Origin of the sequence: Butyrivibrio sp. VCB2006 (assembly GCF_000420945.1) — a bacterium.
GTDB lineage: Bacteria > Bacillota > Clostridia > Lachnospirales > Lachnospiraceae > Butyrivibrio.
Genome location: NZ_ATVX01000002.1, coordinates 57,672 through 288,357, shown reverse-complemented (window position 1 = coordinate 288,357; position 230,686 = coordinate 57,672). Strand labels below are relative to the sequence as shown.

Genomic DNA, 230,686 nt, shown 5'->3' with positions numbered 1-230,686 from the left:
AAGCTACAGGGCGGGCATGTTTTTCGTTGTCCAGCTGCTTAGCTGATGTTCCTGAAGAAACCAGTGAGTGGAATCCGGAAATAGCACCGCAGGCGATTGTAACGAAGAGCGCAGGGAAAGCAGTTCCTGTTGTGAACACGCCTGTTCCCTTAAGTGCTGCATCTCCGAAGGCAGGTACCTGGAAAGTACCTTTACCAACCAGGACGGCACCGATTACAGCGATTACACCTGCTGCAATCATAAAGTACAGAAGGAATGAACTAAGGTAATCTCTTGGCTGGAGCAAAATCCATACCGGTGTTACGGAAGCAACAAGGATATATACGCCTATTACCCACATCCACGCATTGTAGCTAAGTGCGATAGGATGGAAGTTAAGTCCAAGAGCTACGATTGCGACGATTCCGATGCATCCCAGAACAGAAGCTACTGCTACATTTACATTCTTACGATATACGAAAAATCCAAATACTATAGCAAGTAAAATAAACAGAACAGAAATCATGGCTGTTGACTCGTTGGCTGCCAAAGTTGCTCCTTCAACGGCCTTACCTGCTGCAGTTGTTGTTCCGAAGGTACTTGCAACGATTGAACTAAAGGCTGCAACAACCAAGAGAAGTGTAAGATAGCCAAAGGTAAGAAAGAGCTTTTTAGCTCCTTTTCCCATTGTTGAGTTGATGATTTCTCCGATAGACTGGCCCTTATGGCGAAGTGATGCAAACAGTGCACCAAAATCGTGAACTCCACCAAAGAAAATTCCTCCAATGAGAACCCACAAAAGAACCGGAACCCAGCCAAATACTGCGGCCTGAATAGGACCATTTATAGGGCCTGCTCCGGCGATTGATGAAAAGTGATGTCCCATAACCACAGGTGTTTTGGCAGGTACGTAGTCCATGCCATCCTCAAGTTCGTGGGCAGGTGTCTTTCTGCTTGGGTCGATTCCCCACTGTTTAGCAAGCCAGCCACCATAAAAAACATATCCGGCAGCAAGAATAACGATGCTTGCGATTAAAAGTAATGCTGCATTCATGATACTTTCTCCTCCTTATCCCTTTTAAGGGAAATAAATATATTGGTTAAGAGCGGCTTTAGCTCTTTTCCCATGCAATTTGTAAATACAGCCTGATTATCCATACAGGCAAGACCTATTCTGGCTTCGCAGTGACCGCGAAGATTAAATAGATACCCTCTGTCGTAACTAAATCTCTTAAGCTTTTTAAGGACCGTTTCAGAGGGGGAGGTTTCTGAAATGACAACTATAGTCATATAGGAACACATATGGTCTTTTTCCGGATACTTTTCACCTTTTAGGACTAGAGTTGGCTCCATTTGCTCTACAAATATCCTTCGCATTTCATCTATGAAATTGTCATCTATGGATTTTATTTTTATGAAAAGAACGTGCTCATAGGCCCTAATTGCCCAAAGCTTCGCTTCTTTTTTTAAGACGTACTTTTCACCAAGAGAAAAGAATCTTGCATACGCAGGATACACCTTATTTCCCAAAGTAAAATCTTCTGTAATATCGAAGTTTGCCCTATATCGGCGTAAAAGCTCCCTCAAATAGTCATCACAAGCATGATTCATGACTTTGCCCCACAACAAACTAAATTTAATAATTATTTAATTTATCACTTTAAAGTGCTATTGCAAGATAACAAAATTAATCAATTTTAAAATTCGAGATTAATTTTGTAATGTATTATTGTCAAATGAGCAAGGGGGATAGTAAAATAGCTTGGAATAAAAAATAGAGGTAAGAATATGAAGTTTTACGTAGATTTTGATGATTGTCTTTGCGAGACTGCAAGAGCTTTTACCGGAATTGCAGACAGATTGTTTGATAAAAAAGTTCCATATGAGGACATAAGATTTTTTAATCTAAAAGAGTCTTTTGGACTAAACGATGACCAATATGATGAGCTGATGATAGAAGGGCATAGGCCTGAAGTGCTTCTTTCCTATGAGGAGACACCGGGGGCATCACAGACTCTCAATGAACTTATAGATAATGGACATGAGGTATCTGTTATTACAGGTCGTCCTTACAGTGCTTATGAAACCTCAAGAAAATGGCTTGATGACCATGGACTTGATCGTGCAAAGCTTTTTTGCCTGGACAAATATGGAAGAGATTCCTTTATAAAGAACAGTGAGTTTAATCTGAAACTTGAAGATTACTACAAAATGGAGTTTGACTATGCCATCGAGGATTCTCCGCTGGCATTTAAGTTTTTTGATCACTTACCTGATCTTAAGGTTATGGTCATTGACAGACCTTGGAATCATGAAGTGGAGCTTCCCGGTAACTTTACCCGCTGCACGGACTGGAAGATGATTAAGAATCTGATTGGTTAATGATAGCTTAAGAGAGTAGTGGATAAGCCAAAGGACATTCAGGCAATTGTTTGAATAGAATATTTCAGTGCTTGAACAATCTTGTCCCCATTTGAATAATAGTGATTTCACTTCCGTTGCATATGGTTTGCACACTTCCATTTTCTGTAGAATAATAGGTAATACCTGCTTTATTAAGGAGTGATTTTACCTGATCTTCTAAGGGGCGTTCACTTCCTGTACTGATTATGGCAAAGCCTGGAGAGACTAGAGCTAGTAGTTCCTCCAGGTTTTCTTTATATCTTCCGTGATGAGGAAGCTTTATCCAGTCTGCCGAAAGGTCATCCCCTGATTCTAGAACCTGCGCAATGCGGGCTTCTTCTATGTCTCCTGTAAAAAGAAATTTCTTTTCCCCGAAAGTAATCATGCAAAGAAGGCTCATATTGTTATCCATGTTATCAAGATCAGAGATAAGAGCCTTGGAATTATTTGGAGGAATAATCTGAATAGTTAATTTGTCTAAATCCAGATTGACTATTTCAGAAACAAAAGTTACATTATCTTTTCCGGAAATGGCATCCATGATTTTGTTGTATCCGGATTTGGAGCTCACATAATCAGGAAGATAGATTTCTTTTACGTCATAATTCTTGAGAAGCTTAGCAGCACTGCCAACATGATCCTTATCATAATGGGTCAGGAGCATGAAATCTATGGCCTTTTTGCCGCTATTTTCAAGGAAACTACTTATTGTCTCATAGGAATCCTTGGTTCCAGTATCAATGATCCCACAATAATCGTTATATTCGATAAAGGCACAGTCCGCCTTACCGACATCAAGGTTTGTGATTACAAGCTTATCCGAATAATCAGCAATAGTATTTAAGCTATTATATCCGCGCCAAAAAGCTATGGCTGCAAATGCACATAGCAGAAGAACTGTCACGCAGATAATCAATATTATTCTATTTTTTTTCGAATGTTTAGTATTCATATGTCTAATTATATATGATTATATTTCGATTAAAAATCATTAAAAAAATCAGGTCCGAATAATCCACTTGTAATGCGGTATTCGGGGGTGCTATTATATGTAAATAGCATGGAAACTGAGCCTGAATGAAGATAGGAGAGCTTGATGCAGATAAATAGGTCACAGTACAGATGTAGCTTTAAACTTCTGACAAACGATGTCCCTCTTGATAATATCATTGAAAGATGCAGAGAAAAGGCGTCGGCACTTATTAAAAAAGGAGAACTGGTTAACGTATCCTTTTACAGATACGAGAATATGGGCTTTCTCTACATTGAGAGTGTTGGCAAATACTCACAGGCAGAAACTTTGATGGCTGATCTTAAGCCCTATCTCAAACCCTGGCCTGAGGAAGACGGGGACAGATACTTTGCGCCTATGATAAATGTTTACTATCATCATGTTCCGGATGAAGACCTTGATATATGGGAAAAAGAGAGAACAACTGACAGTAAGACAAGGGTAGGCAGAGTGGCATTTGTATATCCGGATAAACTCCCTTCTTACGTGATGCATCACAAGGCAATCGTGGATGAGGGGCTTCTTATGGGAGATAAGTATGCTTATATTTCTATGCATGAGAATCTTTTGTTTTCCTATTATGAAGAACCCAGAAACAATGTAAATATCAGAAATTTAGATGAAAAGTCAGTTGCTATAGAAAAATGGATGGAGGCAGATCCCGAATCACACTTTGACAGAGAAAAGGCAAAGGGCAGTAATTTCCTTGTAATTCCATGCCTTTTTAGCGTCGACAGAGTGGATGGTTGACAGATAATGGTTGAGATAAAGCAGAAAAACTTAGACAGACGTGAATGGTACACAGATACAGACAGAGATTTTGTGTGTAAATATCACAAGGACGATTTCTTTGAAGGCGGTATAGGCCTTATAACCTTCACCGGAATCAAGGCTCCGGATGAAGTGGATAAAGCAGATGGCAACAAGCTTATTATTTCAGATAAGGGGTATCAGTGGGTAGAACTTGCGCCAGGTGACAAGAATTATGTGATCACAAGTATGTTCCGTGGTGATGAGATTTTTCAGCACTATGTGGACATTACACTTAAGAATGAAGTAGCAGAAAATGGTGATGCAGTGTTTTATGATCTTCTTCTAGATGTGGTTATAGACGGCAATGGAACCATTTCGGTAATTGATACTGAGGAACTTGATGAGGCTCTGGAAACCGGTGTTATCTCAAAGGAACAATATGATCTTGCCAGAAGTACAGCAGAAGATGTAGTTGAGCTGTTCAAACACGATCAAAAGTTAGTTGAACAGAAGCTTGCTTTGTATAAAGAAATGCTAGAGAACTAAGAGAAATATTTAATCAGTTTGCAAAAGAAACTATAGATAAGATTATAAAAATATGCAAGGAGGCATCATTATGAACATAGGTAGTTCCAACGACGAAGCTGCGGTAAAAGCGCAGTACGCAAATTCAAACAGCTTAAGTACAAGAATCAATTTCCATGAGCTGTATTCCACCAACAAACAGGGGTATGGAAACTGGATCATGTCTAATTATGAAATTCCTGAGGGGGCTAAGGTCCTTGAGCTTGGATGCGGAACCGGGGCATCCTGGATAGGACATGACGACCTGATAGCCAAGTGTGATAAGCTTCTTTTGACTGACTTTTCAGAGGGAATGCTTGAAACTTGCAAAAAGAATGTGGGCGAAAGAGATAATGTTGAGTACATGCAGGCAGATATTCAGGACCTGCCTTTTGAAGATAACTCTTTTGACATAGTTATTGCCAACGCTATGCTATATCACATTCCGGACCTTGATAAAGGAGTCAGAGAAGTTCGCAGAGTCCTTAAGGACGGCGGCACTTTTTATGCTTCAACCTATGGTGAAAACGGCTTTTCAGAGGAACTTGCCAAGTGGTTTGATCTGGGTGGAGAGGCCTTTATGCCAAACCATAATTTCACTCTTGTTAATGGAAAAGATATACTGGGTAAGCAGTTTAGTGATGTTCAGGTGCTCTTTTACAAGGATTCTTTCCACATAACCAATGTTGAGGACCTGGCTGATTATCTTCAGAGTCTTAAAGCACTTCATGGGATAGGATCTCTTTCAAGAGAAAAGACAATAGAAGTTCTTTTAACTCATGAAGTAAATGGGGCCATAGACCTTCCTAAGGATTATGGAATGTTTATTGCCAGGTAAATATATTAATAATAAAAAAGTCTGCATCCACGTTAAGCAAACGAGATGCAGACTTATTTTTCGCCACAAGGATTATCAGAACTTTACAACTTCGGGTGCACTGGTAAAAGAACTGAAGGTGGCGGTAGCATTCTTAAGATAGAAAACTTCTGTATTTCCATCGTCAGCCTTGTACATTCCCTGAAGAGAAGGATAAGCATCTAGCATTGACTGCTTGGCTTCAAGTCTGTCATCCTCAACGAGTTCTCCGGCTACTCTAAGCCACTGGCCATTCATGAAGGCACAGATCTCGCATTTAGGATTCTTGTGTATCTGCTTAGATACATCTTTTACCTTACCTGTCTGGATGTAAAGCTTTCCTTCAAAAATGTGAGCAGTACCAAAAGGTCTTACTCTTGGCTGATCGCCATCAACAGTAGCAAGATAGTAGGTGCCTGCGTCTTTTAAAAATTTCTCGACTCTTTCCATGATGTTTTTCACCTCCAATGGATATTATCCTTAATTTGATATCATTATACGCTGAATTTAAGTTGTATGCAATCCATTTACTCTCTGCCGCTCCAGCAATAGGTACACAGATTGCATGGCTCAAGAGGAATTGCCTCAATCATGTCATCCAGTCTGTGGTAGTGCAGGGATGTGAAGTTAAGATCTTTTCTGATTTCTTCCAGCATTGCATCATATTCGGGAGAATCAGGATCAGTGTACTTTCTGACTGTCTCTTCGTCTGGGGATGGATAACCCTCAAGCTTTTCGATAACGCGTCTTGTGATCAGCTCCATCTCTGAGTTTGAACGGGAGAAGTTAAGGTATTTACAGCCGTAGATAAGAGGAGGGCAGGCAGGTCTAATATGAACCTCGCTGGCGCCGCTCTTGTACAGGAACTCTGTGGTTTCTCGCAGCTGAGTTCCTCTTACGATAGAGTCATCAATGAGAAGAAGACTCTTGTTTTTTATGAGCTGATTGACCGGTATAAGCTTCATTTTGGCGATAAGGTCACGCCTTGACTGAACTGTAGGCATAAAGGACCTTGGCCAGGTTGGGGTATATTTTACAAATGGTCTTGAATAAGGAATTCCGGAAGTGTTGGAATAACCGATGGCATGGGCAACACCTGAGTCAGGAACTCCGGCAACAAGGTCAGGGTGGATGCCTCTTTGCATATCTCTTTGGGCAAGCTTGCCACCACAGGCATATCTTATATTTTCTACGTTTAGCCCCTCGTAAGTGGAAGCTGGGAATCCATAGTAAATCCAAAGGAAAGTACATATTCGCATTTCCGAAAATCCGGGAGCTACGATTTCCACTGATTCCGGGGTGATATAAGCAATTTCTCCGGGTTCAAGCTCTTTATACGCCGTGTATCCGAGATTTAGATAGGAAAAACTTTCGAAGCAGACACAGAAGCCTTCATCCTTCTGACCAATCTGGACAGGGGTTCTGCCTAAACGGTCTCTGGCTGCATAAATACCCTCCGGGGTCATGAGAAGAAGAGACATTGATCCCTTTATAACTTCCTGTGCATAGCGAATACCTTCTACGATTGTAGACTTTTGATTGATGATAGATGCCACCAGCTCGGTAGGGTTGATGTCTCCACCACTCATTTCAAGGAAATGTGAGTGATTGTCCTTAAAGAGCTGATCAGTGATTTCAGTGATGTTGTTGATCTTGCCAACAGTAGTGATTGCGAATGTTCCGTGATGAGATCTGACGATAAGGGGCTGAGGCTCGAAGTCGGAAATACATCCGATACCTAGATGGCCCTCCATTCTAAGCATATCGTCTTCAAATTTGGGTCTGAAATATGACCTTTCAATGTTGTGGATAGAACGATCGAACCCTTTTTCCTTGCTGTAGACTGCCATTCCGGCGCGACGGGTTCCTAAATGTGAGTGATAGTCAGTTCCGTAGAACAAGTCGAAAACCGCACTTTCACGAGATGCTACTCCAAAAAATCCTCCCATGGACTCCTCCTAATGTGTGAATTAAATTGGTGCAAATGACATAAGTGAAAATAAACCGCTTATGGGAAGTATCATACCACAGTAAGAATAAAAAATGTGATTACATTTGAAAAAATAATAAAACAATTATTAAAGTATCGTTATAAAGCACAAAATTTAACGAATTAGAGTTACTATAAAGCTAAGAAATATTTTTGAGAATCAGGAGGACGTGTACAGTGAGCAAAGATGGTGGTAAAGCTAATTCTTCTAACTTTTTCCAGAAAATTATTTTCCAAAATCTGGCTATTAATGTTGTTATGCTTGTGATGTTCATTATCACAATAATAGTGACAAACAATAGCGTAAAGACCTTGATTAGTTCGGCAGTAGTGGCAAGTACTAATGAAGTTAATCTTTTGCAGAAGGAAGCTGAGCTTAAGCAGAGTCTTATACATATTTCCGCTGAAATCAACATGTATCTGGGACAAATGGAAGCAGGTGCAGATATAACAGAAGAAAATTTTGCGGATTTTGATAATTACGTTGCTTCAGTGGAGGAACCACTGGTATTTATTGAAAACAGTATTCTTGTTTCTCAGACAGCTGATGGCGGACAACAGGCGGCAGAACTGAGGTCAAACACTGAAGCCTTTCTTCAGACTGCCCAGAACCTGAAAAGCAGTATTCTGGCTAAGGATCTTGCCGGGGCAATTTCCTATGTTTCCCAGGATTACGGTGCAAATTTAGGGGCTGTTAATGCTTCAATAGAGACTGTGGAAACTACAATTCTAGCACTTCAGGATGGTCTTCCTAATTATCTGTATGCTATTTATCAGAGGGCACTTAAGGGAATTATTATTCTGGCTGTAATATTTGTGATTCTGGTCATTGTGAGCCTTATTCTTAGTATTACCAGAATCAGCAACAAGATTTCCGGAATTGTTAACGAACTTCAGAAGATTATTTCCGACATAAATGAGGGTAAGGGCGATCTGACTGAAAGAATCCATACTAAGACTACCACCGAGCTTTCTTTTATCGTAGAAGGAATCAATCAGTTCATTGAAACTCTTCAGGGAATAATTAAAGAAGTTAAAGATGGTTCAATGGTACTCTCATCTGCGTCAGATAGTATGACAAGTAAAATTGCAAAGGCTAATGACAGTATTACCAATACTTCAGCAGCTTTGGAAGAGCTCTCCGCAAGCATGGATACTGTATCTAATACAGCTGATCATATTTCAGGAAGACTTGAAGAAGTTAAGGAAGCTACAAACGAAATCAGACAGGAAGCATCAAACGGAACAGAAACTGCAGCAAATATTAAGAAGGAAGCTGACGAGATCAAGTCAGAGGCAATCAGCAAGAAAGACAACACAGGAGCTAAGATCAGTGAGCTTGGCAGTGTCCTTGAACAGTCTGTTAAGGATAGTGAGAAGGTTGCACAGATCAACGAACTTACCAAGGTTATTCTTGATATTGCCAGCCAGACTAACCTCCTTGCTCTTAATGCTTCTATTGAGGCTGCAAGAGCCGGAGAAGCCGGCAAGGGATTTGCTGTTGTTGCTCAGGAAATCAGTGCACTTGCTGAGAACAGTAGACAGACAGCCGGAAATATCCAGGTTATAAGTAACGAGGTTACAGAGGCCGTTAACTCTCTTTCAAGCAATGCGATGTCAGTTATCGAATTTATCAATGCAGAGGTTCTTTCAGACTATGATGCCTTTGTTGAGACCAGTGAGAAGTACGAGAATACTGCAGTAATCATGGATGAGATTCTTGAGAAGTTCACTGACAAGGCTGATAACCTCAATGGTATCATGGATAGAATGGCTGAATCAGTAGAAGCAATCACAGAGTCGGTAAAAGAAAGTACTCAGGCAATCAGTCTTTCTGCTGATAATTCCACAGAGATTGTTGGAGAAATTCAGGGCATCAGCGATGCAATGGGTGAGAATAATAAGGTTACTGAACAGCTTAACAACAGTACGCAGAAATTTGCTAATCTGTAATGGTATGTAGCTGTTCAAAAATCGTAAACTATGACGCAAAAAAATACCCATCACTTTGGTTAACGCCAAGGTGATGGGTATAATTATTTATGCAATGTTTTGTCTGAAAATATTCTCTTTTCTTGGTTCCAATGCATGAAGGAGAATCATTCCGAGAAGATAGCAGGAAATAACTTCTCCAATACCAACTGTCAGCATGAAGAATGGAAGTGTTCCCTCAAGATGGTAAACATATAAGAGCACAGGTGGAACAACAAGTACATTTGCTACAATCGGAGGAATAGGGCACAGCCATTTTTTAATGTTTGATTTGCAGTAGTAATCCGCATGTCCCGGAGTCTTAAATCCATGGGCGATGAAATAGGTTACAAGGGCTCCAACAAGTGTAGCAAGTGATCCGAAAATGGTATCAAGGAGCATGCATCCTGTAAGCGTGTTGGAAATAATGCATCCGAGGAATAAACCCGGGATTGCAGCCGGTGTAAAGTAAGGCAGAATGGTAAGTGCCTCTGAGAAACGAACCTGGATTGCATAGTTGGCAAGACCAAGAGCGTTGGCAAGTAGTGTGAGAACTACATAAAGAGCTGCAATGGCAGCAGCCTGAGTGATAAATAGTACATTTTTGTTACGCATATTAAATTTCTCTCCTTTAGTTTTGTTTTATGTCAGGAAGGTTTCGAACTGACATGGAACGTATAAAATCATTACATCTTATGCGTGTAACTTTGCTATAATATCACTAGAAGGGTATTTTGTCTATTATGGAGGACAAGAAGTTTTTTACTTTTATGAATTGGAGGAGCTTTTATGATTTGCGATAATTGCCTGACTACAATTCCGGATGATACCGTTGTTTGCCCTGTTTGCGGTAGTAAATTGGGAGAAGCTTCTGATGAACCTAAAGAATCAGAGGCCAGGGAAATGGTTCCTAAGGCTGAGGTAGAGACAAAGGCGGATCCTGATGTGGAACTTGCCAACGACCTTCTTGCGGAAGGCGTGGGCGAACAGGCAGAGGCGCCAATAAGGATAGAGGATATTTTGGAATCTGATAAGGCACCGGTTAGGCCTGTGAATAGGGAAAAAGAAAAATTAGATCCGAAGTATCTTATTGCTTTTATAGTTACTGTTTTGGTTCTGATAGTAATGTTATTTATGTTTTTACTTAAGTAAGTGGAGGAAAAATGGGAGAGACTTTTAGTACATTAATTGATTTACTGATAGTTGGGGGAATAATATTGGCTGTTGTTAAAGCCAACAAGAAGAAACAAAAAAATGGGGCTACTATCGCTGCAAATGCCCCCAAAAAGTATGATACATACAGAAATAAAAAGTATGATACCTTTAATAAGAAACCCGGAAAATATGATACTTTCAATAAGAAGTCCATATTTAATACTTCCGGGGCGCAGCCACATGTCCATGAAACACGAAAATACACTTCAATGTCTGATGCATCCAAACTGCCGCCGGGATATATTCTCTTAAATGGCGAGCCTGTAAGAGTCGCAGACCTTGAAGGAAAATAAGTAGAAATTTTAATGACCTTTTTGTATAATTCAATGAGTTATATAGAAAGGTCTTTTTTATGAGAAAAAGTATATGGGAGTGGCTCGAGATAGAGCCAACTAAGGATATTGACAAAATCAAGGCAGCCTACGCAGAGATGTCTAAAAAGTATCATCCTACGGAATGTCCTGATGAATTCAGAATGCTTCGCGACAGCTATAAAATGGCGGTTCAGTATGCAAGTATTCCGGGTAAAGATACAGCGAAAGACACTGAGGTTTACCATATCATGGAGAGGAGCACTGCAGGAAAAGAGAATACAGAGAATAATTCAGATATTAGTGCTGAGAACTCTGATGAATCAAATGAAGATGCTCAGGGGAATATCTATGATTTCAGCAAAGTGGCAAATAGACTTATATTGTCTGACAGACAAAAGAGAATGCTTGCTATGGTAGCTGACATGATGGCTATGGCAACGCTGGATGTGGCCAAATATGCCAATGAGAAAGTGGTTAGTACAATTACTGATAAATGGTCTAAATCGCCATATCAGGAAGAATTATCTTCGGTTTTTGTAGAGGCAGTGTTGGAGATACTCACCGGGGGAGTGAGTCTTTCAAAAGAGTCATACGATATTTTTGAGAGAGCTCTTTTTAGAAATCAAACGGAAAGCTATGAGCAGCTTCACGCAAGATTTCTTGCTCTTAAGAATGAAACTGAGGGCGTGCAGATTCGCCAAGGCAAAAACGGTAAATTTACCACAGTGGATCTTACGAAGGCTTTCCTTCGTACGTCCAATAAGAACATGACCAGGATTGTTATTGGCCATTTCTTTAATGATAAGGTTATGAGTATACCGTTCTTTTATAATTTATTCTATAAGAAGCTTGGAATTGTCACATCACCAAAGCTTACGGTGTATCTGATAAAGGATTATATGTTATTCGTGGATAAGCAGGTAAGGTATTATCACTGCGCAGATATTTCTTTTGACATTGATAATAAAAGTGACGCCCTGACTATATTTGACGAAGAAGGAAAAGAGATTCTTAAGGTAAGACCTTGTCCTCATACATATCAGCAGCTTCTTGCGCATTTGCTTAATAATGGAGCTGATAATCTTAGCACAAAGCCGCTGGATGAAACCGGATCAATAGGTAAAGTTGATAGCCTCAAAAAACTATTGCTTGATATTAAGCCGTTTATCTATACGATAGTTATTTATCTTGGCATTATGTTTATTTCGGCGATGGCATTTATTAGAATTGTGAATCTAAATGAGACCATAAATAACGAAGTGTTACATGTTGCTATGAATGCGATAGAGCTCCTTGTTGGTTTATTCACTTTGTTCTGGGCAATTAGTGCTTTGGTAGTGGGAACAATGGTCTTTTCCATGGAATTTAGTTATGGGGATGCACTTAAAGTTGCAGACAAAAAGCAGCTTCAGGAAGATATTAAAGACGGCAATGCAAGCTATGTACTTGGAAATAATTTATTTATTTTCTCCAAATACATTATAGGCCTTGTAAAGAATGATTATGTTCTGGTTCCCATAAACAACATTGCCTACGTGGAGGCTGTATATAACGAGGAGTTTTCAGGTTATTCCCAGCTTAAGATAGTATTAAAGGGCGGCCAGCACAGATTTTTCTACATTTATTCAGACAGAGCACTAGATGCTGTTGTAGAGCTTTTGGAAAAGAAGGTTCAGGAGTACGAAAGCTATCGCGAAAGAGTTGTTAATGGTGAGTAAAGGATGAAGAAAAAACCGGATAAACCGATTTGATGTATGAAGCATCAGAGGTTTATCCGGTTTTTTATTTTGACTATTATATTACTTCAGAAATACAGTGGTGTTAGCAACTGTCATAAGAGTCATAAGGATTGCATTTAAAAATGCAGGAGTCCATATATTACCAAGTCTCTTATAAAGTGCTCTTGATATGATGGCAGCAATTGAGAGTGTAGGAACCATTGCTACCAGAATAATGCCTGAAAGAGCTGATTCGGGGTGAGCTGAAACGCCCTTGGCAAAAAGTGTTCCATACTGATTGATGAGCCACAACATAATGCCGCCTGCATTAAGCGCGATAGCTACAAGGTAACCCTTGATTCCTTTAAGTGCTTCTGTGTTGGTGTTTACTGTGATAGATGCAGTAGATACCAGATAGAAGATCAGGAATGTAGGCAAATACTTGAAGAATGCAGGAAGTATATTCATGTCAAAGGTCTTAAATGCAAAGGTCCAGATACGGAAATCTGCTTTGAATAAAAAATCCATAAGACCAAGAACAAGATAAGCAATAACAACGGTGAAAATCGCAGTGCACAGACCTGCCAAAATGGCTTTAATGTCAAATACAACACCATAGTCCTTAAAAGAAGCCCCCTCTTTTACCTTGCTAAACAGGAAAATGGCACTCATTGCAAGAAGTGATATAAATGCGCAGGCAATCGTCCAATATGCAATATCATTGACAGCAGGTGCTACCCAAAATGCAAGGTTCTGATACATAGGCACCTTAGCTATGACAGCAAGGATTATTCCTGAAATCACGGTCAGGCAGCTGGATACTCTGTAAGCTGTCCGGTGATCTTTTTCTTTTCCTGAAAGAATAAATCCGATTATTCCAGCAAAAGCAAATACAAGACCAAGATAGAAAAGGAAGTTAACTGTTGCGCTTCCTGCGCCGCCGTCAATAAGCGGAGCAAAGAAAAATGCCGGAAGAAGCAGCAGTACAAACAGTGTAGCAAAATTGCCTAATCTTGAACCAAGTTCCTTCTTTGGGGCCGCAAGTGCAAGAGTTTCAGTTTTGGCTCCGTTAAAGAATGGAAGCTCTGTAATGATCATTACAAGCGGTACCAGCATCATGACAAAGCCAATAAGAGCTATAAGTTCAAAGAACTCCTTAAGCTGCCATATCTGATTGTTTGGAGTAATGTTCTTTAGATATGATGAATAGTCTGCAAAGGCTGTGGTAAAGAATGATATAGCCATGCCTGTTGTTGTTTTGGAAAAATGGTTCCAGGGATGAGTCTGTGAGGGCTGATATATGATACGCTGTCCTCCATCAGAAGTCTGATACCATGTGCCTGCAGTAGGATTTTCCTGCTGAAGCCAGGTTTTGGCCTCATCTGTTGCCACGTAGTTTTTCTGACGGACAGTACCGCCGCTTACAGTGGGATCATTGAAGAAGAATTCATCGTACTGTGCAGCAACTTTACCCATGTAGCGTCCGCCGCCAAGAGAATCTGCGGTGGCAACGTCTACTCCTGCAAAGGCAGAATAGGAGAAGTCCGCACCCTCTGTAAGACCTGCATAAACTTTGCGAACTCCTGTAGTAGCAAACTGCATCTCATCCATGGCAAGAGCCATTGTTGTCGAGAAACCTCCCATGGAATGGCCCTCTACACCGATGATACCATTGCCTGCTGAATCCTTTAGTACATAGGGCTGCTCGTACATGTACTGTACTGCATCATTCATGGAATTAACCCAGAATGGAAGCCACATCCCGAAGAAATCCTGGCTGTTATAGGATGATGCGTTTAGCTTGGAATGACCATGATCATACTGATCAAGAGCCAGAACTACGAAACCTCTTCTGGAAAGCTCAATTGCATTTGCATCCTGCATTTCTGCTGAGTTAAGGTAACCATGTGTTACAATAATAGCAGGTTTTGGATTTTCGCTTGATGCATCCTTTGGCATATAGAGAAGGCCGGATAGAGTTCCGTTTGCCGCTTCAAAAGAAATACGGCTTACCTTGGTAGAGCCAAGCCCTCCATTGAAAAGGCCGGCGAAGATGCTCCCCACAAGCACCAGAACCAAAGAAATACACAGTAGTAGTGACGTACCTTTTTTCACTTTCATAGAAATACCCTCCTTTATTTTTGTTTCCACTGGAAACAAAAATAGTGTACAATTAATTGTGCAATAAGTCTATAATCTAGGAGAAAATGAAAAATATTTGTGGAAAATATACAATAAACACCTAAGGAGATTTGTATGAAACTTGCATGGATGGGTGAATACCGTGAAGTGGTTGAAGCCCTTATCAGATACTGTAATGTATATGCTTATGTTTATAAAAGCGAGAAACTGTGCCATGAAGGAGTGACCTATTCCTATGCGCAGATTCAGGTTTTGGAGTATCTTCTTGAGAATGAAGAGAAGAAGGAGACTATGAGCGCCGTAGCCGAGAGACTTGGAGTTACCAGAAGTAACTTTACTAAGATAATAAACAGGCTTGAGGAGAAGGGGCTGGTGGATAAAAACTATATTCCGGGCTCAAGAAAATCCATAGCTGTTACAGTCAATGACAAGGGACGTAAGCTTTATGATACCTACTCTAAGGAAATTCTGAGATGGCACTTCGGAGCCATGTTCAATGAGCTTAAGGAAATCCCGCCTGAGTACAGAGATAACATCAGTAAGGCCCTAAAAAGGGCTTTGGAAGCAGGGGCAAGCTACAGGCAGACTGAGGAAGGAGTAGATGACTAATATGCTACAGGACATTGCACCATATAAGCTGGATAACCATTATGATCCGGAGAAAAGACCTGATGAAAATAGCTTTATTATTGCTTTTAGAGGAAGTCTAAGAGAGAGGGAAATACTGATTAAAACTGGAAGTGAAGAGGGCTCTTTTCTGATTCCTAGATTAAGTGATTTCGCTCATGCTGATGATAATAAATCTATATCTTGTGAAATCGGCACAGATAATCTTGTCTATGCTTTTTCAATTGATGAAGAGCGGTTTTTTTTATCTATAGATCAGGAATTGACTAGTGATTGTTTTGCGGACGAAGGTGGTAAAGGAACTCTTGTCTATCGCAAGTTTTTGGAATTAAGAAAAGAAAACCTTAAGCCAAGGCACTATGTTTTTGCCATATATACCGCATTTCATTTATACGAGTGGTATGACACTTCACGTTTTTGCGGAAAGTGCGGAAGCAGTAATAAACATGATGACAATGAAAGAGCGCTTGTATGTCCGAAGTGCGGAAACAGGATATATCCAAGAATCAATCCAGCAGTGATAATCGGGGTGACTGATAAGGAAACCAACAAGCTTATTCTTACCAAGTACAGAACAGGATTTGGTCAGAACGCTCTTGTTGCCGGTTTTACAGAAATCGGCGAGACGCTGGAAGAGACAGTTAAGCGTGAAGTAATGGAAGAGGTGGGACTTGAAGTAACTAACATCAGGTATTATAAGTCACAACCTTGGGGAATGGCCTCTGATATCCTAAGCGGATTCTATTGTGATGTGGCTGGTGACAAAGAAATCAGAATGGATGAGTCTGAACTTAAGTACGCTGAGTGGGTTTCACCGGAAGATATTGTACTTCAGGTACCTGACTACAGCCTCACCAATGAGATGATGAGAGTGTATAAAGAAAAGGGATACGCGGGAACGGTATAAAATAAGAGCTGTCGTAATCATCACAGATTCGGATAATATCCGGAAATCAAAGATGTTAAGACAGCTCTTTTTATTGACATAATTAATTATCAGTCTGCAATTTCTACAAGTTCAATCTTGAAGTTTAACTCTTTGCCAGCCATCTCGTGGTTAGCATCGAAAGTAATCTCTGTTTCAGTCTTCTCAATAACCTTAACAGGAATTGGTCTTCCGTAGATATCCTGAAGGTATACCTGCTGTCCGATAGTAAGATCCTCAGAACCAGGAAGCTCGGAAATCTGGAGCTTAATGATTGCATCAGGATCAATCTCACCATAAGCTTCGTTTGGTGTAAGGTGGATATCAACGATATCACCAACATTCATTTCGGCAACAGCCTTATCAAAGCCGTGAATCATCATTCCCATACCGCAAACGAAATCAAGAGTCTGTCCTCTGTCATAGGATGAATCAAATTTCTCACCGTTGTTGAAGGTTCCTGTGTAGTGAACTCGGCAGGTCTTACCAACGTTCTTGCCTTCGAAGAGAGGAGTGCTATGGCAACCTGAGCATCCGCCACAGCCACCGCCGCATCCGGCTTCTTCATCATCTGAGCATCCACCGCATCCGCCGCAATCTTCTTCTTCAGAAGATTCATCGTGACATGAGTGACTTCCGCAGCTGTGTTCATGATCATCATGGCCTTCGCCGTGGTGATGATCACAGTTAACACCTGTGCTCTCAAGAATTCCTGCAAGGAAATCCTCTACAGCTTTATCAGCGCTTCCTGATGCTCCTGAGCAAACATCAATTCCATTCTCGTCAAGAGCCTGCATAGCGCCGCCGCCAATACCGCCGCAGATAAGGATATCTACCTCTTCATCTGCAAGAAGATCTGCAAGAGCTTCGTGTCCTGCACCATCTGTTCCGATGACATTTGAAGATACGACCTTACCATCCTGATCAACATCGTATATCTTGAAGTTCTCTGAATGTCCAAAGTGCTGGAATACTTCACCATTATCGTAAGTTACTGCGATTTTCATATTTAATCCTTTCTATCTGTCTAAAAGAATATAGCAACCCTAAGATACTACCATAAATCATAAGGTTGTTCAAATAAGTAAAAAAACTTGCGTACAGGGCTCTTATAGACTGTATCTCATTTGGATTTTTGATATAATTGAGGTGTTATATTTCATGGGATTCAAATGAAAAATGTTAGTAACCTGAAGATGATTATTGAGCATGAGAATCGGAGGAATCAAATGGAAGAGAAGATGAAGAAAGTCGGACGCGGAATGAGTATCAGAATGGGACTTCTCATGAGTTGTTGTCTATCTCTTGTGGGAATGGGGACTTCAGGGCATTTTACTGTGCCGGGATTTATTATCAGTTTTATCGTGAGCACTATTATCAGCATGATCATCGGCTTTTTGATTCCAATGGGAAAAATTACAAACATCTTGGCGGGAAAACTTGGACTTAGGCAGGGAACGCTTGCAGAAAGACTATTTGCAAGTCTTATTTCGAACCTTATATATACGCCTATTATAACTTTTGTCATGGTATTTTTGGCATATCAGATGGTAATGAAACAGTCCGGTGGTATGGCTCAGATAAGTTTTGCTGGAATGTTTTTTCCATCACTGATTATTTGCTTTATTGTCGGATATGTATTAATCTTTATATTCCAGCCGATTTTCTTAAAGAGGCTTATGGCTAGATGTTGAGGGGGCTAAATGAAACAGTTTAACTATGAATTTACACAGGTTGGGGAAGTAGATAAAGCCATTAAGGAGGTTTATGCATATACAGAAAACCATCCTTACAAGTCGATTCTTTTCCATCTGTATTCGATTGTGTTTACAGATGAGCAGATAAATCAGGTTCAGAGCATTATCAGGGATGTTTACAAAGATGCGCATATTGGCGGAACCAGTTCAAATGGTGATATCTGTGACGGACATCTTGCTGAATATGGCATGGTCATGGCAGTGTCTGTGTTTGAATCTACAGATGTCAGTGTACATTTATATGATTGTCCCGTAGATGGTGAAACTGAAGTCGGATCCAGGATCATGGATGTGATCAATCAGGCTGACAACATCAAGGCTGCAGAAATACTGATAACACTTAAGACTATTAATTCTCGCAAGATTCTCAACAAAGTAGAAAAGTGCAGAAGTGACGTCCAGTTTTTTGGAGGCGGCAGTGCAAATGCCGATATTTCTGAGACTTATACCAGCGTAATGAATGAGAATGACATAAGCCATGCAGGAGTTCTTTTGATAACTTATTCCGGTGATGATCTTGTAGTTGATATCAGGCATGCCATAGGTTGGAAGCCTTTGGGAAAAGATATGACGGCTACCAAGATAGAAGGTAAGCGCCTTTATGAGCTGGATGGGGTTCCTGCTACACAGATTTACAGCAAGTATCTTGATATTCAGGCTAATGATGATTTCTTTTCCAATATACTAGAGTTTCCGATTATGTCCACGCAGCATGGCCAGCATGTACTAAGGCTTCCTTTTTCTTGTGATTCTGAGAGTGGTTCAATACTCCTTGCAGCTGATCTTGATAAAGGAACTAAGGTTAATTTGTCCTATGGTGATCCGGATGTAATTAAAGGCGATGTTACAGAGCTTGCAGAACATGTAAAAGAGTTTGCGCCTCAGGCAGTATTTCTCTATTCCTGTGGTGTCAGAAGGCTTTATTGGAAATATCTGATCAACAAGGAAACAGGGCCTTTTAGTAAGATAGCACCTGTGGCAGGTTTTTATTCAAGCGGTGAGATAATGCGTATGGACGATTATCTTATAGAGCATCATGTGACTCTGATTGCGATAAGTATGCGTGAAGGTGAACACGCCAAGGCTCAGCCTACAGGAAATGGTGACAAGAAGATTGAAATGTCTGACGAGCAGAAAATGCATGGACAGATTTCCATGGTAAGAAGGCTTGCTACGTTTATAAATGTTACCGCAGCTGAGCTTCGCGCTGCTAACGATGAACTTCAGCAGATGGCAGATACTGATGCTCTTACAGGACTTAATAACAGACGTGTAATTGATAAGGTCGTTCGTGGAACTGTAGATCATTACAGGAATATGAACTTTGATATTACTCTTGGAATTGTCGATATCGATGATTTCAAATCAATAAATGATACTTACGGACATGCTGAAGGTGACAGGGTTATTGTTGGAATCAGTAATATGCTGGAAAAGCAGATTGATAAGGTTCCCAATTCTATTATTGGCCGTTGGGGCGGAGAGGAATTTCTTTTCATGCTGCCCAAGACTTCGCTTAAGGATGCGGTTTCTCTTATTGATGGTGTCAGACAAGAAATTGCTGAAACAGTATTTGAAGGTGTAGGCACAAGAACAATCAGCATAGGTATGACTGAGTTCAAAGATGGAGACAGTGTTGATGATATTTTCCACCGCGCAGATGAGGCTTTATACGTGGCTAAGGGAAGCGGAAAGAATAGAATCTGCATCAAATAAAGCTCTTTATAAGAATATGATTAGATATTGTTGGGAGAATACGAATTTTGTCAGTGTCGTTACTTTTAATTTTTGATTTTATAGGAACAGTTGCGTTTGCCATATCCGGTGCAATTACCGGAATTCAAAAGAGAATGGATATCTTTGGAGTAAATATTCTGGCCATTCTTACAGCATGCGGTGGCGGACTCACAAGGGACATCATTATGGGAAATTTCCCACCACAGATGTTTGTAAATGCATTTTATGTGCTGGTGGCAGCAATAGTTGCCAATATTGTATTTGGGATAATGTATTTTCACAGGGGAATCCCCAGGAAATTCTCAGGACTCTATGACAGGGGACTATTTATTTTTGATACGCTGGGACTTGCAGCCTTTATGGTAGATGGCGTTATGATAGGCGCGAACTTCGGCTACGAGGATGATAAGTTTTTATTGGTGTTCCTGGGATTTATTACCGGAGTTGGCGGCGGTGTCTTAAGAGATGTTCTTTCAAATCAGATGCCGGCAATCTTTGTTAAGCATGTATATGCTCTTCCTGTTATCATTGGCGGCATCCTCATGGTTATCATGCACGAACTTATGGATTCCTGGAATCTTGCAATGGTTGTAAGCTTTGCTCTTGTTATTATCCTCAGAGTACTTGCAAGACATTTCCTATGGAATCTTCCAAAGGTTAAGCTTGATTCGGATGGAATTTAAGAATTCTTAAAGTGGGGTTTATTACGTAAATAATGTAATTTGCAAGCGGCTATGAATTGATTATCTTAAATTTCCCATTTTCCAAATTCGACCGGAGCGGGAGATGAGGTGTGCTCACCAAGCATCTTTTCCATCCAGATCATGTCGTACCAGGTTCCGAATTTGAAACCGCTGTCGTGGAAGGTTCCAACTAGTTTGTAACCGCGGTTTAAGTGGAAGTGGTAACTGTCATTGGTAAGGTGAGCATCGCTTTGACCATCAGGCAAATAGGAGATGCAGGCATTGGCGTTAATAATACCCATCTTGGCTAAAGAGTTTTCCAGGGCATCATAAAGCATTGTGCCAATTCTGCTTCTCTTTGAATCTTTTCTTACATATACAGTGGTTTCTACAGACCAGTCGTAGGCCCTTCTTCCCTTAAAGGTAGAAGCGTAGGCATAACCCAGGATTTCTCCGTTATCATCAACAGCCTTGATATAGGGGAATTTTGATGATATTGATTTGATTCTTTCTTTGAATTCTTCTAAACTTGGAACATCATACTCAAATGTAATTGCAGTTTCCTCAACGTAAGGAGTGTAGATTTCCAGTAGTTCTTTGGCATCGTCTATTGTTACTTTCTCTATTTTCATATCGTTCTCCGTTTGAAATGTAATAGTAATATCAGGTAGTAAATAGCAACTGCCATTGGCTCAACATTATACATCGCATATGAATTGTTTACAATACAACACTAAAAAGATATCAGTGACATCAGATGTAGTAATAGACAACGTTTATGGAAACTGTATAAAGGTTAATAATTTAGTGATTTAAAGGCTACAATATTGCAATCTTTTGTAGTAATTTACTGCCTTTTTTAGTATAATACGTTGTGGATAATTATTTTTATTTTGTTATGGGGAAATGTTTCAGGAAGTCGAGTGCCCAAAGTGCAATTCAAGAGATTTTGTTAGAAATGAATTTCACTTTGGGCATTTGAACTTTTACGGGGAAAGTGAACTATGGCAAGAGATTTTTGTAGGAGGTTTTATGGCAACGAAAACTATGACTGAGGCCAATTGGAAAATTGGCGATCCAATGATCAATGAAAACGATTATTGGCAGGATCCTAATTACAAGGCAGAAGATCCTGAGAAAGAAATGCTGGTCCTTGAGCTGGCCAAACTTATCACGGACAGATATGTTAAAAAGCTCACTAATAAGATTAACAACAGAGATCCAGAGTACTGGATGCTGGACATGATCCTTACCAAGGAACAGGTCAAGTTCCTTTTGAACTTTAAGAAGACAAGAGTTCCTTATTCCGTTGAGGAACTTGCTAAGATGAACAATATGTCTTTAGAAAAGACACAGGAGATGGTAGAACGTCTTAGATGGATCGGTATCATTGAGCAGAATAGAGCCAAGACTGCTGACAAACATCTACAGTATGAGCTTCCTATCTTCGTTCCGGGTTCAGCAGAATTTATGATGATGCAGGAGCAGCTGACAGACGAGTTCCCTCAGCTTGCTACTTTCTTTAACCTGATGACACAGCTTCCACTTGCAGGTATCACACAGATGGTTCCTCCAGGAGGCGCCGGTGTCGGAATGCATGTTATTCCTGTAGAGAAGGCTATTTCTCTTGAAAACCAGTCAGTTCCTGTTGAGCATTTGTCTCGCTGGATCGATATGTACGATAAATATGGTATTTCAGAGTGCTCATGCCGTAAGCAGCAGGCTATGCGTGGCGAGGGCTCAGGTGAGATCCGTGGTGATTACTGTATCGGTATGGGCGATATGGCTGAGTACATGGATGATCGTGGAATCGGTCACTACATCACCAAGGAAGAAGTTTACGAGATCCTTGAGAGAGCAGAGAGGCACGGATATGTTCACCAGATCACTAACATTGATGGTGAGGGCAAGATTGTTGCTATCTGTAACTGTGCCCCCGGTGTATGTAACGCTCTTAGAACATCACAGCTCTTTAACACACCTAATATGTCTGCATCAGCTTACAGAGCACACGTTGAGAAAGATAAGTGTGTTGCCTGCGGTAAGTGCGTAGAGGTTTGCCCTGTAGGAGCAGCTAAGCTTGGACAGAAACTTTGCAAGAAGGATGGAACTGAGGTTAAGTATCCTAAGGCTGAGCTTCCTGATAAGAAGAAGTGGGGTCCTGAGAAGTGGAACTACAACTACAGAGATGATGCCAAAATCAACTGCTATAAGACTGGTACAGCTCCTTGTAAGACAGCTTGTCCTGTACACCTTTCAGTTCAGGGATATATCAAGATGGCTGCTGAGGGCAGATATGAAGATGCTCTTAAGCTCATCAAGCAGGATAACCCATTCCCATACATCTGCGGCGCTGTATGTAATAGACGTTGTGAGGATGCTTGTACAAGAGGTACAGTGGATCAGCCACTTGCTATCGACGAGATCAAGAAGTTCATCGCATCTCTTGAGCTTAAGCAGGAGAAGAGATACATTCCTCTTTGCGAGAAGCATGACGGCGGAATGTGGAGCGATGATTACAAGGTAGCTATTATCGGTGGTGGCCCAGCAGGTCTTTCTGCAGCATATTACCTCAGACTTAACGGTTACCCTGTAACAGTATTTGAAAAAGAGAAGAGACCTGGCGGAATGCTTATGAATGGTATTCCAAGCTATCGTCTTGAAAAAGATATCATTGATGCCGAGATCGACGTTATCAGACAGATGGGCGTTGAGTTCAAGTGTGGTGTTGAGGTTGGTAAGGATACAACAATCCAGGATCTTCGTAAGGAAGGCTACAAGGCATTCTTTATCGCAATTGGTATGCAGGGCGGTAGAATGGCCGGAATTCCTGGAGAGACTGCAGAAGGTGTTCAGACAGGTGTTGATTTCCTTCGTACAATCAACCAGGATCACAGCGTTAAGCTGAGTGGCGCTACAGTAGTAGTTGGTGGTGGTAACGTTGCTATCGACGTTGCCAGAACAGCAGTAAGAGCCGGATCAAACAAGGTTACAATGCTCTGTCTTGAGGGACCTGATGAGATGCCTGCAGCTAAGGACGAAGTTGCTGAAGCTAAGGAAGAAGGCATCGAAGTAATGAACGGATGGGGCCCTAAGGAAGTTGTTACAGAGGGTGGCCACGTTAAAGCTGTTATCTTCAAAAAGTGCGTAAGCGTATTTGATGAGCAGCACAGATTCAGCCCTAAGTATGATGAGGAAAACACAATCGAGATTCCATGTGAGAACCTTCTTCTTTCAATCGGACAGTCAGTTCAGTGGGGAAGCCTTCTTGAGGGAACCAAGGTTGAACTCAACAGAAACGGCACAGCAGTTGCTGATGCTCTTACAAGACAGACAGCAGAGCCTGATATCTTTGTTGGCGGTGATGTATTTACAGGAGCTAGATTTGCTATCGATGCTATCGCAGGTGGTAGAGAAGGTTTCGTATCAATCAACCGTTTCGTACACAAAGGAAACAGACTTGACCTTGCAAGAGACAGAAGAGAATTCATCGAACTTGATAAGGACGATATTAAGCTTGAAGGCTTTGACAATGCACAGAGACAGATCCCTGGCAAAAAAGCCGGCGTAGCTCACGAGACCTTTGAGGACCTTAGACTTACACTTACAGAGGAACAGGTTAAGATCGAGGCAAACAGATGCCTTGGCTGCGGTGCTACAACTGTAGATGAGAATAAGTGTATCGGATGCGGACTTTGCACAACTAAGTGTGAATTTGATGCTATCCACCTTACAAGAGATATTCCTGAGGCTAGCACAATGGTAAGAGCAGAAGACAAGCTTAAAGAGGTTGGTCCTTATGCAGTAAAGAGAGCCGGTAAGATTCTCATTAACAAGATTTCAGGTGATAAATAATAAGTTTATTAAAAGACTATAATTTATCAAATTTATTTGTTCATCAATAGACAAAACATTATATAATTATTAAGTACAATCCATAGTGGGGGCTAGGGTACCTGCTATGAATTGTAGTAGTTTTTAACGCAATGAAATATTGAATTTTTCAGTTACGGAGGTTAGACATGGATTATAAGGCAAGATATCAGGAGTGGCTCGACAAATTATCGGATTCTGATCCACTTAAAGCTGAACTTGAAGCTATCAAGGGAGATGACAAGGAAATAGAAGACAGATTCTATCAGGATCTTTCTTTTGGTACAGCCGGACTTCGTGGAAAAGTTGGAGCAGGTACAAACAGAATGAATTTCCTTACAGTTGGTAAGGCTTCTCAAGGTGTTGCCGACTACATCGTTTCTCAGGGCAAAGAGGCTTGTGATAAGGGCGTTATCATTGCTCATGATCCAAGACATTTTTCCAAGGAGTTCTCACAACTGGCTGCAGGAATCTTTGCTGCCAACGGAATCAAGGTTTACACTTTCCCTGATCTTCGTCCCACGCCTGAGCTTGCATTCATGATCAGACGCCTTGGAACAGTTTCAGGAATTAACATTACAGCATCCCATAATCCAAGAGAGTACAACGGATATAAGGCATACTGGGATGATGGATGTCAGGTTTCATCAGATGTTGCCGATGGCATGACAGAGAAGATAAATGCAGTAGATATCTGGAACGGAATCAAGACTTCTGATTTTGAAGAAGGCGTTAAGTCCGGTAAGATTACTGTCCTTGGACCTGAATACGATAGAGAGTATCTTGATAAGATTGAAGGAATGGCTATTCATGAAGGTGATGAGCTTGACCTTTCTATTCCGCTTGTATATACACCACTTAATGGCTGTGGTTCAATTCCTTTTAGACAGATGCTGACAGATAGAGGCTTCAACAACTGGAAAATCGTTCCTGAACAGGAAAATCCTGATCCTGATTTTACTACTGTTGGATATCCTAATCCGGAAGATCCTAAGGCATTCAAGCTTTCAGAACAGTACGGAAAAGAATTTGGAGCAGAGCTTCTCATGGCCACAGATCCCGACTCTGACAGATTTGCCATAGAGATCAGAGATGACAACGGCAATTATATTCCTCTTAACGGAAACCAGACAGGATATCTTCTTGTAAACTACGTGCTTGAGGGACGTAAGGATGCAGGAACTCTTCCGGCTAAGGGAGCAATGGTTAAGTCTATCGTGACTTCAACCCTTTCAACAATCATGGCTAAGGCTTATGGCATTGAGATGTTTGAGACTCTTACAGGATTTAAGAACATCTGCGGTAAGATCCCTTACCTTCATGAGAATGGTTATACATATCTCTTTGGATATGAGGAGTCTGTAGGCTACGCAGTATGCGAAGATATCCGTGATAAGGACGGCATTTCAGCAGGAATGCTTGTTGCTGAAGCTGCTGCATACTACCGTAAGCAGGGTAAGACACTTTGGGATGTTCTTCAGGAAATCTACGCTAAGTATGGATTTTTTGCAGAGGATGAACCTAACATGGTCCTTGAGGGAATTCCCGGAGCTCAGCGTATCCAGCGTATGATGAAGTGGTTTAGAGAGAATATTCCTACAGAGGTTGCCGGTGCCAAGGTTGAAAAGGTTATCGACTATATTAACGGATATGAGGATATTTCACCTCAGAATGCAATCAGACTTTTCCTTGATAATGGTTCATGGTTTGCTATTAGACCATCAGGAACAGAGCCTAAGATCAAGTTCTACTTCTATTCAAACAGAGATAGCAGAGAGAACGCCCTTGAGACTAACAAGAGAATAAAAGAAGAGATTTTTGGACTTATTGATTCTGTAGAGTAATAACACTAACGTTTTTGTGGTGTGATTGATTATGGTAAGTTACGGCAAGGAAGTATTCAGAAAAACACTTCACATAATGGTGCTCTTTTTTACTGTATGCTGGTTTTACATGTATGAAGAGTGGTACAAGTCAGTGCTTACAATAGCAGTAGTTTTGGTGGTGGTTTATCCACTGCTGAAACTACTGGCTAAAATTCCCGGAGTTTCAGAACTGGCCAGTGCCAGGAAAAGCGGGGAATTTGCCAACAGTTTTGTGGCCCTTATGATAATGTTTATTGTAGTGGCCAGCGTCTGTTGGGGATGGCTTGGAGAAAGGAGCCTTGGAATAGCCTCTATTTTCGCCTGGGGACCGGGAGATGCGGCTGCGGCTCTTATTGGCCGAAAGATTGGGAAGCACAAGATTGGCAGGAAAAAGATAAAGTCCATGGAAGGGACAATTGCCATGTTTGCTTTTTCTTTTATCTCTGTAATGGTGGTGCTGATTATATTCAATAAATTCAGCATTCCCGCGATTATTATAGTCTCCATTATTACAGCCGCCATTAGCGCATTTGTGGAACTCATGGTGGAGAATGGCTTTGATACATTCTATTGTCCGGTCAGTGCCATGGCTGTTCTTGTATTGGCGGAATTATTGCTTGGCTGAGGAGATGTATTCTGAAGTGTTGGAGAGACTTGTAATATATGGCAAAAGATAAAATGGATTCCAAAGGTGGATATAAAACTTTACTCCTGTCGGTAATACTTAGTTCTCCGGGACCGCTGGTTCTTGGAATAGGTCTTACCGTTGGCCGTAGCTCCACTCAAATATCCGATTTTACCAGAAGGAGTGCGGAGCTTCTTGCTATAATAGCTTCTTTTGTTGTCTTCTGTATTACCAACAAGGATTCTTTTGACCAAAAAAGGAAAAGAGAAATCGAGTGTAAGAGTAATCTGTTTGTTGGAATTATCATGTGTATAAGCGGTCTTAGCATGATAATACTGGCTTTTTTATCGGACAATGAAAGCAAAGGAAATGTGGCACCTGCTTTTGTAATAGCCTTATTTGGAGCAATAACCAATACGCTTTTCTGGCGAAAGTATACAAAGCTCCATAATCAAAACGGCAATGCAATTCTTGGAGTTCAGGCAAGACTATATGGGGCTAAGTCCATTGTAGATGTTTGCGTAACACTGACACTTTTTGTTGTGGCCGCGATGCCGTGCTCTAAGGCAGCGTATTACTTTGATATTGTTGGTTCAATACTGGTTTCGCTATATATGCTTAGAAGCGGCATTAAGACCATAATTGAAAATAGAAATAAACTAATACAGCAGGGTGACTAATTAAATTAGTACCCTGCTGAGTTTTTGTTATGGACAAATTTGTAATAGGATCTTAGTTACCGGATTCTGTATTTGACTCGTTGTAATTAGTTACGCCTGTTACAAGCCAGGTGTCTGTTTCTGAGTTTTTCTCGAGATTAAGTACAATGGCGTAGGTCATCTCCTGAGAATTGTCGATTTCATCTTCATAGATATCAAGGATGATCCTTAACATATCGTTGTATATCTTGGCTTCTGCTGCCTCTGTACCTTCTGATTCGTAAAGAGTAGCAATTTCCTCTGAATGATTGGTGTTATAAGCTGCAATGGCTTCATCTATTTTGGAAGAAGCACTATCGCCTCCAAGTAAGTCCATGTCAAAAGAAGTCTTGAAAGTGGCAACTGCAGTTGCGGTATAGGTACCGTCTTTTTTGTCGAGTTTAACATCTGAAATAGAGTAGGACTTTATCATACTGGAAAAAAGAGATGCAAACTCATCAAGTTCCTGTTTAGACTGATCGTCAAGATCAGTAGTTGTAGCTCCGGCAGTAATCTGGTCAACCAAGGTATTTGAATTAAATAGCTGGACAAAATCTCCGTTTGCTACATCAGCCGTAGCGTAGTTATTGATATCCTCAGTGGAATCCGATGCCACAATTGCCATGAATGTATTGGCTGAATCTGAAACAGCGCTTTTGTCCTGACTGGTACAGCCGGTCAGTGTAGGTATAGTTATGAGAGCAGCAAGAAAAACTCCCAAATATTTCTTTAAGTAATTCATACATCCCCCAACCTTTTTTTTATTACAAGAAATGTAATATATAGCTAGTATAGCATATTAGGTGGTATTATCCAAAGAGTATCGCAATTGCAACAAAAAAGTGATAAAATAAAGTAAGTGTTTAATATTTTCCAATTCAAGGAGGGATTTAAATGAGAGTTCTTTTCGGTGAGGGAATTGTGAAAGAAGTTGAGTCTGTTGAGGTTAGGCCTTTGGACTTTGGGGATGGACAGATTGCAGGAACACAGATTGATTTTTCATTGGTAAGCGGAGATAAGATTAAATATATTTATTCACAGAATGTGCCGATAGAAGAGTCGGGGCAGAAGGCGATAGATTTCGTTAGAAAGCTCTACGAAGAGGGTAAAGGTGATTTTACTCACGAACCTGTTGAGATGCTGTAACATCTAAAAAATAAGTATGAAAAAGGCTCTATGCTTTTTATGCATAGAGCCTTTAATTCTGCTGTTCTTCCATTGTATTCTCCATTTTTGAACAATAGATCATCTCTTGCCAAGACAACCCTGGTTTTTGAGTTCTATCAGCAAATCAAAAACAACCCCCAATGGTAATCCAGTAATATGGGCTACTTTTTCCGGATCTGGATAGTATTCATCTTCACAGTCCTTTCTGATGCAGTCCATTACTTCCATTTTGGCATCCAATGTAGCTGTCATACACTCATATCCTCCTTTCCTGAATAGTCTAAAAATTTAAAGTCAGTATTTATCTAACCTTTCTATTATTATATCGTACTTTTGCACGAAAAGTTAAGCTTTTTGGCAAAATAATTATTAAAATTCCCTAAAATATAAGGGCTTTGAAGTATAATGCATCTTCAAAGCCCTTTGTAGACTGATGTTTTGAATTGTAATTAGTTGTGTGTTATATATTGATAATTTGAATAAATTCTACTATTGGTTTACTGCTGCATATCTTTTAATTTATTAGCCTGCTGGAAGATATCTCCAAGGATTCCCTTGAAATCTTCAAACTTGGAAACTGCTGATTCGGAAGCAGATACACCTTCGTTTGAAAGAGAAGCAACTTCCTGGCTGGTAGCAGATAGATTTGAAATACTGTCGTTGATCTCTGTTGTGGAAGCAGCGATTGATTTCATACCTTCGCCTATCTCGGTGAAGCGGGAGAGCATCTCTGATACGTTATCATTGATGCTATCGAAGTTTTCACCAACAGATTCGATCATTGCATTCTGCTCTGAAACTGAAGCTACAGTATCGTCTATGCTGGCCATGGCCTTCTGAACATCTTCATTAAGCTCATTGATAATGTTTGTAATCTCAGTAGAAGCGGTATTTGTTTCTGCTGCAAGCTCTCGTACGTCGTTAGCAACAACTGCGAATCCTTTTCCGGCTTCACCGGCTCTTGCGGCCTCGATTGATGCATTAAGAGCAAGGAGGTTTGTCTGTTTTGAAATCGACATGATGGATCCGACAATCTTGGTAACTTCTTCAACCTTGTTGATAACCGCCTGTGTGGCTTCAACAGTAACCTGGCTTTGCTGAGCTACGTTCTGTGATTTTTCTTTTAGCTCTCCGATTACTCGTACACCTTCTTTTACTGCTACCTGAGCACTTTCGGAAGCCTTTGTCATGTCCTTCCTGTGCTGTTCTGTAGTAGCGGTTTCTTCCTGTATCTGCTGAACTCTCTGAGCCTGAGAGGTGATAGCCTGTGCTGTACTTTCCATGCTGCTTGCAATATCCTGCATGCCTGAATGCTGTGATTCAATGATGTTCTGGAGATCAACCATGTCCTGCTGTGAATCATTGAACAGGTCTGTGATGGTATTAGCTATATCAGCCATCTTATTACCTGTTTCCATTGTCTCTTCCGCATTCTTGGTAATGGTTGCATTGTTCTCTTCGTTGAACTTGGTTAAAAGAGTAACCGTTGCAATAGTAGCCACAAATGCAAGTGCAAGAGTAATGAACGCCGGAACATGTATCATGTCTACAGTTCCCGATGTTACATAGGATTTTATGCAGGTTATAGTAAATGAAATAATGATAGCCAAGATACCGGCCTTACACAGTTTGACATTCAAATAGATGATGCTGCATATCAGAATCGGAAGACCAAAGGCGAAGTACACAATATTATCTTCTGCAATCAGCATTACGAAATAGAAGATTGTTGCACCACCCATTATAAGGACAGAGCCTCTCTTAACTGTAGAGAACTTGAAGTTTCCTGCTGCTGACATTGCGGCTCCGACTATTGCTGAAATAATAATGGCTACACCGCCTCCACCGGATTCACCCTGGAATATTTTGAAGGCAGTCATCATTATTCCGCTTAGGAAAATTACGATACAAACATTAAAACTATTGGCATTGGCTCTGCGATATTGTTCAGCGTTCATATATATGTATTCCTTTCTGATTAGTATTTGCTCACATCTGATAATTTAAGTGCACATATAAGCAACTTCATTTTAACATGTAAAGATGTGCAAATAAACCAAATAACGACTAAATAGATATTAAAAAAACATTAAAATGATGTAAATAAAAAATACGTAAATAAGCGAAGCGCCATATGTTTATTAACGGTATTTTTAATTTAAATTTCAGCTATGTTTATACTTTTTTTAGAACAAATAAATGCGCGATAATGTACAATGTTTGTAGGTAATTATATAACAATTTATTTTTTTGATTACTCAATTAAATTCAGATGAAGGAGCGCGATCAGATGAAAAAAATGAGCTTGAAGGCAAAAATGCTACTGTGTATCCTACCGGTTATGGCTGTTGCTATGGTAGTTCTTACTTATGTTGCTGCACAGGAATTGAGTACAAATTTGCAGGAAGCAAATACTGATGCTATGTTTCAGAACGTTACAGCTAATGCTACCGGTGTAGATTCAAAGCTGGAGGTTATCAGAACCACGGCAGTGAATCTTAGTGAAATGGTATCTACTTCATACAAGTTTGTGGATACAGATAACTATAAGGGCACTTTCACCAAGGTAATTAACGATAATGATTCAATTCTTGGTGCCGGTGTTTGGTTTGAACCTAACGTATATAAGGCTGATGAAAAATATGTTGGCCCATATTGGTATAAAGATGGCGGAGCTGTTGTTGAGACCTGGGATTATAGTAATGCTGAATACGATTACTTAAACCAGGAATACTACACAAATGCTAAAGCTCTTTCACAGGGACAGGCTGTGATCACGGATCCATATTATGATCCAACATCCGGAATGATCATGTCCAGCTGTTCGGCTCCTATTTACGATGGTAGTACTTATGTAGGCTGTGTAACTGTTGATATGGAGCTTACAAATGTTGCTGAGCTTGTATCTAATATCAAGGTTGGAACAACAGGAAGAGCAATTCTTCTTTCATCTGATGGAACATATATTTATACCGATGATAACGCCAAGATTCAGAACGGTGTTAAGATGCAGGAAGACGAAGATGCAAATATAGCAGCCAAGGGTGCTGAAATTTTAGCTAACTCATCTGAGTCTCCAAGCATGGGCGTTATGGTTGTTAATGGCAAGGAAGTGCTTGTTACTTACAGAGATATACCAAAAGTTAACTGGAAACTGATAATTGCAATGGAGCTAGCTGAGATTGAGGAGCCTGTAAACAATGCTACAAGAGCACTTATCTTTATTGCAGCTGCAGCTCTTATCATTGGTGCAGTCATTATCCTTGCATTCGTTATGAGTATTGCGAAGAGCATCAACAGTGTTAAGCAGTTTGCCAGCGTTCTTGCAAGCGGCGACTTTACTGTTGAAAAGATCAACAATAAGAGAGGCGATGAACTCGGTGCCATGAGTGAATCCCTCAATAACATGTTTGAAAACAATAAAGATGTTATCCAGAAGATTTCCGATGGATCAGTTAAGGTTTCAGAGACTTCTAACGGACTTGCCAGCATGGCAGGAGAACTTTCCAGTCAGTTCACAAGTATCCAGGGCAATATTTCCGGAGTTAATGATGCTATGATGTCATCGGGAGCAGCAACCGAGCAGGTTAACGCTTCTGTTGAGGAAGTTAATGCATCTGTTCATCAGCTGGCAGCTGAGACTGAGAAGACCAGCGCAGACGCAGCTGATATCAAGGCAAGAGCACAGGAAATCGAAAAAGAAAGCAGACAGGCTCACGACTATGCTATTTCTATCGCAGAGCAGAGAGAGTCTGATCTTGAAGAAGCTAATGAAAAGGCTAAGGTTGTTGACCAGATTGGAACTTTGGCTGACACAATCGCTGAGATTGCAGATCAGATCAACCTCCTTTCACTTAATGCAAGTATTGAGGCTGCCAGAGCGGGAGATGCAGGTAAGGGCTTCGCAGTAGTTGCTTCTGAGATCAATAAGCTTGCAAGCAGCACATCAGAAGCTGTTGAGCAGATCAGAGAAACCATCGATGGAGTACAGGAAGCATTCGGAACACTTTCATCATCTTCAGGAGAACTCCTTGGATTCATCAAAGAGACTGTTACACCAGACTATGACAAATTCGTTGGATTGGCTAAGCAGTATGGTGATGACGCAGGTCACTTTGGTGATTCTTCCGAGAACATTGCTCAGATGGTTGAGAATATCAGAGCATCCATGGAAGAAGTTAGTAAGGCAATTCAGAATATTGCTGAGTCTACACAGGATACAGCTGACCTTTCAAGCCAGGTTAACGATTCCGTTATGGCTGCTGCAGATGTAGTATCTAACGTAAATGAGATGACCAACAAGCAGGAAGCTGTTGCCGGAACTCTTGAAGAGATTGTTGGTAAGTTCAAACTTAAATAAAGCATAAACGCTTATAATAATTGTAAAGGGTCGCGTTAATGACGTGGCCCTTTATTTTTTGTCTTGATGCGCAGATTTATTAGTTATGGTATCATATATGTATGTGGATATCAGTCGATTTCTTTAGGCTGGTCCATAGGTTTTCTTTGTACGTAATGTATGTCGTTTTTCTATTTTGTAAGGGGGATTTGTGTATGGCACAAAACGAAATGCTTGCCATGATACTTGCCGGTGGCCGCGGTAGCAGACTCAAAGATCTGACTAATAAGGTTGCCAAACCGGCTGTTTATTATGGTGGCAAATATCGAATCATTGATTTTCCACTTAGTAATTGTGCAAATAGCGGAATAGATACTGTTGGAGTATTGACACAGTATGAGTCTGTACTTCTTAACAGTTATGTTGCTAACGACGGCCGTTGGGGACTTGACTCCAGGGACAGTGGCGTTTATGTTTTGACGCCAAGAGAGAAGGCAGACGAGGGCCTTGATGTTTACAGAGGCACCGCGGATGCAATTTCCCAGAATATTGACTTTATTGACAACTATAATCCTGAGTATATTCTTGTTCTTTCAGGAGATCACATATACAAGATGAATTATGCTAAAATGCTTGCTTACCATAAGGAAATGGGAGCAGATGCCACAATTGCAGTACGCCCTGTTCCGATGAAGGAAGCCAGCCGTTTTGGAATTATGAATACAGATGGAAAAGGCAGAATTGTTGAGTTCGAAGAAAAGCCCAAGAAACCTAAGAGCAATCTTGCTTCTATGGGTATCTATATTTTCAGCTGGAAGCTTATGCGCAAGATGTTGGTTGAGGATATGAATAATCCGAATTCCGACCATGACTTTGGTAAGGATATCATACCAAGGATGCTTTCCGAAAAGAGAAATCTTTTTGCCTATGAATTCAAGGGATACTGGAAGGATGTCGGAACTATTGATTCTCTCTGGGAAGCTAACATGGATCTTCTTGATCCCAAGAATGAGCTTAATCTTAATGATTCTTCGTGGCTTATCTATACTGAGGATGTTTCTATTCTTCCGCAGTACATCGGCAAAGAAGCCAAGATTAAGAGAGCATATATCACTCAGGGTGTCAGAGTAGAAGGCTCGGTTACCAATTCTGTTCTGTTTACCGGTGCGGTTGTCGGAAAAGGCGCTAAGGTTGTTGACAGTGTCCTGATGCCGGGAGCGGTAGTAGAAGAAGGGGCAACTGTTACAAGAGCACTTGTGGCGGAGAATGTTCGAATTGGCAAAAAGGTCAAGATCGGCTCAAGAAACAGCGAAGAAATTGAGCTGGTAGCAAAGAGTGTGAAAGGGGGTACAAAGTAATGGCAGGTTATAAGGCTTTTGGAATAGTATCCTCTGCAGATAACAGTATTCATGTAGAAGGACTTCATGACTACAGACCAATTGGTGCGTTTTCATTTATCGGAAGATTTAGAGTCATAGATTTCCCTATTTCCAATATGAGTAACAGCGGAATGGACAGAATTCAGGTTTACGTTCGCTCACGTCCAAGATCAATTGCTGAACATATTGGATCCGGAAGACATTACAACATCAACTCTAAACGTGGTAAAATTCAGCTTCTTTTTTCAGAGGATACCAACGTTAATTCTATTTACAACAATGATATCTGTGCTTACAGCCAAAACCTGGATATCATTGAGAGGATGCATCAGGATTACGTTATTATTGCTCCGAGCTATATGGTTTACAAGCAGGACTTCAGCGAACTTTTAAAGAGCCACATAAGCTCCGGCGCAGATGTAACTCTTTTGTACCACAAGGTAGACAATGCCAAGGAATACTTCCAGAACTGTAAGATTGTTAATATCAACAGGCAGAAGGGTATTTCCTCTTTGGAAAAGAACCTTGGAACAGCCAAGGAAAGAAATATCTTCATGGATACCTACTGCATGAGCAAGGATACCTTTGTTAGCCTTGTTAAGGCGGCAAAAGAGTTATCTTCAATTTATACTCTTGCAGACATAGTTAACTTAAAGTGTAAGGATCTGGATATAAGAGGATATCAGCACAGAGGTTATTTTGCTTCACTCCTTAGTCTTTCAGATTATTATAAGGCATCACTTGAACTTCTTGATTACAGTGTTGCAAGTGATCTTTTCAGACCGGAGTGGCCCATCTATACAAGAACTACTGACTCATGCCCGACTCAGTATTTTGAGACAGCCAAGGTTTCAAACTCCTTTATTTCCAATGGATGTCTGATAGAGGGTACGATTGAAAACTCTGTTGTTGGTCGTGGTGTTACCATCAAAAAGGGTGCGGTGATCAAGAATTCCATAATCCTGGCCCATGTAACTATCGAAGAAGGTGTTTACATCGAGAACACCATTGTTGATAAGTGGGCAAGAATCATTCATGTAAAAGATATACGTGGAACCGAAGATCATCCACAGTATATCAAGAGAAGAGATACACTGTAGTAGATATAAAACGCTTGTACAACGCCATGTACAAGCGTTTTGATTTACGGAATTTTATAAAAATATAATATATATTATAGTGCATATTTGTTAAAATATAAGTAAGTGGGAGTATGTCTTTATCGCGTAGAAAGGAGCTCCAAATGCTAGCTACACTTATTCCGTTATTCGACGCAAATATGTCCGTTTGTGCATATTCTGTTTTTGCCAGAAAGGAAAATCACTTTTTAAACCCTAATTATGAGGGCGGGGCAAGATATGATGGCGCCGGAACTGTGCATGAGCTGGAGGTTGTCAGCAGCATGGGCGTGGGAACTTTGTCAGGAGGCAAGGAAGTATTTGTCCCTGTTAATCAGTTCTCTATTTATGCTGAGATTTCGCTTCAGTGTACTGTGCCTGCGAATAAGGTAGTTCTTTTGATGGACAATTCCATTACTCCCAATGAACAGTATGCTAAGCGGGTAAAAGAACTTAAATCCCAAGGCTACAGACTTGCAATCAGGAAACTTCAGATTTCTGATTTTGAACCTTACAAAGAAATTATTAGTCAGTGCGACTATATTCTGTTAAATCATTCCAAAATCGATATTTCAAAAGCGAAGATTTATTTTGGACAGGTCTACCCAAATATCAAACTGATAGCTGTCAATGTAGAATCTCAAGAGGACTACGAGAAACTCAAGAAAGACGGCGGTTATGACCTTTATGAGGGTAGCTTTTTCAGAATGCCTGTAAAGCAGTCAGAAACTGCAGTTAATCCGCTTAAGGTCAACTACATAGAGCTTTTAAATGTTGTTAATGCGCCAGACTTTGACCTTCAGGACGCTGCTGATGTAATCGGAAAAGACCCTGCGCTCGTTATTTCACTTCTTGAAATGGTCAATAGAATGGCTATTAATTCAGAGATTACTTCTATTCGTCATGCGGCAGCAATGCTGGGACAAAAAGAACTAAAGAGGTGGATAAATACAGCAGTTACAAAAGAGCTTTGCTCTGATAAGCCTTCAGAGATAACAAGACTTGTAATGATAAGAGCGAAATTTGCCGAGGAACTTGCTAAATGCTTTGAAATGGCAATGGCAGAGCAGGAATTATTTATCATGGGATTGTTCTCTGCTTTGGATGTTATGCTTGAGAAAAGCATGGAAGAAGCTTTGGATATGGTACAGGTTTCTAAAAACATCAGGGAAGCTCTTCTTGAAAAGAAAGGAGATTTTGCCAAAGTTCTTAATTTTATTAAGAAATATGAAGATGCAGACTGGACAGAGGTTTCCAGGCTGATGGTACTGGATAATATTGATATGAATGAGGTTTACGAGGCATACCTTAGTGCTCTTAAGTGGTATCGTGATCTTTTTCCTCAAAAATGATGTAAGGTAGACTTATGCTGGATATTCAGGGAATTGGCAGCATAACCTTTAACCTTGCTGCTATCATAATCAGTGCTACGTGTATATTCTATACGCTTTTGATGAAAGGCAAAAAGCGCCTTAGAACCGTGCTTTTTGTTGTTCTATGTTCTATTGTGGCACTTGATGCTCTTGCCGGTATTATGGGTGAGCTCATCAAGGCTACATCTTTTTCTAGCGGTTTTAAATATGCTTTTCTCTATGTTTGGAATGTTATATATTTCCTTACGCACTTTGCTCTTGCCCCTATCTTTGCGCTTTACATAATCCTGGTATGTAATGTTGGCTTTAGATTTTTAAAAAGATCCAGGATATTCTTAACAGTTCCGTTTGCCTTTATGGAGCTTATGGTTTTGGCAACGCCACTGTTTAATTATGTTTTCTACATCGACGAGTATTTTAATTTTCAAAGAAAAGAGGGAGTGTACATTGCGTATGGTATAAGTGCATTCTATATACTCTTTTCTTTTGTGGCTCTTTTTCTATATTGGAATGATCTAAATAAAAACAAAAGGATTGCATTATTATATTTTGCACTTATCGTAATTTTTGGCATATTCCTGCAGATGCTGGTATTCAAGATTAGAAGCGAACTCATGTCCGAAGCTATTGGTTTTATGGGACTAATGATGATGCTTGAAAATGATGATGACAGGACGGATGCATCTACAAGAGTCTTCAACCGAAATGCATTCATTCTGGATGTGGGAAGCTATTTTAAGTATAAAAGAAGTTTTTACAACATATGCATAAGGATAACAAATGCTGACCTTTACAGGAAAATTACAGGCTACGAAGAATTTGAAAACATACTTTGTAGCTGCACCGATTACCTGAGCGAACTTGGCAAGAACTATGAAGTATACAGAATGAGTGCAGACACCTTTGTACTGGTATGCCCTGAAATCACCAAGAATACCGCAGATGATATAGCAAATCAGATTCTTGCCCGCTTTAAAGAAGAATGGATCGTTGGTGAAAGAGCTGTGCTCCTTAAGGCTACAATCCTGGAAGCCAGATCTCCTGAGCAGTTTGGAAGTGTGGAATATCTGCTTCTTTTATCTGATAGCACTTTGGATAAAGAGTATGACGAGGTCCTTTCAGGGGAGAAACTTCATTTCCTTCTTAGAAGAGCTGATGTAGAAAAAGCAGTTAGACGCGGAATCGATAATAACAACTTCAGGGTGTACTTTAACCCAATATATACAAAGGGTGAACTGCAGATATGTGCTGCTGAAGCATATTTGCAGCTTAGAGATAATGAGTTTGGACATATACACAGAGAGGAATTTACACCTGTAGCCGAGCAGACCGGAATGATAGAAAAACTCGGCTGGTTCATTTTGGAACAGGTATTGTATTTCCTTGGAGGCGGTATCGTTGATGAGATGGGAATTGAGTTCATCAGCGTAAACCTGTCATCAGTTCTTATTATCAAGAATGATTTTGTTGAGAAGTTTAAGGCGTTGATAGATAAATACGGTGTTTCCCCTGAAATGCTTGTTTTTGATATCACGGAATCTGCGGCGTCAGCTGACCAGAAAATTCTAAACGAAACCATGAAACGTTTGAGTAAATATGGAATCCGATTCTTTATGGATGAGTATGGAACCGGCTTTTTTAACATGCAATCATCAACCTCCTTTATTTTTGAGGGTGTCAAAATTGATACAAGACTTATCCAGAATGCAATGAAGATGCCTCAGAGTAAGATCATCCTGGATAACAGACTTAAAATGATATCCCAGATGGGAAAAAAGATTATACTTTCCAATGTTGATTATCAGGATAGCTATGATGTGGCAAATAACATAAAGGCTGACTATATACAGGGTAAATACTTCTCGCAGCCTGCCAGCAAAAATGAGTTTATTGCAATACTCAGAGCCACAGAAATGTCAAGAATGGAGGAAAGAAGAGCAAAGGCTGCCAATGAGGCAAAAAGTGATTTCCTTGCAAATATGTCTCACGAGATAAGGACACCTATTAATGCTGTACTTGGTATGAATGAAGTAATCCTTAGAGAATGTAAGGATGAGAAGATTTTGGAATATGCCAAGAATATTGAGGGAGCAGGAAAAACTCTTTTGTCTCTTATTAACGACATTCTTGATTTTTCCAAGATTGAAGCCGGTAGTATGGAGATAAATGAATCTGAGTATGAGTTTAGTTCAGTACTCAATGATGTTTATAACATGATACACATAAAGGCAGAGCAAAAAATACTGGACCTTAAATTTGAGGTGGATGAGAACATGCCTGATGCCATGTATGGCGATGAAATGAGACTTCGCCAGATCATGGTAAATATTCTTAACAATGCTGTTAAGTACACGCAGGAAGGAAGCGTCACATTGGAAGCTTCCGGTGTTAAGGATTTAAATGACACTATAACGCTTAAGATTGCTATATCTGATACCGGCATGGGAATTAAAGAGGAAGAACTTCCAACGCTGTTTGATAAGTTTAAGAGGCTTGATACGGAAAAGAATAAGACAGTTGAGGGAAGCGGACTTGGACTTGCCATTACAAGTTCACTTCTTGATCTTATGGGAGGTTCTATATCTGTTGAAAGTGAATACGGAAAGGGCTCTACTTTTACAATTTATCTTCCTCAGAAGGTTGTTGGCGATACCAAGATAGGAGACTTCAGGAGCAGGATAAGTCAGAATGTAAAGGACAGACAGCCATACAAAGAATCTTTTACCGCACCGGATGCATTGGTGCTGGTTGTAGATGATACTCCTATGAACCATGTGGTTATCAGGGAACTGCTTAAACCAACCAAGATACAGATTGATAATGCACGAAGCGGAAAAGAATGTCTTGAAATGCAGCATGAGAAAAAATATGACCTTATTCTCCTGGATTATCGAATGCCGGGAATGGATGGAACTGAGACTTTCAGAGCCATCAAGGATGATAAGGATAGCCCAAATAGTGTTACGCCTATTATTGTTCTTACTGCAAACGCTATTACCGGGGCAAGAGAAAACTTCCTAAAGGTAGGTTTTAATGATTACCTGAGTAAGCCTGTGGAGAGCGACAAGCTTGAAGAAGCCCTCATTAAATATCTTCCGAAGGATAAGGTTATTATAACCAGAATAGAAGATGGTGAGAGCGCATCAGCTGTTAATGATATTGAAGAAAATCAGGAGACGGAAGCTTCTGATACTGCTGAAACAGCTGATTGGCTTGCAGAACTTGAAAAGATTGAGGAAATCAGCACGGAAGTGGGACTTAAAAACTGCGGAACAGCTGACAGTTACCTGAGTATCATCAAGGTATATTACGAGTCAATTGATAGTTCTAAAGGAAATGTATCTTCTGCTTTTGAAGAAGAAAACTGGAAGGACTATACAAGCTATGTTCACTCTCTCAAGAGCACCAGCAGGACAGTTGGAGCAATGGGGCTTTCAAAACTTGCTGAAAGCCTTGAGGCAGCAGGAAATGCCGGAGATATCGATAAAATCAGAGCATGTAATGATGAGCTTATAAATCGTTATGAGACTATTCAAAATAGCCTTTCTCAGATAAAAGAAGTTGCAGGAGAAGCAGAACCGGAGATTGAGAAAAAAGAAATATCCGATGCTCAGCTTCTGGATGCTTATAACAGTATTTTGGAAATTAGTAAGGTTCTTGATTACGACACGCTTATGTTTATCCTGGATTCCCTCAAGGAGTACAAACTCCCTGATGAGGATGAAGAGATAATTGGTAAGATATCTAAATTTTCCTATAAACTTAAATGGGATGAGATAGTGGAACTGGTACAAAATAGACTAAATAGTTGAGGAGCAGCATTATGCCGAATATGTTTAAGAAAATTTTGCTTGTTCGAAATGAAGAAACTTTCATGGTAAACGCCATTAAGAATCTGCTGAAAAACAATAACTATGAGGTGGTGGATTCTACCTACTCCGTAGGGGAATTAAATGGCAAAATAACCGGAGCGAATCTTGTCATCTTATATACGGATGAGGATTTTGAAGAGCATAGAGATGCCATGGTCTACTTCAAGGATAAGAACATGGACGACAACATCGTTATCATTGTGATCGGTGATAAGGATGCTTTCGAACTTGTGCATCAATATATTCCAAAGGAAGATATTGCCTTTGAGGTGACCAGACCACTTGATATGGCCGATCTCATGGAAAAAGTATCTATCGTTACGGATGATGAGTTCGAGCTTCAAAGACGCAAATGCATATTGATTGTTGATGATGACCCAACCTTTATTCAGATGATCAGGGAGTGGCTCAAGGACACCTACAGGATTGGAATGGCCAATTCCGGAACTCAGGCAGTGGCCTGGCTTGCCAATAACAAGGCGGATTTGGTGCTGCTTGATTACGATATGCCTGTTTTGGATGGACCTAAAGTTCTGCAAATGCTTCAAAGTGAGTCTTTCTCCAGCTCTATTCCGGTAATGTTCCTGACCGGTAAGAGTGACAGGAAGAGCGTTACAGACGTTATAGCGCTTAAACCCGCAGACTATCTGCTTAAGTCCATCAGTAGAGACAAACTTCTTGCTACGCTTGATTCTTTCTTTAAACAGAGGAAATAATTCGGATGATAGATATTGCACTTATTGACAGCACAACCTATAGGATTGCAGCTGCGATTATCTGCATAACGTGCCTGTTTTACTCGACTATGATGCGAAAAAGAAATCGTATCAGAAATCGATTATTTATGCTGCTTGTAACATTTACTCTGATAGATTGTGTTACAGAGCCCGTATCCTATCTGGCAATACATTCCCCTATTCCTGAACTGGCTAAATTGGTCATTAGTTATTTATGCCAGATGATTTATTATTTTACTCACTTTGCTATTATACCGATTTTGGTTTTCTATATTATTATTATCACAGGTACAGGCTTTAAGTTTTCCAAGGGACTTAGAAATGCCATAAAGATTCCTTTCTATATTTTGGAATTCATGCTTCTTACAAATCCTGTTACAGATTTTACCTTTAGAGTAATAGGGAACCTAGAGTATGGAAGATCACCGGGGGTATATATTGCTTATCTATTGTCTGCGATGTATTTTTTACTGGCGCTGATTCTTCTTATCAGGAGCTGGTATGTGATGAACGGTATGAAAAGAGTAGCCATGCTCTATTTTATGATTTTAGCTATGATAGGTACCGTGGTTCAGATGTTGTTTCCACAGATTAAATGCGAACTTCTCTGCGAAGCCATTGGTCTTAGCGGCTTTATGATCATGATAGAGAAGGACGATGACAGGATAGATCCTCAGTCGGAAGCTTACAACAGAAGCGCTTTTGTTCAGGATGTCACGGCGTATTTTAAGCTTGGCAGGCCTTTTAAAGCGGTGTGTATCAGAATAGAGAATCTGATTAATTACAGAAAGCTGTTTGGATATGCAAGTATAGACAAGATTATTGCACAGATTGCAGATTTTTTGCTGGATTACAGAAATGATTCCAATGTATATCATACAGGATTCGATGTTTTCTACATGCTCTGCACGGATTATTCGCAGCAGGAGCTTACTGACCTGATTGAAAAGATTACAAGCAGGTTTGAACTACCATGGGATAATGAAGCTGAGAATATCAAGCTTGAAGCAAGAGTTCTGGTGGCAGATTGCCCTGATCAGTTTGCCAGCATGAATGATATTTTTCTTCTTGATTCATCAAGCTTAAAGGATACGGATAAAAGAGTTCTGATAGGCCATGATCTTGATTTCCTGGTTAGGAAAATTGAAGTCGAAAAGGCAATCGGACGTGGAATCAGTGATAAAAAATTCAGCTATATGTATACGCCTGTGTATTCCAAGGATAATCTCAAGGTCAAACTGGCTCATATGACACTTAGGCTTGATGATGAAGTACTTGGAGAAATACCGGCCAAGGAGTTTATGGACGTAGCAGAAGGAACGGGAATCATTGATGAGATTCAGTACAAGACCCTGGAGGAAGTCTGCAGATTTTTATCCTATGGCGTTGATAAATCAGATATGCAGATGGAATTTGTTCTTGTTCCGATTATGTCTGCATCTGTCATCAGAAGCGAGTTTGTAAGGAAAGTAATTGATATAGTTGAACATTATGAAGTGGATCCATCACTTATTGCCTTTGTCATGAAGGAATCCTTTGCTATCTACGCCAAGGAAGCGATTGCACAGATGATGAATAGTCTGGTCAAATATGGAATCCGAATGTATATAAGTGATTATGAAGCCGGATTCCTGGGGATTAATACGCTTGTAAGCTATGAGTTTGAGGGTGTTATTCTGGATATAAGAAGTATCTATGATGCTGATAATTCAGGAAATGCGGATATAGTCCTGCGCAACAGAATCAATATGATCATGCAGCTTGAAAAGACTGTGATTCTATCCGGAATAGACACGAGAGAGTATTATGATAAAATGGTTCAGGAGCCCATTGATTATGCGGAGGGAGATTTCTTATCACCTGTAATCTCCAAAAATGAATTGCAGAATAAGTTCTGGCATGGAGAACATCTCTATATTACAGAAGACGGGGTAGAAAGATTAGAGGAAGATGAAATACGGTAATTTTGTTCTGGGGATGAACATAGATTTCCTCGAGGATCAGGATGAATTTGATTTCTGGTATAAACAGATGCCGGAATACAGAAAAGCTAAAATTGACAGACTTGGACCTCTAAAAAGCAAAATGCAATCCCTGGGCGCAGGTATACTTCTGCTTAAGGGACTGGAAAAGCTGGGGATGACAGATGCTGTTATAGTTGAGGGAGAGGATAAAAAACCTTATATACAGGGCGCAACTGACGTAGAGTTTAACCTTTCACATTCGGGTGATCTGGTCGTTTGCGCTTTTTCTGATGCCTGTGTTGGAATTGATGTTCAGAAAACGAAATCATTCAATAGAAAATTAGTTAATTTTGTTTACAAGGATGAGGAGATAAAGTATATTAAATATCGTTCGGAGACTCAATTCGATATGGATCTTTTGTGTACTAAAATGTGGACCATGAAGGAAAGCGTTATGAAGTACTACGGAAAGGGATTATCGATGGATCCTCGTATTATTTTTCTGGATCAGGAGCATGATAACAGAGTTTATCATAATGGGGAATTGCTGGAAAATATACATTTTACGGGGTATGAGCAGGAGGGCTATTATATAACCGTATGCTCAGAGTATGAGAATTTTTCGGATGAAATAATTTTTGTTATGGGAGAATAGAATATGTTTTTAATGTACTTGGCAATATTGCCGGCAGCTGTGCTCTTGTATTTTATTTACAAGGCAGACAAGATTGAGAAAGAGCCGACAGATCTTTTGGTCAAGATTTTCCTTTTCGGTGTTTTATCTACGCTTAGTGCTTATTTCCTGGAGGTTATTGGCGGGGGAATTCTTGATTTATTCTTTTATGAAGATGAAATGATCTATATGATCATTGAGAATTTCCTTATTGTTGCTCTTGCAGAAGAAGCAGGCAAATACGTGGTTGTTAAGAAAGTTGCTTGGAAGCACCCGGCGTTTAACTATACTTTTGATGCGGTAGTATATGCAGTTTTTTCATCTCTTGGCTTTGCAGCTTTAGAGAACATTGTGTATATATCTAACGGTGGGTTATCTACTGCTATTATGAGAGCATTCCTTTCAGTTCCCGGACATGCTATTGATGCAGTATTTATGGGATGCTATTTCGGAGCTGCCAAGAAATGTGAGATACTTGGTGACAAGAACGGAAAAGACAGAAATCTTGCCCTTGCCCTTATTATTCCGGTATGTATCCATGGCTTCTACGATTTTGTATTGTCAGTGGCAGAGTATTATCCGATCGTGATGGTTGCCTTCTTTATATTTGAGATTGGAATCACAGCATACGCCATTATCAAAGTTCTTAAGCTTTCTAAGGCTGATACAGCTCTTGTGCCTCAGGCGGCTATGAATTTTGATCCTATGACAGGACAGCCGCTTCAGCCAATTGCACCTGTACAGGGCTTCGTTCCTCAGCAACCTGTGGTAGCACCTATGACTCCGGTTCAGCCTGTAGTACCACCTGTAACTCCTGTTCAGCCGGCTATGAACTTCGATCCTATGACAGGCCAGAGACTTACACCTGTTCAGCAGCCTGCAATGAACTTTGATCCTATGACAGGACAGCCACTTCATCCAAATGCACCAGTGCAAGATTTCGTTCAGACGCAGCCTGTAGTAGAACCGGTGATGCCTGTTCAGCCACAGCCTATAGTAGAACCTGTGATTCCTGTTCAGCCTGTTACTCAGCAAACAGTAGAGGTATTTGTACCTGTACAGCCTATTCAGTATGATCCTGTAACAGGTCAGCCTGTGGATCCTGTGTTTAGTCCAGAAGCTTAACCAGTTCGCAGTTACCAATTAAATTAGTCCAGAATTTATCAAGAGGCGTATCCTTAATTTGTGAGATGAGGCTGCAATTCATTGCACCGTGTCCTACAATAAGGACGTCTCTTTTTTTGGCCAGTTCGGGGTATATAACTTCATCAAGGAAAGATCCTGTCCTTGCAAACAATTCCTCGAAGGATTCGGCGCCACCTGTTTTTACATACTTAGTGGGATTTACGAAAAGATCATTGATAGGGCAGTCGGGATTGTTGAAATATCCGGTTATCCCTTCGTACTCTCCAAAGCCCATTTCTATAAGTCTGTCATCTGTGATTATTTCTGTTCCTGTCCCTTCAAGAAAAATTTCTGCAGTTTTTCTGGCTCTTTGAAGCGGAGAACAATAGCATATATCAAAGTGAATATCCTTGTATTTGTCGTGGGCGGCCTTGGCAGAAGTAATACCTTCCTGATTTAATGGGATGTCAACATGCCCCTGAAGTTTTTCAATAACATTCCAATCTGTTTTGCCGTGTCTGGTGATATATAACATATATAAAGAAATCCTTTCTTTTTTAGGTTGATTTATGTATGGTAACACTATATCATGGTATTTACGAAAAAAGGATACTCAAACAAAAATATAGTTTTTTACATTGATTCATGGAGTGAGTTTATGCAAAAAGAGCATAAAGCCCTTATTCAAAAGAGTATAGTCTTTATATTGGCAGTTACTGCCTGTCTTGCTTTTGCCAGCAGGTCTTCGTTTCTATATCCGCTTAACAACTGGGATGATGCAAATAGCTACTTTAGTGTGGGAAAAGGCATCTTCAATGGCAAAATGCCCTATAGAGATATCTTTGATCAGAAAGGTATGTATCTTTACTTCCTGTACGGTATAGCATATCTGATATCTCATACAACCTTTGCTGGAGTATTTCTGTTAGAAGTTATTCTTGGCGTGGCTGATGTTGCCCTGATATATATGATAATCAAGATTTACGCCGGCCATAAGACTTCAATTACACTTGCTATTATGGTGTTTGGAGGAATAGTTAGTTCAAGGAGTTTTTGGTGGGGCGGATCCGCTGAGGAAATCTGTCTGCCATTTTTCCTGGCTGGTCTTTATCTTTTTATTGATTACTTCAAAAATCAATACCCAAGTGGCGTTATGAGCATGAGAAGAGTTCTTCTTGGCGGTGTAATGGCTGGAATTGTAGCAAATATCAAGTTCACGGGACTTGGATTTTTCTTCGCCTGGATGATGCTTACATTTATATCTTTTCTTGTTCATAAAGATTTTAGCGGTGCTATTAAGGCATGCCTTGTATATCTGCTTGGAATGTTCATAACCTTTGTGCCTTGGATTATCTATTTTGGTGTTCAGGGCGGTTTATATGAGTGGTACTGGGGTTATATCCATGTAAATGTGTTTGTTTACAATAAGGCCGGTGGAGATGCTGGTATTTTCGAAGCAATTAAAGCTATGATCAAGATTTTTTACTGGCTAATATGGCAAAACTGGATGTATATGTTCCTTGTTATCGCAGGACTTATTGCCACTGTTTTGGACTTTAAGGCTACTGTTTTAGCCAGAATCAGTATTGTTATTTTGTTTGTGTTTACATTCCTTGGAATATTCGGAGGTGGAAGAGAACTGCCGTATTATTCTCTGCCGCTTAGTATTTTTGCGGCGTTCGGAGGAGCTCTTTTATCTCACCATCTTGATAAGGCAGTTAGCAATGAAACAATAGGTTTCGGCTTTATGGGGCTTCCGATATTTGCCCTTATGATGGCTCTGATGCAGATAGCTACCTTTTCAATGAATGTTCCTTTTATGGCCCAGAAAAGAGACGATTTCTTCCTGTATAGATTCAGGGACGAGGTGCTTGAAACTGAGGATCCCACACTTTTAAATGTTGGATGTCTTGATGCGGGACTTTATACTCTCTGTGATATAGTGCCAAGCTGCAGATGGTTTCAGACACAGACTCTTGATATAGATGATCCTGCCAACAATCCATACATGGAGCAGGAGAGATATGTCAGGGAAGGGCTTATTGATTATGTTCTTGTCAGAGATTCCATTCCGGAATCCATTGATGACCACTATGATCTTATAGATTCAGAAGAGTATTCTTCCGGAGATTATGATTTCATGTATTATCTTTATAAGAAAGTCAGATGATAGTCAGTACTACTGATTATTTTTGAAACAGATTACTGTAAATATAAGTTATTTGAGGAGTTTTATGAGTATTTTAAATGTTGAACACTTGACCCACGGATTTGGAGACAGAGCGATTTTTGACGATGTTTCTTTTAGACTTTTGAAGGGCGAACATATTGGACTTGTCGGAGCTAACGGCGAAGGCAAGTCCACATTTATGAATATTATTATTGGTAAGCTCATGCCGGATGCAGGCAAGATCGAGTGGGCCAAGAATGTTAAGGTCGGTTACCTGGATCAGCATGCAGTGTTAAAAGAAGGCATGACTATTCGCGATGTCCTGGCATCTGCTTATGAACCGTTATATGCCATGGAAACACGAATGAATGAAATCTGTGATGCCATGGGCGAGGCAGATGAGGCGCAGCTTGAAGGCTACATGGAGGAACTTGGTACCATTCAGGATCTTCTTACAAACAGAGATTTCTATCTTATTGATTCCAAGATAGAAGAGGTCTCAAGAGCACTTGGCTTCCTTGATCTTGGACTGGACAGAGATGTTACTGAGCTTTCAGGAGGACAGAGAACCAAGATCCTTCTTGGTAAGCTCCTTTTAGAGAAACCTGACATTCTTCTTTTGGATGAGCCTACCAACTATCTTGATGCAGATCACATTGTATGGCTTACAAGATATCTTCAGGAGTATGACAATGCATTTATCCTGATTTCTCACGATATACCTTTCCTTAACAGTGTTGTAAACATTATTTATCACATGGATGGCCAGACTCACAGCCTTGACCGTTATGTTGGTGATTATGACAAGTTTATGGAAGTGTACGAGATGAAAAAGGCTCAGAGAGAGGCTGCTTACAATAGACAACAGCAGGAAATCGCTGACCTCAAGGATTTCGTTGCCAGAAACAAAGCCCGCGTTGCCACAAGAAATATGGCTATGGCCCGCCAAAAAAAGCTGGATAATATGGAACTTATCGAGAAGGTTCAGGAAAAGCCCAAGCCTGAGTTTAACTTTAAGACTGCAAGAACTCCAGGCAAGGTTTTATTTGAAACCAAAGACCTTGTGATCGGATATGATGAGCCATTGTCATCACCTCTTAATATGGTGATTGAGCGCGGCTCAAAGATAGTTCTTACCGGTGCCAACGGAATTGGTAAGACAACACTTCTTAAGAGTATTCTCGGACTTATCCCTGCTATCAGCGGAACAGTTGAAAGGGGAGAAAACGTAGAGGTTGGTTACTTTGAACAGGAAATGTCTCCGGATATTCAGACAACCTGCATGGAGGAAATCTGGAAGGAATTCCCTGGATTTTCTCAGTATGAGGTTCGTTCAGCTCTCGCAAAGTGCGGCCTTACTACCAAGCACATTGAGAGTAAGTGTAAGGTTTTATCAGGTGGTGAGCAGGCCAAGGTTCGTCTTTGCAAACTCATTAACAGAGAGTCCAATATTCTTGTTCTGGACGAGCCTACAAACCATTTGGATGTAGATGCCAAGGCAGAACTTCTTCGTGCCCTCAAGGAGTACAAAGGAAGCATTCTTATGGTATGCCACGAGCCTGACTTCTACGAGAGTCTCGCTACTCAGGTAGTGGATTGCACCAAGTGGACCACCAGAGTGTAATGGTTATTAGTGGTAAACAGATGATAGAAGCATATTTGGAGTGAGTTAATCGAAAAAATAAAGGACTCGATTTATATATCGAGCCCTTTTCTCCAGTCTTTCATGTTGAAGCGCACGAATGCGGTGACACCAACAATGGTCCAGGTGATGCCTGTTGCAATCCAAAGTCCCCATGCTCCAATGAAAGGAATAGAGCACAGAAGTGCCGGGAAAACGATACGTCCGATCATCTCAGAAGCTCCGGAAATTGCTGGGAACTTGGCATCGCCTGCACCATTTAATATGCCGCGACAAACATAAATCATTCCAAGAGGCAGGTAGAAGTAAGATAAAATACGCATCGCCTTGGAACCGTATGCTATAATCTCAGTTTCAGAACTGTCTATGAATATCTTGACTAAAACGTCTCCGAAAAGTCCCATAACAATTATCATTGCAATGGCGTAGATGATCATCATTCTTGCGCCGTTATTAAAGCCTTTTCGTACTCTGTCACCTTTTCTGGCACCTATGTTCTGTCCGGTAAAGGTTGAAAGAGAATCCTGAAGAGCTTTAAACTGCATGTTTACAAGGTTTTCAATCTTACTTGTGGTGGTAAATGCTGCCACAACAACGGAGTCAAAGGAATTGATAACTCGCTGAAGGATAACGAAAGAAAGAGCAACAAGGCCGCTCTGGAGGGCCATTGATCCGCCGATGGTGTAGCACTTGGCAATAATCTGTTTATCCATTTTCCAGTCAGACTTATCAATCTTGAAGACAGGATTTCTAAGGAATGCATATATTATCGAGCATGCTGCGGAAAGGGCCTGTGCTGTGATTGTAGCAATGGCAAGTCCGGCAACTCCCATGCCGAATGCGATTACAAAGACAAGGTCCATGGCTACATTTAAAAAACTGGATACTATAAGAAAATAGAGAGGTGTTTTAGAGTCGCCTATTCCTCTCATAATATATGAAATGGTGTTGTAGAGAGCTGTGCCTATAAAGCCTATACATGTGATTGACATATAGGCAATGGCGTTTTCAAGGATATCTTCCGGTGTCTTCATTACATAAGTAAGAACAGGCCTTGAGAAGATAAAACCAAGAAGACCAACAAATAAGGAAGTAGCACTTACCATGACAAGGGCATTAGTTATTACTTTTTTAACACCCTTCATATTGCCTGCGCCAAAAAACTGGGATACAACAATTCCGATACCGGTTGCCAGACCATTTCCGAGAGCAAAGAACAGATTGGTTATATGTCCTGTGGAGCCAACTGCCGCAAGAGCTCTGGCGTCAATAAATCTTCCTGCGATAATTGTATCAACGATGTTATAAAACTGCTGAAATATATTTCCCATCATCATGGGAAACATGAAAGCAAGGATGAGCTTGGTGGGATCACCGACAGTCATATCCTTGGCGTATTTCTGGGACATAGGGTTAGCCATTTTATCTCCTAATATTATCGTAAGAATTACTTTGATATTCGGATTAGAAACAGAACACTTACGAAATTTAGATTGTTCTCAATTTATTTCGGACTATATCGTACATCAAGTATTTGGTCCTTGCAAGTTTTTTACTCTTTCAATCTTCGGAGAAATTTTAAGCTTCATGTATATATCTGCATATTGGGAAGGAGAAAGATCCTCAACAAAGTTTGGCTGGAAGTTTTTCTTTACCCCATTTCTTGTCAGAATATCTATGGCCTTGTTGTAGGCAATGGCAGCTTCTGCCTCGGTGTTGTACTTGCCGATAACGTGATTACTTCGAACATGTATCACAGCCTTGTATCTGATAAAGCCTTTTTCTGCAAACTGTCTGACGCCTCGGTATCTGTTGAGGATAATGATATTTTCATATCTGAAATCTGTGGGATCATCGTTGGCGAACTGATAGTCTCTTCCTTCAACGGCATAACTCTGGATTCCATAGCGCTGCAGAACAGAAAGCTGGCTTCCGTAGTCTGCTACAAACAGATGGGAGCCTCTTTTCATGATCTTGTGAGAAGAGTAGTAAAAGAGATCCTCAATATCGAATTTTAATGCGTAGTCAGGAGCAAGATGATAGGTAAAATAGTTCTTTTCAAGATATATAGGAGTTGGAATGTACATCCCCTTATCTCTGTAATTTATGAGACTTACAAACTTTTCATAGGGAATGTGATTCATTTTATTGTTTGCTGTAAGGGATTGATAAGAGGCAATTGTAATCTTAGGACTATTTAGAATTTTAGAAGCTTCCTTATACACAGCGGCAGCTTCTTTTTCGCTGTCAAAAGAGCCCAGAGAAATATGTTTGCCGCCATGGGTAATAGACGCTCTGAAAGAAGGCGTTCCGTCTTTTAAGGTTGTTATATATACACCCACCGCTTTTTTCTTAGGTTTCAAATCAGCCTCCTATTAAAAGAGCTATACCAGGAAATACACTTTGTCAAAATGTAATAACTTTAATAATTCAAAGTGCTAAAATATTGTGTAGATATATCAGCCGGTATTATGGTATACTGTGTACTCAAAGAGATATTCATCGCTTTTATTTCCGAATTTTTTGCAATTACACTATATCGATAATATATTACTATTTTAACAACAAAAGAGGAGTGAACGCAATGGCAAAGGAAGTTTTGTACAGTAGCACTAGAGGCGCTTTGGGGCAGATCAAGGCATCTGAAGCAATTTTAAGAGGACTTGCTCCCGACGGAGGATTATATGTCCCTGATCATATTCCACATTTGGAAAAGACTCTCAGCGAGATCGCGCAGCTTGACTATAAGGAGACCGCCTTTGAGGTAATGAAGCTTCTTTTGACAGATTATACTGAGGAAGAACTTAGATACTGTATCGAGCATGCTTATGATTCCAAGTTCGACACAGAGGAGATTGCTCCGATTTCCGAGGCTGACGGTGCATTTTATCTTGAACTTTATCACGGAGCAACAATTGCTTTCAAGGACATGGCACTTTCAATTTTGCCATATCTTATGACTACTGCAGCCAAAAAGAATAATGTAAAGAATGAGATTGTTATTCTCACAGCAACTAGCGGAGATACAGGTAAAGCAGCTCTTGCAGGATTTGCAGATGTTCCCGGCACAAGAATCATTGTCTTTTACCCTAAACATGGTGTTAGCCCTATTCAGGAACAGCAGATGGTTACTCAGAAGGGTGACAATACCTGCGTAATCGGAATTGAAGGAAACTTCGATGATGCCCAGACCGGCGTTAAGAAAATCTTTACTGATAAAGAACTTGCGAAAGAGCTTGATGCCAAGGGCTTCCAGTTCTCATCAGCAAACTCGATCAATATCGGGAGACTTGTTCCACAGATTGTTTACTACGTATATTCATATGCCAAACTCCTTAAGGAGGGCAGAATTGCTGACGGAGATTCCATCAACGTAGTAGTTCCTACAGGTAACTTTGGTAATATCCTTGCTGCATACTATGCCAAGAATATGGGAGTGCCTATTGCAAAGCTTGTTTGCGCATCAAATTCAAATAAGGTTTTGTTTGATTTCTTCCAGACCGGTGAATATGACAGAAACCGTGACTTTGTGCTTACATCATCACCTTCAATGGATATTCTTATTTCAAGCAACCTTGAGAGACTTATCTATCACATTGCAGGCGACAACGCAGAAAAAGATGCAGCATTCATGTCTCAGCTCACTCAGACAGGTAAGTATGAGATAACTGATGAGATGAGAGCTAAACTCGTTGACTTCTTTGGAGGATTTGCAACAGAGGAAGAGACCTTTGCTACTATCAAAAAGGTATTTGATAAGACAGGATACCTTATGGATACACATACAGCTGTTGCCAGTGCAGTTTACAGCAAATACGTAGAGCAGACCTGTGACAAGACCGTTACAGTTATTGCATCTACCGCAAGCCCATTCAAATTTACAAGAAGCGTTATGAATGCTCTTGGTAAGGGCGATGAGAGCAAGGACGATTTTGCTCTTGCAGATGAGCTTTCAGTTGTTTCAGGTGTTGAGATTCCAGAGGCTGTAACATCTATCAGAACTGCAGAGATCAGACACAAGACAGTTGTTGCCAAGGATGATATGCAGCAGGCTGTTATGGATTTTTTATCCAAGTAATGTGAGTATTGCGCAAAAGACATATTATAAATATCAGAAATAACAAGAATTACAGGATTATTCGAATATGGATACATTTAATAATATATTTGATCTGGCGATTATCATCGGCGGCGTGTACATTATGTACTACGCTGTTCAGATGAAGATTGCTGACAAAATCAAAGTTGGCGTAATTGTTCCTGCCGACGTTAATGTTCAGGGAATGAAAGACAGAGAGGGCTTCAAGAAGTATGCATATCCCCGCCATGTGGCTCAGGGTCTTGCACTTACTCTTCTTGGAGTTATAGGAATCTTTCTCGACCTTATCGGAAGAGGGGATGTTCATGTTATAATATATGCAATAGCCTTGGTGGTGCTGATTATAGGTAATCTCATCATTGATAAGGGAAAAAGAAAATTCTACTGATCTGAAATGTTTAATATAGGAGGTGCGTATGGATTTAGGCAAGGGTTATTACTCGGAAAACACACCGGAAATTGTTGAACTATCAAAGCTTTCCAAAGAAGCTGATCTTATTGAAAATGATCTTTTTGTTAAATACGATGTCAAAAGAGGTCTTCGTGATCTAAATGGTAAGGGTGTTCTTACAGGACTTACCAGAATTTCAGAAATTATTGCCAAAAAGAATATTGATGGAAAAGAAGTACCTGCTGATGGTGAAATCTATTTTAGAGGCTATGATGTTCATCAGCTTATTGATGCTGCGGTAAGAGAGAATAGATTTGCTTTTGAGGAGTGTGTGTATCTTCTTCTTTTTGACAAGCTGCCTACGGGAAAAGAGCTGTTCGAGTTCGAAAAGCTTCTTGGAATCTACAAGAGTCTTCCGCCCAGCTTTGTCCGTGATGTAATCATGAAAGCTCCAAGTAGAGATATGATGAACACATTGGCAAGAAGTGTTCTTACCTTGTACGCCTACGACGATCATGCGGATGACGTATCACTTCCAAATGTACTTAGGCAGTCACTTCAGCTTATCAGTATGTTCCCTCTTTTATCTATTTACGGATATCATGCTTACAACCATTATCATGAGGGAAATTCGCTTATTATTCATCCGCCGATGGAGGAATTATCTACGGCAGAAACAATTCTTTATCTGCTGCGTCCTGACAGTAAGTATACTGAGCTTGAGGCTAAGCTTCTTGATATCTGCCTTGTGCTTCATATGGAGCATGGCGGTGGTAACAATTCATCCTTTACAACCCATGTTGTAAGCTCATCTCTTACAGATACCTACTCTGTAATTGCTGCTGCGATTGGATCCCTTAAGGGACCAAGACATGGCGGAGCAAACATTAAGGTTGTTCATATGTTTGATGATATCGAGGCCAATGTCAAGAATTGGAAGGATGAAGATGAGGTAAGAGCTTACCTGGACAAGATCCTTAACAAGGAAGCCTTTGACGGGGCAGGCCTTATATACGGCATAGGTCATGCTATTTACTCCAAGTCTGATCCAAGAGCTGTTATCTTAAAGAGCTTTGTGGAAAAGCTTGCAGCTGAAAAGGGCAGGGAAGATGAGCTGGCTCTATATGAGATGGTTGAGAGAATAGCTCCTGAGCTGATTGCAGGGGAACGCACCATGTACAAAGGTGTAAGTGCCAATGTGGACTTTTACTCAGGCTTTGTATACAGAATGCTTGAGCTTCCCGAGGAACTTTATCCTACTATATTTGCCATTGCCAGAATCGTTGGCTGGAGCGCTCACCGTATGGAGGAGCTTGCCAACAACGGTAAGATCATTCGTCCGGCCTATATGGCTATCGAACCTCGAAAAGACTACGTCGATATGTCTGATCGTAAGTAAATACTATGATTTTGTTGTGCCCGTGATGCATTATTCGCGGGCACTTTTTGTTGGTGAAACGATAGCGAATATACGTTATAATAATATATGGTAAACAGTTGAGAGGAGAGATTATGGACAAGAAGAAATTCGATTACCTTTGGATTGTTTTATTCATAATTATTTTTATCAATGGATTTGAAGCCGGAGGCTATCAGGCCAGTCTGTGGAATATCGGACAAAGCTATGACCTTTCGGTTACAACCATGGGGCTCTTTGCTTCGGTAGAACTTTTTGCTACCATGTTGGCGCCACTCGTATTAGGAAATTGGGCTGACAGAAACAGCAAAGCCTTCTGTATAAAGATTCTTCTTGGAATCCAGTTTGTGGCTGCGACGCTGATTCTTTTTACTGATGCGCAGTGGCTTTTCATTTTTGGTGTATTCTTCCTGGGACTTACCACAAGTGCCCTTCAGTTCATTTCCATAGCAGCCCTGGCTGATGCTTATCCAATCACAAACAGCAGAAAAATAGGATTTATGACCTCAATGTATGCATTAGGCGCTTTGGTTGCTCCTCTCGTTGTCAGCTTTTATCTCAGTAAAGGCCTTCCCTGGAGGACGCTGTTTACCATGCTTGCTGTAGGCAGCATTATCTGTTTTGCCGGAATGATGGGAGCAGGAGATATGGTCAGAGAGGTTCTGACCACTGAATATAAGACTGCAAATGATGAAAAGACCAAAAACGTCAATGATGCTGATCTAAAGAAACAGTTTTTCCTTGGAGGAATACTTCTTCTTTGCGTTATCATGTGTATCTATGTAGGTTTCGAAAACGGCTTTTCTTTCTTTGTGGATACTTTGTTTATCAGTACTCTTAATTCGGGACTTGGAAAATATGCTCTTTCTGTATTTTGGGCGGTTATGATTCCGGCCAGGGTATTGGTAGGCCTTTTCTCTAAAAGAGCTAAAGACATCCTTATTATTTCAACGATTGCAATTCCGCTCATAACCCTTATTCTCTCATTTATGGATAGCAGTCTTGTAGTATTCTTTATGTGTATTCCGCTTGGCTTTGCCAGTGGAGCAATTTATCCTAGTGTTCTTAATATGATGCTTCTTTTTGCGGGAAAAAAGACTGCTACAGCCACAGGTATGATTACTACAGCCACAGGAATCGGAGGCTTTGTATTTACAGCCCTTACAGGATTTATAGGAGATAATTTCGGACTTAGAGTAGCAATGAGAACTTTGGCAACTATTTTTGTACTGGCTGTTTGTGCAGCCTTCTGCGCTGTTAAAATGGCTGACGAGAGAGAAAAACAGTAGGAGGTAGCTTATGGAAGCTGCATATCAGAGCGCGGAAAGCATACTTCGTTATGTGGTAGAGTTTTCGACACTTTTACTTGAACTGTTTGGCATCTGTATCCTTGTTTTTACGGCTATAAAGAGTTTTATTTTCTGGCTAAAAAAAGATGAGTCCATAAGACTTCAGCTGGCCCAGGGAATTGCTCTAGCGCTGGAATTTAAGCTTGGCGGTGAGGTGCTTAGGACGGTAGTTGTCAGGGACTGGGCAGAACTTGGAATCCTTGGAGCAATCATTACCTTAAGAGCAGCGCTTACATTCCTTATTCACTGGGAAATTAAAAATGAGAAACAGGCCCTTGCACCTAAACTGTCTGAAAGAAATAATGGGAAGATACCAGAGAAATAGAAAAGAATGATAAGAAAAAGGGAGAAATTGCAAAAGCAGTTTCTCCCTTTAATAAACTTAGAAATTACAGATTGTACTTTGCTGCGATAAGAGGAGCAACCTTGGATGAACCAATACGGCTGCAACCAGCCTCAGCATATGCAAGAGCATCCTCGATTGTACGGATACCACCTGCAGCCTTGATCTTAACATCAGGACCGATGTGCTTCTTGAAAAGCTCGATGTCGGCAATTGTAGCACCTGCTGTGCCAAAACCTGTAGAAGTCTTGATATAATCAGCCTTAACTTCTGTAACAATCTTGCAGAGCTCAATCTTTTCTTCTTCTGTAAGATAGCAGGTCTCGATGATGACCTTAAGGAGCTTGTCTCCGCAAGCCTCTTTGATCATAGCAAGCTCTTTTTTAACTTCGTCATACCTATGGTTCTTAACATCACTGATATTAACTACTGTATCAATCTCAGATGCACCGTCTGCGATAGAATCCTGAGCCTCAACAACCTTGGAATGAGCTGAGTTGTAACCAAGAGGGAAACCGATTACTGTGCAGAGCTTAAGGTTATCGCCATATTTGTCGTGTACTCTCTTAAGATATGTCTGAGGAATACAAACAGTAGCTGTACCATATTTAACAGCCTCGTCGCAAAGAGAAACGATGTCCTCCCATGTAGCATTAGCCTGAAGCTGTGTGTGATCGATAAGTTTTAAAATATCTTTTTCTTCCATAACAGAATCTCCTTCGTATAAATTAGCAGATACTAAAAACGCCGTCCGCCATTTGAATCTACACAATTATATCACATAACATAATTAATTCCATGAGTATCAAATGACAATATGTGAGACGGCTCAAACCACAATATTTATGGCTTTTTTATTATTTAGGTACAAAAAATGGTATATGATAATAATGTAAATCGATTACGAAAACGTTTGAGGAGGGAAATTATTATGAAAAAAAGAATTTTAGCTTTACTTATGACAGGAGCCATGGTTTTATCTGCAATGGGATGTGGCACTCAGGTCGAAACAGAGCAGACATCTGATATTACTAATGAAGAAGTGGCTCTGGCAGATACAGTAGAGGCTTCCGAAGAAGCATCTCAGGAGGTAGGTATTGCCAATCCCTGGAGAGACATTACATATGAAGAAGCTAATGCGACTGTAGGTAAGCTCTTTAAGGCTCCCGAAGGAGCAACAAATGTTCAGTGGAGTATATGCGATTCAGTAGCTGATCCTTCAGGATTCCCCGGACCATTAGTTCAGCTCACCTATGATCTTGACCATTATAGTGTAACAGCAAGAGAGCAGGCAACAAGCGAAGATGCAGAAGATATCTCCGGAATGTACTACGACTGGACTGTTACGGATGAAATGAATTTAGGCTATTGGGGCTATGGCAAAATGCCTGCAAAGTTTTACAGATATATTTCTGATGAGGAATGGGCTGATCTTTGCACTTTCTATGATGTAGAGCTTGGTGCAGCATATTCTTTCTCTGTAGTAGCCAAAGACCTGGATGGCTTTGACATTCAGGCTGTTGTAGAGAGCATGTTTGACCAGGAGACTCAGTATGGTTACAATCCTCTCTCATATATGGATGAGCATGAACCACTTGATATAACAGGCTGCGATACCTTTACTCAGATCGTAGACAAATTGGAGCCTGGTTTTGCCTATGCAAATGCTACAATCGACGGAGTGGACGTTCTTCTTGTGACTGATTATACATTCCATGATCCTGACACAGACAAAGACAATGCTATTGAAGCAGAAATCTTCGCTTATGGAGATGGTGTTCCATATCTTGCAGGTTACGTATCAGCAGGAGGCACAGCATATCCTCTTTCAATTACTGATGGTAAGCTCTTTGTAGGTGGAAATCACTTTATTAAAGAATATGCTTTCATGGGCCAGAAATACATGATGGTTCTTGAAGGAAGCTGGGTAGATTATGATAGTGACGGAAACGGTACATATTATGCTCATTCAGATGTAAGAGAATATGCAGAGGCAGAGGATGATTGCAAGGTGGCTGATGATTCCATTATGACTGACCTTTTCGACCGTTACATGAATGGCGAAGTTATTGATTTCCAGGTTGTTCAGTAATTTAAATTCAGAATAAATACTATATACTCCTGATGTGGACCATATCTTCACATCAGGAGTTTTTTCTTGCAACTATATGTTACTGTGATACAATTCTCTGTAGATTGTTTGACATGGATAACATGTTTTGAGACAAAATAGATTTTCAAAGGAGACATTGATAATGGCTACAGAGAACGCAGTTATCAAGGGCAGACTTTCAGAGCTTCGTGCTCAGATGTCCGCCAGCGGAATTGATTTTTACATGATGCCTACTTCTGACTTCCATAACTCAGAATATTCAGCAGACTTTTTCAAGGTTAGAGAGTACTTCTGCGGATTTGACGGATCAAACGGAACCCTTGTTGTTTCAGCAGATTTCGCGGGAATGTGGACAGACGGAAGATACTTTATTCAGGCTGAAAACCAGATGAAGGGCACCGGAGTAGAGCTTTTTAAAATGGGAAATCCCGGAGTGCCTACTATCGAAGAATATCTCGTCGAGAATATGAAAGAGGGTCAGACTCTTGGCTTTGACGGAAGAGTTGTTTCTACCAGTATCGGAGAAAAGCTTGAGAAAAAGCTTGCTGATAAGAAAATCTCTTTCAAGATAGACAAGGATCTTGCAGAAGCAGTGTGGACTGACAGACCGGCTCTTCCTTGCCATGACATGTATGTTTTGCCGGATGAGCTTTGCGGTAAGAGCTTTGCTGAGAAGCTTTCCGATGTAAGAGCCAAGATGGAAAAGGAAGGATGCAAGGCACATCTTTTATCCAAACTTGATGATATTTGCTGGCTTACAAATCTTCGTGGTAATGATGTGGAGTGCAATCCTGTAGTTCTTGCATATGCTTTTGTTACCATGGATAAGTTCATTCTCTTTGTTCAGGGAAAAGAGGTTACTGCTGACGTTAAGGCATATTGCGATAAGGTAGGCATTGAGCTTAGAGATTATCATGAAATTATGAGTTTTGTTTCAGAGTATGGATTTGACGGAGATATTCTCTATGATAAGAGAAACACCAATTTCCTTACATTCAAGACTCTTAGCGATAAGGCAAAGGCAGCAGGCGTTCAGTTAAAGAACAAAAAAGATCCTACAGAACTTATGAAGGCTGTCAAGAATGACACAGAGCTAAAGAATATCAGAGAGGTTTATCTTCGCGACAGTGCCAAGCTTACAGAGTTTATCTACTGGGTTAAGAAGAATGTTGGAAAAATTGAGATGACTGAGTATACTGCAGCAGAAAAGCTTGACAGTATGAGAGCTGAGCTTCCGGGCTTCATTGAGCTTTCTTTCCCAACAATCAGTGCTTACAATGCAAACGCTGCCATGGCTCATTACGAGGCAACCAAGGACAATGCAGCGCAGGTTAAGGCAAGCGGTATGCTCCTTGTTGATTCAGGCGGAACCTACATGGGTGGTACAACCGACGTTACAAGAACAATTGTTGTCGGTGAGATTTCTGATGAGATCAAGAAGCATTACACAGCAACTGTAGCAGGAATGCTGGCTATGGCGGATGCTCTTTTCCTCCATGGATGTACAGGCAGAAACCTTGATATCTATGCAAGAAGACCTCTTTGGGACATCGGCATTGATTACAACCATGGTACAGGTCATGGTATCGGATATATCCTTAATGTACATGAGGGTCCTCACAGCCTCAGATGGAGATATGTGGAAGGTGCTTCAGAGGCTCTCCTTGAGCCAGGCATGATCGTTTCTGATGAGCCCGGAGTTTATATCGAGGGAAGTCATGGTATTCGTATTGAGAATATCATCGAGGTAGTAAAGCGCTCTGAAAATGAGTACGGACAGTTCCTTGGATTTGAACATTTAACATATGCGCCAATCGATCTTGATGCCATTGATACACGTTTCATGAAACCTGAACATGTAGAGCTTCTTAATAAGTATCACAAGGCAGTATACGACAGAGTAAGTCCACTCATAGAAGATGAGGAAATAAAGGCTTGGCTCAAGGATGCAACACGTGCAATTTGATTCTCTGCTTCAGTGATAATACCTGAAATGGGAATATTATTTCAATATTTGAGAACAAAATGAACGAATCTTAAATAATATATTAAATATGCACCCAACCCCTTGAAAAATGGGGCTTTAAGGGTATAATAAAGGTATAAAAGAACTACGAAGTAGTTCTCCTGGGATGTCCGACAACTCCTGTGTAATTTGAACCTACATTTCTTTAAACGGGACTCCTACATCATCATATTTGATGTCACACCTTCGGCCCTGCGCGTGCGCAGACCAGCTACGGGAGAGGGAGACAGAGATTATGGTTGCGGTAACCCACCTGGCGTTAGCTAGGAGTCAAATAACAGGAACCGGCATTTTGGGGTTTTATTTTAGGAAATAAAAGCAGTCATGAAAATGGCTGCTTTTTCCACGTGTGGGAGATTGCTTATGAATATTAAGGCTGCGCTGATCGCACTTGCCAGGGACTTTTCGACAAGAATGCAAAAAAAGAATATGCAATCCTACGCAAGCAGTACAGCTTTTTTTCTTATTGTGTCCCTTATTCCAATGCTTATTCTTTTATCTTCGGTTCTTCCCTATACAACACTTACAGAAGAAGACCTTGTAAGAGTCATGACTGAGCTCACACCGGATTTTGCCGACAACATTATGATGAGGCTTGTTAATGAAGCTTATGGTCAGTCTGTTGCGGTATTCTCAATTTCAGCTGTTGCAGCAATTTGGACAGGAGCCCTTGGAATGCTTGCACTTATCAAGGGACTTAATACAATATATGACGTGGATGAGCGTCGTAATTATTTTTACCTTAGATTTATAGCAGCTCTATATACAATTGCGATGATCGTAATTGTGCTTATAATGCTTGTTATCATGGTATTCGGTGATTTCGTCAAACAGCTTATTGTAAATGCTTATCCCCATGTGTGGGCATTTGCTGAATTCTTTGTAAATTTCAAATTTATAATGGTGATAGGAATCGCAACCTTTGCATTCGCTCTTATATATACCTTTGTGCCAAGTGCCAGAATGAAGTTTATATATCAGCTTCCCGGTGCAGTCTTTTCGGCAATTGTATGGTATGTGTTTTCGTGGCTCTTTTCATTGTATGTAAGCCTGCCTAATTCGTACTCGATTTATGGAAGCCTGGCCACACCGGTAATCATGATGTTCTGGCTATACTTCTGTATTTATATTTTCCTTATCGGGGCCTTTATTAACAGATTTTTCCATCCTGCAGTTAAGGTTCTGTATGATGATCATCACATGAATAAAGTCAGGAAGAATGCCAAGAAAAAGAGTACTAAGGTTATCAGGAAACATAGGGAGTATAATGAATTCAGGTGATTAAACGGCCATTTTGGCAAGAATGAGATATAATATCTAATATAATGATTATATTGAACGGAGGGATTAGATGAAGCTCGGCAAGAATTTCACCAAGAAAAAATGGGTATCATACACGATAGCAACCTGTTCTGCGGTTATTCTGTATATGATCCTTTCGAATTTTTCCAGTATAACTGAAGGTTTTAGTTCTATTTACGGATATATCAAGCCTGTAGTAAGCGGTATGATTGTGGCCTATGTTTTTAATCCGCTGGCAAGAACCTTCAATGACAAAGTATTTGGGAAAATGAAAAACGAAAATGCCAAATGGAAGCTTTCTGTTGGATGCACCATCATAGTGATAATCCTGGCAGTAGTGCTTTTGTTTGTGGCGCTGATTCCTCAGCTTGTGGATAGCATCAGTACCTTTGCCAGCAATGTTGACGGCTATGTTGAGACTACTCAGGGAATTCTTAGAAATCTTGAGAAAAATGATACCACCGGCATCTTTAGCGGAGAGCTGGGAGCGTTGGCTACCTTTACCGACAAGATATTAGAAAAGGTTGGGGACTATTTCTCAAACCATATGGGTAATGTGGTTACAACTTCTGCCAATATCGGAAAGGGTGTGGCGGATGCGGTTATCGCCTTTATCCTTGCAATATATCTTTTGCTTGATAAAACCAGACTTAAAAACGGTTTTGCTAGATTTACCAAGCTTGTGATGAAACCTGAGTCGCATGATAATGCTGCAGTATTTCTCGATAGATGTAATAGCATCATTATCAGATTTATCAGCTTGGATATAGTAGAAGGAATAATTGTCGGAGTAGTCAACCTTGTTTTTATGCTGATAGCGGGAATGCCTTATTCTGTGCTTATTTCAGTAATTGTAGGAGTTACCAACCTGGCGCCTACTTTTGGCCCTATTGTAGGTTGTGTACTTGGCGCATTTATCCTTGTTCTGGTTAACCCTTGGTATGCGCTTGCTTTTCTGATCTTTACCATAGTACTTCAGACAGTCGACGGCTATATCCTCAAGCCAAGACTCTTTGGCGAAAGCCTCGGTGTATCACCGCTTATGATTCTTATCACCATTGTGGTTGGAGGAAGACTCTTTGGCGTTGCAGGAATCATTTTAGCAATTCCATTTGCTGCTATTATTGATTTTGTATGGCGAGATTATATACTAAAAAAACTTGAGGAAAGACGCGCAAAGGTTTATCATAATTAGTATAGTTTGAATATTTTTTTCATAATACACTTTATGGGGGTAAGGCGATTATGGATTTTGTTAAAGTTATTGATGGTGCAGTTGATTTCTGCAAGGATAAGATCAATAAGGCCATGGAAGTATGGGATAGCTTCGACGAGGATCAGAAGAAGCTGCTCATAGGGTGCGCTGCCTGCGTGGCAGTGGTAATTGTTGTGGCCGGCGTTGCCTACGGACTTGGCAAGGCTAGAGGGCAGAGGATTGCCCTTGAGGAAGAGGATTTCTAAAATGATGATAAGTGGCATCTGCATTATTTGCAGATGCCCTTTTGCGTCTTTGGGCGTATAACGAAGAGAAACTAAGAGGGATATCATGAAGAAAATACTTAAATTATTAGGCGCTATCTTACTGGTTGCTGTTTTTGTATGTGTGACTCTTATTGCTTATCTCACAATTGATGAGTATAAACCTGACGACGTAGAAAACGTTACTATCTCCGGAAATGTCGGTGAAATGACCAAAATGGGACAGGAGTACACTCTCATGTCCTGGAACATCGGTTATGGCGCCCTTGGAGATAATGCTAATTTCTTTATGGATGGCGGCAAGGACGTTTATACTGCCGATGAGACAAGAGTCAGAGAAAATCTTGCGGATATTGCAAGCTGGGTAGATAAGTATGCACCGGATTTTCTTCTTACGCAGGAACTAGACAGGAACTCCTCAAGATCATATTTCATCGATGAGCTTGAAAGGTTAAATAGTGAGGGAACGTCTGATGTGTTTGATTATCAGAACTGTTTTGCTCCTAATTTCAAGGTTTCTTTTGTTCCGCTTCCTATTCCACCCATCGGACGCGTCCTGGCAGGCGAGGCTACATATTCATCAAAAGAGATGGCTTCTGCGGAGAGAGTGGCTCTGCCATGCCCATTTACATGGCCGCTTAGAACCTTCAATCTCAAGAGATGTCTTTTGGTGTCAAGATTTCCTGTAGAAGGCACAGATAGAGAGCTGGTATTTGTTAATCTTCATCTCGAAGCATATGATTCCGGGGAAGGCAAGATAGCCCAGACCAATATGTTAAAAGAGCTGATGAACAATGAGGTTAGCAAAGGTAATTACATAATTGTGGCGGGAGATTTTAATCAGACTTTTTCCAACGTTGATTTATCTAAATATCCGGTACTTGAAGGAATGTGGGAAGCCGGAATTATCAATATTGAGGAATTTGGCAGTAGCTTTAGTTTCTTGCATGACGATACATATCCTACCTGCAGATCCCTTGATCGTTCACTTACAGAAGTTGACAATAGGAATCCGGAAAATTTCCAATATTATATGATTGATGGAGTTATAGTTTCCTCGAACATCCAGGTTAATCACGTTGAAACTGTTAACACAGAATTTAAGTGTTCGGATCACAACCCGATGGTGGTTAAATTCGTTCTAAAAAGTGAGTAAAATTGTATATGAAAACGTTTAAGTTTTGATTGAGCTTAAACGATTTTTCACATATACTAGATATAAGGTATTATTTTACTTGAAAGGGGACAGGAGTTAATGGTACAGAAAAAGAAACGTAATGTAATTGTTGGGCAATCGGGAGGCCCTACAGCAGCTATCAACTCATCTCTTGCAGGAGTTTATAGGACTGCTTTGGACCGTGGATACCAGAAGGTTTATGGTATGATTCACGGTGTACAGGGTCTTATGGAAGGAAGATATGTTGATCTTTCCGAGCATATCCAGAGTGGACTGGATATCGAGCTTCTCAAGAGAACACCATCTGCATATTTGGGGTCATGCAGATATAAGCTTCCTGAGATTTTTGAGAGTAAAGAAATATACGAGAAGATTTTTGAAATTCTCGTAAAACTTGAGATTGACTGCTTTATCTACATCGGTGGTAACGATTCAATGGATACCATCAAGAAGCTGTCAGATTACGCTATCATAACAGGATCAGACATCAGATTCGTTGGTTGTCCTAAGACAATTGATAACGATCTTGCACTTACAGATCACACTCCCGGTTATGGTTCAGCAGCCAAGTATATCGGTACATCAGTAAAAGAGATTATCAGAGACAGTTGGTCACTTGAGACAACCAGCGGACAGGTTATAATTGTAGAAGTAATGGGTAGAAATGCAGGTTGGCTCACAGGAGCTACAGCACTTGCAAAAGGCGAGGACTGTGATGGACCTGATGCTATCTATCTTCCTGAGCTTCCATTCGATATGGCAGCTTTTATCAAAAAGATCAAAGGTCTTCTTAAGACTAAAGCATCAGTTGTTGTTGCAGTATCTGAGGGCATCAGAACCAAGGATGGCAAGTATGTAAGCGAACTTGGAAATACTATTGAGTATGTAGATGCATTCGGACACAAGCAGCTTACTGGAACAGCCAGATATCTTTGTGAAGTTGTTTCACAGGAGTGCGGCTGTAAGACACGTGCTATCGAGCTTTCAACACTTCAGAGAGCTGCCAGCCACTGCGCAAGCCGTGTAGATATCCTTGAAGCTTACGAAGTTGGTGGTGCAGCAATGAAGGCTGCAGACGAAGGCGATAGCGGCAAGATGGTCGTTATCGAGAGATTATCCGATGATCCTTATCAGGCAGGAACTGAGGTTAAGGACGTTCACAAGATTGCTAACGATGAGCGTGTGGTTCCAAGAGAATGGATCAATAAAGATGGAACATATGTTACAAATGAGTTTATCACCTACGTAAGACCTCTTATTCAGGGCGATGTAGGACCTATCATGGTTGACGGTATTCCTAGACATTTGTACAGACCAGGATTCCAGGATCTTCTTTGATATTGAACTGGCAAATGGCCATGGACTACCCAAAAGGGTAGTTCATGGCTTTTTCAAAAATGGAAATCTTTTTTCATTTTATGAGGCGCAAATATGATCAGATACAATATTGGGACAGTAACTGTAGATGAAAGCTTTATTATAGTTAACGTAAATGAGGGGTATTCTGAACATGTTGTGAATAGTGAGGGTAAGAACTTTCTGGATAATGTCCTTGAAGAAGACCATCGCCTTCTTACAGAGATGGCGGACAGTATTTCAGATAAGGGGCCAGCCTCATTATGCTTCAGATATAAAGAAACAGACGGCAAATTCTCATGGGTTATTGCTCTATGCAATAAAGTAATTACAGAGGATAGGTATAATATTCAGATGTCTATCCAGGACATTTCGGATCTAGAAGAAAAGATCATAGATAACAGCCTGGATTATGGAACCGGGCTTCTTGATAAGAAGACTATTTTGGAATATGCCAGAGATAAATGCCGCCATCAGGCTGACGTTTTTAATCTGTGCATTCTTGATATTGATAATTTCAAGTATATCAATGATACAAAGGGACATTCCTTTGGGGATGAGGTATTAAAAGAGGTCAGTTCTATTATCAGAAATGTGATTGGAGAGCATGGCAAAGCAGGCAGAATCGGCGGCGATGAGATAATGCTGGTTATAGATGGTGCACCGGACAATGCAGCTCTTAGAACTTACCTTAAGCCGCTTCGTGAAACCATAGAAAATCTCCACAGAGATCCAAAGGGGTATCCGCTTATTACAGCCTCCATAGGTTCAGCCAGATATCCTACAGATGTGGCCGAGTATGACACTTTGTTTGATCTGGCAGACAGGATGTTATATAGGGCAAAAAATAGAGGTAAAAACAGATATGTAATGTATAACCCTGACATTCACGGCAAGATCATTGATGGACTTTTTGCGGAAGAAAACAAGGTTGTGCAGGATGCAGCGCCTGTTGATAAAACCAAGCTGGTTATGGATGCTGTTGAGGAATTCTTTGGAGATAATGAAACCACAGTAGCTGAACAACTGGCCAAGATTATTGCAACCTATGAATTGGACTATGTTTTTGTTTTCTATGAGGATCTAAGCAAGAGCTTGGCGGGATATAAGAAACTTGAATGTACTCAGGCAGCTCAGCAAAATGGTGTTCATAGAATAGTAGAAGTTTCCACGGATATTTCTTTTGTCAGAGACCGGGAGTTTGACGAGTTCTTTAATGCAAACGGAGTGTTCGTTGTAGATAGTCCGGAGAATCAGCTAAGGGATAATTTAAGGGCAAGCAGGTATTTTGCCACCAATGAGATTAAACATGCTTTTGTCTATAAGATGAAAGATGTGCCAAACGGAGGTTATGTCTTTTTCTATAAAACCAATGAATTATCAAGAAAATTCTCTCAACCGGACGTAACTGACTTTACTTATCTGGGAAAAATGATTGAAATTGCACTCAAATCTAGATAAAACAAGGAAAAAGTTATGAAAAATTTAGATTTTTGCGCATTTTTCGGCGTTTATGGGTTGTTTGTGGTACAAAATAGTGGTAGAATGGGCAATGTAGTAAAATATTTCTTTTTGGAGGGAAAATTTAATGAACAAGACAGAACTTATCGATGCAATCGCTAAGGAGGCAGGCCTTTCTAAGAAGGACGCTGCTGCAGCACTCAACGCTTTCACAGACACAGTAACAAAGGAGCTTAAGAAGAAGGGAAAGGTTCAGCTTGTTGGTTTCGGTACATTCGAGACAACAAAGAGAGCTGCTAGAACAGGTAAGAATCCTCAGACTGGCGCTGCTATCAAGATTCCTGCATCTGTAGCACCTAAGTTCAAGGCTGGTAAGGCTCTTAAGGATCTTGTAAACAAGAAATAATTTACAAAGTATATGATGGAAGCTGCATCCCATGGATGCAGCTTTTTTCATGCTTTATAATGCTAGAAATTCGTTGAAATGCCTTCTGAATTTTCGTACAATATTAGTATATACATTTTAACTGACAACTACTATTATCAGTGGGGATGGGCTTACGATGACATTTGAAAGAAGCTTTATGAACTTTGTTCAGATATTATCTGAAGAGGATGTGACTCCGGAAATAGCACCCAGTGCCTTGACAGATATTGCCAAGGTGTATTCACTTCGCTCTATTGTGGCTATTATTTCAAGCCTCAAGGAATCAGATCAGTCAAGTGAACCGGATGTAATAGTGCCGCTTTTTGGACCGGTGGCTGAAAATGAAGCTCCTGCATATTTATTTAAGCACACCCTTGCGGGACGTAAGACAGTTACTTTCCATATATATCTTCATGATAACAGATCCTGGAATGAGGAAGAGTATCAGGCGTTTGCAATTGTAGTTGATATCCTTATGATGCACACTGAGAGATTTCTTCTTAGCAAGGTTGTCAAAGATAGTGCCCTCACTCAGTATCTGACAGGTCTTCCTAACTCCGGGGGCTTCATTGCCTATGCAACTAAGCTCTGCGAGAATAAGGAAATCATAAAGTTTGATTCGTTTTGTTTTAATCTGAAGAATTATGGCCTTATCAGCAGACGTTACGGCCTTTCTGAAGGTGATGAGATTATGAAACGATACTCACAAAAACTCAGGGAGTTTTGTGAACCGGACGAAATGGTTGCCCACTTCGGTGGTGATAATTTTTCTGCCCTCATCAAAAAAGAAAGAACCCAGAAGTTCCTTGATTACATTTCTTCTATAGAAGTCTATGGTGTGAAGAATGAAAAACAGGAAGAAATAAAGATTTCTGCGGTTACCGGCGTCTATGCTGTGGATGAATCCCTTAAAGAACCTGGTCAGCTTATTTCAAGAGCGGCCATGGCTCTTAGCTATGCCAAGAACGTAGCAAATAAACCTTATGTATTTGTTAATAAGGCTATGAGTACCAGAATATACAGGCAGAAACAGATAGAAGAGAGATATGAAGAGTCCCTTGCCAATGATGAATTCAGAATCTATCTTCAGCCTAAGGTGGATATTTTTACAGGAGAGATAGTTGGGGCAGAGTCCCTGGCAAGATGGTTCTGTAATGGAGTGGTATTGTATCCCACTGAGTTTGTTCCAATTTTGGAGCAGGAGGGGATGGTAGCTTCTCTTGATCTTTATGTATTAAAGAAAACCTGTGAGTTTATTACAGGTTGGACCAAGAAGGGAATTGAGCCTGTACCCATTTCGGTAAACTTCTCAAGAAGAGATCTTAACTATAAGCATCTGGCAAAAGAGATAGTTAAGATAATAGATGATATGGGTGTGAAAAGAAATCTGATCCAGATTGAAGTTACGGAAACTGCCAGTGAGGATGAGAGAATCCTCATGACAAGTTTTCTTAAGAACTTGAAAGAAAAGGGAATTGATACTGCGATTGATGATTTTGGAACCGGTTACTCATCCTTGTCGAACCTCAGAGACTTCCCTGTTACCATGATAAAGATAGACCGATCCTTTATCAGCAGTGAATCAGCAGGAGAGAATGATGAAATCGTTCTAAGAAATATCATTCATATGGCTGAAGATCTTGGAATAAAAGTTTTGACAGAAGGGGTTGAACGTCAGGAACAGGTTGAGCTTTTAAAGAGTGTTGGTTGCCATTATGTGCAGGGATTTTTGTATGACAATCCAATGCCCGAACATGACTTCCAGAAACGATTAATCAAACATGGTTATTCGGAATAGCCTATTGTAAGCGGTTTCACGGAAACTAGTTTGCTAATATTTTATAATTTTTTTATATTTTTTCTGTTCACATATTGGACACAAGGTGCTAAACTTATATCTGTTGCCGGTTATAGCCTGCGGCTTATGAGAGAGGGAAAAATATGAAAAAAGAAGTAAAGGTTTCATTGGGATGCAAGTCCCAGATCATCCAGTTCATTAACATGAACTCCAAATCATCTTGCGAAATCGACGTGCAGGATGGTCACAGTTTTATCGATGGTAAGTCTATTGTTGGGCTTCTGTCACTTAATTTATTTAAACCACTTGATGTAACTGTAATTGGTGATGACAAGAAGATTACAGAGCTTGTTCATAATTATGGTACACATCAGTTGCTTATAGGCTGATTTGAGTTTATATGCGTAATAAAAGAGGTTCGTAGATGCGAACCTCTTTTTTTGTTATCTTTATTAGTTTAGTCTACTCTCTGTGCACCCCAGAAGAAGAGGGCTACAGTACCTGGGCCTGTATGGCTTCCGATTGTTGTACCAATGCTGTAGATTTTAACCTTGCCCTTTAGCTTAGGGAATTTCTCTTCGATTAGATCTGCAACGGCTCTAGCATCATCGTAGCAATCTGAGTTTGAAATGTAGCAGTCTCCATCATAGTCAGTGCCACCGGCTGCAAGCTGAACCATTTTTTCAACCTGGGCTTTCATAACAGCGCTCTTACCACGAACTTTTGCTCTGACAATAAGTCTTCCCTGATAATCAACGTTCATAAGAGGGCAGATGCTAAGAACTGAACCGATAGTGCCTGCCACCTTGGAAACACGGCCACCTCTTATAAGGTACTTAAGATCTGATACGAAGAACCAGTGCTGGGCTTCAAGTCTGTGATCTACTGTCCACTGGAAAAGATCATCGATACCCATTCCGCCGTCTCGAAGATCGGCAAGTTTATTCATAAGAAGTCCGTAACCTGCAGAAGCTGCAAGAGAATCCACAACATAAATCTTTCTGTCAGGATATTTTTCTTTTAACTGATCTCTTGCGATTGTAGCAGAGTTAAGAGTTCCTGAAATTCCGGAACTGAGTGTGGCATGGAGAATATCAAGACCTTCCTTGAGGAAGCCTTCGAAATATTCAATGTACTCACCAACACTTACCTGAGAAGTCTTGGTCATAGCACCCTGTGCCATACTGTTGTAGAATTCTTTAAAAGAGATGGACTTACCGAGATCATCAGGATAATCCTTACCATCAAGCTGAAAGTGAAAGCAAATATACTTAATATCACGTTCGTTAAGATGCTGTTCGTCAAGATCTGCAGTTGAACAGCAGCTAAGAATATAATTACTCATGATTTTCTCTCTTTCTATATAGCATTTATTAAAAATTCACCCATTAAATAATACATTATAACGAGCTTTGTAGCAAATAAAATTCCTATAATCAAATATAACATGCATGATCACTGAAATTGTTTGAATTGTCTGAAAATAGATACAATTATTTTAAAGTGGTTGACAAAAATAACTACGGATGCTATATTATATATACAATCACATTGTAGATAAAACCTAAGCAGTCCAAGTGGCATAAGCTTCACGGCAGACGAGCACAGGTTATCGGAGCGACTGACATTTACAGCAAGGGTGGCGATGCTTCATCGGAGCCAGGGAATGTCAAAGAGTCGCGCTAGGTAATGTGATTTATATAAATAAGGGTAGCTTACAGTGCTACAGAAAGACGAGGAAAAGTCCCTTGGAAAACAATTTATAAAAACGGGTGTTCATTGGTACAATGGATGCTCGTTTTTATTTGCAATAAAATACACTGATTAAAATATTAAAAGACTCTTAAACCTACTGTAGTTCATTCTATAGTAGGTTCTTTTGTTTTATAATACTATTGTAATGTACGCAATAGCGTGTGCAAGTATACGAGGTAACCCTAAAGTGAAGGACATACATTTTCATGAGATCCTTATTTCTGAAAATGGCCACAGAGTGATTTCAGCTGACGCTAAGGCTTATGGGATCATTAATAGTGACACCATTTCTGCAGTAGAAGAATATGTGGTCGAGGAAGATAGGGATAATTTTATCAAGAATATAGAACTTGCTGATAGTAGCTGGTTTCATGTGGAGATTAAATCCGGTGACGATAATCATCTTTATTATGTCAAAGCCGACAGAAATGCTGACGATGGGATGATAAGGCTTGTCATGGTGAACATTGATGAGCTGTTGGAAGCCCATTACAGACTTAATCGTCAGATATGTGCATATAAAGCGCAGCTTGATCTGTTCGAGGATGTTTTTTTTGAGTACAATCCTGAAAGAGATACAGTAAATGTATTTAACACAGAGATTGCAGAGTTTGACGCCGGCGTTTATTCTCTTAGCGACTTTGAAGAATTGTTGACACAAAAAGTTTCAGGAAGAAAGAAGAACGCTGTTAAAGGCTTCATTACTCAGCTTAAGGGTAAAACCGGAAGATTTACCGCAAGAATAGATGCCAACATATTAAATGATGATCCAAATGTGACCTATACTCTTTTGGAAGAAGCTTTTTTATACTATGACAAGGAAACAGAAGGAGTTGTGGGTCATATACACCTTGGAACCGAGAAGGTTAAGACTACAGCCACTAGCATTAAACATGATTCATTAACAGGTCTTGTGGATAAAACTGATATTACAAGAATTGCCAAGGAGCGAATTGATGAAAGAAGGCTTGAAGGTACTACACTTGTTATCATTGATATAGATTTCTTTAAACATATCAATGACACCTATGGCCACCAGTATGGTGATGATGTTATAAAAAGAATTGCAGATATTATTACCAAGGAAGTTGGAAATGAAGGTATTGCAGGTCGATTTGGCGGAGATGAATTCCTGATTGTTCTTTATAACGTCCAATCAGAGGATGAATTAAGAGCAAAGTTAAAGAGCATCAAGAACATGGTTGCTGCCTCATTCCCTGACAGAGGAATAGAAGAGAATACTCCACTTTCTGTTTCTATTGGAACGGCTACATATCCTGCCGATGCAGATACATACGATGATGTGTTTATGCTGGCGGATCACTGCCTGTATCTGGCCAAAGAAAAAGGGCGAAATCGATATGTATTATACACCCTTGAAAAGCATGGAACTCTTGAATCTATTAGGGAAAAGAGACTTAGTATCAAGAAGATCAACGAAAGAGATCTGTCCTATGGCGATGTGATCATAAAAATGTTTGATATGACACTTCATGGCAAGGGTAGTACTGTTGAACATTTTATGGATGAATTTGCCCAAGGCTTTGATTTTCAGCATATTACGCTGTTCGTGGGACAACCTTTTAAAAGAAGATATTCCACAGGAACCGCTGCACTGAAGAATCCGGCAGCTCTTGATTTTATGCTTGGAATACTTAACGGAGATTCTCTGGATACATTCATTGGAGATCAGAAGTTTATTGTGGTAAATAGGATAGAAACCCTGCCTCCCTACGCAAATGGCCTCAAGGAATTTTTAAAGGATCTTGGAATCTATTCCTATGTCCTTTTAAGATTCAATGATAAGGATGGAAGAGATTGTATCCTCATAATTGCAAGTGTTGGCAAGAACACCCAGTGGAATCAGATGCACTACAAGTTCTATAGGGCATTTACTGATCTTTTGTCCTTATACAGCCTGGATGAAACGGAAAATGACAGGAATTAGCGGACACAGGCTCTTGACTGGTGCCGATAAAGAGAGTAATGTTTTTTGGATAATGACATTATAGGAGATTTGGGCAATGTATTTCATACTTATATTTAACAGCGTGATGCTGGGCTTTGGCCTTGCCATGGACGCTTTCTCTGTATCTCTTGCAAATGGTTTTGCAGACCATAACATGAAAAGATCAAGGAAGATACAGATTGCCGGATGCTATGCGGTTTTCCAGTTCGCAATGCCGGTTATCGGATGGTTTTTGGTCCACAACGCAGCTACATTTTTTGAGGGCTTTCAGAAGTTTATTCCCTGGATTGCACTGATTCTTTTGGCAATAATCGGTGGCAAGATGCTTGTAGAGGGAATACTTGACAGGAGAGCCGAGAGAAACTGTAAGGGAGGTCTTGAGTGTAACAAGTGCTCCATTGAATCCTGCAGGAAGTACGGCATAGATCCTGAGGCAGGTTCAATATCCAACAAGGTTCTGTTTATGCAAGGAATAGCAACCTCTATAGATGCACTTTCAGTTGGCTTTACAATTTCTGAATACCATATAGTTCAGACTCTTCTGAGTGCTTTTATTATTGGAGGAGTTACCTATGTTGTATGCTATGTTGGCCTTAAACTTGGAATTGTATTCGGAACCAAGCTTGCCAGCAGAGCCAAGATCATTGGTGGTTTGATACTTATAGGAATAGGAATTGAGATTTTCTTTAGCTGAGGCTTTAGAAAGTCTCTTTTTTTATCTATAATAAAAAGATGAAAGCGTGAAGTCATGGGGGATTGCTATAGATGAAAATAGATTTAAGCGGTAATTGGAGAATTACACTTGAAGACGGCAAAATCAACGATAATGGATTTTTGCCGGGAACTCTCGATGAAAATAAAATGGGAAATCCCGATAAGGTTGCCAGAGCCTGGCATCCGGACGTGGAGGAACGAAACAAGAATCTGGAGGCAGAGGAAGACGGTGATATAAGGATAGCCACGAGGCTTACAAGAAATTACACCTATGAGGGATGCGCAACATTCACAAAAATACTTAAGGCAGACATAAAAAAGGATAAACGCTATTTTCTTGTGGCTGAAAGAACAAGGAAAATGACTCTTAAGATAGATGGAAAAGAGGTTCCTGTATCTGAGAGCAATTTATGCGGACATTCTTATGTGTGTGGCCTTTCTACGCCCTGGGAATTTGAGGTTACAGGTCTCATTCATGATGAAAGCAAAATCGAAATATCTACAGACAATACATATCCCGGATGGCCTTACAAGGATATTACTTATTCATCGGCTGCCACTGACGAAACCCAGACCAACTGGAATGGAGTAGTGGGTGAACTATATCTGGAGGAGCGGTCTGAGGCCTTTATTCAAGAAGTGCTGATAATTCCTGAGATGGATATGGGGGGTACTATAAGCGGAGAAGTCCACATATCCTATGAGAATCTCACCCAGGGAAAAGAAAAAAACAGTGCTCAGGGACAATATCGCAAGGAGGTAAGGCTTGAGATTACGGGAGATTGTCTTATAGAGCCTATAATATGCGGCGGAGATGATGATAAAACAAACAGCCCATACATGGTGTTTACGGGAAGCAATAACAGCTTTGTGTTTGGCGCTATTGATCTATCGCAAAAGTGCCGTGAATCAAGATGGGATGAGTATGAAGGTAATCTCCATACCCTGACAGCTAGGCTCTATGCAGGGGATGAGCTGCTGGATGAAAAAGAGGTGGTCTTTGGCCTTAGAAACTTTGGATATGATGAGAATGAGCATCTGACGATAAATGGCAGACGTATTTTCTTAAGGAGCGAAGCAAACTGCGGACTTTTCCCGGAGACTGGGCATCCGCCCATGGATAAAGACAGCTGGCTTGAAATCATGAAGACCTATGCTTCTTACGGAGTTAACTGTGTACGATTTCATTCCTGGTGTCCACCGGAAGCTGCTTTTGTAGCAGCTGATGAACTTGGAATGATGGTCCAGCCGGAGCTTCCGAACTGGAATCCGAGGGATGCTTTTTCAAGTGAGGAGAGCAGGGACTTTTACGAAAATGAGCTCAAACAGATAGTTAAGACCTACACAAATCATCCATCCTTCGTGATGCTGACTCTTGGTAACGAGCTTCATACAGATGCTGACGGTATAGAAGAAATGCATCGTCTTATGGAGATTGCCAGGGATATTGATCCAACCAAGCTCTATGCCTGGGGATCCAATAATTTCTATGGAGCTAAGGGAACTGATGAGGAGAGCGATTTCTATACATCATCAAACTGCGGAGAAGATGTCCTTAGACTTGCCATGGCAGGTAATAACGGCAGGATTAATACTGAGCAGCCTAATACCAAAAGAAATTTTAAAGAGTCAATGGAAAAAATCCTTGAAGATTACAAGAAGCCCTTCTTTAGCTTTGAGGTTGGACAGTATGAAGTGCTTCCTGACATGCACGAACTTGAGCAGTTTGAAGGTGTGACAAGACCGGATAACTTCCTTATAGTCAGGGACAGACAAAGGGCAGCTGGCCTTTCGGATGAAGAGTATGAAAAAAGAGTTTCCGCAACGGGAGAGATGGCTCTTTTAGCATACAGGGAGGAAGTTGAGGCTGTTATGCGCACCTCCCAGATGTCCGGAATATCTCTTCTGGGACTTCAGGATTTTACAGGCCAGGGAACCGCTCTTGTGGGGATGATGAATTCTCATTTAAGGCCAAAGGAATATCCATTTGCTAAGCCATACAGGTTTAAAGAGTTTTTCAAGGATCAGGCTGTTCTTGTCCTGATGGATAAGTATATATATGAGGTTGGCGAAACACTCAGAGCGGAGATAGTTGTTGTAAACTATGGCAAGAAGGATCTGCCGGGAAGCTTTGCTTATGAGTTATCCTGCGATCGATTTTCTAACAGAGGCGGCACCATAAATGGAGGCTTGTATTCTCTTGGAGTTAAGAATAATGATTTCAGGTGTCCTGTCGGAGGGCTTACAAGCCTTGGCTTCATTGATATCTATTTCGATAATATAAGGATCCCGGTTCAGTTTACTCTGAAAATCAGGGTGGCCGGCCTTGGTGAAAAGAAAACGGCGATTGTTAACTCGGAAGTAGACAATCTGTACCCGATATGGGTTTATCCCAAGATAAGCCCTAAGTGTCCGGAAGATGTGTACGAAACAGGAATTCTTGATGATAAGGCGATCAAAGTTTTAGAAAAGGGAGGGAAAGTTTACTATTCTCCTGATTCTACTGCGGAGGCAATTCCGAACTCTATAAAAGCTCAGTTTTCAACAGATTTTTGGTCGGTTGGTACCTTTCCACAGCAGGAGGGTGCTATGGGACAGCTTATAGATACGGAGCATCCGCTGTTTAGATATTTCCCTACACAGGAATATACAAACTGGCAATGGTTTAATATGGCATCCCAGAGAGCGTTCATTATGCCAAGGTATATGAAAACCATTATTACCGAGATGGACTGCTATGTAACCTTAAGGCCCATGGCTCAGTTATTTGAAGCAAGGTGTGGACATGGAAAGATTCTTATGTCCTCTATGGGACTCCAGAATCTTCAGCAGTATCCGGAAGCCAGAGCTCTCCTTGACAGTATATACAATTATATGGGAAGCTCTGAGTTCAAGCCCAAGGAAACTTTGACTTTTGATGAATTAGCTGTTTTTTCTAATGTAAAGTAGTTCAAAAATATAGCTGCAATGTGGTATTATTGACTAGATGATTTATTCCTTTAGAGAGGTAAAGAATATGACCATATTGCAGCTAAAATATATTATAGCCATTGATGAAGAATGCTCTATGAGAAGGGCAGCTGACAGACTCTATGTTTCTCAGCCCGGTCTTTCAAGTGCCGTTCGCGATCTGGAGAATGAACTTGGTATTCAGATATTTGAAAGAGTTCATAACGGTGTTGTCACAACAGCAGCAGGTGCTTCTTTTATTGCTTATGCAAGAAGTGCGGTGGAGCAGTTTGAAAAGGTTGAGGAAAAGTACCTTAATTCCAAGAATCAGAAACCTACCTTTTCTGTATCCATGCAGCATTACACTATTGCAGTCAATGCGTTCATAGACACTGTAAAGGAGTATGACTTTGAGGAGTATCAGTTTAACATTAGAGAAACTCAGACTAGTGAAGTAATTGAGGACGTTAAGACACTTAAGAGCGAGATCGGAGTTATTGCTCTTAGTGACTTCAACAAGAACACCTTCAAGAAGATATTTGCCGACGCTTCACTGGAATTCCATGAATTATTTATGAGAAACACATATCTCTATATAAGTAAGCATCATCCTCTTGCGGATAAAGAAATCATCTCTCTTGATGAGCTTGAAGATTATCCTTGTATGGTATTTGATCAGGGAGACAACACCTCTTTTTACTACAGAGAGGAAGCCCTGGCAACCTATGATTACAAAAAGATTATCAGTACCAACGAAAGAGCTACTTCCATAGAACTTATGCTGGGACTTAACGGATATGCAGTAGGAGCGGCAATGCTGGGTGATTCCCTCAACGGCTCCGAAATCAAAGCAATCAAACTCAAAGAAGAGGAGAATCTTACCTTCGGATATATTGTAAGAAAAGGTGCAAATCTTAGCGAAATGGCTCAGACCTTCATAGATAAATTGAGTGAGAATATTCGATAGTTATAGCTAAAACGGCGCATTGTGCGCCGTTTTTTTAGAAAAATTTAATCTTATAGCTAGGAAAAGAGAAAATTACCAATGATATAATATCGCTATGTAAAGTGCGCTTTTGCAAAGAAAATTAGGGGATAGGTGAAATCCATGATATCAATGCTCATTAAGATGACCTCAATTTCAGCCCTTTATGTACTTCTGACGATTTTTCTTTGGAAAATAACCAGAGAGAAAAAGCTTACAGTTTTATCTATTATACTTATTGGTATTATTTACGGTATGTGTTCGGTATTGTCTACTCATTTCGGAGTGAATTTCGGACATATGCTGCTTAATCTGCGCGATGTTGCACCTCTTGCAGCAGGTCTTTTCTTCCATCCCGCAGCCGGGGTGCTGGCAGGACTCATCGGAGGTATTGAAAGATATATTGTGGGAACTTATTTTGGAATAGGCTCCTATACAAGAATAGCCTGCAGCTTGTCTACCTGCCTTGCTGGATTTGTAGCTCTTTTGATGAATATTAAGGTTTTCAAAGGGAAAAAGCCATCACCCATGTATGCCTTCTTTATGGGAGCAGTAATGGAAGTATTCCACATGTACGTGGTGTTTATCACTCACAGAAGTGATATGAGAATGGCTTTTACCGTTGTAAGAGCCTGCTCTATACCAATGATCGTGTTCTCGGGCATTGCACTTGCTGTTATGTCTATTATCCTGGAAGTTCTCTCGGGAGAGTGGAAAAATCCATTCAAAAATACCAGAGAGGATGTCTCCGTTTCTCAGACTTTTCAGAAGTGGCTTTTTATTGTTACGGTTTCGGTCATCTTTATTAATTTCCTGTTTTCATTCTTACTTCAGAGCCAGTCTGCGTATCAAAATGGGTATAATTCCATTGTTGAAAAATCACAGGATGTGAAGATGAGATTTGCGGACGGCCTCAAATACTGCGTACCGGGAGCAAATGAGTATTTTGAAATAATCAGAAGCGACGGTACGATTATTGCCGGCAAAAATGTTAATTATATTCTGTCCAAAGAGGCTTTGAGTAGCATTGACAGCCATAAGGATGGAGAGCTTTATAGCGAGACTTATTTCGGCGAAATTTCTCTTAATAAGGTGGATTCCATTTCAAGCACGCTTTATCTTTTGACCTATACTCCGGAGAGCGAGCTTTATTGGAACAGAAACGCGCAGGCCTATGAAACTGCCTTTGCGGATATTCTGTTATTTACTGTAATATATGTTCTTATTGCATTACTGGTTCGACAGATTGTTGTCAGCAACATTGATCTTATCAATGAATCGCTGGATAAGATTACAAATGGTAATCTTAATGAGGTTGTTACGGTCAGAAATTCTTCTGAGTTTGCTTCTCTTTCCGATGATATTAATCAGACTGTAGATGCTCTGAAAGGGTATATTGATGCAGCTGAAAAGAGAATTGAGCAGGAGCTTGTTTTTGCAAGGACTATTCAGGAATCCTCATTGCCAAGGAACTTCAGGTTTCCGGGAATGGAAGAGAATTTCACAATATACGCTTCTATGAAAGCGGCAAAAGAGGTTGGCGGCGATTTCTATGATTTCTTCTTTGTAGGAAACAATAAGCTGGCACTGGTTATTGCTGATGTTTCAGGAAAAGGAATTCCTGCTGCATTATTCATGATGAGAAGTAAGACTGCTATAAGAAGCTTTGCCGAATCCGGAGGAACTCCTGCTGAAATTATTGCAAAAGCTAATAACGCACTTTGCGAAGGAAACGATGCTGAGATGTTTGTTACAGTATGGATTGGTATTGTAGATCTTTCTACAGGCCTTATGAGATGTGCAAATGCAGGTCATGAGTATCCTCTTATCAAACATGCCGGGGGAGAATATGAAGTCCTCAAGGATAAGCATAGCCTTGCACTGGCTGCCATGGAGGGACTTAAAGCCAAGGAATATGAAGTTCAGCTTGGCGCAGGGGATTGCGTTTTTGTTTACACTGATGGTATTCCGGAAGCTATCAATGAAGAAGTTGTACAGTATGGTACTGACAGGCTGGTGGGGGAAATAAATGCAGTTAAGGATAAGTCGTTTATAGAAATTCTTCCACATATTTCAGACAGTATTTCAAACTTCAGAGGAAATGCGGAGCAGTTCGATGACATCACTATGTTGGGATTTGAACTTAAGAAATTGTGTACTTGACTTTTGCAAACGCGGAACATAGAATATTTAAGTAATTAAACAAACATAAATGCGTTGATGGTGTTGGGCAAGTCCCTAAGATGTTATATCATCCATTCCAGAGAGAGAGGTCACCGGCTGAGAGCCTCTTATGGCAATGTTATATACGGAAATTTCCCACCGGAGCAGTCAGGGTGAAGGTTTAATCTGGCTTGTAGCCCTGAACGGATGTCCCCGTTACGGACAAAGTGGAGCAGCTTTTTTAGGAGCTGTGGAAACTAAGTGCATGTCTCTGAAAGGGGCATGAACATGGGTGGTACCGCGGAATAGTTAATTCGTCCCTTGTGTAGTTTAGACTACACAAGGGATTTTCATTTATACGGAAAATAGGAGGAAGAAATTTTGGAAAACAGCGAATTACAGCAGAAACTGGAAGCAATCCGTGAAGAAATCAAGGCAAATTCCGAGAAGCTTGATAGCTCCAAACTTGTTTACGAGCTGAGAAAGAACTTTTTGGACAACAAAACCGGTAAGATCAGTGCTCTTATGAAGGAAATGAAGAACATTGCCGCTGAGGACCGCGCCGAGTATGGTAAAAACGTCAATGAGTTAAAGCAGTGGGCTCTTGATCACTTCGAGGAACTTGATAAGAAGATGAAAGCTAAAGAGCTTGAACTTAGATATGAGAGTGAGAAGCAGGATGTAACTATGCCTGCCAAAATTCGTTACACAGGTAATCTTCATCCGGTAACACAGATGAGAGAAACTCTTATTGATATTTTTGAAGGAATGGGCTTTGAAATATACGAAGGCACTGAGATTGAGAATGATTACTACAATTTCACAGCTCTTAATACCCCTGCAGATCACCCTGCAAGAGATATGCAGGATACTTTCTATCTGAGTCCGGAGTTCCTATTAAGAACACAGACTTCATCAGGTCAGATCCATGTTATGGAGAACAAGAAGCCACCGATCAAGATTTTATCTCCCGGTAAGGTTTTCCGTTCTGATGATGATGCAACACATTCACCAATGTTCTCACAGATGGAAGGTCTTGTAGTTGATAAGAACATTACTCTTTGCGACCTTAAGGGTGCGCTTGAGACTTTTGCCCAGAAGATTTTCGGTGAAGGAACTACAACAAGACTTCGTCCTTCATACTTCCCATTTACAGAACCTTCTGTAGAAGTTGACTGTAGCTGTTTTGCCTGTGGTGGTAAGGGCTGCGGCCTCTGTAAGGGTACAGGCTGGATCGAGGTATTAGGAGCCGGCGTTGTTAACAAGAAAGTTTTAGAGAACTGTGGAATTGATTCAGAAGAGTACAGCGGATTTGCTTTTGGTATCGGTATCGAGCGTGCGACAATGCTCAAATACGGTATCAACAATATCAAGCTCCTTTATGAGTCTGATATTGATGTTCTTAAGCAGATCGATCACTATGAATAATTCACATATTTCTAAGACTATAGGAGGAAGATAAAAATGTTAGTACCTTTAAGTTGGCTTAAAGATTTTGTTGATATAGATATTGAACCCAAGGAACTTGAGAAAAAGCTTTTTGACTGTGGTTTCGAAGTTGAAGAGTGCTGGGAAGTGGGAAAAGACATTTCTAAGGTTGTAGTTGGACAGGTAGAGACCTGCGAGGCTATTCCTGATACACACCTTCATGTATGTACTGTAAACGCTGGTGAACACGGTACATTCCAGGTATGCTGCGGTGCAGATAACGTTCAGGCCGGTGGAAAGTATCCACTTGCTCTTGACGGAGCTACTGTAATTGAGACAGCCAAGGATCATGTAACAGTTGTTGGCGTTGCTACAATCAAGAAGGGCAAGCTTCGTGGCTATGATTCAGAAGGAATGCTTTGCTCAGGTGTTGAACTTGGTGTAACTGAGGATATGTATCCCGGTGCAGGCTACAACGGACTTCTGGTATTCCCTGAGGATACGGAGGTTGGCGCTGATGTTAAGCCTATTCTCGGCCTTGATGAGTGGATCTTTGATGTATCAATTACAGCAAACAGACCGGACTGTCAGAGTATTTACGGTCTTGCTAGAGAGGTGGCTGCTGCACTTGATAAGCCATTAAAAGAGATTGATCTTAGTTATACAGAGACAGATGTAGAGAACGAAGGCTTTAGCGTAACTGTTGAAGATCCTGATCTTTGCCCAAGATATATCGGACACTATGTATATGACGTTAAACTTGGAGAGAGCCCTCTTTGGATGAAGAGAAGACTTTCTATGGTTGGAAATAACTCAATCAATAATATCGTTGATATTACAAACTATATTATGAGAGAGCTTGGCCAGCCAATGCACGCTTTTGACGGAAACTTCCTTGAGGGAAACAAGATTGTTGTAAGACGTGCTAAGCAGGGTGAGAAGATTGTAACCCTTGATGAGAATGAGTTCGAGCTTACTACAGATAACCTTGTAATCTGTGATGGAGCTAAGCCTGTAGCACTTGCAGGTATCATGGGAGGACTTAATTCAGAAATTCGTGATACTACAACTACAGTTACTTTTGAGGCTGCTAAGTTCATGCGTGACAATATTCGTAAGAGTTCAAGAGCACTTGGTCAGTCTTCTGACTCCTCAGCTGCTTTCGCCAAGGGCGTTTACGAATACACAACTGTTATCGCAATGAAGAGAGCACTTCACCTTATTGAACAGCTTGGTGCCGGCAAGGTGTCCAAGACTCATGTGGATGTTAATACAGGAAACAGCCTTGAGAAAAAAGAAATGAAGGCTTCAATCAAGAAGGTAAACGGCGTTCTTGGAATCGAAGTTCCTGAGAATGAGATAAAGAGAATCCTTACAAATCTTAATTTTGAGCCTATTATTAACGGTGATGAGCTTACAATTAAGATTCCTGCATACCGTGAGGATATGGAAGACTATCCTGATATTGCAGAAGAGCTTATCCGTATGTACGGTTATGACCACGTTACACCAACATTCCTTAAGAATGCAAGTGTAACCGTTGGAGGAAGAAATCTCCGCCAGAAGACTGAGCTTAGAATCAAGAGAACTCTTTGCGCGCAGGGTGCCTATGAGTGTATGCATTACTCATTCTTCTCACCAAGTGATCTGGATCTTCTCAGATTCCCTGAGGATGCAGATGAGAGAAAGGCAATCAGAATTCTGAATCCTATTAACGAGGACCTTTCTCTTATGAGAACAACTCTTGCAGCACAGATGATTCAGGCAATTGCAAGAAACCAGAAGAAGGGAACTTTAGAGGGAAGACTGTTCGAACTTGGAAACAGATTTGTTCCTAAGTCACTTCCACTTACAGAATATCCTGATGAGAAGGCTACTATCTGCATTGGTATCTTTGGCGAAGGAGAAGACATCTTTACATTAAAGGGCATGGCTCAGAATGTGGCAGATTCTCTTCACTTAAGCTTCAAATATGAGCCTACACAGAAGCCTTTCCTGCACCCATATAGGGCAGCAAAGATTACCTGTGAGGGTGAAGAAGTTGGTTACCTTGGCCAGATCACCTATGAGATTCAGGATAATACAGATATGAGAATACCTGCATATATCTGCGAGATTGATCTGTCTGTACTTGAGAAGTGGTATGGCAAGACTCCTTCCTTCACACCACTTTCAAAGTTCGCTACAGTTAAGCGTGACCTTGCCCTTATTATGGATAAGACTGTAACCTGCGGCGAAGTAGAAGAAGCTATCTATGGCTCTTGCAAGTACGTTACAGATGTAAAACTCTTTGATGTTTACGAGGGGCTTCCAATTCCTCCTACCAAGAAGAGTATGGCATTTACAATTACATTCACTCCTAAGGATGAGGAACTTACTCTTGAGGTAGTAAACGGATTTGTTGATAAGATGCTGAGAAAGCTTTCCTTCACAATGGGAATTGAAATCAGAACCTGATTTTTAGAAAATTACACAATGAAACCTATACAGGGCTTCGAAACAGTAATGTTTCGGAGCTCTTTTATTTTGGATGCGCATATATTTAAGAGAACTTTAAGAATTTTGGTGCAAAAAGTAGAGTAACATTATCTCTGTGAGAAATGTTATGAAAAAGCGTGAGGAAATGAGGAGATTGTGAAATGAAGTGTATGAAAAAGAACGTAGCAATGGTAATGGCGGCTTGTGTCCTTACTCTCACTGCAGGTGGTTGTGGGAAAAATGCAGATGAAAATGCCATAAGTCAAGATGGAAGTGAGTTTCAAGTAGCAGGTGATACTGAGAATGCGTCATCTGATGGCCAGGAAAGTCAGGAGGCTACTGCTGAGGTATCATATGAAGAAACAACCGGAGAGGAAGTAGAATATCCGTATTTACCACTTCCCGATTATCATTACTGTGGAACAGAGGACTATGCTGAATACGCTGATTATGTTTGCCAGTATCTTATAGATGAGGTATTTGGAGATACAGAGGCAGATCTTAAGGTATGCGTACCAATGGTTGTTAAGGTTGATGATAGTGACCCTTCTGATGTTAAGGTATGGGGTGAGAATGAGCTTTATACATTCACTCTTATAAACACAACGCTTCAAAGCGAAATGGGCGGAGCTTATGGCGGACTTGCTCATATCGATACAACGGGAGATACTCCTAAGGTGACAGAAATGGAGTATGTGGAGAATGGTTCCAGCTATGATCCGTCTGTAGATAGAATTTTTGGGGCTGAGGGCTTAAAGGATGCGTATCTACAGGCTTGTGATAATTCTAAAGAATCTCTTACACAGGCACTATCTGATTACGTTAACCAAAACGGAATCTATATCACTCAGTATCAGCAGTATGGCTGGCCACCGGTTTCACTCATAAATGCACCGGCAACAAGGGATGAAGATCAGATAGTATACTATGTTGGCAATGCCGGTTTTACAACCCAGTTCGACATGAGACAGATCTGTGCCATGGAAATGGATAAAGATGAAACCTTTGCAAGTATCATATGCGAAGAATGGAATGATTTTTTAATTGAAATATACTTGGAAGATGATACAGATATTGAAAATGCAATTAAGAACATCAGATCAAACTTATATGATGAATCTGCAGAGCTTACAAGAACTGACGATGTGCCATTCAATGATATTACCGGATGCACAAGACTCATGAGCGAAGGCCCGTACAAAGACGGTGATCATGTTTATGTTAACTATATCATTCCAAGACAGGACAGTTTATTTGTGATTAAAATGTCTTCTATCTATAGCGAAGATGAGAACAAACAGATGGCTACAGATGGAATTATCGAGGCATTCCTTGGTAGTATGGAGCTGAAATAATATAGTACTTTGTCTAGCATTATTAATCTGAATATGTTAAAACTGATATGTGAGTTATTGACCTATTTTATTCAGGTTTAATAGATATATGAAAGGAGTACCTATATATGAACAGAAAAAATGTTTGGACAACATACAATGCTACTCAGCTTAAGGCTGTAGATAAGTTCGGTGAGGAGTACAAGAACTTCCTTGATAACTCCAAGACTGAGCGTGAAGCAATTGATACAATTGTCAATGAAATTGAGGCTGCCGGCTACAAGGAACTTAACACTCTTATTGGAGGTAAGACCAAGCTTAAAAAGGGCGACAAGGTATACAGCGTATGGATGAATAAGTCTATCGTTATGTTCCAGCTTGGCTCAGAACCTTTGGAGCAGGGACTTAATATCCTTGGAGCACACATTGATTCACCAAGAATCGATGTTAAGCAGAACCCACTTTACGAGGATGGCGGATTTGCTTACCTTGATACCCACTATTATGGCGGAATCAAGAAGTATCAGTTCGTAGCTATGCCACTTGCAATCCACGGTGTTGTTTGCAAGAAGGATGGTACAACAGTTCAGCTTAGCGTGGGCGAGGATGAGGATGATCCAGTATTCTTCATTTCTGATCTTCTTATTCACCTTTCAGCTGATCAGATGTCCAAGACAGCAGCTAAGGTTATCGAGGGTGAGGCTCTTGATCTTATCATCGGTCACAGACCTTTTGTAGTAGAGAGTAAGGAAAAAGAGAAGGCTGAGAAGGCAGATCCTAAGCTTACTGCAGGCCAGAAGTATGCTCTTGCAGCTGAGAAGGCTGAAAAGGCAGAGAGTGGCAAGGTTTCAGGTGCTGTTCGCAGAGGTGTTCTTGCTCTTTTAAATGACCTTTACGGTATTGAGGAAGAGGACTTTATTTCAGCTGAGCTTGAGATTGTCCCTGCCGGTAAATCAAGAGATGCAGGCTTTGACAGATCAATGATCCTTGGCTATGGACATGATGACAGAGTATGTGCTTATCCTTCAATGCGCGCTATTCTTGCAGCGGGGAACGTTAAGAGAACAGCTTGCTGCATCCTTGTTGATAAAGAGGAAATTGGTAGCGTAGGTGCTACTGGTATGCAGTCTAAGTTTTTTGAGAAAGCTGTAGCTGAGCTTATGAATCTTACAAAGGAAGGCTATAATGACCTTTCGCTTAAGAGATGCCTTGCAAATTCCTGCATGCTCTCATCAGACGTAAGTGCCGGCTTTGATCCTACTTATGCATCTGCTTTTGAGAAGAAGAATGCAGCATTCCTTGGAGAGGGACTTGTATTCAATAAGTTCACAGGCTCAAGAGGTAAGTCTGGTTCTAACGATGCAAATGCAGAATATATTGCTGAGATCAGACGTGCCTTTGAGAAGGATAAGATTGTATTCCAGACAGCTGAGCTTGGTAAGGTAGATGTTGGCGGCGGCGGAACTATCGCTTACATTCTTGCTCTTTACGGAATGAACGTAATCGACTCAGGTGTTGCAGTTCTCAACATGCATGCACCATGGGAAGTTATTGACAAGGCTGACCTCTACGAGGCATACAGAGGATATGTATCATTCCTTCAGAATGTTGATTTTAGAAATGAGTAATTTCGAATCTGTATAGCTAATATAGAAATGATTATAAGATGGCGGATTGACCAAATGGTTGATCCGTCATTTTTTATAAATGATTATTTTTTATTTAGTTTCCTTTTAGGTAAGGATGTAATAATCACTTCAACGAATAAAACATCCCACAGAAAAAGAGGAGATTAGAAATGAAAAGATTAGAACTTAAAAAGTTAGTACCTTATATTGGAATGGTTATGATAATGGCAACTGTAACTGCTTGCGGTGACGCTTCTACTACCACAACAGAAGATACTGCAGTAGTTGAATCAGAGGATACTTTAGCTTCCGCACAGGAACAGGAGATGCAGGAAGGTCAGATGCAGGGAGAAGCTCCGGATGGTCAGGCGCCTGATGGAGAAAAACCGGATGGCGAGCCACCAGCAAAGCCTGACGGCGAAGCTCCGGATGGAGCGCCGGGCGGCGGATTCGGAGGCGGCGGAAACAGCAGTGCTGACATTGATTATAAGGGTGCAGTTGAGATCACAAGTGCTGATACTCAGGATGGTGAAAACTATGAGAGTACTACAGCAGATGAGAGTGCTCTTTTGATAGCAACATCAGATGATGTTACCATTACAAATGCAACAGTGAGTAAGACCGGTGATTCTGATGGCGGAGATAACTGCAACTTCTATGGACTTAATGCTGCAGTACTGGTTAAAGATGGCTCAACTACCACAATCACGGGTGCAACAATAACTTCTGATGCTGATGGCGCAAATGGCGTATTCTCATATGGTGGAAATGGCGGCCAGAACGGAGCAGAAGGCGATGGAACAACAGTAATTATTTCTGATAGTACTATCACAACTACAGGAAATGGCTCAGGTGGTATTATGACAACAGGTGGTGGTATTACTAAGGCTTCTAATCTTACTGTTGAGACCAGCGGCCAGTCCTCTGCAGCAATCAGAACAGACAGAGGAGGTGGAACAGTTACGGTTGATGGTGGAACCTACACAACTAACGGTCTTGGTTCACCTTCAATATATTCAACAGCTGATATTACTGTAGCAAATGCTACGCTCACATCAAATCTTTCAGAAGCAGTGTGCATCGAAGGTATGAATTCTATTACACTTACCGACTGCGATATGACTGCTAACAATACGCAGATGAATGGCAATGCCACATTCCTTGACTCCATCATGATATATCAGTCAATGTCAGGAGATGCTGATAGTGGTACATCAACCTTTGATATGACAGGTGGCTCTCTTACAAGTAAGAATGGTCACGTGTTCCATGTTACCAACACAAATTCTGTGATCAATCTTGAAAATGTTAAGATTACAAATAAGGATTCCGAGAATATTCTTTTATCAGTATGCGATGATGGTTGGAGTGGAGCAGACAATATTGCTACTTTGAACGCAACAAATCAGGTACTGGAAGGAACAATCCTTGTAGGTAGTAATTCAACATTTACACTTAACCTTTCCAAAGGATCAAGCTTTGAAGGAACCTTCTTAGGTGAAATTACAAATGCTAAAGGCGATAGCGTATCAACAGAACTTGGCGAAGTGAACGTGGTTTTGTCAGATGACAGCACATGGACTCTTACAGCAGATACATACGTTACTTCTTTTGACGGTGACATTTCTAATGTGGTTTCTAACGGATACACACTCTATGTTAATGGCGTAGCTGCAAACTAATATGAATTGAATAATTGAATTTCGAATCCGGTCTCGATTTTTGAGACCGGATTTTTGTATTTTTAAAGAAATAAAGAAATAGGACAATTTGCATTAATCTGCAACATATAGGCAATAGATGTCATGAATAGAGAAGAAAAGAAAAATCATATTAGTTAAAATATATCTATTACTGCAAATCTAGAGATAAATCAGGCATGTGAAGGAGTAATGAAATGGGGATTACGACAACTGTTATTGATCCTAATAACAAAGTAGAATTTAACTCCTGACCGTGGGTATGACTATGAGAAAGTGATCTCTTTCCACTGAAAATATGATATTAACAAATAATCGGATATAAAGAATTTGAAGTAAAGGCATTAGAAAAAAGGAGATTGGTATGAGTAAGTTTTTGTTGTATGATGGCAACAGGATGGCAGATATTTTGATAGAAAATGAGGCTTATCAGGGCGCCAAAGAAATAGGTAAGACGGTAGCAGAGGATATTTGTCTTGTGACAGATAGAAAACCTTCTGTTAGTGATAATTTCGAGAATGCATCATCTGAGAATGTGATTTTTGTAGCAACTGTGGGAAAGAGTGGACTTCTTTCCAAGCTTTCCAAGGCTGGTCGTGTGGATTTATCAGTAATTGATGGTAAAAGAGAAGTCTTTTTTATGAAGGTTGTAGATATATCTTTTGACAAGGAGACAGGAGAGATACAAGCATGTGGCAAAGATGCTGCAAATAGCAGGAAGATTCTGGTAATTGCTGGCAGCGACAAGAGGGGAACAATCTATGGAATGTTCCATTTATCTGAGTTGTGCGGAGTATCACCACTTGTGTATTTTGGCGATGCTATGCCGGAGAAGAGAAACGCTTTAGAAATAGAAATTGGCGCTGATAGTGATGCTTATATTTCCAAGGAACCATCAGTATATTACCGCGGCTTTTTCATCAACGATGAGTGGCCAGCCTTTGGTAACTGGGCTTATGAGAAGTTCGGAGGCGTTAATGCCAAGTGCTACCGTAAGGTTTTTGAGCTTCTCCTTCGTCTTAAGGGCAATTATATGTGGCCTGCCATGTGGAATTCCAACTTCTCAGAGGATGGCCCTGGCATAGAAAATGCTAGGCTTGCTGATGAACTTGGCGTTATCATGGGAACATCTCATCATGAGCCACTGTTCAGAGCCGGCAATGAATGGCAGCAGCAGTACAAAGAATATGGGGATGATAATTCCTGGAGCTTTTTATCCAATGAGAAAGCTATTACCAAATTCTGGGAAAACGGAGTACTCAGAAATAAGGATTTTGAGAGTGTTATAACTATAGGTATGCGCGGAGAAGCTGATTCCAAGCTCCTTCCGGAAGATGCTACCATGAAGGATAACATTGAGGTTGTTAAAAAAGCTATACTGGCCCAGGATGAGATCCTTAGGGAACATATATCAGAAGATTATAAGGCTGTTCCAAGAATGCTTGCTATCTATAAAGAGGTAGAGGACTACTACTACGGCGATGAGACCTGTGAGGGACTTAAAGACTGGGATGAGCTTAAGGACGCTATTTTTCTTTTGAGTGATGATAATCATGGGAACCTTCGTAATCTTCCTACAGAAGCTGAGAAACAGCATCCCGGTGGATATGGAATGTACTATCACTTTGATTATCACGGAGCTCCAATCAGCTACGAGTGGACTAACTGCAACCGTCTGACCAAGACCTGGGAGCAGATGACAACAGCCTACGAGGCTGGGGTTACCAAGATGTGGATAGTAAATGTAGGTGACCTCAAGGAAATGGAGTATCCTCTTAGCTTTTTCATGGAGCTTGCCTACGACTATGAGACCTGGGGACTTAACGGCCTTAATAAGGTAAAAGAGTACGTGTATAAATGGATAGATCAGCAGTTTGGAAGTCGAATTAGTTCTGCTCAGAAGGATGACCTTTTTAAAGTGCTTGAGGGTTACACAAGACTCAATGCCATGAGAACTCCTGAAACTATGAATGAGAGGATATACCATCCTGTTCACCTTGGAGAAGGGGAGAGGATCCTTACTGAAGCAAGGGATATTTTGGCAACTGCTGATAAGCTTAAAGAGGAACTCTCTGGAGAAGCTCTTTTAACCTATGAGAGTATCGTATATTATGCGGCAGCAGCATCCCTTAACCTTGTAATTGCATGGATTCTAACAGGCATGAATCACGGCCTTGCAAGAAAAGGAAGTCTTTATGCTAATACATTTATAGATGAGATAGAAGAGAGAATTGCCCTTGATAAAAAGCTTGTGGACGAGTTCCATCATATAGCGGATGGCAAGTGGAATCATTGCCTTAGCTCTGCTCATACTGGCTTTAGAAGCTGGGATGACAGGGAATGGGCATACCCGGCAGTTGTGAAAGTGGCGCCTTTATCAGTAGCCAAGGCAATGGTGAGCTTCAGAGGCCAGGATAGATACCATCTGGGTGCTCACTGGCAGGATATGGCTCCTCTTGTATGTGATAGCTTGGACGCATTTCTTGATATAGACACCAGAGGCGAAGTGGGATTTGAGTATAAGATTACGCTTGAATCTGGTCTTGTATGCTGCGATAAGACCAGTGGTAGAGTAGAAATTTGTCCTGACAAAATAAGTAATCCAGATATGAATTCTGTTGAAAAATATAACTCATGCAGAGAGACAGTATCCTTTACTTGTAACGAGAAATCCTTATCAGAGCTTACTGATAGTGCTGAGGTTAAAGGCCGCGTAGATATCTCTTTTGACAACGGACAAAAGACCTATGTGGACTTGTTATTTAAACTTGGAGCAAGGAAACCTTTTTACTGCATTAGCGCCGCAGATTACTCCGAAAGCCACAAGATTGATGGAAAGGGCTTTGAAGTTATTGATTTCCTTGGAAAAGAAGGCACTGCAATCAAAGCATTTCCTCCAATGAAGGCATGGGATGATATCAAGGTTTCTGATATGAATTCTGTCCCATACGTTTCTTATGATGCTTCTGTCAATGAAGAAGGCGAATGCGACATTATCTTTTTCCTGATGACCAGAAACCCTTATGCTAAGGGGGGTAGATTAAAGTTCTATGTTTCAGTAGGAGATGAGAAGCCGCAGACCGTCTATAGCGTATCAGATCATTACTATACAGAATGGCAGGATGAAGACTGGGCTCAGGGGGTACTTACAGCAGGACGACAGGTAACCACAAGTGTTAAGCTACAGGCTGGAAGTAACACTATAAGAGTTTATGCAGGAGATCCTGGTGTTATAATTGAAAAGCTTGTAATTAAGCGTAGAGGCTACGAAATTCCTACATCCTATCTTGGCCCTAATGCGTAAGACTGTACTAGGAGATGAGTTAATGGAGCATTTTGAACTTGATGGATTAGAAAGGAGTGCACTATAGATATGAAAAAAGACATGACGGTTCCTTGCGAGGATGGATTAATCAATCTTCGTGTCGGAGCGATTATTATGAAGAACGGGAAAATACTGATGGTTGGAAATAATATCAGACCGGAGTACCTTTATTCCGTAGGTGGACGTATCAAATTTGGGGAGACGTCCGAAGAAGCAGTAGTACGCGAAGTTTTTGAAGAAACAGGTGTTAAGATGGAAGTTGATAGATTGGGCTTTATTCATGAGAACTATTTTTATGGAGATTCAGCATCAAATCTTGGAAAGCTTATTTACGAGGTGTCATATTTCTATTATATGAAAGTGCCGGAAGATTTTGAGCCTGTTTGCATGAGTATGACAGAAGATGAGCATGAGGAATTTCTTCGTTGGATAGACGTTGATGATCCAATAAAGTATTATCCTGAGTTCTTCAGAAAAGAGCTATTGCACCCGGTAGACGGAGTGAAGCATTTTGTAACTGATGAGAGAGGCTAAGAGAGCCGGAAAAATTTATTTGCCACAATAATAATTTGATTCGTATAAGTAAGTGTAACAAAAAATATAAAATACTTTGATTCATAGATAGCGAGGATGATTATCAAGTAAATATATCTTAGCAATTTCCATAATACAATTACATAATAAAAAAATAGCTGTAGCATAGTCGGATGAATATGCTACAGCTATTTTAGTTATATCATAATGAAATTGTTTTATTGTAGTTTTGAAATCCAAGCCCAGGCGAGATCAGTCCAAAGTCCTACATCCTTCTTGAGTGACATGTCGATACCGTTTGGAGTCTGCTCATTGCCGCCAAAGAACTGATCGATAAGTTCCTGTTTCCTCTGCTCGGAAACATTAACTCCCTTATCTTCTTTAACTGAAAATGCTGCACGCATGGTCTGCTCCATAGAATATTCGCCGCCGGACCATCCTGAGAAGAAGGTATCATTAGCCACAGTCAGGCCGTGGGAGCCTCTTGGGAATACATAGTGGGCAAATGGAATTTTCTTTTCCCTAAGGGCATTGGCAAAGAGATAGCTGTTCTCAACAGGAACAACATCGTCTTCCTGAGTCTGCCACAGGAAGCAGGGAGGAGTATTCTCTTTAACCTGCTTTTCCAAAGAGAAATATTCCAGATCTTCCTTGCTGGCATCATGGCCAAGAAGAGATATCATTGAACCTTCGTGAGTGTACTTTCCTGAAGTTATGACAGGGTAGGAGAGGATTACTCCATCAGGTCTGTTTGAAACATTTGCATATTCCGGATTAGAATCTTTAACATCATCAAAATGTACAGCAAGACTTCCGCATACATGGGAACCTGCGGAGAAGCCCATGATCACAAGCTTCCTTCCATCAAGTGCAAATTTGCCTGAGTTCTTTCTTATGTAGCGAACAGCTCTGGAAATATCTTTCAGAGGCTGCTTTTTTAGCGGAACAGACATGGTTATATCTGTAGTATAGCTAAGAACTACAGCATTCATGCCACGGTTAAAAAATTCCATGGCTGCAAGCTCGCCTTCGTGAGGGCAGCACATGCAGTAGCCACCACCTGGGATCACAAGCATTAAGTCCCTTGCCACGTCGTCGTTATGAAGATATGCAAAGATGTTAGGAGTAAAACCGTAGGATGCTTCGTAAGTGTATTCGCCATCTTCCCAGATGTTTTCTCTGAAACGCTTTATTTCAGGCTGTGGCATTCCTTTGCAAAGGTAATCTTCCTCGGGATAATCAGCCTGCCATTTATCGATGCCTTCCTTAGGAACAACTACTTCCATAACAGCATAGTAGGCTTCTTTAGCTTCGCATTTTCCTTTGAATAAAAGAGGGTAGCTGGTTTCCCTTCTAAAGCCTGACAGCCAGCTGTTTTCATCGAGAAGATTCCAGAAGGTAACGCTGGTGATATTGGCTTTTCCTGATTTCTTGGCATCCACATAAATCTGGAAAACTTCCTTGTAACGCTGCGCAAGAGCGTGCATTGATTCATCACTTGGATCAGCATTATGCATATCAAGCTCGGTGATATTTATCTTAAGTCCAAGAGCACCGTACATTTCAAGGGCTGTGCGGTATTCCCCAAGATCAGGATGATCCATGAGAAGGTGGGACTGCATTCCCATACCGTCAACCAGACCTTTTTCCATTAGAGGCTTAAGTACGTTCTCGATAATGAAATCTCTTTTCCAAACAAGGGCTGTTTCATAGTCGTTGTAGAAAAGGTCAACTCCGGGAGCTGCATATTTTCTGGCATATTCAAAGGCTTTGATAAAGAAGTCCTTGCCTACAGTCTGAAGCCATATGGATTTTCTGAAGTCCCCTTCATCAACAATCTCATTGAAAACATCCCAGGCATAGATAACTCCAGGGTAATTAGTCTGAACAAATTCAAGAACTCCTTTTATATAATTCTCAAGTCTTGAAAGGATTGTTTCTCTGTCAGCAAAAGGAAAATTCTCATTATAGTGCTGGCAAAAGAACCACTTGGGAGTCTGATTATGCCAGGCAAGGGTGTGACCACGCATGGCAATCTTGTTTTCTTTTGCAAATTCCAAATAAGGAATGGCATTATCAAAACAAAGAGCCGGAGAAAGATTGTATTTCTCGGGATCTTTTTTGCATTCTTCTGTATCGAGGAAGTACATAGGCTTCATGTCATTTTCGCAGGTGAAGCTGTTAAACTGCTCAGTAAGAAACTTGGTGTGTGCTGCGGTGTGAAGATTCCATCTGGAAATTGCAGCACCTATTTTGAAATATGGTTCATAAGCTGTTTTAAGATTCATAACGCCTCCAAGGCTTTTTCTTTTTATCATATATGAATGGGGGTGAAGATAATACCTAATATTTGCTTATTTCTTCCTAAAAATGGTTATTTATAGGACCTCTGGACGGTGTATAATGATTCATGGCAGGAAAACTGTTAGTTTAGCAGCAGGAAAAGGTAAGAATATGTTTGAAGTACACGTGCAAAAAGAAAACGGTGATTATTCTACGATACAGGAAGCAATTGAGGCGGTTCCTTACGGAGAAAAAGCCACTATATACATTGGAAAAGGTAAATACCACGAAAAGCTCTTTTGCGAAAAAAGTGACATCACTTTCCTTGGAGAAGGCATAGATGAGACTATAATCGATTACGATGACGGAGCCTTTGACGTGATGCCGGATGGCTCAAAAAGAGGGACATTTAGGTCTTACACAGCTTTCTTTGGTGGTAAAAGAGTTACCGTCAGGAACATGACAATTGCTAATACTGCAGGGGATGGCAGTTTAAGAGGACAGGCACTTGCAGTATATGCGGATGCAGACCATTGCCTTTTTGAAAATGTTAAGATGACAGGGCACCAGGACACACTGTTCTGCGCACCACTGCCACTTACAGAACGTCAAAAGAACGGCTTTATGGGGCCCAGAGTTTTAGCACCCAGAAAGCTTACTAAGCAGCTTTACAGAAACTGCGAGATATACGGCGATGTGGACTTTATCTTTGGGGGCGCCGATGCGGTGTTTGAAGATTGTACTGTAGTCTGTAACAACAGAGAAAAGAATGTACGTCAGAACGAAGATAGAGAAAGTGACGGCGTGAGATTCATAAACGGTTATATTACAGCAGCCTGTGGAAGCAAGGATAATCTGGGCTTTGTTTTCAAAAACTGCATAATAAGAGGTGAAGAAGGCTGCAGAGGAGAAACAGTATTTCTTGGGCGCCCCTGGAGAGATGAAGCAAGGACAGTATTTATTGACTGCAAAATGGACAGGTCGATTGCAAAAGAGAGATTTTCCGGTTGGGGCGCGGTAGATAAGGATCAGCCTGATACTTACTACGGCGAAAAGGGCAGTATATATCTTGATACGAAAGAGCCCATTCCACTGGATAACAATAATAAGTTCGTTAAAGATATCAGTGATGAATTTGCAGCTGATTTAAGCCAAAAAGTAGATGATCTAATTTCAGAGATGGAGCTGTGAGCATAGATAAAATGGCTATTTCCTGTTATGGGGAATAGTCATTTTTTATGTATTAAATTTAAGTTAAGAAACGTGGAAATTTACATTAAATAGTTGCAATAAAGTTGATTTATTATCGGTAAATTTTATAATTTTATTACAGGGTTTTTAAACTCACATTTAATATTTGATTCATATTGTAAGATAGGAGGTCTCAAAGATATGAAGTTTATGTGTTTTAAGTCAAAAACGCTTTTCCTGGCTGCGGTTGTTTTTATGCTGCTGATGATCACAGACAGCTTTCAAGTGGAGGCTGCCGGGAAATATGACACAGTCTTTGATGCCAGCTATTATGCTTCCCATAATCCTGATGTGGTTGCTGCATTCGGAAACAACAGTCAGAAACTTCTTGAGCACTTTGTTGCCTTCGGTATGAGAGAAGGAAGGCAGGGAAATGCATCTTTTAACGTACAGGCATATAAAGCCAGATATGCAGATCTTCAGAAGGCTTTCGGAAATGATCTTCCTAGATATTATGAACACTACATTTCTTTCGGAGCAAAAGAGGGCCGCAATGGTTCGGCAACGGGCGTGGTACAGGCGACCAATACCACTCAGAATGTACAGGCTCAGACTACAACAACTACCACAACAAAGAGTAAAAAGAGCTCAAGACCCACAGGCGCAAATGCAGTGGAAGTCCTCAATCAGATTGGCTGGGATTTAAATGCAGCTTTTAACTGGTCTGCAGGCTTTACCTATTATGGACACGGTGCTCCCGGAATGCCTGATGATGCCAGCCCCGGAGTTAGATGGTATGCAAACTACGGATTTACAAATAACAAAGGAAACTGCTTTGTAATGGCAGCAACCTTTTATGAAATGGCCAAGGCTTTGGGATATCAGCCAAGACAGATGGCCGGATATGTACCTTCAAGGAAGAAGGGACTTACACCTCATTCCTGGGTTGAAATGGATTTCGACGGACAGACCTATGTGTTTGATCCGGATTACACGTATGGAACAGGAAAAAGCGGTTTCAAATTACAGTATGGACAAAAGGGTACGTGGAGATACCAGAACTATATTGTAATGAACGAATGATGAGGTGTATTTATGGGTAAAAAAATCAGCATAGCAATAATCGTTTCTCTATTGGCAACGGGGCTTTGTGCTTGTACGGATGGCAGTACGGCAGAAGCACCCTCTGTTCAGGAAACTGAGTCTGCCCAGTCTTTGGTAAGCACAGTCCCTGAAGCAGTGGAAGAAGTTGTGGAAGAAGTTACAGAAAAAGTCGAAGAGACTACTCCTGTGGACTTGTCTGAAGCAGAAAGCAGCATTGCAGCTTCTGATGCTATAGAAGAAAAAGAAGAGGTGCTTTCTGAGAAGAAAGAAGCGCCCAAGAAGGAAGAAACCAAAAAAGAAGAGACCAAAGTAGAAGAACAAAAATCAGAAGACTTATCTGATATGAACAACTTCTCCGGCGATTCATATGAAGACTCAGATGATTCGAAAGGATGCATAGGTGATGACGGACTTGTCTGGTAAAAAGAAAAATTATTCTCTTTCATATATCAGAGTAATTGCTTGTTTCGCAGTTGTTATACTTCATACAGCCAATGCATCAGAAATTCTTTTTAAGGATTCTATAACTATAAGACAAATTGCGTGCTCAATGGGGACTGTTTACGGAATGATGTTTGCAGTTCCCTGTTTTTTGATGGTTACAGGTGCTCTGCTTCTTGATCCCAAAAAAGAAATCAGCAATACGAGGCTTATTGGTCATTATGTGCCTAAAGCCCTTGAGCCACTTATTGTTCTTGGATTTTTCTTTGAAATATTCGATGATGTGGCTGATGGCAAGGGAATAACCATAAATACTTTAAAAAATGCAGTAGTAGATATCTTTACAGGCCGCTCCTGGTCACATTTGTGGTATCTGTACATGCTTCTTGGAATCTATTTACTTCTTCCGTTTTACAGAATTATTGCTATTAACAGCAGTAATTTCCTTTTCAAGTACCTTCTTGCAATGTATGTGATATTCCAGTCCGTGCTCCAGCTAACCAAGATATGGGGCATTAACTGTGCGTTTATACTGCAGGTTTCAGGTATTTATGTTTTCTATTTGTTTGCAGGATATGCGATTTCCAAGGATATTCTTAAGATTCCAAGGTGGCTTTCTGTGCTTCTGTTTCTTGTGGGAATAGCGGGAACGGCATCGCTTACAGCTTATAGATATGCAAGTGATTTTGAAAGACTGGAAGTAGTACTTGGAAGTTATGCTTCTCCGTTTGTTATCATGGCAGCTGTAGGCTTTTTTGCATTCATATATCGGGACAAGAGTAAGGAACCACAAAAATCAAAGGGCAGAGAGGCTGTATTGGAGTTTTTTGATGACAACAGCTTCGGAGTATATTTGCTTCATATGGTATTTGTAAGGATTATTCTGAGATATCAGCACGTAAATCCATACGAATACGGAATGCCATTTTTTATCATCTTAGTTCTGGGAATCTTTTTGATATCCACTATGGTTACTTATTTAGTGCGAATACCGGTCAAAAAGTTCAGAAGACTTATGCGTGATATTTACTGGAGAAAAGCAGAATGCGATCAAAAAAGATTAAAAGCCGAATAATTAATCTTTTCCTGATAACTGAGATTCTGGTCATAATTGCTTTAATCTTTTATTTTAAGCGGGACATTGTTTCGGATGTAATTGATGAGTTTACCGCAGTCAATGCCGAACCTGTGACAATCAGGGAGACCGGAAGCGAGCAGCTTTTATTGGAATGGCCCAGTGCAGACGAAGCACAAAGCTATCAGGTTGAGATTTTTTCGGATGATCAAAACTACATATCAGAGAGCTGTACTGAAACTTATTGCTTTCTCAAATCAGACATACCTGAGGATAAAAAGGTTACCATCAGGATAAGGTACAAGGTTGATGGCAAGTTTCATAAGTATATAGAAGCTAAGACCTACATAAATATTCCTGACCCCAGGGATGTGGTCATGATCTTTGACTCTGACAACAAGAAGCTTAGCTTTAAGTGGAAAGCAGAGGGAAACGACGACTTTACGCTTTTGATAAATACAGGAGAAGGGGATAATCTGGGAAAACTGGATATTCCCAAGAGCAGTGATTCTTATGAAGTAACTACTTTTTCAGGATATATTACCTTTGGTGACAAGGGTTCCTATCCGCTTCCGCCTGAGGGCGAACAGTATTTATTCGAGCTTGAATCCACAAGAACCGAGAAGAATATACAGTTCGTTGGAATGAAGAAAAAGTTTGAAGTTGTAAGTGATGGCGAGTTTCTTCATGAGAGTATCAGGCTGTTCTATTCTGTTTCCGGAGAAAACTATTATAACCTGACCTGGACGGAAGTTTCCTGTGATGGCTACGAAATTCAGGAAAAGGCTGGTGATGCTTCTGACGATGAGTGGGAGACAATTGCTACAACTCAGAGTGAAGAGGCATGTAGTTATGATACTGACAGACTTCCGCCGGGAAAAGAGATTTGTTTTAGAGTATTGCCTATCGGAGTTGCCGGAGAGTGGACCAATAGCAATACTTCTGTAGTACATATTAAGACAGACGCCTTTCCCGATTATGCAACGATTTGGCCAACCAGTAGTATGGAGGTCTTTTCCGATACAGACAAAAACAGCACCGTTGGTAAAGTTACAGCAATGGAAGCGCTGTGTGTGCTGGAGGAAAAAGACGGATTCTTTAAGGTTAAGACAGACTCCTGTGAAGGTTACATCAATTCCAATTACTGCTTCATAAACCTGCCGGAATATCTGGGAGATTTATGTGCCTATGATATTACAAACAGCTATGCTTCAATTTATCTTGTGCATGATTATGCTATTCCGGAAGTGTCTGCAAGGGTGATACCGGGGTATGAAAATATCCTTCTTGATGATGATACTTTTGTGGTTCCGTTATTGTATCCGTGTGCTGTTAAGCTAGAGAGCATTGCTAAGGCTGCCTTAGAGGATGGTTATAGGATTAAGATTTACGATTCCTTCAGGCCCTATGAGGCAACAAGATATATCTATGATGAAACAGCAAAAAGAATAGACTTGGAACTTCCGGATGCAACCTATGAGAGGATAACCCTTTCCGCATTCAGACAGCTCCAGGCCCAGGGAATAGAGAATGCCTATGAAACTGTTCCTGAGGATCAATGGCCTGTTTTACCGGAAGAAACGGATGAAGCGACGGCCGATGGATCTATGGATATGGCTGAAGGTGGTGAGGCGGTAGATGCTCCAGCACAGGATCAGGTATCTACAGATGTTGCTTCTGCGGAGAGTTCGTTGGATCAGACAATGTCGGAAGAAATGGTAATACCGACAATCGAGGATGTGGAGGGAGTTCCTGAAGCGGCGGATATTATGACCTACAGAAGGATGATGCTCTCAGGTGGCTTTTCACTTGGAAGTTTCCTGGCAGCCAGAGGATCAACTCATAATCTGGGAATTGCTATGGATCTGACTTTGGAAACCATGGATGGTGAAGAGTTAAAAGCTCAGACCAATATGCACGATCTTAGTCATTTTTCTATTCTTAGTCAGAATAATGACATGGCTAATATGCTAAGTGAATATATGGTGGAAGGCGGTTATGCAACTCTGGTTTCAGAGTGGTGGCACTTCCAGGATGATGCAACAAGGGCTCTATATAGACCAGCATCAATTCAAAAGGGAGTTTCAATAGAAGGCTGGAAATACGACGGCAAAGGCTGGAAGTATAGACTGCCTGAAGGCGATTACTACGCTAATATAACTGCGCAGATAAATGGAAAAGATTACTCGTTTGATGCAAAAGGTTACGCAAACAGATAAGAGATAAATCAGACTGATATAAAGAGCGGAAAGGAGAAATAATATGAGCAGAGTTTCAGAGGTAACCAATCTTCAGCAGCAAAGAATAAAGGAGATGCAGGAGAGATTTAAAAAGGGTGACATGGATGATCAGACTAAGATGGAGCTTATGATTCAGAATATGACCCAGACACTTAATGACATTTCACACACTCTTGCAATAATCGCTGATAAAAAGTAAAATACTAAACTGTTATACTCTTTTTCGCGTAAAAGGGTATAACAGTTTTTTATGTTTAGATAGGATGAGAAAATGAGTGAGAACAGAGAAATAGGACTTTCAACAGCAGATTACTTTTTTGACCTTCCACAGGAGCTTATAGCTCAGGATCCAATGGCCAAAAGAGATGAGTGCAGACTTTTATATATGGACAAAGAGACCGGCAAGGTTGAGCACCATGTATTTAATGAGGTGATAAACTACCTTGAGCCCGGTGATTGCCTTGTCCTTAATAACACCAAGGTTATTCCGGCCAGACTCCTTGGAGTCAAGGAAGAAACAGGAGCTGCAGTAGAAATCCTTCTTCTTAAGAGAAAAGAAGCAGATGTATGGGAGACTTTGGTTAAGCCCGGCAAAAAGCTCAGACCCGGAGCAAGGGTTTCTTTTGGAGACGGAATACTTAAGGCTGAGATCCTTGACATAGTAGATGAGGGTAACCGCCTTGTTAAGTTCTACTACGATGGAATCTGGGAAGAGGTTCTGGACAGACTCGGAGAGATGCCACTTCCTCCATATATTACTCACAAGCTTCAGGACAAGAACATGTATCAGACAGTATATGCGAAGTTTGAAGGCTCGGCAGCAGCGCCAACAGCAGGACTTCACTTTACTGATGAGCTTCTTGAAAAGATAAAAGAAAAGGGCATTGACATGGCCTTTGTTACTCTTCATGTAGGTCTTGGAACCTTCAGACCTGTTAAGGTAACTAACGTAAAAGAGCACCACATGCACACTGAGTGGTATCAGGTAACCCAGGAAGCTGCAGATAAGATCAATAAGGCCAAGGAGTCAGGCCACAGAGTTATCTGCGTTGGAACAACAAGCTGCAGAACTATTGAGAGCGCAGCAAGTGAAGATGGTAAGCTTTCTGCAAGCAGCGGAGACACTTCTATCTTTATTTATCCGGGATATAAGTTCAAACTTATGGACGGACTTATTACAAATTTCCATCTTCCGGAGTCAACACTTGTTATGCTGGTTTCAGCTTTTGCCGGAAGAGAGCATGTTCTTAATGCTTATGAAGAGGCCATCAAGGAAAGATACAGATTCTTCTCCTTTGGTGATGCCTGCCTGTTTATTTAATATAAGATTATTAGTCAGCTACAATCTCGTTTGGAGATCGTAGCTGATTTTTGGTTATGGGTTTACTATGCAAATCCTACAAAAACGTTTCCGAAAAATATAAAACTTTGAACAATTGACGGTATTATCTATGAATTTTATAATCAAATTATCACAGTTAATCGGTTAACGCTAATTTGATTATTAGCAAAAAAAGTAACTATTGTCAGGCGGCTGATCAGCTGCCAAAATCAGTACTACACTTGATTTGGAGGTTGTATGAAAAGGGGAAAATTGTGGGGCAGATTATTATCTGCGACAAGTCTTAGCTTGTCTATTTTTTTGAGCTCTTTTGGAAACGTTACCGGAGTTCAGGCTATGGAAAACGACAATCTTTTGATTGTTCAGGAAGAAGAGAGTACAGACGTACTTGATGAAGAAACTGACGAGGCTGTAGAAGCGGCATCTGAAACTTCTTCAGAGGAAGTGTCTGTAGAAGCAACAAAAGAAACATCAGTGGATGCTACAGAAGAAGCATCAGAGGAAGCTACAGAAGAAAATAGTGCAACTGCTGAATCTGAGACAGAAGAATATACTGTAAAATTAGCTGATGTGGTATCAGCTACAAATCTTGCTCCAAGAGAGCAGAAGGCTGCAGATAACAGCCTTGTCACAAGAGATAATATTCATGATGGAGCCATTCTCCATGCTTTCTGCTGGAGCTTTAATACTATCGCAGAGAACATGGCAGACATTGCAGATGCCGGATATACTGCGGTTCAGACGTCTCCTATCAATGAATGTCTTTCTACTAATCCTGGAATGAATCTTCACGGCCCTGACGGAATGTGGTATTACCACTACCAGCCAACTGACTGGGTAATTGGTAACTATCAGCTTGGAAGCCGTGATGAGTTTAAGCACATGTGCGATGTTGCTGATGAGTACGGAATTGCTATTATTGTAGATATCCTTCCAAACCACACAACACCATCACTTGCTAATGTATCCAAGGCTCTTAAGGAGGCAGCAGGCGGCGAGGATGCTCTTTACCATACTACAGGTAAGACCGGCGGCGGATATACAGACAGAGTAGAGCTTACTTACTATGCAATGGGTGGCCTTTACGATGTAGATACAGAAAATGCCGGATTCCAGCAGTATTTCTACGAGTTCCTCAAGGACTGCGTATATCTTGGAGCAGATGGATTCAGAATTGATACTGCCAAGCACATTTCACTTCCTGATGATCCGGTTCCATCAGACTATGCAGATGCAGGCAGAAACAATTTCTACACCAATATGAGAGATGCTCTTAACGAGTACTCAGAAGAAGTCGGAACCAAGAGCTATGACGATCTCTTTGTATACGGAGAGGTTCTCCAGGGAACCAACGACAGACTTGCAGCTTATCAGCAGTATATTGGCGGAACAACAGCAAGTAACTATGGTTCTAGCATTCGTTCAGCACTTTCAAGCGGAAACCTTTCTGTAGACAGAATTCTTGATTATCAGATTTATGATGACACAGGCTTTGGATCAACTTATAAAGCTGACACAGAAAGACTCGTTACATGGGTTGAGTCACATGACAACTACATGAATGATTCAGAGAGCTGCTGGAAGTCAATTGATGACGACATGGTCATCATGGGATGGTCTATTATCGCAGCAAGAGATGATGGAACACCACTTTTCTTTAGTAGGCCCAATAATTCATCCAAAGAAAATCCGTACGGTGATAACCTTATTGGAGAGGCAGGAAGCCCAATTTATAAGGCACCTGAAGTAAAGGCTGTAAATCTTTTCCGCGAGAAAATGGGAGAAGCAAACGAGTATCTTTCAAATCCTAACGGTCTTCAGACTATCATGATAGAAAGATATGACGACACAGTAGAAGGCGCAGTTATCGTAAATGCAGCCCAGAACAGAACAACTATCAATGCAGAAACTCACCTTTCAGATGGTATCTATCCTGATCAGGTTGAGGGAAGCGATGCAGTATTTCTTGTAAAAGATGGAATTATAAGCGGAACTATTGCAGGAGAGGGAGTTGTAGTTCTTTCCGAGAAGCTTGAAGGAACAGGAACAGTAGTATCCTTCTACAATTACGAGAACTGGGACAGCGTAGTAGCAAGAGTAGATAATGATGCTGATACACTTAGCACAACTAATGAGAACGATGGATGGTTCCAGGTAACAGTACTTGATGATGAGTTTACTATCAGGTTTGAAAATGCTGATGGCAGCAAGGTATCACCTGAGTATGTAATAACACAAGGCAGCGGAACCTTTGTAACACCAGAAAGCGATAATCTCTATTATTCTAAGGCAGACGCTGAGGGAAGCCTTGGAATAAATACTTACAGTGTATATTTCTTTAACACAGAGAATTGGGATACTGTATATGCATACGGATGGCTTGATGGTGGAGAGCAGCTCTTTGGCGGATGGCCTGGAGCACCTGCCCTCAACGAGGGATCCGGCTGGTGGAGAGCGGATGTTAAGACAACTGCCAAGGTTCCAACATTTAACATTATCTTCAACAACGGCACAGGTATTCAGACTGTTAATATCGAGGGAATTTCTCCAGAAACAGAAGATGTTTTCTGCACAGTTGATGCAGAAAATTCTAATGGTCAGCTTGTAGTCAAGAGATTTGCTAGTAAAGAGGCTGCTGAAGAAGCTCTTGGAGTATCAGGTTCCTTTACAACAGCATATTTCTATAACACAGAAGGCTGGGATAAGGTCTGCGTATATACTTGGGGCGCGACATCAATGGGCGAGTGGCCAGGAAAAGAGCTAACTGCGGACGAAGATGGATGGTACAGCGTAGTTCTTCCTGCTGCTGCAAGCGATGATATGAACATTATTTTCAACAATGGAAATAATGGAAAACAGACTCCTGATATGAAGGTTTCTGATATGAAGCATAGGTTCTTCCTTTACAATGGTTATACTTACCAGGTATATGGCTCCAAGAAGGAAGCTCTTGCTGCTATAGCAGGTGCTGAGGAAGTAATCTATACTACAGTTTATTTCTATAATGAAATGGCTGAAGATGCTAATTGGAAAAATGTTTATCTCTATGTATTTGGCGGAGAAAACGGTGAATACAATAACCTTACCGGAGCTTGGCCAGGTAAGCTTATGACAGCAGATGAAGATGCTAACTGGGTTAAGGCAGAAGTTCCTACCAAGGCTCTTGAAACAGGTACTCTTACATATATTTTCAACAATGGTAATGGTACTCAGCTTGATGACAACAAGAACATAACAAGTGATAAGAACTACTTCACATTTAGCAGCAGAGATAGCTTCGATAGCAAAGAGGCAGTCTACGAATTCCTTGGTATTAACCAGGATGAACCAGATGAGCCAGATGAGCCGGAACAGCCAGAACAGCCAGAACAGCCCAAGACACCTGAAGGTAAACTCACTACAAAGTGGGGTACAACCTATTATGTACTGGAAGATGGCTCTAAGTACTCAGGAATGCTTGAATACCAAGGTGAGACATATTACTTCAAAGAAAATGGTGCTATGGTCAAGAGTGATTATGTCACTACAGAGGACGGTAAGTACTATTTTGATGGAAATGGTCATATGGTAACGGGCTTCATGACAAAATGGGGAACTGTATATTTCTTCCAGGCTGATGGAAAACTGCTTACAGATAAGATTTTTGATTATGAAGACGGCTATAAGTACTATGTGAATGCTAAAGGCGCGGTTATTAAGCAGAACTATGTTACTTATGAAGGCAACAGATATTATTTTGATGGAAATGGCCATATGGTAACAGGCTTTATGACAAAGTGGGGAACTGTATACTACTTTGATGAGCTGGGAGTTCAGCAGTTTGACAGATTAGTAGATGTGGATGGTTATACATTCTACCTGAACAAGAATGGTGCCGTGGTAAAAAGTGATTTCGTAGACTTAGAAGATGGCCGACACTATTTTGACAGTGAAGGACATATGGTAAAGGGGACAACAATCACAAGATGGTTTCATAAGTATACCTTTGATAATAATGGTGTGCTCATAGAAGGATAAAGAATTTCATGATACGGATAGCCTAAAACGGGCTATCCGTGTTTTTTATGTCACATAACAAACGCTTTTGCATTTTTTTATTGTTTTAAAACAGAATGTTTACGTGATGTTTAGATTTCTTTTGTATACTGATTTTACGATGTTATATCGTGACCAATTATTCGTAATTCTATATAAATTCAAGGAGGGTTCTATGGGCGCTAAATCAGGCAAAAAAGGTGGTTCACAAAAAGCAATTAGCACCAAACTGTCACTTTTGTTTGTAGCTATGCTGCTTGTTACTATTCTGTTGGCAGAGGGTGTAACTTTTGCGCTTGGCTTTACCATGATCAAGGATTTGATTTATACATCTCTTGAAAATCAGGTAGATGCTGATGCAAGTAAGGTTAACAAAGATCTGACAGCAACCTTCTATTACCTTAATGGTGTTGCTGATGCGGTTGAGCAAAATGATTATAGTAGCAATGCCAAGCTGATGGAATACCTTACAGGAACTGTAGGAAGATATAATCTCATCCCAACAGGTGCCTACATGATGCTTAATGATGAGACTTTCCTTTATCCCAGTGCTCCGGAATATGTGATTGATAATGTAACGGATAATGTCATGTATAAAGAGGCTATGACATTTACCAATAAATGGTTCTATTACTATGATGTTCCGTATTTTGATTCAGTAACAGGAGAGCTTTGTGCATCAGTTATGCGTAAGGTTCAGCTGCTTGATGGCAGAGAGGGTGCTTTTGCAGCGGATCTTATGCTGAACAGTGTTCAGGAGAGTCTTAATAAGGTTGAGCTGTATCAGACCGGCGGTGCTATGATGGTTACCAGTCAGGGACAGATCCTTTCATATAGGGATGACCCTTCTCTTTGCGGAAGCAATATATCAGAACTTGCCGACAATGCTTTCCTTACAGCAATTGGTGAATTTGCTGCAAAAGAAATTGATGCGGAAGAACACGAGGTAACAGGACTTAAGGTTGGCAATGATAAGTACTACTTCGTGGCTTCAGGTGTTAGCGGAACTGATTGGCTTGTAATAGTATATGCAAGACAGGTAGAAGTACTGGCTTCCCTTCAGAAGCTGGTTATCATCCTTATATTTGTTGCGATTATATCCGTTTTGGCGGTTATCTTCATAATGAATACAGCCCTCAAGAAGATGATCAAACATCCTGTAACAAGTCTTACAGATAACATCGAAAAGATTTCCGGTGGTGACTTTACAGTTGATATCTCTTCAAAGGGTAATGATGAGATTGCATATATGAACAACGCTATGGGAGACTTTGTAAATGGAATGAGAACGTCTCTTAGCGAAATTAAAGATGTTTCCGGCAGACTTCGCGGAGACGCCCAGACCTCCAAGACTACGGCAGAAGACCTTGAGGGTGCTGCGAATGAACAGTCAGCCAGCATGACCCAGATTCGTGAGAATATTGAGAATATGGCTAAGGCTGTAAATGAAGTAGCTGAGAATGCCACTGTTCTTGCCCAGACTGTAGCAAATGTTACAGACAAGGAACAGGAAATTGAAAAGACTATGAATGAGCTGGTTACAAAGGCAGATTCAGGTCAGCAGGATATGGCTAATGTTGCAGGCGGAATGAATGATATTGTAGATTCAATGAAAGACATGGCCGATGCGGTATCAAGTGTTGATGAGGCAGCAGAGAAGATCAATCAGATTGTAGATCTTATCAACTCTATTTCCTCCCAGACAAACCTTCTTTCTCTTAATGCTAGTATTGAGGCAGCAAGAGCAGGAGAAGCCGGCAAGGGCTTTGCAGTTGTTGCCCAGGAGATTGGACAGCTTGCCCAGAACTCAGCTGATGCTACGCAGCAGATTGCTGATATTATCAAGGAAATGTCTGCCAGAGTACAACAGCTCTCACAGAAGTCTGAGTCTAATACTCAACTTATCAATGCAAGTGCAGAGTCAGTAAATACAGCTGCAAGTACTTTCGAAGAAATTACTCGTCAGCTTTCAGAAGCAAATGAGACTCTTTCTGTTATGGCAGAGCAGATGGAGAAGGTTAACGACGTTGCTACCAACATGGCATCTGTATCTGAGGAACAGTCTGCTTCCACTCAGGAGATTGCCGATAACGTTGAAAGAGTTACAGAGGCAGCCAAAGGTGTTGCTTCTTCATCAGAGCTGGTTGCAACAGCTGCCACATCAGTATCTGAGGCTGTTGATACAATCAATGATAACCTTCAGAGATTTACAATTCAGTAATACCGGATTTGTTACCTAATTGAATAGCTAATAAAAGAGGGCTTGCTGCGCAGGATCGCGGTGGGCTTTCTTTTTTGGTGTATTAAGCTAAACTTATATCTCCCGATAAGGTTTGTTTAATTTTGCTATGCGAAAAGCTATGCTATATTTTAAACATCAAAACAAACACGTAAACAAAAAACATAAATCATAAAACAAAACGGAGGAAATACATCATGGCAGACATCAAGCAGAGCGCACTTGAACTTATCGGGGGAACACCACTTCTTAAACTTAACGGATATAGCAAGGCAGCAGGAGTTACAAATGCTAACATCCTTGCCAAGCTCGAGTATCTTAATCCAGCTGGTTCAGTAAAAGACAGAGTTGCACTTAGTATGATAGAGGATGCTGAGAAGAGTGGCAGAATCAAACCGGGAGCAACAATCATTGAGCCAACAAGTGGAAATACAGGAATCGGTCTTGCAGCAGTTGCAGCAGCTAAGGGCTACAAAGCAATCCTCACACTTCCAGATACAATGAGTGTTGAGAGAAGAAATCTTCTTAAGGCTTACGGCGCTGAGATCGTTCTCACAGAAGGTGCCAAGGGTATGAAGGGAGCAATTGCCAAGGCTGAAGAGCTTGAAAAAGAAATAGAGGGAGCTGTAATTCTTGGACAGTTCGTTAACCCAGCTAACCCAGAGATCCACAGAAAGACCACAGGTCCAGAGATCTGGAAGCAGACAGATGGACAGGTTGATATCTTCATCGCTGGTGTTGGTACAGGCGGAACAATCACAGGTGTTGGTGAATTCCTGAAAGAAGTTAATCCTGATGTTAAGATCATTGCAGTTGAGCCAGCAAGCAGCCCGGTTCTTTCACAGGGAACAGCAGGCGCTCATAAGATTCAGGGAATCGGTGCAGGATTTGTACCAGATACTCTTAACACCAAGGTTTATGATGAAGTAATCGCTATTGAGAATGACGATGCTTTCGCAGAAGGCAAGAAGTTTGCAGTTTCTGAAGGAATCCTTGTTGGTATTTCATCAGGCGCAGCACTTAAGGCAGCTACTATTGTTGCTGAAAGACCAGAGAATAAGGGCAAGAACATCGTAGTTCTTCTTCCAGACTCAGGTGACAGATATCTTTCTACACCTTTGTTCGCAAACTAATAAATAGTACTCGGCAAAAGAGAATTTCTCATTTGAAATTCTTTGAAAATAAATAATTAACCAGTGCCAAAATAGCTTGGACTGGGGATAGTAGGATGCTCCGTAGCTCATTTGCTTCGGAGCATCAATTTATAAAAGGGTGATTACAATGGGCAGATATAACTTTGATGAATTGATAGACAGAAGGAATACGGCAAGTCTTAAATACGACTTTGGACTTCAGCGAAAGGGGAGAGATGACCTTCTTCCACTGTGGGTAGCAGATATGGACTTCAGATTACCTGAGGAGATTATCGTAGAGATTGTTAAAAGAGCTGAGCATGGCATATTTGGATATACTGATCCGGATTCCTCTTATAAAGAAGCTCTTAAGTCATGGCTGTATAGGCGCCACGGCTTTGAGATATATGACGAATGGAACACTGTGGAGCCTGGAATGGTTTATTCCATTGCACTTGCCATTAAGGCTTTTACAGAACCGGGGGATGGAGTCATCATTCAGCAGCCTGTTTATTACCCTTTTATGGAGACAATTAAGCTTAATAACAGGAAGGTTGTAAATAACCAGCTTGTCTATAAGGACGGCCACTACGAGATAGATTACGATGATTTTGAGAAAAAGATTATTGAAGAGAAGGTTAAGCTATTTCTCTTATGCAGTCCTCACAATCCTGTAGGAAGAGTATGGACAAGTGCAGAACTCAAGAGACTTGCAGATATATGTTTAAGTCATAACGTCCTCATTTTTGCAGATGAGATTCATTCTGATTTTATATACAGTGGTCATAAACACACATCACTGATAACTCTTGGGGAACAATACGCTCAGAATCTGATACTTGGCACATCGCCAAGTAAGACCTTCAATCTGGCAGGACTTCAGATAGCAAATATCATAATTCCAAACGATAAGCTAAGGCAGCAGTTTAGGAGAGAAAATGATGCTTCCGGGTACAGTCAGGCTAATACACTTGGACTATCTGCAACAAAGGCAGCATATACCTATGGCGAAGAGTGGCTTGAGGAACTACGTGAATATCTTGAGGATAACCTTACTTTTGTTAGGAATTACCTACAGGAAAAGATTCCAAGAGTCCATCTGATAGAACCTGAAGGCACTTATCTTATATGGCTGGATTTTTCGGAGATTAGTGATGATCACAAGGAACTGGAAAAACTGATAGTTGATGAAGCAAGGCTATGGCTTGACCCTGGCATTATATTCGGCCGGGAAACCGCTCTTTTTGAGAGAATCAACATAGCATGTCCCAGAGAAACGCTTAAACAGGCGTTTGAACAGCTCTATGAAGCGTTAGAAAAAACTGGTAGACGGCTATAAGATTTGCTTAATTGTGCATACTAAAGCCATGCTGTAACATACTAAAAACACAGAAGGGCAGGAGATAGCAAGATGGCAGGGGAAGTAATTAAACAAAAAGATAGCGATAAGATCTGGGAAATTATTAAGAGTCAGGTAAGTGACCTTAAGTATGGAAATGTGATCATTACGGTTCACGATGGCAAGATCACCCAGGTTGAGACCAGTACTAAGATCAGATTCTAAGATACCAGCTATGGTATGAAAAATGCAGGTAAGGGGAAAGAAAGATGGCTAGAAGTATTCAGGAACTTGAGAGAAACCATCCATGCTTTGGTGGATGTAAATTTAATGCAGGACGGATCCATTTGCCTGTAAGTCCGGGCTGTAATATAGCCTGCAGATTTTGCGACAGATCTATAAATGACGTAGAGCAAAGACCAGGAGTGACCTCCAAGGTTATTTCTCCGGATGAGGCTAATACATTTATAGGAAGAGCACTTGAACTGGTGCCTAGCATTAAGGTCGCAGGAATAGCAGGACCTGGGGATACACTGGCAACAGATTACGCCTTTGAGACTTTCAGGAAAATTGGTGTCGAGCATCCGGAGCTTCTTAAATGTATGAGTACTAATGGACTTCTCCTATATGAAAGAGCAGATGAGCTGATTGAGGCAGGGGTGGATACTCTTACGGTAACAGTAAATGCTGTTGATCCACAGATAGAAGCACAGCTTAATGACTTTATCATATATCATGGTAAAAAGATAGAAGGTGCTGAGGGTGCTGCAATACTCATAGAGAATCAGCTCAAGGGAATAAAGAAAGTTGCAGATGCAGGAGTGACGATCAAGATAAATACAGTGCTTGTTCCTGGTATTAACGATCATCACATCAGTGAGATCGCAAGGACTGTCAAGGAAGCGGGAGCCCTTATCTACAACATAATTCCTCTGATACCGCAGCACAAGCTTTCAGATATACCTAAGCCTACCTGCGAACAGATAGAGAAAGCGAGGGAAGAAGCTGAAAAGTATATTAAGGTATTCAGACACTGTGCTCACTGCCGCGCTGATGCTGTGGGTGTTCCTGGTCTTTCTGAATACAGTCAGCTTGTTTATCAGAACAGGCTTAATGTGAAGAATACCTTTTCACATGGCTGATGGAGGAAGGCTTATGGAAAATGGAGCATACAGAGTAGCACTTGCATCAACTGATAACAGGAATGTAGATCAGCACTTCGGACGAGCCGAGAGCTTTCTTATAGTTGATGTTGATGATAGTGGTGCATATGAAGAAATAGAGCAGAGATTTGTTGTTCCTATATGTAATGGCGGATCTCACAACTCAGATAAGATGAAAAGAGGCGTTGAAGCACTTCTTGATTGTAACTTTGTGCTGGCAGCGAGGATAGGCCCAGGGGCTGTAGATGAGCTGTCACAGCACGGTATAGCAGCATTTGAGATGCCTGGCCCGGTTGGTGAAGCACTTAAAAAGCTGGACGGATACCTCAATCTTCTACAGGAAATGCAGAGCTTTTGATAAAAGAGCTACAAGAAATTCTTATACCTGGCTATAAGTAAAGGCTGATTCTACAAACCAGGGTGTTATGATAATATCTTTTTAATTTAATACTTTAATTCAATAAACTTAATCGACCGGACAACTGGAGATTAGTTCTTAGTACTACTGAGGACTAGTCTCTTTTTTGTTAAAAAGAAAAAAGAGGAGAGTTGAAAAATGGCAGGACTAAGACAGATTGCAATTTATGGAAAAGGTGGAATAGGAAAATCTACTACCACTCAGAACCTGACAGCAGGACTTGTGGAGCATGGCAAGAAGGTCATGGTAGTAGGCTGTGATCCTAAGGCAGATTCCACAAGACTTCTTCTTGGGGGACTTGCTCAGAAGACAGTTCTGGACACGATCAGAGAAGAAGGTGAGGATGTAGAGCTTGAAGCTATCATGAAGGACGGCTTTGGTGGAACAAGATGTGTTGAGTCAGGAGGACCTGAGCCAGGCGTTGGATGCGCCGGACGAGGAATCATCACATCTATCGGACTTCTTGAAAATCTTGGAGCCTACACAGATGATCTTGATTTTGTATTCTATGACGTTTTGGGCGACGTTGTTTGCGGAGGCTTTGCAATGCCAATCCGTGAAGGCAAGGCTCAGGAGATCTATATAGTAGCTTCAGGTGAGATGATGGCTCTTTATGCAGCAAACAACATCTCAAAGGGTATTCAGAAATATGCTAAGAGCGGCGGAGTAAGACTTGGTGGAATCATCTGCAACAGCAGAAACGTAGATAGAGAGCTTGATCTACTAAGAGCATTTGCAAAAGAACTTGGAACACAGCTTATCTATTTTGTACCAAGAGATAACATCGTTCAGAGAGCTGAGATCAACAAGCAGACAGTAATCCAGTACAAGCCGGATTCCAATCAGGCTCAGGAGTACAGAAACCTTGCAGAAGCAATCATTAACAACCAGAACTTTGTTATTCCTACACCTATGAAGCAGGAGAGACTTGAAGAGATTCTGTCAGAGTTTGGTCTCATGGCAGATGATTACCAGATTTGATGGGGCTTATGGAGGAGCAAAGATGAGTAATAGCCTTACAACAGAAGTAGAAGTAAGAGAAAGAAGACTTAAATCAATAATATCTTTTGCTGGAAAAGCCAGTGAACTTCAGGCTGGTGCAGTTTCTCAGAAAAAGGTTGAGCAGCCAAGATGCTTTTCACAGTGTAGTGATTGTGCGCAGATGAGAGCTGGAACTATCTGTAGCCACATTAGAGATGCAGCAGTAGTTGTTCATTCACCAATGGGATGCTTTGCCAATAATCCGGCAAACGATGAGATAAATAAAAGCGGATCTCTTGGAAGAGGTCAAAAGCCCTTTAAGACAAATGTTGTATGTAGCAACATTTCAGAAAAAGAGACAATCTACGGAGGCCTCAAGAAATTAAGGGAAGCAATTGATGAAGCCTATAAGAGATTCCAACCGTCAGCTATATTTGTTCAGTCTTCCTGCGCAGCTGGTATCGTCGGTGACGACATCGAGAGTGTCGCAGATGAGAAGCAGGCTGAATATGGAATTCCAGTAGTTCCTGTCTATTGCGAAGGCTTTAAATCAAAGGTATGGTCATCAGGTTTTGATGCTGGCTACCACGCTCTTTTAAAGAGAATAGTCAAAGAACCTGAAAAGAAACAGCCAGATCTTGTTAATATCTTTAACTTCATGGGAGCAGATACCTTTTCAGAAATTCTTGGAAAAATAGGACTTAGGCCTAATTACCTGGTTCCTTTGGCAGATATTGATACCATAGCCAGAATGACAGAAGCAGCATGTTCTACAAGTATCTGCGAAACACTTGGAACATATATTACAGATGTCCTTGAGAAGCAGTATGGTGTGCCTCATGTACATGCTACAGCTCCTTATGGAATAAAGTGGACTGATGCCTGGTATAGAGAAGTGGCAAGGCTTACAGGTAAGTCAGACATAGTTGAAGAAGTTATTGCCAAGGAACACGAGAGAATAGCTCCTAAGCTTGAAGAACTAAGAAAAGAGCTTAAGGGACTTAGGATATATATCTACGCTGGTGATTCCTACGCTCACAACATGGCCAGCATAGCTTCTGATCTTGGAATAGAGATAGCAGGTATCACAACTCTTCACCATGATATGAAGACAGATGGAGAGCCTGTAGAGCACAGTTCTCTTCAGGAGATGATAAATGTAGCCGGAGACATAGAGCATTTTTCAGTATGTGAGAAACAGCCTTATGAAGTTATCAAGATACTTAAACAAGTTAAGCCGGATGTTGTAATCATCAGACATATGCATTTGCCGGCGCTGTCAGCTAAGCTTGGAATTCCATCAATTCTGGAAGGAGAAGTAAATGTATCTGCTGGATATGACGGAATCATAACTCTTGGTGAGAGACTTAAGAACATCAGAAAGTTTAAGAGAGTTCTGTCTACACTTGAAGAATACAATGAATTCCCATATACCAAGCAGTGGCTTGAGGATGAAAGACTATTTATTTAACTGATGAGGAGATAACGCGATGGGCGGAATTATACAAGAAGCTAAATATTCATGCGCGCTTGGTTCGCAGCAGTCCGTGCTTGCAATACCACGTGCCATACCAATCATACATGCTGGTCCTGGTTGTAGTGCCAGACAGTTCTCATATCTGAGTGCAGGAGCTGGATATCAGGGAGAAGGCTACGCAGGTGGAGCACAGATTCCAAGTACTAATTCAACTCAGAATGAAGTTGTATTTGGAGGAGAAAAAAAGCTTGGCAAGCTGATTGATGCAACTTTGGATGTCATGGATGGCGATCTGTATGTTGTAATGTCGGGATGCACTGCAGGAATTGTCGGAGACGATGTAAAGCAGGTAGCTGAGGATCATTCTACCAAAGAAAAAAAGGTAATTGGAGTAGATACAGCCGGCTTTAGAGGCAATAACTACAAGGGACATAATCTTGTTCTTGAGTCACTCATAGAGCAGTTTGTAGGTGACGTAGACGAAGAAATAGAGCCAGAAAAGGGACTTGTAAATGTCTTTTCAGTAGTACCTTATCAGGATGTTTACTGGAGAGGCGACCTGGAGGAAATAAAGAGAATTCTCACTGGAATAGGACTTAAGGTTAATATTCTCTTTGGATATGGTTCAGAAGGCGTTTCAGAGTGGAAGAATATTCCAAAGGCGCAGCTTAATATAGTTCTTTCTCCATGGGTTGGCTTATCAGCAGCCAAGCTCTGTCAGAGAAAATATGGAACACCATTTCTTCATGAGCCGGTACTTCCTGTTGGACTCAAGGCTACAAGCGCATTCCTTAGAAGAGTAGGAGAGGCTCTTGAACTTGATACTGATAAGGTAGAAAGCTTCATTAAGGCTGAGGAAAAGAGATACAAGAAGTACTTTGTTTCAATAGGTGATTTCCTTGCTGACTATTCTTCTTATATTCCATTTGATGCGTATGTATCCGCTGATGATATTTACGGTGTTGGAATATCAGATTTCCTTGAAAATGAACTTGGAATAGAGGTAGTTAAGGTTTATGACAGTTCAGAACCTAACAATGCATCCAAGGACAGGATCAAAGAAAAGCTTGAGAGCATCAAGGAAGGCCTTGGAGAGAGAGTTGTATTCGAAGGAGATAATGCTCTTATCAAAGAGGATATCAAGAAGAACATTGATGAGAGAAAAACAAAATCTGTAATCTTCGGATCAAGCTGGGACAGAGAACTTGCTTATAACACCAAGAGCGTTCTGATCTATCTGAGTGTACCGATTCTTGAAAAAGTAATCGTCAGCAAATCTTATGTTGGATATAACGGAGGCTTACAGCTCATAGAGGACCTATATTCCGGAGTATTGGATAAAGGCTTCATAGCACATACAACAGTTGAGAAATAAAGCTTAGGAAGTGTGTAAATGTGGAGAATACATTAGTTGCAGTAGGATATGACAATGACCCAAATACAAAAGTTTCTTTTAGAAAAATAAAGAATGCTGCCATCTATGAATTAAGCGATGACAACATACAGCAGATAGATAACAGAACACTTCCTGATGTCGCAGCTTATCCGGTACCGGATGGAGGCGGATGTGCAGGAAGGAATGATGAATACGTAAACGCTATAGCCGATGTCCTTCATGATTGTGAGTATCTTTTGCTAAAAGAGGTCGGTGCATATCCATCAAGAGTCCTCTTAAGGAGAGGAATACAGACTCTTGAACAGGAAGGTGATATAGAAAGCCTCCTGATCAAAATCCAACAATACTTAAAGGCGAGACGTTAAATGAGAACAATAAACCTATCAAGAATACTGGAATATTTTTTAAAATCACTGCCTAATCTACGGGTTACATTAACTTATGTTTTCTTCTCATTGATTTTGGGCTTTGCTCTTGGAGGACTGATAGCAAAAGGAAGAATGAGCAGGAACAAGGCGATATCGGCACTGGCGCAGGGTTATGTAACATTGGTCAGATCCACACCTTCGATCATTTTACTGTTTCTGGTGTTTTATGGACTGTCAGCAGTTACTACAGGCGCGTTTAACATATTTTTAAACAGCCTTCCTACGGTGGTATTCGTCATTATTACCTTTACTATCAACATTGGGGCATCTTCATCTGAGATTATCAGAAGTGCTTACAACTCAGTCAGTAAGGGACAGCTGGAAGCAGCTTTATCAGTTGGAATGACTCAGCTTCAGGCTTTTAACCACGTTTTACTTCCGCAGATGTTCAGGAACTCTATTCCTAACATCGGTAACACAATCATCTTCCTGATAAAGGAAGGAGCTCTGGCTTATGTAATAGGTCTTCGTGATGTGCTGGGGCAGGCATATTTCCTGTCAGCTCTTGATATGAATGCATATGCTCTTGATATGTGTGTTGCACTAACACTCATTTACTGGCCGATTACAGCTGGCCTTGAGAAGCTCTTTTCCGTTCTGGAGAAAAAACTTGAATATAAGCATGTCGTAGTCTTGGAGCAGAAAACATGAATGTAGATTGGAAATTTGTTATTGAAGCTTTCCCACAGGTTCTGGCATATCTGCCGGTGACCATAGAATTAACAGTTGTGGCTATGACCATTTCACTGATAATAGGGACCATATTTGCTTACATCAATTTCAAGAAGGTTAAGGTGGCATCACAGATCATCAGGACGTACATGTCACTTATAAGAGGAACACCGATTGTACTTCAGATATTTGTAATCTTTCACTTTGGACCATATCTTCTGACTGAAATGTTTCAAAAACTAAATATCCAGGCGGATGTCTATTCAATAAATCCAATATATTATGCGTTTCTTGCACTATCTCTTTCAACAACCGTATCAATAGCTGAAGCGGTAAGAGCAGGACTTGAGAGCATAGATAAGGGACAGTTTGAATCGGGATTATCGGTTGGCATGACAGAGGGACAGGTGCTGTTTAACGTCGTTTTCCCTCAGGCATTTACAACAGCCTGGCCGGTTCTGGGAAATATTCTGGTAGGACTTATTAAGTCATCTTCCCTGGCATTTATGCTCTCTGTAGTGGAGATAACGGGTTATGCCAGAATTCTCGGAGGAGGAGTGCTCAGGTACTTTGAATCATATATATGCGTATTTTTCATCTATATAGTGGTCATTAAAATTTCTGAGCTGATAATGAAAAAACTGGAAGAGACCAAATTGGTATATAGGAGAAGACAATGTTAAGTGTATCGAATGTACATAAGGCGTTTGGGGATAATGAAGTATTAAAGGGCGTTAGCTTTAGCGTTGAAAAAGGAGATGTGGTTGCGATTCTGGGATCGTCGGGATCAGGTAAGACAACACTTCTAAGGTGTCTTGAATTCTTTGAAAAAGCAGACCAGGGAACAATCAAAATAGGTGAAACACAGGCGGATCTGCACACGGCATCAAGGCAGAAGATACATGAGTTAAGGCAAAAGACATCCTTTGTATTTCAGAACTACAACCTTTTTAATAACAAGAATGCAATTGAAAATGTAGAGCTTGGTCTTACTAAAGGCCACGGAGTAAGTAAGGTTAGAGCCAAAGAAATAGCAAGGCGTTCACTTGAAGAAGTTGGTCTGGCAGACAGATTCGATTATTATCCAAGTGAATTATCAGGAGGACAGCAGCAGAGAGTCGCCATAGCAAGGGCGCTGGCCGTAGAACCTGAGGTGATATTTTTTGACGAACCTACATCAGCTCTCGACCCGGAGCTTGTAGGAGAAGTTCTTGAGACCATCAGTAAGTTGGCTAAAAAGGGCGTAACGATGGTAATCGTAACCCATGAGATGGCCTTTGCAAGAGACGTAGCTACCAAAGCTATTTATATGGACAAGGGAGTAATTGTTGAACAGGGAGAAGCCAAAGAGCTGTTCACACACCCAAAAGAAGAGAGAACAAGGCAGTTCCTATCAAGATTTCTTGAAGGATATGACTATGTTATATAAAAAAAATCATCATATCAAGAGGAGGAAGAAAAGATGAAAAAAAGAGTATTAGGATTAGTTTTGACAGCAGCAATGACAGTGGTACTTGCAGGATGCGGACAGGCAGCAAGCGCTTCTGCTACAGAAAATGTCCAGGCTTCGCAGGAAGAGGCTAAGACAGAAGAAACTACAGGTGGCAGCGAGGTACGCAAGATAAGAATAGCATCTTCATCTAGCGCTGTTCCATTTTCTTACTACGATGAAAATGGTAAAAAGACAGGCTATGAGATAGAAGTTATTAAGCTTGTAGACGAAGCACTCCCACAGTATGAATTTGAGTACTATGACGGAGAGCAGGAGGCTATCTACACAGGTCTTTCTACAGGTAAGTATGATATAGCTCTTACAAATGCTTACTATACAACCAAGAGAGCTGAGAACTATGAGATTCCTGAAAATCCTATCGGAGCATCACCGGCCGGACTTATTGTAAGCAAGGAAAATGCTGATATCACATCACTTGAGGCAGCAGCTACAGCAGGCCTTAAGCCGGCTCCATACCTGGCAGGTGATGGTAACACATATCAGTATCAGAAGTATAACGAAGAGCACCCTGACAATCAGCTTGAACTCTCATATACAAGTGATGAGAATGCATTTTCAAATGCGATTGTAGGTGTTGCTGAAGGAAGATATGGATGCCATCTTACACCTGTATCTAGATGGACTACAGTTATCGAGCCTGAAGATGGAGCACTTCATGAGTATTATGACAAGCTCTCATACTCACCAGTTATCTCTATCAGTACTTTCCCAATCATTGCTAAAGGTGAGACACAGCTTACGCAGGATATTTCAGAGGTACTTGGCCAGCTTAAGGAAGATGGAACTCTTGAGAAGATTGCAACAGAGTTCTATGGATTCAACCCATTTGATCTGAATGCTACTCTTACAGAAGGATGAGCAGATTTAGATAATTAAGGAAGTGTTCGGATGAAGGACTACACCAAACTTTTTGAAAATTACGAAACTACGGCTGTTCCGCCCATGGATTTCAGACGTAAGGAAAGGGAGAGAGTCAGCTACTACAAGAGCGGAAGACTAAAGAGTATTTACCTGAATGAGCAGACTGACATTGAGACACCATGCGGAGTCATCCCTTGCGAGCTGATAACCTTTTATGAGAGCGGAGCTATCCGGAGAGTATTCCCAAGATATGGGGCAATAAGTGCATATTGGAGTTCCAAGGACGAAGCTTCTATTACCGAGAGGATGCGACTACAGATTGGAGACGCATCCTTTCTGGTTAAACCACAATGCATTCATTTCTATGAGAGTGGTGAATTATTGAGTTTTACAATATATGATCACGAGAAGCTTTTGGTGGATACCAGATACGGACAGATAACAACAAATGTAGGAGTCTCTTTTTACGAAGATGGTAAGATCAGATCTCTTGAGCCTGTGTTTGGTACGACCATCATGGTGGAGGGGAAAAAGATAGCGCCATTTAACTTCTTTGCCAATCATATGCATGCTGATAATAATTCGCTTGTTTTCGATAAAGAGGGGAAAATCATTTCTTATATTGGAATAGAAAAGAGGTAACAATAATATGTCGGAGCTAAATGTTGACTGTAACTGTAGAGAGAATACTTTGATAGCAAGAGGAAGTGGAATTTTTGATGAGACTGGTAGCATAAGCGTTCCTGTTTATAGAAGTGCAACTTACGTACATAGTTCTTTGGAACATGATCCGGAGGATTTTTCCTATGCCAGATGCAATACACCTACAAGGAGAGCTCTTGAAAAGCAGGTGGCAGTACTCGAACACGGAGCAGATGCCCTTGCAGTAACAAGCGGTCTTGCGGCACTTGATGCGGTACTCAGACTCTTTGAACCAGGAGATAGGATAATTGTGTCCAGCGATCTCTATGGCGGAAGCTACAGACTATTTGATCAGGTGTACAGTAAGTACGGCTATCTGTTTTCATTTGTAGATACCTGGGATATAGAGGCAGTACGAGCTGCAGCTACAGATGATGTAAAGGGCTTTATCATAGAGACACCTTCCAATCCGATGCTACGGATAAGTGACATCAAAGCTATTTCTCAAATAGCTCATGACAAGAATGCGCTTTTGATAGTAGATAATACATTCCTGTCACCTCTTTTACAAAAGCCTATAGAGCTTGGAGCAGACATTGTGATTCACAGTGCTACCAAGTTCCTGGCAGGTCATCACGATGTGCTGGCTGGAGTGATTGTAACAGCAACCAAAGAACTTAGAGAGAAATTATATTTTTATGTGTTTGCTACCGGTAATCCATTATCTCCGGATGACTGCTGGTTGACATTAAGGGGCATGGAGACGCTATCAGTAAGGCTTGAGAGACAGCAGCAAAACGCTAAGGCCCTTGCTGATTATCTTAAGAGCCTTCCAAATGTGAAAAGAGTTATCTATCCCGGGGATGAGGAGCACCCTGACCATAAACTTGCAAAGAGGCAGCAGGCAGGCTTTGGCAGCATGATCTCTTTTGAGATAAAAGATGCTTCTAAAGCTCCTTCATATTTTGCAAAATTCAAACTCATATATCAGGCTGGAAGTCTTGGAGGCGTTCAGTCGCTTATAAACCTTCCAAATGCTTCTCTTCAGCGTCCGATTCCGGAAGAACAGAGAAAGAGAACCGGAGTAACTGATGGAATATTCAGATTATCTGTAGGAATTGAAGATGTGGAGGATCTGAAAGAGGATTTGAGACAGGCACTGGCATAATACAACTAGGGGAGAGGCACATGGCTAAAATATTTTATCCGGATTTTTTTAATGATGTATTTGGACCTATAATGCAGCCGGGATCATCAGGCGGCTTTGCAGGTCCCGCGAGAATAGGAAATGTGGCAAGACACCTTATAAATGAAGAGCCCCAAAAGGTTGTATTCTCACTTCAGCATGAGGATATAGGCCGATTTAAGTCACTGGGGAATTTTATGACAGACAGAGGGTATCTTGGTGGTGTACAGGGCTTTGCCACAGATGATAAGAGACTTTTTGATGCTCACAGACTTGCCCAGGAGAAAAAACTATCCTATGAATTCAGACTTGATGATGGGAATTTTGGTTACTTTAGGGCAGTTAAGATAAATGTCTATGGAGAAAGCAGCCAGGGCGAGCTTATCGGTGCATCTGTAGGCGGAGGCATGATCAGGATATACGAAGCCTATGGATATGAGCTTAACTGGCAGGCTGATACCTATGGAACACTGGTCATAGATGTTGATTCTGGTGATGGTAATGTTTCAGGAAATAGCAAGTTGAGATTTGATGAGCTGATATCTAAACTTGCTGGAAAATATGGAGATCATATAGTCGAACATCGCATTGTCTCAAATGCAGATGGTAAGGCAGCTCTTTTTATAGAGACGGACACTGATATCTCTGAGGAAGATATTCTGGAGGGCAGCGCTGGATTAGTGGTTAACCTTCCTGCAGTTCTCCCTGTTGTAACTACTAAGGCCAAAAAGAAGCAGCTCTTTTCAACTGTCGAGGAGTGGAGGCAGGTTGCCAGTGACAGGGGAATATCATTTCTTCAGGCGGCGATTGAGTATGAAAAGGATGCCTCCGGATGGAGCGAAGAAGAAATCTGGGCGTTCTTTACTAAGATAAGGGATATATTTGATAGGCAGATTCACAGCCTTGAGGAGCTTGACTACGATGCGGAGGATACACCTACACTTCCTATCTATGGTAAGCTGTGGAAGAAATATCTTGATGGAGGTAAGGTAATATCTGACTCTCTTACAAGACACATTTTAACTCATGCTTATGCAACTAATGCTAAGATTCCTGGCTTTAAGATAGTACCTGGACCCATGGGAACAGGCGGTGGCTATCTGTATTCAGCACTTGACGCTGTAAGAGAGGACAGAGGCTATAGCAGGGAGCGGGAACTTGAAGCGCTTGTGATCGCTGCGGCCCTGGGAGCATTGGCCTACACTCATACTAATGCTTCCGGTGACAGAGGCTGTATTGGAGAATCAGGAGTATGTAATGCCATGGCAGCCGGAGCTATCGCATATATGGTGACACCTGATGAGCCTTTGGTTGACGTGGGAGTTGCTGTAGAAAGAGCTGCATCCATGGCACTTCAGGCTAATATGGGACTTGTGTGTGATCCTATCCCAGGAGGTCTTGAATTTCCTTGTATCACAAGGACTCTTAGGGCAGCAGTGACAGCTCCAATGTATGCTGAGATGGCAATTATCGGTATTGATCCACTGATTCCATACCATGAATGCCTTCAGGCAATGGAGAGACACTACAGATTGACACCTCCAGAGCGCCTGTGTGGTTCTGACTGCGGAACCTGCACAACACCTGCAGCTCAGAAGTGCAAGCAGTTCCTGAGCGACCTCATGGCAGATAATCTTAAATTTGAAGCTGTATAATCTTCATAGTACTTGCTGATGTGCATATATTGCGTTATTATGAATATAGATAACGAAATAAAGTTGATTATCTATCATATCAGCGGGGGTAATTATGGAAGATAAGAGAAAACATAAAAGACTGGAACTTTCCGGAGAACTTCTTTTGAAGGAACTGGGCGGACCGGATAACGGTGAAGTGGCCGATATCGAAATCCATGACTGCTCGAGGGATGGAATTGGCTTTTCAACTGATAAGGCTCTTACCATTGGCAGCAACTATGAGGCTAACCTTACTCTTTGGAATAAGGATAAGATTCATGTATTTATTCAGATAGTCAGAGCTTCCAAAGAGGGAGATATATTCCACTATGGAGGAATCTTTATTGGTATGCCTGATACAGATCAGATGAGAATTCAGGTCTACGAGACAGTATCAGATGAGCTTTCTCATCAGAAATAAGTATGAATTATAGTGTAAAAATAGCCCGCGGAAACGTGGGCTATTTTTTAAGATGAAAATTTATAATTGTAAGTGTTTACAAAGTTTGACTTGGTACAAGTCAGGAATTATAGTAGTTAGAGTTGGTTTAATGATTTAGAAATGAGGGAGTAATGATATGAAAATAGCAGTCGTAGGAACAGGATACGTTGGTCTTTCCAATTCAATTCTGTTATCTCAATATAACGATGTCACAGCAGTGGATATAGTCCCTGAGAAAGTGGATATGATTAATAATAGGAAGTCTCCTATCATTGATAAGGAGATTGAAGAGTACCTTAAAAAGGATAATCTCAGACTTCACGCTACAACCAATGCTTCAGAAGCTTATGCTGACGCAGACTTCGTTATTGTATCGACACCTACTAACTACGATGAGAAGCTTAACTATTTTGATACATCATCAGTTCTTAGTGTAATTGACCAGGTCAGAAAAGAAAAACCTGATGCTTATATAGTAATCAAATCCACAATACCTGTAGGATATACAGAAGAGATAAGTGCAGAATACCATACAGATCACATTCTATTTTCACCTGAGTTTTTGAGAGAAGGGCATGCTCTTTACGATAACCTTTATCCTTCAAGAATTATCGTTGGATATAATACTGAGTCTCCGGAAGCAGAAGAGAAGGCTCATTTATTTGCCGGACTTCTTAAGCAGGGAGCTATCAAGGAAGAAGTTGAGACTCTGTTTATGAACACAACAGAGGCTGAATGCGTTAAGCTTTTTGCCAATACATTCCTGGCTCTTCGTGTTTCATACTTTAACGAGCTTGATACATACGCTGAGGTACGTGGACTTAACACCAAGAATATTATCAAGGGCGTATGTCTTGATCCAAGAATAGGAACCTTTTACAACAATCCATCCTTTGGATATGGCGGTTATTGCCTTCCTAAGGATACCAAGCAGCTTCTTGCTAACTATGAGGATGTTCCTAACAACCTCATTACAGCCATCGTAGAAGCTAACAGAACAAGAAAAGACTTTATAGCAGACAGAATCTGGGCACTTCATCCCAAAAAGGTTGGCGTATACAGACTTACCATGAAAGCCGGCTCTGACAACTTCCGTCAGTCAGCTATTCAGGGTATCATGAAGAGAATCAAATCTCGTGGTATCGAGTGCGTGGTTTACGAACCAGCCCTCAAAGCTGACGACTTCTTCAACTCAAGAGTTGAACGTGATCTTAACAAGTTCAAAGAGGAGTGCGACTTCATCATTGCAAACCGTCTCACACCAGAACTTCAGGACGTTGTTGATAAGGTTTATACAAGAGATTTATTTGGTAACGAGTAAGAATAATATTGTAATGAAAGCGGAAATGCTGATTTTATCGGCATTTCCGCTTTTTATTTTGATTAAAAAATTTTTTTCAAATTTTTAAAACCTAACCTAAACCTCATTAGTAATAAGAGTAGAAAAACAAAAAAGAAGGAAGGGAAACATGTATATGAAATAAAGTTTGTAAAAATAAAATGAAAATGAAATAAAATTTGAAAAACCGCATATTTACTAGCTTTTTAATGCTTTATAATATTGACAAGAAGGGGCAGTAACGTGCTAGAATATATGCGCAATTCCGATAACGGATGCTATGAAGGGAGAAAAAAATGGGATTTTTAGATAGTGTATCAAAGTTTACTTCAGGTGTTGCTGAGAAGACAAAGGGAAACGTTGATGTATTTTCACTTAATCAGCAAATTTCAAATACTGAAAAAGAGATAAATGATTTATTTAAACAGCTTGGAACAAATTACTATGAGATTCACAAGGATGATGCAGAATCTGATTTGTCAGGGTTTGTTGCTTATATCACAGAGAATTATGCCAAGATTGAGCAGTTAAAAGCTGAGGTAGAGCAAAAGAAGGCAGAGATTGCTGCAGTCCAGCTTACAACTCAGAATGTGCAGCCGCAGCAGGAGGCTGCTCCTGTTCAGATGCAGGCGACAGGAAGAATCTGCCCTAAATGCGGAAATCCTGCAGGAGATGACTTATTCTGTGGATATTGCGGAGCAAAGCAGGAATTGGATACAGCAGATGAGGCTGCAAGTCAGCAGAATGATGCAGTTGGCACGGAAGAAGAATCTCAGGAAATGCCGCAGATAAATAAAAAATTCTGCAAAGAATGTGGATCGGAGCTGGACGATGATGCTATGTTCTGCTCTACATGCGGAACTAAAGTTGAATAATTATTTATAGATATATTAAAGGAGATAGAATCATGGCATTTTGCAAACATTGTGGAGCAGAACTTAAGGATGGGGTAGCTTTTTGCACAAAATGTGGAACAAAAGTTGATGTAACTGCATCTGCACAAAAAGCACAAGCATCTTCTCAGACAGCTACAACATCAAAAATATCAAATTCAGGTAATATGTCTGTTAATAATGTTAAGAAAGGTGGATTTGGAAAAGCAATAGGAATTGCTGTAGTTTCTATAGCAATATTGCTTGTTGTTGTGTCCTTGGGTAAAAAAATTGGGGGTGGTGGAGCTGCTTTAGATATTAAAGCTTCAACGTTATACGAACTTGATGGTTACGATGGAATAGGAAAATTAAAGGCATCTGTTGACAAGGAAACACTAAAATTTGCTATTAGTGAGAAAAACAGTTCGGTTTCAGAAAGCACCATACGTTCATTTGTCAATTCGATTAAAGTTGTTCCAGAAGCAACAGAGAATTTGTCTGAAGGACAAAAAGTAAAAGTCAAAGTTTTATATGATACTAATGCTGCTAAGGCTTGCAAGGTTAAGCTTAAGGATACCGAATGGGATTATAAAGTTTCAGGTCTAATACCAGTCACTGAAATTAATCCTTTTGATTATGTGACTGTAGAATTTAAAGGTATATCACCATGTGGAACACTTTCATTCGATACCAGTTATGTTGATGGTTCATTTGGAAGTCTGTCATACGAATTTGACAAAATGAATCATCTTGCAAATGGTGATGTTGTTACGATTAAGTGCACTACAGATGCTGATCGGGCTTTAAAAAAAGGATATAAAATAGTTGAAACTACTAAACAATACACTGTTGATACCCTGATGGAATATATAACAGATCCTGCTGATTTAAATGATGAAATATTAACAAAAATGAAAAAAGAAGCTGAACAGATAATCGATCAGCATAGAACTGAAATGAGTGCGTATCATATTTCTTGTGGTGAAGTAAAATATGAAGGAGCATTTGGGGTAACAAAAAAGGACTATACTGATCCTTTGCACATGTTACAAAAAGACAATTATGTTGTCCTTGTCTATAGTGGAACAGTATCTTGTACTGCTGATCCTGAAGATCAGTATTATTTTGAAAGCGAAAAAGAGTATATACCGGTTATGTTTCAATATGTAATAAAAAATGCAGACGGAACACTTTATTATGACAAGGCATGTTCATTAAAAGAGTCAGTAAATCTTGATACAGCTGATACAGTAGGATATGGAATAGTTAAATTCCGTGGTTATAAAGATGGAAAAGATATGTTTGTGGATTTGGTGAAAAAATACCAGGACTATACGGAATATGGAGTAGATGATTCATTGTCGGGTATCATTGATTAAAAATATATTTTGTTGATAAATGTAAATAATATAAAACCTTTTTTCTTTTCAACTGTAATTTATTTAGAAACAATAAATTACAGTTGAATTTCTGAAGGGAGAAATAATATGTCTAAAACAATTTATTCATTTGAAAACGCGCAATTTGCTGCAATGGAGTATCATACTGCGAAAAGTAGGATTTCGCTTATTGATTCTCTTATAAAAGATGCAAGAATATCTTCATTGCAGGAGATTGGTATTATATTTGTGGTTTCCATTCTCTATAGCCATTTTGCCAGAGTTGCTGTGCTAGGAACTATACTAGGTCTTTTGTATTTTGGCTTATTTATTGCAGCGCTTATTTATAATAATAATCATTTTTATTCTAAGGTTAGTGGCGGAGCTGCTTTTGCAACCATAGCAAACATCGCTCACTGGGGATGGCTTCTTGTACCTGTTTTCCCTGCTGATGTTATTGTTGGTCTATGCATATTGGTATATGGCTTTTTTGCAATGATAGCGCTTCCTGCATTATATCTAAGACTTGTTAGGAATACTGAGAAAAAGAGGCTTGAGGAAGCTGAAGCATTTGTAAAACTGTATGAACATGCTGATGAGGTCTTTGAAATGCTTTATAAAGATGATGAGGAATATGAGTACAATCATGGCGTTTTGGAAGAAAAGATCAAGCCTAAATTTTGCACTCACTGCGGCGCGCAGCTTAACGGAAATATGAAATTTTGTACGAAGTGTGGAACTCAGCTTGGATGAGGTAATTCATGGAAGATATAAAGAAGTGCATTCTGGAAGCCAAAAATGGTGATGTGGAAAGCTTTGGAAAAATATATGAGTTCTTCAAAGCAAAAGGAATTAATATAGCCAGACAATATGTTAAGACGCAGGAAGATGCTGAGGATATGTATCAGGACTCTTTCATGAAAGCAATGGAGCATATTGATTCTTTTGATACATCCAAAGAATTTGGCCCTTGGCTTGATGTTATCATAGTCAATACCTGTAAGAACTATCTGGTAAAAAAGAAGCCAACAAGCTTTTCTGACATATCCGATGAAGAAACAGAGTTTGTTGATACTCTTGAAAACAAAGATATTGAGATGGTTCCGGAATCTGCGTATGATCGCAAGGAACTTATGAGCATAATGGATGGAATAATTGATACTCTTCCCCAGGCTCAGAAGGAAGCAGTAGTTCTTTATTACTACAAGGAAATGAGTGTAAAGCAGATTGCTGAGTATCAGGAAGTGCCTGAGGACACCATAAAGAGTAGACTCAACTATTCCAGAAAAAAGGTTTCTGCAGCAGTTGAGGACTTTGAGAAAAAGAATGGCGTCAGAATTCACAGCGTTATTATTGTGCCACTCTTGTTATCTCTATTCTTCAAGAAGACTTCAAAGGCTGCTTTCGCTGAATCAGTGCTGGGTGGTGGCTCTAAAATCCTTACGGGGACTTCTAAAGCAGGGAATACTGTTAATTCTGCTTCCGAAGGAGCAATATCTGACGCGGCTAAAGATGCGACTAAAGAAATGGCCAAGAAAGCTGCGGAAACAGCGGGCGATATGGCGGGGAAGATTGCAGGTTCTTCTATTGGTGCAACAAGCCACTTTTTTGACAGGTTTTTAAAAGACAAAGCGTTTAGGACAATGGTAATAAGGATAGTATGCGCAGCTGCGATACTTCTTTTAATTGTAAATGTTGTAAAACCAAAGGTGGCAAAACCTGAGACTTCTACTCCAAGTTCTCATAGTACAACTTCAGAGGAAAAGAAGGATACAGATACTAACAAGAAGGAAAAAGAAGCAGAAAAGAAAGAAGAAAAGAAGAAACAAGAAGAAAAGAAACAGGAAGAAAAGAAAAAGCAAGAGGAAGAGAAGAAACAAGAGGAAAAGAAGAAGGAAGAAACAAAAAAGATCAGCGAAGAGGAAGAACTAGATAAGCAAGTGAAAGAGTATAAGGGAAGCCTGTATTTATATAAGGGATTCTATGATGTAAGTGGAAAAATCGACAGCGTTTCAAAGCTTAATGATGAAAACATGATCATTACTATGTCCAATGTTTCTGTATGGGTGAAAAAAGAATACTATGAGGCCAATAAATCCAGATTGGATAAACTTGGAAAATGGGAACCACATATCAGGAATTATGACTGGGATGATGACAGAAACGTTGATGACGATACAAATGATTATTCGGCTCTTGAACTTGTTCTGGACAGAGCCACATGCGAAATTAAAAAAGATGCTTCTATAACCTATATGGACTATGATGAAAACCCATATGAGAGTTTTCACGTTACTGCAGAAGAAGTAAGCATGAATGGAATAGAAGAATATATAGGTTCCAGTTTGAGTAATATGTTCCGTGTGTCTTTTTCCAAGGGTGTAATAACCAAAATGAGTCAGGTTATTTCTGACTGATTGTCCTTGGGTGGCGCATACAAGAAGGGGTGAAAAGAAAATATGAAAAATAGATTTATTTTAATGGCTGGAGTTTTGATGTCATTACAGATTCTTGGAGGTTGTGGTGCTAAAACGCAGAATAGTGCACCTGTTGATGAATCAGCTTCACAGATTTCTGCAGAAGATAATATTGATTCTGATGGAGGATCCAGTGTTGAGACTATGATTTCAGATGAAGAAGATGAGTTTGATCCTTCAGAAGTTTACGAAGCGTTTCTTAACAATCAGGAAGTAGCCGAAATTTCTTTTGATGCAGATCAGGGCTATTATTCCAGCTATAAGGAAACACTGGAAGATGGTAAGTCATATACTCTGGATGAAATAGCTCAGGGACTTAAAAGCGGGATAAGTGTTTTCTTTGAATCAAATGATGACATTGAAATTAGTGAAACAAGAAACGCCTTAATTGACTGTGGTAATGATGGACAAAGCGAACTTATGGTAGCTATTAAATTCAAGGCTCCAATGGATACCTATGAGAATAAAATGATTTTCAAGGCTACGAAAGATGGACTTAAGCTGTGTTACTGCGGTGATTCATGGTCCAGAAAAAGCCTGGCAGTAAACGAATATGGATATATTGAAACAACTTCCTCTGGCGGAGCATATGACAGTTCATATGAAAAAAGCTACGTTGATGCAGAAGGTAGTTGGCACTTCCTCTACGGAAATGTGGCTGAATATGCCGAAAGAGGCGAGTTGTGGTATGGTTCTACAAAATATGTTTATAGCGATTATGGAATAGATATGTCGGACTTGCTGATTTTTTCCTATTATTTTGAAAAGACTGATGATGAATCAGAACCGGAATATTTGTATACATATGCTAAAATGGGCGAATATGGAAAAGCCAATGAGGTGCCATATTTTGATGTGAGTATCGTAAAAGACAATGTCCTTTATGAAACAGGCAATATGTATAAAGACTTTTTTGACCAGATAGGAATGAAGGTTTACTCAACAACTGATATGGCAGCTCTGGTTGAAAAACAACTTCAAAATGAAGGGTTTGATTCTTCACTTGCAGAAGGCAAGGTAGTATTGGAAACGGAAGTGGATTTTTGAAAAAGAGTAAAACCTGAATGCAGATCTTTCTGTAATAAGAATAGAACAAGAAAAACATCTTATTACAGAAAGGAGGTTATTGTATGCTCTATGAAACAACATGATAAAGATGCCTTTCTTATATCAATGCTTGTAAAAAATAAAGATCAGCAGCAAAAGGTGGCAAAGAGGATGGAAGAATTACAAAACGAAGAACAATCCGTCCTTAGTATTCTTAAAGATGAAGGATATATCATTATTGGTGTGCTGGAAAATGAAGAAATATGTGTTGAACCACAAGATGCAGAATTTGTTGATGAATTAATGTATGAGTATTTTAGCTACAAAGAAAATGAGTGGTTCACGCACAATTAGAAAGAATGATTAAAGCGGAAATGCTGATTGGCATTTCCGCTTTTGTGATTTTAAAGAAGTCGCTGTAGGTCAGCAAAGAAGCTCGGATACGAAATTCCCACACAGGCATCATCCAATATTCTGGTGGTACCTTCTGCTGCCAGAGCACCTATAGCGAAGCACATGGCAAGGCGGTGGTCGTTATGAGTGTTGATGTCAGCGCCGTGTAGGGGTTTGCCGCCATGGATTATCATGCCATCCTCGGTGGCCTCAAGATCGGCGCCCATTGCTTTCAGGTTCTCTACAACTGTGGCAATTCGGTCAGACTCTTTTACCTTGAGCTCTGCGGCGTCTTTGATTATTGTGTCACACTCAGCAGTAGCAGCCAGAACTGCTACCATAGGAAGTTCATCTATCATTGTAGGAATATCTTTTCCACCAATTTCAAACATATTGTTCTTGCCTCCGTGGAGCTCACTGTACTTAACAAGAATGTCAGCTCTGGGCTCTCCGGATTCGCTTACATTAAGAAGAGTAATATCAGCACCCATCTGCTTGAGGATTGTCAAAATTCCGCTTCTGGTAGGATTTATGCCAACATTTCTGATTAGAAGCTCAGACCCCGGAACCATCAAGGCTGCAGCGATAAAATAGGCAGCAGATGAAATATCGCCGGGAACATTTATCTTGATGCCGTGAAGTGGCATTCCCGGGTGGAGGATAGCAGCGGCGCTACCATCTCGTGCAAGCTCATTGTGAACATCTGCTCCGAAGGAAGAGAGCATAATTTCTGAGTGGTTCCTTGAAAGGGCAGGTTCAAAAACAACGGTTTCACCATCGGCATAAAGACCTGCTAAGAGAATAGCAGACTTAACCTGGGCTGAAGCAATGGGATTTCTGTAATTGATTCCCCGGAGTTTCTTGCCTCCTTTGATGTGAAGAGGGGCACAGTTGTTGCCCATAACAGATGAGATATCAGCACCCATCTGGGTAAGAGGCTTAATAACGCGGCTCATAGGTCTTTTTTCTATAGAGCTGTCCCCGGTAATGTTTGAGTCAAAAGGCTGGGCAACGAGAATTCCTGACATAAGCCTTGTGGTAGTTCCGCTATTTCCTGTATACAGAGTCGAGTCACACTTTTTAAGACCATGAAGTCCTCTGCCATGAACGGTAATAGTAGGTACTCCATTGGTAGGCCTCATGGTGTGATCGATTATAATTCCGAGCTTTTTGAAGCAATCAATTGTTGAAAGACAATCTGCACTCTCAAGAAATCCTGTTATTTCTGTAGTACCTTCTGCCAGAGCTCCAAACATAATGCTCCTGTGGGATATGGATTTATCCCCGGGTACAAAAACATCTCCTTTAAGTGGTTTCTTAGCTTTTTCCAATGCTATCATAAGTGATCTCCGGTGCTTAATATGTGAGTGGTTGAATGGTTTATGTTATGTGTTTATGACTGAGTTAATACCACCGTGTATCCTGCTTCTGACAGGAGCCTGGAGGCTTCGCTTAGGTCATTTCCTGTGTGGAACTCAATCTTAAGTGTTCCTCGCTCATACTCTCTGTTATGAACAATTCCAATGTTCTTGATGTTGACGTTTTTTTCTGACAAAAGAACTGCCACCTTAGCCAGATTACCGGGCTGATCGCTTATATCAACATGCAGTACATAGGTTTTCTGGATAGGGCCGCTGGTAAAGTCAGAGAAGGACTCTCTGTAGCTTCTGGCAGATGTAAAGAAATCAAGAAGCTTATCACTGTCATGCTCATCCACAGCTAGCTTAATATCTATAAGTGAATCTATGAGATTCGATAAAAGCCCTGATATATTGTCTGAGTTAGTGTTACAGATCTGCTGCCACATTACAGGAGAAGAGGAAGATATTCTTGTAATATCCTTAAAACCACCGGCTGCAATAGTCTTCATAAGGGCATCTTCATTGTCACTGTTTTTTACAAGGTTAACCAGTGCTGCCGATAAAACATGAGGCACGTGGCTGATGGCAGCTGTGGCAAAGTCATGCTGAAGATAAGGAACTACCAGAGGAATAGCTCCCATTCCCTTTACCAGGTCATAATAGTCGCTTAATCTATCTTCGTCGCAGGAATCTGTCCTGGTCAGGATATAATAGGCATTTTCAAGAAGGGCTGCCTTGGAGTTCTGATATCCGATTCGTTCGGTACCGGTCATGGGATGACCGCCGATAAACTGTCCTTCCAGGCCCAGTTCTTTTACCTTTTCATGAATACTGTTCTTGACGCTTCCAATGTCTGTAAGTGTAGTCTTGGGATTTAAGTAAGGAAGGAGAAGCTCAAGATTGTCATTATTTATCTCTACGGGAGCACACAGGAAAATGTAGTCACATTCTGTGAACTCAGGTCCGATTTTATCGAGAGCAATGTCTATAGTGCCGTCGGCTTTGGCTGCATCCACAGTAGATTTGTGAGGAGCATAGGCCATGATACGACAACTTGGGTCGAAGGCCTTAATTGCGCGGGCCATTGAACCACCAATAAGACCAAGGCCTATAAAACCGTATGTTTTTATATTCATAATGGAAAAATCCCCCATATCACGCATGATTACTGGATAATACTATAACACTGTGGTGTGCGAAAGTCAACGCAAGAAAGCTTAATTCGTGAATGAATATTTAATATTAAAATAATAATTTAACGTAATATTGCATGTTAAAATTATGTATAGCAGAAAGTATGCATAACAAGAAGTATGCGTATAGGAGATTGAAAATGCAGGAAAGTAACAAACAGACCGGAATAAATAAAATACTGAATAGAATATTTGCGGCCGTAGTGATACTTCTTTTTGTGATTGCACTTTTCTTCTCGGATGCTTTCAGCCGCAGCTATCTGCCGGAAATGACGGATTACAATGATGAATGGCTTGATGAAAACGGCAATAGTTATAAGATTTCGTCCCTTAACGTAAAAGATCACGGTGGTAAAATTGTCCTTACCAAGAAGCTTCCGTATTACATTTTTGACGGAGATTGTCTGTGCTTTGAATCAAGAAATGTAAATATTAAGGTCATGATGGGAAAGCGCAGAATATATGATTTCAACACAGAAGAGAACATTACCGGAATGGGCTATGGAATAGCCTTTCATAATGTTGGAATCTCAAGAGAAGATGGTGGTGAAATCATCACCCTGGAGTTTGATCAGCTCATAAATAATGAGATGTCAGGTCAGCTCTTTAGAGTGTATTTAGGCAAACCTGCAGATTACATTCGAAGGTTTATTTATGACAGAGCACTTTTGGTAATTGCTTCAGTACTAATAATCTTCTTTGGACTGCTTCTTGTTATTTTGTGGCTTGGAATTCCGGATAAATCCAGACAGCCCTTTGACGTTATCGCCCTTGGAATAGCTTCATTCTGCGTGGGCATGTGGTGCCTTATCAACACCAGTGTTATTCAGCTTTTGTCTGGTCATTATTATTTCTGGCGTATCATAGGAACACTTTTGATTCCTATGATAGGATATCCTTTTGTTGTCTTTTTTGTTTCCCTGACCGTATTAAAAAAGAAAATATATAACATTCTGGCGTTTGTGGTGTCAGTGGGCGCAGAAGTGGGTATGATCCTCCTAAGATACGTGGCAAATATAGACATGATGAATTCGCTTGTGTACTTTTCTTTATTTGTGGCTGCCAGCGATCTGATCATTATGATAATATACTCGGTTGAAAACAGAATGCATTGCAAGAGTCTGGATAGGCCAACAGGGCTTAAAAACTTCGACATAGGAATAGGAATACTGATTGCACTGACAGTTTTGGATGTACTTATGTGGGGTGAAGAAAACAAGTTAGAGGATTCCTATGGCGCTTTTATGCGCTTTGGAATAGTAGTGTTCATAATTATCATGATTCTGCAGTTTGTCAGCTGGTGGACAAGAGATCAGGCGGATATGGACAGAGAGCGCTTTATCAACAGATCCTTACAGTTTTCTGCAACTTCAAGGAATCCCGTTGAGAGCATTAAGCTTTTGCTTGAATATCTGGGAAAAGAACTTCAGGCAAAGCGAACCTATATTTTTGAAGGCGAAAAAAATGGAGCAATGCAGGCTACATACGAGTGGTATGCAGACGGCCTTACTCCTATGGATCAGGAAATTGAGAGTATACCTTCCGAAAAAGAAATAGAAAAGCTGCACGAATGTATTATGACAGCAGAGAATAATTGTTTTATCATTCGGAATGCAGAAGAAATAAAGGATTTATCACCATTTATGTATTCCATGATGGAAATGGGAAATCTTTCCAATGCAGTATTTAGCCCTCTTGTGCTCGGTAATAAACCCATTGGATTTGTTGGAATAGCTGATATTCCCAAGGAATCTATAAACAATGTTTATGAGATAATGGGGGTTTTGCCCTACTTCTTTGCTCAGATGATAAATCAGCGCAAGGAGCAGGACCGAATCATATACTACAGCTACCATGATTCTTTGTCCGGAGCCAAGAATCGTACAGCCCTCAAGGAATTTATGAAGGAAAAGCTGGATGTTTCTCAAGCCTTTGGATATGTGCTTTGTGAGATAGATGATCTTAAGGAAATAAATGCTAACCTGGGCCACGACGCAGGAGATGCAATGGTGCAAAATACAGCCAAGAGTATGATGGAGGCCTTTGGAGAAGAAAATGTCTACAGATTGTCAGGGGAGAACTTTGTTGCCTTTGGCTTTGAAAATGATGAGACATATTTTGAGAATGATGTTCTTAGAGCCAAGAGGCTTTTACATGAGAGAAAGTGTCTTGCCACAGTAGCATCGGTATTTTGTTCTAACGGAGCCAATGATATCGAGGTTGTTATTAAACATACCTTTGAACTATTAGAGAATGAAAAGGTTGAACAGGACAAGGGAGTATAGTTTTGGAAGAAAATGCTCAGGAAAAAAACATGGTTCATAGTACTGCGGTCCTCATAATATCAGCACTGTGTATTGGCGCCATAGCTGAGATCGTATCCATGGGGTGGGAGTATTGGATGGCTCCTCTCATTGCCTTCGGAATCGGGGCTATGTGGTGGATGCATATTGTGCAGTATAACAAGGTTACCTACAGGGAAAACTTTTACCTTATTTTCTCTATGGTGGTCTCTTTTTACCATGGAGTTCACAACTCCAGCTTTTTTGACGTAATAGTTATTTCTACTCTTTTGATGGGTGTGGCAGCCCTTTTGGGAAGAGTGGAGTTTTTGCATTTTGTCATTATTGAGTATTTCTTTTTAATGGCAGCCCAGATCATATCTTCGATAAGAACAGGGAATTTTTCCTTTGACGCACTTAATATATCGAGAATAGCTCTTCATTTTGCAGCGGCTGTCTTTATAAATATTATTTTACGCGGACTTATTGAGAAGAATAAGGAGGCAGGTACAGAGATAGAAAAACTCAAAGGGGAAAAAGATAACTACGATAGCGACATGGAGGATTTCCTTGTAAATATTTCTCATGAGCTTAGGACTCCCCTTAATGTAATTAATGGCCTTACGGATCTGATACTAAGGAGAGAAGCAAGAGAGGATATTATCCAGATCAGAAACGCCGGCCTTCGTATGGCAGGGCAGATAGAAGATATCCAGGATTACAGTGAGATACAGCAAAATAATATAACATTGGAAAATGGCAGATATATGGTGACTTCTATTATTCATGATATTCTTGCCAACTATCATTCAATGCATATCAAGGAACACCTGGAATTTATCGTTGACCTGGATCCCAATGTCCCTGCAGTTTTAAAGGGAGATATAAGAAAAATACAGAAGATAATATCGCATCTTCTTGATAATGCCTTTAAGTTTACCAATGAAGGCGGTGCATGCCTTAGGATTTCAGCGCTGAAAAAAGAGTATGGTGTAAACCTCATAATAGAGGTTACTGATACCGGAATCGGTATGACTCAGAGAGATATAGAAAGCGTTCAGAAGGGCGTTTATCAGGCTAACAGAAAGAGAACAAGAAGCACAGGAGGTATCGGCCTTGGACTTTCCATAGTATATGGCCTTGTCAGAGCCATGAACGGCTTTGTTAAGATTGAAAGCCAGCGCGGAAAAGGTACTACTGTCAGAATCAGTATTTTCCAGGAAGTAATTGACCCAACACCATGTCTGGGAATCAGTACGGACAGGTTTGTTAATGTTGTCTTTTACGATAATCCTGAAAACCATAAGATTTCAGCTATCGGTGAAATGTACAGAAATATGGGCAAAAACCTGGCTGCAGGACTTAGAGTTAATCTGTACTTTGCAACCAGTCTTGATGATCTGAAGAAGATGATCACCAAGGGCAATGTTACCCACGTATTTATGGGATATGATGAATATTCCAAGAATAAGTCATACATTAGAAATCTTGGCCAGGGCAAGATTACTATCACTGTAATTTGCGGCAAAAACTGTCCTAAGATCACGGATTCGGGAATTGTTTCCGTTGGTAAGCCATTCCATGGACTTACAGTTGTTAAGATTCTTGATGGCAATTTATTAGAGGCAGAGGATGTACTTACCAAAGATATGAAGAAGCCTGAACTGGAGGGCGTCAGAACTCTTGTTGTTGACGACGAGCAGATGAATCTTGTGGTTGCAAGGGGATTGTTTGGAGAATACAAGATGATAGTTGATACAGCTGAAAGCGGCAAAGAGGCAATCGATAAGTACAACAAGAATGAATACGATGTTATCTTCATGGATCATATGATGCCCGGAATGGATGGAGTAGAAGCCATGAAGATATTAAGAAGCATTGCGGAAAGAGATAATAAGAAGGTTAAGATAATTGCTCTTACTGCCAATGCAGTAAGTGGTGCCAAGGAAATGTTCTTAAGTGAAGGCTTTGATGGTTTTATTTCCAAGCCTATTAACATTGTAGATTTTGAAAGAGTAATGAACCGCGTAATGGCTGATACGTAATTACAGCCATAATGGAGGTACGTTTTGATTCGAAAGCTTCTTAAAAATGTACTTGAAAGATTAAAAGACCCATCCAGGACTCTCAGAGAGAGGGTATTCATTGCCCTTACACTCTTGACTGATTTTGGCGCATTTCTTGCGCTTATAAGCAATATTATTGTGGGGGAGAATCTAGTCGAAATTGTGACTTTGATCATAACCATAATAGTTGTACCAATCATTACGATTGTATCTGTCAAAAGGAACAAGGTTCAGTCTGCGGTACGATTTATTGTAATTAGCCTTGTGGGAATCATCCTTCCTATTCTGTTTTATTTTGGAGGCGGTCTTACCGGCGGCGGATACCTTTGGATCATATTTACATATCTTTATACAGGTCTTGTTCTAAGCGGTAAGTGGAGACCTATTATGCTGGTGGTGCTTACCATTGAATCCATTATTTTCTATTTTGACAACTACCTGCATTCTGAGCGAGTAGTAGAACATGAGAGGCAGATTTTCTTCATCGATTCACTGGTTTCGGTTATCATGGTAGGAACTATCTGCTGTATCATGGTCTGGTTTGTGGAGTGGATGTTTATTGAGGAAAACAAAAGAGCCAAAGAAGAAACCCGGAAGTTTGAGGAACTCAATAAATCTCAGAACCGATTTTTTTCCAGCATGAGCCACGAAATCAGAACGCCTATCAATTCGATTCTGGGACTTAATGAGATCATCCTTCGTCAGGAAGATGCTTCAGAAGAAATCAAAAAGGACGCCGGTAATATTCAGGGAGCGGGCAAAATGCTGCTGGCTCTTGTTAATGATATCCTTGACCTGTCCAAGATTGAAGCTGGGAAAATGGATATTGTTCCGGTAAACTATAGCGTTTCTTCCTTTATTTCCGAAATTGTAAATATGCTACGGCTGAGGGCAGAGCAAAAAGGCCTGGAATTAAAAGTTGAGATAGACCCAACACTTCCCCAGGAGCTTTTTGGAGATGAGGTCAGAATCAAACAGATACTGGTAAATCTTCTTAATAATGCGGTTAAGTATACCAATGAGGGTACTGTAACACTCCATATAGAAAAAGAGGATATTAAGGACGAGAATGTAAGAATCATTTACTCTGTTTCTGATACGGGAATGGGAATTAAAGAGGATTCAATCCCTTATCTTTTTGATGCTTTCCAGAGAATTGATGAAGAAAGAAATACCAAGATTGAGGGTACCGGCCTTGGGCTTTCTATTGTTAAACAGTTGGTTGAACTGATGAATGGTGAGATTGCTGTAAACAGTGTTTACTCCCAGGGATCAACCTTTACGGTTTCCTTGTGGCAGAAGGTTAGCAATCCCGCGCCTGTAGGCGAGATCAACATTACCAGCTACGGCAGCGTGAGGGATAATAAAAGGTATGAGGCAAGCTTTTCCGCACCGGAGGCAAGGATACTTATTGTTGATGACAATGAGATGAATCTTGAGGTAGAAAGAAAACTGCTTGACGGAACAAGTATTACTGTAGACACGGTTACCAGCGGTGCTGAAGCTCTTGCCCGTACTATTGCTGTAAGATATGACATTATTTTTATGGATCACCTGATGCCTGTTATGAATGGTATCGAGTGTTTGCAGGCCATCAGAAAACAATCCGGTGGTCTTAATAACCATGTTCCGGTTATTGTTCTCACAGCTAATGCAGGAAGTGAGAATAGGGTTCTTTATAATTCCAGCGGTTTTGACGGATATCTTTTAAAACCTGTGTCAGGTACCCAGGTTGAGGAAATGATCTTAACTCATCTGCCTGAATCCAAGGTTGCTCTTAACAGGGCAGCCGTACAGAGTAAGTCTAAGCTCAACACAGCCAAGGGCTACAACAAAAAGATTCCGCTTATTATCACCACCAGTAGTATGTGCGATCTGCCTAACAGGACCCTTAAGGAATACCAGATTGATACCATTCCTTTTAAGGTCCATGCAGATGGAAAAGAGTATTACGATGGTCTTGAGGCAGATGCTGATGAAATCATCAGATACATGCAGAACGGAATGGATTTTACATCTGAGCCTCCTACAGTAGCTGAGTTTGAACAGTTTTTTGCAAAAGAGCTTAAAAAGGCTCATCAGCTTATATATATTACGGTAGCTCCCGGAATCAGTAAGGAATTTGAGAGGGCAAGACAGGCTTCCAAGGCATATGGAAATGTCTTTATATTTAATTCCGGCTATAATTCCAGTTCTACCGGTATGCTGGTTCTTCTTGCTTATAGTATGGCTAATCAGGGCATGAGCCCTGGACATATTTTGAATGCGCTGACTGAGGTAAAGAAGGATGTTCGTTGCAGCTTTGTTGCCAGTGATCCGTCAGTCCTTTATAAGAGAGGATTTATCGGCAAAAGGCTCTGTGAACTTATGCTTTCTGTAGGACTGCGTCCATTTGTTGTAGTCAAAAATGATACCTTTAAGGTTGAAAGAGTTCAGATCGGTAACAGGAATAAGAGCTACGATAAGTATGTAGACTTTGCTATTCCAAGAAAAACAGACCATGACCTTGAGGTTGTCATGGTTACTTATTCGGATGTAGCTGAGGATGCACTTGAGAGAATAGAAAAGAGAATAAGGGCAAATGCCCCGTTTAAGAACATCATTTTCCAGAAGGCTTCAGCAGCTCTTTCTGTAAGCTGTGGTCCCGGAGCTTTCGGAATTATGTACCTTGAAAAAGGAATTCATCCGTACAACCTTGAAAAGTATCTTGTTTTCCCTGAGGATCCGGTAGTGGAGGTTGTTAAAAATGCAGTAGATACTCAGAAAGTAGTAAATGAATTATCAAATGCCGGTGCTGAAACTGATAATGACAGACAGGTGAGTGCACCATCAGATAAGTGGTATGACAATATCCCCGGAATAGATTCCAAGGTCGCTATACAAAACAGCGGCTCTGAGGAGTCTTTTAAGAGCGTCCTTAAGATCTTTTATGATTCGATAGACAACAGAGAACAGGAAATTAGCGGATTCTATAATTCTGAGGATTTTGAGAATTATACGATAAAGGTTCATGCACTAAAAAGTTCAGCGAGACTAATCGGTGCATCTGCGTTGTCTAAAGCGGCAGAAGCTCTTGAAATGGCCGGAAAAGAAGGAAATATCGATTATATCAGGCAGCATCACCAGGAAACTATAGAGGAACTTAGAAGTTATAAAGAGCCTCTTTCTGCAATTTTTGCTGCAGAAGAGAAAAAAGAGGAGCCTAAAGCCGAAGAAAACGATAAAAAAGAAAAAAAGGCACCTTCGGTAAATTATAATGAGTTCCTTATAAAGAGCATGTATGATGCTATAAGAGAAGGTATCAGCCAGAATAATAATGGATACTTACAGGGGCTGTTTAAGGAAATGGAAGATTATGATCTGGGAGATCATAAGGATAGATTTGCCAGATTAAAAGCCCTCTTTGAAACCTCGGATTTAGAGGGAATGAAGGCTATACTGGAAGAAGTTCAATGACAAACGGCCTATTGTGCACGAGGAATACTTTGTGCAAAAAGCCGAAAATACTTGTACTTGGACACTATATTTAGTAAAATGTACTTATGAGAATTGTTGGGGCGAGGAGTCTATATTGTTCAAATAGCATATAATCGGCGGTAGGTTCTACTACGGCTGTATGTGCGTCTATTGTCCCTGTATTTCTCAAAAATACCCAATTTATTGCAACTGGAGGACATTGATATGAACGTTTATACGACTGACAAAATTAGAAACGTAGTGCTGCTGGGCCATGGCGGAGCAGGTAAGACAAGTCTCTCTGAGGCAATGGCTTATTTAGCAGGTATTACATCCAGAATGGGAAAAGTCGAGGATGGAAATACTCTTAGTGACTTTGATAAAGAAGAGCAGAAGAGACATATTTCAATCAGCACTTCTTCTATTCCATTAGAGTGGGATGGACACAAGATTAATCTCCTTGATACTCCTGGATTCTTTGATTTTGTCGGTGAAGTTGAGGAAGCTATGAGTGTTGCTGATGCAGCTATTATTGTTGTATCAGGTAAGGCAGGTATCGAAGTTGGTACCGAGAGAGCATGGGAATTATGTGAGAAATACAAACTGCCACGAATGGTATTTGTAGCAGACATGGATATAGATGATGTTTCCTATAGACAGGTTGTGCAGGATATGACTGACAAATACGGCAAGAAGATGGCTCCTTTCAATCTGCCTATTCGTGAAAACGAGAAGTTTGTTGGTTACGTTAATGTAATACAGGAGAAGGGCTTTAGATGGGAAGGCAAAGAGGTTGTTGAGTGCGAAGTTCCCGAATACACCCAGGCTAACCTTAAGCTCTGCAGAGATACTCTTATCGAGTCAGTTGCAGAGACATCTGAAGAATTCATGGACAGATACTTTAACGGAGATACCTTCTCAGAAGCAGAAATCAGAGCTGCTGTTCGTTCCAACGTATGTGATGGAACAATTGTACCTATCGAGATGGGTTCAAGTACTCTTTGCCAGGGTATTTATACACTTCTTGATGATATTGTTAAGTATATGCCCAGCCCAGAGAACCGTAAGATGGCTGGTATCAATACTAATACTAATGAAATCTTTGAAGCTGACTTTGACTTCTCCAAGCCAAAGACTGCTTTTGTATTCAAAACAATGATCGATCCTTTCATCGGTAAGTACTCACTTATCAAGGTTCGTTCAGGTGTCATCAAGCCTGATGATGTTATGTACATTGCCAATAAGGATACTGAGGTTAAGCTTGGTAAGCTCTATGTTCTTCAGGGCAATAAGGCTACAGAAGTTCCTGAGCTTCATGCCGGAGACCTTGGCGCTCTTCAGAAGCTTGATATTTCTACAGGTGATACACTTTCAACCAAGGCTACACCTGTACAGTACGCTAAGATGGATATTTCAACTCCTTATACTTACATGAGATATCATGCACAGAATAAGAGTGATATCGATAAGATTGCACAGTCTCTTGCTAAGCTTTGTGCTGAGGATCAGACACTTAAGGCAGTTAATGATGCAGAGAACCGTCAGACCCTGCTTTATGGTATGGGCGATATGCATCTTGAGGTTGTTCAGAGTAAGCTTGCCAATGTTTACAAGGTAGCTATCGACCTTACTAAGCCTAAGGTAGCATTTAGAGAGACTATCCGTAAGAACTCTGATGTAGAGTACAAGTACAAGAAGCAGACCGGTGGACATGGTCAGTATGGACACGTTAAGATGCGCTTTGCTCCTCTTGGTGATGTGACCAAGGCATATGAGTTTGATCAGGAAGTTGTAGGTGGTGCAGTTCCTAAGAACTTCTTCCCAGCTGTTGAAAAGGGTATTGCTGAGTCAGTTCTTCGCGGACCTTTGGCTGCTTATCCTGTAGTTGGTGTAAAGGCTACTCTTTACGATGGATCTTACCATCCTGTAGACTCATCAGAAATGGCCTTCAAGGTTGCTTCATCAAACGCTTTCAAGAAAGGCTTCATGGAAGCGACTCCTGTACTTTTAGAGCCTATCGTATCTCTTAAGGTTACAGTACCTGATACTTATACAGGTGATGTAATGGGAGATCTTAATAAGAGAAGAGGCCGTGTTCTTGGAATGAATCCTTCTCTTACAGGCAAGCAGGTTATCGAAGCTGAGGTTCCTATGATGGAACTCTTTGGATATTGTACACAGCTTCGTTCTATGACCGGTGGTAGCGGAGATTTCGAGTACGAATTCAACAGATATGAGCAGGCTCCTTCAGATGTTCAGGCCAAGGAAGTTGAGGCAAGAGCAGATAAGGTTGCTGCAGCTAATTCAGAAGAATAATATAGGGATTTATGGGGCTCCTGCAGGTTGCAGGGGCCTCTTTTTTATGCGGATAATTAATATTATTTTAATATCTGATTAACGGTTTTGTGATAATATGTAAATATGGTAGAGAATTCTTTTATTTCATATAATTATATAGGTGAACTTGCGGGGCTTATTATGGCAGGCCTTCTTTTGGTGCTGCTTGTGTACACTAAGCCCAAAAAGACATATGTTTTCAAATACATTTTCTATGGCATTATCTTTTCTGTAGCAGCGATTCTTGTGCAGATTTCCATAATTCACGTTGCAAATAATCCGGATCCTTATTTTAACAGGTATTGTTTTATGGGGCAGATACTGGTATTCCTGCTTCTTTACAATGGAATACTGTATTGTATCTTTTCCTATGTAAATATGATGTCCATAGTTAGACGTACACAGCGCAAGGAGTTTCACCTTATGTATGCTGTTCTGTCCGTTGTGTATGTTGCCGGCGTGATAATTGAAATAGCCTCCAGGAATTTCTATAGGTACGATGTGGATGGAATAGACATCTCACATTTCGTAAGGTACTACTGCGGAGCGGGGATTGTGTGCGCAATTATCTGTTTTAATGCCACACTTACCAACAGAACCAACGTTGCAAGGGTTATCTGGCATGCCGTGATAATTCTTGTTCCTGTAGACATAGTTCTTTTGGCATGTCAGATGGTAATAGTCGACAGATTCCATTCGGTATTTATGTCAATGAGTTATGTTCCTGTATTTACTATTGGATACATTCTTTTCCATTCAAATCCATATGATGAAATGACAGGAAGCCAGAACGTTTATGGGCTTATAGCTTATCTGGATAAATTTATCGGTAAGAAAAAAATGTTCATCAGTTACGTAGAACTTAAGTATCCGAATGTAGAGAGCTTTGGCGATAACGTAGATGAAATTTATATGAAGGCGGTGGCTATCTGCAGATCTTTGGAGGCAATAAGGCCCAGCTTTAAGATGTATAGGGTTTCCGAGGAAAGATATGTAAATGTAATAGAGGTTGAAGATTACAAACAGTTTTCTGTAATTATAAATAATATCAGGGGTGTCCTTGATGGAGCCAAAGCTGATATGAATGTTCCTATTAACTATATTATGATATCGGGAGAAGTACTTCCGGAGCTTGAGACGGCGACAAAGTGCAGGCAGTATTTCGAGTACCTGTCAAGGCGCTTTAAAGATCTGAATAGTAGCCATTTTTATGTTGTTAAACCTACAGACTATGATGATTTCATAGAAGAGTATGAGATTGCTGTTACACTTGAGGATATAAGAAACAGGCTTGATTATGAGGATGACAGAGTTTTAGTATATGCTCAGCCGATATATAGTGTTGAGACCGGAAGCTTCAGAGCTGCAGAGGCGCTTACAAGACTTAAGATTGGTAATAAGATCATAAGTCCTGAAAAGTTTATTCCAATCGCGGAAGAGAGTGGTACAATTCATGCAATTACCTGCATTGTTCTTGATAAGGTATGCAAAGCTATCGAACAGTTTGAGGAATTTTATGATTTTGACGCTATCTCGGTAAATGTATCTTCCAAAGAGATTTCACATGAGAATGTTTATACAGATCTTATGGAGGTCATAGAGAAGTACTATTTTGACATTTCCAAGATAAGGCTGGAAATAACAGAATCTGCTATGTTTGAGAATTATGAGACTGCCAACGAAAATATGAATTCTCTTACAAGAGCGGGTATACAGTTCTATTTGGACGATTTCGGAACAGGCTATTCTTCCTTCGAAAGAGTTATGAACTGCCCTGTAAAAACCATTAAGTTTGATAAGACTTTGTTGTATAAGTCTCTGGATGACAACCGAATGGATGATATCATGAGCTACATGATAGAAGTTTTCAAAAAAAATGGATTTATCACTTTGGTTGAGGGCGTGGAAGATGAGTCTCAGAGCCAGTATTCATTGGAAAGAGGCTTTGAGTATATCCAGGGCTACCATTACGCTAAGCCTGAGCCTCTTGAGGATATTAAGAAGTATTTCCCAAGGAAAAATAAATTCTAAATACTATATTTTGAAGTCTTTACGAGGTGAGATGATTGTATCTCACCTCTTTTTTATGGAAAATACTACATTATAAAGCATTCTTGTTTTAGTACTTTAGTGCATTGACATGGATGGTATGATTGTATACAATTATACCCAAAGAACAATTTTAACCTTGTAACAGCAACATACTTGACAAGTTTTTTGTCGCGGGGAAAGTAATCATGCAGGATAATAGTACATTCCAAAACCGGCCTGTCACCATGAATGACAAGAATAATCTGCTTCAGATCGAGGAGCATATGTATATTCTTGACGATGTTGAGAGGCCTAACGTATTTAGAAATATGTTTCCATATGAAGAGGTTCCTAAGATTCCTTTTAATGATAGAATCGTACCTCACAATATGCCCAAGGAAATCTGGATAACAGATACTACTTTTAGAGATGGTCAGCAGTCCAGAGCACCTTATACAACAGATCAGATTGTTCATATTTATGATATGTTTCACGAGCTTGGCGGACCTAATGGAATGATTCGTCAGAGCGAGTTCTTTTTATATAGTAAGAGCGATCGTGATGCTGCGTATAAATGTATGGAAAGAGGCTATAAGTTTCCTGAGGTCACAAGCTGGATAAGAGCCAGTGAAGAGGACTTCAAGCTTGTTAAGTCCATGGGGATGAAGGAAACGGGAATTTTGGTTTCCTGTTCGGATTATCATATTTTCTTAAAACTTAAGATGACAAGAAGACAGGCGCTAGAGCACTACCTTAGCGTTGTTCGTTCCTGTCTGGAGGCTGGAATCAGCCCAAGGTGCCATCTTGAGGATATAACAAGAGCAGATATTTTCGGATTTGTTGTTCCGTTCTGCTTAGAGCTTATGAAGCTTAAGGATGAGTATAAGATTCCTATTAAGGTAAGAGCTTGTGATACCATGGGATATGGTGTAAATTTCTCAGGTGCCGTTATTCCGAGAAGTGTACAGGGTATCATATACGCCATCAACACAAATGCCGGTGTTCCAAGTGAACTTATAGAGTGGCACGGACACAACGATTTCTACAAGGCGGTTACAAATTCAACAACAGCCTGGATTTATGGATGTTCATCAGTTAATACTTCCTTGTTTGGTATTGGTGAGAGAACAGGTAATACGCCACTTGAAGCCATGGTATTTGAATATGCGCAACTTAAGGGTACGTTAAATGGCATGAATACCCAGGTTATCACCGACCTTGCTGAGTATTACGAAAAGGAAATCGGATTTACGGTTCCTGCCAATACTCCGTTTGTTGGTAAGAACTTCAATGTAACAAGAGCAGGTATTCACGCAGACGGACTTCTCAAGAATGAGGAGATATACAATATCTTTGATACAGAGAAGTTCCTCAGAAGACCTCCGGTAAGTGCTGTATCAAACACCTCAGGACTTGCAGGAATTGCTCACTGGATAAATGTTCATTACAAGCTTAGAGACGAGCATATGTTATCCAAGACATCACCCCTTGTTACCAAGATAAAAGAGTGGGTCGACAGCGAGTATGCAGGCGGAAGAGTTACTGTTATGACTGATAAAGAACTTGTTCGCGAGATTGAAAAGGTCAGCAAGGAACTTGGCATTGTAGTCAAGGAAGGTGAGATTGTAAAAAAGTAAGAGGATAAAAATGGGAAATAGTGATTTAAAAGGTGAAGTTACCGATAAATATTCACTTCGAGGAAGAGTATTTAACAGAATCAGAGAAGACATCCTTAACGGTAAGTACAAGGATCACGAGGAGCTTAAGGAAGTTGCAATCGGACAGGAACTTGGAGTGTCCAGAACTCCTGTAAGAGAAGCCTTCAGACAGCTTGAACTTGAGGGCCTTATTCAGATCATACCTAATAAGGGAGCTTATGTTACCGGTATTAAGGTCAAGGATATCAAAGATATCTATATGATCAGATCAAAACTGGAAGGTCTTTGCGCGAGATGGGCCTGTGAGAATATCACCAAGGAACAGCTTGAGGAGATGGAAGAGGTTATCTATCTGGCTGAGTTCCATGCTGCAAGGGGACATATGGAACAGATGGCTGAGCTTGATAACAGATTCCACACAATAATGTATGAGGCTTGCAATTCCAAGATGCTTGAGCATTTGCTCAAGGATTACCACAGCTATGTATGGAGAGTAAGACAAAAGACACTTTCCAGTAACAGAGGTGCTGTGTCTAACGTAGAGCACAAGTTTATCATGGAAGCAATTAAGGAAAATAACCCGGATAAAGCAGAAGAGCTTGCCAACCAGCATATGATCAACGCATATGAGAACATGGTCGACAAGGGACTTCTTGATATGTACGAGTAACACTTATAGGAGGATGGAATGGAGAAAATTAAGATGACAACTCCCATCGTTGAGATGGATGGGGATGAGATGACAAGGGTTTTATGGCAGCTTATCAAGGACAAGCTGATTTTACCTTTTGTTGATCTTAAAAGTGAGTATTATGATCTTGGTCTCAAGCATAGAGATGAGACAGATGATCAGGTTACAGTAGACAGTGCCAATGCAACCCTTAAATACGGAGTTGCCGTAAAGTGTGCCACAATCACTCCTAATGATGAGAGAGTTAAGGAATACAGCCTTAAGAAGATGTATAAGAGCCCTAACGGCACTATCAGAGCAATTCTTGATGGAACTGTTTTCCGTACACCTATTATGGTAAAGGGCATCGAGCCTAATGTCAGAACCTGGGAAAGCCCAATTACTCTTGCAAGACATGCGTATGGCGATGTTTACAAGAATGTAGAGATAAGAGTTCCGGGCCCAGGTAAGGCTGAGCTTGTATTTACAGGCGAGGATGGAACAGAAATCAGAGAGACTATTCACGAATTTAAAGAGCCCGGAATTATTCAGGGTATGCACAATAAGGATGCTTCTATAGAGAGCTTTGCAAGAGCCTGCTTTAAGTATGCTCTTTCCGAGAAAAAAGAGCTCTGGCTTGGAACCAAGGACACTATCAGTAAGACCTATGACAGAAGATTCAGAGATATCTTTGATGAAATCTATGAAAAGGAATTCAAAAAGGATTTTGAAGCTGCAGGAATTACTTATTTCTACACACTTATTGATGACGCAGTAGCCCGTGTTATGAAGTCTAAAGGTGGATTTATCTGGGCCTGCAAGAACTATGACGGCGATGTAATGAGCGATATGGTATCATCAGCATTTGGTTCACTTGCCATGATGACATCAGTACTTGTATCACCTACAGGTGTTTACGAGTATGAGGCTGCTCATGGAACTGTTCAGAGACATTATTACAAGTACCTTAAGGGAGAACCTACATCAACTAACCCTGTAGCTACAATTTTTGCCTGGACAGGTGCCCTTCGTAAGAGAGGAGAGCTTGATGGAATTTCTGAGCTCATGACCTTTGCAGATAACCTTGAGAAGGCAACTTTATCAGTAATCGAGTCAGGACGTATGACCGGAGACCTTGCTCTTATTACCAGTCTTCCTAATCCTATTAAGCTTGGATCAGAAGAGTTCCTTGATGCGATTGCAGCTGAACTTGAGAAAATGTAATATTTTGAATAAAAAAGGATGCGCTTTGTGCGCATCCTTTTGCGTTTCAAGTTATAGATTTTCAAGATCGGAAGATAATTGCTCCCACTCATCAAACAAGGTAGCAAGCTTATCCTGAAGCTCTGTCTGTTCGTCTGTGAGCTTTCGCAGCTTGGCAAGGTCTGTGCCGATAGAAGGATCTGCAAGAAGCTCATTGATTTCAGAGTCCCTGGCTTCAAGCTTAGCTATATCGTCTTCACACTTTTTAAGAGAATTCTCAAGTTTTCTTTTCTTGGCTTGGAGTTCTTTCTGGGCTTTCCAATCCAGTGCCGAAGAATTATCACTAGGAGCTTGAACCTGAGGGGCAGCCGGAGTGCCATATTTATAGCTGCCATCGGCAAGAGAAGCATTGCCTACGTTGCCGGATACACCAAACAGGCGATTCATCTGTTCATCTACATGTTCAATATAGTAATCATAGTTACCAATGTAATTAACAAAGGTTCCGTGAGTCAGATCAAGGATTCTTGTGGCAGTTCTGTTGATGAAGTAACGGTCGTGGCTTACATACAGAACGGTTCCAGTGTAGCCTGAAATTGCTGTTTCCAAAATCTCTTTAGATGTAATGTCCAGGTGGTTGGTTGGCTCATCAAGAATCAGGAAGTTTGCATCGGAGAGCATAAGCTTAGCCAGTGATACACGGCCCTTTTCACCACCGGAAAGATCTCCGATACGCTTAAATACATCATCCCCGGTAAAAAGGAATGCTGCCAGAGTATTTCTGATCTCGGTGTTATTCATGTTGGGATAGGCATCTGAAATCTCTTCAAACAAGGTTTTCTCGTCATGAAGAACATGGTGCTCCTGATCGTAGTAGCCGATATGGACCTTGACTCCAAGGTCAATTTCCCCGCCATCAAGGCTTTCAACGCCGTTAATTATCTTTAGAAGAGTGGTTTTACCGGTTCCGTTGTCACCGATAATAGCAACGTGTTCACCCTTTTTGATTTCAAAGTTAAGACCGCTAAAGAGCTTCTCGTTTCCAAAGGATTTGGATAATCCCGTCGCAGTCAAAACGTCATTTCCACTTTCACAGGAAGGGGTAAGACTTATTTTCATGCGGTCATCGATAGTAATGGGCTTATCCAACACTTCGATTTTATCAAGCATTTTTTCACGGCTCTCGGCACGCTTTATGGATTTTTCTCTGTTAAAGGATTTAAGCTTGGCTATAACTTCTTCCTGGTGCTTGATCTCGGCCTGCTGTTTGATATAGGCGTTCCATTGTGTGGCACGAAGCTGCTCTTTTTTAACAGCGTAAGCACTGTAGTTTCCGGTAAAGGATGTAACCTTGGTATTTTCTACTTCGATTATCTTTCCGGCTATTTTATCAAGGAAATATCTGTCATGAGATACGATCAGCACAGCACCCTTATAGTTGAGAAGATAGTTTTCAAGCCATCTGATTGAGTTCATATCAAGATGGTTAGTGGGCTCGTCCAGGATAATAAGGTCTGGCTTCTGCAAAAGAAGCTTTCCGAGGGCAACTCTTGTTTTCTGGCCTCCGGAGAGAGTGCTGATTTTCTTGCCCAGCTCTTCATCCAAAAAGCCAAGACCCTTGGCAACACCGGTAACTTCACTTTGCCAGGCGTAGCCTGACATGCGCTGAAACTCATCCTGCATTCTGGTGTACTTATCCATAAGGGCTTCCAGTTCGCCCCCCTGTACATGCTTCATGTTTTCTTCAGCAAGTCGGATGTTTCGCTCAAGTTCGATGACGTCTTTTTTAACTTCCACAAGTTCATCATAAATTGTGTTTTCTGAATCAATATTCTGGTTCTGTGCAAGATATCCCCAGGTGACATCCTTGGAAAAGGTCACATCTCCGTCATCTGCAGATAGTTCACCGATAATAATCTTTATAAGAGTTGTCTTTCCGGCGCCGTTGATACCGACAATGGCAGCTTTTTCATCTTTTTCCATATGAAATGAAGCACCACGCAATATATCCTTGCCGTCAAATGTTTTATTAATGTTATGTACAGAAAGAATCATTTTGGATCAATCTCCCAAATATATCTATATTAAAAAGCTATAAGCTGCAACAAGTTATGCGACAACACATTTTAGCATGTAAATGACAATCTGTAAAAGAAGCAGAATGTTTGCATAAAATGTGATATATTGGGGAGTGAAGATTATGAAATGGTTCTAAAATTCTAGGCTTTTGAGGGAGATTTTATGGAATACGTTGTAGTCGTACTATTTTCAGCAGCGGTTTTTGCCGCAGTTATTTTATACCTGGCACTTAATCAGGACCAGAGAGAAAAATGGCTGGGATTTACGTTCTTTATTTCATCCATAGGCGGAATCTGTATTTATGGAACCGCCCATGCTTTTGAAGCTACAAACCTGATTGCGGCAATCTTTGAAACTGTGGTAGATGTGGGCAGAATGTTTGCCGGTATCAATAATGTTGGCGCCTTTGAAAAAATGGTTGGCGCCGATTCCAAATGGATGATTCCATTTTGGATTGTTCACTTCCTTGCATACTATTCTTTGGCCAGTGCCATTATTATGGCGGTTGCCAAGGGAATGCTCAAAAAGATCAGAACATTCTTTTTGCATATTAATGATGTGGAGCTTATTTATGGAATAACAGAAAACTCTCTGACATATGGACGAAATCTTTCCGGAAACGACCATACATCCATTGTTTACGTAGGTACTAACGCCAATGGAAAAGAGACACAGATCAGCCAGATGGGTGGGCTGTTATTTGCTGACAGTAAGGCTCTTAATCCTGATGTCAGTTTTCTTCACAGACTTTCTGTAAAGCGTGGAAAGAGCAAGTTCAGACTCTGTGCGCTTTCCAATAATATTGATGAGAATCTGGACTATGCCGTTAAGGTGCTGAGAGCTTTGGAAAAGGCCAAGGTCAGACCTGAACAGACAGAGGTTATTCTCTACGGCTATGAGGAGCATAACGGTGACATGCTTCAGGCAATCGGAGACAGATATGGCTATGGAACTGTCAGAGTCTTTGATAAGGCAGAACTTTTGGCAAGACTTCTTATGCAGAAATATCCTATATGCGACGCAATCTCTTTTGATGAGAAGGGAAAGGCTACCTGTGATACCAATGTTCTGCTGATCGGATTTGGCAGAAAGGGTCAGGAGCTTCTTGAAAAGATAATAATAAACGGTCAGTTTGAAGGAAGTAACTTTAAGGTGAAGGTTTTTGATTCACATGGCCGTAATACAGATGGTTTCTTTAGGGCAAGATTTAGTACACTTCTTGATAACTATGATATTTCTTTTGAAAATGCCGATGGAAGAAGTAGGGAGCTGGCGTTATATCTTGAGGAAAATATTGAAAAACTCAGATATATAGCTGTTACTGTGGGAGACGACAGAATGGGCAGAGAAATTGCCATGAATATTCTGGAGTTTATGAGGACTAGAGGCATAAATCTTCCTGTTTATCAGTGCTGCAGTGATTGCATTGCCAAGTTTGAAGTGGGTAAACTAGTGGAAAGATATAGTTTGTTTGATGCCAATATTCTTTACACCGGAACAATGGATGATCTCGCCAAAAAGCTCAACCATTACTACATGAATAACAGCGCTTCCCCCAAGAAGAACTGGGCTGATTGCAGCTATTTTGACAGAATGAGCTCAAGAGCTTCAGCTGACTATCAGGCCGCTCTTCAAAAAAGACTTGGTGTCTGTAATGGACAGGAACTGCCTGGGGAGGTGCTTGAGAATCTGGCTAAGTCCGAACATCTTAGATGGAATGCCTTTTACTATGCTTCAGGTTACACCAAAATGGACATGGAAACCTTCAAAAAGAGAGCAAGTCAGGCTAAAGAAAATTCTAAGTTAAGACCTTCCAAGGATACTGAAAAAAAGCGCCATATATGCCTTGTAACCTGGGAAGAACTTGATGAGATATCAGAATGTGAGAGCTCTTTATCGGGAAAAGAAGTAGATTATAAGCAAAAAGACCGTAACAATGTGCTTGTTATCAAAGGACTTCTTGAAAAATAAGTGGCCTACTTATATAATAAATGGGGTGTGGATTCACATTAAAAGGAGCTTACTTTGAAACGTTTATATATACCTCTAGTTTGGGAACTGCTTTTTGTCATTTCGACAATAATAATGCCAATGCAGGCGTTCCACCTGTTTTTTGTGTTTTACCTTGGCTTGCTGATTTATTTCTACTATTTTCACAAGCAGTTTTCATTCCGCAAATTTGCGCGCAATCTGACTAGGATAAAGAGATTCTGGCTTCCGGTTGCTCTGACTTTTATCGGACTTATGCTTGCCAATGACATCAAGAATAAGTTGATTTTGCCGAATTTTGCTACAGTCAGAGATGGTACAGTCAGTATCATAACTCGTAACGATATTCTACCAACGTTTTTCTATGCACTTATGATGATAGTAATGAAGCCTGTTGCTGAGGAGTTGTTCTTCAGAAAGGCCATTATATCTTTTGGCAGCAAGAAAAGAGTATTTGTACTTACTCTTATAAGCCTTATCTTGTGTTCAGTGACAAGGGCTCATGGATTTTTGGGGATTGCCGAATGGATGCTTATGGCTATTCCGGTAACTGTAGCTTATGTGGTTACAAGGAATATCTATATATCTGTGATGGCACATGTGGCCTTTGAGTTTTACGATAATATTTATTCTATTGTTTATGCTATTGGCAGAATCTTAAACAGATAAAGCCGGTAATATAAATAAAAAACACAAGGAGATGAAAAAGAAATGTTGGAGAAGTGTTTCAAACTCAAGGAGCATGGTACGACTGTCAAACAGGAGATTATTGCAGGTCTTACCACGTTCCTGACCATGGCGTACATTCTTGCCGTAAATCCTAATATTCTTAGTGCTTCCGGTATGAATGCGAACGCTGTCTTTGTTGCTACAGCAATCGCATCAGCTATAGCAACTTTTTTAATGGCTTTTCTAGCCAATTACCCAATCGGTCTTTCTGCAGGACTGGGCCTTAATGCGTATTTTGCTTACACTGTATGTTTGGGAGAACTTGCAGGTGAGGAGGATCCATTCAAGATCGCTCTTGCAGCAGTATTTGTAGAGGGTATTATCTTTATTCTCTTATCAGCTTTCAAGTTCAGAGAGCAGATAATCAATGGTATTCCACAGAACCTTAAATTTGGTATTTCAGCCGGTATCGGTGTATTCGTAGCTTTTATCGGTATGCAGAATGCAGGCATCATTATTGCCAATGATTCAACTATTGTAGGACTTGGTGATTTCTCTGACCTCAATATGCTTCTTGCACTTTTTGGTCTTATTCTTATTTCTGCGCTTGTTTACCACAAGGTTACCGGAGGCGTTCTTATAGGCATTCTTGTTACCTGGGTACTTGGAATGATACTGCAGGCTGTTGGAATCTATACTCCTGCAGAGGGAACAAGCCTTTTCCCTGATTTTTCTCAGGGACTTCAGCTTGGAGCTATTTCTCAGACTGCGTTTAAGCTGAACTTTGGTTGGGCAGCTGACCATATAATTCGTTTCATCGCTATCGTGTTCAGTTTCCTTTATGTAGATCTTTTTGACACAGTAGGTACAGTAGTAGGTATTGCTGACAAGGCAGGACTTCTTGATGAGGATGGCAACCTTCCAAGAGTAGGAAAAGTATTCTTTGCTGATGCAGCAGGAACTACCTGCGGTGCTCTTCTTGGTACATCAACCATCACCAGCTTTGTAGAGTCAGGTGCAGGTGTCGCTGCCGGCGGTAGGACCGGACTTACAGCTTTAACTACTGGAGTTATGTTCCTTGTATCATTAGTACTTAGCCCTGTATTTTTGGCTATCCCTTCATTTGCAACAGCTCCTGCTCTTATCTATGTAGGAATGCTTATGGTATTTAGTATTTCAAAGGTTAAGTTTGATGATGGAGACCTTGCTGATTCAGTAGGTGCTTACCTTGCTCTTATTATGATGCCTCTTTCATATTCAATTGCTACAGGTATCATGTTCGCTATTATTGGCTGGTTCGTGATCAAGATTATTGAAGGTAAGATCAAAGAGATCAGCCCTATCATGTGGGCAGTAGATATTCTATTCGTGCTGCGAATTATAGCTCTTATGACAGATTTCCAGTAAATCCTATTGGAAACAATTAAATACATGATATAATTAAGCCGGTTGCTGAGTTCATTTCAGCAACCGGTATATTATTTTAATGAGGAGAAAAAGTATGTTTGGTAAAAACGGAAGAACGCAAAATACTCACGGTTACAAAGAGTATAAAGCAAAATTCAGCCCTAAGCTTATCATAGCTATTATCGTGGCAATAGTTGCTTTGACTTGTGTGGGTGAAAGTTTCTATTCTGTCAAAGAGCAGGAACAGGCAGTACTTACAATGTTTGGAAAGGTCCTTAGAGTTGATACTGCCGGACTCTATTTCAAGATTCCATTTATTCAGGATGTTCATACTATTGATATGACAACTCATGGTATCGGAATTGGCTATTACATAAAGGATGGTCAGAATATCACAGTTGACGACGAGGGAGTTATGATCACCTCTGACTTTAACTTTGTTGATATCGACTTCTATCTTGAGTACAAGGTTAGTGATCCTGTAGCTTTCTATTACAATTCATCCAACCCTGAAGCTATCATGAAGAATATGGCTCTTGCCTGCATCAGAAATACAGTAGTTAACTATACTGTTGATGATGTTATTACAACGGCTAAGGGACAGATTCAGGCTGAGGTAAAAGAAAAACTTCAGAGCGAGCTTACTAACAGCGGTATCGGTATGATGGTAGTCAACCTCTCTGTTCAGGATGCTGAGCCACCTACACAGGAAATTGTTCAGGCATTTAAGTCTGTAGAAACAGCCAAGCAGGGTAAGGATACTGCTGTAAATAATGCCAAGAAGTATCAGAGCGAAGAGCTTCCTAAGGCTGAGGCTGACGCAGATAAGATTGTTCAGGATGCAGAGGCTTACAAGCAGGCAAGAATCGCAGAAGCAGAAGGTCAGGTTGCCAGATTTAATGAGATGTATGAGCAGTACAAGCTCCAGCCCTATATTACCAAGAAGAGATTATTCTATGAGACCATGGAAGAAGTTCTTCCTGATCTTAAGGTCATAATCACCGATGGAAATACTCAGCAGATGCTGCCTTTAGACAGCTTTAGCGGTAACTAATGGAGGGCTGACATGGAAAAGAAAAGATTTGGAATTGGAAAGACAATAATCATTATATTATTAGTTGCAGCTGCTTTTCTGATCGGCTCATCAATGTATGTAGTTCATCAGAACGAGTATGTGGCAGTTAGAAGATTTGGTAAGATTGTAACGATTGCTTCAGAGCCCGGACTGCATTTTAAGACTCCTTTTATCGAGGATACTCAGTCAATCAGCGGCAAAATCATTATTTATGATATTCCTGAATCTGATGTTATCACCAAGGATAAGAAGTCTATGATAACTGATACTTACGTATTATGGAGAGTATCAGATCCTCTCAAGTACATTCAGACTCTTAATGCTGTAAGTGCAAGAGCAGATGAGAGAATTGAGGCTTCTGTATATAACGCTACCAAGAATGCTATATCATCAATGACTCAGGATGAAGTTATTGAGGCAAGAGGTGAGGCTCTCACAAAACTCATAACAGATGAAGCAAACTCAGATATGGCCGGATATGGTATTTCCATTATCCAGGCACAGATCAAAGCTCTTGATCTTCCTGACGACAACAAGCAGGCAGTATACGAGAGAATGATCTCTGAGCGTAATAACATTGCAGCTTCCTATACAGCTCAGGGTGAGGCGGAAGCTCAGAAGATTCACAATGAGACTGACAAGCAGGTTGCTATTGTTAAGGCGCAGGCTCAGAAGAGCGCAGCAGTTCTTGAAGCAGAAGGCGAAGCTGCTTACATGGAAACTTTATCTAAGGCCTATGATACAGAGGAGAAGGCTGAGTTCTACAGCTATATCAGAGGCCTTGACACTCTCAAGGAATCTCTTAAGGGTGAAAAGACAATAATTCTGGACAAGAATTCAGAGCTTGCACAGATACTGTATGGAAACTTTAATTGAACACTATCTTTGATTGACATATTGGGTGAAAATGTGCTTTAATGGTTTAAACTGTTGAAGACAGAAAAACCTGTCCTTACTACAGCTGGGACAGGTTTTTTTCGTTTATTTAAACTTATTTTTCGGGGGAAAAGAGAAAATGGGTGAAGAGAAAAAGATACCTTACAAGATTTATTTAAGCGAGGATGAGATTCCAAGACAGTGGTACAACGTAAGAGCAGACATGAAAAATAAGCCTGCACCACTTCTTAATCCTGGAACACTTAAGCCTATGACCTTTGAAGATCTTAGGCCTGTATTTTGTGATGAGCTGATCAAACAGGAACTTGACGATACAACTCCATATATCGATATTCCTGATGAAATCATGGATTTCTACAAGATGTACAGACCATCACCACTTGTTAGAGCGTACTTCCTTGAGAAGGCTCTTGGCACACCTGCCAAGATTTACTACAAATTTGAGGGTAATAACACAAGCGGAAGCCACAAGCTTAACTCTGCTATTGTTCAGGCATATTATGCCAAGAAACAGGGTCTTAAGGGTGTTACAACAGAGACAGGAGCTGGTCAGTGGGGAACAGCTCTTTCTATGGCATCTGCTTATTTTGGAATCGACTGTAAGGTATATATGGTTAAGGTATCTTACGAGCAGAAACCTTTCAGACGTGAAGTTATGCGTACCTATGGTGCAAGTGTAACACCTTCACCATCTATGGAAACCGAGATTGGACGTAAGATCAACGCAGAGCATCCTGGTACAACAGGATCACTTGGCTGCGCTATTTCTGAGGCTGTAGAAGTTGCTACACATACTGAAGGCTACAGATACGTTTTGGGAAGCGTTCTCAATCAGGTACTTCTTCATCAGACTGTTATTGGTCTTGAGGCTAAGGCAGCTCTTGATAAGTATGGTATCAAGCCAGACATGATCATCGGATGTGCTGGTGGCGGATCAAACCTTGGTGGTCTTATATCACCATTTATGGGAGAAAAGCTCAGAGGCGAAGCAGATTATCAGATTATTGCTGTTGAGCCAGCAAGCTGTCCTTCATTTACCAGAGGTAAGTATGCATATGATTTCTGTGATACCGGAATGGTATGCCCTCTTGCCAAGATGTATACATTGGGTAGTAACTTCATTCCTTCTGCTAACCACGCCGGAGGACTTCGTTATCACGGCATGAGCCCAATCCTTTCACAGCTCTATGATGATGGATTTATGGAGGCAAGAAGCGTTGAGCAGACATCAGTATTTGAGGCAGCTCAGCAGTTCGCAAGGGTAGAGGGTATCCTTCCTGCACCTGAATCAAGTCATGCTATCAGAGTAGCTATTGATGAAGCTCTTAAGTGCAAGGAAACAGGAGAGGAGAAGACAATTCTCTTTGGCCTTACCGGAACAGGTTACTTTGATATGGTTGCATATCAGAAATATAACGATGGTGTTATGACTGATTACATTCCAACTGATGCAGAGCTTCAGAAGAGCTTTGATACACTTCCTAAAGTGGAGGCTTAATATGAACATAGTATGTTTAGATCTTGAAGGGGTACTTGTACCGGAGATATGGATTGCGTTTTCTGAGGCTAGTGGGATTCCAGAGCTTAAGAGAACAACCAGAGACGAACCTGACTACGACAAGCTGATGAAGTGGAGAATAGGTATCCTCAAAGAACACGGCCTTGGCCTTAAAGAGATCCAGGATACAATTGCCAAGATTGATCCACTTCCGGGAGCAAAAGAGTTCCTTGATGAGCTTAGAAAGACCACACAGGTTATCATTATTAGCGATACCTTTACCCAGTTTGCAACTCCTCTTATGGAGAAGCTTGGATGGCCAACAATCTTCTGCAACTCTCTTGAAGTAGCGGAAAACGGCGAAATCACCGGATTTAAGATGAGAATAGAGAAGTCCAAGTATGCAACCGTCAAGGCTCTTCAGTCTATCGGCTATGACACAATAGCCAGTGGTGACAGCTACAATGATCTTGCCATGATTCAGGCTTCCAAGGCAGGCTTCCTGTTCCGCTCAACAGAGCAGATCAAGAAAGATTATCCTGACCTCCCAGCCTTCGAAGAGTACTCAGACCTCCTTGCTGCCATCAAGAAGGAACTGAACTGAGCATCTGCCACAGCCAGCCCTTCAGGGAACGTAGCGACACGCAATGAGGTATTTTTTCGTCCTTGTGAGTGGCGTAGGAAGTTCATGAGTCAAAAAAGCCCGGCCCCCTAATCCCGTTTTGGCTCAACATGTCTGAGCATCCCAGGCCCTTATCTGCGCAGTATTTCGCCAGCTCGTCACTGAGAAATGAAACATTTCTAAAATGTTCGAGCACACTTTCTTTTAATGCGCCCTCTTCGGCCAAAACTTGCAGGACGTTTGGAAATATTTCTAAATTGGAAAATGCCATAGCTTGCATTGCAAGCGTATAAAAAGAGAAGAAATCTATCTTCCAAGCTAGCTTGAAGAAGTAGATTTCTTCTCTTTTTATGGTGCTACGCACCTGTATGGCATTTTCCCAGTTTAATAATCTATCCGTCCTGCTTCAAACAAGCCCTACGAGGGCGCGAGAAAGTGTGCTTTTCGAACATTAGAAATTGTCATTTCCCATCTCAGACTCGCCGGGCGCAAACACCTGCTCGAATATGGGCCAGGGATGAGAGTTTTGAGCCGTGGGATTAGGGAGCTGGGCTTTTGAGACCATGAACTCCAGCCAGGAGCGGCGAAAAAAACCTCTTGCGCGAGCGAAAGGACCAGAAGGGCTGGCTGTGGCAAGAGGCTTTGTGTGCTATAATTAGGGGTAGAGGTGCTGGTATGGCTAATATAATTAATTATATTAAATGGCGTGGTGATATTGAGTTTGCGCAGGTACCCTTTAATAAGGTTGATAATTTGGGATTGGCGCTACTCGTATATAATGATTTTGCCGGAATTATCCCGGGTAAGGGTGAGAATGGCAGAATATCAATATCAGATGCTGCAGACAAGTATTTTATGACCCACAGTTTGGAGGGGCTTGATAAGTTCGCCTTTGACTGGGTGCTTTATTATATGGGGCAATATAAGCGTTTTGGTAGCCTGTATCTGTCTGATTATGTTGATGTAAACGATACAGACAGAAACATGGTGTTTACTGCATTTACCGTACATTTGCCTGATGGCAGCCATTTTGTTTCTTTTCGCGGAACTACTATGGAGATAGATGACTGGAGAATGGATTTCCAGATCAGCTTCGAGGAGATAGAGGCTCAGAGAGCAGCTGCAGTTTACCTTAGATATGTAATGGAAAAGTATGCCGGCAATATTTATGTGGGCGGACATTCCAAGGGTGGAAATCTTGCTGTGTATGCAGCTATGCATGCCCCGGATGTTGTCAGAAACAGGATTAAAAAGATATATAGCTACGATGGTCCGGGATTTTGTCCGGAGATTTTGGAAGAAGATAAATTTAATGATATAAAAGAGCGAATTGATCATGTGGTTCCTGCTTTCTGCGTCGTTGGTATGCTGTTTGAACTGCAAGTACCTCATGAGATTGTGGCATCCAGTGCAGAGAAGATTGCCCAACACTCAGGAATGAGTTGGAAGATAGAGGGTGATCACTTTGTTCATAGGAGATTTTTGACAGAAGAGAGTACTGTGTACAACAGGGCTATAGATGACTGGATCGGTAATGCTACCATGGAACAGCGAAGGGCTTTTACAAGGGATATATTCGATGCAATGAAGGCTGGTGGTGCTGTTACGGTTGGTGATATTTCCGAGGGCGGTTTCCATGACTTTGGAACAATTCTTTTGTCGGCGGCTAATTCAGAGAGTAAGACCAAAATCGTAGTTGGAAAGTTCTTTGGTTCTCTTTGGAGATCCTTTGAGAAAATTAAAATCCTGGATACTCTGAAATCTTTCTCCGGCATAATCGATCTGTTTTTGATATTCCTGGGAATTATCTTTATGACAGTCCCTACCGAGGTCTATAGATTCCTTGGAGGCGTAGTTGCTCTAACCGGCGCGGGATGGAGTGCGGTTATGCTCCTAAAAGCAGGAGTAAGAGAAGAAAACAGATTTATTAAAAGAGGCAGAATGATTTTCCATATTATCATTCTGTGTGTGATGGTTTTCATATTGTCCAACTTGGAAAGAATACCTAAATGGACCAATCTTTTGATGGCTGTTTTATTCCTGTCATTGACCTTTGCCTGCATCAGGTATATTGTCAGGTACAAGGATACTATTTCAGGTAAAGCCAAGTTCTGGATGATGCTTTTAGCGGTGGTTAATTTGTATATAGGTATTATTTCTATAGCAGTTCCATCAAGATTTGATGATATCAAATCCGTGACTTTGGGAGGCTACCTCATTGTTGTAGGATTTGTAAGACTCATAATACAGCTCCTTGAGCAGCTTCATAATGCTCCTTCCAAAAAAAGACTCTATTATGAGGAAGAGGATGAGTAAAAAAATCCCGAGTACGAACGTACTCGGGATAATTTTATGCGTTTAATTCTGTTCCTGTAAGGAGCTTGTATGCTTCAAGATACTTATCAATAGTCTTGTCGATTACTTCCTGAGGAAGGTTGTAATCGCACTCTGGATGAGCCTTGAGATAGTTACGTACAAACTGTTTATCAAAGGATGGCTGATCGTGTCCCGGTTCATAGCCTTCTACTGGCCAGAATCGTGAGCTGTCAGGAGTGAGCATCTCGTCAGCAAGAACAACTTCTCCGTTTTCGTCTACACCAAACTCAAACTTTGTGTCTGCGATGATGATTCCACGAGTGAGAGCGTAGTCAGCACATTTCTTGTAAAGAGCGATTGTATAATCTCTGATTTTGGTAGCGTAGTACTCACCGTGACCAGGGAACTCTTTTTCAAGAACTTCGATACTGCGCTCGAAATCGATGTTCTCGTCATGATCACCAATCTCAGCCTTGGTACTTGGAGTGTAAATAGGCTGTGGAAGCTTGTCGCATTCCTTAAGACCTTCCGGAAGCTTTATACCGCAAACGGTTCCGTCCTGCTGGTAACTCTTCCAACCGCTTCCTGTAATATAGCCACGAACGATACATTCAACAGGTATCATTCTAAGCTTTTTGCAAAGCATGCTATTACCTGCAAAATCAGGTGTTCTGAAAAACTCAGGCATGTCAGCCGGATCAACGCTGACCATGTGGTTTGTAACTACGTCCTTGGTATAATCAAACCAAAATCTGGACATCTGTGTTAAAACTGCGCCTTTCTTGGTTACCTTATTCTTAAGGATAACGTCGAAAGCTGAAATTCTATCGGTAGCTACCATGATAAGGTTTTCACCGATATCGTAAATCTCACGAACTTTTCCCTCTTTAACTGGCTTAAACTCCTGCATGCTCATGCTCCTCCATATCTGGTAAATAGTTTGTTTATTTTGTAACTGCATGGAACCAGCGATTTACTGCCTATATCCATGCAATTAGTTAACTAAAGAACTTACGCATAAATCATTATTGTAAAATGGCCTGAATCAGTCATCTTCCTCTTCATCAGCGGCAGTATTGTATACTGTACGCTTTCTGGCCATTTCATCATTTTCAAGGTACTCATCATATGTTGAACGCTTGTCGATAAGTGATCCGTCAGGGAGAATCTCCATGATTCTGTTAGCAGTTGTCTGAACAACCTGATGGTCACGGCAAGCAAATAGCTCAACACCTGGGAATTTGATCATTCCGTCGTTAAGAGCGGAGATTGATTCCATATCAAGGTGGTTAGTAGGCTCATCGAAGATAAGGCAGTTAGCGCCACTAATCATCATTTTGGAAAGAAGGCAGCGAACCTTCTCACCACCGGAGAGAACCTTAACCTTCTTAACTCCGTCTTCGCCGGCAAACAGCATACGTCCAAGGAATCCTCTTACATATGTTGCATCCTTTATCTCAGAGTAGCCTGTAAGCCACTCGGTAATTGTGTAGTCGTTATCGAACTCTTTAGTGTTGTCCTTAGGGAAGTAAGCCTGAGATGTTGTAACACCCCACTTGTAGGTTCCCTCGTCTGGCTCAAGCTCTCCTGTAAGGATCTGGAAGAGAGTAGTCTTGGCAAGCTCGTTACCACCTACAAAAGCAATCTTGTCTTCGCGCTGTACAACAAATGAGATATTATCAAGAACCTTCTCGCCGTTAACAGTCTTGGAAAGACCTTCAACAGTAAGAACTTCATTACCGATTTCTCTGTCTGGTCTAAAGTCGATGTATGGATACTTACGGCTAGATGGCTTGATTGTATCAAGCTCGATTTTCTCAAGAGCCTTCTTACGGGAAGTAGCCTGCTTGGACTTACTTGCGTTAGCAGAGAAACGAGCGATGAACTCTTTAAGTTCCTTGATCTGTTCCTCTTTCTTCTTGTTAGCTTCCTTCATCTGACGGATCATAAGCTGAGATGATTCGTACCAGAAATCGTAGTTACCAGCATAGAGCTGAATCTTGCCGTAATCTATATCTGCAATGTATGTGCAAACCTTGTTGAGGAAGTAACGGTCATGGGATACAACGATGACAGTGTTCTCAAAGTTGATAAGGAATTCCTCAAGCCATGCTATAGCATCAAGATCAAGGTGGTTAGTAGGCTCGTCCAGAAGAAGAATATCTGGATTACCAAAAAGCGCTCTTGCAAGAAGAACCTTAACCTTCTGTGCACCATCAAGCTCCTTCATAAGCTTGTAATGGAACTCAGTATCAATTCCAAGACCGTTAAGAAGTGACTCAGCATCTGACTCAGCTTCCCATCCGTTCATCTCAGCGAATTCAGCCTCAAGCTCACTTGCTCTGATTCCGTCCTCGTCAGTGAAATCTTCCTTGGCGTAAATAGCATCCTTCTCATTCTTGATCTCGAAGAGACGGGCATTACCAGCAATTACTGTATCAAGAACAACGTTCTCGTCATATTTGAAGTGGTCCTGTTCAAGGAAGGAGAGACGCTCACCATCGGAGATAACTACATCACCGTTTGTTGTCTCAATCTGACCTGACAGAATCTTAAGAAATGTAGACTTACCAGCTCCGTTGGCACCGATGATACCATAGCAGTTACCTGGAGTGAATTTGATGTTAACTTCTTCAAAAAGAGCTTTCTTACCAACTCTTAAGGTTACGTTATTTGCACTAATCATTAAAAAATAACCTCACATATATTCATTAAAACTATCCTTTGCAACAGTTCGTATTATATGAGAATCTTCTATTAATTGCAACCAAAAAAGTTATTAAAAATGACATGGCCAAAAATGGGAAGAAATGGATAAAAACTGAGTATCTAATAGTGCCATAATGGTGTAGGCTATATTCATAGCTTTTTTACAGATTAGTTTGTTTGTTGGGGAAAAGACATGACTGATTCATATTTGGCACTTAAAAATGGCGGATGGAATAATAGAAGGCTTCTTAAAGGGGATGAAGAAGGAGCAAATAATGATGCTGCCGTGGAATATAAGAAAAACCGTGGCGTAGCAGTATACAGGTTTCCTGTCTCTGAATTTGGAACCTATAAAGTTGACGTTAGCATTGCTGCTTTGGAAAAAGATATAGAAGGTGCCATACTTTTTTCCGGGCGACGAAATATGATAGCTATGGGAATAAATATCCCAAAGGGTGAAACATACCATAAAACTTTTTATCAGGCCGTTTTCCCATATATTCCGGCGCTTCAGTCACAGCGATGTAATGACAAGTACATTTTTGTGAGTGTTGCCGGAATCTCTGATGATGAGCATAGCCATAAGGTAGATGTTTCCATCGTAAGGGAAGATGTTCCCGTTATCTGGGTTGCAGGAGATTCAACTCTTACGGATCAGAATGCCGGAATTCCCTATTATCCCTATGGAAGCTGCGGTGGTTGGGCTCAGACAATCGCAAGATACTTTGACAAAGCTGCTGTATGTAACCTTGCACATTCAGGCATGACATCAAACTGCTTTAGAGATGACGGACACTATGATATCTGCCGTGAATACATGAAAGAGGGCGATGTCTTTATCATGCAGTTTGGCCATAACGATCAGAAGCGCAGAAACCTTGCGGCCTTTGGAGGCTATGCGGATAACCTTCGAAGATATGTGTCTGAAGTCAGAGATAAGGGAGTAGAGCCAATTATATGTTCCCCGATAAGTCGAATTCCGCTTTCGTTATCGGAAGATGAGGCAAAAGAGCTGCTGATGCCAAGACATTACTCTCTGTTATGGGACTATGCAGATGCTGCCTGTGCTGTAGCTGAAGAAATGGACGTTACTTTTATTGATCTTCATGAAAAGACCTTTGATAAATGGGTAGAACTTGGAGATAAGACCAAAGACTTTTTTATGCCCGGTGATATTACTCACACTAACGAGTATGGAGCAGTACTCATAGGGGACTTCTTTATGTCTCTTTTAAGTGGAAAAAATATCGAATCGAACTTTTGGCCTGATTCTGATACCAAGATTCTTCCTAAGGAGGCTCCTTGCCCAAGCATATTTGATATAGAACCACCATATGTTGATATAAAGGGGATACCTGAGGAAGGTGCACTCAAAAAGCCTTTCAGATATGCGCTTCTTGACCCTTGCGTTATGTACCTTCATCCCTATGACGAGATGCCAAGGGGACAGCTGCTTATGGTGATGTTTAATGCCTTTAGAATGGCAGGGGTAAGGCCCTACAAAAAGAAATTTGCAGATATAAAGGTAGACGAGTGGATTTCCGGATATGTCCAGGCTCTTATTGATAATGATATGATAGATGGCGACGAGTTTAGGCCCGATGATCCGGTGACCTATGAAGAATTATCAAGATTCCTGATATTGAAACTGCAAAAGTCTCAGGACGAGAAAACCAAAGAACTTCTTAAAACTATAGATTCACAGGCTCTGTACAGATATACCCAAATAGCTGCAAAGCTTGGTCTTATCAACAATAATGAATCACCGGATAAGGTGATCAATAGGGCAGAAGTGTATATAACCCTGGCGAAATTTATGGACTACGTGGGATCCGGAATGGAGGCTTTGCCGGAGGATGCGGAGGTACATCCTGTTCATTAGGACTAAATAATTTATAAATTTGCCAATAAAACGAGCAATTGATAGTGACTAAATGATATAATGATAAATAGTTAGTGGGCGTATGCTTTGAGCAGCTCTTTTGGAAACCCTGGAAAGTGACGGAGGCAACCTATGCTCTTTGAGAATAATAATAAGATTCTTGTAATTGGGGAAAAAGAAACATTTATTATAAAGGTGCTTATCGGCAAGCTCAAGGATGCCGGGATAACGGCCATATTCGCGCCTACAGATGTCAATGACATCAACAAGGAGTGGGGAGACAGCGGCCTTATTACCTATTATCTGGAGGCAGGAGAGCACATTCCCGGTGATATTGCCACCTTCTTAAAAGACAAGCTCTCTGATAATAATAAGCAGCTGGCCATAATTGGTGATGCTACAGATACCAAGATGGTTGTTGATAATTTTCCCCCCCATGTAATTTACAAAGTCTTTGCAAGACCCCTTGACTATAGCGTTTTTATTTCCGATGTCAGCCTTTACTTTAACATGGTGGCTGAGGGTGAGATGAAAAAGAGCATCCTCATAGTGGATGATGATCCCAATTATATGGGGCTTGTTAGAGAGTGGATCAAAGATACCTATAAGGTTTCAATGGCTAATTCCGGACTTCGCGCGATTAAATGGCTTGGAAGTAATAAAGTTGATCTGATTTTGCTGGATTATGAGATGCCTGTAACGGATGGCCCGCAGGTTCTTGAAATGCTTAGAAGCGATGAGGAAACCAAGAGCATTCCTGTAATATTCCTGACTGGTAAGGATGATAAGGAAAGTGTCATGAGCGTCCTTGCACTTAAACCTGAAGGTTATATACTTAAGACTAGTGGTAAAAACGAGATTATTAATACCATAAGCAAATTTTTTGTTAACAGATGAGGAAGAAATGGAGATTCCTGAGGAACTTAAAATACTACAAAATATAGAGGGTATTTCTATAACAGACGGACTTAATTTCTGTGGAAGCTCTAAGGCTTTCCTTAAGTTCCTGAATACTTTTTATAATTCAATCGACTATAAATCAAAAGAAATTCAGGATGCCTTTGAAAAAGATGACATTGAATTTTATACCATTAAGGTCCATGCCCTGAAGAGCACTTCGCGAATAATAGGCGCAAGTGAGCTTTCCGAGCTGGCACTTAGTCTTGAGGAAGCAGGAAAGAGTAAAGACAAGGAGTACATAAACAGAAATACGGAAAAGCTCCTTAACTTGTATCGAAGCTATTTGGATAGTCTTTCGGTTTTGGGTGAAAACGATGAGAATAAGTCAGACCCAAGAAAAGAAATTGATGGCCGGGAGCTTACTGATGCATACAATGCATTAAAAGAAGTTATTCCTGCGATGGATTATGATGCAGTGGAGATGATCCTTAACGGATTGGAGGAATACAAGCTTCCGAAAGAAGATCAGGAAAAAACCGAAAAACTAAGGCTCCTTTTGGGACAAATGGAATGGGAAGCCATGGAGAAAATGTTAGATTAAAAAAGTCTGAGATCAAATGACCTCAGACTTTTATATTTCATAAGATTATCTTTCGTTACCCCAGAAGAACAGACCAAGCATACCGGGACCAACGTGGGCACCTGAAAATGGCTCGTGCATACAGATAGTAATCTGAGCTCTTGGATTTATTTCAGCAACCATTTCAGCAAGCTTATTGGCATCATCGATACAGTCGCCGTGGGAGATGAATACAATCTGCTTTTCATCCTCCATGCGTTTTTCTGCGTATTTCTTGGCAAGTTCGGATATGGCACTCTTACGACCTCTTACCTTGTTGCAGGAAATAATGTGTCCTGTACTGTCTCCGAAAAGAATAGGCTTAATATTGAGGAGAGTACCGATGTTTGCTGTAACACCGCTTACTCGACCTGTTCGCTTAAGAAAATTCAGGTCATCAACAGTGAAATACTGGCATGCGTGAGGAACAGCAGCATCAAGTATTTCTGCTGCGCTCTTTGCATTCACATTTTTTCTTGCAAGATCAGCAGCTTTAAGGGCTAAAATTCCGTTACCAAAGCCACAACCGTGAGAGTCAACAATATGAATAAAGCAGTCAGGATATTCCTCCATAAGCTCATCTGCAGCTGCCTTGGCTGCATTGTAGGTTCCACTGATTCCGGAACTCATTGAAATATAAATAATATCCTTGCCTTCCTGGGCATAAGGAGTGAAGTGATCAAGAAATAACTGGGTGTTAAGAAGACTGGTCTGAATCAGGTCACCATTCCTAAGACCTTCGAAATATGTGTGGCCATCAAAATTATCAATATCACCGCTATATGTAACCAGAGTGCCATTTACAAGATAATCACAAGGTAAAATAACTATCTCACTGGCAAGCCTCTGTGGAAGATTGGCGCATCCATCTGCAAATACTGTAAAAGACATAAAAAACCCCTTTAAATAATTCAAAATATTGTACAAAAGACATTATATCACACTTTATTTTGTAGTAGTATTACTATATAAATATTCTAGGGGGATTTGGGGATGAAACTAAACGCAAAAAGAACTATACTCATTGGCTTTGCATTTATGTCTATATGTGCATTCTGGCAGTTCTATGACAATGAAATTCCCAAGATACTTAAGTACACATTTAATCTGGGGGAGACGCTGACTGGCGTTGTTATGGCACTGGATAATGTATTGGCACTATTTCTTTTGCCGATTTTTGGTACTTTATCGGATGATACGAACACCAGATTTGGTAAAAGAATGCCCTATATTGCGGTGGGTACAGTCCTTTCTACATTTCTTTTGACAATTCTAATAGTAGTAGCAAGGCCTAGCGGCAGTCTTGCTCTGTTTGTGGGAGTATTGCTCCTTCTTTTGATTTCCATGGGAATTTACAGATCTCCGGCAGTATCTCTTATGCCTGATCTGACACCGGCTCCTTTTAGAAGCTCGGCTAATGCCATAATCAATCTTATGGGAACTATTGGCGGCATCTACGTTCTTGTAATGATAAAGGTTCTCCTGATAGAGGCAGATGATCCGGGAAAGACTAACTACATTCCGCTTATGATAAGTCTTCTGGTATTCATGCTTGTTGCGGTAGCAGTTGTGTTTATCACAATCAATGAAAAGAAGATAAAGGAAGAAATCCATCAGGAGGGCGGACTTCATTCTTTGGGAGATACCTTTGATAATGATTCGGAGTTTGACAGATCAGACAAAACAGAAGTGTTTGAAGAGGGCAAGGTAACCCGAATGATGCCAAGAGAGGTAAAAAGAAGTCTTATTTTCCTTTTGGTATCTGTTTTTTTGTGGTTTACTGCTTACAATGCCGTTACAACAGCTTTCTCCAGATTTGTTGGAGAGGTGTGGGATCTTCACGACAATGCTTATGCTACATGCCTGCTTGTTGCCACTATTGCGGCCACACTTAGCTATGTGCCTATCGCTTATGTTTCAGGCAAGATTGGAAGAAAAAAGACAATCCTTATTGGTATTACTTTGATGGCTGCCAGCTATGTGATCACAGGATTGTATCCTCATTTTTCAGCTTCCATCAACATCTTTTTTGCTCTGGTTGGTATTGGCTGGGCAGCTATAAATGTAAACTCGTACCCAATGGTTGTTGAGATGAGTAAAGCTGGAGATATCGGTAAGTTTACTGGAACCTATTACACCTTCTCAATGGCAGCTCAGGTGTTTACGCCGATTTTCTCGGGATTTTTACTTGAGCATATTTCCTATAGGACTCTTTTCCCATATGCCTTTGTGTTCTCAGCCCTGGCATTTTGCAGCATGCTGATGGTTAAACACGGAGATGTGAAGCCACCAAAAAAAGAGAAAATAATTGAGAATTTTGATGTGGATGACTGATTAAACTATTATAGTTATACAAAACGGAAGATATTGCTAATTAGCGATGTCTTCCGCTTTTTTATTTATTAATATTTGATAAAAAAACATATTTTATGCGATAAATGATATATCATAGTAGTATGAAAAGAAGGGGCGGTTTGGTCTATAAGTTAACAAGGTTCTTCTTTGTACTGGTTCTGACAGTGTCATTTCTGTCAGGCCTTACTACCTATGTGCTCCAAAGCAAAGTATATAAAGAAGAATGTGAACAAGATCTTCAGACCATGGTCAAGCTTCTTGCGGATATGATGCAGTCGGATAGAAGAGAGTTTTCTGCCTATCAGGAAATAATTCTGAAATATGGGGATGAAATCAGAATCCCGGCGGATTACGATGGGGAATACAGACCGGCCAAGGTGGCATTTTACAAACTGTTCAACGAAACATACCCCGGCAAGGTTATGGGGAAAGATATAGATTATCTTGACATGACCAAGGAGGTTCAGATCCTTTTTGCAATCTATAAACAGGAATACTGGCTTCATGCATTTGAGACTACCAAAAAAAATTTCGGGGCAATTTATGCATATTATGTAACTCCAACCGGTGAAGATCTTAATATGTATTTTGTTTTGGATGCAGTAGTCGAGCCGTTTACAGAAGATGGAAAGGATTATATTTCACTTAACATTGAGGCCTATCAGGATATAGAAAATCATTCCCATATGTGGAAGGCTTGGAATACTGGAGCCTACACATCCGGATATGATGTATACGATAACGAGTATGGACAGACCTATGCCTGCTATTATCCACTTATCATAGATGGTACAAAGCTTGGTGTTGTTTGCGCGGAAATGGAGATTGGCAAGGTCCAGAAGGCAATTCTTCAAAACAGTATTACACAGTTTGCAGGAAGGTTTTTTATTATCGCAGTTCTCTGTACACTGATCAGTTTAACAATCGGAAAAAGGTACATCGAGAGGCTTGTTACTCTTAAGGGAGATGTGGTTGAGTTTACCAAGTATAAAGACCCTTCACAGGCTCAGAGAATAAAAACCGATATTAAGGGCGACGATGAAATTACAGATCTGGCCAATCAGATAGCTGTTATGATTGATGAAATCGGCACCAACATGAATGAATTGGTTGCCAAGAATAAAGAACTGACAGAGGCTCAGGACAAGATTAAAAAGGCCAATGAGCTTGCCAGCACAGATGCTCTTACGGGGATCAGAAATAAGGCGGGGTATGACAATGAGATAATGAGGATAGAACAAAGCATGATCCGTGATGGCTACTACAAATATGGAATAGCCATGGTGGATCTGAATTATCTCAAGGTAATAAATGATACCTATGGTCACGAAAAGGGCAACATTGCAATTATTAAGATATGCAATATAGTATGCAAGAATTTCGCCCATTCGCCTGTTTTCAGGATTGGCGGAGATGAATTTGTAGTCGTTCTGGAAAATGAGGATTATGACAACATAGAAACACTGGTTCAGTGGTTTAAACATACTCTCGAGGTTATAGCAGAGGATGAGAGCTTAAAGCCCTGGGAAAAGGTTTCGGCAGCTATCGGATGGGCTAAGTATGATCCTAAGAGTGATGACAGTATGGAGACGGTATTCAAACGTGCGGACAATCTTATGTATGAAAACAAGAAGCAAATGAAGGCCGCAAGAAGGTAGGACGAGAAAGAAAAATGTATTAGAAGCAATAAGCAGACTTGGGTATAATATAATCCGGGTCTGCTTTTTATTATCAGATAGGTGGAAAGGGGTACGCTGATATGATCACATATAATACAAAAATTGTGGATGTTCCAAATTCAAAAGCTGTTAGAATCGCAGCCAAGGCATTGGAAAGAGATATAGAAAATACATGTGAAAAATCTGAACTTGAGGGAGATTATATCTCTTTTAACAGAGAAGACTCTCTTAAGAGTGAGTGCTTTCAAATCAGTTTCGCTGAAAGGAAACTATTGATATCAGCTTCCGATGATCTGGGTTTTGTTTATGGAATCTATCATATTAGCAAGACTTTTCTTGGAGTTAATGAATTCTGGTTTTGGAATGAGCAGATACTCCGTAAAAAGGATGGGTATGAAGTTCCTGAAGACTACCTTTATGAGTCAGAACCTTTCAGAGTGAGATTTAGGGGGTGGTTTATTAATGATGAAGTTTTGTTTGATGGATGGAAGAAAGACAAGGATGACAATAGACCATGGGAAATGGCATTTGAAACGTTGCTTCGCCTTGGAGGCAATATGACCATTCCCGGCACGGATTTTAATGCTCATATTTACAGAGAACTGGCTTCCGATTATGGACTGTATATAACCCATCATCACGCCGAACCTCTCGGAGCGCAGATGTTTGCAAGAGCTTATCCTGAGCTTGATGCTTCCTATGACAGGTATCCTGAGCTCTTTGAGAGTCTATGGAAAAAAGCTATAGAAGAACAGAAAAACAGCAAAGTTATATGGAATCTTGGCTTTAGAGGACAGGGGGACAGACCTTTTTGGGCAGATGATCCTGCCTACGATACGGATGAAAAGAGAGGCAAGCTTATGAGCAGCCTTATTCGCAGGCAGTACGAGCTTGTTAAGGCCTATGACTCTGACGCGGTCTGCTGCAGCAATCTCTACGGAGAAACCATGGAGCTTTATAAGAAGGGACTTTTGGATATTCCGGAGGATGTGATCTTTATCTGGGCTGACAACGGCTTTGGAAAGATGGTTTCAAGAAGACAGGGAAATCATAACCCGAGAGTTCCTTCACTTCCTGAAAAAGGTTCTGACGGAAAACATGGGATATATTATCATGCTTCCTTCTATGATCTTCAGGCAGCAGCAATGATGACTATGCTTCCAAACTCACCGCACTTTGTGGTAAAAGAACTGATGGAGGTTTATGAGAAAGGGGCTGATGATTTTTGGATCATTAACTGTTCCAATGTTAAGCCTCATGCATATATACTGGATCTTATTGCCAAAATATGGAAGGTACCTGTTCCGGCCGTTGATGATGGAAATGAAGAAAATGAGGATGCGGCATTATCTTATGTTCAGGAGCATCTTGAGGATTATTGCAACAGATACTATGGTTTCAATGTTAATGATATAGATAAAGGGAAGTACATGGGAAAAGTACAGGAACTTTATAGGCTTTGGCCTGTTTATTGCCCTAAATATGGCCAAAATGATGATGACCATGCGGGAGAGCAGTTTACCAATCATGGCACAAGGGTACTTACCACCGGCTTTATAACAAACTTTGACAGGAATAATCCCAGAAACACCGGTGCAGCAGACGAATGGCTGTGGTTTTCAGATAAAGAAACCTTAAGGCAGCAGCTTTTAGACTACAGAAAGGTAATAGAACCTGCCCAGAGGGGCTATGAAGAATACCTGATCAAATGCAGACAGGTAGCAGGAGAACTTCCTGTAGATGTCAGGAGAATATTGGAAGATACTCTGATCTGGCAGGTTGAATATCACTATTACAGCTATCTGGGAGCACTTCATGCCATTATGGCTCTGGAAGCATGCCTTGATGTGCCGGAAAAAAATGAGGTTGAATCCGGAAAAGAAGATAAGGTCATTGATTGTATTTCTCGGGGTCAGGACGTCTATGGAGCTCCTGATTATTTGACTTCGTTTTATGAGGCTGGTCTTGCGGCCAAGGCTTTTGGTACCGGGTATGACAAGATGAGGAGCCATGAACGCGGGGCTTTTGAAGGTTTTTTTGACAACGACTGCGAAGCTGATATTAGGCAGTCCTATTATGTCATGAAGGGACTTATGTCTTTTGTAAGATTTCATGGGGATGGACCACATTTTTACAAATGGCAGCGCATGTTCCAGGAAGGCGCCGGAGGAAATAAAGTTCACCTGATACTTAGAGTCAAAAAACACCTGACAGATGAGGAACTGTGGGATTTGATGGATCAGGAGAAAAATAAGTGAATTTTATGTTTTAGGGAGAGTCTTTGGTATGAAGAAAACTATAAAGAAGATAGTTTGCATTGTTCTTGTGACCGCAATGTGCATGCAACTTGTGGGATGCGGGAAAGGCTATACCACTGGTCAGCAAATCAAGGTGGAATTTCAGGCCAGGAACAGTGCAAGGAAGTATCTTTTACAGAATAAGTTCGGAGCAATAATACTAAATGTAAAAAGGGTTGCTCCATTTGTTTGGATTTATGAGGATGCTCTATATAATGAGGCTGTGGTTACATATTGGTACAAAGGAGAAAAACATAAACTTCTTGTTAATAACGATGACGGCAGCATATACCTTGATGACTATCTTGATTATGCAGAAGAAACTATAGAAAAAAGACTTGATAAAAAGCTTGGGCTTTCTGAAACGGAGAGAACAGATATTGATTATCATCCAAATTATGATGTGGTGACAACTAAGATTTATGAGCATTCTCATGGTGAGACTCACGATTCTAAGGACTATTTTCCTGGCGAATATACCAGGGAGGATGTGGACAAGTATATATCAGAAGATGACTTTCACGGAAATGTATATAATACAAAGATTTTTTCCGACAGGTCCTGTGAGGATTTCCAGGAAATGTTGCCTATCAAGAAGTACATGTATTATTTTAACTATCAGAAAGTAAACATATACTGTAATGATGGTTATGTGGAATATTCTTCCAAGACCAATGACAGGGATGATAAACACAAGGATATACTTATAACAGTTTACAAAAAGGATTCCGTAACCTACGAAGATAAGGTAGATGTCAGGATAGAATATTATGATGAGTTTTGTTACAGATACTCATTTAAGAACGGAAACTATGCTCTGGCTGAGAGGATATTTACAGATATTAATAAAAACGATTTTGAAGTTAAATTTGGCAAAAAAGATGACTGGAAAATAATGCAAGTCAAGACCAGAAGAAATATTGATGCGGATGTTTATATTAAAGACTGCAATTATCGTCATGTGAGAGTTAAAAGCAAATCTAATGGCTATGAATATGAACGCAGGTATAGCTTTGTAAAAGCTGATGACGGCTGGAAAAAAATGATCTTTTCCAAAAGAGATGAAAAGATGAAAAGGGATAAGTATCCTGTTCAGGAAAAGAGCCAGGGAGCTGTTAATTTGGATAAGGATGCAGAGTATACATTTAGCTGTGGAATAATAAATTAATGGAAACACTTTCATAGAAAATTTAGTTGCGTAATACGGATGAAGGCTGTAAAATATTTAGCGGACAAACTCCGTTAGAATTTTAACGTTTGTCAGTATATTGAATTGGGAAGTGGTTTGATGTTAGTTCTTAAGATTGTTGGCTTAATTATTCTTATTTTATGCGTGGTCTACATGCTTATGATTATGCCAAGAATTATGAATAAACCCTCAAGAGAACCATTTACCGGTGTTTTGTATGCTCACAGGGGACTACATGATAATAGGAGCAACGCACCTGAGAATTCAATGGCAGCCTTTAGGAAGGCTGTGGAGGCTGGATATGGAATCGAATGTGATGTCCAGCTTACCAAGGATGGGGTTCCTGTTATTTTCCACGATTTTTCATTGGCAAGGATTGCCAGATATCCGGAAGGGTCAGTTCCTACAGATGCAGTAGTTAACCCGGATGGAAGCCTTGGAGTAAAGGGCAAAGTAATCGATTATACCTATCAGGAGTTACTTGAATTTCATTTACTTGATTCTGATGAGAAAATCCCTAAATTTGAGGAGTTTCTTCAGATGGTAAATGGTAAAATTCCTCTTATTGTGGAACTTAAGATAGAGTACAAGAATTTATCGGTTTGTCCCAAGGTTGATGAACTGCTTAGCAGATATAATGGAGTTTACTGTATAGAATCCTTTAATCCATTGGGAGTTCGCTGGTATCGTAAGAACCGTCCCGAAGTTTTCAGAGGGCAGCTATCAGATGCATTCCACAAGGATAAACCTGAGGAATTCAAGGGCCCATTATACTTTGTTCTTACTAATTTACTACTTAACTTCATGACAAGACCGGATTTTATTGCATTTAATCACAAATATGCAGACTGCTTGTCACGAAGGGTTTGTAGGCGTTTATACGGCAACGTTGCCGCCGCCTGGACCATAAAGAGTGAAGAAGAACTCCAGAGGGCACGAAGGAGCTTCGATATATTTATCTTTGATAGCTTTATTCCACAGAGTGGACCAAGAGCGTAATTGAATTTTTTATAATTGGTAATTGCATGTATTTTTACCAATGACAGCTTCTGTGATGATACATATGGCCAGAAGTGAGGTGATTTGTACACAAATCACCGGACTACCGGGTATATGTATCGTTACGGAAGCGTACGGTAAAATGCAGTGATTATAATAAATGCACAATATTGAAAGGTGTCGCTTTATAGAGGAGCGACAGGAAAGGTAGAAAACATGGCGAACAAGTGGGTTTATATGTTCAGCGAAGGTAACATGACAATGCGTAACCTTCTCGGTGGTAAGGGTGCTAACCTTGCTGAGATGACAAGCATTGGCCTTCCAGTACCACAGGGCTTCACAATCACAACAGAGGCCTGCACACAGTATTACGAGGATGGTCGTAAGATCAATGACGAAATCATGGCTCAGGCTATGGAAGGCGTTAAGAAGATGGAGGAGCTCAACGGTAAGAAGTTTGGTGATCTTCAGAATCCTCTTCTTGTATCAGTTCGTTCAGGTGCTCGTGCATCAATGCCAGGTATGATGGATACAATCCTTAACCTTGGTCTTAACGATGACGTTGTTGCAGCAATGATCAAGGGTAACCCAGATCCTGCATTCGAGCGTTTCGTATATGATTCATATCGTCGTTTCATCCAGATGTTCTCAGACGTTGTTATGGAAGTTGGTAAGAAGTACTTCGAGCAGCTTATCGATGCAATGAAAGAGAAGAAGGGTGTTAAGTTTGACGTTGACCTTACAGCAGCTGACCTTAAGGAGCTTGCAGAGCAGTTCAAGGCTGAGTACAAGAATCAGCTTGGCAAGGACTTCCCTTCAGATCCTGTAGAGCAGCTTAAGCTTGCTATCGAGGCTGTATTCCGTTCATGGGATAACCCTCGTGCTAACGTATATCGTCGTGATAACGATATCCCTTATTCATGGGGAACAGCTGTTAACGTAATGCCTATGGTATTCGGTAACCTTAATAATGAGTCTGGTACAGGTGTTGCATTCACACGTGACCCTGCAACAGGTGAGAATAAGCTTATGGGTGAGTTCCTTATCAACGCTCAGGGTGAGGACGTAGTTGCTGGTGTTCGTACACCTATGCCAATTGCTCAGATGGAGAAGGAATTCCCAGAAGCATACGCAGAGTTCATCAAGGTTTGTGAGACTCTTGAGAACCACTATCATGACATGCAGGATATGGAGTTCACTGTTGAGAACAAGAAGCTCTATATGCTTCAGTGCCGTAACGGTAAGAGAACAGCTCCTGCTGCTCTTAAGATTGCTTGCGACCTCGTTGACGAGGGACACAAGACTCCAGAAGAAGCTGTAGCAATGATCGATCCTAGAAACCTTGATACACTTCTTCACCCTCAGTTCGATGCTGCTGCTCTTAAGGCTGCAACACCTATCGGAAAGGGTCTTGGTGCTTCACCTGGAGCTGCTTGCGGTAAGATCGTATTCACAGCTGATGATGCTGTAGAATGGGCTGCAAGAGGAGAGAAGGTAGTTCTTGTAAGACTTGAGACATCTCCAGAAGATATCACAGGTATGAAGGCTGCTCAGGGTATCCTTACAGTTCGTGGTGGTATGACATCACACGCTGCTGTTGTTGCTCGTGGTATGGGTGAGTGCTGCGTATCAGGATGTGGCGACATCAACATGGACGAAGAAAACAAGAAGTTCACACTTGCTGGAAAAGAGTTCCACGAGGGAGACTTCATTTCAATCGATGGTACAACAGGTAACATCTATGATGGTAAGATCGCAACAGTTGACGCTCAGATCGCTGGTGAGTTCGGACGTATCATGGCTTGGGCTGATGAGTTCAGAAGACTTAAGGTTCGTACAAACGCTGATACACCTGCTGACGCTAAGAAGGCTAGAGAGCTTGGCGCTGAGGGTATTGGTCTTTGCCGTACAGAGCACATGTTCTTCGAGGAAGACAGAATTGCTGCATTCCGTGAGATGATCTGCTCAGATACAGTAGAAGAGAGAGAAGCTGCTCTTGAGAAGATTCTTCCTTATCAGCAGAACGACTTCAAGGCTCTCTATGAGGCCCTTGAGGGATGCCCTGTTACAATCAGATTCCTTGATCCACCACTTCACGAGTTCGTTCCTACAACAGAGGACGAGATCAAGAAGCTTGCTGACGCAAAGAACAAGAGCGTTGACGAGATAAAGGCTATCATCAATTCACTTCATGAGTTCAACCCTATGATGGGTCACAGAGGATGTCGTCTTGCAGTTACATATCCTGAAATTGCTAAGATGCAGACTAAGGCTGTTATCCGTGCTGCTCTTGAAGTTCAGAAGGCACACGCTGACTGGAATGTTAAGCCTGAAATCATGATTCCTCTTGTATGTGAAGTTAAGGAGCTTAAGTATGTTAAGCAGGTAGTAGTTGAGACAGCTGATGCTGAGATCGCTGCTGCAGGCGCTAAGCTTGAGTACGAAGTTGGTACAATGATCGAGATTCCAAGAGCTGCTCTTACAGCTGATGAGATCGCTAAGGAAGCTGATTTCTTCTGCTTCGGTACAAACGACCTTACACAGATGACATTCGGATTCTCTCGTGATGATGCTGGTAAGTTCCTCAATGCTTACTATGACACAAAGATCTTCGAGAATGACCCATTTGCTAAGCTTGACCAGACAGGTGTTGGTAAGCTTATGGAGATGTCACTTAAGCTTGGTAAGCCAGTAAATCCTAAGCTTCATGTTGGTATCTGCGGAGAGCACGGTGGAGATCCTTCATCAGTTGAGTTCTGCCACAAGATTGGCCTTGACTATGTATCATGCTCACCATTCCGTGTACCTGTTGCTAGACTTGCTGCTGCACAGGCTGCAATCGCTGAGAAGGCTGCTAAGAAGAGCGACGACGCTTCAGATGCTACAAAGTCTTTCGTAGACGATGAGACTAAGGAAAAGCTTAAGGATGCTGCTGAGAAGGCACAGGCTATCGCTAAGGAGCTTGCTGAGACTTCTGCAGAAGTTGCTAAGGCTGGACTTGCTGGTCTTAAGGCTGGTATCGAGGAGGCTAAGAAGGCTTACAACGAGAACAAGAAGAACTGATAATTGGTTATAATAATTTAATAATCTGATATCAGATACAGGCAGGTAGCTGTAACAACGGCTACCTGCCTTTTTTATGCGGCTTTTTGGCGTTTGCTATAGGCTTATAATACATGGCGTACAATTTGTATAACGTTGAGCAATGTACAATAAAATGATAAAATTAATTGGTATAAATGTATCTATCTCGCTTGAAAGGGAGCGCGTATGGGAGTCCAGGAAATTGAGCTGGTCAACGAACTGAACGTATATACAGGACTGGATTCATTAAGTGAGAATGCTCTGGAAAAAGAACTGGAGCTGTGTAAGAAACTGGGTGCAAACTCAGAAAAGTTACGCAGCTTTGGTTTTAATGCGCTTCAACTGGCTGAGATAAGAAAAGGCCTGGAAGACCAAAAGGTTGATGTAAATAAATATCTAAATCCCAAGCTTTCATGGACAGACATGGAAGAAATGCGCCTTGAGATGTCACAGGGAATAGATATGTCTCAGTATAGAGCGCAAGGATTTGATAATCAGCAGCTTTATCAGATAAGGGCCGGACTCGCAGAAGGAATAGACGTATCTGTTTATGCCAAGAAGGTATATCTGGCAGATCAGATGCGTGAAATTAGACACGGCTTATCCAAGAAAAACGGTGTACCTATTATTTTTTACCAGGACCCTGCTTTTGATTCTCTTCAAATGAGAGAAATTAGAAAAGGGCTTCAGGCGGGAATTGATATATCACCTTATGCTATGCTGGATATTCCGCATATGAAGATGAGAGCAGCAAGGCATAGTGCTCAGGATGGATTTGCATTTACTGAAGGCGACATTCGTAAGTATACTGCCGGAATATTAGAGCAAATGCATCAGGCCTTTTTGGATAAAATTGACATCGAAGGCTATGTAAAACGTAAATTCGACGCAGAACAACTTGAACAGATCAGACTTGCACTAAAAGAGAATATCCCTATTGATAAGTATATAACCTTTGATATGAGGGGCGATGCCATAAGGGAAGTCAGGTTAGGACTGGAAGAGGGTATCGATGTCGGCAAATACGCTGATGCCAGCTATGGATGGCAGCAAATGTACGAAATGCGTATAGGTCTTGAACATCAGATAGATATTTCGCCATATTGCAAGCCACTTTATCAGGCAGATCAGATGCGACAGATAAGGCTTGGCATTGAGGAAGGTCTGGATGTTACTAAGTTTTCTTCACTGATGTACACAGCCAGAGATATGTACCGCATACGTAATAAAATGCTTTCGGGAGAACTTCAAAGCGCTTCCAACGAGGAAGCCATGGAGGGTTCGGTTCTGGACAGAACAGGCGGTGTATCAGATCAGGCAGTTCTTTTGTCCTCAATGCTCGAAAACAGCGAGCAGTACATTTCTATCTCCGAAAATAAGATGAAGTGCTGGATTATGCTTCCTCTTAGAAAAGATGGAATAAGCTACACTGAAGATGCTATATTGACATTCTTGTTTAAATTAAAGATCAGAAGCGGTATAGACAGGGCTTTGATAAAGAAGGCCCTTGCTAATCCTGAGCCGAATTTTAAATACCTTATTGCTCAGGGAAAAGAAGTCCAGAATGGCGAAGATGGCTATTTTGAGTATTTCTTCAATACAGAAAGTGATAATGAAATCAAGGTGGATGAAGACGGCACCATTGATTTCTCAAATATCGAATCAATACAGCAGGTCAAAGTCGGAGATAAGATTGCAGTTTACCATAAGGCCACAAAAGGCGTAGACGGATATAACATTTACGGCGAAATTGTTAAGGCACAGAACGGTAAAGAAGTTCCTATCCTTAAAGGCGAAGGCCTTATGATCATGAGCGACAGGGTGACTTATGTTGCCAAACAAAACGGTGCAATAAGTATCGATGATGGCAATATCAATATCAAAAAGATTCTGATAGTGCCGGAAGTTAAGATCACAAATAATGTAATTAATTATGACGGCGTTGTTTATGTCAAAGGTGATGTAAATTCCGGAAGTGAAATACATGCAACCGGAGATATTATTATCGGCGGACATATGGAGAGCTCTATTGTTGAGAGTCAGTGTAATGTCATTATTGCAGGCGGTGCCACTTGTCCTGCAAAGGGCAGCATTACAGCTAAGGGAAATATTACTGCCAAGTTTTTTGACGGAGTAACAATTACAGGAAAGGATATTTCTTCCAATTATTTTATCAACTGCATAATAGAGGCTAGAGGCAGAATAAAAACCTACGGCAGACAGGGGGTTATATATGGAGGAACCGCCTATAGCCTAGAAGGCGTTGAATCAGCTGAATTTGGTAATAAGACGGGCGCCAGAACTACGATTAAGCTGGGAGCAAATTCAGAACTTCTTGCTGAGTATAACAGTATACAAAAACAGATCAGCAGAGAGGGTGAAGATCTTAAGAATCTGATAAAGGAAAGGGATAAACTCCAGGAACTTGGTTCCGGTAATGCCCAGGTAATGCAGCTGAAAATTAAAATTAATGCAGCAATTGCTATTAAACAGCAGTCTATGAAGAATCTTGTCGCCAAGAGACAAAAGCTGGATGGAGATGTGGAAAAAGGCGGTAAGGCCACAGCAGTAGTAACCAGCCAGATATTTGCAGGAACCATTATCATTATAGAAGGAGTTGCTCTGAGAATTACAGAAGACAGAAAAACTACTGACAAGATTGTCTTTAGAATTGATGCTAAAAAAGAGAAGATTTATGTTTTCTGACTAGTTATTTTATACGGGGGTTTTTGGCTGATAAAAATGCCAGAAAGCCCCGTTTTTTCTTGCACATTTATGTTTCCTTTTTTATAATAGAATATGATTGCTTTGGGGGTTTAAATATGGATATAAAGGAATTACTTAATGAGATTCTTCTCAAAGATAAGGCTTTTATTCATTTGCCTTTTGGGAATGGCAAATACGATATCTATGAGTCCGTTGTGGTCACCTGGATCATAATGGCGATTGTTTTAGTTGCTCTACTAATTCTTACCCATGGTTTTAAAGTTCATAATATTTCCAAGAGACAGGCGGCTGTTGAAGCGTTCGTAGTCTGGGTCAGAAAAATGGTCGGAGACATGCTTGGGGAGGAGGCTGCCGGATATACGGATTACATAGTAACTGTGCTGATTTTCCTTGGGGTTTCCAATATGTCCGGACTTTTGGGCTTTATACCACCTACAATGGATATTAACGTTACTGCAGCTTTGGCGCTAATGAGTATTGTCCTTGTAGAAGCGGCAGGCATACATCACAAGGGAACCAAGGGCTGGCTTAAGAGCTTTATTCAGCCAATGGTAGTAGTAGCTCCTATGAACATTATGGAGCTTGCAATCAAACCACTTTCACTGTGTATGCGACTTTTCGGTAATATCATCGGAGCTACGGTAATCATGGAGCTTCTCAAACATGTACTACCATTTGCATTACCTGTTCCCTTTAGTGTTTATTTTGATATGTTTGATGGCCTTATTCAGGCATATGTATTTGTATTTTTAACATCTTTATACATAAAAGAAGCAGTGGAATAAAAAACATACGGAGGAAAAGAATATGGATTTTACAGCATTAGGAGCAGCAATCGCAGTATTTACAGGACTTGGCGCAGGACTTGGAATTGGTATGGCAACCTCCAAGGCTACAGACGCTGTAGCAAGACAGCCGGAGGCTGATGGCAAAATCTTAAAACTTCTCGTTCTTGGTTGTGCCCTTGCAGAAGCAACAGCCATCTATGGTTTCGTAATAGCTATCATGATTCTTTTTTCATGATAAAGCCGGCAAAGGAAGGATATTACAGTGTTAGAATTTAGTGCTATTAACATAGGATGTACCATTGCAAATTTACTTATTCTCTATGCGATCTTCAGGATTTTCCTGTTCAAGAGAGTTGATAAGATTCTTTTGCAGAGAAAAGAAGAGGTGGATGAGGCTACTAAGGCAGCTGATCTTGCAACACAGCAGGCTCTTTCCACCAAAAAAGAGTATGAGGAAAGAATTGCTCTGGCAGATGAAGAAAAAGAACAGATTTTAGCTGACATCAAGAAGCAGGGCTATGATGAGTATGATCGTATCGTCTCAGATGCCAAGAAAAAAGGTGAGCAGATCATTGTTGAAGCCAAGCATAATGCTGAGGTTGAGAATGAGAGAGCCAAAGAGGTATACGCAGCTCAGCTTACAGATATGGTAATTGATGCAGCAGCCAAGATTGCAGCAACCAAGCACAGCAGTGCTGATGACAAAGAACTGTATGACAAGTTTATAAATGAGGCCGGGGTAGATAATGAGTGAAAAACTATTAGCTAAACTGCGCTATGCCAGTACAGCACCAAGCCCGGAGCAGGTTGGGGCAATCAGGTCCATGCTCTGTAAGAAGTTTGGCGTTTCTGATATGGAACTTGAAGTATCAGAAGATAAGTCTATTGGCGGCGGATTTATAGTTTCCTGCAAGAATTATGAATACGACTGGTCTGATGCAGGAAGAGCAAGACAGCTTCGCGCAGAACTTAATAATCTTAGACGTAAGAGCGGAGATAATGATACCGGTAGGATTATTACCATGCTCAGCTCCAAGGTGGAGAATTTTGATCTGGCCGTAGAAGACAGAGAGGTCGGAAGCGTAACCTGGGTTGGTGATGGTATAGCTAACGTAAATGGTATCGATCACACTTTTTACGGCGAAATAATTGAATTTGAAGACGGAACTAAGGGAATGGCCCAGGATATCAGAGATGATCATATTGGGTGTATTCTTTTTGGAAATGATACAGGAATAAGACAGGGAACAAGGGCTGTCAGAACTTACAAGGAAGCCGGTATTCCTGTTGGAGAGGCTTTCATTGGAAGAGTAATAGATGCCCTTGGAGCGCCCATCGATGGACTTGGTGATATCAAGGAATCTGGATACAGGCCTGTAGAGGGACCTGCTCCCGGTATTATTGAGAGACAGTCTGTAAATGAGCCTATGGAGACCGGTATTTTGTCTATTGATACTATGTTCCCTATTGGTAGAGGACAGAGAGAGCTTATCATTGGCGACAGACAGACTGGTAAGACTTCAATTGCTCTTGATACTATCATCAATCAGAAGGGCAAGGATGTAATCTGTATCTATGTTGCCATTGGCCAGAAGGCCTCAACGGTAGCCAAGATCATACAGACACTGAAAAAGACAGGAGCTATGGAATATACAACAGTTGTAAGTTCAACTGCTGCTGACATGGCACCACTTCAGTACATTGCTCCTTATTCAGGAACAGCTCTTGCCGAGTATTTTATGTATCAGGGAAAAGACGTGCTTATTGTTTATGATGACCTTAGTAAGCACGCTGTAGCCTATAGAGCGCTTTCACTTTTGCTGGAGAGATCTCCGGGAAGAGAAGCGTATCCGGGAGATGTATTCTACCTTCATTCAAGGCTTCTTGAAAGATCAAGCAAATTGTCTTCAGAGCTTGGCGGAGGTTCGATTACCGCGCTTCCGATTATTGAGACATTGGCGGGAGATGTATCTTCGTACATTCCGACCAACGTTATTTCCATCACTGATGGACAGATATTCCTTGAGAGTGACCTTTTCTTTGAGGGAATGAGACCTGCGGTAAACGTAGGACTTTCAGTATCCCGTGTAGGTAGCGCAGCTCAGACCAAGGCTATGAAAAAAGCTGCAGGAAGTATAAGAGTTGACCTTGCCCAGTACAGAGAAATGGCTGTGTTTACTCAGTTTAGCTCTGATCTTGATGAGACCACCAAGAACCAGCTTGCTCACGGTAATGTTCTTATGGAACTACTTAAGCAGCCGTTAGAGCATCCACTTGCTATGCATGAGCAGGTTATTATTCTTGTGGCAGTGGGAGCAAAGAGACTTGATATGCTTCCGGTCAAGAAGGTTAAGGACTACAAACAACGGCTTCTTGATTACTTTAATACCGAGCAGGCAGATATTTGTGAAGAGCTTGAGAAGAGCGGCGAAATGTCTGATCAGCTTAAGAGAAAGATTATTGAGGCTGTAGATACTTTTAACGACATTGAGAACAAGAAACTCAAAGAAGAAGTAGAAGAGCTGCAGAAGAATAAGCACGCATAAGTCTAAACGCGGCTTTATTAAGATGGAAGGTTTGATAATTGGCAAATATCAAGGAAATTCGTGACCGCATAAACAGCGTCAACGATACAAGAAAAATTACAAATGCCATGTACCTGATCTCCTCCACCAAGCTTCGAAAAGCCAAGAAAATGCTTGATGAAACAGAGCCATTTTTCTTTGCCACCCAGGCTATGATTTCCAGAATTGTAAGGCATCTTCCCGAGGGCGTTGAGAATATTTTCCTGGAGTCAAGGCTTGATATTCCGGAACAGGATAGGAGAAAAGGTTACATTATCTTTACTGATGATAAGGGCCTTGCAGGTGCATACAATCATAACGTATTAAAGCTTGCCGAGGAACATATCCAGAATGATGGTGACAAATGGAAGCTGTTTGTTATCGGAGAAGTGGGAAGATTTCACTTTTTATCCAGAAATATGGATATTGAGGAGTCTTTCATGTTTACTTCTCAGAATCCTACTCTCCACAGAGCAAGGAAGATATCAGCGGAGATTCTGGATTACTATTATCGCAGAGAGATAGATGAGTTTTACTGCATATATACTACTGTTCACAGTAATGTATGCGAGACCAGGTTTGAAAAGCTGCTTCCTTTGGACATTATTACTGATATCCAAAGGGAGAGAATGACTCCCGGAACAATTCTGGAAGAGTTTTTAATGGAACCAAGCCCATCAGCGGTATTGGATAACATAGTGCCTAACTATATTACGGGATATATATACGGAGCTCTTGTAGAGGCATTTTGTTCAGTACAGAGCTCTAGAATGATGGCTATGGACTCTGCCAATAAGAACGCCTCCAAGATGCTTGAGGGTCTTCAAAAGACCTACAACAGGACGAGGCAGGCTATGATTACCCAGGAAATTACTGAGGTAGTCAGCGGAGCTAAGGCTCTTAAAAGAGCTAAAATGGCCAAGATGGAAAAGACCAAAAAGGTTGAAATGCATGGTCAGGATGCTAAGTTGATTGATGAAACCAGAAGACTATAAGTGAGGAGATATCAATTGAATAACGGCAAAATAGTGCAGGTCATGGGACCTGTAGTAGATGTAAAATTTGATAACAGTGACCTTCCATATATCAGTGATGCCCTTGAAGTGTATGTAGAGGACAAAAAGAGAGTTATGGAGGTTTCACAGCATATTGGTGAGGATGTAGTTCGCTGCATCATGCTTTCTCCAAGTGAGGGCCTTGCCAAGGACATGGTGGTTTTCCCTACAGGGGGACCTATAAGCGTTCCTGTTGGTGAGCAGGTTCTTGGAAGATTGTTTAATGTTCTTGGAGATGCCATCGACCACAAGGGAGAAGTAAAAACCAAGGAGAAATGGCAGATTCACAGAGAACCTCCTAAGCTTGTTGATCAGAGCCCTGTAGTAGAAGTTCTTGAAACAGGTATTAAGGTTATCGATCTTCTTGCTCCTTACGCTAAGGGCGGTAAGATAGGTCTTTTTGGCGGTGCCGGTGTTGGTAAAACGGTTCTTATTCAGGAACTTATTCAGAACATTGCGACTGAGCATGGTGGATATTCTATATTTACAGGTGTAGGAGAGCGTTCAAGAGAGGGTAATGATCTGTGGTCTGAAATGACAGAGTCAGGAGTTATCAGTAAGACAGCCCTCGTGTTTGGACAGATGAACGAGCCGCCGGGAGCGCGTATGCGTGTTGCTGAAACCGGACTTACCATGGCTGAGTATTTCAGAGATGTTAAACATCAGGACGTACTTCTTTTTATTGATAATATTTTCAGATTTGTTCAGGCGGGTTCTGAGGTTTCTTCACTTCTTGGAAGAATGCCTTCAGCCGTTGGATATCAGCCGACTCTTTCTACAGACCTTGGTATGCTGCAGGAGAGAATTACCTCTACCAGACTTGGATCTGTAACCAGTGTACAGGCTGTATATGTTCCGGCGGATGACCTTACAGACCCGGCTCCTGCTACAACATTTGCACATCTTGATGCGACAACTGTTTTGTCCAGAAAGATTGTTGAGCAGGGTATTTATCCTGCTGTAGATCCTCTTGAGTCAACCAGTAGAATCCTGGAAGAGGATATTGTAGGAAAAGAACACTACGAAACTGCCATGAAGGTTCAGGAAATCCTTCAGAAGTATAAAGAACTTCAGGATATTATAGCTATTCTTGGTATGGAAGAACTTAGCGACGAGGATAAGATTACTGTGCACAGAGCACGTAAAATTCAAAGATTCCTTTCACAGCCATTCCATGTAGCTGAGCAGTTTACAGGCCTTGAAGGAAAGTTTGTTCCTCTTGCCGAGACCATTAAGGGCTTTAAGGCTATTATCGATGGTGAGATGGATGTTTATCCGGAGTCAGCTTTCTTTAACGTTGGAACAATTGAGGAAGTTATTGAAAAAGCCAAGCAGATTGAGGCATAAATATGAGTCAGGAAAAATTACCAACCTTTGGTCTTCAGGTTATTTCTGTTAATGGTATGTTCTACGATGACAGAGCAGAAGAAATAATACTGCCTTTGGAGGACGGAGAACTGGCTATTTTGGCAGAGCACGAAGAGATGATTCTTGCACTTTCCGATGGTGTCATTAAAATCAAGAAACCAGGCGGAGAATGGATTTACGGAGTAATCAGTCTTGGCTCTGTTCAGGTTGCCAATAACAGGTGTATAGTGATTGTTAACACCGTAGAAAGACCTGAGGACATAGATAAGAGAAGAGCTCAGGAGGCATATGAATTTGCCATGGAGCATCTTCAGCAGAAGCAGTCTATCAAGGAATTCAAAAAGTCCCAGGCGGGTCTTGCAAGAGCGCTTACAAGACTTAAGGCTGCTGCAAAATATAATGAATGATTTAGGAGATTCGTTTTGTATAAGTTACTTAATAGAGCAGTTTGTAGCATGCTTGCCATGTTAATGCTCATCTTTATGGTTACAGGCTGTGGACAAAAAGGCTCACAGGAGCTGGAAGACTACAAGACCGGTATGACTGAGTTTTATGACAAGCTGTCACAGCTTGATGATTCCATGAATAATATCGATACTTCTTCAGATACAGCCAAGCTAGAACTTCTTGGCTATCTTGATGAGATGAATGAGGCCTATAAGGTTATGGCTGCAACAGCTATTCCGGAGGAGTTTTCTGGAATTGCTGACATAGCTGCAGAGGCTGCTGACTATATGCAGATGGCCAACGAAAGCTATCATGAAGCCTATGACGGCGAATTTAACGAAGAGAGCGAAATGCTTGCTTCTCAATATTATGAGAGAGCCAACAGCAGAGTTAATGTTATGTTGCAGGTTCTTCACGGAGAGATTCCTGAGGGAGACGGAGTTATTGTAACTACTCAGGAGGCAGGCCAGTTCTCAACAATAGGAGCAACCTCAGAGTGAAAGATAATAAGTTTTTATATGCGGCCAGATTCATTGCATGTCTGGCCGTAATTACAATTCATACAAGGTTTCCGGGAAAGTTCGGCCAGATTATGGATGCTCTGGCCAGATTTGCGGTACCTTATTTTTTTGCAGTATCCGGAAGATTCCTGCTCATGTCAGATAGTGATAAGACTAAGCAGACGGATGTTTCTGATATTGTTTTTGTACGTGCCAAAACATCCAAAGCTTTACTTAAGCTATTAAAGATTACAGGAATTGTATATCTGATTCATCTGCTTTTTTCTTTTGTCTACCACATAAGTAGCGGAGTATCTGTTTCAGAATGGTTCTCATCCAAATATAATCCAGGTGAACTGTTAAATTTCCTGATGTATAACTCCGGAAAAGTGATATATGACGGCTCATATACTTTTGACCATTTGTGGTATCTTTTCGCTCTTGTTTATGTGTATGTGCTAATTTATATTTTTGCGCCGGTCCTTAGAAAGTGGTACAAGGGTCTCATAGTGATTTTACTTTTCTTTTTGTACCTGGGCATGCTTCTTCAGACTTACTATCCAATCAGGCCTTTTGGAATCAATATCTGTACCTGGTATGTAATGAGAAACTGGCTCTTTGTAGGAATGCCATTTGTTCTTATCGGAGTTCTTTTTGCAGACTATATCAGGGATAAAGTAGATACATTAAGTGAAGGCAATAGACTTGCCTGGGAAAAGAGTGTTGGACCAAAGGCAATAATAGGTATTTTATCAGGAATAATCCTGACTATTATTGAGACCTTTATTTATGGTAATAAAGAGGTGCATTTCGGATCATTTTTTATTGTGGTGGGCATTTTGTTTTTAGCTGAATGTAAATCATCATGGAATAAAGGTACCAGGCAGGGCAATGGAATAATATGGAAAATTGGAAAAAAATCCTCTTCCAACATTTATTTCTACCATGTTCTGATAATTGCGATAATTGACATTTTGTCGCAAAGAGGTGTGGTTCCCACACCGCCCATGTGGTTTAAGCCTTTGCTTATCATGGCAATCTGTGTGATTTTATTCTATTTTTTACCGCTGCTTTGGGAAAAGAGGTTAAAATCGCACTCTAGTACATGATGATATTTAAGTTTATAGTGGGGAGTAATATTTCACAATACAGACAGGTTGTAAAGTATGAACAAAAAAGAATTTTTAGAATTAAGTAATGATAGATTATTGTTCCTTGATGGTGCTACCGGAACTAACCTAATGAAGGCAGGAATGCCTGCAGGAGTGTGCCCTGAGAACTGGATCCTTGAACATAAGGATGTCATGCTGGATCTTCAGAGACGCTATGGCGAAGCAGGGTCCGACATTATTTATGCGCCGACCTTTACAGGTAACAGAATAAAGCTTGCAGATTACGGACTTGGCGACAGAATTGAGGAAATTAACACAGAGCTTGTTAAGCTTACCAAAGAGGCTGCACCTAACGCACTTGTTGCCGGTGATATTACCATGACCGGCAGACAGCTAAAGCCCATTGGTGATCTTGATTTTGAAGAACTAATAGAAGTTTACAAGCAGCAGATAAAGATTTTGGAGGCTGCAGGCTGTGACCTTCTGGTTATTGAGACTATGATGAGTCTTCAGGAGTGTCGAGCAGCACTCATAGCTGCAAAGGAAGTTAGTGACCTTGCTGTTATGGTAACTCTTACCTTTGAAGCAGACGGAAGAACACTTTACGGCTCTGATGCAGCATCAAGTGCTATTACTTTAGAAGCTCTTGGAGCATGTGCTATTGGAGCCAACTGTTCAACAGGCCCAGATAAGATGGTGGAGATTATCAGCAGTATGGCGGCTGTAACAAGTATTCCAATTATAGCCAAGCCAAATGCAGGACTTCCCTCTGTGGATGAAAACGGCAATACTGAGTACGACATGGATGCTGATACTTTTGTGGCTGAAATGGAGCAGCTTGTAAAGGCCGGGGCTTCAATTATCGGTGGCTGCTGCGGAACTACACCTGATTATATTAAGGGCATCAAAGATAAATATGGCTGCGTTAAGCCTTCTGAAATTAGAGATACGGAAGGAAATCCTATCCCAAGAAAAATTTGCGGAAGACGTTATCTTGCTTCAGAGCGAATGAGCTTTTCTTTTGACATGGATGATAATTTCATGATCGTAGGTGAGAGAATCAATCCAACCGGTAAAAAGAAACTTCAGGCAGAGCTAAGGGAAGGATGTCTTGATATGGTGGCTGATTTTGCTGCTAATCAGGAAAAAGAAGGTGCTTCAATCCTTGATATTAACGTGGGAATGAGCGGAATTGACGAAAAGGAAATGATGCTCAAGGTCATGGAAGAAGTCATGTCCATTACAGACCTTCCTCTTTGCATTGATACAAGTAGTGCTGAAGTAATGGAGGCAGCTCTTCGAATTTACCCTGGAAGAGCTCTAATGAATTCGATCTCTCTTGAAAAGGGTAAGGCTGAGAAATTCCTTCCTCTTGCCAAAAAATACGGTGCTATGTTTATTCTGCTTCCACTGGCGGAGGCACTTCCTAAGGATAGTCAGGAAAAGATTGATAATATTACCAAGCTGTCAGCCATGGCAGCTGACCTGGATATGACCAAAGAGGATATTGTTGTTGATGGCCTTGTGGCTACAGTAGGTGCTGATCCAAATGCGGCGCTTAATACTCTTGATACCATAGGGTATTGTCATGAAAACGGCTATGCTACGATTTGCGGATTATCCAATATTTCTTTTGGACTTCCTCAGAGAAGTAACGTAAATACAGCCTTTCTTACCATGGCAATTGCAAGGGGCCTTACCATGGCCATAGCAAATCCTTCTCAGGAAATGCTTGTAAATGCGTCATTTGCATCAGATCTTCTCCGTAAGAAGGAGGGAGCTGACGTCAGATACATTACCAGAATGGAAAGATATGCTGATGCAGCTCAAAATGTACCGGTCGCCAATCCGACAAAACCTGTTTTGGAAAACGATAATATTCTTGATATAATTAAGAAGGATGTACTTACCGGAAATAAAAGATCCATTGTAAAGGATACGGAAAAGGCAGTTAAGGAGGGATTTGCTCCCAGACAGATTCTTGATGATATCCTTATGCCGGCAATTAACGAAGTTGGAGATCTTTTTGATAAGGGCAAATATTTCCTTCCACAGCTTATAGCAGGAGCAGAGGCTATGAAGCTCTCTATTGGCTTTCTGGAGCCGCTTCTTAAGGAGGGAAATGATTCTGATAAAAAGCTTCCTTCAATAGTTATTGCTACAGTTCATGGTGATATACATGATATTGGCAAGAATCTTGTGGCTCTTATGCTCAAAAACTATGGCTTTGATGTGATTGACCTTGGAAAAGATGTACCAAGGGAAGAAATCATAAAGGCTGCCAAGGAGCATGATGCCAAGATCATAGCTCTTTCAGCGCTTATGACAACTACCATGAAAGAGATGAAAAATGTAGTGGAACTTGCTCATGCTGAAGGTCTTGATGCCAAGATAATCATAGGAGGCGCAGTTGTAACCCAGGACTACGCAGATGAAATCGGTGCTGACGGATATTCCTCAGATGCGGCCGATGCTGTCAGAGTTGTTAAAAACATCCTTGGAATAGAGTAAAAAGAAAAATCGTAATGTTGGAGGCTACCACATGAATGGTGCTGAAGTAATTGTAAAGTGTCTTGAAAAAGAAAATACTAAAGTTATTTTTGGCTACTCAGGCGTAGCAATAGATCCTTTTTGGAATAAGATGACGGAGTCCCGCATTAAGAGAGTTTTAGTGCGTACTGAGCAAAATGCTGCACACCTTGCCAGCGGCTACGCAAGAATAAGTGGCGGAGTTGGTGTATGTGCTGTGACTTCAGGCCCCGGGGCAACAAATCTTATAACAGGAATTGCTACAGCTTATGCAGACAGTATTCCTATGGTAGCAATCACAGGCCAGGTTAACAGCGACATGATCGGAAGCGATGTTTTCCAGGAAGCTGATATAACCGGTGCTGTTGAATCTTTTGTTAAGTATAGTTATCTGGTAAGAGATGTAGAAGATCTTCCAAGAATTATAAAAGAAGCATTCTACATTGCAGGTACGGGAAGACGCGGGCCTGTTCTTATTGATATTCCTTTTGATGTGCAGAATGCGGAATTTCCGGGCAAATTTTCATATCCGGAATCTATATCTATGAGAAGCTACAAGCCCACAGTTAAGGGAAATGTAGCCCAGATCAAAAAGGTCATAAAAGAAGTTGAGAATGCCAAGAGGCCTATAATCTGTGCTGGAGGCGGCGTTCATCTTAGTCAGGCAGTAGCTGAAATCAGAAAGTTTGCTGAACTTAACAGCGTTCCCGTTGTCTCTACTATGATGGGCATCGGTGTTATGCCTTCAGACCATCCGCTGTATTTTGGCATGGTGGGAAATAACGGACAGCCTTTTGCTAACAGAGCCATGAACGAATCAGACCTTCTTCTCATGGTAGGTGCAAGGGTTGCGGACAGAGCAGTTAACAGACCGGACCTTATTACCGAGAATAAAGTTATGGTACATATAGATGTGGATCCTGCAGAAATTGGCAAAAATGTTGGCCCCACAATTCCACTTGTTGGTGATATCAAGCATATTTTCCAGGATTTTCTTGAACAGGATGACCATGCGGATGATCATTCGGACTGGCTTGAAACTCTTAATTCCTACAAAAAAGAAATGGCTTCTGGAAGAACACCCTATGATGGTGACTGGGTTGAACCCAAGGACTTTATGGAAAAACTGTCAGCAGTGGTCAAGGATGATGCCATCTATGTTGCGGACGTAGGACAGAACCAGATGTGGTCCTGTGCTTACTACAAGGTTAAGGATGGAAGATTCCTTACTTCCGGCGGAATGGGAACCATGGGTTATTCAATTCCTGCTGCTATGGGAGCCAAGTTGGCTGATTCCGGCAAACAGGTTCTTGCCGTTACAGGAGATGGAGCCTTCCAGATGTCTATGATGGAGCTGGCTACAATGCGCCAGTATGGCGTAAATATCAAGATCATTGTTATGAAGAACGGCTTCCTTGGAATGGTACGTGAACATCAGCACTACGCCTACGATGACAATTATTCCATGGTAGAACTGAAAGGTGATCCTGATCTTTCTTTGATTGCTGCAGCCTATGGCATGGAATATATGAAGGTAACAGGAGAGGACGACATCACAGCTAAACTTAAACAGTTCTTTAGTGATGACCAGGCAGGAATCATGGAGGTTCGTGTTAACCCCATGGAACTTGTTAAGTATTAAGGGGGCACCAAATGCGTAGAATATATTCAATACTGGTTGAGAACAGAGCCGGTGTACTTTCTAAAGTGGCGGGGCTCTTTTCCAGGAGAAATTTTAATATTGACTCTCTTGTTGTAGGTGAAACCGCGGATAAAGCCATTTCAGCCATGACCATTGTTTCATCGGGAGACGAGCGTACAATTGAGCAGATTGAGAAACAGCTCAACAAAAAGATTGATGTAATTAAAGTTAAGACCTTTAAAGAGAGCATGTCCATTAATAGGGAGCTAATGCTTATCAAGGTCAAATACAATAAGGAAAACCGAAGGGACATCATGGAAAACTGCGAGATTATGCATGCCCAGATAGTAGATATGTCCAAGAATATGATGATGATACAGCTCTGCGATACCTCTGAGCGAATCGAACTCTTTATTGAAATGATGAGGAGTGTATCCATTGTAGAAATTGCTCGAACAGGTACCGTAGCTCTTACAAAATGTAAGGAACAGTAATCTTTATCTTTGAGGGGGATTAAGATATGTTCATGAATATGAAAAGAGCCAAGCTCATAGCCTGGGGCATGGCAATTTGTTTTTTGTTTATCCACGTGTTGATGCTCACAGTCTTTTGGCAGTGCGGCGTCAAGCCAATGGCGTATTTCAACATTTTCAGCATAGTATTCTACTTATTTATGCTTTATGTGGTGCATAAGGAGTTGCTTCCTTTTTATGCAGTGACTGTTTATTTGGAAGTGGCGCTTCACATGACTTTGGCTGTTATTCTCACCGGCTGGGGCAGTGGCTTCCAGGTTACACTTATCGGAATGAATGTTTTGGCGTTTTATGCCGAATATACCGGGCGTTCGCTCAAGCTTAAGTTTGTTCCCGTCCTTCCCATGGGAATTCTTGGTATGATCCTTTATCTGGGGACTTGCGTTTATCTGCAATTTTATCCGGCCCCATATTCTCTTCCCCAAATTGCTGAATTCTGGCTTTCAATACTCTGGGGAGTAATTGTTTTTGTAATCAATCTCTTTGTTTTACAGCTCCTGGTTTTGATTGTGGATTCTTCTGAAAAGCAGCTTGAATATCAGCTTTCTCATGACAAACTTACAGGTTTGCCCAACAGGTATTTTTTATCCAAGCATTTTGAAAAACTCCACAGTGACAATAAGCCTTATTGGATTGCTATCTCCGATATAGATGACTTTAAGAAGGTAAATGATGTTTACGGACACAATTGCGGAGACTATGTTCTTAAGAAGGTCGGAGAGATTTTGTCCGGCAAGGGCGCTATGTGCGGACGCTGGGGTGGTGAGGAATTTATTTTTGCCCAGGCTGGCTCTGAGAAATTATCTGATCCCTATGACTTTTTAAATGATCTTAGAAAGGCTATAAAGGATTATCCTTTTGAATATGACGGACAGAGAGTGAAAGTAACCATGACCTTTGGTCTTGCCTGTTCATCAGAAGGAAAAGAGATAGACGATATTATCCGCGATGCTGACGAAAAGCTTTATGCCGGTAAGCACAGTGGTAAAAATGTAGTTGTGGATGATAAACACTTTGAAAAACGCAAAATGACTGATTTGCAGGATCCGCTTACTCACGTTAAGAACAAGCTTGCCTACGAAAAGATGGAAGAGTCCCTTGGCTGGGATATTCAGAAGCATACGGCGCAGTTTGCTATTGTGAGAGTTCTTTTGCATAATTCCAATGAAATAAATGACAGGTTTGGAATTGATAAGAAAAATAAGTACATTATCGGGGCCTGCAGGATTATTTGTAGCGTATTTATGAATTCTCAGGTGTTCAGAGTGGATCAGGATGAATTCCTTGTTGTACTTACAAACCGTGATTACTATGACAGGGATGATCTTCTCTTGAAATTAAAAGATAAATATACCGAGACTATAAATAACAGTATGAATGAGCCTTGGGAAAGATATCACGCCGACTGTTTGGTAGAAACATACAGCGAAAAGGATTCGGATGTGGCCTCTGTTGTAAGGCGCCTTAAAGAGGCTAAATAACTATAAACTGAATAAAAATGGGATAGGTGGATTTTTTTGTCATAAGTATAAAAATGACAAGAAAATCCACTTTTTTTAGCCAACTCCATCTGCTAAAATCTTCCATATGAAAAACCAAAATGATGATATTTATCAAAAGAGAATAAGCAGGCAATACCTGATTTTGGTATTTACTCTTTTCTTTGTAGTAGCAACACTTCTTGCAGGGTCCCTATACTTTAGATTTTATAGGGCAGACATAACAAGGCAGGCAGAAAGTAAGGAATACGACAAGTACTTTGTGATGATAACGGACAATTATAAGTCTGATTTCTGGCAATCAGTGTATAGGGGAGCACTGGATACAGCCAAGGAACATGGTATTTATGTAGACTTATTGGGAGAGAATCTTTCGGGGGATTATTCCATAGAGGAACTGATGCGAATTGCCATAGCATCCGAGGTTGATGGAATAATCGTCTATGCCAGCGAAGCGCCGCAGATGGTAAGCCTTATCAATGAGGCTGTATCAAATGGAATTCCTGTTGTTACCTTATACGGAGACAGTACACACTCAGACAGGCTGAGTTTTGTAGGTGTGGGCGGATATAGCGTCGGCAAACTATACGGCAAGCAGATTGTTAACATTATCAAGGAAAAGAGAAGGCAGGAGCTCCTTGAAGCTAACAAGATTGAAGACAGGACTCAGGTCCAGATAGCGGTTCTTGCAAGTACAGATACGCTGGATGCGGGACAGAACATTATCATTTCTTCCATGCAGGATACCATAAGGCAGGAAAATGCTACAGATTCTGAGTTTGCAGTATCAATAGTTGCAGTGGATAATACCAATGCATTTGCAGTTGAGGAGTCTATCAGGGATATCTTTATGCAGGAGGAGGTTCCTGATGTAATAGTGTGCCTTAACGAGCTTAATACAATCTGTGCATATCAGGCCGTGGTTGATTTCAATAAGGTAGGCGAAGTAAATGTCCTTGGTTACTATGACTCAGAGGACATATTAAACGCCATAGACAGGGGCGGAATCTATGCCACAATATCAATAGATACCCTTCAGCTTGGACAGTATAGTGTTCAGGCTCTTTTGGATTACATGGAGCTTGGAAATACCAGCGAGTATTTTACTGCTGACACCATGCTTATAGATAAAGAAAACGTGGGTACATTTAAACACAGGGAGGAGCAGGATGAATAGATTTTTAAACAGCTCCCTCCAAACCAAGATCATTAGCGTCTGTGTTTTTGCCAACGTACTTATATTTGTTGTAAATATCTTTTTGCTGGTGGGAATAAACAGCATGTCCGGTGACATGGACATGGTCTACAAGGATAACAGGGCCCTTAACGAGCTTACAAGCGCGCTGGACGGGGTGCAGGATTCAATGACTCTATACCTTAGTTCCAAAACCAGTGACTCTTTGGAAAACTATTATATACACGCTCAGGAACTGGCTAATCTTGCGCAGGAACTTGATGACAGCATAACAGATCTTTCCTATAGGCGTATGGAGAGAAACATCAAGTACATGATCATGAACTACCTTGATGAGGTAGAGGGAACCATAGATGGTAAGCGTGGAAGAAACGTAGAAAAATACAGGGCCGGTTACGAGAGATCGGCAGAGCTTTATGGAGATATCAAGGCTTATCTTTCAAGACTAAACCTTGAGCTTTTTGTGGTAAACTCCGATAATTTCAGTTCTCTTTTAACTGCCTTCAGGTACTTTGAAATTGTGGCCGTTGTAGTGATGACACTGGTAATGATAGGAAATGTCTTTATTGTCACAAGTTTTGTAAAGACAATGATACTTCCTCTTAAAAAGCTTTCTGATTCGGCTGATGAAGTATCGGATGGTAACTTTGATATAGTTCTTCCAAACGTTCATTATAACGACGAGGTGGGAATTGTTATCGGAGCCTTCAATAAGATGGTTATCAGTATAAGGGACTATATTGAGAGGCTTCGTGAAAGTCTTGAAAAAGAAAAGGACATGCAGGAAAAAGAGCTTACTATGGAGGCACATCTTAAGGATGCACAGCTTAAGTATTTAAAGGCCCAGATCAATCCGCATTTTCTTTTTAATACCCTTAATGCCGGAGCCCAGCTTGCAATGATGGAGGGGGCTGACAGGACCTATGAGTACGTACAGACAGTGGCTGACTTTTTCAGATATAATGTCAAAAACAGACAGGATACCGTAAGGATAAGGGAAGAAGTAAATCTTGTAGATAATTACATTCAGATTCTGAACGTAAGGTTTTCAGGTGATATCGGCTATGACAAGCAGGTGGATGAAAGGCTTCTTGATTACAAGATGCCAAGTATGATACTTCAGCCTATAGTTGAAAATGCTGTAAACCATGGCATAAGGGAAATGGCCGGGGAAGGTAAGATTCTTTTAAAGGTTTACAGAGAGGACGATAAGCTATGCATCAGTGTCGTAGATAACGGCAAGGGCATGGATGAGGAAACAATAGAAGAGATTCTTTCCGGTACAAGAAATCCAGACAAGATAAGCTATGACAACAATGGTATGGGAATGGATAATGTAATATCCAGACTACGAATATTTGCCGGAACGCAGGATGTGATCAGTATACAAAGCGGTGGCACAGATATGGGATGTGAAGTTAAGATAAGCTTGCCGCTTGGGGGAAATTAAGTATGTACAGAGTTATGCTGGCCGATGACGAAGGAATCGTTATCGACTCAACTAAGTTCATAATAGAAAAAGAGTTTGGCAATACCTGTCAGGTTGAATTTGCCAAGTCGGGGCGAAGGGTAATAGAACTGGCGGAGGTTTTCAGACCGGATATAGCCATTATAGATATTCATATGCCCGGAATAAACGGTATTGACGCCATTAGGGAAATGCAGCGGTTTTGTCCAAACACAGTTTTCATTGTGATGTCGGCCTATGATAAGTTCGACTACGCCAAGGAGGCCATAAAACTTGGGGTAATGGAATATATTACCAAGCCTATGGAGAGGACCAAGGTGGTTGGAGTTCTTAAAAAGGCCATGGAGCAGATAGATTCTGACAGGGAAAAGAGAAGCAACGAGCTACTTATTAAAGAAAAGCTTGAGACGGTAGAGCCTATCATAGAAAACGGCCTTATTTATGACATTCTTTTGCAGGAGCATTTCGAGGAGGATATAGATAATTACAGAACCATCCTTGGAATAAATGAAAACTATGGATACATGATGGCTATTGTGTGTGGAGATTCCCAGGAAGGTAACCACATGACAAATGCGATCGGAAGTTCAGTCAAGGTATCCGGCAAGTTCCAGGAAATTAGAGAAGGCGTTAAGAGCTTTTTTAACTGTAAGATAGGAAATGTAATGGCCAATAAGATTGCCATACTGATTCCCTGTAATGAATCAGAGATGGAGCTGTCTGAGAGGTCGGAGCTTATTGACAGAGCCAGAGAGATGGCAAGGTATTTAAGGAAACGGACAGACATAAGCTTTAGGGTCGGCATTGGAGGCGTTAAGCCGCTTAAGGAATTGGGGGATTCCTACAAAGAGGCCTTAAACGCGCTAATTGCTACAACCGGTACGGTAGCCCATTCGGACGATCTTAATACCGCCTGCGACTATGAGGACGGATATCCCAAGGCTTTAGAGAAACCTCTTTTTGAAGCGGTAAGTAAGGGAGATCTTAACGAGACCAAGGTGATAGCCGAGAAATATGCAGACTGGATGTGCAAAAAAGCTATGGACGGCGATCTGATGTCCATGAGACTTAAGGTACTGGAGTTTTCTCTTTATGCGGAACATCTGGCTTACCAGAGCGGAGGCCAGACCTACAGGTACTCAAGCAGGAACAACTATTTGCCTGAGATCATGGCTCTTACAGATACGGATTCCATCAAGAACTGGTTTATGGAAAAGGTGGCTACAGCCTGCAGAGATGTGGCAACCAAGAAGGAGGAAAGATCCGGAAATATCATTAAGACAGCCAAGGACTATATAGATGCACATTTCAATAAGGATATATCTTTAGATGACGTATCCAAGGTTGTGAATATCTCTCCTTATTACTTTAGCAAGATATTCAAGGAAGAGAGTGGTCTTAACTTTATTGAGTATCTGACTAACGTCCGTATAGATAAGGCCAAGAAGCTATTGGAGAGCTCCAATCTTTCGGTAAAAGAAATATGTGTATCCTGCGGATATTCCGATCCCAACTATTTTAGCAGGAGCTTCAAAAAAAACGTGGGAGTAACACCAACGGAATATAAAGAAAGATATTAGGGGGCAAAAACATGGGGAAAAAGAGAAGAGTTTTTGACATTGTTTTATGCATTCTTTTGATTATCTGTTTGCTTTGTGGCTGTGGGAGCGCGGCCAAAGAATCTGTAAGTAATGGCAAATCAGGCGAGGATAAGATACAGATCGGTATGTGCTTTGATTCCTTTGTTATAGAGAGATGGCAAAGGGACAGAGATGTATTTGTCTCTACAGCCAAGGAGCTTGGGGCAGAGGTTAACGTTCAGAATGCCAACGGGGATCCGAACAAGCAAAAAGAACAGATTGACTATTTTATCAAGAAGGGTATGGATGTAATAGTCATCATTAGTATCGATCCGGAGAAAATTGCAGATTCGGTTAAAAAGGCACAGGATGAAGGAATCAAGGTAATTGCCTACGACAGACCCATTACAGGAGCAGGAGCGGACCTATATATATCTTTTGACAATGAGATGGTTGGAGAGATGATGGGGAAGGCTTTCGTAGATAACGGACTTGTAAACGGTAAGGTCGTAATGATCTGTGGATCTCTTACAGACAACAATGTTCCAATGGTCTGTGAGGGTTTTGAAAGAGTCATGGAAGAAAACGGCAATGAGATTCTGGATGTCTTTTACGCAGATGGATGGAAGGCAGAGGCAGCAGGCGACTACGTATATGAGCACACAGACCTGATAGAACAGGCTGATGCAATAATGTGCGGCAACGACGATCTTGCCAGCAGAGTGGTGTATGCTCTTTCGGAAAAGAGGCTTGCCGGCAAGAAAATGGTTGTAGGTCAGGATGCAGACCTTGAAGCCTGCCAGAGAATAGTGGAAGGTACGCAGCTTATGACTGTATATAAGCCTATCGAGAAGCTGGCTAAAAGAGCGGCAGAGGCAGCAGTTATGCTGGCAAGTGGTGAAGAACTATCGGAAGATGAGCTGTCAAATTATTACGATGGTAAAAAGGATGTACCTTATCTTAAGATAGAAACTATCAGCGTATCCAAGGACAATATGGATGAGGTTATAGTAAACAGCGGATTTCATTTAAAAGAGGATGTGTATCTGAACGTTCCGGATATGGCATCAAACTGACGTAAACGTTATAGCACTAATTCAGAATACGGATGGCAGTGTTAGCAAAATAATGCTAGCACTGCTGTTTTTTTGTCTTTTTCCATGACGAAAATATGCAGAACATCGCAAGTTATTGCTTATTTCCATGTGTTAAATTCTTACTTGCAAGGGGCAAACGAAATGCAACTTGAATAGCAATTATTAACTATCAAAAAAGTATTGTTGGAGGAAAAAGAAATGAAGAAAAAGTTACTTAGTGCAGTCTTAGCTGTAGCAATGACAGCATCACTTCTTGTTGGCTGTGGAAGCCAGGCCGATGTTAAGGGCGCAACAAGAGGAAACGGAAAGGTCGGAGTTGCAATGCCAACCAAGGACCTTCAGAGATGGAACCAGGATGGAGCCAATATGGAAGAGCAGCTTAAGGCTGCAGGCTATGATGTTGACCTTCAGTACGCTTCAAACGATATTGCAACTCAGGTTTCTCAGATTGAGAACATGATCAGTAAGGGAGCACAGGTACTGGTTATTGCATCTATCGATGGCGATTCACTTGGAACTGTTCTTGCTCAGGCCAAGGAGCAGGGGGTTAAGGTTATCGCTTATGACCGTCTCATCATGAACTCAGACGCTGTTTCTTATTACGCAACCTTCGATAACTACATGGTTGGAACCAAGCAGGGCGAGTATATCAAGCAGCAGCTTGATCTCGACAATGCAGCTGGTCCGTTCAATCTTGAGATCTTCACAGGTGATCCCGGTGACAACAATGCAAGATTCTTCTATGGCGGTGCTATTGATGTTCTTAAGCCATACATCGAGTCAGGTAAGCTTGTAGTTCAGTCAGGTCAGGTTGATTTTGATAACGTTGCAACAGCTAACTGGTCAACTGAGAACGCACATGCAAGAATGGATGCCATCATCTCAGCTAACTATGCTGATGGTACAAAGATCGATGCAGTTCTTTGCTCAAGCGATTCAACAGCGCTCGGCGTAACAAATTCACTTATGGCTAACTACACAGGCGAGTGGCCTATCATCACAGGTCAGGACTGCGACGTTGCCAACGTTAAGAACATGATTGCAGGAAAGCAGTCAATGTCTATCTTCAAGGATACAAGAACTCTTGCAGCTAAGACAGTAGAAATGGTTGACGCTATCATGAAGGGCACAGAGGCTCCTGTAAACGATACATCAACATACAACAACGGAACTGGAGTTATTCCTTCATTCCTTTGCGAACCTGTATTTGCTGATGCAAGCAACTACAAAGAGCTTCTTATCGATTCCGGATATTACACAGAGGATCAGCTTAAGTAATTTGATTTTGAGGCGGGTCGCCTTAGGCCCGCCTTTACTATGAAAAAAGGAGGAGGGGCTAATAGTGGAGAAAATCTTACTGGAAATGAAGAATATCACCAAGACATTTCCCGGAGTTAAAGCACTTGATAATGTAAATCTCCAGGTTACAGAAGGCGAAATACATGCGCTGGTCGGTGAAAACGGAGCTGGAAAATCCACCCTTATGAACGTACTTAGCGGAGTATACCCTTACGGTTCGTACGAAGGCGATATTATCTATGATTCACAGATATGTCAGTTTAATGCAATAAAAGACAGCGAAGAAAAAGGAATTGTAATTATTCATCAGGAGCTGGCGCTCATTCCGTATATGACAATTGCGGAAAACATGTTCCTTGGAAATGAGAGAGGAACAAAATACAAGATTAATTGGAACGAAACTAACGAACTTGCCAGAAAGTTCTTGAACATAGTTGGTTTGAATGAAAGTACCCAGACACTGATCAAGGATATCGGAGTTGGTAAGCAGCAGCTTGTAGAAATAGCCAAGGCTCTTTCCAAGGATGCAAGGCTTCTTATTCTGGATGAGCCAACTTCATCACTTAATGAGACTGATTCCAGGGCACTTTTGGATCTTTTGCTAAGGCTAAAAAGAGAAAGAAATCTGACCTCTATCATTATTTCCCACAAACTAAATGAAGTATCTTACGTAGCAGATAAGATCACAGTCATAAGAGACGGTTCAACTATCGAAACTCTTACAAAGGGTGTGGACGATTTTTCTGAGGCAAGAATCATCAAGGGAATGGTAGGAAGAGAACTGTCAGACAGATTCCCTAAGAGGCAGCCCCATATTGGAGATGTGGTAATGGAGGTCAGAAATTGGAACGTCTACCATCCTCTTCACAAGGACAGAAAGGTCTGCGACAACGTAAACATTAACGTCAGAAAAGGAGAAGTTCTTGGTATTTCAGGCCTTATGGGAGCAGGAAGAACAGAGCTTGCCATGAGTATCTTCGGAAAAAGCTATGGGGAGAATATTTCCGGAGATATTTATCTTAACGGCAAAAAAGTGGCCTTTAACACTGTAAATAGTGCCATTAAGCATGGACTTGCCTATGTTACCGAGGACAGAAAGGGCAATGGCCTGATCCTTACAAATCCCATTAAGATAAATACAACTTTAGCTAATCTTGAAGCGGTCAGCACCAGAAGAGTTATTGACAAGCACAAAGAATATGCGGTTGCTGTGGACTACAAAGAAAAGCTAAAGACTAAGTGCCCAAGCGTTGATCAGAACGTGGGCAATCTAAGCGGTGGTAATCAGCAGAAAGTTCTTTTGGCAAAATGGATGTTTGCTGATCCGGAGATATTGATCCTGGATGAGCCTACCCGTGGTATTGATGTAGGTGCTAAATATGAGATTTACTGCATAATTAATCAGCTGGTGGCAGAGGGCAAATCAGTAATAATGATTTCCTCAGAGATGCCGGAAATTCTGGGAATGTGCGATCGAATTTATGTAATGAACGAAGGCAGAATGGTTGGGGAACTAGATGCTAAGGATGCAACTCAGGAAAAGATAATGACCTGCATCTTAAAGCCTGCCTATATTAAGGAGGAGTCGGTTTCATGAATAAAGATAAAGTATTTGAGTTCTTGAAAAAGAACACAATGGTAATTGTACTTATAATTGTTCTTTTGTTTTTTAATTGGCAGACCCAGGGCGCAATCCTTATGCCAATGAATGTAAGTAACCTTATATCACAGAATGCATATGTATTTATTCTTGCAACCGGTATGCTTTTGTGTATCTTAACAGGTGGTAATATCGATCTTTCTGTAGGTTCTGTCGTATGTTTTGTAGGTGGTGTTGGTGCAATACTCATGGTTAATCTTGAGGTTCCTGTACCACTGGCAATCCTTATAATGATCCTTATCGGTACCGCAATCGGTGCTTTCCAGGGCTTCTGGATCGCCTTCGTAAGAATTCCTCCTTTCATCGTTACATTGGCAGGAATGCTTGCTTTCAGAGGCCTTTCCAATGTGGTTCTTGGCGGACTTACTGTTCCCATCACAGACAAAACAAGCTTTGTAAATCTTTTTGGCGGCGGTGCCGATTGCTATATTCCTGATTTCTTTGGAAACGGCGACCTTAACATGACATGTCTTTTCGGAGGTCTTCTCGCTGCAATTGCTTTGGTTTCTCTTAATCTGTACAGCAGACAGAAAAAGAAGGCCAGCGGCTATGATGTAGAGCCAATCTGGGCCTTTGGATTTAAGATCGTTCTTATTGCTGCAGCACTGGTTCTTTTCTCTTATAAGCTTGCTCAGCATAAGGGCATTCCTACAGTTCTTATCTGGGTTCTTGTAGTAGTTATCATTTATGGCTACATTACCAGCAGCACAACAACAGGTCGTTACTTCTATGCAGTTGGTGGCAATGAGAAGGCTACAAAGCTTTCCGGTATCGACACAAACAAGGTTTACTTTCTTGCTTATATGAACATGGGATTCCTTGCTGCTCTTGCAGGAATGGTTACCATTGCAAGACTTACTTCAGCTCAGCCAACCTATGGACAGAACTATGAGATGGATGCTATTGGATCCTGCTTTATCGGCGGCGCATCAGCATACGGCGGAATTGGTACAGTTCCGGGGGTTATTGTAGGTGCGGTTCTTATGGGGGTAATCAACCTTGGTATGTCACTTATGGGCGTTGATGCCAACATGCAGAAGGTTGTAAAGGGAGTGGTCCTTCTTGCAGCTGTTATCTTTGATGTTGTTTCAAAGCGCGGTGGAAAGATGATTGTTAAGAACTAATATTAAATATCTATAAATTCGGGCAGGGGCTTGCTAAAGCGCGATAGCAGTCCCTGCTTTTTTGCGCGATAACCATGCTGTTTTTGGGTAAAAAAAGTACTGAAAAAAGGATGTTAAAAAAATATCAAAAACCATTGAAATATAGGAAAAAGTGTGTAAAAATAAGATTGGTGTTCTGCGGTCGGCATATATTTCGCATGAATGCCATCTAGGGATCATTCCCATCTAGGTAGTAAGTAATGAAAGTTACTTTACATAACGAAAGGAGATTTTTCACATGATTTACTCAACAGAGGTAAAAAATATGTGTCCCGTAACACAAGGGGTACATCATGGCGCAGCTCCCATTCCTGAAGAGGCTAAGTGGGTTAAGTCAAAAGAGATCAAGGACATTTCAGGCTATACACATGGTATTGGCTGGTGTGCGCCTCAGCAGGGTTGCTGTAAGCTTTCACTTAATGTTAAGGATGGTATCATCCAGGAGGCTCTTGTAGAGACTATCGGATGTTCAGGTATGACACATTCAGCAGCTATGGCTTCTGAAATTCTTCCTGGCCTTACAGTACTTGAAGCTCTTAACACAGACCTTGTTTGTGACGCTATCAACACAGCTATGAGAGAGCTCTTCCTTCAGATCGTATACGGACGTACACAGTCTGCATTCTCAGAGGATGGACTTCAGATCGGTGCTGGTCTTGAGGATCTTGGTAAGGGTAACCGTTCAATGGTTGGTACTACATACGGAACACTTGAAAAGGGACCTCGTTACCTCGAGCTTACAGATGGTTACATCACAGATATCGCTCTTGACGAGAATGATGAGATCATCGGATACAAGTATGTTAACTTTGGTAAGATGATGGACTTCATCAAGGCTGGTGATGATGCAAACACAGCTCTTGAGAAGGCTAAGGGACAGTATGGACGTGTGGCAGATGCAGCTAGATGCATCGACCCAAGACACGAGTAATAGGTAAGGAGGAATAATAAAATGGCTTTATTTGAATCATATGAAAGAAGAGAGCCCCAGATCCTGGCTTGCCTTAAGGAGTATGGAATTTCTTCTATCGAAGAGTGTAGAGATATTTGCATGAATGCTGGAATCGATGTTTACAAGCTCATCGAGGGCATTCAGCCAATTTGCTTTGAGAACGCTAAGTGGGCTTACACAGTAGGTGCTGCTATCGCAATCAAGAAGAACTGCAGAAAGGCTGCTGATGCAGCTGCAGCAATCGGTATTGGTCTTCAGGCTTTCTGTATTCCTGGATCAGTTGCTGATCGTCGTAAGGTAGGTCTTGGCCATGGTAACCTTGGTAAGATGCTTCTTGAAGAGGATACAGAGTGCTTCGCATTCCTTGCAGGTCACGAGTCATTCGCAGCTGCTGAGGGTGCTATCGGTATCGCAGAGAAGGCTAACAAGGTTCGCCAGAAACCTCTTAGAGTTATTCTTAACGGTCTTGGAAAAGACGCAGCTCAGATCATTTCTCGTATCAACGGTTTCACATATATTGAGACTGAGTACGATTACTACACAGGTGAGGTTAAGGAAGTATTCAGAAAGTGCTACTCAAAGGATGCTAATTCACCTCGTGCAAAGGTTAACTGCTACGGTGCTAACGATGTTCAGGAAGGCGTTGCTATCATGTGGAAGGAGAACGTTGACGTATCTATCACAGGTAACTCAACTAACCCTACAAGATTCCAGCACCCAGTTGCAGGTACTTACAAGAAGGAGCGTACAGAGGCTGGCAAGAAGTACTTCTCAGTTGCTTCAGGCGGCGGTACAGGACGTACACTTCACCCAGATAACATGGCTGCAGGCCCAGCTTCTTATGGTATGACAGATACTATGGGACGTATGCACTCAGATGCTCAGTTTGCCGGATCTTCATCAGTTCCTGCTCACGTTGAGATGATGGGTCTTATCGGCGCTGGTAACAACCCTATGGTTGGTATGACAGTTTCAACTGCTGTATCAATCGAAGAGGCTGCTAAGGCTGGCAAGTTCTAATTTGACTTGATAATAAAAGAAGTTTTGCTTTGGTTATACCAGAGCAAAACTTCTTTTTTGTAGTTATGATAGGAGAAAAGTACTTACAGTTCGTATAAGTTTCTTCGCAAATTACATTTTTACAGAAATAATCAATAGCAGTCCCAATTATAGGTTGCTTTCTCAAAATCAAAGGCTTTAAGTGCATCAGAGGAGATGAAGAAGTTTCCAACACCTGAGTCGCCCCACATAATGCTGATATCATCAGATGTGTCATCTGAATCCATCTGGAATAAAAGAACATCATTTTCACCGGGGTTTCTTGGATCTTCCTGCGTGAAATAAGGGTAACCAAGCATCTTGTGGCCTTGAGATTCATTGAAGGTCTCTGACAGATAATCGAATGTATCTGAATCAAGGAATTTGAAAAGCTTGGAATAAGCTTTAATATCATAAGTATACATATCTATACCAAACTTATCTTTGAGAGTCTTTGCAAATACACTTTCAAATTCGCAACAGCCAAATCCTATAAACTCTTCATCTTCTTTAAACTTAAGTGCGTAGCAGTCGGAAAGAGGAGCATATTTCCCATCTGCTCCGGCAACTTGATTTAGATCACTTGCAGCTTTGATTCCAAGAGCCTTAACGCTTTCTTCTGTTACGGATGGATCAATGGTTTTGTGATATACAACCTTGTAGCCTTTCTCATCATCCAGGCCCATAATATCATCACAGCTAATTAAGAACTGAAGAAGCCCGGTACTTGGCAGTAGTGAAAGTTCAGATGAAGAGTCTTTTCCTGTTGAAAGATTATTCTGTAATTCTGAAAGATTAATCTGTGCCAGGAGAACTAGCTTTACGCCTTCTGAATTTACCGGATACTCCATATCAATAGGCCAGTATGGATATCCTCCGAATTTGCTGTCTGTAAGAGCAATGCATTCTTTTACGTAGGGCTCTATTCGGATCACTTTCTTCATAGAGTTTCTTTTGATTTCCCCGGCAAGTTCTTCAAGTTTGTCCTTCTGAATAAAGAGCTTGCTGTCTTCCACATAGACTGGGGCATCGTTATGCTCCTCGGATTCGTTGTCGTCTGTGTCGATAGACAGATTGAATTCCATCTCTTTAACTTTGCCGCTAAGAAGCTGCTTGATTAAATATAAAATACTACTCATTTTCATACACCTCGTTTAAGTTGATGCATATCATAATAACATAAAGAGCCATCCTTGGCATTATGCAAAGAATGGCTCCTTTATGTTTTATCGTTTTATCTTCTCTTTTCTGGATAGGCCTCGTAGAACTTATCCTTATCCTCATACATTCTCTCGTCAGCGTAGCGCATGGCAAGACGGAGATTACCGGAATCAGGGTCGTGATAATATCCTATGGCGAAATAGAGCCAATCCGGATCGCTGGCTTTTTTTCTTAGTATCCTTATCTTATTTTCAAAGTCAGCCGCAGATGAAAACGATACAATTACAAATTCATCGCCGCCGGCTCTATAGATTTTATCATCAGTAAATACTTCTTTTAACACGTCAGCTGCATATACAAGAAGCTTATCGCCCTGGTCGTGGCCACCGTTATCATTGATAGATTTAAGTCCGTTCAGGTCACAGAAAGCAACGCTTAGTGGCCTAGGATTAAACTCCAATTTAAGGGACAACTCATCCACATTAACATTCATGCAGTTTCTGTTATAAACGCCGGTTAGCATATCGATATTGCTAAGGTATTCAAGCCTTTGTAAAAAGAGATGGTTGGCTACTTCCGATCCAAGGAAGAAGGAGATAAGTTCAATGGTTTCCTTGATCCTTACAAGGTGAGAAACATCGAAATTAGTGATATAGAGATATCCAATAATTGCATTTTGATGAAGGAATGGAACAAGGCACAGACTGACCACGCCATTTTCTCTAAGTGTTTTAACCCACTCAGGTGCCCTTTCTTTCATGGCAGCCATATCATGTTCATCTTTTATTATGATACTGTTAGTCTGCTTAACAAGTTCTTTCCAGCTATCAACTATGGAATAGGGGATTCTTGAAAAAACATCCCTTACATTTATCTTATTGTCAGCAACGGAAGCACTGACTACTTCGAAGGACTTAAAGTCATCATCAATAGTTATGGTGCTGGCTGCGTAGGAATCAGTGTATTCACGGATTTCTTTTGTTACAATTTCCATACTTTCCTGGAATTTCTTTTCGCCTCTTAGTTCCAGACAGGATTTAATAACAAAACTTGCTATATCGGGAGATACGGCTGCAAATTTACCGGTATCCAGTTCCTTGTTCAGAGTATAGGAGAACTGACAAAATGAACAGCCCGGATCGTCGCATTCTTCAACTATGGGATTTAAAATATCCTGAGTCCAAAAGCCGTACATTCTGGTGGTGTCTACATATGTGTTTATGTATTCTTTATTCCAGGCAGCTCTAAAACAAACATCTTCAAAGTTTGGCTCTTTGGGAAGATGCATAGTATATAACTGGTTCTCAATTTCTTTTTCAAAACCGTCATATTCAATATGGGCATCATGCTCAGTATTGGCGAACATGTCATAGTAGCTTTTTTTGAAGGCCTCGTTTATAACTCTGAACTGAACTTCTCCGCATTTGCCATCCGGAAGCTTTTCTACAGATAGGATAGCGCTGGGAATGAGAGATTGGTTAACATAGTCCTTAAGCCTTTTGTATTTATCTTCGTTCATATTATTTCACCATGTCAGGATGATTGTAGTAGAAGTCTTCCTTGAATTCCTGCTCATATTCGTTGGCAAATCTCATAGCAGTGTGGAGGTTTCCTTCTGTCATATCGGTGTAGTAGCCTACTGTGAAGTATACCCAGTCAGGGTCGTGAGCCTTTTCTTTTAACATCTTAATCTTTTCATCAAAGCTCTTTTCGTTACTGTTGGTGGAGATGATGGCAAATTCATCGCCGGAGGATCTGAAGATAAAATCATCCTTGAAAACGTCCCTGAGGATCTTACCTGCGTCGTTGAGCAGATTGTTGCCGGCATCGTGACCTTGCTGAATGTTGACGGTTCGCAGAGTGTTAAGGTTACAGAAAGCAACACTAAATGGTGTATGGTTGATCCTAAGTTCCATTGCAAGCTCGTCAACCTTGGAATTCATGGCATTTCTGTTCATGACACCGGTTCTGATATCAAGAGAACTGAGAGTTTTAAGTTTTTCAACGAAGATGTGATGAGCCACCTCCGAAGAGAGGAAGAAAGATACCATTTCAATAGTATCCTTAATCCTTGAAAGCTTGACTATATCGAAATTAGTTATATAGAGGTAGCCGATGATCATGTTCTGATGAATGAACGGGGCAAGACATAAAGTTCTTACGTCATTATCTCTAAGGGTTTTAACCCATTCCGGGGCACGTTTCTCTATGGCTTTCATGTCATCCTCGTTTCTGATGATGACGCAGTCAGTGCCGGAAACCAGATCTTCCCAGGATTCCACAACTTCATAAGGAATATCGGCAAACAGTTCGTGAAGACTTTTAAGGTTGTTTCTGACACTTTCACTTACTATTTCAAATCTGAACAGATCTTTGGAAACGGTCATTATTGAAGCGGCAAAAGAATCAGTAAATTCCCTTATATCTTTTGTTACAGTGGCCATTGTTGCATAAAAATCCTCATCTTTACGCAGGTTTATGCAGGTTCTGATAACAAAGCTGGCGATGTCAGGAGAGATTATTGAATACTTACCTGAATCAAGCTCTTTGTAAAGGCTATATATGAACTGGCAATAGCCAACCTTTGAGTCACCGTTGTTGGAAATAGGAATTACGATATCCTCAGTCCAATACCCATAAAGTCTGGTGGTATCTACATAAGCATGGTAATGTTCATTATTCCAGGCAGCCTTAAACAAAATCTCTTCGAAGTTGGGATCGCTTGGAATCTTTGCATCATAAGACTGGCCTTCGACATTTTCGCCGGTCATGCTGAACTTGTTATTTGTGGCCAGCATTATTATCTGTCCGCAGGTGCCATCTTCCTTTTTCTCAACGGAAAAAACAGCACTGGGCATATTGCAAAGATTAACGATTGTTTTCAGGGTTTCATAATCGATACCAGACATCCTAGCCTCCATATGGTCAAAAATTACGCCATTACGATTATATTTTTACTATTATATAATAACATATTGTTAACTAAAAAACATTCATTTGTGTTTTTGCAATTATTAAAAGCTTATAAATAAAAACTGTATTTTATGGCAAAAAAATGATGAAAATAAGGGGGATTAGTCACTTCCTTAAGGAGAATTCTTGAAGTATAATTACTAGTAAGCAGTGCAGCGGTCAGCTGCGCTGAAATGTTTATAGTATAGAGCAGACAACTTGTTTTATATTATAGAGAGGAGAAAAGGGGATGAGTAGTGTTTCATATGCGGTATTCTGGCTGCTACTTACTGTTATTCTTGCAGTTATTGAACTTTCCACTATGGGTCTTATAACTATCTGGTTTGCCATAGGCAGTGCTGTAACTATAATTGTGGCGCTACTTGGTGGCAATATATGGGTGCAGCTTTTTACATTTGTAATAGTTTCCACGGTTATTCTTTTAACTGTCAGGCCTATTGCAGCGAGCCACTTTAATAATCAGATCAAGAAAACCAATATTGACGCCATTGTTGGAAGGAAACTCATTGTCAAAACGGATATTGACAACATAAAAGGAACAGGTAAAGTAGAAATGGATGGTTCTACCTGGCTTGCAGCTTCCAGCATTGATGAGGTGGTTATCGAAGCGGGAGCAGAGGTTAGAGTAGTACGTGTTCAGGGAGCAAAGCTTATTGTTGAAAGGGAGGTTATATAATGTCTATTTATGTTATTATCGTTCTTATTATTCTTATTTTGATTCTTTTTGCTGCTAACATTAAGATCGTGCCTCAGGCTCATTCATATGTTGTTGAGAGACTTGGCGCTTACAAGGAGACTTGGGATGTAGGTCTTCACATCAAGGTGCCTTTTATTGACAGAGTTGCAAGACAGGTTGATCTTAAGGAGCAGTATTGCGATTTCCCGCCTCAGCCTGTAATTACACAGGACAACGTTACAATGCAGATCGATTCTATCGTATTCTTCAGAATTTCAGATCCTATGGCATATGCTTATGGTGTAAGAAATCCTATCGGAGCTATTGAGAATCTTACTGCTACAACACTTCGTAACGTAATCGGTTCGCTTACTCTTGATGAGACTCTTACATCACGTGATCAGATTAATGCTCAGATGCAGGATGCCCTTGATATTGCAACAGACCCATGGGGCATCAAGATCACAAGAGTAGAGCTCAAGAACATCAATCCTCCTGAGCAGATCAGAGACGCCATGGAGAAACAGATGAAGGCTGAGCGTGAAAAGAGAGAGAAAATCCTCTTCGCAGAAGGTGAGAAGCAGTCACAGATCACTGTTGCAGAAGGTGAGAAGCAGAGTAAAATCCTTCAGGCTGAAGCTGATAAGCAGGCTACAATCCTTAGAGCTGAAGCTGAGAGGGAAAAGAGAATCCGTGAGGCTGAAGGTCAGGCTGAAGCTATTAAGAGCGTTCAGAGAGCTAATGCCGAAGGTATCAAGATGTTAAAGGAAGCCGGAGCTGATGAGTCAGTTCTTACACTTAAGAGCCTCGAGGCATTCGAGAAAGCTTCCGACGGACAGGCAACCAAGATCATCGTTCCTTCAAATATTCAGGGAATAGCAGGTCTTGCCCAGTCAATCAAGGAAGTTGTTAAATAATAAGGATTATTTATGTCATCAAACAAACGATTCAAATCCAATACGGATTTAGTACTATATTTCCTTCGTGGAAATAAAAGATTTTTCTTTTTAAGTATTATCTTTTCAGTTCTTGTTACATTTTTTGATCTTATTAATCCTAAAATCATACAGTACACTGTCGACTTCTGCATCTCAGATGCAGAGTCGGACAGTGTGCCTGTCTATTTAAAGAGTATTATGGATGGCCTTGGCGGAAGAGAGTTTCTGCGAGGTCATCTGTATTATATTGCCCTTGTAGTGGCTGTTGTGGCTTTTCTAACAGCAGCGTCAAGGTATCTTTTCAGACTCTGTAATTCCATGGGAGCAGAGAAGCTTATCCAGCGAATGAGAGATAAGTTGTTTGAACATATCATGCACCTGCCCTTTACCTGGCATGGGGAGAATCATACCGGAGATATTATTCAGAGATGCACCTCCGACGTTGATACTATCAAAATGTTCATTTCCGAACAGATGCTTGCTCTTTTCAGGATTGTTATAAGAATCATCGTTGCCATGTACTTCATGATAGGTATCAGCATACCTATGGCAATTGTTTCAGCAGCTTTTATTCCAATAATAGTTATATATTCAAGCTTTTTTCATAAGAGAATCAGAACTGAATTCGAGAGAGCTGACAGCGAAGAGGGAAGGCTTTCGGCCACTGCCCAGGAGAATCTTACCGGTGTAAGAGTTGTCAGGGCTTTTGGCCGTGAGAAATATGAAAAAGACAGATTTGTTAAGCAGAACGCGGAGTATACCCAGCTGTGGATCAATCTTATGAAGACCTTGGCTGCTTTCTGGTCATCGAATGATCTGATTTCCGGGCTTCAGGTAATGCTGATAACTGTTCTCGGTGCTGTGTACTGTGTTCAGGATTCTATTACGGTTGGCGAGTACATGGCGTTTGTTGCTTATAATGCAATGCTTGTCTGGCCTGTACGTGCTCTTGGTCGAATTATTTCCGAGATGAGTAAGGCGGGAGTATCTATTGAGCGTATTGCTTATATCATGAATTCTGAGATCGAACAGGATAAAGAAAATGCATCCGAACCTGCCATGAATCAGGATATTACTTTTGATCATGTTTCATATGCCTATGAAAACGGCGGAGGAGATGTGCTGAAGGATGTATCTTTTACCATAAAGGCAGGAACAACCTTCGGTATTCTTGGAGGAACCGGATCAGGCAAATCCACACTTATGTATCTTATGGACAGATTGTATGATCTTAAGGATGGATGCGGCAGAATCCTGGTGGGAGATACTGATATTACTGATATCAAGGCTTCATGGCTTAGAAGGAATATAGGATTTGTTCTTCAGGAGCCATTTCTTTTCAGCAGAACTCTTTCAGAGAATATTGGAATTACCCAGAAAAAGACTGATTTTGCTGAGATAAGAGCAGCAGCAAGAATAGCAGCTCTTGATGAAACTATTGAGGATTTCTCAAAGGGATATGAGACCTATGTGGGTGAGCGTGGTGTAACACTCTCAGGTGGACAGAAACAAAGAACTGCTATTGCACAGATGCTTGTTTCAAGACCTCCCGTTATGGTCTTTGACGATTCGCTTTCAGCTGTGGATACTCAGACTGATGCCAAGATAAGGCATGCACTTTCAGAGAATACTTCGGACTCCACAGTTGTACTTATATCTCACAGGATTATGACACTGATGCACGCCGATAACATAATTGTTCTTGACCATGGCAGGATTGCCGAACAGGGAACTCATGAACAGTTACTTGAAAAGGGCGGCATTTACAAGAAGATTTATGATATTCAGATGCAGGGAACATGAACGAGAATACTAATATAAAACTACCATTATTCGGAATACCAAGGCTGTTTCCGTACATAAGACAATATATTCCCAAGATAGTATTTATGGTACTTCTTGGAGTTATAAGCTCACTGGCGGACTCAATATTTCCGATTTTTAATCAGTATGCCATTGATAATTTTGTTGGCAAAAAAACTCTTGAAGGTCTGACGGTATTTATTATTCTTTATGTCATTGTACTGGTCCTTCAGGTTATTGATAATTTCATATGTACTTATATCTGCGGACAGATAGAGATGTCTGTTGACAGAGACTTAAGAAATGCTGCATTCAGTCATCTTCAGACTCTTTCCTTTGCATACTTCAACCAGAACAATGTAGGTTATGTTCATGCAAGGGTAATGAGTGATACCGGCAAGATTGGTGTCATGGTGTCCTGGAGAATGATGGATATAGTATGGCAGGGAGCCTACGTTATTTTTGTCCTTGTTATGATGCTGGTCCTTAATTTTAAGCTGGCTCTTTTGGTAATGATCCTTGTACCTATTGCAGTAATTCTGGTTATGTATTTCCAGAGTAAACTGGTGGTTTTAAACCGCAAGATCAGAGAAATCAACTCGACTATCACCAGTAATTTCAATGAGGGTATTACCGGTGCCAAGGCAATCAAGACTCTTGTAGTTGAAGATAAGATACAAGGAGACTTTGAAGAAGACACCGAGAAGATGAGGGCAACGTCTGTTCACGCCACACATTATTCCGCTTTCTTTACATCAGCGATTACAATGATGTCTTCTGTCGCACTTGCTATTGTACTTTGGAGGGGCGGTATTATTACCATGGACGGAGTAATGCAGATTGGAACACTGTCTGTTTTCCTTTCCTATGCCCTCAGTATGATGGAGCCGATTCAGAATATTATCATCACTTTGTCAGAGCTTATTGCAGTTCAGGTAAATGTAGAGAGGCTTACAAGACTTCTTGAGACGGAGTCTGATGTTTCCGATACACCTGAGGTTATCGAGAAGTATGGTGATACCTTTAATCCCAAAAAGGAAAATTGGGAACCTCTTCACGGAGATGTGGAATTTAAGGATGTGACCTTTAAGTATCCTGATGGGGACGAGTATGTGCTTGTTGACTTTAATCTTAAGGTACCCCAGGGCACTAACGTAGCTATTGTGGGAGAGACGGGTGCTGGTAAATCAACGCTTGTAAACCTTGTCTGCAGATTCTTTAAACCGACAAAGGGCCAGGTTCTTATTGACGGAAGAGATGCGGCAGAGAGATCTCAGCTATGGCTTCATTCCAATATTGGCTATGTTCTTCAGACACCGCACTTATTTTCAGGTACTGTTCGCGAGAACCTGCGATATGGTAATCCTGATGCCACCGAGGACGAAATCTGGAATGCCCTTAAACTGGTATCTGCTGACGGAATAGTAAAGCGCATGGATAAGGGACTTGATAGTGACGTGGGAGAAGACGGCGGAATGCTATCAACAGGTGAGAAGCAGCTTCTTTCTTTTGCCAGGGCTCTTCTTGCTGATCCCAAGATTCTGGTTCTTGATGAAGCTACAGCCTCTATAGATACTGTTACCGAGAAAGCAATTCAGGATGCTATCGTTACCGTAACCAAGGGGAGAACTTCATTTGTTATAGCTCATCGTCTATCAACTATTGTGGATGCGGATATCATCCTGGTAGTAAATGATGGTAAAATAATTGAGAGGGGTACTCACTCACAGCTTATGGAAAAGAGAGGATACTACTACGATCTCTTTACCAAGCAATTCGACGAAGCCAGCACTAACGAGGTATTTGGGTAATTAGGGGAAGTTATGGATATAGCAGTTTTTAGCGACATACATGGCAATTATAGTGCGCTACAGGCGTGCATAGACTATGCAGTCGGCAAGGGGATAACTAATTTTATACTCCTTGGCGACTATGTCACTGACTGCCCAAGTCCCCAGAAGACCATGGAAAAGATATACGTGCTCAAGCAGTACTTTAACACCTACATCATTAGAGGTAACAGAGAAGAATACCTTTTGAATTATAGGAAAAGCGGCGCAGGAAACTGGCGTAAGGGATCTGCTTCCGGAGCACTTCTGTACACCTATGAAAACCTTACGGACAAAGATTTTAAGTTTTTTGAATCTCTGCCTAATTATGGCGTATTTGAGATGAAGGGCTTTCCTTCTTTTGAGTATTGCCATGGATCTCCTTCGGAAACGTCAGAGCTTTTGTACAGAGAGAAAAGAAATACCAAGAAAGTACTGACGCATCTCAAAGGAAATTGCCTGATTCACGGCCATACTCATATTCAGGGAACTTATGTATATCGTGGCAAAAAAGCTATTAATCCCGGATCTATAGGAATTCCCTGGTACTACGACGGAAAAACACAGTTCTGCATTCTTCACGGATCCCCTAAGGGCTGGGAAGAAGAATATGTACAGCTTGATTACAACCGCAAAGAAATAATCAGAGATTTTAAATCCTCTGATGTCAGTAAATATGCACCTGCCTGGGCTGCTGTAACTATGCATACCATTAGGACAGGAGTTGATCTTAACCAGACTGTTCTTCTTAGAGCCATGAGACTTTGCGAACAGGAAAGAGGTAATGTACGCTGGCCCAATATACCTGAGAAATACTGGGCTATAGCTCTTAAAGAGAACTATATCGACCTCCATGGAAAAGAGATTCCGCATAACGAAGAATGAGATTGTTGAAGGATAAACGTACTAATGAATAAGATTTGGGACATATTACACAGACCGGACACGGTAGTCTTTTTTGACATAGACGGAACTCTTACTAGCTACAACTACGGAGTGCATCATGCACATCATGAACTGGATGGTAAGCCTGAGTTTCGGGATGTAAATATTTATGCCGATTGCGTAAGACTTGAGCCACTATATGAATATATAAAAGGTCATGATGTTAACAGACTTTTCTGCATTTCCAGAGAACCTCACGGACATGAGGGCTGGAAATCAGAGATGGTGGAAAGACTTTACGGTATACCCAAAGACCATTGTTTCTATACTTTGGAAGCCAGGAACAAGCCGGCAATAGTTGTAGATAAAGTTAAAGAGCTGTTCCCTGATATATCACCGGAGTCAGTGGTACTTATGGATGACAATGATGATACTTTGGGAATGTATATGGCTCAGACACCTTTTTGTACTGCCCATCCTATGCTGTTTATGGAGAAACAGGGGGGACAACAGGATTTACATCAAAGTGCAAATTATTCTGAGGTTGATAATAACAAGCTTTGGGGAAAGACTTCAGGCGGAAGTGTGTGCATTAATTTAGATGACCTTTTGTACCTTGAGTCGGTGGATGACAAATTGTTTGCTTATACCTGTGACACTGTGGCCAGAATCGAAGGAACACTTAATTCTTTTATGATGAATGCTGATGATTTGGGCTTTTTTAGATGCAGCAAGTCAATGGTTATCAACGTAAACCGGGTTACAGCCTTAAAGAGCCTTTCCTCAAATAGAATCGATGCGACTATTGAGGGCGGAGAGCATATCATAATATCAAGAAGATATGCTTCTGATTTCAGAAGATTACTTAAGGGAGACAGGTGAAGATGAAAAGTGATAAGAAACTGACTTTGTGGGAAGCTTATCTTACAAAAGAAATTGGAATAGAGTTTAAGGCATGTCTTTATTTCTTTGCCTTTTTATTTTTCTACTGTGTTTTCAGAATGCTTGGGGGAATCTTTGATGCCAGTATTCTGCATATGACAGAAATGATATTTACCTGTTATTTTATCGGCTATTTGCAGGTTTATGTGTTCTGGAACTTTGACGAGGCAGATAGTCTTGGGGCAAAAGAGATAGTAGGAATGGTTGTATGTACCATTTTGTACTGCGTTGTTTCCTGGCTTGGGAAATGGTTTGACAGGAATGTAATAGCCACACTTATTTTCTCGGCTTATGTCCTTCTTGTTTATTTTTGTGTATTTCTTATTTACAAATCAAAGCGCAGAATAGATGATAAAAAACTAAACGAAGAGCTGAGATTATTCCAAACGCAGCATAAGAAAAGTGAATGATAAGGGTTATATAGTGCATCTTACGGGAACAGATATTGTTCCCGTTTTTTTTATGTGATAAATGTAGAATTAGAAAGGGGACGAGACATTATGGAAAATGTGGTGGAAATAAGAAATCTTACGAAAAGCTATGGTAAGAACAGAGGCGTTATTGACGTATCCCTGGATATTAAGCAGGGGGATATTTTTGGTTTCCTTGGGCCAAACGGCGCGGGTAAATCCACAACAATAAGATCAATGCTAGGATTTCTTAAGATTAATTCAGGCGGCATTAAGATACTTGAAATGGACAGTGTCAAGGACCATGAAAGAATCCTTAAAGAAGTAGGTTATATGCCTTCTGAAGCCTGGTTTTATGATTCCATGAGAGTCAGTGACGTTATCAAATATGCAGCCCAGGTAAGGGGACTTGATTGTACGGACGAAGCAAGAAAGCTTTGCGAGAGACTTAAAGTGGATACAACTAAGAGAATCAAAGAACTGTCTCTGGGAAATAGAAAGAAGGTCAGTATTGTATGTGCAATGCAGCACAGACCAAAACTTTTTATCTTCGATGAGCCTACAGGTGGCCTGGATCCCCTCATGCAGAAAAAGTTCTTTGAACTTATAAACGAATATGTGGAGCAGGGTGCAACATGTCTTTTGTCAACGCATGTGTTGTCTGAAGTTGATAAATACTGTAAAAATGCTGCCATCATGAGGGAGGGCAGGCTGTCTATGCTGGACTCACCCCATATCGACGACGAGACCTTTTTGAAGTTTTATGAAGAAGAGGAGGAGTGATCATGAAAGCAGTGCTAAAAAGAGAACTTTTAAATAATATGAAAAACCTCCTGATATGGAGTTTGTCAGTGGGAATCCTGGGACTCATCTGTATACTTTTATACCAAAGTATGCAGGGGGATATGAAGGAAATGGCTGATGCCTTTTCTAATATGGGTGCATTTTCTGATGCTTTTGGAATGAGCACCTTGAGTATAGCAACCTTAAAAGGATATTTTGCTACTGAGGTTGGAACGGTACACGGCCTGGGAAGTGCCATGTTCGCTGCGATAATTGCCATAACCATAATATCCAAGGAAGAGGATTCACATACTGGAGAATTTCTTTTTTCCCTTCCTTTATCGAGAAGTAAGATTCTTGTTTGTAAGGCATTATGTATAGCTGTTATGCTTGTGGTATTTACAGTTATATGCACAGTTTTCTACATTGCAGGATTTATAATGCTGGATGAGGAAGTTCCTTATGAGCAGCTTTTAACCTTTATGGGAAGGCAGTTACTTATGAACTTTGAAATATCCGGAATCTGTTTTGGCCTTTCTTCTCTGGCAGGCAAGAACAGAACAGGACTTGGGCTTGGCATCGCCCTCATATGCTACTGCTATGATCTGATGGGAAGAGTGGTTCCTGATCTTAAGGATTATCTTTATATCGGACCTTATTCCTACGCAAATGCGGCGGAAATATTTACGGATACCAAGGCTCCTGAAAATTCTCTGGTTCTTGCATTTGTATTTATTATAATTGGAGTATTATTTGCCTTTTGGAACTACAATAGAAGAGATCTGGCAAGCTGATTAAGACAAGAAAAAGGCTGTGAAGTTATATGCTTCACAGCCTTACTTTTTGGAATGAACAAAATACATCAGATTGTTGTATCATAGGCTACCGATGTGTCTGCAGCAGTAGTCTTGTTTGCATCCTTATCATACTGCTTCAACTGATCGTCAAGCCAGGATGATTTGTACTTAGCATAGCTATCGGAACTCTCTGCCTTTTTTCCGCCGCCAAGGCTATCTACGAAATTGGATTTTGGAATGCTCTTGGTTGATGAACTGAAAGCAGATGCGCTTGTTTCCGATGAATCGGTAGCTACGGTTGTAGATCCGGTCTCTCTGTATGCATTGAGAGCAGCCTTATTTCCAACCTTATTAACATATGATTTCATCAGGGAACCATAAGAGCCGTTTTTGATCTGGGAATAATCACCAATAAGACTACTCATACTGGACATGTAGTCGTAATTTCCGGATAAACTTGAAAAGATATTTGTGCTCATATACTCACCTCCTTGAGAGCTATTAAGCTTAATGAACATAAGGAGAATCCTTCTCCCATACATACCTATACTATCTTACGATTATTATGGTTCATAGCCCTCTGTAATGCAATTAACCGCCTATTAAAATGTCATAAAAAAACTGTGAATGGCATTAGAATAACTAAATAACTTGACTTTTTGTTTTGATAGCACTAATATTAGTTCTTAGAGATTAGCACTCAATGAAACTGAGTGCTAACAAGCTTTAAAAAGTAAAGATTTTATCATATAAGGAGGCTTTATTATGAAGTTAGAACCACTTGCAGACAGAGTTGTTATTAAAGCTCTTGAGGCTGAAGAGACTACAAAATCAGGAATCGTTCTTCCTGGCGCTGAGAAGGAGAAGCCACAGCAGGCAGAGGTTATCGCTGTAGGTCCTGGCGGAGTAGTAGATGGCAAGGAAGTTAAGATGCAGGTTAAGAAGGGTGACAAGGTCATCTATTCAAAATATGCCGGAACAGAAGTTGAGATCGATGACGAGAAGCTCATCATCGTAAAGCAGAACGATATATTAGCTATCATCAAATAATCTTTTAGAAAAAATATAAATTTTGGAGGATTTTCAAAATGGCAAAGACAATTAAGTACGGCGCTGACGCCCGCACAGCTATGGTAGAAGGCGTTAATAAGCTTGCAGATACAGTAAGAGTAACAATCGGACCTAAGGGAAGAAACGTAGTTCTTGATAAGAGTTACGGTGCACCTACAATCACAAACGACGGTGTTACTATTGCAAAAGAGATCGAGCTTGAGGATGCTTATGAGAACATGGGAGCTCAGCTTGTTAAGGAAGTTGCTACAAAGACTAACGATGTAGCAGGAGATGGTACAACAACAGCTACAGTTCTTGCACAGGCTATGATCAATGAAGGTGTTAAGAACCTTGCAGCAGGCGCTAACCCAATCGTTCTTAGAAAGGGTATGAAGAAGGCTACTGATGCAGCAGTTGCATCAATCAGCAAGATGGCTACTAAGGTTAAGGGCAAAGAGCAGATCATGAGAGTGGCAGCAGTTTCATCAGGTGATGATGAGGTTGGTCAGATGATCGCTGATGCTATGGAGAAGGTTTCTAACGATGGTGTTATCACAATCGAAGAGTCCAAGACAATGCAGACAGAGCTTGACCTTGTAGAAGGTATGCAGTTCGACAGAGGATATATCTCAGCTTACATGGCTACAGATATGGACAAGATGGAAGCTACACTTGAAGATCCATTCATCCTCATCACAGACAAGAAGATTTCAAACATTCAGGATATCCTTCCACTCCTTGAGCAGATCGTTAAGACAGGTTCTAAGCTTCTTATCATTGCTGAGGATGTTGAAGGCGAGGCTCTTACAACTCTTATCGTAAATAAGCTCCGTGGAACATTCAACGTAGTAGCTGTTAAGGCTCCTGGCTATGGCGATCGTAGAAAGGCTATGCTTGAGGATATCGCAATCCTTACAGGCGGTAAGGTTATTTCTTCTGATCTTGGTCTCGAGCTCAAGGATACAACAATGGATGACCTTGGAAGAGCTAAGAGCATCAAGGTAGAGAAAGAGAAGACAACAATCGTTGATGGTCTTGGAAACAAGGCTGACATCAAGGCTAGAGTTGCTCAGATCAAGAAGCAGATTGAGGATACAACATCTGATTTCGATAAGGAAAAGCTTCAGGAGAGACTTGCTAAGCTTGCAGGTGGTGTTGCAGTTATCAGAGTTGGTGCTGCTACAGAGACAGAAATGAAGGAAGCTAAGTACAGAATGGAAGATGCTCTTAACGCAACAAGAGCTGCTGTAGAAGAGGGTATCATCTTCGGTGGTGGATCAGCTTACATCCACGCTTCCAAGGAAGTTGCTAAGCTTGTTGATTCACTTGACGGTGATGAGAAGACAGGTGCTAAGGTAGTTCTCAAGGCTCTTGAAGCTCCTCTTTACCACATCGCTAACAATGCAGGTCTTGACGGATCAGTTATTGTTAACAAGGTTAAAGAGTCTAAGCAGGGCGTAGGCTTCAATGCATATACAGAAGAGTATGTAGATATGGTTAAGGATGGTATCATCGATCCTGCCAAGGTTACACGTTCAGCTCTTCAGAACGCAACATCAGTTGCATCAAGCTTCCTTACAACAGAGGCAGCTGTAGCAACAGTTAAAGAGCCAGTTCCTCCAATGCCAGCAGGCGGCGCAGGAATGGGCGGAATGATGTAATTTAGTAATAGGTGGTTTTAAGGGCCGGGACATATGTCCCGGTCCTTTTTCTATATCTTGCCCCGTGTATTTAAAAGTAATACAATATATAGTAAAGTTTTGTTTTATTTTTTCTAGGGGGATAAAAATGGACAACACCGAAGCTAAGGGCGGCAATAGCTTTATGCTTAAAATCTGCGCTTTCATCGTTGATAAGCGCAATCTTTTCTTCCTGATTTATGCAATTCTATGCATATTCGCGGCGATTTCCAGAAACTGGGTAAGTGTAGAAAACCAGCTTTCCGAGTATCTGCCGGAAACCTCAGAAACATGGCGCGGCCTTAAACTTATGGAGGAGCAGTTTATCACCTATGGCTCAACCAAAGTAATGGTGGCTAACATCGACTATGATCAGGCTCTACTTATCAAGGAAGACCTGGAAAACATTGAGGGTGTTTTTTCTGTAGATCTGGACGATTCAGATAAACACTATAACAATGGCTCTGCCCTTTTTAATATTACCTTCGACTACAGCGAGAATGATGACATGTGCCTTGTTCTTTTGGATCAGGTTAAGGAATATTTTAAGGATTATGACTATTACTTGTCCACAACCCTTGGAGATACCCAGTCGGAGCTGATCAACAAGGAGATGAGTGTAATATCTGTTATTGTTGTATTTGTCGTTGTGGGAGTTTTGCTGCTTACGTCCCAAGCTTATGCTGAAGTTCCTGTCCTCCTCCTTACTTTTGGAAGTGCGGCCCTTGTTCAGATGGGCACAAACTTCCTTCTTGGAACTATTTCTTTTGTATCAGATTCTGTCACAATCGTGCTGCAGCTGGCGTTGTCAGTTGACTATGCCGTTATTTTCCTAAATCGATATAAGGAGGAACATGCAGAGCTTCCTTATCGTGAAGCCTGTATTGTTGCTTTGTCCAAATCAATTCCGGAGATTTCCGGAAGTTCACTTACCACAATTGGTGGTCTTATTGCTATGCTGTTCATGCAGTTTGGCATTGGTAAAGATATGGGTATAGTACTGATCAAGGCTATTTTACTCAGTCTTTTGTCAGTATTCCTCTTAATGCCGGGTATTATCATGCTCTTTGCAGGTCTTATGGAAAAGACCCAGCACAAGAACTTCGTTCCACAGATTCCATTTGTCGGTAAGTTTGCCTATGCCACAAGATATATCATTGCTCCTTTGTTTGTAGTGGTCATTATCATTGCTAACAGGGTATCTTCCAAGACTCCTTATGTTTATGGATACACTCAGATTACGCCGCCTCTGATCAATGAGGTTCAGAAGGCTCAGAATATGCAGGATGATAACTTCAGATCTGACAATATGGTGGCTTTGGTGTTCCCTTCCGGTGATTACGAAAAAGAAAAAAGGCTTATCGATGATCTTTTGACATATGATCAGGTAACCTCTGTTACAGGTCTTGCCAATACAGAGGCGCTTAACGGGTATACCCTGACGGACAAACTTACACCTAGACAGTTTTCAGAACTTTTAAATATTGATTATGAGATTGCTGAGCTTGTTTATACAGCCTATGCGGTTAATGATGAAGATTATGCCAAGGTTGTAAACGGGCTTGCGAACTATAAGGTTCCACTCATCGATATGTTCATGTTTGTATACCAGGAAGTGGAAGAGGGGTATGTAACTCTTTCTGACGAACTTATGGAGCAGCTATCAAACGCTGACAGAATGATGAATTTTGCCAAGCAACAGCTTCAGGGTGAGGATTACTCCAGAATTCTTGTATATTTAAGTCTTCCGCAGGAATCTGATGAAACCTTTGCCTTCCTTGACAAGATGCACACCATTACTGAGAAATACTACGATGAAGATAAGATATATGTGGTTGGTGAATCTGTCAGTCAGTATGACCTTAAAAAGTGCTTTTCCAGGGATAATACCGTGACCAGCGTTATCTCTATTCTGGCCGTACTTGTAGTTCTTCTTTTTACCTTCAAGTCAGCCGGAATGCCAGTGCTACTTATTGTGGTTATTCAGGGATGTATCTGGATAAACTTCTCGATACCGGCCCTTGAGCATGACAACCTGTTCTTCCTGGGCTATCTGATTGTAAGTTCTATTCAGATGGGTGCCAATATCGATTATGCCATCGTTATCGCAGGAAGATACACTGAGCTTCGTGAGACCATGGGAAAAAGAGATGCAATTATCAATACAATGAACCTGTCATTCCCGACTATTATTACTTCGGGAACTATGCTTGCTGTTGCCGGAACTCTTATTGGTAACATGACTTCTGACTGCGCAATCTATGGAATTGGTAAGTGCCTTGGCCGAGGAACAATTATTTCCATTTTGATCACCATGTTTGTTCTTCCTCAGATTCTTTTGGTAGGTGATAAGGTTATCGAGCTTACGGCCTTTGTAATGAATATGCCTCTTCAGACAAGGCAGAGAGCAGGAACTATGCGAATTGACGGACTTGTCCGCGGACATATCGACGGTAATATCAATGGCGTAGTTCATGCAATTGTAAAAGGTAATATCAGTGCTTACGTAGAAAGTAGTGATATTCAGATGCTAGATGAAGATGGAAAACCGCTGGATGTACAAAAAGAAGTAGTAGGGGAGGAGGGCTGATATGAAAAAGAGATTATGCGCACTTCTTCTTGGAGTAGTTTTTGTAACAACTTCAGCTGTTACTGCTTTTGCAGAAAACGATGATAATACTGCTGCTATAGAAGAAAGACCAGGTGTTCCAACTCCAACTGTTTCAACCGGCACTTACGAAAGAGCTTTGGAGGATGTCACAGATGTTGATGAGGATATTAAAGAGAATGTAGAAGCTGTTATTCCGGAGCAGATGGAAGAAATAAACATAGGATCAACAGAGGAATTCCTGGCTTTTGCAAATAACTGCAAACTGGATACCTGGTCTGTTAACAAAAAGGTGACTTTAACCAGCGACATTTCCCTGCTTGGATGCGATTTTACGGGAATACCATCCTTTGGCGGGATTTTCGATGGTGCAGGACATACCATCAGTTCTTTTAATGTAGATAAAGGAATGTCTTATATAGGTCTTTTTACAGAGGTTCAGAGCACAGCAGTTATTACAAACCTCAAGGTACAGGGATCAATAATCCCATCCGGTGAACAGATCAATATCGGCGGAATTGCAGCCATAAATAATGGTTACATTCATAAGTGCAGCTATACCGGAGTTATAAATGGTAATGACTACGTGGGCGGAGTTGTTGGAGTCAATAAGCTGACAGGTGTCCTGGATGACTGTAGTTGTTCCGGCTATGTTCATGGCGTTCATTTTACCGGAGGTATTGTTGGACAGAATAATGGATATGTTCTTAACTGCGTTAATGATTCCCTGGTAAATACCACAAATACGGATACTCAGATCACTATTGATTCCATGAGTACTCTGAATAAGGTTATTTCCCTGGTTAAAAATGTGAACAGTACTGATGAGGACGCTAATGCCGATGTTACAGCTTCCGATACAGGCGGTATTGCAGGACAGTCTCTTGGCATTATGACCAATTGCATCAATACCGGTGACATTGGCTATGAGCACGTAGGTTACAATGTAGGCGGTATTGCAGGAAGACATTCCGGTTATATGTTCAAGTGTACCAACAGTGCCAAGGTTCTTGGAAGGAAAGATGTAGGCGGTGTTGTAGGTCAGGCTGAGCCATATATTACGGTGGATCTTAGTACTGATATCGCTTATCAGCTATCTGAAGCTATCGGTAAGCTTCATGATCTTGTTACAGTTACGCTTCGTGATACCAAGAATCAGTCTAATGTCATTTCCAACAGGCTCTCTATTATTCAGGGCTACACCGGAAATGCTCTTAACGACGTTAAGTATATTGCAAACGGAACCATAGATTATGCCAATGGTATATCTGGGTCTGCAACAGAGGCTTTTGCAAGGGTTGACTATGTTCTTGATGAGGCTACCAAGGAAGGCGGAGCCCTGGATCATACAGAGCAGGCCATTGGAAATGTTAAGGATTCTGCAGTAGATATAAGATCTGCTTTTTCTAAGCTTGATATAGATTACTATATTGATGAAACTGGTAATAGGGAAGAATATAATGCAGCTAAAGAAGCATTGGAAGGAATAGAAGGACAATATAATGTTCTTTACAAATCTGCCTTCGAACCTTATAAAAACTATTATATTTATAACCATAAAGGGGAATATACAAATTCAAGTGATTTGGAGTTTGTCAAAGAAAATGGAGATGTTCTTGATCCGCAAACTCAGATGGCAATATTAAATGACAGCACTATAACATCAACAAATGACATTATTGAACAAACTCATGCAGCTACACCGGGATATTGGCAACATAAGGATACTGACAAAACAAGATTTCCTGCATCTAGTGAATCGCATGTAAGTTATTCAGATGATAATAATCTTAACACTGCCGCTGAATCTTATGCTGCGGAGAAAGCTGCATCATATGCTATGAACATGTATACCAATGCGGCTGGGGAAAAAGGATCTCAAGCCTATTTGGAGGATGTAGCAACTAATACTGCAAAAGCTGTTGAAATCATAACTGACGCAACTAGTCTTATGGCTGATGATGTCAGAGTTGATGCCGTGAATGGCATCGAGGATATTGAGAGAGCTGCTGAGAACCTCAAGAATGCCGGCCGTGATACCAGATCAATCCTAAATAACATTGCCGGAAGAGATAATATCGTATTTCCTACCTTTAGTGACGAATACAAAGCTCGCACAGCTTCTTTTGTTGATAACATGCAGGGCATGAATGACAACTTTGGACTTCTTAATTCTGAAATGAATGGGGCCACAGGTATTCTTGTTGATGATCTTCAGGCTGTGACGGATCAGTTCAATACCATCATGCTTCTATTCTCAGATGCAGCGGATGGCGTACTGGAAATGGACTATACTCATTCTTTTGAGGACGTATCCTTGGATGAAGCGGATACCTGTACTGACGCTACAATCGATTCCTGTGTTAATTACGGAAAGGTTGAAGGAGACATTGATGTGGCCGGCGTTGCGGGCACAATGGCTATTGAGTATGAGTATGACAAGGAAAGTGATATTACAGGTATAAAGGACAGCAAGATGAGCACTTCGTACCTGACTAAGTGTGTCATAAGAGGCTGTAATAACTACAATAACGCCGTGGGTGAAAAGAACTATGTGGGCGGAATTTGCGGCCTTCAGGAGATGGGAACCATCAAAAGATGCGCCAATATGGGTAATCTAAAGTCCAGCTCCGGTGAGTATGTGGGCGGCGTTTGCGGAAGATCAATATCCAACGTGGTTGAATCAACTTCTTCGGGAATTCTTGATGGTGCTTCTTATGTGGGCGGAATTACCGGTGATGGAATGCATATCAGTAATTGCCAGTCTCTTGTTAAAATCGAGAATTCCGATAGCTGGTTTGGTGCTATTTCCGGACATGTTGATGAGAAGGGTGTTGTAAGAGACAACTATTTTTATAGTGATGACCTTGCCGGAATTGACAGATCAAGCTACACGGCTAAGGCAGAGCCTAAGTCTTTTGATGTAAGCGAAGTTCCATATGATTTTAAGAGCGTTACCATAACATTTATGCTGGAAGATGCTGATCTTCCAAATGGTGAAAAAGTAATCAAGAAATCCAGCCAGAAGTATGGATCTTCCATTGAAGAAAAGGATTATCCTCGTGTGGATGATAAGGCAGGCTATTATGTAACTTGGGATAGAACGGCCATTGATAACCTTAAGACTGATGAAGTTATTACTGCTACCTATACCAAGTACAGAACAACCATAGGCGAAGAAAGTACATCAGGTGATGATTCGATTCATCAGGGAAGATTTTTGGTCGACGGGCAGTTCAGGGAAGAAGATAAGCTTACCATAGAGTGGACAAATACCTTTGATCCGAATTCTACTGAGGAGATGTATAAAGAAGGCAAGACGCTCTACCAGGAAGATGAACTTTTGCATATCTCTATACCCGATGACGGGCAAAAAAAGCACCGGGTAAGGTACAGACTAAACCCTGAAGACATGCTTAAGGAAATGGGATTTGGTTACGGTTTCTTCCTTGTTGGGGAAGATGGTTCTCTTAACAAATTGGAAAAAACAGGAAGTCTTGGCGAATATGACACTTACGAAATAGAAGGAAATGACGTAACTATTGATGTAAGAATGTCTACTACAAAACTCAGATTGTATTCCTATGCAGGAATTGCAATAGCAGCCTTGATTTTGCTTATATTGGTTATTGCGCTTGTGGCCATATATGTTTCGAAGAAT

At 40.9% G+C, this 230,686-nt stretch carries 180 protein-coding genes and 1 other RNA gene (2 of these 181 only partly in view); 152 read left to right on the top strand and 29 right to left on the bottom strand.

Features of this window, described 5'->3' with window-relative positions:
• Nucleotides 1-1,033, bottom strand: the 5' portion of a protein-coding gene (locus G613_RS0102665) for a carbon starvation CstA family protein (RefSeq protein WP_029231181.1). It extends 716 nt beyond the left edge of the window; the window shows 1,033 of its 1,749 coding nt (coding positions 1-1,033); its start codon is at nt 1,031-1,033; its stop codon lies off the left edge, out of view.
• Complete coding sequence (locus tag G613_RS0102660; protein WP_155828017.1) at nt 1,030-1,509, bottom strand: hypothetical protein; 480 nt, start codon at nt 1,507-1,509, stop codon at nt 1,030-1,032. The genes G613_RS0102665 and G613_RS0102660 overlap by 4 nt, the downstream gene beginning before the upstream one ends.
• Nucleotides 1,510-1,767: 258 nt before the next feature.
• On the opposite strand from G613_RS0102660, the gene G613_RS0102655 reads away from it, so the two are divergent.
• Nucleotides 1,768-2,361, top strand: a complete 594-nt coding sequence (locus tag G613_RS0102655) for a 5' nucleotidase, NT5C type (RefSeq protein ID WP_029231179.1) — start codon at nt 1,768-1,770, stop codon at nt 2,359-2,361.
• 64 nt (nt 2,362-2,425) lie between these two features.
• Here the strand turns inward: G613_RS0102655 and G613_RS0102650 are convergent, their stop codons facing one another.
• On the bottom strand, nt 2,426-3,298 hold the full coding sequence (locus G613_RS0102650; protein WP_029231178.1) for a ComEC/Rec2 family competence protein: 873 nt from the start codon (nt 3,296-3,298) through the stop codon (nt 2,426-2,428).
• Nucleotides 3,299-3,478: 180 nt separating this feature from the next.
• Between G613_RS0102650 and G613_RS0102645 the strand changes: the two genes are divergently transcribed.
• The 3 genes from G613_RS0102645 to G613_RS0102635 all read left to right on the top strand — a co-directional run bounded on the left by G613_RS0102645 (nt 3,479) and on the right by G613_RS0102635 (nt 5,549).
• On the top strand, nt 3,479-4,144 hold the full coding sequence (locus G613_RS0102645) for a hypothetical protein (protein ID WP_029231177.1): 666 nt from the start codon (nt 3,479-3,481) through the stop codon (nt 4,142-4,144).
• A gap of 6 nt (nt 4,145-4,150) precedes the next feature.
• On the top strand, nt 4,151-4,693 hold the full coding sequence (locus tag G613_RS0102640) for a DUF402 domain-containing protein (RefSeq protein WP_029231176.1): 543 nt from the start codon (nt 4,151-4,153) through the stop codon (nt 4,691-4,693).
• A gap of 70 nt (nt 4,694-4,763) precedes the next feature.
• Entirely contained in the window at nt 4,764-5,549 is a 786-nt protein-coding gene (locus G613_RS0102635) for a class I SAM-dependent methyltransferase (protein ID WP_029231175.1), read from the top strand.
• Between the two features lie 75 nt (nt 5,550-5,624).
• On the opposite strand, the gene G613_RS0102630 is transcribed toward G613_RS0102635, so the two are convergent.
• Together G613_RS0102630 and G613_RS0102625 are read right to left on the bottom strand one after the other, a co-directional pair.
• Complete coding sequence (locus tag G613_RS0102630) at nt 5,625-6,017, bottom strand: pyridoxamine 5'-phosphate oxidase family protein (protein ID WP_029231174.1); 393 nt, start codon at nt 6,015-6,017, stop codon at nt 5,625-5,627.
• Between the two features lie 77 nt (nt 6,018-6,094).
• Entirely contained in the window at nt 6,095-7,516 is a 1,422-nt protein-coding gene (locus G613_RS0102625; RefSeq protein ID WP_029231173.1) for an amidophosphoribosyltransferase, read from the bottom strand.
• A 218-nt stretch (nt 7,517-7,734) separates the two neighbouring features.
• On the opposite strand from G613_RS0102625, the gene G613_RS0102620 reads away from it, so the two are divergent.
• Nucleotides 7,735-9,510 carry a methyl-accepting chemotaxis protein gene (locus tag G613_RS0102620; RefSeq protein ID WP_029231172.1) on the top strand — a complete coding sequence of 592 codons (1,776 nt, stop codon included), beginning with the start codon at nt 7,735-7,737 and terminating at the stop codon, nt 9,508-9,510.
• Nucleotides 9,511-9,597: 87 nt separating this feature from the next.
• Here G613_RS0102620 and G613_RS0102615 read toward each other — a convergent pair whose 3' ends face one another.
• Nucleotides 9,598-10,143, bottom strand: a complete 546-nt coding sequence (locus G613_RS0102615) for a QueT transporter family protein (protein ID WP_029231171.1) — start codon at nt 10,141-10,143, stop codon at nt 9,598-9,600.
• Nucleotides 10,144-10,317: 174 nt separating this feature from the next.
• Between G613_RS0102615 and G613_RS0102610 the strand changes: the two genes are divergently transcribed.
• Genes G613_RS0102610 through G613_RS0102600 form a run of 3 tightly spaced genes read left to right on the top strand, consistent with a single transcriptional unit; the run spans nt 10,318 to nt 12,775 of the window.
• Nucleotides 10,318-10,680, top strand: coding sequence for a hypothetical protein (locus G613_RS0102610; protein ID WP_029231170.1), 363 nt, complete (start codon nt 10,318-10,320; stop codon nt 10,678-10,680).
• Between the two features lie 11 nt (nt 10,681-10,691).
• Nucleotides 10,692-11,036, top strand: a complete 345-nt coding sequence (locus tag G613_RS0102605; RefSeq protein ID WP_029231169.1) for a hypothetical protein — start codon at nt 10,692-10,694, stop codon at nt 11,034-11,036.
• A 59-nt stretch (nt 11,037-11,095) separates the two neighbouring features.
• On the top strand, nt 11,096-12,775 hold the full coding sequence (locus G613_RS0102600; RefSeq protein WP_029231168.1) for a hypothetical protein: 1,680 nt from the start codon (nt 11,096-11,098) through the stop codon (nt 12,773-12,775).
• 81 nt (nt 12,776-12,856) lie between these two features.
• Here G613_RS0102600 and G613_RS0102595 read toward each other — a convergent pair whose 3' ends face one another.
• Nucleotides 12,857-14,896 (bottom strand): alpha/beta hydrolase, encoded by a 2,040-nt coding sequence (locus G613_RS0102595; protein WP_029231167.1) that lies wholly within the window; start codon nt 14,894-14,896, stop codon nt 12,857-12,859.
• Between the two features lie 135 nt (nt 14,897-15,031).
• Here G613_RS0102595 and G613_RS0102590 point away from each other — a divergent pair, with 135 nt between their 5' ends.
• Together G613_RS0102590 and nudC are read left to right on the top strand one after the other, a co-directional pair.
• Nucleotides 15,032-15,526, top strand: a complete 495-nt coding sequence (locus tag G613_RS0102590; RefSeq protein ID WP_029231166.1) for a MarR family winged helix-turn-helix transcriptional regulator — start codon at nt 15,032-15,034, stop codon at nt 15,524-15,526.
• The gene (gene nudC / locus G613_RS0102585) at nt 15,519-16,451 is read left to right on the top strand and encodes an NAD(+) diphosphatase (protein WP_242826118.1); all 933 of its coding nucleotides are present in this window, start codon (nt 15,519-15,521) and stop codon (nt 16,449-16,451) included. Before G613_RS0102590 ends, nudC begins: the two co-directional genes overlap by 8 nt.
• A gap of 89 nt (nt 16,452-16,540) precedes the next feature.
• On the opposite strand, the gene G613_RS0102580 is transcribed toward nudC, so the two are convergent.
• Nucleotides 16,541-17,476 carry a NifB/NifX family molybdenum-iron cluster-binding protein gene (locus G613_RS0102580; RefSeq protein ID WP_029231164.1) on the bottom strand — a complete coding sequence of 312 codons (936 nt, stop codon included), beginning with the start codon at nt 17,474-17,476 and terminating at the stop codon, nt 16,541-16,543.
• A gap of 222 nt (nt 17,477-17,698) precedes the next feature.
• On the opposite strand from G613_RS0102580, the gene G613_RS0102575 reads away from it, so the two are divergent.
• Genes G613_RS0102575 through G613_RS0102565 form a run of 3 tightly spaced genes read left to right on the top strand, consistent with a single transcriptional unit; the run spans nt 17,699 to nt 20,646 of the window.
• Nucleotides 17,699-18,163, top strand: a complete 465-nt coding sequence (locus tag G613_RS0102575) for a hypothetical protein (protein WP_029231163.1) — start codon at nt 17,699-17,701, stop codon at nt 18,161-18,163.
• A 9-nt stretch (nt 18,164-18,172) separates the two neighbouring features.
• Nucleotides 18,173-19,942, top strand: coding sequence for a sensor domain-containing diguanylate cyclase (locus G613_RS0102570; protein ID WP_029231162.1), 1,770 nt, complete (start codon nt 18,173-18,175; stop codon nt 19,940-19,942).
• 53 nt (nt 19,943-19,995) lie between these two features.
• Nucleotides 19,996-20,646, top strand: a complete 651-nt coding sequence (locus tag G613_RS0102565; RefSeq protein ID WP_242826120.1) for a trimeric intracellular cation channel family protein — start codon at nt 19,996-19,998, stop codon at nt 20,644-20,646.
• Nucleotides 20,647-20,711: 65 nt separating this feature from the next.
• On the opposite strand, the gene G613_RS0102560 is transcribed toward G613_RS0102565, so the two are convergent.
• The gene (locus tag G613_RS0102560) at nt 20,712-21,278 is read right to left on the bottom strand and encodes a GNAT family N-acetyltransferase (protein WP_029231160.1); all 567 of its coding nucleotides are present in this window, start codon (nt 21,276-21,278) and stop codon (nt 20,712-20,714) included.
• Between the two features lie 511 nt (nt 21,279-21,789).
• On the opposite strand from G613_RS0102560, the gene G613_RS0102555 reads away from it, so the two are divergent.
• The 4 genes from G613_RS0102555 (at nt 21,790) to G613_RS0102540 (ending at nt 27,689) form a co-directional block, all read left to right on the top strand.
• Nucleotides 21,790-24,501 (top strand): FAD-dependent oxidoreductase, encoded by a 2,712-nt coding sequence (locus G613_RS0102555; protein ID WP_029674431.1) that lies wholly within the window; start codon nt 21,790-21,792, stop codon nt 24,499-24,501.
• Between the two features lie 167 nt (nt 24,502-24,668).
• Nucleotides 24,669-26,363 (top strand): phospho-sugar mutase, encoded by a 1,695-nt coding sequence (locus G613_RS0102550; RefSeq protein ID WP_029231158.1) that lies wholly within the window; start codon nt 24,669-24,671, stop codon nt 26,361-26,363.
• Nucleotides 26,364-26,394: 31 nt separating this feature from the next.
• The gene (locus tag G613_RS0102545; RefSeq protein WP_029231157.1) at nt 26,395-27,009 is read left to right on the top strand and encodes a diacylglycerol/polyprenol kinase family protein; all 615 of its coding nucleotides are present in this window, start codon (nt 26,395-26,397) and stop codon (nt 27,007-27,009) included.
• A gap of 38 nt (nt 27,010-27,047) precedes the next feature.
• On the top strand, nt 27,048-27,689 hold the full coding sequence (locus tag G613_RS0102540) for a cation transporter (RefSeq protein WP_242826117.1): 642 nt from the start codon (nt 27,048-27,050) through the stop codon (nt 27,687-27,689).
• Nucleotides 27,690-27,741: 52 nt separating this feature from the next.
• On the opposite strand, the gene G613_RS0102535 is transcribed toward G613_RS0102540, so the two are convergent.
• Nucleotides 27,742-28,449 (bottom strand): hypothetical protein, encoded by a 708-nt coding sequence (locus G613_RS0102535; RefSeq protein ID WP_029231155.1) that lies wholly within the window; start codon nt 28,447-28,449, stop codon nt 27,742-27,744.
• Between the two features lie 152 nt (nt 28,450-28,601).
• On the opposite strand from G613_RS0102535, the gene G613_RS0102530 reads away from it, so the two are divergent.
• On the top strand, nt 28,602-28,853 hold the full coding sequence (locus G613_RS0102530; RefSeq protein ID WP_029231154.1) for a hypothetical protein: 252 nt from the start codon (nt 28,602-28,604) through the stop codon (nt 28,851-28,853).
• A 99-nt stretch (nt 28,854-28,952) separates the two neighbouring features.
• Here the strand turns inward: G613_RS0102530 and G613_RS19405 are convergent, their stop codons facing one another.
• Both G613_RS19405 and G613_RS0102520 read right to left on the bottom strand, forming a co-directional pair.
• Nucleotides 28,953-29,126, bottom strand: coding sequence for a hypothetical protein (locus G613_RS19405; protein ID WP_013280440.1), 174 nt, complete (start codon nt 29,124-29,126; stop codon nt 28,953-28,955).
• A 245-nt stretch (nt 29,127-29,371) separates the two neighbouring features.
• Complete coding sequence (locus G613_RS0102520) at nt 29,372-30,832, bottom strand: methyl-accepting chemotaxis protein (protein WP_029231153.1); 1,461 nt, start codon at nt 30,830-30,832, stop codon at nt 29,372-29,374.
• A gap of 332 nt (nt 30,833-31,164) precedes the next feature.
• On the opposite strand from G613_RS0102520, the gene G613_RS0102515 reads away from it, so the two are divergent.
• The 9 genes from G613_RS0102515 to G613_RS18355 all read left to right on the top strand — a co-directional run bounded on the left by G613_RS0102515 (nt 31,165) and on the right by G613_RS18355 (nt 45,454).
• Nucleotides 31,165-33,234, top strand: a complete 2,070-nt coding sequence (locus G613_RS0102515) for a methyl-accepting chemotaxis protein (RefSeq protein ID WP_029231152.1) — start codon at nt 31,165-31,167, stop codon at nt 33,232-33,234.
• Nucleotides 33,235-33,428: 194 nt separating this feature from the next.
• Nucleotides 33,429-34,571, top strand: coding sequence for a glucose-1-phosphate adenylyltransferase (locus tag G613_RS0102510; RefSeq protein ID WP_029231151.1), 1,143 nt, complete (start codon nt 33,429-33,431; stop codon nt 34,569-34,571).
• A complete protein-coding gene (gene glgD, locus G613_RS0102505; protein ID WP_029231150.1) occupies nt 34,571-35,692 on the top strand; it encodes a glucose-1-phosphate adenylyltransferase subunit GlgD in 1,122 nt (373 codons plus the stop codon). Before G613_RS0102510 ends, glgD begins: the two co-directional genes overlap by 1 nt.
• Before the next feature lie 143 nt (nt 35,693-35,835).
• Nucleotides 35,836-37,062, top strand: a complete 1,227-nt coding sequence (locus G613_RS0102500; protein ID WP_029231149.1) for an EAL and HDOD domain-containing protein — start codon at nt 35,836-35,838, stop codon at nt 37,060-37,062.
• A gap of 14 nt (nt 37,063-37,076) precedes the next feature.
• Nucleotides 37,077-40,895 (top strand): EAL domain-containing protein, encoded by a 3,819-nt coding sequence (locus G613_RS18360; protein WP_029231148.1) that lies wholly within the window; start codon nt 37,077-37,079, stop codon nt 40,893-40,895.
• Nucleotides 40,896-40,906: 11 nt separating this feature from the next.
• Nucleotides 40,907-41,671, top strand: coding sequence for a response regulator (locus G613_RS0102490; RefSeq protein ID WP_029231147.1), 765 nt, complete (start codon nt 40,907-40,909; stop codon nt 41,669-41,671).
• Between the two features lie 5 nt (nt 41,672-41,676).
• A complete protein-coding gene (locus tag G613_RS0102485) occupies nt 41,677-43,656 on the top strand; it encodes a bifunctional diguanylate cyclase/phosphodiesterase (RefSeq protein ID WP_029231146.1) in 1,980 nt (659 codons plus the stop codon).
• Nucleotides 43,643-44,311: a 4'-phosphopantetheinyl transferase family protein gene (locus G613_RS0102480; RefSeq protein WP_029231145.1), complete on the top strand. Its 669-nt coding sequence runs from the start codon at nt 43,643-43,645 to the stop codon at nt 44,309-44,311. The genes G613_RS0102485 and G613_RS0102480 overlap by 14 nt, the downstream gene beginning before the upstream one ends.
• 3 nt (nt 44,312-44,314) lie before the next feature.
• Entirely contained in the window at nt 44,315-45,454 is a 1,140-nt protein-coding gene (locus G613_RS18355; RefSeq protein WP_029231144.1) for a PrsW family glutamic-type intramembrane protease, read from the top strand.
• On the opposite strand, the gene G613_RS0102470 is transcribed toward G613_RS18355, so the two are convergent.
• Nucleotides 45,438-45,989, bottom strand: a complete 552-nt coding sequence (locus tag G613_RS0102470) for a histidine phosphatase family protein (RefSeq protein ID WP_029231143.1) — start codon at nt 45,987-45,989, stop codon at nt 45,438-45,440. The two genes, G613_RS18355 and G613_RS0102470, sit on opposite strands and share 17 nt — an antisense overlap.
• A 123-nt stretch (nt 45,990-46,112) precedes the next feature.
• On the opposite strand from G613_RS0102470, the gene G613_RS0102465 reads away from it, so the two are divergent.
• On the top strand, nt 46,113-47,624 hold the full coding sequence (locus tag G613_RS0102465; RefSeq protein WP_029231142.1) for a hypothetical protein: 1,512 nt from the start codon (nt 46,113-46,115) through the stop codon (nt 47,622-47,624).
• 64 nt (nt 47,625-47,688) lie between these two features.
• The gene (locus G613_RS0102460; protein WP_029231141.1) at nt 47,689-49,248 is read left to right on the top strand and encodes an ABC-F family ATP-binding cassette domain-containing protein; all 1,560 of its coding nucleotides are present in this window, start codon (nt 47,689-47,691) and stop codon (nt 49,246-49,248) included.
• A 71-nt stretch (nt 49,249-49,319) separates the two neighbouring features.
• On the opposite strand, the gene G613_RS0102455 is transcribed toward G613_RS0102460, so the two are convergent.
• Together G613_RS0102455 and G613_RS0102450 are read right to left on the bottom strand one after the other, a co-directional pair.
• Nucleotides 49,320-50,687 (bottom strand): MATE family efflux transporter, encoded by a 1,368-nt coding sequence (locus G613_RS0102455; RefSeq protein ID WP_081647742.1) that lies wholly within the window; start codon nt 50,685-50,687, stop codon nt 49,320-49,322.
• 105 nt (nt 50,688-50,792) lie between these two features.
• Nucleotides 50,793-51,629: a hypothetical protein gene (locus G613_RS0102450; RefSeq protein ID WP_029231139.1), complete on the bottom strand. Its 837-nt coding sequence runs from the start codon at nt 51,627-51,629 to the stop codon at nt 50,793-50,795.
• A 221-nt stretch (nt 51,630-51,850) separates the two neighbouring features.
• Between G613_RS0102450 and thrC the strand changes: the two genes are divergently transcribed.
• From thrC to G613_RS0102425, 5 genes are all read left to right on the top strand, one after another.
• Entirely contained in the window at nt 51,851-53,344 is a 1,494-nt protein-coding gene (gene thrC, locus G613_RS0102445; RefSeq protein ID WP_029231138.1) for a threonine synthase, read from the top strand.
• Nucleotides 53,345-53,411: 67 nt separating this feature from the next.
• Nucleotides 53,412-53,753 (top strand): hypothetical protein, encoded by a 342-nt coding sequence (locus G613_RS0102440; RefSeq protein ID WP_029231137.1) that lies wholly within the window; start codon nt 53,412-53,414, stop codon nt 53,751-53,753.
• A 28-nt stretch (nt 53,754-53,781) separates the two neighbouring features.
• On the top strand, nt 53,782-55,155 hold the full coding sequence (locus G613_RS0102435) for a citrate/2-methylcitrate synthase (protein WP_029231136.1): 1,374 nt from the start codon (nt 53,782-53,784) through the stop codon (nt 55,153-55,155).
• Between the two features lie 113 nt (nt 55,156-55,268).
• Complete coding sequence (locus G613_RS0102430; protein ID WP_029231135.1) at nt 55,269-56,462, top strand: MFS transporter; 1,194 nt, start codon at nt 55,269-55,271, stop codon at nt 56,460-56,462.
• 10 nt (nt 56,463-56,472) lie between these two features.
• Nucleotides 56,473-56,847, top strand: coding sequence for a DUF1622 domain-containing protein (locus G613_RS0102425; RefSeq protein WP_029231134.1), 375 nt, complete (start codon nt 56,473-56,475; stop codon nt 56,845-56,847).
• Between the two features lie 64 nt (nt 56,848-56,911).
• Here G613_RS0102425 and deoC read toward each other — a convergent pair whose 3' ends face one another.
• Entirely contained in the window at nt 56,912-57,571 is a 660-nt protein-coding gene (deoC, locus tag G613_RS0102420; protein WP_029231133.1) for a deoxyribose-phosphate aldolase, read from the bottom strand.
• A 225-nt stretch (nt 57,572-57,796) separates the two neighbouring features.
• On the opposite strand from deoC, the gene G613_RS0102415 reads away from it, so the two are divergent.
• From G613_RS0102415 to G613_RS0102365, 12 genes are all read left to right on the top strand, one after another.
• Nucleotides 57,797-58,957, top strand: a complete 1,161-nt coding sequence (locus tag G613_RS0102415; RefSeq protein WP_029231132.1) for a hypothetical protein — start codon at nt 57,797-57,799, stop codon at nt 58,955-58,957.
• 163 nt (nt 58,958-59,120) lie between these two features.
• Entirely contained in the window at nt 59,121-60,944 is a 1,824-nt protein-coding gene (locus G613_RS0102410) for an aminopeptidase P family protein (RefSeq protein WP_029674417.1), read from the top strand.
• A 155-nt stretch (nt 60,945-61,099) separates the two neighbouring features.
• Nucleotides 61,100-61,307: non-coding RNA, 6S RNA (ssrS, locus tag G613_RS18985), on the top strand.
• 60 nt (nt 61,308-61,367) lie between these two features.
• Nucleotides 61,368-62,285 carry a YihY/virulence factor BrkB family protein gene (locus tag G613_RS0102405; RefSeq protein ID WP_029231130.1) on the top strand — a complete coding sequence of 306 codons (918 nt, stop codon included), beginning with the start codon at nt 61,368-61,370 and terminating at the stop codon, nt 62,283-62,285.
• A 70-nt stretch (nt 62,286-62,355) separates the two neighbouring features.
• The gene (locus G613_RS0102400) at nt 62,356-63,501 is read left to right on the top strand and encodes an AI-2E family transporter (RefSeq protein ID WP_029231129.1); all 1,146 of its coding nucleotides are present in this window, start codon (nt 62,356-62,358) and stop codon (nt 63,499-63,501) included.
• A 50-nt stretch (nt 63,502-63,551) separates the two neighbouring features.
• Nucleotides 63,552-63,767: a hypothetical protein gene (locus G613_RS0102395; protein WP_029231128.1), complete on the top strand. Its 216-nt coding sequence runs from the start codon at nt 63,552-63,554 to the stop codon at nt 63,765-63,767.
• An 85-nt stretch (nt 63,768-63,852) separates the two neighbouring features.
• Nucleotides 63,853-64,941: an endonuclease/exonuclease/phosphatase family protein gene (locus G613_RS0102390; RefSeq protein WP_035774156.1), complete on the top strand. Its 1,089-nt coding sequence runs from the start codon at nt 63,853-63,855 to the stop codon at nt 64,939-64,941.
• 99 nt (nt 64,942-65,040) lie between these two features.
• On the top strand, nt 65,041-66,300 hold the full coding sequence (locus tag G613_RS0102385; RefSeq protein WP_029231126.1) for a 6-phosphofructokinase: 1,260 nt from the start codon (nt 65,041-65,043) through the stop codon (nt 66,298-66,300).
• Nucleotides 66,301-66,393: 93 nt separating this feature from the next.
• A complete protein-coding gene (locus tag G613_RS0102380; protein ID WP_029231125.1) occupies nt 66,394-67,779 on the top strand; it encodes a GGDEF domain-containing protein in 1,386 nt (461 codons plus the stop codon).
• A gap of 127 nt (nt 67,780-67,906) precedes the next feature.
• On the top strand, nt 67,907-68,185 hold the full coding sequence (locus G613_RS0102375) for an HU family DNA-binding protein (RefSeq protein WP_013280467.1): 279 nt from the start codon (nt 67,907-67,909) through the stop codon (nt 68,183-68,185).
• Nucleotides 68,186-68,342: 157 nt separating this feature from the next.
• Nucleotides 68,343-70,004, top strand: coding sequence for a putative bifunctional diguanylate cyclase/phosphodiesterase (locus G613_RS0102370; protein WP_029231124.1), 1,662 nt, complete (start codon nt 68,343-68,345; stop codon nt 70,002-70,004).
• 143 nt (nt 70,005-70,147) lie between these two features.
• Nucleotides 70,148-70,393, top strand: coding sequence for an HPr family phosphocarrier protein (locus G613_RS0102365; protein WP_029231123.1), 246 nt, complete (start codon nt 70,148-70,150; stop codon nt 70,391-70,393).
• Nucleotides 70,394-70,461: 68 nt separating this feature from the next.
• On the opposite strand, the gene G613_RS0102360 is transcribed toward G613_RS0102365, so the two are convergent.
• Nucleotides 70,462-71,349 (bottom strand): DegV family protein, encoded by an 888-nt coding sequence (locus G613_RS0102360; RefSeq protein WP_029231122.1) that lies wholly within the window; start codon nt 71,347-71,349, stop codon nt 70,462-70,464.
• A gap of 597 nt (nt 71,350-71,946) precedes the next feature.
• Here G613_RS0102360 and G613_RS0102355 point away from each other — a divergent pair.
• From G613_RS0102355 to G613_RS0102295, 12 genes are all read left to right on the top strand, one after another.
• A complete protein-coding gene (locus G613_RS0102355) occupies nt 71,947-73,707 on the top strand; it encodes a GGDEF domain-containing protein (protein ID WP_029231121.1) in 1,761 nt (586 codons plus the stop codon).
• 76 nt (nt 73,708-73,783) lie between these two features.
• The gene (locus G613_RS0102350) at nt 73,784-74,422 is read left to right on the top strand and encodes a manganese efflux pump MntP (RefSeq protein WP_029231120.1); all 639 of its coding nucleotides are present in this window, start codon (nt 73,784-73,786) and stop codon (nt 74,420-74,422) included.
• A 71-nt stretch (nt 74,423-74,493) separates the two neighbouring features.
• Nucleotides 74,494-77,391, top strand: a complete 2,898-nt coding sequence (locus G613_RS0102345; RefSeq protein ID WP_029231119.1) for a glycoside hydrolase family 2 TIM barrel-domain containing protein — start codon at nt 74,494-74,496, stop codon at nt 77,389-77,391.
• A gap of 67 nt (nt 77,392-77,458) precedes the next feature.
• The gene (locus tag G613_RS0102340; protein ID WP_029231118.1) at nt 77,459-78,358 is read left to right on the top strand and encodes a LysR family transcriptional regulator; all 900 of its coding nucleotides are present in this window, start codon (nt 77,459-77,461) and stop codon (nt 78,356-78,358) included.
• 141 nt (nt 78,359-78,499) lie between these two features.
• Nucleotides 78,500-80,539: a SpoIIE family protein phosphatase gene (locus G613_RS18350; RefSeq protein ID WP_029231117.1), complete on the top strand. Its 2,040-nt coding sequence runs from the start codon at nt 78,500-78,502 to the stop codon at nt 80,537-80,539.
• Between the two features lie 381 nt (nt 80,540-80,920).
• Entirely contained in the window at nt 80,921-81,967 is a 1,047-nt protein-coding gene (gene pheS, locus G613_RS0102325; protein ID WP_029231116.1) for a phenylalanine--tRNA ligase subunit alpha, read from the top strand.
• 36 nt (nt 81,968-82,003) lie between these two features.
• Nucleotides 82,004-84,424 carry a phenylalanine--tRNA ligase subunit beta gene (pheT, locus tag G613_RS0102320; protein ID WP_029231115.1) on the top strand — a complete coding sequence of 807 codons (2,421 nt, stop codon included), beginning with the start codon at nt 82,004-82,006 and terminating at the stop codon, nt 84,422-84,424.
• Between the two features lie 182 nt (nt 84,425-84,606).
• Nucleotides 84,607-85,800: a hypothetical protein gene (locus G613_RS0102315; protein WP_029231114.1), complete on the top strand. Its 1,194-nt coding sequence runs from the start codon at nt 84,607-84,609 to the stop codon at nt 85,798-85,800.
• Nucleotides 85,801-85,907: 107 nt separating this feature from the next.
• Nucleotides 85,908-87,407 (top strand): aminopeptidase, encoded by a 1,500-nt coding sequence (locus tag G613_RS0102310; RefSeq protein WP_029231113.1) that lies wholly within the window; start codon nt 85,908-85,910, stop codon nt 87,405-87,407.
• A gap of 170 nt (nt 87,408-87,577) precedes the next feature.
• The gene (locus G613_RS0102305; RefSeq protein ID WP_029231112.1) at nt 87,578-89,089 is read left to right on the top strand and encodes a hypothetical protein; all 1,512 of its coding nucleotides are present in this window, start codon (nt 87,578-87,580) and stop codon (nt 89,087-89,089) included.
• 382 nt (nt 89,090-89,471) lie between these two features.
• On the top strand, nt 89,472-92,411 hold the full coding sequence (locus G613_RS0102300) for a glycosyl hydrolase 115 family protein (protein ID WP_029231111.1): 2,940 nt from the start codon (nt 89,472-89,474) through the stop codon (nt 92,409-92,411).
• Between the two features lie 69 nt (nt 92,412-92,480).
• Nucleotides 92,481-92,966, top strand: a complete 486-nt coding sequence (locus G613_RS0102295) for an NUDIX hydrolase (RefSeq protein WP_029231110.1) — start codon at nt 92,481-92,483, stop codon at nt 92,964-92,966.
• 218 nt (nt 92,967-93,184) lie between these two features.
• Here the strand turns inward: G613_RS0102295 and G613_RS18980 are convergent, their stop codons facing one another.
• Complete coding sequence (locus tag G613_RS18980) at nt 93,185-95,254, bottom strand: endo-1,4-beta-xylanase (RefSeq protein ID WP_196805026.1); 2,070 nt, start codon at nt 95,252-95,254, stop codon at nt 93,185-93,187.
• Between the two features lie 115 nt (nt 95,255-95,369).
• On the opposite strand from G613_RS18980, the gene G613_RS0102280 reads away from it, so the two are divergent.
• The 33 genes from G613_RS0102280 to G613_RS0102115 all read left to right on the top strand — a co-directional run bounded on the left by G613_RS0102280 (nt 95,370) and on the right by G613_RS0102115 (nt 131,711).
• Nucleotides 95,370-96,440: a pectinesterase family protein gene (locus G613_RS0102280; protein ID WP_051151015.1), complete on the top strand. Its 1,071-nt coding sequence runs from the start codon at nt 95,370-95,372 to the stop codon at nt 96,438-96,440.
• Between the two features lie 201 nt (nt 96,441-96,641).
• Entirely contained in the window at nt 96,642-97,523 is an 882-nt protein-coding gene (locus G613_RS18345; protein WP_029231108.1) for a transglutaminase domain-containing protein, read from the top strand.
• Nucleotides 97,524-97,535: 12 nt separating this feature from the next.
• Nucleotides 97,536-97,967, top strand: coding sequence for a hypothetical protein (locus G613_RS0102265; protein ID WP_029231107.1), 432 nt, complete (start codon nt 97,536-97,538; stop codon nt 97,965-97,967).
• Complete coding sequence (locus G613_RS0102260; RefSeq protein ID WP_029231106.1) at nt 97,948-99,060, top strand: acyltransferase; 1,113 nt, start codon at nt 97,948-97,950, stop codon at nt 99,058-99,060. Before G613_RS0102265 ends, G613_RS0102260 begins: the two co-directional genes overlap by 20 nt.
• A complete protein-coding gene (locus G613_RS0102255) occupies nt 99,030-101,279 on the top strand; it encodes a hypothetical protein (RefSeq protein ID WP_029231105.1) in 2,250 nt (749 codons plus the stop codon). The genes G613_RS0102260 and G613_RS0102255 overlap by 31 nt, the downstream gene beginning before the upstream one ends.
• A 43-nt stretch (nt 101,280-101,322) precedes the next feature.
• The gene (locus tag G613_RS19400; RefSeq protein ID WP_155828016.1) at nt 101,323-101,499 is read left to right on the top strand and encodes a hypothetical protein; all 177 of its coding nucleotides are present in this window, start codon (nt 101,323-101,325) and stop codon (nt 101,497-101,499) included.
• Between the two features lie 72 nt (nt 101,500-101,571).
• Nucleotides 101,572-102,621 (top strand): tRNA preQ1(34) S-adenosylmethionine ribosyltransferase-isomerase QueA, encoded by a 1,050-nt coding sequence (gene queA / locus G613_RS0102245; protein ID WP_029231104.1) that lies wholly within the window; start codon nt 101,572-101,574, stop codon nt 102,619-102,621.
• Between the two features lie 258 nt (nt 102,622-102,879).
• Complete coding sequence (locus tag G613_RS18340; RefSeq protein WP_029231103.1) at nt 102,880-106,659, top strand: starch-binding protein; 3,780 nt, start codon at nt 102,880-102,882, stop codon at nt 106,657-106,659.
• A gap of 193 nt (nt 106,660-106,852) precedes the next feature.
• Nucleotides 106,853-108,898: a methyl-accepting chemotaxis protein gene (locus G613_RS0102235; RefSeq protein WP_029674408.1), complete on the top strand. Its 2,046-nt coding sequence runs from the start codon at nt 106,853-106,855 to the stop codon at nt 108,896-108,898.
• A 215-nt stretch (nt 108,899-109,113) separates the two neighbouring features.
• Entirely contained in the window at nt 109,114-110,049 is a 936-nt protein-coding gene (cysK, locus tag G613_RS0102230) for a cysteine synthase A (protein ID WP_029231101.1), read from the top strand.
• A 148-nt stretch (nt 110,050-110,197) separates the two neighbouring features.
• Nucleotides 110,198-111,388 carry a MalY/PatB family protein gene (locus G613_RS0102225; RefSeq protein ID WP_029231100.1) on the top strand — a complete coding sequence of 397 codons (1,191 nt, stop codon included), beginning with the start codon at nt 110,198-110,200 and terminating at the stop codon, nt 111,386-111,388.
• A gap of 72 nt (nt 111,389-111,460) precedes the next feature.
• The gene (locus G613_RS18975) at nt 111,461-111,613 is read left to right on the top strand and encodes a YezD family protein (RefSeq protein WP_081647738.1); all 153 of its coding nucleotides are present in this window, start codon (nt 111,461-111,463) and stop codon (nt 111,611-111,613) included.
• 44 nt (nt 111,614-111,657) lie between these two features.
• Nucleotides 111,658-112,530, top strand: coding sequence for a radical SAM protein (locus tag G613_RS0102215; protein ID WP_029231099.1), 873 nt, complete (start codon nt 111,658-111,660; stop codon nt 112,528-112,530).
• Between the two features lie 13 nt (nt 112,531-112,543).
• A complete protein-coding gene (locus G613_RS0102210; RefSeq protein WP_029231098.1) occupies nt 112,544-112,909 on the top strand; it encodes a NifB/NifX family molybdenum-iron cluster-binding protein in 366 nt (121 codons plus the stop codon).
• A 198-nt stretch (nt 112,910-113,107) separates the two neighbouring features.
• Nucleotides 113,108-113,950 carry a nitrogenase iron protein gene (gene nifH / locus G613_RS0102205; protein WP_029231097.1) on the top strand — a complete coding sequence of 281 codons (843 nt, stop codon included), beginning with the start codon at nt 113,108-113,110 and terminating at the stop codon, nt 113,948-113,950.
• Nucleotides 113,951-113,972: 22 nt separating this feature from the next.
• A complete protein-coding gene (locus G613_RS0102200) occupies nt 113,973-115,421 on the top strand; it encodes a nitrogenase component 1 (RefSeq protein WP_029231096.1) in 1,449 nt (482 codons plus the stop codon).
• Nucleotides 115,422-115,440: 19 nt separating this feature from the next.
• A complete protein-coding gene (locus G613_RS0102195; RefSeq protein ID WP_029231095.1) occupies nt 115,441-116,802 on the top strand; it encodes a nitrogenase component 1 in 1,362 nt (453 codons plus the stop codon).
• A gap of 20 nt (nt 116,803-116,822) precedes the next feature.
• Nucleotides 116,823-117,188: a NifB/NifX family molybdenum-iron cluster-binding protein gene (locus G613_RS0102190; RefSeq protein ID WP_029231094.1), complete on the top strand. Its 366-nt coding sequence runs from the start codon at nt 116,823-116,825 to the stop codon at nt 117,186-117,188.
• A complete protein-coding gene (locus tag G613_RS0102185) occupies nt 117,189-117,902 on the top strand; it encodes an amino acid ABC transporter permease (protein ID WP_029231093.1) in 714 nt (237 codons plus the stop codon). It begins immediately after the preceding gene.
• The gene (locus G613_RS0102180; protein ID WP_029231092.1) at nt 117,899-118,606 is read left to right on the top strand and encodes an amino acid ABC transporter permease; all 708 of its coding nucleotides are present in this window, start codon (nt 117,899-117,901) and stop codon (nt 118,604-118,606) included. Before G613_RS0102185 ends, G613_RS0102180 begins: the two co-directional genes overlap by 4 nt.
• Nucleotides 118,600-119,352 (top strand): amino acid ABC transporter ATP-binding protein, encoded by a 753-nt coding sequence (locus G613_RS0102175; protein ID WP_029231091.1) that lies wholly within the window; start codon nt 118,600-118,602, stop codon nt 119,350-119,352. Before G613_RS0102180 ends, G613_RS0102175 begins: the two co-directional genes overlap by 7 nt.
• 33 nt (nt 119,353-119,385) lie before the next feature.
• Nucleotides 119,386-120,294: a transporter substrate-binding domain-containing protein gene (locus tag G613_RS18335; RefSeq protein WP_029231090.1), complete on the top strand. Its 909-nt coding sequence runs from the start codon at nt 119,386-119,388 to the stop codon at nt 120,292-120,294.
• A gap of 30 nt (nt 120,295-120,324) precedes the next feature.
• Complete coding sequence (locus tag G613_RS0102165) at nt 120,325-120,939, top strand: hypothetical protein (RefSeq protein ID WP_029231089.1); 615 nt, start codon at nt 120,325-120,327, stop codon at nt 120,937-120,939.
• Nucleotides 120,940-120,946: 7 nt separating this feature from the next.
• Nucleotides 120,947-122,107, top strand: coding sequence for a trans-sulfuration enzyme family protein (locus tag G613_RS0102160; RefSeq protein WP_029231088.1), 1,161 nt, complete (start codon nt 120,947-120,949; stop codon nt 122,105-122,107).
• A gap of 20 nt (nt 122,108-122,127) precedes the next feature.
• Nucleotides 122,128-123,780, top strand: a complete 1,653-nt coding sequence (locus G613_RS0102155; protein WP_029231087.1) for an L-serine ammonia-lyase, iron-sulfur-dependent, subunit alpha — start codon at nt 122,128-122,130, stop codon at nt 123,778-123,780.
• Nucleotides 123,781-123,874: 94 nt separating this feature from the next.
• On the top strand, nt 123,875-124,222 hold the full coding sequence (locus G613_RS0102150) for a PilZ domain-containing protein (RefSeq protein WP_029231086.1): 348 nt from the start codon (nt 123,875-123,877) through the stop codon (nt 124,220-124,222).
• Between the two features lie 157 nt (nt 124,223-124,379).
• Nucleotides 124,380-125,564, top strand: a complete 1,185-nt coding sequence (locus tag G613_RS0102145; RefSeq protein ID WP_029231085.1) for a nucleotide sugar dehydrogenase — start codon at nt 124,380-124,382, stop codon at nt 125,562-125,564.
• A gap of 314 nt (nt 125,565-125,878) precedes the next feature.
• Nucleotides 125,879-126,457 carry a zinc-ribbon domain-containing protein gene (locus G613_RS0102140; RefSeq protein WP_029231084.1) on the top strand — a complete coding sequence of 193 codons (579 nt, stop codon included), beginning with the start codon at nt 125,879-125,881 and terminating at the stop codon, nt 126,455-126,457.
• Between the two features lie 32 nt (nt 126,458-126,489).
• Nucleotides 126,490-127,833, top strand: a complete 1,344-nt coding sequence (locus G613_RS0102135) for a zinc ribbon domain-containing protein (RefSeq protein ID WP_029231083.1) — start codon at nt 126,490-126,492, stop codon at nt 127,831-127,833.
• A gap of 108 nt (nt 127,834-127,941) precedes the next feature.
• On the top strand, nt 127,942-128,586 hold the full coding sequence (locus tag G613_RS0102130) for a zinc ribbon domain-containing protein (protein ID WP_029231082.1): 645 nt from the start codon (nt 127,942-127,944) through the stop codon (nt 128,584-128,586).
• A gap of 8 nt (nt 128,587-128,594) precedes the next feature.
• On the top strand, nt 128,595-130,250 hold the full coding sequence (locus tag G613_RS18330; RefSeq protein WP_029231081.1) for an RNA polymerase sigma factor: 1,656 nt from the start codon (nt 128,595-128,597) through the stop codon (nt 130,248-130,250).
• Between the two features lie 78 nt (nt 130,251-130,328).
• A complete protein-coding gene (locus G613_RS0102120; RefSeq protein ID WP_155828014.1) occupies nt 130,329-131,357 on the top strand; it encodes a hypothetical protein in 1,029 nt (342 codons plus the stop codon).
• Between the two features lie 90 nt (nt 131,358-131,447).
• On the top strand, nt 131,448-131,711 hold the full coding sequence (locus tag G613_RS0102115; protein ID WP_022775800.1) for a hypothetical protein: 264 nt from the start codon (nt 131,448-131,450) through the stop codon (nt 131,709-131,711).
• Between the two features lie 50 nt (nt 131,712-131,761).
• On the opposite strand, the gene aroA is transcribed toward G613_RS0102115, so the two are convergent.
• Complete coding sequence (gene aroA, locus G613_RS0102110) at nt 131,762-133,090, bottom strand: 3-phosphoshikimate 1-carboxyvinyltransferase (RefSeq protein ID WP_029674405.1); 1,329 nt, start codon at nt 133,088-133,090, stop codon at nt 131,762-131,764.
• 53 nt (nt 133,091-133,143) lie between these two features.
• Nucleotides 133,144-134,247 carry a prephenate dehydrogenase/arogenate dehydrogenase family protein gene (locus G613_RS0102105; RefSeq protein WP_029231078.1) on the bottom strand — a complete coding sequence of 368 codons (1,104 nt, stop codon included), beginning with the start codon at nt 134,245-134,247 and terminating at the stop codon, nt 133,144-133,146.
• A gap of 197 nt (nt 134,248-134,444) precedes the next feature.
• Between G613_RS0102105 and G613_RS0102100 the strand changes: the two genes are divergently transcribed.
• The 8 genes from G613_RS0102100 (at nt 134,445) to G613_RS0102065 (ending at nt 150,028) form a co-directional block, all read left to right on the top strand.
• Nucleotides 134,445-136,589, top strand: a complete 2,145-nt coding sequence (locus tag G613_RS0102100; protein WP_029231077.1) for a GGDEF domain-containing protein — start codon at nt 134,445-134,447, stop codon at nt 136,587-136,589.
• A gap of 2 nt (nt 136,590-136,591) precedes the next feature.
• Nucleotides 136,592-138,631: a hybrid sensor histidine kinase/response regulator gene (locus G613_RS0102095; protein WP_029231076.1), complete on the top strand. Its 2,040-nt coding sequence runs from the start codon at nt 136,592-136,594 to the stop codon at nt 138,629-138,631.
• Nucleotides 138,632-138,655: 24 nt separating this feature from the next.
• Nucleotides 138,656-142,108: a DegV family protein gene (locus tag G613_RS0102090; protein ID WP_029231075.1), complete on the top strand. Its 3,453-nt coding sequence runs from the start codon at nt 138,656-138,658 to the stop codon at nt 142,106-142,108.
• Between the two features lie 225 nt (nt 142,109-142,333).
• Nucleotides 142,334-144,424: an elongation factor G gene (gene fusA / locus G613_RS0102085; RefSeq protein WP_029231074.1), complete on the top strand. Its 2,091-nt coding sequence runs from the start codon at nt 142,334-142,336 to the stop codon at nt 144,422-144,424.
• 105 nt (nt 144,425-144,529) lie between these two features.
• Complete coding sequence (locus G613_RS0102080; protein ID WP_029231073.1) at nt 144,530-146,476, top strand: EAL domain-containing protein; 1,947 nt, start codon at nt 144,530-144,532, stop codon at nt 146,474-146,476.
• A gap of 206 nt (nt 146,477-146,682) precedes the next feature.
• On the top strand, nt 146,683-148,113 hold the full coding sequence (locus G613_RS0102075) for a 2-isopropylmalate synthase (RefSeq protein ID WP_029231072.1): 1,431 nt from the start codon (nt 146,683-146,685) through the stop codon (nt 148,111-148,113).
• A 10-nt stretch (nt 148,114-148,123) separates the two neighbouring features.
• Nucleotides 148,124-148,804 (top strand): GntR family transcriptional regulator, encoded by a 681-nt coding sequence (locus G613_RS0102070; RefSeq protein ID WP_029231071.1) that lies wholly within the window; start codon nt 148,124-148,126, stop codon nt 148,802-148,804.
• 18 nt (nt 148,805-148,822) lie between these two features.
• Nucleotides 148,823-150,028 carry an NADP-dependent isocitrate dehydrogenase gene (locus G613_RS0102065; RefSeq protein WP_029231070.1) on the top strand — a complete coding sequence of 402 codons (1,206 nt, stop codon included), beginning with the start codon at nt 148,823-148,825 and terminating at the stop codon, nt 150,026-150,028.
• Nucleotides 150,029-150,079: 51 nt separating this feature from the next.
• On the opposite strand, the gene G613_RS0102060 is transcribed toward G613_RS0102065, so the two are convergent.
• Nucleotides 150,080-152,062 carry an ABC-F family ATP-binding cassette domain-containing protein gene (locus G613_RS0102060; protein ID WP_029231069.1) on the bottom strand — a complete coding sequence of 661 codons (1,983 nt, stop codon included), beginning with the start codon at nt 152,060-152,062 and terminating at the stop codon, nt 150,080-150,082.
• A gap of 186 nt (nt 152,063-152,248) precedes the next feature.
• Between G613_RS0102060 and G613_RS0102055 the strand changes: the two genes are divergently transcribed.
• From G613_RS0102055 to thrH, 7 genes are all read left to right on the top strand, one after another.
• A complete protein-coding gene (locus G613_RS0102055; RefSeq protein WP_029231068.1) occupies nt 152,249-154,057 on the top strand; it encodes a hypothetical protein in 1,809 nt (602 codons plus the stop codon).
• Nucleotides 154,058-154,111: 54 nt separating this feature from the next.
• Nucleotides 154,112-154,744 (top strand): CPBP family glutamic-type intramembrane protease, encoded by a 633-nt coding sequence (locus G613_RS0102050; protein ID WP_155828013.1) that lies wholly within the window; start codon nt 154,112-154,114, stop codon nt 154,742-154,744.
• A 42-nt stretch (nt 154,745-154,786) separates the two neighbouring features.
• The gene (locus tag G613_RS0102045; protein WP_242826116.1) at nt 154,787-156,151 is read left to right on the top strand and encodes an NCS2 family permease; all 1,365 of its coding nucleotides are present in this window, start codon (nt 154,787-154,789) and stop codon (nt 156,149-156,151) included.
• A gap of 94 nt (nt 156,152-156,245) precedes the next feature.
• Complete coding sequence (gene hflK, locus G613_RS0102040; RefSeq protein WP_029231065.1) at nt 156,246-157,205, top strand: FtsH protease activity modulator HflK; 960 nt, start codon at nt 156,246-156,248, stop codon at nt 157,203-157,205.
• Between the two features lie 12 nt (nt 157,206-157,217).
• Nucleotides 157,218-158,102 (top strand): protease modulator HflC, encoded by an 885-nt coding sequence (gene hflC / locus G613_RS0102035; RefSeq protein ID WP_029231064.1) that lies wholly within the window; start codon nt 157,218-157,220, stop codon nt 158,100-158,102.
• Between the two features lie 139 nt (nt 158,103-158,241).
• Entirely contained in the window at nt 158,242-159,621 is a 1,380-nt protein-coding gene (locus G613_RS0102030) for a TrpB-like pyridoxal phosphate-dependent enzyme (protein ID WP_029231063.1), read from the top strand.
• Between the two features lies 1 nt (nt 159,622).
• Nucleotides 159,623-160,225 carry a bifunctional phosphoserine phosphatase/homoserine phosphotransferase ThrH gene (gene thrH, locus G613_RS0102025; RefSeq protein ID WP_029231062.1) on the top strand — a complete coding sequence of 201 codons (603 nt, stop codon included), beginning with the start codon at nt 159,623-159,625 and terminating at the stop codon, nt 160,223-160,225.
• A gap of 82 nt (nt 160,226-160,307) precedes the next feature.
• Here the strand turns inward: thrH and G613_RS0102020 are convergent, their stop codons facing one another.
• Nucleotides 160,308-160,607 (bottom strand): hypothetical protein, encoded by a 300-nt coding sequence (locus G613_RS0102020; RefSeq protein WP_029231061.1) that lies wholly within the window; start codon nt 160,605-160,607, stop codon nt 160,308-160,310.
• Nucleotides 160,608-160,918: 311 nt separating this feature from the next.
• Here G613_RS0102020 and G613_RS0102015 point away from each other — a divergent pair, with 311 nt between their 5' ends.
• The gene (locus G613_RS0102015) at nt 160,919-162,559 is read left to right on the top strand and encodes an Mbeg1-like protein (RefSeq protein WP_029231060.1); all 1,641 of its coding nucleotides are present in this window, start codon (nt 160,919-160,921) and stop codon (nt 162,557-162,559) included.
• A 34-nt stretch (nt 162,560-162,593) separates the two neighbouring features.
• On the opposite strand, the gene G613_RS0102010 is transcribed toward G613_RS0102015, so the two are convergent.
• Both G613_RS0102010 and G613_RS0102005 read right to left on the bottom strand, forming a co-directional pair.
• Nucleotides 162,594-163,469, bottom strand: coding sequence for a phosphoribosylaminoimidazolesuccinocarboxamide synthase (locus G613_RS0102010; RefSeq protein ID WP_029231059.1), 876 nt, complete (start codon nt 163,467-163,469; stop codon nt 162,594-162,596).
• 135 nt (nt 163,470-163,604) lie between these two features.
• A complete protein-coding gene (locus G613_RS0102005; protein WP_029231058.1) occupies nt 163,605-165,245 on the bottom strand; it encodes an ABC-F family ATP-binding cassette domain-containing protein in 1,641 nt (546 codons plus the stop codon).
• Nucleotides 165,246-165,461: 216 nt separating this feature from the next.
• Here G613_RS0102005 and G613_RS0102000 point away from each other — a divergent pair, with 216 nt between their 5' ends.
• From G613_RS0102000 to G613_RS0101990, 3 genes are all read left to right on the top strand, one after another.
• Nucleotides 165,462-167,150: a GDSL-type esterase/lipase family protein gene (locus tag G613_RS0102000; RefSeq protein WP_029231057.1), complete on the top strand. Its 1,689-nt coding sequence runs from the start codon at nt 165,462-165,464 to the stop codon at nt 167,148-167,150.
• Nucleotides 167,151-167,282: 132 nt separating this feature from the next.
• Nucleotides 167,283-168,047, top strand: a complete 765-nt coding sequence (locus G613_RS18325) for a response regulator (protein ID WP_029231056.1) — start codon at nt 167,283-167,285, stop codon at nt 168,045-168,047.
• 7 nt (nt 168,048-168,054) lie between these two features.
• On the top strand, nt 168,055-168,651 hold the full coding sequence (locus G613_RS0101990) for an Hpt domain-containing protein (RefSeq protein WP_029231055.1): 597 nt from the start codon (nt 168,055-168,057) through the stop codon (nt 168,649-168,651).
• A gap of 45 nt (nt 168,652-168,696) precedes the next feature.
• Here G613_RS0101990 and G613_RS0101985 read toward each other — a convergent pair whose 3' ends face one another.
• Nucleotides 168,697-169,560 carry a DegV family protein gene (locus G613_RS0101985; protein WP_029231054.1) on the bottom strand — a complete coding sequence of 288 codons (864 nt, stop codon included), beginning with the start codon at nt 169,558-169,560 and terminating at the stop codon, nt 168,697-168,699.
• 102 nt (nt 169,561-169,662) lie between these two features.
• On the opposite strand from G613_RS0101985, the gene G613_RS0101980 reads away from it, so the two are divergent.
• The 29 genes from G613_RS0101980 (at nt 169,663) to G613_RS0101840 (ending at nt 208,470) form a co-directional block, all read left to right on the top strand.
• Nucleotides 169,663-171,003, top strand: coding sequence for an MFS transporter (locus G613_RS0101980; RefSeq protein ID WP_029231053.1), 1,341 nt, complete (start codon nt 169,663-169,665; stop codon nt 171,001-171,003).
• Between the two features lie 140 nt (nt 171,004-171,143).
• Nucleotides 171,144-172,682: a GGDEF domain-containing protein gene (locus tag G613_RS0101975; protein WP_029231052.1), complete on the top strand. Its 1,539-nt coding sequence runs from the start codon at nt 171,144-171,146 to the stop codon at nt 172,680-172,682.
• Between the two features lie 101 nt (nt 172,683-172,783).
• On the top strand, nt 172,784-174,961 hold the full coding sequence (locus G613_RS0101970; RefSeq protein ID WP_029231051.1) for a glycosyl hydrolase 115 family protein: 2,178 nt from the start codon (nt 172,784-172,786) through the stop codon (nt 174,959-174,961).
• Nucleotides 174,962-174,989: 28 nt separating this feature from the next.
• Entirely contained in the window at nt 174,990-176,168 is a 1,179-nt protein-coding gene (locus tag G613_RS0101965) for a hypothetical protein (RefSeq protein ID WP_029231050.1), read from the top strand.
• A 120-nt stretch (nt 176,169-176,288) separates the two neighbouring features.
• Nucleotides 176,289-177,188 (top strand): glycerophosphodiester phosphodiesterase family protein, encoded by a 900-nt coding sequence (locus G613_RS0101960; RefSeq protein ID WP_029674401.1) that lies wholly within the window; start codon nt 176,289-176,291, stop codon nt 177,186-177,188.
• 216 nt (nt 177,189-177,404) lie between these two features.
• Nucleotides 177,405-180,251, top strand: coding sequence for a pyruvate, phosphate dikinase (gene ppdK / locus G613_RS0101955; protein WP_029231048.1), 2,847 nt, complete (start codon nt 177,405-177,407; stop codon nt 180,249-180,251).
• Nucleotides 180,252-180,458: 207 nt separating this feature from the next.
• Nucleotides 180,459-182,978 (top strand): DUF342 domain-containing protein, encoded by a 2,520-nt coding sequence (locus tag G613_RS0101950; RefSeq protein ID WP_029231047.1) that lies wholly within the window; start codon nt 180,459-180,461, stop codon nt 182,976-182,978.
• A gap of 116 nt (nt 182,979-183,094) precedes the next feature.
• Nucleotides 183,095-183,784 carry a F0F1 ATP synthase subunit A gene (locus G613_RS0101945; protein WP_029231046.1) on the top strand — a complete coding sequence of 230 codons (690 nt, stop codon included), beginning with the start codon at nt 183,095-183,097 and terminating at the stop codon, nt 183,782-183,784.
• Nucleotides 183,785-183,806: 22 nt separating this feature from the next.
• Complete coding sequence (gene atpE, locus G613_RS0101940) at nt 183,807-184,022, top strand: ATP synthase F0 subunit C (RefSeq protein ID WP_029231045.1); 216 nt, start codon at nt 183,807-183,809, stop codon at nt 184,020-184,022.
• A 27-nt stretch (nt 184,023-184,049) separates the two neighbouring features.
• Nucleotides 184,050-184,541, top strand: coding sequence for an ATP synthase F0 subunit B (locus G613_RS0101935; protein ID WP_029674400.1), 492 nt, complete (start codon nt 184,050-184,052; stop codon nt 184,539-184,541).
• A complete protein-coding gene (gene atpA / locus G613_RS0101930; protein ID WP_081647731.1) occupies nt 184,534-186,333 on the top strand; it encodes a F0F1 ATP synthase subunit alpha in 1,800 nt (599 codons plus the stop codon). Before G613_RS0101935 ends, atpA begins: the two co-directional genes overlap by 8 nt.
• A 38-nt stretch (nt 186,334-186,371) precedes the next feature.
• Nucleotides 186,372-187,346: an ATP synthase F1 subunit gamma gene (gene atpG / locus G613_RS0101925; protein WP_029231044.1), complete on the top strand. Its 975-nt coding sequence runs from the start codon at nt 186,372-186,374 to the stop codon at nt 187,344-187,346.
• A gap of 15 nt (nt 187,347-187,361) precedes the next feature.
• Nucleotides 187,362-188,753 (top strand): F0F1 ATP synthase subunit beta, encoded by a 1,392-nt coding sequence (gene atpD / locus G613_RS0101920; RefSeq protein WP_029231043.1) that lies wholly within the window; start codon nt 187,362-187,364, stop codon nt 188,751-188,753.
• Nucleotides 188,754-188,755: 2 nt separating this feature from the next.
• Nucleotides 188,756-189,181: an ATP synthase F1 subunit epsilon gene (gene atpC, locus G613_RS0101915; RefSeq protein ID WP_029231042.1), complete on the top strand. Its 426-nt coding sequence runs from the start codon at nt 188,756-188,758 to the stop codon at nt 189,179-189,181.
• A gap of 15 nt (nt 189,182-189,196) precedes the next feature.
• On the top strand, nt 189,197-189,721 hold the full coding sequence (locus G613_RS0101910) for an LptM family lipoprotein (protein ID WP_029231041.1): 525 nt from the start codon (nt 189,197-189,199) through the stop codon (nt 189,719-189,721).
• Nucleotides 189,718-190,830: an acyltransferase family protein gene (locus tag G613_RS0101905; protein ID WP_029231040.1), complete on the top strand. Its 1,113-nt coding sequence runs from the start codon at nt 189,718-189,720 to the stop codon at nt 190,828-190,830. The genes G613_RS0101910 and G613_RS0101905 overlap by 4 nt, the downstream gene beginning before the upstream one ends.
• Nucleotides 190,831-190,887: 57 nt before the next feature.
• The gene (locus G613_RS0101900) at nt 190,888-193,344 is read left to right on the top strand and encodes a homocysteine S-methyltransferase family protein (RefSeq protein ID WP_029231039.1); all 2,457 of its coding nucleotides are present in this window, start codon (nt 190,888-190,890) and stop codon (nt 193,342-193,344) included.
• A gap of 31 nt (nt 193,345-193,375) precedes the next feature.
• On the top strand, nt 193,376-195,004 hold the full coding sequence (ilvB, locus tag G613_RS0101895) for a biosynthetic-type acetolactate synthase large subunit (protein ID WP_029231038.1): 1,629 nt from the start codon (nt 193,376-193,378) through the stop codon (nt 195,002-195,004).
• Nucleotides 195,005-195,015: 11 nt separating this feature from the next.
• Entirely contained in the window at nt 195,016-195,498 is a 483-nt protein-coding gene (gene ilvN / locus G613_RS0101890; RefSeq protein ID WP_029231037.1) for an acetolactate synthase small subunit, read from the top strand.
• 26 nt (nt 195,499-195,524) lie between these two features.
• Nucleotides 195,525-197,018: a diguanylate cyclase domain-containing protein gene (locus tag G613_RS0101885; protein ID WP_029231036.1), complete on the top strand. Its 1,494-nt coding sequence runs from the start codon at nt 195,525-195,527 to the stop codon at nt 197,016-197,018.
• A 106-nt stretch (nt 197,019-197,124) separates the two neighbouring features.
• The gene (locus G613_RS0101880) at nt 197,125-198,213 is read left to right on the top strand and encodes a sugar ABC transporter substrate-binding protein (protein ID WP_081647730.1); all 1,089 of its coding nucleotides are present in this window, start codon (nt 197,125-197,127) and stop codon (nt 198,211-198,213) included.
• A complete protein-coding gene (locus G613_RS0101875) occupies nt 198,206-199,681 on the top strand; it encodes a sensor histidine kinase (protein ID WP_029674397.1) in 1,476 nt (491 codons plus the stop codon). Before G613_RS0101880 ends, G613_RS0101875 begins: the two co-directional genes overlap by 8 nt.
• Nucleotides 199,682-199,683: 2 nt before the next feature.
• A complete protein-coding gene (locus tag G613_RS0101870; protein ID WP_029231034.1) occupies nt 199,684-201,279 on the top strand; it encodes a response regulator transcription factor in 1,596 nt (531 codons plus the stop codon).
• An 11-nt stretch (nt 201,280-201,290) separates the two neighbouring features.
• Nucleotides 201,291-202,355 carry a sugar ABC transporter substrate-binding protein gene (locus G613_RS0101865; protein ID WP_029231033.1) on the top strand — a complete coding sequence of 355 codons (1,065 nt, stop codon included), beginning with the start codon at nt 201,291-201,293 and terminating at the stop codon, nt 202,353-202,355.
• A 219-nt stretch (nt 202,356-202,574) separates the two neighbouring features.
• Nucleotides 202,575-203,654, top strand: coding sequence for a multiple monosaccharide ABC transporter substrate-binding protein (chvE, locus tag G613_RS0101860; protein ID WP_029231032.1), 1,080 nt, complete (start codon nt 202,575-202,577; stop codon nt 203,652-203,654).
• 64 nt (nt 203,655-203,718) lie between these two features.
• Entirely contained in the window at nt 203,719-205,272 is a 1,554-nt protein-coding gene (gene mmsA, locus G613_RS0101855; RefSeq protein ID WP_029231031.1) for a multiple monosaccharide ABC transporter ATP-binding protein, read from the top strand.
• A complete protein-coding gene (gene mmsB, locus G613_RS0101850; protein ID WP_029231030.1) occupies nt 205,269-206,459 on the top strand; it encodes a multiple monosaccharide ABC transporter permease in 1,191 nt (396 codons plus the stop codon). The genes mmsA and mmsB overlap by 4 nt, the downstream gene beginning before the upstream one ends.
• Before the next feature lie 277 nt (nt 206,460-206,736).
• Nucleotides 206,737-207,429 (top strand): iron-sulfur cluster assembly scaffold protein, encoded by a 693-nt coding sequence (locus G613_RS0101845; RefSeq protein WP_029231029.1) that lies wholly within the window; start codon nt 206,737-206,739, stop codon nt 207,427-207,429.
• A 21-nt stretch (nt 207,430-207,450) separates the two neighbouring features.
• Nucleotides 207,451-208,470 carry a GGGtGRT protein gene (locus tag G613_RS0101840; protein WP_029231028.1) on the top strand — a complete coding sequence of 340 codons (1,020 nt, stop codon included), beginning with the start codon at nt 207,451-207,453 and terminating at the stop codon, nt 208,468-208,470.
• Nucleotides 208,471-208,601: 131 nt separating this feature from the next.
• Here G613_RS0101840 and G613_RS0101835 read toward each other — a convergent pair whose 3' ends face one another.
• The 3 genes from G613_RS0101835 to G613_RS0101825 all read right to left on the bottom strand — a co-directional run bounded on the left by G613_RS0101835 (nt 208,602) and on the right by G613_RS0101825 (nt 212,558).
• A complete protein-coding gene (locus tag G613_RS0101835) occupies nt 208,602-209,627 on the bottom strand; it encodes a YwqG family protein (protein WP_029231027.1) in 1,026 nt (341 codons plus the stop codon).
• Nucleotides 209,628-209,722: 95 nt separating this feature from the next.
• Nucleotides 209,723-211,168, bottom strand: a complete 1,446-nt coding sequence (locus tag G613_RS0101830) for a GGDEF domain-containing protein (RefSeq protein ID WP_029231026.1) — start codon at nt 211,166-211,168, stop codon at nt 209,723-209,725.
• 1 nt (nt 211,169) lies between these two features.
• On the bottom strand, nt 211,170-212,558 hold the full coding sequence (locus G613_RS0101825) for a GGDEF domain-containing protein (protein WP_029231025.1): 1,389 nt from the start codon (nt 212,556-212,558) through the stop codon (nt 211,170-211,172).
• Between the two features lie 293 nt (nt 212,559-212,851).
• Between G613_RS0101825 and G613_RS0101820 the strand changes: the two genes are divergently transcribed.
• The 9 genes from G613_RS0101820 (at nt 212,852) to G613_RS0101780 (ending at nt 221,682) form a co-directional block, all read left to right on the top strand.
• The gene (locus G613_RS0101820) at nt 212,852-213,298 is read left to right on the top strand and encodes an NfeD family protein (protein WP_029231024.1); all 447 of its coding nucleotides are present in this window, start codon (nt 212,852-212,854) and stop codon (nt 213,296-213,298) included.
• Nucleotides 213,298-214,215, top strand: coding sequence for an SPFH domain-containing protein (locus tag G613_RS0101815; protein ID WP_029231023.1), 918 nt, complete (start codon nt 213,298-213,300; stop codon nt 214,213-214,215). The genes G613_RS0101820 and G613_RS0101815 overlap by 1 nt, the downstream gene beginning before the upstream one ends.
• 12 nt (nt 214,216-214,227) lie before the next feature.
• On the top strand, nt 214,228-216,039 hold the full coding sequence (locus G613_RS0101810; RefSeq protein WP_029231022.1) for an ABC transporter ATP-binding protein: 1,812 nt from the start codon (nt 214,228-214,230) through the stop codon (nt 216,037-216,039).
• Entirely contained in the window at nt 216,036-217,850 is a 1,815-nt protein-coding gene (locus G613_RS0101805; RefSeq protein WP_029231021.1) for an ABC transporter ATP-binding protein, read from the top strand. The genes G613_RS0101810 and G613_RS0101805 overlap by 4 nt, the downstream gene beginning before the upstream one ends.
• 12 nt (nt 217,851-217,862) lie before the next feature.
• Nucleotides 217,863-218,753: a metallophosphoesterase family protein gene (locus tag G613_RS0101800; protein ID WP_029231020.1), complete on the top strand. Its 891-nt coding sequence runs from the start codon at nt 217,863-217,865 to the stop codon at nt 218,751-218,753.
• A gap of 24 nt (nt 218,754-218,777) precedes the next feature.
• Nucleotides 218,778-219,635, top strand: a complete 858-nt coding sequence (locus G613_RS19775; RefSeq protein ID WP_029231019.1) for a LytTR family DNA-binding domain-containing protein — start codon at nt 218,778-218,780, stop codon at nt 219,633-219,635.
• A gap of 2 nt (nt 219,636-219,637) precedes the next feature.
• A complete protein-coding gene (locus G613_RS0101790) occupies nt 219,638-220,105 on the top strand; it encodes a DUF3021 family protein (RefSeq protein ID WP_029231018.1) in 468 nt (155 codons plus the stop codon).
• A gap of 90 nt (nt 220,106-220,195) precedes the next feature.
• The gene (locus tag G613_RS0101785) at nt 220,196-220,888 is read left to right on the top strand and encodes an ABC transporter ATP-binding protein (RefSeq protein ID WP_242826115.1); all 693 of its coding nucleotides are present in this window, start codon (nt 220,196-220,198) and stop codon (nt 220,886-220,888) included.
• Between the two features lie 2 nt (nt 220,889-220,890).
• Nucleotides 220,891-221,682, top strand: a complete 792-nt coding sequence (locus tag G613_RS0101780) for an ABC transporter permease subunit (protein WP_029231016.1) — start codon at nt 220,891-220,893, stop codon at nt 221,680-221,682.
• A 68-nt stretch (nt 221,683-221,750) separates the two neighbouring features.
• On the opposite strand, the gene G613_RS0101775 is transcribed toward G613_RS0101780, so the two are convergent.
• A complete protein-coding gene (locus G613_RS0101775) occupies nt 221,751-222,164 on the bottom strand; it encodes a hypothetical protein (protein ID WP_029231015.1) in 414 nt (137 codons plus the stop codon).
• A gap of 286 nt (nt 222,165-222,450) precedes the next feature.
• On the opposite strand from G613_RS0101775, the gene G613_RS0101770 reads away from it, so the two are divergent.
• From G613_RS0101770 to G613_RS0101755, 4 genes are all read left to right on the top strand, one after another.
• Entirely contained in the window at nt 222,451-222,735 is a 285-nt protein-coding gene (locus G613_RS0101770; protein ID WP_029231014.1) for a co-chaperone GroES, read from the top strand.
• A gap of 38 nt (nt 222,736-222,773) precedes the next feature.
• Nucleotides 222,774-224,399 (top strand): chaperonin GroEL, encoded by a 1,626-nt coding sequence (gene groL, locus G613_RS0101765; protein ID WP_029231013.1) that lies wholly within the window; start codon nt 222,774-222,776, stop codon nt 224,397-224,399.
• Nucleotides 224,400-224,526: 127 nt separating this feature from the next.
• Nucleotides 224,527-227,007 carry an efflux RND transporter permease subunit gene (locus tag G613_RS0101760; protein WP_029231012.1) on the top strand — a complete coding sequence of 827 codons (2,481 nt, stop codon included), beginning with the start codon at nt 224,527-224,529 and terminating at the stop codon, nt 227,005-227,007.
• Nucleotide 227,008: 1 nt separating this feature from the next.
• Nucleotides 227,009-230,686, top strand: partial view of a hypothetical protein gene (locus tag G613_RS0101755; protein ID WP_029231011.1) — the 5' portion only. 285 nt of this gene lie beyond the right edge of the window; 3,678 of the gene's 3,963 nt are visible here — the first part of the coding sequence; it begins with the start codon at nt 227,009-227,011; its stop codon lies off the right edge, out of view.

Bases quoted from the DNA above. Each gene is read 5' to 3' on its own strand.
- G613_RS0102655 (WP_029231179.1), top strand. From the start codon at position 1,768: ATGAAGTTTTACGTAGATTTTGATGATTGTCTTTGCGAGACTGCAAGA.
- G613_RS0102645 (WP_029231177.1), top strand. From the start codon at position 3,479: ATGCAGATAAATAGGTCACAGTACAGATGTAGCTTTAAACTTCTGACA.
- G613_RS0102640 (WP_029231176.1), top strand. From the start codon at position 4,151: ATGGTTGAGATAAAGCAGAAAAACTTAGACAGACGTGAATGGTACACA.
- G613_RS0102635 (WP_029231175.1), top strand. From the start codon at position 4,764: ATGAACATAGGTAGTTCCAACGACGAAGCTGCGGTAAAAGCGCAGTAC.
- G613_RS0102630 (WP_029231174.1), bottom strand. From the start codon at position 6,017: ATGGAAAGAGTCGAGAAATTTTTAAAAGACGCAGGCACCTACTATCTT.
- G613_RS0102625 (WP_029231173.1), bottom strand. From the start codon at position 7,516: ATGGGAGGATTTTTTGGAGTAGCATCTCGTGAAAGTGCGGTTTTCGAC.
- G613_RS0102615 (WP_029231171.1), bottom strand. From the start codon at position 10,143: ATGCGTAACAAAAATGTACTATTTATCACTCAGGCTGCTGCCATTGCA.
- G613_RS0102610 (WP_029231170.1), top strand. From the start codon at position 10,318: ATGATTTGCGATAATTGCCTGACTACAATTCCGGATGATACCGTTGTT.
- G613_RS0102605 (WP_029231169.1), top strand. From the start codon at position 10,692: ATGGGAGAGACTTTTAGTACATTAATTGATTTACTGATAGTTGGGGGA.
- G613_RS0102600 (WP_029231168.1), top strand. From the start codon at position 11,096: ATGAGAAAAAGTATATGGGAGTGGCTCGAGATAGAGCCAACTAAGGAT.
- G613_RS0102595 (WP_029231167.1), bottom strand. From the start codon at position 14,896: ATGAAAGTGAAAAAAGGTACGTCACTACTACTGTGTATTTCTTTGGTT.
- G613_RS0102590 (WP_029231166.1), top strand. From the start codon at position 15,032: ATGAAACTTGCATGGATGGGTGAATACCGTGAAGTGGTTGAAGCCCTT.
- nudC (WP_242826118.1), top strand. From the start codon at position 15,519: ATGACTAATATGCTACAGGACATTGCACCATATAAGCTGGATAACCAT.
- G613_RS0102580 (WP_029231164.1), bottom strand. From the start codon at position 17,476: ATGAAAATCGCAGTAACTTACGATAATGGTGAAGTATTCCAGCACTTT.
- G613_RS0102575 (WP_029231163.1), top strand. From the start codon at position 17,699: ATGGAAGAGAAGATGAAGAAAGTCGGACGCGGAATGAGTATCAGAATG.
- G613_RS0102570 (WP_029231162.1), top strand. From the start codon at position 18,173: ATGAAACAGTTTAACTATGAATTTACACAGGTTGGGGAAGTAGATAAA.
- G613_RS0102560 (WP_029231160.1), bottom strand. From the start codon at position 21,278: ATGAAAATAGAGAAAGTAACAATAGACGATGCCAAAGAACTACTGGAA.
- G613_RS0102555 (WP_029674431.1), top strand. From the start codon at position 21,790: ATGCTGGTCCTTGAGCTGGCCAAACTTATCACGGACAGATATGTTAAA.
- G613_RS0102550 (WP_029231158.1), top strand. From the start codon at position 24,669: ATGGATTATAAGGCAAGATATCAGGAGTGGCTCGACAAATTATCGGAT.
- G613_RS0102545 (WP_029231157.1), top strand. From the start codon at position 26,395: ATGGTAAGTTACGGCAAGGAAGTATTCAGAAAAACACTTCACATAATG.
- G613_RS0102540 (WP_242826117.1), top strand. From the start codon at position 27,048: ATGGCAAAAGATAAAATGGATTCCAAAGGTGGATATAAAACTTTACTC.
- G613_RS0102535 (WP_029231155.1), bottom strand. From the start codon at position 28,449: ATGAATTACTTAAAGAAATATTTGGGAGTTTTTCTTGCTGCTCTCATA.
- G613_RS0102530 (WP_029231154.1), top strand. From the start codon at position 28,602: ATGAGAGTTCTTTTCGGTGAGGGAATTGTGAAAGAAGTTGAGTCTGTT.
- G613_RS19405 (WP_013280440.1), bottom strand. From the start codon at position 29,126: ATGACAGCTACATTGGATGCCAAAATGGAAGTAATGGACTGCATCAGA.
- G613_RS0102520 (WP_029231153.1), bottom strand. From the start codon at position 30,832: ATGAACGCTGAACAATATCGCAGAGCCAATGCCAATAGTTTTAATGTT.
- G613_RS0102515 (WP_029231152.1), top strand. From the start codon at position 31,165: ATGAAAAAAATGAGCTTGAAGGCAAAAATGCTACTGTGTATCCTACCG.
- G613_RS0102510 (WP_029231151.1), top strand. From the start codon at position 33,429: ATGGCACAAAACGAAATGCTTGCCATGATACTTGCCGGTGGCCGCGGT.
- glgD (WP_029231150.1), top strand. From the start codon at position 34,571: ATGGCAGGTTATAAGGCTTTTGGAATAGTATCCTCTGCAGATAACAGT.
- G613_RS0102500 (WP_029231149.1), top strand. From the start codon at position 35,836: ATGCTAGCTACACTTATTCCGTTATTCGACGCAAATATGTCCGTTTGT.
- G613_RS18360 (WP_029231148.1), top strand. From the start codon at position 37,077: ATGCTGGATATTCAGGGAATTGGCAGCATAACCTTTAACCTTGCTGCT.
- G613_RS0102490 (WP_029231147.1), top strand. From the start codon at position 40,907: ATGCCGAATATGTTTAAGAAAATTTTGCTTGTTCGAAATGAAGAAACT.
- G613_RS0102485 (WP_029231146.1), top strand. From the start codon at position 41,677: ATGATAGATATTGCACTTATTGACAGCACAACCTATAGGATTGCAGCT.
- G613_RS0102480 (WP_029231145.1), top strand. From the start codon at position 43,643: ATGAAATACGGTAATTTTGTTCTGGGGATGAACATAGATTTCCTCGAG.
- G613_RS18355 (WP_029231144.1), top strand. From the start codon at position 44,315: ATGTTTTTAATGTACTTGGCAATATTGCCGGCAGCTGTGCTCTTGTAT.
- G613_RS0102470 (WP_029231143.1), bottom strand. From the start codon at position 45,989: ATGTTATATATCACCAGACACGGCAAAACAGATTGGAATGTTATTGAA.
- G613_RS0102465 (WP_029231142.1), top strand. From the start codon at position 46,113: ATGCAAAAAGAGCATAAAGCCCTTATTCAAAAGAGTATAGTCTTTATA.
- G613_RS0102460 (WP_029231141.1), top strand. From the start codon at position 47,689: ATGAGTATTTTAAATGTTGAACACTTGACCCACGGATTTGGAGACAGA.
- G613_RS0102455 (WP_081647742.1), bottom strand. From the start codon at position 50,687: ATGGCTAACCCTATGTCCCAGAAATACGCCAAGGATATGACTGTCGGT.
- thrC (WP_029231138.1), top strand. From the start codon at position 51,851: ATGGCAAAGGAAGTTTTGTACAGTAGCACTAGAGGCGCTTTGGGGCAG.
- G613_RS0102440 (WP_029231137.1), top strand. From the start codon at position 53,412: ATGGATACATTTAATAATATATTTGATCTGGCGATTATCATCGGCGGC.
- G613_RS0102435 (WP_029231136.1), top strand. From the start codon at position 53,782: ATGGATTTAGGCAAGGGTTATTACTCGGAAAACACACCGGAAATTGTT.
- G613_RS0102430 (WP_029231135.1), top strand. From the start codon at position 55,269: ATGGACAAGAAGAAATTCGATTACCTTTGGATTGTTTTATTCATAATT.
- G613_RS0102425 (WP_029231134.1), top strand. From the start codon at position 56,473: ATGGAAGCTGCATATCAGAGCGCGGAAAGCATACTTCGTTATGTGGTA.
- deoC (WP_029231133.1), bottom strand. From the start codon at position 57,571: ATGGAAGAAAAAGATATTTTAAAACTTATCGATCACACACAGCTTCAG.
- G613_RS0102415 (WP_029231132.1), top strand. From the start codon at position 57,797: ATGAAAAAAAGAATTTTAGCTTTACTTATGACAGGAGCCATGGTTTTA.
- G613_RS0102410 (WP_029674417.1), top strand. From the start codon at position 59,121: ATGGCTACAGAGAACGCAGTTATCAAGGGCAGACTTTCAGAGCTTCGT.
- G613_RS0102405 (WP_029231130.1), top strand. From the start codon at position 61,368: ATGAATATTAAGGCTGCGCTGATCGCACTTGCCAGGGACTTTTCGACA.
- G613_RS0102400 (WP_029231129.1), top strand. From the start codon at position 62,356: ATGAAGCTCGGCAAGAATTTCACCAAGAAAAAATGGGTATCATACACG.
- G613_RS0102395 (WP_029231128.1), top strand. From the start codon at position 63,552: ATGGATTTTGTTAAAGTTATTGATGGTGCAGTTGATTTCTGCAAGGAT.
- G613_RS0102390 (WP_035774156.1), top strand. From the start codon at position 63,853: ATGAAGAAAATACTTAAATTATTAGGCGCTATCTTACTGGTTGCTGTT.
- G613_RS0102385 (WP_029231126.1), top strand. From the start codon at position 65,041: ATGGTACAGAAAAAGAAACGTAATGTAATTGTTGGGCAATCGGGAGGC.
- G613_RS0102380 (WP_029231125.1), top strand. From the start codon at position 66,394: ATGATCAGATACAATATTGGGACAGTAACTGTAGATGAAAGCTTTATT.
- G613_RS0102375 (WP_013280467.1), top strand. From the start codon at position 67,907: ATGAACAAGACAGAACTTATCGATGCAATCGCTAAGGAGGCAGGCCTT.
- G613_RS0102370 (WP_029231124.1), top strand. From the start codon at position 68,343: ATGACATTTGAAAGAAGCTTTATGAACTTTGTTCAGATATTATCTGAA.
- G613_RS0102365 (WP_029231123.1), top strand. From the start codon at position 70,148: ATGAAAAAAGAAGTAAAGGTTTCATTGGGATGCAAGTCCCAGATCATC.
- G613_RS0102360 (WP_029231122.1), bottom strand. From the start codon at position 71,349: ATGAGTAATTATATTCTTAGCTGCTGTTCAACTGCAGATCTTGACGAA.
- G613_RS0102350 (WP_029231120.1), top strand. From the start codon at position 73,784: ATGTATTTCATACTTATATTTAACAGCGTGATGCTGGGCTTTGGCCTT.
- G613_RS0102345 (WP_029231119.1), top strand. From the start codon at position 74,494: ATGAAAATAGATTTAAGCGGTAATTGGAGAATTACACTTGAAGACGGC.
- G613_RS0102340 (WP_029231118.1), top strand. From the start codon at position 77,459: ATGACCATATTGCAGCTAAAATATATTATAGCCATTGATGAAGAATGC.
- G613_RS18350 (WP_029231117.1), top strand. From the start codon at position 78,500: ATGATATCAATGCTCATTAAGATGACCTCAATTTCAGCCCTTTATGTA.
- pheT (WP_029231115.1), top strand. From the start codon at position 82,004: ATGTTAGTACCTTTAAGTTGGCTTAAAGATTTTGTTGATATAGATATT.
- G613_RS0102315 (WP_029231114.1), top strand. From the start codon at position 84,607: ATGAAGTGTATGAAAAAGAACGTAGCAATGGTAATGGCGGCTTGTGTC.
- G613_RS0102310 (WP_029231113.1), top strand. From the start codon at position 85,908: ATGAACAGAAAAAATGTTTGGACAACATACAATGCTACTCAGCTTAAG.
- G613_RS0102305 (WP_029231112.1), top strand. From the start codon at position 87,578: ATGAAAAGATTAGAACTTAAAAAGTTAGTACCTTATATTGGAATGGTT.
- G613_RS0102300 (WP_029231111.1), top strand. From the start codon at position 89,472: ATGAGTAAGTTTTTGTTGTATGATGGCAACAGGATGGCAGATATTTTG.
- G613_RS0102295 (WP_029231110.1), top strand. From the start codon at position 92,481: ATGAAAAAAGACATGACGGTTCCTTGCGAGGATGGATTAATCAATCTT.
- G613_RS18980 (WP_196805026.1), bottom strand. From the start codon at position 95,254: ATGAATCTTAAAACAGCTTATGAACCATATTTCAAAATAGGTGCTGCA.
- G613_RS0102280 (WP_051151015.1), top strand. From the start codon at position 95,370: ATGATTCATGGCAGGAAAACTGTTAGTTTAGCAGCAGGAAAAGGTAAG.
- G613_RS18345 (WP_029231108.1), top strand. From the start codon at position 96,642: ATGAAGTTTATGTGTTTTAAGTCAAAAACGCTTTTCCTGGCTGCGGTT.
- G613_RS0102265 (WP_029231107.1), top strand. From the start codon at position 97,536: ATGGGTAAAAAAATCAGCATAGCAATAATCGTTTCTCTATTGGCAACG.
- G613_RS0102260 (WP_029231106.1), top strand. From the start codon at position 97,948: ATGACGGACTTGTCTGGTAAAAAGAAAAATTATTCTCTTTCATATATC.
- G613_RS0102255 (WP_029231105.1), top strand. From the start codon at position 99,030: ATGCGATCAAAAAAGATTAAAAGCCGAATAATTAATCTTTTCCTGATA.
- G613_RS19400 (WP_155828016.1), top strand. From the start codon at position 101,323: ATGAGCAGAGTTTCAGAGGTAACCAATCTTCAGCAGCAAAGAATAAAG.
- queA (WP_029231104.1), top strand. From the start codon at position 101,572: ATGAGTGAGAACAGAGAAATAGGACTTTCAACAGCAGATTACTTTTTT.
- G613_RS18340 (WP_029231103.1), top strand. From the start codon at position 102,880: ATGAAAAGGGGAAAATTGTGGGGCAGATTATTATCTGCGACAAGTCTT.
- G613_RS0102235 (WP_029674408.1), top strand. From the start codon at position 106,853: ATGGGCGCTAAATCAGGCAAAAAAGGTGGTTCACAAAAAGCAATTAGC.
- cysK (WP_029231101.1), top strand. From the start codon at position 109,114: ATGGCAGACATCAAGCAGAGCGCACTTGAACTTATCGGGGGAACACCA.
- G613_RS0102225 (WP_029231100.1), top strand. From the start codon at position 110,198: ATGGGCAGATATAACTTTGATGAATTGATAGACAGAAGGAATACGGCA.
- G613_RS18975 (WP_081647738.1), top strand. From the start codon at position 111,461: ATGGCAGGGGAAGTAATTAAACAAAAAGATAGCGATAAGATCTGGGAA.
- G613_RS0102215 (WP_029231099.1), top strand. From the start codon at position 111,658: ATGGCTAGAAGTATTCAGGAACTTGAGAGAAACCATCCATGCTTTGGT.
- G613_RS0102210 (WP_029231098.1), top strand. From the start codon at position 112,544: ATGGAAAATGGAGCATACAGAGTAGCACTTGCATCAACTGATAACAGG.
- nifH (WP_029231097.1), top strand. From the start codon at position 113,108: ATGGCAGGACTAAGACAGATTGCAATTTATGGAAAAGGTGGAATAGGA.
- G613_RS0102200 (WP_029231096.1), top strand. From the start codon at position 113,973: ATGAGTAATAGCCTTACAACAGAAGTAGAAGTAAGAGAAAGAAGACTT.
- G613_RS0102195 (WP_029231095.1), top strand. From the start codon at position 115,441: ATGGGCGGAATTATACAAGAAGCTAAATATTCATGCGCGCTTGGTTCG.
- G613_RS0102185 (WP_029231093.1), top strand. From the start codon at position 117,189: ATGAGAACAATAAACCTATCAAGAATACTGGAATATTTTTTAAAATCA.
- G613_RS0102180 (WP_029231092.1), top strand. From the start codon at position 117,899: ATGAATGTAGATTGGAAATTTGTTATTGAAGCTTTCCCACAGGTTCTG.
- G613_RS0102175 (WP_029231091.1), top strand. From the start codon at position 118,600: ATGTTAAGTGTATCGAATGTACATAAGGCGTTTGGGGATAATGAAGTA.
- G613_RS18335 (WP_029231090.1), top strand. From the start codon at position 119,386: ATGAAAAAAAGAGTATTAGGATTAGTTTTGACAGCAGCAATGACAGTG.
- G613_RS0102165 (WP_029231089.1), top strand. From the start codon at position 120,325: ATGAAGGACTACACCAAACTTTTTGAAAATTACGAAACTACGGCTGTT.
- G613_RS0102160 (WP_029231088.1), top strand. From the start codon at position 120,947: ATGTCGGAGCTAAATGTTGACTGTAACTGTAGAGAGAATACTTTGATA.
- G613_RS0102155 (WP_029231087.1), top strand. From the start codon at position 122,128: ATGGCTAAAATATTTTATCCGGATTTTTTTAATGATGTATTTGGACCT.
- G613_RS0102150 (WP_029231086.1), top strand. From the start codon at position 123,875: ATGGAAGATAAGAGAAAACATAAAAGACTGGAACTTTCCGGAGAACTT.
- G613_RS0102145 (WP_029231085.1), top strand. From the start codon at position 124,380: ATGAAAATAGCAGTCGTAGGAACAGGATACGTTGGTCTTTCCAATTCA.
- G613_RS0102140 (WP_029231084.1), top strand. From the start codon at position 125,879: ATGGGATTTTTAGATAGTGTATCAAAGTTTACTTCAGGTGTTGCTGAG.
- G613_RS0102135 (WP_029231083.1), top strand. From the start codon at position 126,490: ATGGCATTTTGCAAACATTGTGGAGCAGAACTTAAGGATGGGGTAGCT.
- G613_RS0102130 (WP_029231082.1), top strand. From the start codon at position 127,942: ATGTCTAAAACAATTTATTCATTTGAAAACGCGCAATTTGCTGCAATG.
- G613_RS18330 (WP_029231081.1), top strand. From the start codon at position 128,595: ATGGAAGATATAAAGAAGTGCATTCTGGAAGCCAAAAATGGTGATGTG.
- G613_RS0102120 (WP_155828014.1), top strand. From the start codon at position 130,329: ATGTCATTACAGATTCTTGGAGGTTGTGGTGCTAAAACGCAGAATAGT.
- G613_RS0102115 (WP_022775800.1), top strand. From the start codon at position 131,448: ATGAAACAACATGATAAAGATGCCTTTCTTATATCAATGCTTGTAAAA.
- aroA (WP_029674405.1), bottom strand. From the start codon at position 133,090: ATGATAGCATTGGAAAAAGCTAAGAAACCACTTAAAGGAGATGTTTTT.
- G613_RS0102105 (WP_029231078.1), bottom strand. From the start codon at position 134,247: ATGAATATAAAAACATACGGTTTTATAGGCCTTGGTCTTATTGGTGGT.
- G613_RS0102100 (WP_029231077.1), top strand. From the start codon at position 134,445: ATGCAGGAAAGTAACAAACAGACCGGAATAAATAAAATACTGAATAGA.
- fusA (WP_029231074.1), top strand. From the start codon at position 142,334: ATGAACGTTTATACGACTGACAAAATTAGAAACGTAGTGCTGCTGGGC.
- G613_RS0102080 (WP_029231073.1), top strand. From the start codon at position 144,530: ATGGTAGAGAATTCTTTTATTTCATATAATTATATAGGTGAACTTGCG.
- G613_RS0102075 (WP_029231072.1), top strand. From the start codon at position 146,683: ATGCAGGATAATAGTACATTCCAAAACCGGCCTGTCACCATGAATGAC.
- G613_RS0102070 (WP_029231071.1), top strand. From the start codon at position 148,124: ATGGGAAATAGTGATTTAAAAGGTGAAGTTACCGATAAATATTCACTT.
- G613_RS0102065 (WP_029231070.1), top strand. From the start codon at position 148,823: ATGGAGAAAATTAAGATGACAACTCCCATCGTTGAGATGGATGGGGAT.
- G613_RS0102060 (WP_029231069.1), bottom strand. From the start codon at position 152,062: ATGATTCTTTCTGTACATAACATTAATAAAACATTTGACGGCAAGGAT.
- G613_RS0102055 (WP_029231068.1), top strand. From the start codon at position 152,249: ATGGAATACGTTGTAGTCGTACTATTTTCAGCAGCGGTTTTTGCCGCA.
- G613_RS0102045 (WP_242826116.1), top strand. From the start codon at position 154,787: ATGTTGGAGAAGTGTTTCAAACTCAAGGAGCATGGTACGACTGTCAAA.
- hflK (WP_029231065.1), top strand. From the start codon at position 156,246: ATGTTTGGTAAAAACGGAAGAACGCAAAATACTCACGGTTACAAAGAG.
- hflC (WP_029231064.1), top strand. From the start codon at position 157,218: ATGGAAAAGAAAAGATTTGGAATTGGAAAGACAATAATCATTATATTA.
- G613_RS0102030 (WP_029231063.1), top strand. From the start codon at position 158,242: ATGGGTGAAGAGAAAAAGATACCTTACAAGATTTATTTAAGCGAGGAT.
- thrH (WP_029231062.1), top strand. From the start codon at position 159,623: ATGAACATAGTATGTTTAGATCTTGAAGGGGTACTTGTACCGGAGATA.
- G613_RS0102015 (WP_029231060.1), top strand. From the start codon at position 160,919: ATGGCTAATATAATTAATTATATTAAATGGCGTGGTGATATTGAGTTT.
- G613_RS0102010 (WP_029231059.1), bottom strand. From the start codon at position 163,469: ATGCAGGAGTTTAAGCCAGTTAAAGAGGGAAAAGTTCGTGAGATTTAC.
- G613_RS0102005 (WP_029231058.1), bottom strand. From the start codon at position 165,245: ATGATTAGTGCAAATAACGTAACCTTAAGAGTTGGTAAGAAAGCTCTT.
- G613_RS0102000 (WP_029231057.1), top strand. From the start codon at position 165,462: ATGACTGATTCATATTTGGCACTTAAAAATGGCGGATGGAATAATAGA.
- G613_RS18325 (WP_029231056.1), top strand. From the start codon at position 167,283: ATGCTCTTTGAGAATAATAATAAGATTCTTGTAATTGGGGAAAAAGAA.
- G613_RS0101990 (WP_029231055.1), top strand. From the start codon at position 168,055: ATGGAGATTCCTGAGGAACTTAAAATACTACAAAATATAGAGGGTATT.
- G613_RS0101985 (WP_029231054.1), bottom strand. From the start codon at position 169,560: ATGTCTTTTACAGTATTTGCAGATGGATGCGCCAATCTTCCACAGAGG.
- G613_RS0101980 (WP_029231053.1), top strand. From the start codon at position 169,663: ATGAAACTAAACGCAAAAAGAACTATACTCATTGGCTTTGCATTTATG.
- G613_RS0101970 (WP_029231051.1), top strand. From the start codon at position 172,784: ATGATCACATATAATACAAAAATTGTGGATGTTCCAAATTCAAAAGCT.
- G613_RS0101965 (WP_029231050.1), top strand. From the start codon at position 174,990: ATGAAGAAAACTATAAAGAAGATAGTTTGCATTGTTCTTGTGACCGCA.
- G613_RS0101960 (WP_029674401.1), top strand. From the start codon at position 176,289: ATGTTAGTTCTTAAGATTGTTGGCTTAATTATTCTTATTTTATGCGTG.
- ppdK (WP_029231048.1), top strand. From the start codon at position 177,405: ATGGCGAACAAGTGGGTTTATATGTTCAGCGAAGGTAACATGACAATG.
- G613_RS0101950 (WP_029231047.1), top strand. From the start codon at position 180,459: ATGGGAGTCCAGGAAATTGAGCTGGTCAACGAACTGAACGTATATACA.
- G613_RS0101945 (WP_029231046.1), top strand. From the start codon at position 183,095: ATGGATATAAAGGAATTACTTAATGAGATTCTTCTCAAAGATAAGGCT.
- atpE (WP_029231045.1), top strand. From the start codon at position 183,807: ATGGATTTTACAGCATTAGGAGCAGCAATCGCAGTATTTACAGGACTT.
- atpA (WP_081647731.1), top strand. From the start codon at position 184,534: ATGAGTGAAAAACTATTAGCTAAACTGCGCTATGCCAGTACAGCACCA.
- atpC (WP_029231042.1), top strand. From the start codon at position 188,756: ATGAGTCAGGAAAAATTACCAACCTTTGGTCTTCAGGTTATTTCTGTT.
- G613_RS0101900 (WP_029231039.1), top strand. From the start codon at position 190,888: ATGAACAAAAAAGAATTTTTAGAATTAAGTAATGATAGATTATTGTTC.
- ilvB (WP_029231038.1), top strand. From the start codon at position 193,376: ATGAATGGTGCTGAAGTAATTGTAAAGTGTCTTGAAAAAGAAAATACT.
- ilvN (WP_029231037.1), top strand. From the start codon at position 195,016: ATGCGTAGAATATATTCAATACTGGTTGAGAACAGAGCCGGTGTACTT.
- G613_RS0101885 (WP_029231036.1), top strand. From the start codon at position 195,525: ATGTTCATGAATATGAAAAGAGCCAAGCTCATAGCCTGGGGCATGGCA.
- G613_RS0101880 (WP_081647730.1), top strand. From the start codon at position 197,125: ATGAAAAACCAAAATGATGATATTTATCAAAAGAGAATAAGCAGGCAA.
- G613_RS0101875 (WP_029674397.1), top strand. From the start codon at position 198,206: ATGAATAGATTTTTAAACAGCTCCCTCCAAACCAAGATCATTAGCGTC.
- G613_RS0101870 (WP_029231034.1), top strand. From the start codon at position 199,684: ATGTACAGAGTTATGCTGGCCGATGACGAAGGAATCGTTATCGACTCA.
- G613_RS0101865 (WP_029231033.1), top strand. From the start codon at position 201,291: ATGGGGAAAAAGAGAAGAGTTTTTGACATTGTTTTATGCATTCTTTTG.
- chvE (WP_029231032.1), top strand. From the start codon at position 202,575: ATGAAGAAAAAGTTACTTAGTGCAGTCTTAGCTGTAGCAATGACAGCA.
- mmsB (WP_029231030.1), top strand. From the start codon at position 205,269: ATGAATAAAGATAAAGTATTTGAGTTCTTGAAAAAGAACACAATGGTA.
- G613_RS0101845 (WP_029231029.1), top strand. From the start codon at position 206,737: ATGATTTACTCAACAGAGGTAAAAAATATGTGTCCCGTAACACAAGGG.
- G613_RS0101840 (WP_029231028.1), top strand. From the start codon at position 207,451: ATGGCTTTATTTGAATCATATGAAAGAAGAGAGCCCCAGATCCTGGCT.
- G613_RS0101835 (WP_029231027.1), bottom strand. From the start codon at position 209,627: ATGAGTAGTATTTTATATTTAATCAAGCAGCTTCTTAGCGGCAAAGTT.
- G613_RS0101830 (WP_029231026.1), bottom strand. From the start codon at position 211,168: ATGAACGAAGATAAATACAAAAGGCTTAAGGACTATGTTAACCAATCT.
- G613_RS0101825 (WP_029231025.1), bottom strand. From the start codon at position 212,558: ATGTCTGGTATCGATTATGAAACCCTGAAAACAATCGTTAATCTTTGC.
- G613_RS0101820 (WP_029231024.1), top strand. From the start codon at position 212,852: ATGAGTAGTGTTTCATATGCGGTATTCTGGCTGCTACTTACTGTTATT.
- G613_RS0101815 (WP_029231023.1), top strand. From the start codon at position 213,298: ATGTCTATTTATGTTATTATCGTTCTTATTATTCTTATTTTGATTCTT.
- G613_RS0101810 (WP_029231022.1), top strand. From the start codon at position 214,228: ATGTCATCAAACAAACGATTCAAATCCAATACGGATTTAGTACTATAT.
- G613_RS0101805 (WP_029231021.1), top strand. From the start codon at position 216,036: ATGAACGAGAATACTAATATAAAACTACCATTATTCGGAATACCAAGG.
- G613_RS0101800 (WP_029231020.1), top strand. From the start codon at position 217,863: ATGGATATAGCAGTTTTTAGCGACATACATGGCAATTATAGTGCGCTA.
- G613_RS19775 (WP_029231019.1), top strand. From the start codon at position 218,778: ATGAATAAGATTTGGGACATATTACACAGACCGGACACGGTAGTCTTT.
- G613_RS0101790 (WP_029231018.1), top strand. From the start codon at position 219,638: ATGAAAAGTGATAAGAAACTGACTTTGTGGGAAGCTTATCTTACAAAA.
- G613_RS0101785 (WP_242826115.1), top strand. From the start codon at position 220,196: ATGGAAAATGTGGTGGAAATAAGAAATCTTACGAAAAGCTATGGTAAG.
- G613_RS0101780 (WP_029231016.1), top strand. From the start codon at position 220,891: ATGAAAGCAGTGCTAAAAAGAGAACTTTTAAATAATATGAAAAACCTC.
- G613_RS0101775 (WP_029231015.1), bottom strand. From the start codon at position 222,164: ATGAGCACAAATATCTTTTCAAGTTTATCCGGAAATTACGACTACATG.
- G613_RS0101770 (WP_029231014.1), top strand. From the start codon at position 222,451: ATGAAGTTAGAACCACTTGCAGACAGAGTTGTTATTAAAGCTCTTGAG.
- groL (WP_029231013.1), top strand. From the start codon at position 222,774: ATGGCAAAGACAATTAAGTACGGCGCTGACGCCCGCACAGCTATGGTA.
- G613_RS0101760 (WP_029231012.1), top strand. From the start codon at position 224,527: ATGGACAACACCGAAGCTAAGGGCGGCAATAGCTTTATGCTTAAAATC.